General features: G+C 71.1%; 226 protein-coding genes, 1 tRNA gene and 4 riboswitches (2 of these 231 cut by a window edge). Of the genes, 130 read left to right on the plus strand and 97 right to left on the minus strand.

From position 1 onward, the window contains the following. Both ACT26F_RS04720 and ACT26F_RS04725 read right to left on the minus strand, forming a co-directional pair. A protein-coding gene (locus ACT26F_RS04720; protein ID WP_471669337.1) for a VOC family protein crosses the window boundary here: on the minus strand, window positions 1-379 show its 5' portion. 59 nt of this gene lie to the left of the window's left edge; only the first 379 of its 438 coding nucleotides appear in the window; the start codon lies at window positions 377-379; its stop codon lies beyond the left edge, outside the window. 55 nt (window positions 380-434) lie between these two features. Next, entirely contained in the window at window positions 435-1,640 is a 1,206-nt protein-coding gene (locus ACT26F_RS04725) for an HNH endonuclease signature motif containing protein (protein WP_471669338.1), read from the minus strand. A gap of 123 nt (window positions 1,641-1,763) precedes the next feature. Between ACT26F_RS04725 and arr the strand changes: the two genes are divergently transcribed. Then, entirely contained in the window at window positions 1,764-2,171 is a 408-nt protein-coding gene (gene arr, locus ACT26F_RS04730) for an NAD(+)--rifampin ADP-ribosyltransferase (RefSeq protein ID WP_471669339.1), read from the plus strand. Window positions 2,172-2,192: 21 nt separating this feature from the next. On the opposite strand, the gene ACT26F_RS04735 is transcribed toward arr, so the two are convergent. After that, on the minus strand, window positions 2,193-2,666 hold the full coding sequence (locus ACT26F_RS04735) for a methyltransferase family protein (protein ID WP_471669340.1): 474 nt from the start codon (window positions 2,664-2,666) through the stop codon (window positions 2,193-2,195). An 84-nt stretch (window positions 2,667-2,750) separates the two neighbouring features. On the opposite strand from ACT26F_RS04735, the gene ACT26F_RS04740 reads away from it, so the two are divergent. Further along, the gene (locus ACT26F_RS04740) at window positions 2,751-3,341 is read left to right on the plus strand and encodes a hypothetical protein (RefSeq protein WP_471669341.1); all 591 of its coding nucleotides are present in this window, start codon (window positions 2,751-2,753) and stop codon (window positions 3,339-3,341) included. Here the strand turns inward: ACT26F_RS04740 and ACT26F_RS04745 are convergent. Beyond that, the gene (locus ACT26F_RS04745) at window positions 3,332-3,853 is read right to left on the minus strand and encodes a metallophosphoesterase family protein (RefSeq protein ID WP_471669342.1); all 522 of its coding nucleotides are present in this window, start codon (window positions 3,851-3,853) and stop codon (window positions 3,332-3,334) included. The genes ACT26F_RS04740 and ACT26F_RS04745 overlap by 10 nt on opposite strands. Window positions 3,854-3,954: 101 nt before the next feature. Here ACT26F_RS04745 and pyrR point away from each other — a divergent pair, with 101 nt between their 5' ends. Genes pyrR through pyrF form a run of 6 tightly spaced genes read left to right on the plus strand, consistent with a single transcriptional unit; the run spans window position 3,955 to window position 11,980 of the window. Further along, entirely contained in the window at window positions 3,955-4,512 is a 558-nt protein-coding gene (pyrR, locus tag ACT26F_RS04750; RefSeq protein ID WP_471669343.1) for a bifunctional pyr operon transcriptional regulator/uracil phosphoribosyltransferase PyrR, read from the plus strand. Then, window positions 4,509-5,441, plus strand: coding sequence for an aspartate carbamoyltransferase catalytic subunit (locus ACT26F_RS04755; protein ID WP_471669344.1), 933 nt, complete (start codon window positions 4,509-4,511; stop codon window positions 5,439-5,441). The genes pyrR and ACT26F_RS04755 overlap by 4 nt, the downstream gene beginning before the upstream one ends. Then, window positions 5,438-6,715 (plus strand): dihydroorotase, encoded by a 1,278-nt coding sequence (locus ACT26F_RS04760; RefSeq protein WP_471669345.1) that lies wholly within the window; start codon window positions 5,438-5,440, stop codon window positions 6,713-6,715. Before ACT26F_RS04755 ends, ACT26F_RS04760 begins: the two co-directional genes overlap by 4 nt. Next, the gene (gene carA, locus ACT26F_RS04765) at window positions 6,712-7,848 is read left to right on the plus strand and encodes a glutamine-hydrolyzing carbamoyl-phosphate synthase small subunit (protein ID WP_471669346.1); all 1,137 of its coding nucleotides are present in this window, start codon (window positions 6,712-6,714) and stop codon (window positions 7,846-7,848) included. Before ACT26F_RS04760 ends, carA begins: the two co-directional genes overlap by 4 nt. Continuing rightward, the gene (gene carB / locus ACT26F_RS04770) at window positions 7,848-11,162 is read left to right on the plus strand and encodes a carbamoyl-phosphate synthase large subunit (RefSeq protein ID WP_471669347.1); all 3,315 of its coding nucleotides are present in this window, start codon (window positions 7,848-7,850) and stop codon (window positions 11,160-11,162) included. The genes carA and carB overlap by 1 nt, the downstream gene beginning before the upstream one ends. Next, window positions 11,159-11,980, plus strand: coding sequence for an orotidine-5'-phosphate decarboxylase (pyrF, locus tag ACT26F_RS04775; protein ID WP_471669348.1), 822 nt, complete (start codon window positions 11,159-11,161; stop codon window positions 11,978-11,980). The genes carB and pyrF overlap by 4 nt, the downstream gene beginning before the upstream one ends. Here the strand turns inward: pyrF and ACT26F_RS04780 are convergent. Further along, the gene (locus ACT26F_RS04780; protein ID WP_471669349.1) at window positions 11,952-12,368 is read right to left on the minus strand and encodes a hypothetical protein; all 417 of its coding nucleotides are present in this window, start codon (window positions 12,366-12,368) and stop codon (window positions 11,952-11,954) included. The genes pyrF and ACT26F_RS04780 overlap by 29 nt on opposite strands. A 127-nt stretch (window positions 12,369-12,495) precedes the next feature. On the opposite strand from ACT26F_RS04780, the gene ACT26F_RS04785 reads away from it, so the two are divergent. Then, the gene (locus ACT26F_RS04785; protein WP_471669350.1) at window positions 12,496-14,172 is read left to right on the plus strand and encodes a type III PLP-dependent enzyme; all 1,677 of its coding nucleotides are present in this window, start codon (window positions 12,496-12,498) and stop codon (window positions 14,170-14,172) included. 9 nt (window positions 14,173-14,181) lie between these two features. Here ACT26F_RS04785 and ACT26F_RS04790 read toward each other — a convergent pair whose 3' ends face one another. The 4 genes from ACT26F_RS04790 to ACT26F_RS04805 are packed head-to-tail and all read right to left on the minus strand — an operon-like array spanning window position 14,182 to window position 19,364. Continuing rightward, window positions 14,182-16,626 (minus strand): CHAT domain-containing protein, encoded by a 2,445-nt coding sequence (locus tag ACT26F_RS04790; protein ID WP_471669351.1) that lies wholly within the window; start codon window positions 16,624-16,626, stop codon window positions 14,182-14,184. Between the two features lie 7 nt (window positions 16,627-16,633). Beyond that, window positions 16,634-18,298: a S8/S53 family peptidase gene (locus tag ACT26F_RS04795; protein ID WP_471669352.1), complete on the minus strand. Its 1,665-nt coding sequence runs from the start codon at window positions 18,296-18,298 to the stop codon at window positions 16,634-16,636. Window positions 18,299-18,306: 8 nt separating this feature from the next. After that, entirely contained in the window at window positions 18,307-18,765 is a 459-nt protein-coding gene (locus ACT26F_RS04800; RefSeq protein WP_471669353.1) for a hypothetical protein, read from the minus strand. Then, entirely contained in the window at window positions 18,762-19,364 is a 603-nt protein-coding gene (locus ACT26F_RS04805) for an RNA polymerase sigma factor (RefSeq protein WP_471669354.1), read from the minus strand. The genes ACT26F_RS04800 and ACT26F_RS04805 overlap by 4 nt, the downstream gene beginning before the upstream one ends. Before the next feature lie 119 nt (window positions 19,365-19,483). Between ACT26F_RS04805 and ACT26F_RS04810 the strand changes: the two genes are divergently transcribed. The 18 genes from ACT26F_RS04810 (at window position 19,484) to ACT26F_RS04895 (ending at window position 34,073) form a co-directional block, all read left to right on the plus strand. Further along, window positions 19,484-19,900: a hypothetical protein gene (locus ACT26F_RS04810; protein WP_471669356.1), complete on the plus strand. Its 417-nt coding sequence runs from the start codon at window positions 19,484-19,486 to the stop codon at window positions 19,898-19,900. A 25-nt stretch (window positions 19,901-19,925) separates the two neighbouring features. After that, window positions 19,926-20,246, plus strand: a complete 321-nt coding sequence (gene mihF / locus ACT26F_RS04815; RefSeq protein WP_471669357.1) for an integration host factor, actinobacterial type — start codon at window positions 19,926-19,928, stop codon at window positions 20,244-20,246. Then, window positions 20,239-20,829 carry a guanylate kinase gene (gene gmk / locus ACT26F_RS04820; protein WP_471669358.1) on the plus strand — a complete coding sequence of 197 codons (591 nt, stop codon included), beginning with the start codon at window positions 20,239-20,241 and terminating at the stop codon, window positions 20,827-20,829. Before mihF ends, gmk begins: the two co-directional genes overlap by 8 nt. Before the next feature lie 26 nt (window positions 20,830-20,855). Further along, the gene (rpoZ, locus tag ACT26F_RS04825; protein WP_471669359.1) at window positions 20,856-21,137 is read left to right on the plus strand and encodes a DNA-directed RNA polymerase subunit omega; all 282 of its coding nucleotides are present in this window, start codon (window positions 20,856-20,858) and stop codon (window positions 21,135-21,137) included. Then, complete coding sequence (gene coaBC / locus ACT26F_RS04830; protein WP_471669360.1) at window positions 21,134-22,336, plus strand: bifunctional phosphopantothenoylcysteine decarboxylase/phosphopantothenate--cysteine ligase CoaBC; 1,203 nt, start codon at window positions 21,134-21,136, stop codon at window positions 22,334-22,336. Before rpoZ ends, coaBC begins: the two co-directional genes overlap by 4 nt. A gap of 86 nt (window positions 22,337-22,422) precedes the next feature. After that, entirely contained in the window at window positions 22,423-23,610 is a 1,188-nt protein-coding gene (gene metK / locus ACT26F_RS04835) for a methionine adenosyltransferase (RefSeq protein WP_471669362.1), read from the plus strand. A 70-nt stretch (window positions 23,611-23,680) separates the two neighbouring features. Next, the gene (locus ACT26F_RS04840) at window positions 23,681-25,540 is read left to right on the plus strand and encodes a primosomal protein N' family DNA-binding protein (protein WP_471669363.1); all 1,860 of its coding nucleotides are present in this window, start codon (window positions 23,681-23,683) and stop codon (window positions 25,538-25,540) included. 22 nt (window positions 25,541-25,562) lie between these two features. Further along, entirely contained in the window at window positions 25,563-26,486 is a 924-nt protein-coding gene (gene fmt, locus ACT26F_RS04845; RefSeq protein ID WP_471669364.1) for a methionyl-tRNA formyltransferase, read from the plus strand. After that, window positions 26,483-27,739 (plus strand): RsmB/NOP family class I SAM-dependent RNA methyltransferase, encoded by a 1,257-nt coding sequence (locus ACT26F_RS04850; RefSeq protein ID WP_471669365.1) that lies wholly within the window; start codon window positions 26,483-26,485, stop codon window positions 27,737-27,739. The genes fmt and ACT26F_RS04850 overlap by 4 nt, the downstream gene beginning before the upstream one ends. Before the next feature lie 14 nt (window positions 27,740-27,753). Next, window positions 27,754-28,431: a ribulose-phosphate 3-epimerase gene (rpe, locus tag ACT26F_RS04855; protein WP_471669366.1), complete on the plus strand. Its 678-nt coding sequence runs from the start codon at window positions 27,754-27,756 to the stop codon at window positions 28,429-28,431. A 25-nt stretch (window positions 28,432-28,456) separates the two neighbouring features. Then, window positions 28,457-28,597, plus strand: a riboswitch (FMN riboswitch). Window positions 28,598-28,686: 89 nt separating this feature from the next. Continuing rightward, window positions 28,687-29,721 carry a bifunctional diaminohydroxyphosphoribosylaminopyrimidine deaminase/5-amino-6-(5-phosphoribosylamino)uracil reductase RibD gene (gene ribD / locus ACT26F_RS04860; protein WP_471671651.1) on the plus strand — a complete coding sequence of 345 codons (1,035 nt, stop codon included), beginning with the start codon at window positions 28,687-28,689 and terminating at the stop codon, window positions 29,719-29,721. Continuing rightward, the gene (locus ACT26F_RS04865; protein ID WP_471669367.1) at window positions 29,721-30,323 is read left to right on the plus strand and encodes a riboflavin synthase; all 603 of its coding nucleotides are present in this window, start codon (window positions 29,721-29,723) and stop codon (window positions 30,321-30,323) included. Before ribD ends, ACT26F_RS04865 begins: the two co-directional genes overlap by 1 nt. Further along, window positions 30,320-31,579 (plus strand): bifunctional 3,4-dihydroxy-2-butanone-4-phosphate synthase/GTP cyclohydrolase II, encoded by a 1,260-nt coding sequence (locus tag ACT26F_RS04870; protein WP_471669368.1) that lies wholly within the window; start codon window positions 30,320-30,322, stop codon window positions 31,577-31,579. Before ACT26F_RS04865 ends, ACT26F_RS04870 begins: the two co-directional genes overlap by 4 nt. Then, the gene (gene ribH / locus ACT26F_RS04875; RefSeq protein WP_471669369.1) at window positions 31,579-32,058 is read left to right on the plus strand and encodes a 6,7-dimethyl-8-ribityllumazine synthase; all 480 of its coding nucleotides are present in this window, start codon (window positions 31,579-31,581) and stop codon (window positions 32,056-32,058) included. The genes ACT26F_RS04870 and ribH overlap by 1 nt, the downstream gene beginning before the upstream one ends. Window positions 32,059-32,068: 10 nt before the next feature. Further along, on the plus strand, window positions 32,069-32,332 hold the full coding sequence (locus ACT26F_RS04880) for a phosphoribosyl-ATP diphosphatase (RefSeq protein WP_471669370.1): 264 nt from the start codon (window positions 32,069-32,071) through the stop codon (window positions 32,330-32,332). 9 nt (window positions 32,333-32,341) lie between these two features. Continuing rightward, window positions 32,342-33,187, plus strand: coding sequence for an ATP phosphoribosyltransferase (hisG, locus tag ACT26F_RS04885; RefSeq protein WP_471669371.1), 846 nt, complete (start codon window positions 32,342-32,344; stop codon window positions 33,185-33,187). After that, the gene (locus ACT26F_RS04890) at window positions 33,175-33,594 is read left to right on the plus strand and encodes a PH domain-containing protein (RefSeq protein WP_471669372.1); all 420 of its coding nucleotides are present in this window, start codon (window positions 33,175-33,177) and stop codon (window positions 33,592-33,594) included. The genes hisG and ACT26F_RS04890 overlap by 13 nt, the downstream gene beginning before the upstream one ends. Continuing rightward, window positions 33,591-34,073, plus strand: a complete 483-nt coding sequence (locus ACT26F_RS04895; protein ID WP_471669373.1) for an SseB family protein — start codon at window positions 33,591-33,593, stop codon at window positions 34,071-34,073. The genes ACT26F_RS04890 and ACT26F_RS04895 overlap by 4 nt, the downstream gene beginning before the upstream one ends. On the opposite strand, the gene ACT26F_RS04900 is transcribed toward ACT26F_RS04895, so the two are convergent. After that, a complete protein-coding gene (locus ACT26F_RS04900; protein WP_471669374.1) occupies window positions 34,074-35,063 on the minus strand; it encodes a GNAT family N-acetyltransferase in 990 nt (329 codons plus the stop codon). Window positions 35,064-35,146: 83 nt separating this feature from the next. Here ACT26F_RS04900 and infC point away from each other — a divergent pair, with 83 nt between their 5' ends. The 10 genes from infC to ACT26F_RS04950 all read left to right on the plus strand — a co-directional run bounded on the left by infC (window position 35,147) and on the right by ACT26F_RS04950 (window position 46,012). After that, a complete protein-coding gene (gene infC / locus ACT26F_RS04905; RefSeq protein ID WP_471669375.1) occupies window positions 35,147-36,007 on the plus strand; it encodes a translation initiation factor IF-3 in 861 nt (286 codons plus the stop codon). A 2-nt stretch (window positions 36,008-36,009) separates the two neighbouring features. Beyond that, window positions 36,010-36,204 (plus strand): 50S ribosomal protein L35, encoded by a 195-nt coding sequence (rpmI, locus tag ACT26F_RS04910; protein WP_471669376.1) that lies wholly within the window; start codon window positions 36,010-36,012, stop codon window positions 36,202-36,204. Between the two features lie 36 nt (window positions 36,205-36,240). Further along, window positions 36,241-36,633: a 50S ribosomal protein L20 gene (gene rplT / locus ACT26F_RS04915; RefSeq protein ID WP_471669377.1), complete on the plus strand. Its 393-nt coding sequence runs from the start codon at window positions 36,241-36,243 to the stop codon at window positions 36,631-36,633. A gap of 20 nt (window positions 36,634-36,653) precedes the next feature. Next, complete coding sequence (locus ACT26F_RS04920; protein ID WP_471669378.1) at window positions 36,654-37,439, plus strand: TrmH family RNA methyltransferase; 786 nt, start codon at window positions 36,654-36,656, stop codon at window positions 37,437-37,439. A 10-nt stretch (window positions 37,440-37,449) separates the two neighbouring features. Next, window positions 37,450-38,487 carry a sensor histidine kinase gene (locus ACT26F_RS04925; protein WP_471669379.1) on the plus strand — a complete coding sequence of 346 codons (1,038 nt, stop codon included), beginning with the start codon at window positions 37,450-37,452 and terminating at the stop codon, window positions 38,485-38,487. A gap of 10 nt (window positions 38,488-38,497) precedes the next feature. Beyond that, the gene (pheS, locus tag ACT26F_RS04930; RefSeq protein ID WP_471669380.1) at window positions 38,498-39,601 is read left to right on the plus strand and encodes a phenylalanine--tRNA ligase subunit alpha; all 1,104 of its coding nucleotides are present in this window, start codon (window positions 38,498-38,500) and stop codon (window positions 39,599-39,601) included. A gap of 1 nt (window position 39,602) precedes the next feature. Beyond that, window positions 39,603-42,113, plus strand: a complete 2,511-nt coding sequence (gene pheT, locus ACT26F_RS04935; RefSeq protein WP_471669381.1) for a phenylalanine--tRNA ligase subunit beta — start codon at window positions 39,603-39,605, stop codon at window positions 42,111-42,113. 36 nt (window positions 42,114-42,149) lie between these two features. Beyond that, window positions 42,150-43,589 (plus strand): aspartate ammonia-lyase, encoded by a 1,440-nt coding sequence (locus ACT26F_RS04940; protein WP_471669382.1) that lies wholly within the window; start codon window positions 42,150-42,152, stop codon window positions 43,587-43,589. Between the two features lie 156 nt (window positions 43,590-43,745). Beyond that, window positions 43,746-45,347: a citramalate synthase gene (cimA, locus tag ACT26F_RS04945; protein WP_471669383.1), complete on the plus strand. Its 1,602-nt coding sequence runs from the start codon at window positions 43,746-43,748 to the stop codon at window positions 45,345-45,347. An 8-nt stretch (window positions 45,348-45,355) separates the two neighbouring features. Then, window positions 45,356-46,012 (plus strand): hypothetical protein, encoded by a 657-nt coding sequence (locus ACT26F_RS04950; protein WP_471669384.1) that lies wholly within the window; start codon window positions 45,356-45,358, stop codon window positions 46,010-46,012. Here ACT26F_RS04950 and ACT26F_RS04955 read toward each other — a convergent pair. The 4 genes from ACT26F_RS04955 to ACT26F_RS04970 all read right to left on the minus strand — a co-directional run bounded on the left by ACT26F_RS04955 (window position 45,976) and on the right by ACT26F_RS04970 (window position 48,731). Continuing rightward, window positions 45,976-47,181: an HNH endonuclease signature motif containing protein gene (locus tag ACT26F_RS04955; RefSeq protein WP_471669385.1), complete on the minus strand. Its 1,206-nt coding sequence runs from the start codon at window positions 47,179-47,181 to the stop codon at window positions 45,976-45,978. The two genes, ACT26F_RS04950 and ACT26F_RS04955, sit on opposite strands and share 37 nt — an antisense overlap. Window positions 47,182-47,360: 179 nt before the next feature. Further along, window positions 47,361-47,792, minus strand: coding sequence for a hypothetical protein (locus ACT26F_RS04960; protein WP_471669386.1), 432 nt, complete (start codon window positions 47,790-47,792; stop codon window positions 47,361-47,363). Further along, on the minus strand, window positions 47,779-48,231 hold the full coding sequence (locus tag ACT26F_RS04965; protein ID WP_471669387.1) for a hypothetical protein: 453 nt from the start codon (window positions 48,229-48,231) through the stop codon (window positions 47,779-47,781). Before ACT26F_RS04965 ends, ACT26F_RS04960 begins: the two co-directional genes overlap by 14 nt. A gap of 23 nt (window positions 48,232-48,254) precedes the next feature. After that, window positions 48,255-48,731, minus strand: coding sequence for a CoA-binding protein (locus ACT26F_RS04970; protein ID WP_471669388.1), 477 nt, complete (start codon window positions 48,729-48,731; stop codon window positions 48,255-48,257). Between the two features lie 117 nt (window positions 48,732-48,848). Here ACT26F_RS04970 and ACT26F_RS04975 point away from each other — a divergent pair, with 117 nt between their 5' ends. Together ACT26F_RS04975 and ACT26F_RS04980 are read left to right on the plus strand one after the other, a co-directional pair. Then, window positions 48,849-49,331 (plus strand): DinB family protein, encoded by a 483-nt coding sequence (locus ACT26F_RS04975; RefSeq protein ID WP_471669389.1) that lies wholly within the window; start codon window positions 48,849-48,851, stop codon window positions 49,329-49,331. 303 nt (window positions 49,332-49,634) lie between these two features. Then, a complete protein-coding gene (locus ACT26F_RS04980; protein ID WP_471671652.1) occupies window positions 49,635-49,994 on the plus strand; it encodes an MmcQ/YjbR family DNA-binding protein in 360 nt (119 codons plus the stop codon). 134 nt (window positions 49,995-50,128) lie between these two features. Here ACT26F_RS04980 and ACT26F_RS04985 read toward each other — a convergent pair whose 3' ends face one another. From ACT26F_RS04985 to ACT26F_RS05050, 14 genes are all read right to left on the minus strand, one after another. Next, window positions 50,129-50,581: a GNAT family N-acetyltransferase gene (locus tag ACT26F_RS04985; RefSeq protein WP_471669390.1), complete on the minus strand. Its 453-nt coding sequence runs from the start codon at window positions 50,579-50,581 to the stop codon at window positions 50,129-50,131. A 178-nt stretch (window positions 50,582-50,759) separates the two neighbouring features. Then, the gene (locus ACT26F_RS04990) at window positions 50,760-51,617 is read right to left on the minus strand and encodes a 3-methyladenine DNA glycosylase (RefSeq protein WP_471669391.1); all 858 of its coding nucleotides are present in this window, start codon (window positions 51,615-51,617) and stop codon (window positions 50,760-50,762) included. Further along, entirely contained in the window at window positions 51,596-51,985 is a 390-nt protein-coding gene (locus tag ACT26F_RS04995; protein ID WP_471669392.1) for a Fur family transcriptional regulator, read from the minus strand. Before ACT26F_RS04995 ends, ACT26F_RS04990 begins: the two co-directional genes overlap by 22 nt. Continuing rightward, entirely contained in the window at window positions 51,978-52,808 is an 831-nt protein-coding gene (locus ACT26F_RS05000; RefSeq protein WP_471669393.1) for a metal ABC transporter permease, read from the minus strand. The genes ACT26F_RS04995 and ACT26F_RS05000 overlap by 8 nt, the downstream gene beginning before the upstream one ends. Further along, a complete protein-coding gene (locus ACT26F_RS05005; RefSeq protein WP_471669394.1) occupies window positions 52,805-53,578 on the minus strand; it encodes a metal ABC transporter ATP-binding protein in 774 nt (257 codons plus the stop codon). The genes ACT26F_RS05000 and ACT26F_RS05005 overlap by 4 nt, the downstream gene beginning before the upstream one ends. A 20-nt stretch (window positions 53,579-53,598) precedes the next feature. Beyond that, window positions 53,599-54,516: a metal ABC transporter solute-binding protein, Zn/Mn family gene (locus ACT26F_RS05010; protein WP_471669395.1), complete on the minus strand. Its 918-nt coding sequence runs from the start codon at window positions 54,514-54,516 to the stop codon at window positions 53,599-53,601. A gap of 38 nt (window positions 54,517-54,554) precedes the next feature. Continuing rightward, window positions 54,555-55,622, minus strand: coding sequence for an ABC transporter ATP-binding protein (locus ACT26F_RS05015; protein WP_471669396.1), 1,068 nt, complete (start codon window positions 55,620-55,622; stop codon window positions 54,555-54,557). 22 nt (window positions 55,623-55,644) lie between these two features. Further along, complete coding sequence (gene nagB / locus ACT26F_RS05020; protein WP_471669397.1) at window positions 55,645-56,403, minus strand: glucosamine-6-phosphate deaminase; 759 nt, start codon at window positions 56,401-56,403, stop codon at window positions 55,645-55,647. Beyond that, on the minus strand, window positions 56,403-57,326 hold the full coding sequence (locus tag ACT26F_RS05025; protein ID WP_471669398.1) for an ROK family protein: 924 nt from the start codon (window positions 57,324-57,326) through the stop codon (window positions 56,403-56,405). Before ACT26F_RS05025 ends, nagB begins: the two co-directional genes overlap by 1 nt. Next, window positions 57,323-58,762, minus strand: coding sequence for a glycoside hydrolase family 3 N-terminal domain-containing protein (locus ACT26F_RS05030; protein WP_471669399.1), 1,440 nt, complete (start codon window positions 58,760-58,762; stop codon window positions 57,323-57,325). Before ACT26F_RS05030 ends, ACT26F_RS05025 begins: the two co-directional genes overlap by 4 nt. Continuing rightward, complete coding sequence (locus ACT26F_RS05035; protein WP_471669400.1) at window positions 58,759-59,601, minus strand: carbohydrate ABC transporter permease; 843 nt, start codon at window positions 59,599-59,601, stop codon at window positions 58,759-58,761. The genes ACT26F_RS05030 and ACT26F_RS05035 overlap by 4 nt, the downstream gene beginning before the upstream one ends. Next, window positions 59,598-60,500 carry a carbohydrate ABC transporter permease gene (locus tag ACT26F_RS05040; protein ID WP_471669401.1) on the minus strand — a complete coding sequence of 301 codons (903 nt, stop codon included), beginning with the start codon at window positions 60,498-60,500 and terminating at the stop codon, window positions 59,598-59,600. Before ACT26F_RS05040 ends, ACT26F_RS05035 begins: the two co-directional genes overlap by 4 nt. Window positions 60,501-60,603: 103 nt before the next feature. Further along, entirely contained in the window at window positions 60,604-61,857 is a 1,254-nt protein-coding gene (locus ACT26F_RS05045; RefSeq protein ID WP_471669402.1) for an extracellular solute-binding protein, read from the minus strand. Between the two features lie 50 nt (window positions 61,858-61,907). Beyond that, a complete protein-coding gene (locus ACT26F_RS05050; protein WP_471669403.1) occupies window positions 61,908-63,029 on the minus strand; it encodes an ROK family transcriptional regulator in 1,122 nt (373 codons plus the stop codon). A 317-nt stretch (window positions 63,030-63,346) separates the two neighbouring features. Between ACT26F_RS05050 and ACT26F_RS05055 the strand changes: the two genes are divergently transcribed. The 3 genes from ACT26F_RS05055 to dusB are packed head-to-tail and all read left to right on the plus strand — an operon-like array spanning window position 63,347 to window position 66,419. Next, window positions 63,347-64,732, plus strand: a complete 1,386-nt coding sequence (locus tag ACT26F_RS05055; protein ID WP_471669404.1) for a glycine--tRNA ligase — start codon at window positions 63,347-63,349, stop codon at window positions 64,730-64,732. Window positions 64,733-64,734: 2 nt separating this feature from the next. Further along, the gene (locus tag ACT26F_RS05060) at window positions 64,735-65,295 is read left to right on the plus strand and encodes a hypothetical protein (RefSeq protein WP_471669405.1); all 561 of its coding nucleotides are present in this window, start codon (window positions 64,735-64,737) and stop codon (window positions 65,293-65,295) included. After that, window positions 65,283-66,419 (plus strand): tRNA dihydrouridine synthase DusB, encoded by a 1,137-nt coding sequence (gene dusB, locus ACT26F_RS05065; RefSeq protein ID WP_471669406.1) that lies wholly within the window; start codon window positions 65,283-65,285, stop codon window positions 66,417-66,419. Before ACT26F_RS05060 ends, dusB begins: the two co-directional genes overlap by 13 nt. On the opposite strand, the gene ACT26F_RS05070 is transcribed toward dusB, so the two are convergent. Together ACT26F_RS05070 and ACT26F_RS05075 are read right to left on the minus strand one after the other, a co-directional pair. Then, window positions 66,314-67,771 carry a PH domain-containing protein gene (locus ACT26F_RS05070; protein ID WP_471669407.1) on the minus strand — a complete coding sequence of 486 codons (1,458 nt, stop codon included), beginning with the start codon at window positions 67,769-67,771 and terminating at the stop codon, window positions 66,314-66,316. The two genes, dusB and ACT26F_RS05070, sit on opposite strands and share 106 nt — an antisense overlap. Beyond that, a complete protein-coding gene (locus ACT26F_RS05075) occupies window positions 67,755-68,261 on the minus strand; it encodes a PH domain-containing protein (RefSeq protein ID WP_471669408.1) in 507 nt (168 codons plus the stop codon). The genes ACT26F_RS05070 and ACT26F_RS05075 overlap by 17 nt, the downstream gene beginning before the upstream one ends. A 50-nt stretch (window positions 68,262-68,311) precedes the next feature. On the opposite strand from ACT26F_RS05075, the gene ACT26F_RS05080 reads away from it, so the two are divergent. The 4 genes from ACT26F_RS05080 (at window position 68,312) to ACT26F_RS05095 (ending at window position 73,772) form a co-directional block, all read left to right on the plus strand. Beyond that, entirely contained in the window at window positions 68,312-69,460 is a 1,149-nt protein-coding gene (locus ACT26F_RS05080) for an N-acetylglucosamine-6-phosphate deacetylase (RefSeq protein ID WP_471669409.1), read from the plus strand. 85 nt (window positions 69,461-69,545) lie between these two features. Next, window positions 69,546-69,737 (plus strand): hypothetical protein, encoded by a 192-nt coding sequence (locus ACT26F_RS05085; protein WP_471669411.1) that lies wholly within the window; start codon window positions 69,546-69,548, stop codon window positions 69,735-69,737. A gap of 64 nt (window positions 69,738-69,801) precedes the next feature. Further along, complete coding sequence (gene smc / locus ACT26F_RS05090; protein WP_471669412.1) at window positions 69,802-73,356, plus strand: chromosome segregation protein SMC; 3,555 nt, start codon at window positions 69,802-69,804, stop codon at window positions 73,354-73,356. After that, window positions 73,353-73,772 carry an acyl-CoA thioesterase gene (locus tag ACT26F_RS05095; RefSeq protein ID WP_471669413.1) on the plus strand — a complete coding sequence of 140 codons (420 nt, stop codon included), beginning with the start codon at window positions 73,353-73,355 and terminating at the stop codon, window positions 73,770-73,772. Before smc ends, ACT26F_RS05095 begins: the two co-directional genes overlap by 4 nt. 1 nt (window position 73,773) lies before the next feature. Here ACT26F_RS05095 and ACT26F_RS05100 read toward each other — a convergent pair whose 3' ends face one another. After that, the gene (locus ACT26F_RS05100) at window positions 73,774-74,856 is read right to left on the minus strand and encodes an N-formylglutamate amidohydrolase (protein ID WP_471669414.1); all 1,083 of its coding nucleotides are present in this window, start codon (window positions 74,854-74,856) and stop codon (window positions 73,774-73,776) included. A 114-nt stretch (window positions 74,857-74,970) separates the two neighbouring features. Between ACT26F_RS05100 and ACT26F_RS05105 the strand changes: the two genes are divergently transcribed. From ACT26F_RS05105 to glsA, 15 genes are all read left to right on the plus strand, one after another. Next, entirely contained in the window at window positions 74,971-76,404 is a 1,434-nt protein-coding gene (locus tag ACT26F_RS05105) for a cytochrome ubiquinol oxidase subunit I (RefSeq protein ID WP_471669415.1), read from the plus strand. Window positions 76,405-76,417: 13 nt separating this feature from the next. Next, window positions 76,418-77,425 carry a cytochrome d ubiquinol oxidase subunit II gene (gene cydB, locus ACT26F_RS05110; RefSeq protein ID WP_471669416.1) on the plus strand — a complete coding sequence of 336 codons (1,008 nt, stop codon included), beginning with the start codon at window positions 76,418-76,420 and terminating at the stop codon, window positions 77,423-77,425. A gap of 4 nt (window positions 77,426-77,429) precedes the next feature. Then, complete coding sequence (cydD, locus tag ACT26F_RS05115) at window positions 77,430-79,025, plus strand: thiol reductant ABC exporter subunit CydD (protein WP_471669417.1); 1,596 nt, start codon at window positions 77,430-77,432, stop codon at window positions 79,023-79,025. Continuing rightward, a complete protein-coding gene (cydC, locus tag ACT26F_RS05120; protein ID WP_471669418.1) occupies window positions 79,022-80,641 on the plus strand; it encodes a thiol reductant ABC exporter subunit CydC in 1,620 nt (539 codons plus the stop codon). The genes cydD and cydC overlap by 4 nt, the downstream gene beginning before the upstream one ends. Beyond that, entirely contained in the window at window positions 80,638-81,804 is a 1,167-nt protein-coding gene (gene ftsY / locus ACT26F_RS05125) for a signal recognition particle-docking protein FtsY (protein ID WP_471669419.1), read from the plus strand. Before cydC ends, ftsY begins: the two co-directional genes overlap by 4 nt. A 145-nt stretch (window positions 81,805-81,949) precedes the next feature. Next, window positions 81,950-83,209 (plus strand): ammonium transporter, encoded by a 1,260-nt coding sequence (locus ACT26F_RS05130; RefSeq protein ID WP_471669420.1) that lies wholly within the window; start codon window positions 81,950-81,952, stop codon window positions 83,207-83,209. Between the two features lie 19 nt (window positions 83,210-83,228). Next, window positions 83,229-83,567 (plus strand): P-II family nitrogen regulator, encoded by a 339-nt coding sequence (locus tag ACT26F_RS05135; protein WP_412903658.1) that lies wholly within the window; start codon window positions 83,229-83,231, stop codon window positions 83,565-83,567. A 41-nt stretch (window positions 83,568-83,608) separates the two neighbouring features. Continuing rightward, a complete protein-coding gene (locus ACT26F_RS05140; RefSeq protein ID WP_471669421.1) occupies window positions 83,609-85,864 on the plus strand; it encodes a [protein-PII] uridylyltransferase in 2,256 nt (751 codons plus the stop codon). Window positions 85,865-85,875: 11 nt separating this feature from the next. Then, window positions 85,876-87,459, plus strand: coding sequence for a signal recognition particle protein (ffh, locus tag ACT26F_RS05145; protein ID WP_471669422.1), 1,584 nt, complete (start codon window positions 85,876-85,878; stop codon window positions 87,457-87,459). Window positions 87,460-87,513: 54 nt separating this feature from the next. Next, the gene (locus ACT26F_RS05150; RefSeq protein ID WP_471669423.1) at window positions 87,514-88,023 is read left to right on the plus strand and encodes a gluconokinase; all 510 of its coding nucleotides are present in this window, start codon (window positions 87,514-87,516) and stop codon (window positions 88,021-88,023) included. After that, window positions 88,020-89,393, plus strand: a complete 1,374-nt coding sequence (locus ACT26F_RS05155) for a GntP family permease (protein WP_471669424.1) — start codon at window positions 88,020-88,022, stop codon at window positions 89,391-89,393. The genes ACT26F_RS05150 and ACT26F_RS05155 overlap by 4 nt, the downstream gene beginning before the upstream one ends. Before the next feature lie 4 nt (window positions 89,394-89,397). Then, window positions 89,398-91,131: an ABC transporter ATP-binding protein gene (locus tag ACT26F_RS05160; RefSeq protein WP_471669425.1), complete on the plus strand. Its 1,734-nt coding sequence runs from the start codon at window positions 89,398-89,400 to the stop codon at window positions 91,129-91,131. Then, entirely contained in the window at window positions 91,128-93,032 is a 1,905-nt protein-coding gene (locus ACT26F_RS05165) for an ABC transporter ATP-binding protein (protein ID WP_471669426.1), read from the plus strand. Before ACT26F_RS05160 ends, ACT26F_RS05165 begins: the two co-directional genes overlap by 4 nt. A 42-nt stretch (window positions 93,033-93,074) precedes the next feature. After that, window positions 93,075-94,397 (plus strand): ribosome biogenesis GTPase Der, encoded by a 1,323-nt coding sequence (der, locus tag ACT26F_RS05170; protein WP_471669427.1) that lies wholly within the window; start codon window positions 93,075-93,077, stop codon window positions 94,395-94,397. Beyond that, the gene (gene glsA, locus ACT26F_RS05175) at window positions 94,397-95,554 is read left to right on the plus strand and encodes a glutaminase A (protein WP_471669428.1); all 1,158 of its coding nucleotides are present in this window, start codon (window positions 94,397-94,399) and stop codon (window positions 95,552-95,554) included. Before der ends, glsA begins: the two co-directional genes overlap by 1 nt. A 20-nt stretch (window positions 95,555-95,574) precedes the next feature. On the opposite strand, the gene ACT26F_RS05180 is transcribed toward glsA, so the two are convergent. Together ACT26F_RS05180 and ACT26F_RS05185 are read right to left on the minus strand one after the other, a co-directional pair. Beyond that, a complete protein-coding gene (locus ACT26F_RS05180; RefSeq protein ID WP_471669429.1) occupies window positions 95,575-96,159 on the minus strand; it encodes a dihydrofolate reductase family protein in 585 nt (194 codons plus the stop codon). Between the two features lie 37 nt (window positions 96,160-96,196). Beyond that, complete coding sequence (locus ACT26F_RS05185) at window positions 96,197-97,393, minus strand: HNH endonuclease signature motif containing protein (RefSeq protein ID WP_471669431.1); 1,197 nt, start codon at window positions 97,391-97,393, stop codon at window positions 96,197-96,199. 174 nt (window positions 97,394-97,567) lie between these two features. Here ACT26F_RS05185 and ACT26F_RS05190 point away from each other — a divergent pair, with 174 nt between their 5' ends. Continuing rightward, window positions 97,568-98,398 carry a pseudouridine synthase gene (locus tag ACT26F_RS05190; RefSeq protein WP_471671653.1) on the plus strand — a complete coding sequence of 277 codons (831 nt, stop codon included), beginning with the start codon at window positions 97,568-97,570 and terminating at the stop codon, window positions 98,396-98,398. Between the two features lie 14 nt (window positions 98,399-98,412). On the opposite strand, the gene ACT26F_RS05195 is transcribed toward ACT26F_RS05190, so the two are convergent. Next, window positions 98,413-99,789 carry a helix-turn-helix transcriptional regulator gene (locus ACT26F_RS05195; RefSeq protein ID WP_471669432.1) on the minus strand — a complete coding sequence of 459 codons (1,377 nt, stop codon included), beginning with the start codon at window positions 99,787-99,789 and terminating at the stop codon, window positions 98,413-98,415. A gap of 133 nt (window positions 99,790-99,922) precedes the next feature. Between ACT26F_RS05195 and ACT26F_RS05200 the strand changes: the two genes are divergently transcribed. The 3 genes from ACT26F_RS05200 to ACT26F_RS05210 all read left to right on the plus strand — a co-directional run bounded on the left by ACT26F_RS05200 (window position 99,923) and on the right by ACT26F_RS05210 (window position 101,632). Beyond that, a complete protein-coding gene (locus tag ACT26F_RS05200) occupies window positions 99,923-100,510 on the plus strand; it encodes a hypothetical protein (RefSeq protein ID WP_471669433.1) in 588 nt (195 codons plus the stop codon). Window positions 100,511-100,567: 57 nt separating this feature from the next. Next, window positions 100,568-100,984, plus strand: a complete 417-nt coding sequence (locus tag ACT26F_RS05205) for a VOC family protein (protein ID WP_471669434.1) — start codon at window positions 100,568-100,570, stop codon at window positions 100,982-100,984. A gap of 90 nt (window positions 100,985-101,074) precedes the next feature. After that, entirely contained in the window at window positions 101,075-101,632 is a 558-nt protein-coding gene (locus ACT26F_RS05210; protein ID WP_471669435.1) for a DUF2231 domain-containing protein, read from the plus strand. Window positions 101,633-101,642: 10 nt separating this feature from the next. Here ACT26F_RS05210 and ACT26F_RS05215 read toward each other — a convergent pair whose 3' ends face one another. Both ACT26F_RS05215 and ACT26F_RS05220 read right to left on the minus strand, forming a co-directional pair. Continuing rightward, entirely contained in the window at window positions 101,643-102,032 is a 390-nt protein-coding gene (locus ACT26F_RS05215; RefSeq protein ID WP_471669436.1) for a carboxymuconolactone decarboxylase family protein, read from the minus strand. Window positions 102,033-102,121: 89 nt separating this feature from the next. Then, complete coding sequence (locus ACT26F_RS05220) at window positions 102,122-103,225, minus strand: carboxylate-amine ligase (protein ID WP_471671654.1); 1,104 nt, start codon at window positions 103,223-103,225, stop codon at window positions 102,122-102,124. A gap of 137 nt (window positions 103,226-103,362) precedes the next feature. On the opposite strand from ACT26F_RS05220, the gene ACT26F_RS05225 reads away from it, so the two are divergent. Genes ACT26F_RS05225 through ACT26F_RS05245 form a run of 5 tightly spaced genes read left to right on the plus strand, consistent with a single transcriptional unit; the run spans window position 103,363 to window position 109,636 of the window. Continuing rightward, window positions 103,363-105,594 carry a catalase gene (locus tag ACT26F_RS05225; protein WP_471669437.1) on the plus strand — a complete coding sequence of 744 codons (2,232 nt, stop codon included), beginning with the start codon at window positions 103,363-103,365 and terminating at the stop codon, window positions 105,592-105,594. Continuing rightward, window positions 105,591-106,712 (plus strand): glycosyltransferase, encoded by a 1,122-nt coding sequence (locus ACT26F_RS05230; protein WP_471669438.1) that lies wholly within the window; start codon window positions 105,591-105,593, stop codon window positions 106,710-106,712. The genes ACT26F_RS05225 and ACT26F_RS05230 overlap by 4 nt, the downstream gene beginning before the upstream one ends. Window positions 106,713-106,722: 10 nt before the next feature. Beyond that, window positions 106,723-107,796 (plus strand): glycosyltransferase, encoded by a 1,074-nt coding sequence (locus tag ACT26F_RS05235; protein WP_471669439.1) that lies wholly within the window; start codon window positions 106,723-106,725, stop codon window positions 107,794-107,796. After that, complete coding sequence (locus ACT26F_RS05240; RefSeq protein ID WP_471669440.1) at window positions 107,793-108,794, plus strand: glycosyltransferase; 1,002 nt, start codon at window positions 107,793-107,795, stop codon at window positions 108,792-108,794. Before ACT26F_RS05235 ends, ACT26F_RS05240 begins: the two co-directional genes overlap by 4 nt. Window positions 108,795-108,802: 8 nt before the next feature. Continuing rightward, window positions 108,803-109,636: a galactosyltransferase-related protein gene (locus ACT26F_RS05245; protein WP_471669441.1), complete on the plus strand. Its 834-nt coding sequence runs from the start codon at window positions 108,803-108,805 to the stop codon at window positions 109,634-109,636. A gap of 43 nt (window positions 109,637-109,679) precedes the next feature. Here ACT26F_RS05245 and ACT26F_RS05250 read toward each other — a convergent pair. After that, a tRNA-Pro gene (locus ACT26F_RS05250) sits at window positions 109,680-109,753 on the minus strand. A 73-nt stretch (window positions 109,754-109,826) separates the two neighbouring features. Between ACT26F_RS05250 and ACT26F_RS05255 the strand changes: the two genes are divergently transcribed. Next, the gene (locus tag ACT26F_RS05255; protein WP_471669442.1) at window positions 109,827-110,792 is read left to right on the plus strand and encodes an L-lactate dehydrogenase; all 966 of its coding nucleotides are present in this window, start codon (window positions 109,827-109,829) and stop codon (window positions 110,790-110,792) included. 51 nt (window positions 110,793-110,843) lie between these two features. Then, on the plus strand, window positions 110,844-111,518 hold the full coding sequence (locus tag ACT26F_RS05260) for a hypothetical protein (RefSeq protein WP_471669443.1): 675 nt from the start codon (window positions 110,844-110,846) through the stop codon (window positions 111,516-111,518). Here ACT26F_RS05260 and cobF read toward each other — a convergent pair. Continuing rightward, window positions 111,458-112,246: a precorrin-6A synthase (deacetylating) gene (gene cobF / locus ACT26F_RS05265; RefSeq protein ID WP_471669444.1), complete on the minus strand. Its 789-nt coding sequence runs from the start codon at window positions 112,244-112,246 to the stop codon at window positions 111,458-111,460. The two genes, ACT26F_RS05260 and cobF, sit on opposite strands and share 61 nt — an antisense overlap. Then, window positions 112,243-115,809 carry a cobaltochelatase subunit CobN gene (gene cobN, locus ACT26F_RS05270; protein ID WP_471669445.1) on the minus strand — a complete coding sequence of 1,189 codons (3,567 nt, stop codon included), beginning with the start codon at window positions 115,807-115,809 and terminating at the stop codon, window positions 112,243-112,245. The genes cobF and cobN overlap by 4 nt, the downstream gene beginning before the upstream one ends. Window positions 115,810-115,836: 27 nt before the next feature. After that, window positions 115,837-115,963: riboswitch (cobalamin riboswitch) on the minus strand. A gap of 40 nt (window positions 115,964-116,003) precedes the next feature. Between cobN and ACT26F_RS05275 the strand changes: the two genes are divergently transcribed. From ACT26F_RS05275 to ACT26F_RS05290, 4 genes are read left to right on the plus strand one after another with little or no spacing between them, the layout of a single operon-like run. Continuing rightward, a complete protein-coding gene (locus ACT26F_RS05275; RefSeq protein WP_471669446.1) occupies window positions 116,004-116,618 on the plus strand; it encodes an alpha/beta hydrolase in 615 nt (204 codons plus the stop codon). Further along, window positions 116,615-117,496, plus strand: coding sequence for a nitrite reductase (locus tag ACT26F_RS05280; RefSeq protein ID WP_471669447.1), 882 nt, complete (start codon window positions 116,615-116,617; stop codon window positions 117,494-117,496). The genes ACT26F_RS05275 and ACT26F_RS05280 overlap by 4 nt, the downstream gene beginning before the upstream one ends. Further along, entirely contained in the window at window positions 117,493-118,164 is a 672-nt protein-coding gene (locus ACT26F_RS05285) for a precorrin-8X methylmutase (RefSeq protein ID WP_471669448.1), read from the plus strand. The genes ACT26F_RS05280 and ACT26F_RS05285 overlap by 4 nt, the downstream gene beginning before the upstream one ends. Further along, complete coding sequence (locus tag ACT26F_RS05290) at window positions 118,161-119,666, plus strand: precorrin-2 C(20)-methyltransferase (protein WP_471669449.1); 1,506 nt, start codon at window positions 118,161-118,163, stop codon at window positions 119,664-119,666. Before ACT26F_RS05285 ends, ACT26F_RS05290 begins: the two co-directional genes overlap by 4 nt. A 298-nt stretch (window positions 119,667-119,964) precedes the next feature. Here the strand turns inward: ACT26F_RS05290 and cobM are convergent, their stop codons facing one another. Both cobM and cbiE read right to left on the minus strand, forming a co-directional pair. Continuing rightward, window positions 119,965-120,723: a precorrin-4 C(11)-methyltransferase gene (gene cobM / locus ACT26F_RS05295; RefSeq protein WP_471669450.1), complete on the minus strand. Its 759-nt coding sequence runs from the start codon at window positions 120,721-120,723 to the stop codon at window positions 119,965-119,967. Then, window positions 120,720-121,907 carry a precorrin-6y C5,15-methyltransferase (decarboxylating) subunit CbiE gene (gene cbiE, locus ACT26F_RS05300; RefSeq protein ID WP_471669451.1) on the minus strand — a complete coding sequence of 396 codons (1,188 nt, stop codon included), beginning with the start codon at window positions 121,905-121,907 and terminating at the stop codon, window positions 120,720-120,722. The genes cobM and cbiE overlap by 4 nt, the downstream gene beginning before the upstream one ends. A 36-nt stretch (window positions 121,908-121,943) precedes the next feature. Continuing rightward, a riboswitch (cobalamin riboswitch) is annotated at window positions 121,944-122,075 on the plus strand. Window positions 122,076-122,166: 91 nt separating this feature from the next. Here cbiE and ACT26F_RS05305 point away from each other — a divergent pair. The 8 genes from ACT26F_RS05305 to ACT26F_RS05340 all read left to right on the plus strand — a co-directional run bounded on the left by ACT26F_RS05305 (window position 122,167) and on the right by ACT26F_RS05340 (window position 130,742). Further along, complete coding sequence (locus tag ACT26F_RS05305; protein ID WP_471669453.1) at window positions 122,167-124,098, plus strand: VWA domain-containing protein; 1,932 nt, start codon at window positions 122,167-122,169, stop codon at window positions 124,096-124,098. Then, window positions 124,098-124,712, plus strand: a complete 615-nt coding sequence (gene cobO, locus ACT26F_RS05310) for a cob(I)yrinic acid a,c-diamide adenosyltransferase (RefSeq protein ID WP_471669454.1) — start codon at window positions 124,098-124,100, stop codon at window positions 124,710-124,712. The genes ACT26F_RS05305 and cobO overlap by 1 nt, the downstream gene beginning before the upstream one ends. Further along, window positions 124,706-127,123 carry a cobyrinate a,c-diamide synthase gene (locus tag ACT26F_RS05315; RefSeq protein ID WP_471669455.1) on the plus strand — a complete coding sequence of 806 codons (2,418 nt, stop codon included), beginning with the start codon at window positions 124,706-124,708 and terminating at the stop codon, window positions 127,121-127,123. Before cobO ends, ACT26F_RS05315 begins: the two co-directional genes overlap by 7 nt. Before the next feature lie 203 nt (window positions 127,124-127,326). Next, on the plus strand, window positions 127,327-128,094 hold the full coding sequence (gene cobA, locus ACT26F_RS05320; protein ID WP_471671655.1) for a uroporphyrinogen-III C-methyltransferase: 768 nt from the start codon (window positions 127,327-127,329) through the stop codon (window positions 128,092-128,094). After that, on the plus strand, window positions 128,091-128,540 hold the full coding sequence (locus ACT26F_RS05325; RefSeq protein WP_471669456.1) for a histidine phosphatase family protein: 450 nt from the start codon (window positions 128,091-128,093) through the stop codon (window positions 128,538-128,540). Before cobA (ACT26F_RS05320) ends, ACT26F_RS05325 begins: the two co-directional genes overlap by 4 nt. Before the next feature lie 137 nt (window positions 128,541-128,677). Beyond that, window positions 128,678-128,893 carry a CbtB domain-containing protein gene (locus tag ACT26F_RS05330; RefSeq protein WP_471669457.1) on the plus strand — a complete coding sequence of 72 codons (216 nt, stop codon included), beginning with the start codon at window positions 128,678-128,680 and terminating at the stop codon, window positions 128,891-128,893. An 89-nt stretch (window positions 128,894-128,982) separates the two neighbouring features. Next, a complete protein-coding gene (locus ACT26F_RS05335; RefSeq protein WP_471669458.1) occupies window positions 128,983-129,795 on the plus strand; it encodes a CbtA family protein in 813 nt (270 codons plus the stop codon). Then, entirely contained in the window at window positions 129,795-130,742 is a 948-nt protein-coding gene (locus ACT26F_RS05340) for a cobalamin biosynthesis protein (protein ID WP_471669459.1), read from the plus strand. Before ACT26F_RS05335 ends, ACT26F_RS05340 begins: the two co-directional genes overlap by 1 nt. Here the strand turns inward: ACT26F_RS05340 and ACT26F_RS05345 are convergent. The 5 genes from ACT26F_RS05345 to ACT26F_RS05365 form a co-directional block, all read right to left on the minus strand. Further along, on the minus strand, window positions 130,696-131,430 hold the full coding sequence (locus ACT26F_RS05345; protein WP_471669460.1) for a cobalt-precorrin-6A reductase: 735 nt from the start codon (window positions 131,428-131,430) through the stop codon (window positions 130,696-130,698). The genes ACT26F_RS05340 and ACT26F_RS05345 overlap by 47 nt on opposite strands. After that, window positions 131,427-132,926, minus strand: a complete 1,500-nt coding sequence (locus ACT26F_RS05350) for a cobyric acid synthase (RefSeq protein WP_471669461.1) — start codon at window positions 132,924-132,926, stop codon at window positions 131,427-131,429. The genes ACT26F_RS05345 and ACT26F_RS05350 overlap by 4 nt, the downstream gene beginning before the upstream one ends. A 41-nt stretch (window positions 132,927-132,967) precedes the next feature. Continuing rightward, window positions 132,968-134,050, minus strand: coding sequence for a carboxylate-amine ligase (locus tag ACT26F_RS05355; protein ID WP_471669462.1), 1,083 nt, complete (start codon window positions 134,048-134,050; stop codon window positions 132,968-132,970). 20 nt (window positions 134,051-134,070) lie between these two features. Next, entirely contained in the window at window positions 134,071-135,498 is a 1,428-nt protein-coding gene (locus ACT26F_RS05360; RefSeq protein ID WP_471669463.1) for a gamma-aminobutyraldehyde dehydrogenase, read from the minus strand. A gap of 66 nt (window positions 135,499-135,564) precedes the next feature. Next, window positions 135,565-136,443, minus strand: coding sequence for a LysR family transcriptional regulator (locus ACT26F_RS05365; RefSeq protein ID WP_471669464.1), 879 nt, complete (start codon window positions 136,441-136,443; stop codon window positions 135,565-135,567). A gap of 82 nt (window positions 136,444-136,525) precedes the next feature. Between ACT26F_RS05365 and ACT26F_RS05370 the strand changes: the two genes are divergently transcribed. Continuing rightward, window positions 136,526-137,767: a Glu/Leu/Phe/Val family dehydrogenase gene (locus tag ACT26F_RS05370; RefSeq protein ID WP_471669465.1), complete on the plus strand. Its 1,242-nt coding sequence runs from the start codon at window positions 136,526-136,528 to the stop codon at window positions 137,765-137,767. Beyond that, on the plus strand, window positions 137,764-139,152 hold the full coding sequence (locus ACT26F_RS05375) for an NAD-dependent succinate-semialdehyde dehydrogenase (protein WP_471669466.1): 1,389 nt from the start codon (window positions 137,764-137,766) through the stop codon (window positions 139,150-139,152). The genes ACT26F_RS05370 and ACT26F_RS05375 overlap by 4 nt, the downstream gene beginning before the upstream one ends. Window positions 139,153-139,238: 86 nt before the next feature. Here the strand turns inward: ACT26F_RS05375 and ACT26F_RS05380 are convergent, their stop codons facing one another. Both ACT26F_RS05380 and ACT26F_RS05385 read right to left on the minus strand, forming a co-directional pair. Further along, window positions 139,239-139,946, minus strand: coding sequence for a VOC family protein (locus tag ACT26F_RS05380; RefSeq protein ID WP_471669467.1), 708 nt, complete (start codon window positions 139,944-139,946; stop codon window positions 139,239-139,241). 31 nt (window positions 139,947-139,977) lie between these two features. Continuing rightward, on the minus strand, window positions 139,978-140,337 hold the full coding sequence (locus tag ACT26F_RS05385; RefSeq protein ID WP_471669468.1) for a hypothetical protein: 360 nt from the start codon (window positions 140,335-140,337) through the stop codon (window positions 139,978-139,980). Between the two features lie 43 nt (window positions 140,338-140,380). On the opposite strand from ACT26F_RS05385, the gene ACT26F_RS05390 reads away from it, so the two are divergent. From ACT26F_RS05390 to ACT26F_RS05410, 5 genes are all read left to right on the plus strand, one after another. After that, complete coding sequence (locus tag ACT26F_RS05390; RefSeq protein WP_471669469.1) at window positions 140,381-141,190, plus strand: aldo/keto reductase; 810 nt, start codon at window positions 140,381-140,383, stop codon at window positions 141,188-141,190. 50 nt (window positions 141,191-141,240) lie between these two features. Next, a complete protein-coding gene (locus tag ACT26F_RS05395) occupies window positions 141,241-142,740 on the plus strand; it encodes a glycosyltransferase family 39 protein (protein WP_471669470.1) in 1,500 nt (499 codons plus the stop codon). Between the two features lie 18 nt (window positions 142,741-142,758). Next, the gene (locus ACT26F_RS05400; RefSeq protein WP_471669471.1) at window positions 142,759-143,613 is read left to right on the plus strand and encodes an ABC transporter ATP-binding protein; all 855 of its coding nucleotides are present in this window, start codon (window positions 142,759-142,761) and stop codon (window positions 143,611-143,613) included. Beyond that, a complete protein-coding gene (locus ACT26F_RS05405; protein ID WP_471669472.1) occupies window positions 143,610-144,398 on the plus strand; it encodes an ABC transporter permease subunit in 789 nt (262 codons plus the stop codon). The genes ACT26F_RS05400 and ACT26F_RS05405 overlap by 4 nt, the downstream gene beginning before the upstream one ends. Before the next feature lie 181 nt (window positions 144,399-144,579). Further along, window positions 144,580-146,421 carry a phosphoenolpyruvate carboxykinase (GTP) gene (locus tag ACT26F_RS05410; protein WP_471669473.1) on the plus strand — a complete coding sequence of 614 codons (1,842 nt, stop codon included), beginning with the start codon at window positions 144,580-144,582 and terminating at the stop codon, window positions 146,419-146,421. A gap of 189 nt (window positions 146,422-146,610) precedes the next feature. Here the strand turns inward: ACT26F_RS05410 and ACT26F_RS05415 are convergent, their stop codons facing one another. Beyond that, window positions 146,611-148,602 carry a peptidoglycan DD-metalloendopeptidase family protein gene (locus ACT26F_RS05415; protein WP_471669474.1) on the minus strand — a complete coding sequence of 664 codons (1,992 nt, stop codon included), beginning with the start codon at window positions 148,600-148,602 and terminating at the stop codon, window positions 146,611-146,613. Window positions 148,603-148,764: 162 nt separating this feature from the next. Here ACT26F_RS05415 and ACT26F_RS05420 point away from each other — a divergent pair, with 162 nt between their 5' ends. After that, entirely contained in the window at window positions 148,765-149,286 is a 522-nt protein-coding gene (locus ACT26F_RS05420; RefSeq protein WP_471669475.1) for a copper resistance CopC family protein, read from the plus strand. After that, entirely contained in the window at window positions 149,283-151,232 is a 1,950-nt protein-coding gene (locus ACT26F_RS05425) for a bifunctional copper resistance protein CopD/cytochrome c oxidase assembly protein (RefSeq protein WP_471669476.1), read from the plus strand. The genes ACT26F_RS05420 and ACT26F_RS05425 overlap by 4 nt, the downstream gene beginning before the upstream one ends. A gap of 18 nt (window positions 151,233-151,250) precedes the next feature. Here the strand turns inward: ACT26F_RS05425 and ACT26F_RS05430 are convergent, their stop codons facing one another. After that, the gene (locus ACT26F_RS05430; protein WP_471669477.1) at window positions 151,251-151,868 is read right to left on the minus strand and encodes a superoxide dismutase; all 618 of its coding nucleotides are present in this window, start codon (window positions 151,866-151,868) and stop codon (window positions 151,251-151,253) included. Window positions 151,869-152,081: 213 nt separating this feature from the next. Between ACT26F_RS05430 and ACT26F_RS05435 the strand changes: the two genes are divergently transcribed. From ACT26F_RS05435 to gcvP, 10 genes are all read left to right on the plus strand, one after another. Then, window positions 152,082-152,693 carry a CDP-alcohol phosphatidyltransferase family protein gene (locus tag ACT26F_RS05435; RefSeq protein WP_471671656.1) on the plus strand — a complete coding sequence of 204 codons (612 nt, stop codon included), beginning with the start codon at window positions 152,082-152,084 and terminating at the stop codon, window positions 152,691-152,693. Continuing rightward, the gene (locus tag ACT26F_RS05440; protein WP_471669478.1) at window positions 152,690-153,496 is read left to right on the plus strand and encodes a DUF881 domain-containing protein; all 807 of its coding nucleotides are present in this window, start codon (window positions 152,690-152,692) and stop codon (window positions 153,494-153,496) included. Before ACT26F_RS05435 ends, ACT26F_RS05440 begins: the two co-directional genes overlap by 4 nt. After that, window positions 153,493-153,825: a small basic family protein gene (locus ACT26F_RS05445; RefSeq protein ID WP_471669479.1), complete on the plus strand. Its 333-nt coding sequence runs from the start codon at window positions 153,493-153,495 to the stop codon at window positions 153,823-153,825. The genes ACT26F_RS05440 and ACT26F_RS05445 overlap by 4 nt, the downstream gene beginning before the upstream one ends. Continuing rightward, window positions 153,818-154,573, plus strand: coding sequence for a DUF881 domain-containing protein (locus ACT26F_RS05450; protein ID WP_471669481.1), 756 nt, complete (start codon window positions 153,818-153,820; stop codon window positions 154,571-154,573). The genes ACT26F_RS05445 and ACT26F_RS05450 overlap by 8 nt, the downstream gene beginning before the upstream one ends. Before the next feature lie 21 nt (window positions 154,574-154,594). After that, on the plus strand, window positions 154,595-154,972 hold the full coding sequence (gene gcvH, locus ACT26F_RS05455) for a glycine cleavage system protein GcvH (protein ID WP_471669482.1): 378 nt from the start codon (window positions 154,595-154,597) through the stop codon (window positions 154,970-154,972). Between the two features lie 135 nt (window positions 154,973-155,107). Then, the gene (locus tag ACT26F_RS05460) at window positions 155,108-155,491 is read left to right on the plus strand and encodes an FHA domain-containing protein (protein WP_471669483.1); all 384 of its coding nucleotides are present in this window, start codon (window positions 155,108-155,110) and stop codon (window positions 155,489-155,491) included. Then, on the plus strand, window positions 155,488-156,204 hold the full coding sequence (gene ftsR, locus ACT26F_RS05465) for a transcriptional regulator FtsR (RefSeq protein WP_471669484.1): 717 nt from the start codon (window positions 155,488-155,490) through the stop codon (window positions 156,202-156,204). Before ACT26F_RS05460 ends, ftsR begins: the two co-directional genes overlap by 4 nt. Before the next feature lie 16 nt (window positions 156,205-156,220). Beyond that, window positions 156,221-156,688: a bifunctional nuclease family protein gene (locus ACT26F_RS05470; RefSeq protein ID WP_471669485.1), complete on the plus strand. Its 468-nt coding sequence runs from the start codon at window positions 156,221-156,223 to the stop codon at window positions 156,686-156,688. Window positions 156,689-156,836: 148 nt separating this feature from the next. After that, window positions 156,837-157,409, plus strand: coding sequence for a MerR family transcriptional regulator (locus ACT26F_RS05475; protein WP_471669486.1), 573 nt, complete (start codon window positions 156,837-156,839; stop codon window positions 157,407-157,409). Between the two features lie 88 nt (window positions 157,410-157,497). Continuing rightward, window positions 157,498-157,583, plus strand: a riboswitch (glycine riboswitch). A gap of 72 nt (window positions 157,584-157,655) precedes the next feature. Beyond that, on the plus strand, window positions 157,656-160,487 hold the full coding sequence (gcvP, locus tag ACT26F_RS05480; RefSeq protein WP_471669487.1) for an aminomethyl-transferring glycine dehydrogenase: 2,832 nt from the start codon (window positions 157,656-157,658) through the stop codon (window positions 160,485-160,487). Here the strand turns inward: gcvP and ACT26F_RS05485 are convergent. After that, window positions 160,433-161,221: an alpha/beta fold hydrolase gene (locus ACT26F_RS05485; RefSeq protein WP_471669488.1), complete on the minus strand. Its 789-nt coding sequence runs from the start codon at window positions 161,219-161,221 to the stop codon at window positions 160,433-160,435. The two genes, gcvP and ACT26F_RS05485, sit on opposite strands and share 55 nt — an antisense overlap. 37 nt (window positions 161,222-161,258) lie before the next feature. Here ACT26F_RS05485 and ACT26F_RS05490 point away from each other — a divergent pair, with 37 nt between their 5' ends. The 3 genes from ACT26F_RS05490 to ACT26F_RS05500 all read left to right on the plus strand — a co-directional run bounded on the left by ACT26F_RS05490 (window position 161,259) and on the right by ACT26F_RS05500 (window position 162,547). Next, window positions 161,259-161,621, plus strand: coding sequence for a hypothetical protein (locus tag ACT26F_RS05490; RefSeq protein WP_471669489.1), 363 nt, complete (start codon window positions 161,259-161,261; stop codon window positions 161,619-161,621). Continuing rightward, a complete protein-coding gene (locus tag ACT26F_RS05495) occupies window positions 161,614-161,997 on the plus strand; it encodes a hypothetical protein (protein ID WP_471669490.1) in 384 nt (127 codons plus the stop codon). Before ACT26F_RS05490 ends, ACT26F_RS05495 begins: the two co-directional genes overlap by 8 nt. Window positions 161,998-162,091: 94 nt before the next feature. Continuing rightward, window positions 162,092-162,547: an SRPBCC family protein gene (locus ACT26F_RS05500; protein WP_471669491.1), complete on the plus strand. Its 456-nt coding sequence runs from the start codon at window positions 162,092-162,094 to the stop codon at window positions 162,545-162,547. Here the strand turns inward: ACT26F_RS05500 and cobA (ACT26F_RS05505) are convergent. Both cobA (ACT26F_RS05505) and ACT26F_RS05510 read right to left on the minus strand, forming a co-directional pair. Then, entirely contained in the window at window positions 162,519-163,703 is a 1,185-nt protein-coding gene (gene cobA, locus ACT26F_RS05505; protein WP_471669492.1) for a uroporphyrinogen-III C-methyltransferase, read from the minus strand. The genes ACT26F_RS05500 and cobA (ACT26F_RS05505) overlap by 29 nt on opposite strands. A gap of 10 nt (window positions 163,704-163,713) precedes the next feature. Then, entirely contained in the window at window positions 163,714-164,505 is a 792-nt protein-coding gene (locus tag ACT26F_RS05510; protein WP_471669493.1) for a phosphoadenylyl-sulfate reductase, read from the minus strand. A gap of 106 nt (window positions 164,506-164,611) precedes the next feature. On the opposite strand from ACT26F_RS05510, the gene ACT26F_RS05515 reads away from it, so the two are divergent. Continuing rightward, the gene (locus ACT26F_RS05515; protein WP_471669494.1) at window positions 164,612-164,758 is read left to right on the plus strand and encodes a GPGG-motif small membrane protein; all 147 of its coding nucleotides are present in this window, start codon (window positions 164,612-164,614) and stop codon (window positions 164,756-164,758) included. A 25-nt stretch (window positions 164,759-164,783) separates the two neighbouring features. Next, entirely contained in the window at window positions 164,784-165,410 is a 627-nt protein-coding gene (locus ACT26F_RS05520; RefSeq protein ID WP_471669495.1) for an L-threonylcarbamoyladenylate synthase, read from the plus strand. 6 nt (window positions 165,411-165,416) lie between these two features. Here the strand turns inward: ACT26F_RS05520 and ACT26F_RS05525 are convergent, their stop codons facing one another. Beyond that, entirely contained in the window at window positions 165,417-165,659 is a 243-nt protein-coding gene (locus tag ACT26F_RS05525) for a superinfection immunity protein (protein ID WP_471669496.1), read from the minus strand. A 9-nt stretch (window positions 165,660-165,668) separates the two neighbouring features. Further along, entirely contained in the window at window positions 165,669-165,956 is a 288-nt protein-coding gene (locus ACT26F_RS05530) for a DUF1905 domain-containing protein (RefSeq protein ID WP_471669497.1), read from the minus strand. A 34-nt stretch (window positions 165,957-165,990) separates the two neighbouring features. Between ACT26F_RS05530 and ACT26F_RS05535 the strand changes: the two genes are divergently transcribed. Together ACT26F_RS05535 and ACT26F_RS05540 are read left to right on the plus strand one after the other, a co-directional pair. Further along, window positions 165,991-166,341: an iron chaperone gene (locus ACT26F_RS05535; protein WP_471669498.1), complete on the plus strand. Its 351-nt coding sequence runs from the start codon at window positions 165,991-165,993 to the stop codon at window positions 166,339-166,341. Next, window positions 166,338-166,898, plus strand: a complete 561-nt coding sequence (locus ACT26F_RS05540; RefSeq protein WP_471669499.1) for an isochorismatase family protein — start codon at window positions 166,338-166,340, stop codon at window positions 166,896-166,898. Before ACT26F_RS05535 ends, ACT26F_RS05540 begins: the two co-directional genes overlap by 4 nt. Here the strand turns inward: ACT26F_RS05540 and ACT26F_RS05545 are convergent. From ACT26F_RS05545 to ACT26F_RS05565, 5 genes are all read right to left on the minus strand, one after another. Beyond that, complete coding sequence (locus ACT26F_RS05545; RefSeq protein WP_471669500.1) at window positions 166,895-167,599, minus strand: anti-sigma factor; 705 nt, start codon at window positions 167,597-167,599, stop codon at window positions 166,895-166,897. The two genes, ACT26F_RS05540 and ACT26F_RS05545, sit on opposite strands and share 4 nt — an antisense overlap. Further along, complete coding sequence (sigK, locus tag ACT26F_RS05550; protein ID WP_471669501.1) at window positions 167,596-168,186, minus strand: ECF RNA polymerase sigma factor SigK; 591 nt, start codon at window positions 168,184-168,186, stop codon at window positions 167,596-167,598. The genes ACT26F_RS05545 and sigK overlap by 4 nt, the downstream gene beginning before the upstream one ends. Before the next feature lie 26 nt (window positions 168,187-168,212). Further along, window positions 168,213-168,848, minus strand: coding sequence for a fasciclin domain-containing protein (locus ACT26F_RS05555; protein WP_471669502.1), 636 nt, complete (start codon window positions 168,846-168,848; stop codon window positions 168,213-168,215). A gap of 73 nt (window positions 168,849-168,921) precedes the next feature. Beyond that, window positions 168,922-170,424 carry a molybdopterin-dependent oxidoreductase gene (locus ACT26F_RS05560; RefSeq protein ID WP_471669503.1) on the minus strand — a complete coding sequence of 501 codons (1,503 nt, stop codon included), beginning with the start codon at window positions 170,422-170,424 and terminating at the stop codon, window positions 168,922-168,924. A gap of 41 nt (window positions 170,425-170,465) precedes the next feature. Beyond that, the gene (locus tag ACT26F_RS05565) at window positions 170,466-170,906 is read right to left on the minus strand and encodes a hypothetical protein (protein ID WP_471669504.1); all 441 of its coding nucleotides are present in this window, start codon (window positions 170,904-170,906) and stop codon (window positions 170,466-170,468) included. A gap of 216 nt (window positions 170,907-171,122) precedes the next feature. On the opposite strand from ACT26F_RS05565, the gene ACT26F_RS05570 reads away from it, so the two are divergent. Continuing rightward, a complete protein-coding gene (locus ACT26F_RS05570) occupies window positions 171,123-171,878 on the plus strand; it encodes a class I SAM-dependent methyltransferase (RefSeq protein WP_471669505.1) in 756 nt (251 codons plus the stop codon). Window positions 171,879-171,883: 5 nt separating this feature from the next. On the opposite strand, the gene ACT26F_RS05575 is transcribed toward ACT26F_RS05570, so the two are convergent. From ACT26F_RS05575 to ACT26F_RS05600, 6 genes are all read right to left on the minus strand, one after another. Then, a complete protein-coding gene (locus ACT26F_RS05575) occupies window positions 171,884-173,086 on the minus strand; it encodes a PrsW family intramembrane metalloprotease (RefSeq protein ID WP_471669506.1) in 1,203 nt (400 codons plus the stop codon). After that, on the minus strand, window positions 173,086-173,682 hold the full coding sequence (locus tag ACT26F_RS05580) for a hypothetical protein (RefSeq protein WP_471669507.1): 597 nt from the start codon (window positions 173,680-173,682) through the stop codon (window positions 173,086-173,088). The genes ACT26F_RS05575 and ACT26F_RS05580 overlap by 1 nt, the downstream gene beginning before the upstream one ends. Window positions 173,683-173,837: 155 nt before the next feature. Next, window positions 173,838-174,626 (minus strand): alpha/beta fold hydrolase, encoded by a 789-nt coding sequence (locus ACT26F_RS05585; protein ID WP_471669508.1) that lies wholly within the window; start codon window positions 174,624-174,626, stop codon window positions 173,838-173,840. Between the two features lie 79 nt (window positions 174,627-174,705). Further along, the gene (locus tag ACT26F_RS05590; protein ID WP_471669509.1) at window positions 174,706-174,912 is read right to left on the minus strand and encodes a hypothetical protein; all 207 of its coding nucleotides are present in this window, start codon (window positions 174,910-174,912) and stop codon (window positions 174,706-174,708) included. An 11-nt stretch (window positions 174,913-174,923) separates the two neighbouring features. Beyond that, window positions 174,924-175,364: a maleylpyruvate isomerase N-terminal domain-containing protein gene (locus ACT26F_RS05595; protein WP_471669510.1), complete on the minus strand. Its 441-nt coding sequence runs from the start codon at window positions 175,362-175,364 to the stop codon at window positions 174,924-174,926. 4 nt (window positions 175,365-175,368) lie between these two features. Further along, window positions 175,369-177,723 (minus strand): ATP-binding cassette domain-containing protein, encoded by a 2,355-nt coding sequence (locus ACT26F_RS05600; protein ID WP_471669511.1) that lies wholly within the window; start codon window positions 177,721-177,723, stop codon window positions 175,369-175,371. 65 nt (window positions 177,724-177,788) lie between these two features. On the opposite strand from ACT26F_RS05600, the gene ACT26F_RS05605 reads away from it, so the two are divergent. Next, window positions 177,789-178,514: a sulfotransferase-like domain-containing protein gene (locus ACT26F_RS05605; RefSeq protein ID WP_471669512.1), complete on the plus strand. Its 726-nt coding sequence runs from the start codon at window positions 177,789-177,791 to the stop codon at window positions 178,512-178,514. Next, window positions 178,514-179,431 carry an aminotransferase class IV gene (locus tag ACT26F_RS05610; RefSeq protein ID WP_471669513.1) on the plus strand — a complete coding sequence of 306 codons (918 nt, stop codon included), beginning with the start codon at window positions 178,514-178,516 and terminating at the stop codon, window positions 179,429-179,431. The genes ACT26F_RS05605 and ACT26F_RS05610 overlap by 1 nt, the downstream gene beginning before the upstream one ends. A gap of 1 nt (window position 179,432) precedes the next feature. On the opposite strand, the gene ACT26F_RS05615 is transcribed toward ACT26F_RS05610, so the two are convergent. After that, window positions 179,433-180,086, minus strand: a complete 654-nt coding sequence (locus tag ACT26F_RS05615) for a 4a-hydroxytetrahydrobiopterin dehydratase (RefSeq protein ID WP_471669514.1) — start codon at window positions 180,084-180,086, stop codon at window positions 179,433-179,435. A gap of 139 nt (window positions 180,087-180,225) precedes the next feature. Here ACT26F_RS05615 and ACT26F_RS05620 point away from each other — a divergent pair, with 139 nt between their 5' ends. Continuing rightward, entirely contained in the window at window positions 180,226-180,729 is a 504-nt protein-coding gene (locus ACT26F_RS05620) for a hypothetical protein (protein ID WP_471669515.1), read from the plus strand. Here ACT26F_RS05620 and ACT26F_RS05625 read toward each other — a convergent pair. Both ACT26F_RS05625 and ACT26F_RS05630 read right to left on the minus strand, forming a co-directional pair. Then, window positions 180,692-181,090 carry a hypothetical protein gene (locus ACT26F_RS05625; RefSeq protein WP_471669516.1) on the minus strand — a complete coding sequence of 133 codons (399 nt, stop codon included), beginning with the start codon at window positions 181,088-181,090 and terminating at the stop codon, window positions 180,692-180,694. The two genes, ACT26F_RS05620 and ACT26F_RS05625, sit on opposite strands and share 38 nt — an antisense overlap. A gap of 34 nt (window positions 181,091-181,124) precedes the next feature. After that, a complete protein-coding gene (locus ACT26F_RS05630) occupies window positions 181,125-182,144 on the minus strand; it encodes an LLM class flavin-dependent oxidoreductase (protein ID WP_471669517.1) in 1,020 nt (339 codons plus the stop codon). 120 nt (window positions 182,145-182,264) lie between these two features. Here ACT26F_RS05630 and ACT26F_RS05635 point away from each other — a divergent pair, with 120 nt between their 5' ends. From ACT26F_RS05635 to ACT26F_RS05645, 3 genes are read left to right on the plus strand one after another with little or no spacing between them, the layout of a single operon-like run. Beyond that, complete coding sequence (locus tag ACT26F_RS05635; protein WP_471669518.1) at window positions 182,265-182,831, plus strand: hypothetical protein; 567 nt, start codon at window positions 182,265-182,267, stop codon at window positions 182,829-182,831. A 42-nt stretch (window positions 182,832-182,873) separates the two neighbouring features. Further along, window positions 182,874-183,392, plus strand: a complete 519-nt coding sequence (locus ACT26F_RS05640) for a GNAT family N-acetyltransferase (protein ID WP_471669519.1) — start codon at window positions 182,874-182,876, stop codon at window positions 183,390-183,392. A 14-nt stretch (window positions 183,393-183,406) separates the two neighbouring features. After that, entirely contained in the window at window positions 183,407-183,817 is a 411-nt protein-coding gene (locus ACT26F_RS05645) for a DoxX family protein (protein ID WP_471669520.1), read from the plus strand. Here ACT26F_RS05645 and ACT26F_RS05650 read toward each other — a convergent pair. Then, window positions 183,783-184,406, minus strand: a complete 624-nt coding sequence (locus tag ACT26F_RS05650) for an alpha-ketoglutarate-dependent dioxygenase AlkB (protein ID WP_471669521.1) — start codon at window positions 184,404-184,406, stop codon at window positions 183,783-183,785. The two genes, ACT26F_RS05645 and ACT26F_RS05650, sit on opposite strands and share 35 nt — an antisense overlap. A gap of 108 nt (window positions 184,407-184,514) precedes the next feature. Between ACT26F_RS05650 and ACT26F_RS05655 the strand changes: the two genes are divergently transcribed. Further along, a complete protein-coding gene (locus ACT26F_RS05655) occupies window positions 184,515-185,114 on the plus strand; it encodes a dihydrofolate reductase family protein (protein WP_471669522.1) in 600 nt (199 codons plus the stop codon). A gap of 11 nt (window positions 185,115-185,125) precedes the next feature. Here ACT26F_RS05655 and ACT26F_RS05660 read toward each other — a convergent pair whose 3' ends face one another. Beyond that, window positions 185,126-186,277: a serine hydrolase domain-containing protein gene (locus ACT26F_RS05660; protein WP_471669523.1), complete on the minus strand. Its 1,152-nt coding sequence runs from the start codon at window positions 186,275-186,277 to the stop codon at window positions 185,126-185,128. Window positions 186,278-186,327: 50 nt separating this feature from the next. Between ACT26F_RS05660 and ppk2 the strand changes: the two genes are divergently transcribed. Continuing rightward, window positions 186,328-187,188 carry a polyphosphate kinase 2 gene (gene ppk2, locus ACT26F_RS05665; RefSeq protein WP_471669524.1) on the plus strand — a complete coding sequence of 287 codons (861 nt, stop codon included), beginning with the start codon at window positions 186,328-186,330 and terminating at the stop codon, window positions 187,186-187,188. Here ppk2 and ACT26F_RS05670 read toward each other — a convergent pair. Both ACT26F_RS05670 and ACT26F_RS05675 read right to left on the minus strand, forming a co-directional pair. Beyond that, window positions 187,176-187,958 (minus strand): ceramidase domain-containing protein, encoded by a 783-nt coding sequence (locus ACT26F_RS05670; RefSeq protein WP_471669525.1) that lies wholly within the window; start codon window positions 187,956-187,958, stop codon window positions 187,176-187,178. The two genes, ppk2 and ACT26F_RS05670, sit on opposite strands and share 13 nt — an antisense overlap. A gap of 24 nt (window positions 187,959-187,982) precedes the next feature. After that, window positions 187,983-188,441, minus strand: a complete 459-nt coding sequence (locus ACT26F_RS05675; RefSeq protein ID WP_471669526.1) for a phosphoribosyltransferase — start codon at window positions 188,439-188,441, stop codon at window positions 187,983-187,985. 27 nt (window positions 188,442-188,468) lie between these two features. Between ACT26F_RS05675 and ACT26F_RS05680 the strand changes: the two genes are divergently transcribed. The 6 genes from ACT26F_RS05680 (at window position 188,469) to ACT26F_RS05705 (ending at window position 194,339) form a co-directional block, all read left to right on the plus strand. After that, window positions 188,469-189,113 carry an MBL fold metallo-hydrolase gene (locus ACT26F_RS05680; protein ID WP_471669527.1) on the plus strand — a complete coding sequence of 215 codons (645 nt, stop codon included), beginning with the start codon at window positions 188,469-188,471 and terminating at the stop codon, window positions 189,111-189,113. Next, a complete protein-coding gene (locus ACT26F_RS05685; RefSeq protein WP_471669528.1) occupies window positions 189,106-190,074 on the plus strand; it encodes a DMT family transporter in 969 nt (322 codons plus the stop codon). The genes ACT26F_RS05680 and ACT26F_RS05685 overlap by 8 nt, the downstream gene beginning before the upstream one ends. Before the next feature lie 37 nt (window positions 190,075-190,111). Continuing rightward, window positions 190,112-191,650: a UDP-N-acetylglucosamine 1-carboxyvinyltransferase gene (locus tag ACT26F_RS05690; protein ID WP_471669529.1), complete on the plus strand. Its 1,539-nt coding sequence runs from the start codon at window positions 190,112-190,114 to the stop codon at window positions 191,648-191,650. Window positions 191,651-191,761: 111 nt separating this feature from the next. Continuing rightward, window positions 191,762-192,523: a glycerophosphodiester phosphodiesterase gene (locus ACT26F_RS05695; RefSeq protein WP_471669530.1), complete on the plus strand. Its 762-nt coding sequence runs from the start codon at window positions 191,762-191,764 to the stop codon at window positions 192,521-192,523. Next, the gene (locus ACT26F_RS05700) at window positions 192,520-193,872 is read left to right on the plus strand and encodes an MFS transporter (protein ID WP_471669531.1); all 1,353 of its coding nucleotides are present in this window, start codon (window positions 192,520-192,522) and stop codon (window positions 193,870-193,872) included. The genes ACT26F_RS05695 and ACT26F_RS05700 overlap by 4 nt, the downstream gene beginning before the upstream one ends. A gap of 77 nt (window positions 193,873-193,949) precedes the next feature. Then, window positions 193,950-194,339, plus strand: coding sequence for an RNA polymerase-binding protein RbpA (locus tag ACT26F_RS05705; protein ID WP_471669532.1), 390 nt, complete (start codon window positions 193,950-193,952; stop codon window positions 194,337-194,339). Between the two features lie 12 nt (window positions 194,340-194,351). Here ACT26F_RS05705 and ACT26F_RS05710 read toward each other — a convergent pair whose 3' ends face one another. From ACT26F_RS05710 to ACT26F_RS05720, 3 genes are read right to left on the minus strand one after another with little or no spacing between them, the layout of a single operon-like run. Further along, window positions 194,352-195,068: a polyprenol monophosphomannose synthase gene (locus ACT26F_RS05710; protein WP_471669533.1), complete on the minus strand. Its 717-nt coding sequence runs from the start codon at window positions 195,066-195,068 to the stop codon at window positions 194,352-194,354. Then, a complete protein-coding gene (gene lnt, locus ACT26F_RS05715) occupies window positions 195,065-196,522 on the minus strand; it encodes an apolipoprotein N-acyltransferase (protein ID WP_471669534.1) in 1,458 nt (485 codons plus the stop codon). The genes ACT26F_RS05710 and lnt overlap by 4 nt, the downstream gene beginning before the upstream one ends. Continuing rightward, the gene (locus ACT26F_RS05720) at window positions 196,519-197,598 is read right to left on the minus strand and encodes a M24 family metallopeptidase (protein WP_471669535.1); all 1,080 of its coding nucleotides are present in this window, start codon (window positions 197,596-197,598) and stop codon (window positions 196,519-196,521) included. The genes lnt and ACT26F_RS05720 overlap by 4 nt, the downstream gene beginning before the upstream one ends. Window positions 197,599-197,681: 83 nt before the next feature. Here ACT26F_RS05720 and ACT26F_RS05725 point away from each other — a divergent pair, with 83 nt between their 5' ends. Then, a complete protein-coding gene (locus tag ACT26F_RS05725; RefSeq protein ID WP_471669536.1) occupies window positions 197,682-199,253 on the plus strand; it encodes a M20/M25/M40 family metallo-hydrolase in 1,572 nt (523 codons plus the stop codon). Between the two features lie 44 nt (window positions 199,254-199,297). Continuing rightward, window positions 199,298-200,197 carry a 5'-3' exonuclease gene (locus ACT26F_RS05730; protein ID WP_471669537.1) on the plus strand — a complete coding sequence of 300 codons (900 nt, stop codon included), beginning with the start codon at window positions 199,298-199,300 and terminating at the stop codon, window positions 200,195-200,197. A gap of 10 nt (window positions 200,198-200,207) precedes the next feature. Here ACT26F_RS05730 and ACT26F_RS05735 read toward each other — a convergent pair whose 3' ends face one another. From ACT26F_RS05735 to ACT26F_RS05825, 19 genes are all read right to left on the minus strand, one after another. Further along, window positions 200,208-202,934 (minus strand): DEAD/DEAH box helicase, encoded by a 2,727-nt coding sequence (locus ACT26F_RS05735; protein ID WP_471669538.1) that lies wholly within the window; start codon window positions 202,932-202,934, stop codon window positions 200,208-200,210. 1 nt (window position 202,935) lies between these two features. Next, window positions 202,936-203,748, minus strand: a complete 813-nt coding sequence (gene tatC, locus ACT26F_RS05740; RefSeq protein ID WP_471669539.1) for a twin-arginine translocase subunit TatC — start codon at window positions 203,746-203,748, stop codon at window positions 202,936-202,938. Window positions 203,749-203,753: 5 nt separating this feature from the next. Then, window positions 203,754-203,960 (minus strand): twin-arginine translocase TatA/TatE family subunit, encoded by a 207-nt coding sequence (gene tatA / locus ACT26F_RS05745; RefSeq protein ID WP_471669540.1) that lies wholly within the window; start codon window positions 203,958-203,960, stop codon window positions 203,754-203,756. A gap of 10 nt (window positions 203,961-203,970) precedes the next feature. Beyond that, window positions 203,971-204,933: a helix-turn-helix transcriptional regulator gene (locus ACT26F_RS05750; RefSeq protein ID WP_471669541.1), complete on the minus strand. Its 963-nt coding sequence runs from the start codon at window positions 204,931-204,933 to the stop codon at window positions 203,971-203,973. Beyond that, complete coding sequence (locus ACT26F_RS05755) at window positions 204,930-205,886, minus strand: helix-turn-helix transcriptional regulator (RefSeq protein WP_471669542.1); 957 nt, start codon at window positions 205,884-205,886, stop codon at window positions 204,930-204,932. The genes ACT26F_RS05750 and ACT26F_RS05755 overlap by 4 nt, the downstream gene beginning before the upstream one ends. A gap of 42 nt (window positions 205,887-205,928) precedes the next feature. Then, the gene (locus ACT26F_RS05760) at window positions 205,929-206,834 is read right to left on the minus strand and encodes an FKBP-type peptidyl-prolyl cis-trans isomerase (protein WP_471669544.1); all 906 of its coding nucleotides are present in this window, start codon (window positions 206,832-206,834) and stop codon (window positions 205,929-205,931) included. A gap of 69 nt (window positions 206,835-206,903) precedes the next feature. After that, complete coding sequence (pafA, locus tag ACT26F_RS05765) at window positions 206,904-208,265, minus strand: Pup--protein ligase (protein WP_471669545.1); 1,362 nt, start codon at window positions 208,263-208,265, stop codon at window positions 206,904-206,906. A 4-nt stretch (window positions 208,266-208,269) separates the two neighbouring features. Next, window positions 208,270-211,053, minus strand: coding sequence for a hypothetical protein (locus ACT26F_RS05770; RefSeq protein ID WP_471669546.1), 2,784 nt, complete (start codon window positions 211,051-211,053; stop codon window positions 208,270-208,272). A 5-nt stretch (window positions 211,054-211,058) separates the two neighbouring features. Further along, window positions 211,059-211,751, minus strand: a complete 693-nt coding sequence (prcA, locus tag ACT26F_RS05775) for a proteasome subunit alpha (RefSeq protein WP_471669547.1) — start codon at window positions 211,749-211,751, stop codon at window positions 211,059-211,061. Between the two features lie 24 nt (window positions 211,752-211,775). Next, on the minus strand, window positions 211,776-212,588 hold the full coding sequence (gene prcB, locus ACT26F_RS05780; protein WP_471669548.1) for a proteasome subunit beta: 813 nt from the start codon (window positions 212,586-212,588) through the stop codon (window positions 211,776-211,778). Next, window positions 212,588-212,782 (minus strand): ubiquitin-like protein Pup, encoded by a 195-nt coding sequence (locus tag ACT26F_RS05785; protein ID WP_471669549.1) that lies wholly within the window; start codon window positions 212,780-212,782, stop codon window positions 212,588-212,590. Before ACT26F_RS05785 ends, prcB begins: the two co-directional genes overlap by 1 nt. A 158-nt stretch (window positions 212,783-212,940) precedes the next feature. Further along, window positions 212,941-214,443, minus strand: a complete 1,503-nt coding sequence (dop, locus tag ACT26F_RS05790; protein WP_471669550.1) for a depupylase/deamidase Dop — start codon at window positions 214,441-214,443, stop codon at window positions 212,941-212,943. 9 nt (window positions 214,444-214,452) lie between these two features. After that, window positions 214,453-214,917 (minus strand): GNAT family N-acetyltransferase, encoded by a 465-nt coding sequence (locus tag ACT26F_RS05795; RefSeq protein ID WP_471669551.1) that lies wholly within the window; start codon window positions 214,915-214,917, stop codon window positions 214,453-214,455. A 14-nt stretch (window positions 214,918-214,931) separates the two neighbouring features. Beyond that, window positions 214,932-216,581 (minus strand): proteasome ATPase, encoded by a 1,650-nt coding sequence (arc, locus tag ACT26F_RS05800; RefSeq protein WP_471669552.1) that lies wholly within the window; start codon window positions 216,579-216,581, stop codon window positions 214,932-214,934. A 115-nt stretch (window positions 216,582-216,696) separates the two neighbouring features. Further along, window positions 216,697-217,584, minus strand: a complete 888-nt coding sequence (locus ACT26F_RS05805; protein ID WP_471669553.1) for a tRNA (adenine-N1)-methyltransferase — start codon at window positions 217,582-217,584, stop codon at window positions 216,697-216,699. Continuing rightward, a complete protein-coding gene (locus ACT26F_RS05810; RefSeq protein ID WP_471669554.1) occupies window positions 217,581-218,498 on the minus strand; it encodes a M50 family metallopeptidase in 918 nt (305 codons plus the stop codon). Before ACT26F_RS05810 ends, ACT26F_RS05805 begins: the two co-directional genes overlap by 4 nt. Window positions 218,499-218,519: 21 nt before the next feature. Next, the gene (locus ACT26F_RS05815; protein WP_471669555.1) at window positions 218,520-219,173 is read right to left on the minus strand and encodes an HAD family hydrolase; all 654 of its coding nucleotides are present in this window, start codon (window positions 219,171-219,173) and stop codon (window positions 218,520-218,522) included. A 139-nt stretch (window positions 219,174-219,312) separates the two neighbouring features. Further along, on the minus strand, window positions 219,313-220,104 hold the full coding sequence (locus ACT26F_RS05820) for an ABC-2 transporter permease (RefSeq protein WP_471669556.1): 792 nt from the start codon (window positions 220,102-220,104) through the stop codon (window positions 219,313-219,315). Beyond that, a complete protein-coding gene (locus tag ACT26F_RS05825; RefSeq protein ID WP_471669557.1) occupies window positions 220,101-221,018 on the minus strand; it encodes an ABC transporter ATP-binding protein in 918 nt (305 codons plus the stop codon). Before ACT26F_RS05825 ends, ACT26F_RS05820 begins: the two co-directional genes overlap by 4 nt. 132 nt (window positions 221,019-221,150) lie before the next feature. Here ACT26F_RS05825 and ACT26F_RS05830 point away from each other — a divergent pair, with 132 nt between their 5' ends. Then, a complete protein-coding gene (locus ACT26F_RS05830; protein ID WP_471669558.1) occupies window positions 221,151-222,293 on the plus strand; it encodes a sensor histidine kinase in 1,143 nt (380 codons plus the stop codon). Next, complete coding sequence (locus ACT26F_RS05835) at window positions 222,290-222,946, plus strand: response regulator (RefSeq protein WP_471669559.1); 657 nt, start codon at window positions 222,290-222,292, stop codon at window positions 222,944-222,946. The genes ACT26F_RS05830 and ACT26F_RS05835 overlap by 4 nt, the downstream gene beginning before the upstream one ends. A 35-nt stretch (window positions 222,947-222,981) precedes the next feature. On the opposite strand, the gene ACT26F_RS05840 is transcribed toward ACT26F_RS05835, so the two are convergent. Both ACT26F_RS05840 and ACT26F_RS05845 read right to left on the minus strand, forming a co-directional pair. Then, the gene (locus tag ACT26F_RS05840; protein WP_471669560.1) at window positions 222,982-223,620 is read right to left on the minus strand and encodes an alpha/beta hydrolase; all 639 of its coding nucleotides are present in this window, start codon (window positions 223,618-223,620) and stop codon (window positions 222,982-222,984) included. A 114-nt stretch (window positions 223,621-223,734) separates the two neighbouring features. Continuing rightward, a complete protein-coding gene (locus ACT26F_RS05845; RefSeq protein ID WP_471669561.1) occupies window positions 223,735-225,078 on the minus strand; it encodes a hypothetical protein in 1,344 nt (447 codons plus the stop codon). A gap of 219 nt (window positions 225,079-225,297) precedes the next feature. Here ACT26F_RS05845 and metH point away from each other — a divergent pair, with 219 nt between their 5' ends. Then, window positions 225,298-225,747: the beginning of a methionine synthase gene (metH, locus tag ACT26F_RS05850; protein ID WP_471669562.1), read on the plus strand. The gene runs 3,282 nt beyond the window's last position; 450 of the gene's 3,732 nt are visible here — the first part of the coding sequence; its start codon is at window positions 225,298-225,300; its stop codon lies off the right edge, out of view.

A 225,747-nucleotide genomic window follows, 5' to 3' on the forward strand; every position in this document is an offset into this window, starting at 1 on the left:
ACGTGAGCTTGTAGATGTCCTCGTAGGTCGCCACCCCACGGAGCGGGTGGCATCCGTGCCGCGCGGCGATCCGGAGAGCCTCGTCGATGTCGTCGACGGAGAAGGCCACCCGGTGCATGCCGATCTCGTTCGGCCGGGTGGGCTTGGTGTCGATGGCGTCGGGATGGATGTACTCGAAGAGCTCCAGTCGACCGTGACCGTCCGGTGTCTGGAGCATGGCGATCTTGGCGTGATTGCCGTCGAGGTCCACCGCCGTGTCGGCCCACTCGCCGCTCACGGTGTCCCGGCCGAGGACCGTGAGCCCGAGGTCGGTGAAGAAGGCGATCGTCGCTTCGATGTCGCGCACCGCGATGCCGACGTTCTCGAGTTTGATGGGCATGCTCCGCACGCTACCGAGATGCGGCGACGTGCACACCCGGCAAACCTGATCGAGGTCACGCGGCCCGATTCGGGTCGACGAGATCGAGTTCGATGATGATCGGCGGGCGCGGCAGGTAGCGCTCGGTGTGCAGGACACGTGTGTCGAGGTGGCGGTCGTCGAGGTGGCCGTGGCTCTTCATGTTGTGGTGCTTTCGGCACAGGCATCTGAGGTTGCTGCCGGTGGTCTGGCCGCCGGAGTCGTAGGCCTTGGCGTGGTCGAGGTCGGTGTCGTGGACGGGGGCTCGGCAGCCGGTGACGCGGCAGGTGCCGTCTCTCCAGCGGAGCGCTTGTCTGAGTGATTCGGGTGGTCGGTAGGCCAGAACGGTGGTGTCGAGGACCTGTCCGACGGGGTCGAGGACGAGTCGTCGGAGCACGGTGTGTTCGGACTCGGCGAGTTCGCGGACCCAGTCGGCGGTGACGGCTTCGTCGCCGTCACGGGTGATCCCCGGTCCGTCGGTCAGCCCGATCAGGTCGGTCGCGGCGATGCTGATGGCGATCTCGGCACGAATGTCGGTCGCGGTGCCGGTGCAGGAGGTCAGCCAGTGGCCGATCAGGTCGGCCTGCTTCTGGTCGCGGGTCCGCCGATCCCGCTCCCCGGTCTCCGGATCGTGCTTGGGCAGTGCTTTCGCGGCGCGGCGGAGTCGGTCAGCGACGGCGATCGCGACCCCGGTGGGCAGTAGCGCGTTCAACCAGCTGGTGCCGTCATCGTTGTGGGTCACCGACACCCTGCGGTCCTCGACGGCCTTCGTCGTCTCGACAGCGACCTCGTCGGGTTCGATCCGGGCCCGGAACCGGCGCAGCCAGGATCGCAGTTCGGCGACCGTGTGCGTCGCGGCGTACTCCGGAGCGCTGTGCTCCAGCAGGGTCCAGGACTCGCGTCGGGCGAGTCGGGCGGCGGTCTGCGCGATCGCCGCGACCCGGTCCGCGTCCAGATCCCCGGCCCGGAACGCATCCCAGACCGAGGGTGTCCGTTCGTGGATCGTCTCGGCCTCGTGGACCATCGCCCAGATCCGGTTCTCGCTGACGTGCAACGCCTGCGCCAGATCGAGCGTCACCTCGCGACGCGCCAACTCCTTGGACAGCACGATCTCGTCGGTCCGGTCGATCTTCCCCACCTGTGCGGCGTGACGGTTCGCGACGAACGCCCACTCGGCGAACTCCGCCTGCGCCCGCACCCGACGCACGATCTCGCACGTCGCCGCCACGACCCCCGAACCCATGCACCCAATCTAGTGAGCCCCACCGACAGAAACCCATCACGCCGACCCATCGGCCGCACCGCGATCATCTGCGCCGCAGCGACGCCGTGTCGACATGCACACCGGGCGACCTAGGCTGGTCGGGTGAGCGAGGCACTGGACGAGGGACCGTTCTTCCATGGCACGAAGGCCGACCTGCGGGAGGGCGACCTCCTCACGGCGGGTTTCCGCTCGAACTACCGTCCCGAAATCGTGATGAACCACATCTACTTCACCGCGCTCGTCGCGGGCGCCGGGCTGGCTGCGGAGCTCGCTCCCGGCGACCGGGAGCCGCGCGTCTACGTCGTGGAGCCGGTGGGGGACTTCGAGAACGACCCGAACGTGACCGACAAGAAGTTCCCCGGCAACCCGACGCGGTCCTACCGCAGCCGCGACCCGCTCCGGGTCGTCCGCGAGGTCACCGACTGGCCTCGCCTCACCCCCGAGGCGCTCCAGGCCTGGCGCGAGCGCCTCGCCGTGCTCGAGTCCGAGCGCGCCGAGATCATCAACTGACGCAGGGGCGAGGCGGCGGGCTCACAGCCAGCGCCGCACCCGGCGCGCATAGTCGTCGTACGGTGCACCGAACCGCTCGTGCAGGAAGCGCTCCTCGGGCAGGATCGCACCCCACAGGACGAGCAGCACCGCGCACGGGAAGAGCACCAGACCCCAGAACGTCGGGGCCAGCAGCGCGAGTCCGAGGTAGAGCGCGAGCAGGCCGACGTACAGCGGATTGCGCGAGAGCCGAAACGGACCCTCCTCGATGAGCGCGAGCGTCTCCTGACCGGGCAGGAGTCCGGTCTCGTGCCGGTTGAACAGCCACAGCGACCAGCCGTTCCAGGCGGCGAAGAAGAGCACCAGAGCCCACCCGAGCGGTGCGCGCCACTGCTCACCGAACTCCACCGGGTCTCCCCACGTCACCGTGGCCAACCAGCCGACGACCAGCGGCGCACCGATCGCCACCGGCGGCCAGAGCCGGAACTCGACGGGCGCGCCTGATCCGCGCTCCATGACCTCATTGTCGGGCCGTTCGGGCTATTGCGTCACCACGTGGGCGGGTGGACGCTTACGACACCGACGAGTACGGGAGGCAGCGTGACCGATCGACTCACAGAACTCCTGGCGAAGATGACGACGGCCCAGGAGAAGTCGCTCAGGCGTCAGCAGCAGGTGAACGAGGCCGTCAACAACTCCTTGGCCGGGGGCCTCGGCGGCCTGGCGGGAGTGGCGGACGCCCTGGACCAGCTCAGGCAGAGCCCGAATGCGTATCCGCAGGTTCCCAACGAGGGAGCGCGCCAACAGGCATTGGCCGCGCTCGCCCAGGCGCAGCTGGACGCGACGCATCGCAATGCGCACGTGGCGAACGCCGTGAATGCGGGCGTCGTCGCGGGGGCCCAGGGCATCGCCGACGTCGCGGCGGGGGTCCGGCAGTTGGCCGCGGCGCCGGCAGCGACCCCGGAGGCCCTTCCGCCGGACCAATGGGCGGCGGCGCAGCGTTCGGATCGGCTGATGGCGGCGCTCCGGGCGGCCAAGACCGCGGGCGGTGACGACCCACTCACGGCGCTGGGCGACGAGCCCCAGCCGGTGTTCGCGCCTCCTGCCGTGCCCGCGCCGGCGCCGCAGCCGGCACCCGTCGTGCACGTCTGTCCGACGTGCCAGGGCAGCGGTCGGATCGTCTACCGCTGACCGCGTGTCCTCGGCGGCAGCTCGTGCAGGACGAGCTCGCTGATCGTTCCCGCGTCCACGACCGCCGTCATGTACGTGCAGAACGGCTGACGCCGACGATCGGTGAGGGAGCCGGGGTTCAGCAGGCGCAGCCCCGAGACGGCGGTCGTGTCCCAGGGGATGTGGCTGTGGCCGAAGACGAGCACGTCGTCGTCGGGGTAGAGGGCGGCACAGCGCTCCTCGCGGCCCTGCGCCGCACCGGTCTCGTGGACGACGGCGATGCGCAGGCCCTCGATCTCGGTACGGGCGACCTCGGGGAGGCGCTCGCGCAGGACTCCGTGGTCGTTGTTGCCGTACACGGCGACGAGTTCCCGTGAGCGTGACTCGAGTTCGTCGAGCAGGCTGACGTCGACCCAGTCGCCGGCGTGGATGACCACGTCCGCCGCCTCGACCGCGTCCCACACCTGCTCGGGCAACTCCCGGGCCCGCTTGGGCACGTGTGTGTCGGCGATGAGCAGCAGTCGGGTGGCCATGGAGACAGTCAACCGCCTCCCGGTCACCCGAGCCCGACTGATAACCTCGGTCCGAACCATCCTTTAACCACCGTCCCGTGAGGCGGAGAAGGGGGTGAGGCATGAGCATGCCTGCATCTGCGATGTCCCGGACCGTCATGGACGGCACTGACATCTCCCGCGCGTTGACGCGCATCACCCACGAGATCCTCGAGAAGAATCGCGACGCCTCCTCGCTGCTGATCCTGGGGATCCCCACCCGAGGCGTCGACCTCGCCCAGCGGATCGCCGCGAAGCTCACCGAGGTCGAGGGCACGCCGGTCACGGCGGGCTCGCTCGACGTCACGATGTACCGCGACGACCTGCGGATGAAGGCCCCGCGGGCCCTCGAGCACACCGACGTCCCCGACGACATCGACGGCCGCGTGGTCGTGCTCGTCGACGACGTCCTGATGAGCGGCCGCACGATCCGGGCCGCGCTGGACGCGCTCGGCGACCTGGGCCGGCCCAAGGCCGTGCAGCTGGCCGTGCTGGTCGACCGGGGCCACCGCGAGCTGCCCATCCGCGCCGACTTCGTCGGCAAGAACCTGCCGACGTCGCTCGCCGAGAAGGTCCGCGTGCGGCTCGCCGCGCACGACGGCGGCGACGACTCCGTGAGCATCGAAGGAGGAGTCGCGTGAAGCACCTGCTCAGCGCCGGCGACCTCAGCCGCGACGAGGCGACCAGGATCCTCGACACCGCCGAGGAGCTGCTCAGCGTCGCCAAGCGGCCGATCAAGAAGCTGCCCACCCTGCGCGGGCGCACGATCGTCAACCTGTTCTTCGAGGACTCGACCCGCACCCGGATCAGCTTCGAGGCGGCGGCCAAGCGCCTGTCGGCCGACGTCATCAACTTCAGCGCCAAGGGCTCCAGCGTCAGCAAGGGCGAGAGCCTCAAGGACACCGCGCTGACCCTGCAGGCGATGGGCGCCGACGCGGTCGTGATCCGCCACCACGCCTCCGGCGCCCCGCACCGCCTCGCCACCTCCGAGTGGACCAAGGGCGCCGTGGTCAACGCCGGCGACGGCACCCACGAGCACCCCACGCAGGCCCTGCTCGACGCCTTCACCATGCGCTCGCGCCTGGGCGACCTCGAGGGCAAGAACGTCACGATCGTGGGCGATGTCCTGCACAGCCGGGTCGCCCGGTCGAACGCGCTGCTGCTCCACACGCTCGGCGCGAACGTCACGCTCGTCGCCCCGCCGACGCTGCTGCCGGTCGGCGTCGAGACGTGGCCGGTCGAGACCTCCTACGACTTCGACTCCGCACTGGAGAAGGCGGACGCGGTCATGATGCTGCGGGTCCAGCGCGAGCGGATGAACGCCTCGTTCTTCCCCAGCGCCCGCGAGTACAGCCGCCGCTACGGCCTGGACGTGGCCCGGATGAACCGGATGCCCGAGCACGCGATCGTCATGCATCCCGGCCCGATGAACCGTGGCATGGAGATCAACGCCGACGTCGCCGACAGCGTCCGATCGGTCATCGTCGAACAGGTCACCAACGGTGTGGCCGTCCGCATGGCGGTGCTGTACCTGCTGCTGGGCGGCGCCACCGAGGAGGAGAACGCATGAGCACGGTCATCACGAACGCCCGCATCCTCGGCGAGGACGTCGCCGACATCCTGATCGAGGACGGCGTCATCACGCAGATCGGCACCGGCCTGACCGGCGACGAGACCGTCGACGCCGACGGCCTGATCGCCCTGCCGGGCCTCGTCGACCTGCACACGCACCTGCGCGAGCCCGGACGCGAGGACGCCGAGACCGTCCTGACCGGCACGCAGGCCGCCGCCCGGGGCGGGTTCACGTGCGTCTTCGCGATGGCCAACACCGAGCCCGTCGCCGACACGGCCGGCGTCGTCGAGCAGGTCTGGCGGCTCGGCCGCGAGCACGGCTACGCCGACGTCCAGCCGATCGGCGCCGTCACCGTCGGTCTGGCGGGGGAGCGGCTCGCCGAACTCGGCGCGATGGCGGACTCCGCCGCCCAGGTCCGGGTCTTCAGCGACGACGGCAAGTGCGTCAGCGACGCCGTCCTGATGCGCCGCGCCCTGGAGTACGTCAAGGCGTTCGACGGGGTCGTCGCCCAGCACGCGCAGGAGCCCCGGCTGACCGAGGGTGCCCAGATGAACGAGGGCCCGCTGTCAGGCGAGCTCGGCCTCACCGGCTGGCCCGCCGTTGCCGAGGAGGCGATCATCGCCCGCGACGTGCTGCTGGCCGAGCACGTCGGGTCGCGCCTGCACGTGTGCCACCTGTCGACGCGCGGCTCGGTCGAGATCGTGCGCTGGGCCAAGAGCCGCGGCATCGACGTCACGGCCGAGGTCACGCCGCACCACCTGCTGCTCGACGACGAGCTCGTCCGCAGCTACGACCCGATCTTCAAGGTCAACCCGCCGCTGCGCAGCAAGGACGACGTCCTCGCGGTCCGCGAGGGCCTGGCCGACGGCACGATCGACATCGTCGCCACGGACCACGCCCCGCACCCCATGGAGGACAAGGAGTGCGAGTGGCAGGCCGCGGCCTTCGGCATGATCGGCCTCGAGACCGCGCTGTCGATCGTCCAGCAGACGATGGTCGACACCGGCGCCCTCACGTGGGCCCGCGTGGCCGAGACGATGAGCGCCAACCCGGCCCGGATCGGCCGCGTCGCCACGCACGGCCGCCCGCTCGCGGTCGGCGAGCCCGCCCACATCGTCCTGTACGACCCGTCGGCCACCCGCACCGTCGAGCCGGCCGACACCGCGAGCCTGTCGCGCAACACCCCCTACGCCGGTCGGGAGCTCCCCGGCCGGGTGGTCGCGACGTTCCTCGCCGGCAAGCCCACCGTCCTGGAAGGAAAGCTGCAGTGACCGAAGCAATCCTCGTGCTCGAGGACGGCCGCACGTTCCGCGGCCGCTCCTACGGCGCCACCGGAACGACGATCGCCGAGATCGTCTTCAACACCGGCATGACCGGCTACCAGGAGACGCTCACCGACCCGTCGTACCGCGGCCAGATCGTCACCATGACGGCGCCGCACATCGGCAACACGGGCGCCAACGCCGAGGACTTCGAGTCCCGGCAGGTGTGGGTCGAGGGCTACGTCGTGCGCGATCCGGCACGCCGGTCCTCGAACTGGCGCGCCGACCGCACGCTCGACGAGCTGCTCGCCGACCACGGCGTCGTCGGCATCAGCGACGTCGACACCCGCGCCCTGACCCGCCACCTGCGCGAGCGCGGCTCGATGCGCGCCGGGATCAGCACCGAGGTCCTCGACCCCGAAGCGCTGCTGGCGCAGGTCCAGGCCGCGCCCGCGATGACCGGCTCGAACTACCTCGCCGACGTCACCGTCCCCGAGGCCTACGTCGTGCCCGCGGTGGGCGAGAAGCGCTTCACCGTCGCCGCGCTCGACCTCGGCATCAAGGGCATGACCCCCAAGCTGATGGCCCAGCGTGGCATCGAGGTGCACGTCCTGCCCGCCGACGCGACGCTCGACGACGTCCTCGCGACGCAGCCCGACGGCGTGTTCATGTCGAACGGACCCGGCGACCCCGGCACGGCCGACCACCAGGTCGCGCTGGTCCGGGCCGTCCTGGACCGCGGCATCCCGTACTTCGGGATCTGCCTGGGCAACCAGATCTTCGGTCGCGCGCTCGGCCGCGGCACGTACAAGCTCAAGTACGGTCACCGCGGCGTGAACCAGCCGGTCCAGGACCGCACGACGGGCAAGGTCGAGATCACGGCGCACAACCACGGCTTCGCCGTCGACGCGCCGCTCGACACCGACTTCGAGACGCCCTACGGCCCGGCCCACGTCACGCACGTCGGCCTGAACGACGACGTCGTCGAGGGCATCGCCCTGCGGGAGCGCCCCGGCTTCAGCGTCCAGTACCACCCGGAGGCCGCCGCGGGTCCGCACGACGCCGGCTACCTCTTCGACCGCTTCGCCGACCTCATGTCCGTGACGAAATCCGCGAACCTGACCCAGGGAGGTCACGCCTGATGCCGAAGCGCACCGACATCAAGTCCATTCTCGTCATCGGCTCCGGCCCGATCGTCATCGGCCAGGCCTGCGAGTTCGACTACTCCGGCACCCAGGCCTGCCGCGTCCTGCGCGCCGAGGGAATCCGCGTGATCCTCGTCAACAGCAACCCGGCGACGATCATGACCGACCCCGAGTTCGCCGACGCGACCTACGTCGAGCCGATCACCCCGGAGTACGTCGAGAAGGTCATCGCCGCGGAGCGTCCCGACGCGCTGCTGGCGACCCTCGGCGGCCAGACCGCCCTGAACTGCGCGATGCAGCTGGACGAGGCCGGGATCCTCGAGAAGTACGGCGTCGAGCTGATCGGCGCGTCCATCGAGGCGATCGAGAAGGGCGAGAACCGCGAGACGTTCAAGGCGATCGTCGAGGGTCTGCCCGCCGAGTGGGGCGCCGAGGTGGCCCGCTCGGTCATCTGCCACTCGATGGACGACTGCCTCGCCGGCGTCGACGAGCTCGGCGGCTACCCGGTCGTCGTGCGTCCGTCGTTCACGATGGGCGGCTCGGGCAGCGGCCTGGCGTACAACGAGGCCGATCTGCACCGGATCGCCGGCAGCGGACTGGCGCTCAGCCCGACCACCGAGGTGCTCTTGGAGGAGTCGATCCTCGGCTGGAAGGAGTACGAGCTGGAGGTCATGCGCGACACCGCCGACAACGTCGTGATCGTGTGCTCGATCGAGAACCTCGACCCGATGGGCGTGCACACCGGTGACTCGATCACCGTGGCGCCCGCCATGACCCTCACCGACGTCGAGTACCAGCGCCTGCGCGACATCTCGATCGGTGTCATCCGCGAGGTCGGCGTCGACACGGGCGGCTGCAACATCCAGTTCGCGGTCAACCCCGAGGACGGCCGCATCGTCGTCATCGAGATGAACCCGCGCGTCTCGCGCTCGTCGGCGCTGGCCTCCAAGGCGACCGGCTTCCCGATCGCCAAGATCGCCGCCAAGGTCGCGATCGGCTACACCCTCGACGAGATCCCGAACGACATCACCGCCGAGACGCCGGCCAGCTTCGAGCCCACGCTCGACTATGTCGTCGTCAAGGTCCCGCGGTTCGCGTTCGAGAAGTTCCCGGCCGCCGACCCGACCCTCACGACGCACATGAAGTCCGTCGGCGAGGCGATGGCGATCGGCCGCAACTTCACCGAGGCGCTGCAGAAGGCGCTGCGGTCGCTCGAGCGCCCCGACGCGGTCTTCAGGTGGACGCAGGAGTGGCAGGACCTCGACAAGGCGGCCCTGCTCGACGCGGCCTCGGTCCCGCACGACGGCCGGCTCACGAAGGTCATGGACGCGCTGCGCGCCGGCGCGACCCCCGAGGAGGTCTTCGACGCCACGAAGATCGATCCGTGGTTCGTCGACCAGCTCGCGCTGCTCAACGAGGTCGCCGCCGAGCTGGCCGCGGCCGACCGGCTCACGCCCGAACTGCTGCGGCACGCGAAGCGGCACGGCTTCTCCGACCTCCAGATCGGCCGGATCCGCGGCCTGTCCGAGGACGTCGTGCGCGGCGTGCGGCATGCCCTCGGCGTCCGCCCGGTCTACAAGACGGTCGACACGTGCGCCGCCGAGTTCGCGGCGAAGACTCCGTACCACTACTCGTCCTACGACGAGGAGACCGAGATCGAGCCGCGCGAGCGCGAGGCCGTCATCATCCTCGGCTCCGGACCGAACCGGATCGGTCAGGGCATCGAGTTCGACTACTCGTGCGTCCACGCGTCCTTGGCCCTGTCCGAGGCGGGCTACGAGACCGTCATGGTCAACTGCAACCCCGAGACCGTCTCGACCGACTACGACACGAGCGACCGGCTGTACTTCGAGCCGCTGACGCTCGAGGACGTGCTCGAGGTGGTCAACGCCGAGACCCAGGCCGGCCCCGTGGCCGGAGTCATCGTCCAGCTCGGCGGTCAGACGCCGCTCGGTCTGGCCGCCGGTCTCAAGGCCGCGGGTGTGCCGATCGTCGGCACGCAGCCCGAGGCGATCGACCTCGCCGAGGAGCGCGGAGCGTTCGGCCAAGTGCTCGCCGAGGCCGGTCTGCCGGCGCCCAAGCACGGCACCGCCACGACGTTCGAGGGCGCCAAGCGGATCGCCGACGAGATCGGCTACCCCGTGCTCGTGCGTCCGTCGTACGTCCTCGGTGGTCGCGGCATGGAGATCGTCTACGACGAGGAGTCGCTCTCGACCTACATCGAGAACGCCACCGAGGTCTCGCACGACCGTCCCGTCCTGGTCGACCGGTTCCTCGACGACGCCGTCGAGATCGACGTCGATGCGCTGTTCGACGGTGAGGAGCTGTTCCTCGGCGGCGTCATGGAGCACATCGAGGAGGCCGGCGTGCACTCCGGCGACTCGGCGTGCGCGCTGCCGCCGATCACGCTCGGCCGGCTCGAGATCGACAAGATCCGCGCCTCCACCGAGGCGATCGCCCGTGGCGTGGGCGTGCGCGGCCTGATCAACATCCAGTTCGCGCTCAGCTCGGACACGGTCTACGTGCTCGAGGCCAACCCGCGCGCCTCGCGCACCGTCCCGTTCGTCTCCAAGGCTACGGCGACCCAGCTGGCCAAGGCCGCGGCCCGACTCATGCTCGGCGAGTCGATCGCCGAGCTGCGCGCGGCCGGCGTCCTGCCGGCCGAGGGCGACGGCGGCCACCTGCCCGCGACCGCGCCGATCGCGGTCAAGGAGGCGGTCATGCCGTTCAACCGGTTCCGCACCTACGAGGGTCGCTACGTCGACACGCTGCTGGGTCCGGAGATGCGCTCGACCGGCGAGGTCATGGGTATCGACGCGACCTTCGGCTCGGCGTTCGCCAAGAGCCAGTCGGCCGCCGGCGCGGCGAACGGTCTGCCCACGTCGGGCAAGGTGTTCGTCTCGGTCGCCAACCGCGACAAGCGGCACATGATCTTCCCGATCAAGCGGCTGGCCGACCTGGGCTTCGAGATCCTCGCGACGAGCGGCACGGCCGAGGTGCTGGAGCGCAACGGGGTCAAGGCCACGGTGCTGCGCAAGCTGCACGAGGACGACGCCGCAGGCAGCACGGTCGTCGAGAAGATCCACGAGCGTGACGTCCAGTTGATCGTCAACACCCCGCACGGACTCACCAGCGGCGCCAACGCCCGCGTCGACGGGTACGAGATCCGCACCGCGGCGGTCGCCGAGGGCATCCCGTGCCTGACCACCGTGCAGGCGCTCGCGGCGGCGGTGCAGGGCATCGAGGCCGAGATCGCCGGCAGCATCGGCGTCCGCTCGCTGCAGTCGTGGGGCGAGGCGGTGTCCCGGTGAGCTTCGGCAGCCGCGCCCATGTGGCGATGCAGGCGTACGGTCCGCTGTGCGTCGGCATCGACCCGCACGCGCACCTGCTCGAGCAGTGGGGGCTCGACGACTCGCTCGACGGCCTCGACCGGTTCGCCGCCACGTGCGTCGAGGCGTTCGCCGGCAAGGTCGCGTTCGTCAAGCCGCAGTCGGCGTTCTTCGAGCGCTTCGGCGCGGCCGGCGTCGCGATCCTCGAGCGCACGCTGCAGGACCTGCGGCACACGGGCACGCTGACGATCCTCGACGTCAAGCGTGGCGACATCGGCTCGACGGCCGCCGCCTACGCCGAGGCCTACCTCGACGAGGATGCGCCGATGGCCGCCGACGCGATCACGGTCAGCCCGTACCTGGGGTTCGGCTCGCTGACGCCGTTCTTCGCGACGGCGGAGAAGAACGACGCGGGCCTGTTCGTGCTCGCGTTCACGTCGAACCCCGAGGCCACGCTGTTCCAGAACGCCGACGCGGCCGGCACGTCCGTCGGTCGCCGGGTCCTCGCGGAGCTGTCCGCAGCCAACGCGGCGGACGAGCCGATGGGCTCCTACGGCGCCGTGATCGGTGCGACCGTCGCCGGGATCGACGCGGACGCACTCGACTTCAACGGGCCGATCCTCGTGCCGGGGTTCGGGGCCCAGGGCGGCACGGTCGACGACCTGCGCCGGCTGTTCGGGGGAGTGCTCGACCGGATCGTGCCGTCGACCTCGCGCGACGTCCTGGCCAAGGGGCCCGACGTGATCACGCTGCGCGCCGCCGCGGCCGCGGTCAACGACTCGCTGTCGATGCTGCGCTGAGACGCTCCGCGAGCGTCCTCACCAGCAGCCGGGCGAGGGTCAGGGTGACGGCCAGCCCCGTCACGGCCCAGAACCCGCCGAGGCTCACGGCGTCGCCGAACAGCAGTGCCGTCAGTTCGATCAGCAGGAGCTTGCTGCCCGGCATCACGAGCACGAGCAGCGCCGCCGACCCGATCCGCCGAGGCACGTCGGAGGCCGCACGCACCCGCCCGACGATGCGCTTCTTGAGGTGCAGCACGATCTCCAGCACGACCTTGAGCAGGACGGCCGTCAGGATCGTCAGCGGCAGCGACTCGGTGATGACCTGCGGGAACACGGCCACGAAGAACGCGAGCACGGCGGCGTAGACGAGTACGTCGAGCGCATCGAGGGCCGTCGGTCGTGTCACGGGTCGAGCGTAGACGTGGAACGACGCCGGGTAGTGGGAGATACCACCCGGCGTCGCACCGGTTACGAGACCAGAGTGCACCGACAGATACACGTATCGCCACCCCCTTTCGCGGCTCTTCGGAGGCATGCGTCCCCTCGCCGTCCTGCTGCACCTCGTGCGGCGCTACCTGCCTGCCGAGATCGCCGGGACCCTGACGATGCTCGGGGCGTGCCTGTTCGTGGCCCGGTGGGACGACGGAGTCGTCACGATGGCGCTCGTGGGGATCGTGGCCGAGAGCGTCGGCTTCTACGGCGTCATCGGCGCCGGGATCGCCCGGGAGCAGCGGAGCCTGAGGCGCACCGCGCTGCTCCTGTGCGCCGAGTTCGGACCTGCGGAGATCGTCGACACCGTGACCCGCGCACCCGTCATGGCGCTCGCGGTGACGATGTTCGGTCCCACGTGGTTCGGGCTGCTGGCCGGCAAGGTCGCAGCCGACCTGGTCTTCTACGGCTTCGCGTCGAGCGCCTACTTCGTGACCCGGACCCGTGGCTGGCGGACGCCGCAGCCGGTCTCGGGAGAGCTGCGGTACCGCCGTGAGCAGGAGGCCCGCGACCTGCTCATCCGGCCCGACGTGCTGCGGTCGCTGGCCGAGCACGGGACGCCCCTGCTCGTCCTCGATCCGCAGGTCGTGCGCCGCCAGTACCGCCGGCTGCAGGAGGCGCTGCCGTACGTGCGCTTCCACTACGCCCTCAAGGCGCTCGCGCACCCGGCCGTCGTCTCGGCGATCGACGCCGAGGACGGCTGGTTCGACGTCGCGAGCAGTTCCGAGCTGCAGCTTCTGCAGGAACTCGGGATCGAGGCCGATCGCGTGATCCACACCCATCCGGTCAAGAGCGAGCGTGACGTCGCCGAGGCCGTCGCGGCCGGGGTGTCGACGTTCGTCGTCGACAGCGTCGACGAGCTGCGCAAGCTCGCGGGAGTCGCCGCCGGCCTGCGGGTGCTGGTCCGGCTCGCCTACCGCAACGCCGAGGCGTCCATCGACCTGTCGAGCAAGTTCGGCGTCGACCACGACGAGGCCGCACGGCTCGTGCGGACCGCGACGGCGATGGGCGTGCCCGTCGCCGGCTTCAGCTTCCACGTCGGCAGCCAGCTGGACGCCGTCGAGCCGTTCCGGCGCGCGGTCGCGCGGACCCTCGACCTGATGGACCGCCTCGAGCGCGAGGACGGCTGCGCGTTCTCCGTCCTCGACATCGGTGGCGGCTTCCCCGTCGACTACCGGACCGAGACCGTGACGATCGAGCAGATCGGCGCGGCCCTCGACCCGTTGCTGCGGCCTCGGGCGGCGCGACTGGAGATCCTCGCCGAGCCGGGACGGGTCGTGGTCGCCGACGCGATGACGCTGGTCGCCGGTGTCGTCGGCGTGGCCGATCGTGGCGGCCGGCGCTGGGTGCACCTCGACGACGGCGTCTACGGCAGCTGGTCGAACCTCGTGTTCGAGGGCATCGAGCCCATGCTGCTCAACTCGCCCGACCTCACCGAGGAGACCCGCCGGCGCGTGCGCACGACGCTCGCGGGACCGACGTGCGACAGCATCGACGTCCTCGGCCGCGACCTCGACCTGCCGGAGCTGCGCCCCGGCGACCTCGTCGTCAGTCCCACGATGGGTGCCTACTCGATCGTCACGGCGACCGAGTTCAACGGCCTCGGCCCCGCGCCCGTGCTCGTGCTGGGCGCCCCGACGGCACGCGTCGACAGGGGAGTCGACCAGCGCTGGCTGGCGCCCGTCGTGGACCTGGCGGCGTCCGGGGCCCGAGACCGGTAGGTCGATCCGTCACCAGCCCGCGCCGAAGCACACGAAGGACGTGGGCCGGTCGGCGGTCGCCTCGGCGAGGGCGACGCCCGGGGGAGTCCCGGAGGCCATCAGCCGGTGGACGTCCTGCAGGACCTCACAGGCCTCGTCGTCGGCGACGGCGGCAGGGGAGGCGATGACGCACCGAGCTCCGGCGTGCAGCCACGCGGTGACCATCCCGAGCGATTCCTCGGCCCAGCGCTGGGTCGACCGACCGACCTCGCACGCCGAGAGGATCACGACGTCGGGAACCTCCGAGAGCTGGTCCAGGTCGTAGCCGAACAGCGGACCGTCGTCGAGCAGCACCCCGGAGAACAGCGGGTTCTCGGCGGCATGGCGGCCGTGCGCGGACACGTGCAGCACGTCGACCCGGCCGGCGAGCTCCACGACCGCCGCAGCCGTCGCGTCGCCGTCGACGAGCACCGCCGAGCTCGGCCAGCGTGACGCCGACTGCTTGACCTCCTCGATCGCGCGGGCCACGTCGGGGCCCGCGACGAAGCCGATGCCCACGGGCGCCGGGAGGTCGCGGGTCTCCAGCCAGCGGGTCGCCGCGGAGGCGACCGTGAGCGGCCTGCCGACCAGTCCCGGCAGCATCGACCACGGCACTCCCGCGAGGATTCCCGCCTGGGTCAGGACCACCCGTCGATCACCGAGCAGCGGGAGCAGGGGAGCGACCAGGACGCCGGCGACGTCGGCGAGCCGTCGGTCGCGGCCCATGCGCACGACCCGGGCCATCGCCTCACCCTGTTCGCTGGCGCTCACGTCGAGGTCGGCGCGCAGACCACCGAGGAGTCGCGACAACGACTCCGACGGACCGAGGTCGACGACCTCCCGTGCGGCGTCGGTGACGACGAGGGCGTGCACCCGGTCGCGCCCGTCCCACAGGTAGCTGACGAGGGCCGTGTCGGAGCCGAGGGCTCCGACGATCTCGTCGAGGTCGGCGATCCGGTTCACCTCGCCCGACCCGGCACCGAGCCACGCCCGCTGACGGACGCGTTCGCGCAGCTCGGCGAGCCGGCGCGCCTCGCGGGTCCCGGCCTCGGGCTCGGTGACGGTCAGGGTCCGGATCTCGACCAGGTCCGCCGCGGCCTGGTCGTCCTTCGGCGGCCGGACCGGCACGACGCGGGTCGTCAGCGCCCGGGCCCGCTCGGACCACTCGAAGACCAGGCCCGGGGAGCCGTCCTGGAGGGCCAGCTGGATTCCGGTGGTGGCGACCTCGCGTCCGTGGCCGACGACCGAGCTCATCAGGTCGAGACTGCTGAACGAGGCCTGCCAGTCGTGCAGGAGCTCGAGTCCGGCGCGGAGGTGGCCGAGTGCATCGCGGCGCCGACCGATGAGCAGGCTCAGCTCGGCCTTGACGCGTCGCTCGAGCAGCCGCTCGGTCAGCGAGTCGCGGGAGTTGGTCCGACCACGCCTCAGGCGATCCCTCGCGATCTCCGCCCGTCCACTGCGCGCCGCGACGCGTGCGGCGTGCAGGTCGAGCAGCTGCGCCTCGTGCGACAGCATGGACGAGCGCAGCTCGAGCGCGACGGTGTCGGCGCGGGAGAACCATCGAGGCGGGACGTCGTTGCCGAGCGCCTCGCTCACGAGGTCGATCACGACCGAGCGGAGGGTCCAGCTCGGGCTTCCCAGCCGGCGGAACCGCGCGGCCGCGCGTCGGGCCAGGCGTCGGGCCTGCGCGATGTCGATCGTCAGCAACGCTCGCGCGGAGACGAACTCCGCCTCGGCCTGCATCTGCCGCAGGTGGTGCTGCGCGTGGACGGCGGCGCACTCGGTCAGCAGGGCGACGGCCTGCCGCGGCATGCCGGCCGCCAGGAGCGCTTCGGCGCGATCCTGGTCGAACACGGCGTTCAGCACGTCGGACCCGCCGGCGTCGCCTCGAGCCGCCTCCATGAGGGTCAGCGCCTTGACGAGGTTGCCCCGGCGCATCGCCGCGTACCCCTCGTTGTGCCGGGTCGAGGCGACGCCCAGGGTGTCGCCGTGCCGGGCGAAGCCCGCCCCGGCCTCGACGAAGTCCGCCTCGGCGGCTGGATACTGGCCCAGTCGCAGGCGCAGCACGCCGCGGTCGTTGAGCATGTTCGCGCGGTCGATGTCCGCCGGATCGAGTGCCTGGATGGACTGTCCGTAGAGCTCCAGCGCCAGTCGGTAGTTGCCGCGACGCTGGTGCAGGGTCGCCTCCTGGCTCGTGACCAGGGCGATGACGGAGGCGTCGTCCGTGACCTCTCGGGCCTGACGGCACAGGTCGAGCCCGCCGTCCGCGTCACCGAGTTCGGCGGTCACCAGCGCGAGCGTGATGAGGATCCGGGCGGTGCGCTCGGGATCGGGTTGCCGCCTCAGTGCCGACTGGAGATCACGCCGCGCCGCGCCGAACCGACCGGCGTGCATGTGCGACTTGCCGCGTTGGTGGAGTTCTGCGGCGGTGGGCATGGCCCTATCATCGTCGCCGCGCGATGGCCTTGGACAGCACATCGCTGTTCGTCCGGACGACGGCGGCTCGGTCGGAGCCGCCTCGCGTGGCGAGCGTGGCTTCGATGTCGGCCGCGAGCTCGGCGGCGAACACCGGCGCCGCGAACGACGTGCCACTCCAGATCGCGAACCCGCCGCGGTAGTCGTCGGGATCGATCGACTCACGGGTGCGGTCGCCGTCCTTGACCCGGGCGATCGGTTCCAGGCCCCCTTGGAAGGCCGGGATCGTGCTCATCAGGGCTGCCCCGCGACGGTGCACCGTGACCCACGGTCCGGCGTTCGAGAAGAGCGCGTCGCTCAGTCCGTTGGGGTTCAGGGCGCCGACCGAGACGATCGGGGTGGCGCGCGGGTCGCGTCGGACGAGTCCCTCGCCGCCCGTCCACGGGGCGAACGCCGCGGGGAACATCGGCCGCGTGGTCGCGTCGTTCCCGGCGGAGCACACCACGACGGTCCCGGTTCGACCGATCGCGGCGAGGATCTCGTACATCGTCGGATCGAACTCATCGTCCTGCGGGGTCTCGTGGTAGTACCCGAACGACAGGTTGAGGACGTCGAGGTCCAGTCCTCCGTGCGCGTCCCCGCGCCGGACCAGGATCGCCACCTGCATGAGGGTCGTGATGAGCGTGGACTCCGGCGCCGTCCCATCGGACTCGATCACGCGCCACCAGTGGATGTCGGCCCGGGGTGCGCCCTGGTGCACGAGCCCGACGATGAACGTGCCGTGCCCGGACGCCTCGTCGATCGAGCCGTCGAGCGGTCCGGACACGTCGCCGACGCCTTCGGGGTCGGTCGCCGCCTCGACCTCGCCGATCGTCTGGCCGGCGAGCAGGCCGCTGCCGGCGAACACGCCCTGGGAGAACCACTCATGGTCGCCGCAGCCCGTGTCGATCACACCGACGCGCGCGCGGCGGTGGTCGGGATCCGCGCCGCGATCCGGGCGCGGACCCACGTACGCGATCGGCTGGCGGCCACCGGCGCCCGGCTCGCCGTAGGACTCGACCGCCGCGCTGGCGCCCCGGGTGACGGGAGCGCCCCGGGTGACGGGTGCACCGCGGGTGACCGGTGCGCCGCGCGTGACGGGTGCACCACGGGTCACGGGTGCGCCCCGGGTGACCGGCCAGGCATTGATGACGTGGTCGAGGCCGATCCCGCGAATGAGCTCTTCCTCGTCGTCCTCGCCATCATCGCTGAGGGCCGTCGCCCGGGCGGCCTGCAGCAGGGTCCACGCGTCCGGTGGGCGGGCAGGCGAGTTCTCCGTGGCGTCGATGATGAAGCGCGCCAGCCCGAGCGATCCGGTCGCCCAGGGATAGCGCTCGCGACGCTCGGAGCGCTCCTCCTCGCTCTCGTCGAGCACGAGGCGTGGGTAGTCCGGGTCCTCGCGGACGGTCCAGTGGAACGGTTCGGCGGCCCGGGTCAACAGCTCGATCGCCCGGTTGACCTCGATGAGGGTCGACACGAGGAGTCGGGTCGAGAGGTAGCCCGTCGGGTTGGCGCTCACGCCGCCCAACTTCACGGCCGCGTCCGGGTCGAGGATCTTGCCCTCCTCCTCGGCGACCGAACGGCGACGCGTCCATTCGTCCCACGACTTCAGCGTGGGGATCCGGCGTTCGTCCTCTGGCCTCTCGGAAACCATGCTGCTCCTCAGATCTCGAAGGTCGGGGTGGCGAGGTCGTCTCGGCCGTCGACGTCGAACCAGATCCGGATCAGTCCGGTCGGGATCTCGTCGAGCTCGAAGCGGCCCTCGGTCAGGTCGGCGGTGGACTCGTCGTCGCCGTGGACGAGTCGGACGGTGCCGTCGACGGCGGGGGTGATCCAGCCGTCGAGCCGGCGGGTGCCCTCGCTCGGTCCGTCCGAGACGCGGACCAGGACGGTGACGTCGTCGTAGGCGAACTCGATCGTGAGCGGTCCGGACTGCTCGGCCGCGCTGCGGGTGCCGACGAGCTCGGTGCTGCGGCTCAGCAGGGTCAGCAGCGAGTACTCGGTGTCGAGGTCCTCGGCGGCGACGGCCGCGATCATCGCGGCGGTCAGATGGGGCGGCACCGGGTCGAGTGCCTCGTACATCGTCTTCAGGTCGCTGAAGATCGGATCGCGATCGGTCATGACGCTTCCCCCTCACCGGAGATGACGGCCTTGAGCTTCTCGAGGCAGCGGCGCCGGGTGGGGCCGATGCTGCCGACGGGCATGCCCAGGTCGTCGGAGATGTGCTTGTAGTCGGGTCGGTCGTCGAAGGCGATGACGCGCAGCAGGCGCTGGCAGCGCTCGTTGAGCTGGGCGACCGCACCCCAGAGGCGGTGGCTCTCGTCGGCCTCGACGGCCTCGGCCTCCGCGGCTCGCGTCGACGGCAGCATCGGCGCGAGCGTCTCGTCGTCGGCGGAGTCCTCGCGGCGATTGCGCGAGGCCACGCGCCACGCCTGCCGGCGGGCGGTGATGATGAGCCACGACGACACGGCCCGGGGGTTCTCCACGGAGTCCTGCTTGCGGACGAGCGTCAGCCACGTGAACTGGATGACGTCCTCGCAGACGTCCTCATCGAGTCGGTAGGCGCGCACCACGTGCCACAGGACGGGAGTCATCTCCCGGACGAGATCGTCGATCGCACCGCGGTCGCCGTCGCGCCATCGGCTGAAGGCCTCGGCGGATCGGACCCACGGGGTCTCGTCGGGGTCGGGGGACGATGTCTGTGACGTGTCTGTGGCCACGGAGTTCATTGTGCTCACATCGCCGACGAGGCCGGAAGAGGACGCGCTGATACACGCGGTCCGAGAAACCCGGGAGCGCGTGGCCCGGGCAGTAACCTGTCGTGGTGCGACGTTCGGCCTTGGCTCTCTCAGTGGTCCTCGGTCTCGGTACGTTGACCGGCTGCTCGGGCGGGGGACCGTACTGCGACGCCGTCGACGACGCCAAGGCCCAGTTGACCGGCTTCAGCCAACGCACGCAGGCGAACTTCGCCGACAACGCGGCCGCGGTCGCGGCGATCGCCGAGGTCGCGCCCGAGGACGTCCAGAAGCAGTGGAACCAGATCGCGAAGGCCACCAAGCGGGTCGTGAAGGCCCAGGTGAAGGCCGGCATCGCGATGGAGGACCTCAACAAGGAGGCAGAGCTCAATGCGTTGTCCCAGGACGGCATCGATCGCCTGAACGCCGCCTTCGAGGCCTTCAACGACACCGCGGAACAACGCGAGGACGTGGTCCGCAGCGTGAGCGACGAGTGCGGCATCGACCTGTCCGAGAAGTAGTCCAGACCAGAACCCAGGAGTGATCGTGGCACTTCCCGAACTGTCCGACGAGCAGCGCCGAGAGGCGTTGGCCAAGGCCGCTGCCGCGCGCCAGGTGCGCGCCGAGGTGAAGAACCGGCTGCGCCATTCCGGCGCGTCGGTCGCGGACGTGCTGGCCGAGGCCAAGCAGAACGAGGCGGTCGCGAAGATCAAGGTGCTGGACCTGCTGCAGAGCATCCCCGGCATCGGCAAGCTGACCGCGCAGCAGATCATGGCCGACCTCAAGATCGCCGAGAGCCGCCGTCTGCGCGGGCTCGGTGCCAACCAGGCGAAGGGCCTCGTCGCCGAGATCGCCCGTCGTGGCTAGTCCCGACGTGGACCGGGGGCGACTGGTCGTCCTCGCCGGACCGACGGCCGTCGGCAAGGGAACCGTCGCGGCGTGGGTCCGCGAGCACCACCCCGAGATCTGGATGTCCGTCTCCGCCACGACACGCTCGCCGCGGCCCGGCGAGGTGGACGGCCAGCACTACCACTTCGTGTCCGCCGCGGAGTTCGACCGGCTCGTCGCGACCGACGGGCTGCTCGAGTGGGCCACGGTCCACGGCGTTCACCGCTACGGCACACCGCGGGCCGCGGTGGAGGAGCGGCTCGCGGCGGGGGAGTCGGTGCTGCTGGAGATCGACCTGCAGGGCGCCCGCCAGGTCAAGCAGCACGCGTCCGACGCCCTCATGGTGTTCCTCGAGCCACCCAGCTGGGACGAGCTCGTCAACCGGCTCGTCGGCCGGGGCACCGAGTCCGAGCAGGAGCGCGAGCGGCGGCTCGCGACCGCGCGACGGGAGTTGGCCGCCGTGTCCGAGTTCGACGTCGTCATCACGAACACCGAAGTCGAGGAAGCCGGGCGCGAGTTGGTAGACTTGTTCAGAACCGGGCTGTCAGCTGACGCCGGTTGACCCACCAAACTTTCTGGAGATTCCGAGTGTCCACGACACGTTCCGCTGCCGAAGGCATCACCAACCCGCCCATCGACGACCTGCTCGAGAAGGCGGACTCCAAGTACAAGCTGGTGCTGTACAGCGCCAAGCGCGCCCGTCAGATCAACGCCTACTACTCCCAGCTGGGCGAGGGCCTGCTCGAGTACGTCGGCCCGCTGCTGGAGACCCAGGTCCAGGAGAAGCCGCTGTCGATCGCGCTGCGCGAGATCAACGCCGACCTGCTGACGGTCGAGGACCTGCCCTCGGAGGCGGCTGCGGCCGAATGAGCCGGATCGTCCTCGGGGTCAGTGGCGGTGTCGCCGCCTACAAGGCGGCGTTGCTGCTGCGCCTGTTCACCGAGGGCGGTCACGACGTCCAGGTCGTCCCGACCGAGTCGGCGCTGCAGTTCGTCGGCGCCGCGACCTGGGAGGCCCTCTCGGGTCACCCGGTCCACACGGGCGTCTTCGAGGACGTCCCGGGTGTCCCGCACGTGCGCCTGGGCCAGACCGCCGACCTCGTCGTCGTCGTGCCCGCCACCGCGAACACGCTCGCGCGCGCGGCGCACGGACTGGCCGACGACCTGCTCACCAACACGCTGCTGACGGCCCGCTGTCCGGTCGTGCTGGCCCCGGCGATGCACACCGAGATGTGGGAGCACCCTGCCACCGTCGCCAACGTGGCCACCCTGCGTGAGCGCGGCGTCCACGTCATCGAGCCCGACTCGGGCCGGCTCACCGGGACCGACACGGGCCCCGGCCGACTGCCCGAGCCCGAGGCGATCCACGCGTTCTGCCTCACCGTGCTGCAGGGGCGCCCGCTCGACCTGGCCGGACGGCACGTCGTCGTGTCCGCCGGCGGCACGCGGGAGTTCCTCGATCCCGTGCGGTACCTGGGCAACCGGTCCTCGGGTCGCCAGGGCGTGGCGCTCGCCGAGGCTGCGCTGGCCCGCGGCGCCTCCGTCACGCTGGTCGCCGCGAACGTCGCGATCGACGTGCCCTCAGGAGCCGAGGTCGTTCGCGTCGTCACCACCGCCGAGTTGCGTGAGGCGATGCTCAAGGCCGTCGAGACGGCCGATGCGGTCGTGATGGCCGCCGCGCCCGCCGACTTCCGGCCCGTTTCGTTCGCCGACGCCAAGATCAAGAAGCAGCTCGACGGGCAGGCGCCCACGATCGAGCTGACCGAGAACCCGGACATCCTCGTCGAGCTCGTCCAGACGCGCACCGGCACGTCGCCCGTGATCGTCGGCTTCGCCGCCGAGACCGGCGACGCGAACGGCTCGGTGCTCGACCATGCCCGCGCCAAGCTCGCCCGCAAGGGCTGCGATCTGCTCGTGGTCAACGACGTCGGTTCCGAGCAGGTCTTCGGCAAGCCCGAGAACGAGGTCACGCTCCTGTCCGCCAACGGCTCGGAGCAGCCCGTCGCGCGGGCCGCGAAGGCCGACATCGCCCACGCGATCTGGGATGCGGTGGTCCACCTGTTGGACTGACCGTCCGACACGTGGACGCAGATTCCGGATCGTCGCGCACGCCCCAGTACAGTCGTGTGCGTCCCAACCCGCCAGAGAGGTAACTCGTGAGCCGTCTTTTCACGTCCGAGTCCGTGACCGAGGGTCACCCCGACAAGATCGCCGACCAGATCAGCGACAGCATCCTCGACGCGCTGCTCGCCCAGGATCCGAAGAGCCGGGTCGCGGCCGAGACCTTCGTCACCACCGGGCTCGTGCTCGTCGGTGGCGAGGTGACGACCGAGGCCTACGCCGACATCGCGCGCATCGCCCGAGATCGCGTCCTCGAGATCGGCTACGACTCCTCCACGAAGGGCTTCGACGGCGAGTCGTGCGCCGTGCAGGTCACCCTCGACGCCCAGTCGCCCGACATCGCGCAGGGCGTGGACAAGGCCGAGGAGGCCCGGCTCGGCGGCGCCACCGACCCGCTCGATCTGCAGGGCGCCGGCGACCAGGGCCTCATGTTCGGCTTCGCGTGCGACGAGACCCCCGAGCTGATGCCGCTGCCGATCACGATCGCGCACCGTCTCTCCGAGCAGCTCACGAAGGTCCGCAAGGACGGCACGCTGCCGTACCTGCGTCCCGACGGCAAGACCCAGGTCACGATCGAGTACGACGATGACGACAAGCCGGTCCGCGTCGAGGCGATCGTCATCTCGACCCAGCACGAGGACGGCGTCGACCTGGAGCACCAGCTGCCGTCGGACCTGAAGAAGCACGTCATCGACGAGGTGCTGAGCCACTACGACATCGACTCGTCCGACTACAAGTCGCACATCAACCCGACGGGCAAGTTCGTCATCGGCGGCCCCATGGGTGACGCCGGCCTGACCGGCCGCAAGATCATCGTCGACACCTACGGCGGCTACGCCCGCCACGGCGGCGGCGCGTTCAGCGGCAAGGATCCGAGCAAGGTCGACCGCTCGGCCGCCTACGCGATGCGCTGGGTCGCCAAGAACATCGTCGCCGCGGGCCTGGCCCGCAAGGCCGAGGTCCAGGTCGCCTACGCGATCGGCGTCGCCCGTCCGGTCGGCTTCTACGTCGACACGTACGGCACCGAGACCGTGCCGGTCGAGAAGATCCGCGAGGCCGTCCTGGAGGTCTTCGACCTGCGTCCGGCCGCGATCGTGCGCGACCTCGACCTGCTGCGTCCGATCTACGCGCAGACCGCCGCGTACGGCCACTTCGGCCGCCCCGGCCTGCCGTGGGAGAGCACGGACCGCGCCGAGGCGCTCAAGGCCGCCGCCGGCGCCTGAGAGCGCTGTCGGCCCCGGCTGGTAGAACAGGCGGGTGAGTCAAGGACAGGGGCGTGTCGCACGGGTTGCCGTGGACACGCCCCTGTCCCATCTCGACCGTCCCTTCGACTACCTCGTCCCCGACGACCTGGTCGACCAGGTGGTCGCCGGAGGACGGGTCAAGGTCCGGTTCGCCGGGCGTCTCGTCGACGGCTACGTGCTCGCGCTCGACGACGCGAGCGCCCACGAGGGAACGCTCGCCCCGGTCGCCAAGGCGGTCTCGGCCGAGCCGGTCCTGACGCCCGAGGTCGCCGCCCTCGCCCGCTCGGTCGCCGACCGGTACGCCGGCACGATGGCGGACGTCCTGCGGCTCGCGGTGCCGCCGCGGCACGCCCGTGCCGAGGCGCGGCCCCACGCCGAGCCGGTCGAGCTGCCGCCGGACATCGGTGACGCCTCGTGGCACGCCTACGTCCACGGCGCGGCCTTCGTCCGCGAGCTGGCGGCTGGCGCCTCGCCGCGTACCGTGCTCACGGCGCTGCCCCGCCACGAGCCCGAGCGCGCGGTCGCCGAGGCGGTCAGCGCCACCGTCCGGTCGGGTCGTGGTGCCGTCGTGTGCGTTCCCGACGCGCGTGACGTCGCCCGCTGGGACGCGGTGTTCACTCAGGCCCTCGGCCCCGACGCCCACGTCGTCCTGACCGCCGCCGACAAGCCGGCCGTGCGGTACCGCAACTTCCTGCGAGTCGTCCGCGGGGAGGTCCGTGTCGTCCTCGGCACCCGGGGCGCGGCCTACGCGCCCGTCCACGACCTGGGCCTCGTCGCGATCTGGGACGACGGCGACGACCTGCACGCCGAGCCGCGCGCCCCCTACCCGCACACGCGCGAGGTGCTGCTGCTGCGGGCCGCGTCCCAGGGCGCCGGTGTGCTGATCGCCGGGTACGCCCGGACGGCCGAGGCGCAGTCGCTCGTCGCGCAGGGGTGGTGCGCCGACCTCGGCGCCGACCAGGCGGCCAGGCGCCGCGAGTGGCCCCTGCTGGAGGTCACCGACGGCAGCGAGCACGGCGCCGCCCCCGGGCGCCTGCCGCGGGCGGTCTTCGACGCGATCCGGGCAGCCGACGGTCCCGTGCTCGTCCAGGTGCCGCGCCGCGGCTACCGGACCTCGCTGGCCTGCGCGCAGTGCCGCACGCCGGCCACGTGCCGGGACTGCCAGGGCCCGCTCGTCCAGCTGCGCGCCGATGCCCCGCTCGTGTGCCGTTGGTGCGCGACCACGGTGCCCGCGTGGCGGTGCGGCGAGTGCGGCGGCACGCGACTGCGCGCCCCCGTCGTCGGTCAACTGCGCACCGCCGAGGAGTTCGCGGCGGCGTTCCCCGAGCACCGGATCGTCACGTCCGGCGGCGACACCGTGCTCGACGAGGTCGCACCGGACGACCGGCCGCTCGTGCTCGCGACTCCGGGTGCCGAGCCCGTCGTGCCCGGCGGCTACGCCACGGTCGTCCTGCTGGACACGTGGCTCATGCTGTCGCGTGACGACGTCCGGGTGGTCGAGGAGTCGCACCGGCGGTGGTTCACGGCGCTGGCCCTGGCCTCGTTCGGCGCTCGTGCGGTCGCAGTCGGCGACAGCGGCGTCCTGCAGGGACTCGTGCGCGCCGATCCGGCCGACGTCGCGGCACGCGAGCTCGCCGATCGCGCGCAGACGCACCTGCCGCCGGTCGGGCGGCTCGCGACCGTCGACGGCCCCGAGGACGTCATCGTCGCCCTCGCGGCCCGACCGTGGCCCGACTTCGCCGACGTCCTCGGTCCCGTTCCGCTCGAGCCGGGCCGCGACCGGATCCTCGTGCGCGTCCCCCGACGCGAGGGCCTCGCGCTCGCGACGGTGCTCAAGGAGGTGGCCGCGGAGCGCAGTGCCGCCAAGCTGCCTCCCGTGCGCATCCAGATCGACCCCGTCGCGTTCTGAGGCCGACCCCTAGACTCACCGGGTGAGGATCGTGTTCGCGGGGACCCCCAGCACCGCCGTACCGACGCTGGAGGCACTCGTCGCCGGTCGGCACGACGTCGTCGCCGTCGTCACCCGTCCCGACGCTCGCGTGGGCCGGGGCCGCAGCCTCACCGCGTCGCCCGTCGCCGAGGCGGCCGAGGCGCACGGGATCCCGGTCCTCAAGCCGACCTCCACGTCCGATCCGGAGTTCCTCGCGGCCCTCGCCGAGACGGGGGCGCGGCTCGGGGTCATCGTCGCGTACGGGGCGCTGCTGCGCCGCGACGTGCTGGACGCGCTCGAGCTCGGCTGGATCAACCTGCACTACTCGGTGCTGCCGGCGTGGCGGGGCGCGGCTCCCGTGCAGCGATCGATCATGGCCGGCGACGAGGTCACCGGCGCCACGGTCTTCAGCCTCGTCGAGGCGCTCGACGCCGGTCCCGTGCTGGGCACGATCACCGAGCGGATCCGTGAGGACGACACCGCGGGCGCGCTGCTCGACCGGCTCTCCGACGAGGGCGCGAAGCTCGTGGCCGACGTCGTCGACCACATCGAGGACGGCGACATCGGCGCGATCGCGCAGCCCGAGGACGGCCTCTCCTACGCCCACAAGCTGACCACCGAGGACGCCCGCGTCGACTGGACTCGTCCCGCCTTCGCGGTCGACCGCCAGATCCGCGGCTGCACGCCCGCACCGGGGGCGTGGACCGAGGCGGGCGACGTGCGGCTCAAGATCGGTCCGGTGACCGTGACCGACGAGAACACCCTGGCGCCGGGCGCCGTCGCGATCGGCCGGCGCGAGGTCCGCGTCGGCACGGCCACCACCGACGTCGTCCTCGGCGAGGTCCAGCCGCACGGGAAGAAGGCCATGCCCGCCTCGGACTGGGGTCGCGGTCTGGGCGGCCGGACCGAGGAGGTCTTCGCATGACCGATCCCCGGGACATCGCCTACGAGGTCATGGTCGCGGTGCGTGAGCGCGATGCGTACGTGAACCTGCTGCTGCCGACGCTGCTCAAGGATGCGGACGCGCGGGACGCGGCGCTCGCGACCGAACTGACCCACAACACGATCCGGCGACAGGGCACCTACGACGCGATCATCGACTCGGTCGCCACGAGCAAGGTGGCCCCCGCCGTGCGGGATGCCCTGCGGCTCGGCACGCACCAGCTGCTCGCGATGCGGGTCCCGGCGCACGCCGCCGTCGACACGACCGTGCGGCTCGTGCGCCGCCGGCTCGGCCATCGTCCGGTCGGCTTCACCAACGCCGTGCTCCGCAAGATCGCGGCCAAGGACCTCGACACGTGGGTCGCCGAGCTGACGGCGGGCCTGCCCCGCCACGAGGCGCTCGCGATCCGGCACTCCCACCCGCTGTGGGTCGTCGCCGCCCTGGAGCAGTCGGTGGGCGCGGACGAGCTGGAGGCGCTGCTCGCCGCCGACAACGCCCCGCCCCTGGTGACCCTCGTCGCGCGCCCCGGGCTGTGCGACCCGAGCGACCTACCCGGTGAGCCGGGGCGGCTCTCGCCGTACGCGCGCATCCTGGCCGGCGGTGACCCGGGCGCGATCGCGGCCGTGCGCGACGGCCGGGCCGGCGTCCAGGACGAGGGATCGCAACTGGTCGCGATCACGACCGCCGACGCGACGGTCGACGGCTACGACACGTACTGGCTCGATGTCGCGGCCGGGCCCGGGGGCAAGGCCGCCCTGCTGGGTGCGATCGCGGCGCAACGGGGGGCGACCCTCGTGGCGAACGAGTTCCAGCCGCACCGGGCCGACCTCGTGCGCCAGTCCGTGCGCGCGCTGCGCAACGTCGAGGTCACGGTCCATGACGGGCGCGAGGGTCCGTGGGACGAGGAGTCGTTCGACCGGGTCCTGCTCGACGCCCCGTGCACGGGGCTGGGTGCCCTGCGCCGCCGCCCCGAGGCGCGCTGGCGTCGACGCCCGGAGGACGTTCCCGAGCTCGCGGCGCTGCAGCGCGAGCTGCTCGTGCGGTCGCTCGACCTCACGCGGCCCGGGGGAGTCGTCGGCTACGCGACGTGCTCGCCGCTGCTCGCCGAGACGCGCGAGGTCGTCGACGCCGTCCTGGCCGAGCGGACCGACGTCGAGGTCGAGTCCGAGCACCGCTGGTGGCCGCACACCGACGGCACGGACGCGATGTACCTCGCGGTCCTGCGGCGTCGCTGAAGTACCCTCACCGCATGCGCATCACCCCGAGCCTGCTGAACGCCGACTTCGCGAACCTTGCCGGCGAGGCGGCGCGCATCCCGACGGCCGACTTCCTGCACCTCGACGTCATGGACAACCACTTCGTGCCGAACCTGACCCTGGGTGCCCCCGTCATCGAGGCGATCGCCAGGGTCGCGACGCAGCCGATCGACGCGCACCTCATGATCGAGGACCCCGACCGGTGGGCGCCGGAGTACGTCGAGGCGGGCGCGTCCAGCGTGACCTTCCACGTCGAGGCGGCCAAGGCTCCCGTGCGGCTCGCCCGCGAGCTGCGCGCCAAGGGCGCCCGCGCGTCGATGGCACTCAAGCCGGCGACGTCGATCGATCCCTACGAGGACCTGCTGCCCGAGCTCGACATGGTGCTGATCATGACGGTCGAGCCCGGCTTCGGGGGACAGCGGTTCCTCGACCTGTGCCTGCCGAAGATCCGGCGCACCCGCGAGCTCATCGACAAGCACGGTGGCGACATCTGGCTGCAGGTCGACGGCGGCGTCTCGATCGAGACGATCGAGCGGTGCGCCGAGGCCGGTGCGGACACGTTCGTCGCGGGCTCGGCCGTCTACGGCGCCGACGATCCGGGCGCGATGGTCGAGGCCCTCCGTGAGAAGGCCGTCTCAGCCTGTGGTCACCCGGGAGAGCCCCGCCGGTAGACTTTCGGACGTACGAGCAATTGCTCGCGTGCTCCGGGGTCGGTGCAAGTCCGAACCGGCGGTGACAGTCCGCGACCCGAGGTCCGCCCAGCAGTCAGGGGCGACCGAGGTTGAACCGGTGGAATTCCGGTACCGACGGTGAAAGTCCGGATGGAAGGTGCACGCTGCTCGGGCGCGATGCGTCCGGGTGTCCCCGGTGCGCGTCGAGCCTGACCGAGGGAGCCCCGGGTGGCCAGCCAGACCGAGATCGAGGCGATGCGTCGTGCCCTCGATGCCGCGCATGCGACCGGACGCACGCTGCCGAACCCGCAGGTCGGTTGCGTGCTGCTCGCCGCCGACGGCACCGAGATCGCCGTGGGCGTCCACCGCGGGGCCGGCACGCCGCACGCGGAGGTCGACGCCCTGGCCCAGGCCGGTGATCGCGCCCGTGGCGCCACGGCCGTCGTGACGCTCGAGCCGTGCGACCACACCGGACGCACGGGACCGTGCACCGAGGCGCTCGCCGCGGCCGGTGTCGCCCGCGTCGTCTACGGCTCCACCGATCCCGCCGAGGGCGCCGGGGGAGCGAAGGCCCTCGAGGCCGCCGGCATCGAGGTCGAGGGCGGCGTCCTGGCCGCCGAGACCGACGCGCTGATCCGCGAGTGGTCGTACCCCGCGGTGCACGGCCGGCCGTTCGTCACGTGGAAGTACGCCGCCACGATGGACGGCCTGAGCGCCGCGCCCGACGGCACGAGCAAGTGGATCACCGGCGAGACCGCACGCCGCGACGTCCAGCGGTTCCGGGCCGAGTGCGACGCGATCATGGCCGGCACCGGCGCCGTGATGATCGACGACCCCCGGCTGACCGTGCGCGACGAGAACGACCTGCCGCTGCCGTTCGACCGTCAGCCGCTGCGGGTCGTCGTCGGCAGCACCCAGATCCCCAGCTACTACCGGGTCTTCGACCGGGTCGCGCCCACGCTGCTCATCCAGACCCGCGACCCGCACGAGGTGCTCGCGACGCTCATGGAGCGCGACATCCGCCACGTGTGGCTCGAAGGTGGACCGCGACTGGCCGGCGCCTTCTGGAACGCGGGCCTGATCGACCGCGTCATCGGTTACATCGCCCCGGCAATGCTCGGCTCGGGCCGCGCGGCGCTGGAGGGCGAGGCGGCGACGCTCGCCGACATCCGGCCGATCGAGATCACCGACCTGACGACGGTCGGCGCGGACATTCGCATCATCGGCACGCCGGGCCGGGCTCCTCGCGAGGAGATGGACGGCGACATCGAGACGGAGGAGCGGCACTGATGTTCACCGGACTGGTCGAGGAGTTGGGCACGGTCGTCGCGATCGACGACCTGGGCGACTCCGTGCGGCTCACGATCCGCGGACCGAAGGTCACGTCGGACGCCGCCCACGGCGACTCGATCGCGGTCAACGGCTGCTGCCTGACCGTGATCGACTCGACGCCTGACGACACCTTCAGCGCCGACGTGATGCGCGAGTCGCTCGTGCGCACGAGCCTGGGTGACCTCGCCCCCGGCGACGCGGTCAACCTCGAGCGCGCGATGCAGGCCGGCGCCCGGATGGGCGGCCACATCGTCCAGGGCCACGTCGACGGCACGGCCGCCGTGCTCGACCGCACGCCCAGCGAGCACTGGGAGGTCGTCCGCTTCACGCTGCCCGACGACCTCGCCCGCTACGTCGTCGACAAGGGCTCGATCACGGTCGACGGCACGTCGCTGACGGTCGTGGAGGCCGGCGACGACTGGTTCAGCGTCTCGCTGATCCCCACCACCCTGGCCGACACCGTGCTCGGCACCAGACAACCAGGCGACCGCGTCAACCTCGAGGTGGACGTGCTCGCGAAGTACGTCGAGCGACTGCTCGAGAAGGGAGTGCGCGCATGAGCGACCAGTACACCGGGGTCCGGCTCGACAGCATCGAGCGCGCGATCGCCGACATCCGCGAGGGCAAGGCGATCGTCGTGGTCGACGACGAGAGCCGCGAGAACGAGGGCGACATCATCTTCGCCGCGTCCAAGGCGACGCCCGAGCTGATGGCGTTCCTCGTGCGCCACTCCAGCGGCCTGATCTGCGCGCCCATCACGGGCCAGGTCCTCGACCGGCTCGCGATCCCGCTGATGACGCCGCACAACCGCGAGATGATGCGCACGGCCTACACGATCTCGATCGACGCGCGTGACGGGATCACGACGGGCATCTCCGCGGCCGACCGCGCCCGCACGTGCCGCGTGCTGGCGGACTCGGCGACCGAGCCGTTCGAGCTCGTCCAGCCGGGCCACATCGTGCCCCTGCGGGCCAAGCCCGGCGGCGTCCTCGAGCGCGCGGGCCACACGGAGGCCGCGGTCGACTTCGCGCGCCTCGCGGGCCTGACCCCCGCCGGCGTCATCGGCGAGGTCATGAACGACGACGGCACCCTCAAGCGGGCGCCCGAACTGCGTGAGTTCGCCGACGAGCACGGGATCGCGCTCGTGTCGATCGAGGACCTGCAGGTGTACCTGCGCCTGCACGAGACCCAGGTGGAGCGTCTCGCCGAGACCCGCCTGCCCACCGAGTTCGGGCAGTTCCGGGCATTCGGCTACCGCGACCGCATCGACGGCTCCGAGCACGTCGCGCTCGTGCACGGTGAGCCCAGCGCCGACGACGTCCTCGTGCGCCTGCACTCCGAGTGCCTCACCGGTGACGTGTTCGGGTCGCGACGCTGCGACTGCGGACCCCAGCTGGAGGCGGCAATGGCCGCCGTCGTGGCCGAGGGAGCCGGCGTCGTCGTGTACCTGCGTGGTCACGAGGGCCGGGGCATCGGGCTGCTGCACAAGCTGCAGGCCTACGAGCTGCAGGACCAGGGTCAGGACACGGTCGACGCGAACCTGTCGCTCGGCTTCGGCGAGGACGAGCGCGACTACGCCGCGGGCGCCCAGATCCTGCGCGACCTCGACATCGCGTCGGTGCGGCTGCTGACGAACAACCCCGACAAGAAGACGCAGCTGGAGCAGTACGGCGTCAAGGTCGTCGAGCGGCTGCCCGTCGTCATCGCGCCGACCACCGACAACCTGCGCTACCTGCAGACGAAGGCCGCCCGCATGGGCCACGACCTGCCCGGCCTCGCGCTGGCCGACGCCGCGCTGCCGACGGAGGAGAGCTGATGGCCGGACACGGAGCCCCCGAGCTGAGCGTCGACGCCTCCGGCGCACGCGTCGCGGTCGTGGCGTCGAGCTGGCACACCGAGGTGATGGACGGACTCGTCGCCGGGGCGCAGCGCGCCCTCGACGATGCCGGGGTCGGCGACGTCACGCTCGTCCGCACGGCCGGCTCGTTCGAGCTGCCGATCGTCTCGCAGGCCTACGCGAAGGCGGGCTACGACGCCGTCGTCGCGCTCGGCGTGATCATCCGCGGCGGCACTCCGCACTTCGAGTACGTCTCGGCGGCCGCGACCGACGGACTCAACCGCGTGGCGCTCGACACGGGGGTCCCGGTGGGCTTCGGACTGCTCACGTGCGACACCGACGAGCAGGCCCTCGACCGTGCCGGGCTGCCCGGTTCGGCCGAGGACAAGGGCCGCGAGGCGACCGAGGCCGCGCTCGCGACATGGGCGACGCTCAGGGAGCTGTCGGCCCGCCGATAGGATGGGTTCGATGAAGACGTTCGAAGGCCTGTTCGCGGAGTTGTCCGAGAAGGCCGCCACCCGCCCCGAGGGCTCGCGCACGGTCGCCGAGCTCGACGGTGGCGTCCACACGATCGGCAAGAAGCTGGTCGAGGAGGCGGCAGAGTCGTGGATGGCCGCCGAGCATGAGGGACCTGCGCGTGCGGCCGAGGAGCTCAGCCAGCTGCTGTACCACGCGCAGGTGATGATGATCGCCGCTGGTATCTCCCTCGAAGACGTCTACTCCCACCTGTGAAGGAACCCCATGCTCAAGGTCGCCGTCCCCAACAAGGGGGCTCTTGCCGAATCCGCCGCCGAGATGCTGGTCGAGGCCGGCTACCGGCAGCGTCGGCACGCCAAGGACCTCGTCTCGGTCGACGCGGACAACGATGTCGAGTTCTTCTACCTCCGTCCGCGTGACATCGCGATCTACGTCGGCGAGGGCACGCTCGACGTCGGCATCACGGGTCGCGACCTGCTGCTCGACTCGGGGGCCAAGGCCGACGAGGCCATGACCCTCGGCTTCGCCGAGTCGACGTTCCGCTTCGCGGGCCTCGCGGGCGAGCTGACCACCGAGTCCGAGCTCGCCGGCCGCCGCATCGCCACCTCGTACCCGGGCATCGTCCGGGCGCACCTGGAGGCGCTCGGCGTCGAGGCCCAGGTCGTGCGCCTCGACGGTGCCGTCGAGACCTCGATCCGGCTCGGGGTCGCCGACGCGATCGCCGACGTCGTCGAGACCGGCACGACGCTGCGCCAGGCCGGGCTCGAGATCTTCGGCGAGCCGATCCTGTCGTCGGAGGCCGTGCTCATCACGCGCTCGGGCGCCGACAAGCCTGCGGGCTTCGAGGTGTTCCGCCGGCGGCTCGAGAGCGTCATCGTCGCGCGCACCTACGTGATGATGGACTACGACATCCGCGTCGAGAACGTCGAGCGCGCCGTCCAGCTGACGCCCGGCATCGAGTCACCGACCGTGTCGCCCCTTCATCGCGAGGGGTGGGTCGCGGTCCGGGCCATGGTCCCGCGCGACGCCGCCCAGAAGGTCATGGACGACCTGTTCGCGCTCGGCGGTCGCGGCATCCTCGTCACCGACATCCTGTCGTGTCGGATCTGAATCGCCGGACGTTCCGGCCCACCGGCGTCATCGTCGTCATGTGGGCGATCGTCGGCGTGCTCGTCATCCTCACGGCCGTGATCGGCGCGAAGCTGCCCGAGGAGGCCCGGTTCACGACGTCGCAGAACGCCACGATCTGGATCCTCGTGGGCCTCGTCGGTGTCGTCGCGCTCATCGTGTCGATGTGTCGCGTCGTCGCCGACGACGAGCGGCTGACCTTCGTCAACGGGCTGCGTCGTCGCACCCTGGCGTGGACTGAGGTCGCCGGCATCTCGATGAACCGCGGTGCGCCGTGGCCCACGGTCGTGACCCACGACGACCGCCGGTTCATCCTGTTCGCGATCCAGGGCAGTGAGGGCGACTCGGCGCACGAGGCCGTCCGCTGGCTCGCGGGACACGTCCGATGAGTCACGGTGGAGGCGTGGACGGCGGTGGCCGGTCACTGGCCGCGCCGGCGTTCCCCGATGACGACGGCCTCGTCGATCCCGGCCTCGACCTGACCGACGACACGAGCACGCTCGCGACGATCGGTGCGGCACGTGTCTTCGTGCCGGTCGTGGCGGTGCTGGGGGAGCAGGCCACGGACGGCAGCGACAAGGACTCGGAGATGGCCGCCGTGCTGATGACCGGCGCCGACGGCCGGACGGCGCTGCTGGCGTTCAGCTCGACGGCGTCGATGACGCGCTGGAACGCCGACTCGCGACCCGTCCCGGTGTTCGGCCGCGATGCCGCGCGCGCCGCGATCGCCGACGGCGCCACCGCGATGCTGCTCGACCTCGGCCAGCCGACGTTCGCCGTCGTCGAGACCGACGACCTCGAGCACGTCGCCGCCGAGCACGTCCTCGTCCGCACCCCCACCGGGACGGCGTGGGTCGAACCCGCCTGATCAGTCCTCGACGGGGAGCACCTTCGCGAGCGGGACCGTGACGTGGATGTTGCCGTCGTGGCGCTCGACGCGGGCGACGAAGCCGGCGCTGCCGACGGTGCGCAGGAGCTTGTCATTCGAGCCGGCCGTGACGAACGTCAGCCGCTCGGCGCCGAGCGCCTTGGCCCGGCCGGCGCCGTGCTTGAGGAGCATCGCACCGAGGCCGCGGCCCTGCCACGCGTCCTCGATCAGCAGCTGGAACGTCCAACGCCCGTCGACCGGCTCGATCACGCCGTGCCCGACGAGGTCCAGGCCCGACTGCACGACGACGGCGATCCCGGACTCCGGCATCACGAGCCGGCGGGCCATCCGCGTCGTCATCGGCATCCGCAGCGGGACCTGGTAGCGGTGGTAGAGCGTCTCGACGCTGCAGCGCTGGTGCAGGGCGGCCACCGCGTCGATGTCGGCCAGCGTCGCCGGCCGCACGATCGGCAGCGGATCGCGGGTGACCGGGCGCAGCAGGGGCACGTCGATGCCGGCGTCGCTCACGAGCGACAGCAGGGCCTGGGCGCGGGCCCGCTCGACCGGGGTGAACGCGACGGCGCGGCTGATCCGCAGACTCGTGCCGTCGCGTCGACGCAGGTCCAGGACGTCGTGGCCGGCGTAGTCGGCGACGTCCGGGGGAGTCGTGTCGAGCAGCTCGCGCAGGACCTCCTCGACGTCACGGCCCTCCTCGAGCACCTCGTGGACGCCGTGCAGGTAGCGGGTGGGCTCGTCGACGACCGCGTTGAGGTCGGTCCGGGTGACGGTGACGTCGACGCCACCGGCGTCCTCGAACACCGACGCGAGCTCGACGTCGCGCATGCCCTCCGGAGCGGTGACGATGAACTCGTCCACGACGCTGGGATCGCCGGGGAAGACCTGCATCCCGCCGATGTTGACGCCGGCCTTGCCGCAGGCCTGCGCGATCTCGGCCAGGATCCCGGGCCGGTCCTCCAGCGTCGTCCTCACGCGCCACATCATGCGCACCAGTGTGACCCGCCGACGTTTCCGGCGGATTTCGTGGGAATGCCGAGCACTGGTATGATGGTTGATTGAAGTGGAAGTCACCTTCCCACCTGCTGGATCCTCGGATCCAGGGGTCACCCGCCCGGGACTCGTTCCGGGCGCGAGGCACGTGTCTTCGGACATCGTGCGGCTGGTGGCTTTCGCTTCGACGGAGGCCACCTTTTTCGTGTCCTCCAAACCCGATCTCAGGAGGATCCATCAGCACAGATCTGCGCGTCAACGAGCGCATTCGCGTACCGGAGGTCCGGCTCGTCGGACCCAGCGGTGAACAGGTCGGCATCGTCCGCATCGAAGATGCCCTGCGCCTGGCCGCCGAGGCCGATCTCGATCTCGTCGAGGTCGCCCCGCAGGCCCGCCCACCGGTGTGCCGACTCATGGACTTCGGCAAGTTCAAGTACGAGGCTGCCCAGAAGGCCCGCGAGTCGCGACGCAACCAGACGAACACGGTCATCAAGGAGATGAAGCTCCGCCCGAAGATCGACCAGCACGACTACGACACCAAGAAGGGTCACGTCGTGCGGTTCCTCAAGGCGGGCGACAAGGTCAAGATCACGATCATGTTCCGTGGCCGTGAGCAGCACCGCCCCGAGCTCGGGTACCGACTGCTGCAGAAGCTGGCCGCAGACGTCGAGGATCTCGGCTTCATCGAGTCGAACGCCCGTCAGGACGGTCGCAACATGACGATGGTGCTCGGTCCCCACAAGAAGAAGTCCGAGGCGCAGGCCGAGGTCAAGGCCGAGAAGGCCACGACCATCGCTCAGCGCCAGGCCAACAAGGAAGCCGAAGAGGCTGCCGACAAGGCCCACCGCGAAGAACAGCAGAAGAACGCGACGCCCAAGAAGCCGCGGCGTCGCTCTGAGAACCTCGACCCAGACATGGAGGCATAACCGTGCCGAAGTTCAAGCCCCACTCGGGCATGAAGAAGCGCATCAAGATCACCGGCAAGGGCAAGCTCCGCCGCGAGCAGACCAACCGCCGTCACCTCTTGGAGGTCAAGTCCTCGACCCGGAAGCGCCGCCTCGCCGGCACGACCGAGGTGTCGAAGGCTGACACCAAGCAGGTCAAGAAGCTGCTCGGTCTCTGAGCGCCCCCGATCCCCAGAATTTGAAGGAGTAACACTGTGGCACGCGTCAAGCGTTCAGTGAATGCGCAGAAGAAGCGCCGCGAAATCCTCGAGCGCGCTTCGGGCTACCGTGGCCAGCGCTCGCGTCTGTACCGCAAGGCCAAGGAGCAGGTCACCCACTCGCTGGTCTACTCGTACAACGACCGCAAGGCCCGCAAGGGCGACTTCCGTCGCCTCTGGATCCAGCGGATCAACGCCGCGGCTCGCGCCGAGGGCATCACGTACAACCGCTTCATCCAGGGTCTGAAGGCCGCCGAGGTCGAGGTCGATCGCAAGATCCTCGCCGACCTGGCCGTCAACGACCCGGCCGCGTTCAGCGCCCTCGTCGAGGTCGCCAAGGCGAACCTCCCCGAGGACGTCAACGCGCCCAAGGCGGATTCGGTCGCCTGAGCACCGACTCCAACGCACCCGTGGCGAGCCCCGGCGAGCTCACCGTCCGTTCCGGACGCGTGAAGCACGCTCGGCGGCTCGCCACTCGTGCGTTCCGCGTCAAGACCGGTGAGTTCCTCGCCGAGGGTCCGCAGGCGGTGCGCGAGGCGCTCGCCGAGGAGGCCGCTCTCGAGGTCTTCGCGACGGTCGAGGCGACCGAGCGCCACCCCGAGCTCGTCGAGCAGGCCCAGGTCTGGCACGTCGTCACCGACGACGTCGTCGAGGCGATCGCCGACGCGGTCACGCCGCAGGGCCTCGTGGCGCGCTGCGCCAGCGTCCTGGGCACCCTCGTGGACGTGCCGACCGACGCGCGACTCGTCGTGGTGTGCGCCGAGATCCGCGATCCCGGCAACCTCGGCGCCGTGATCCGCTGCGCCGACGCCGCCGGCGCCGATGCCGTCATCGTGGCGGGCGAGAGCGTCGACCCGCTCAACCCCAAGGTCGTGCGGGCCACGGCCGGTTCCCTGTTCCACGTGCCGATCGCGGTCGAGGACGACACGGTCGAGGTCCTCGCGGTGCTGCAGGACCGCGGCGTGCAGGTGCTCGCCGCCGACGGTGGCGGCGACACCGGGCTGTTCGACACCGACCTCGACCTGTCCCGGCCGACGGCGTGGCTCATGGGCAACGAGGCCCACGGCCTGCCCGCCGACCTCGCATCACTGGCCGATCGGGTCGTCGCCGTCCCGATTCGTGGCCGCGCGGAAAGCCTCAATCTGGCCACCGCGGCTGCCGTGTGCCTCTACGCCTCGGCGCGGGAGCAGGGCTAGGCTGCCGTCCGTGCCCTTCGAGGACTTCCCGGACGGAGTGATCGTCGCCGACGCCGACGGCAAGGTCGTGGCGGCCAACCGCTGGGTCCGGTACTGGTCGCGGGCCGACGGCGACGAGATGCTCGGCATGGAGCTGACCGACGCGATCCCGTTCGACGACCTGAGCGGCAACTCGTGGTTCGACGTCGTCCAGCCGTACGACGGCCTGAACATCCGCACCCGGATCAGCGAGTCCTCGTGGTACTCGCCGCGCGGCAGTGAGTACCTCATCACGGCCTCGCTCGTGCGCGACCGGCCGGCCGGCAAGGTCGTCCAGGTCATCGTCAGCATCCGCAACGCCCGGGTCCGCCTGCAGCGCGATCGGGAGAAGTCCGACATGGTCGCGACCGTGGCCCACGAGCTGCGCTCGCCGCTGACCGGCATCAAGGGCTTCACGGCCACGCTGCTGGGCCGGTGGGACGCCTTCTCCGAGGAGCAGCGGCTCTTCATGCTGCAGACGATCGACGCCGACGCCGACCGACTCAGCCGGCTCATCACCGAGCTGCTCGACGCCGCCCGCATCGACGCGGGCCGGCTGTCGCTGCGGACCGAGCCGGTCCGGCTCGAGGAGATCGCCGCGCGGGTCCTCGGATCGGTCTTCTCGACCGCCGAGCAGCCGCCCGTGCCGCGTGTCGAGGGCCAGATCCCCGTCGTGTGGGGCGACGCCGACCGCGTCACGCAGGTCCTCACGAACCTTGTCGAGAACGCGATGCGCCACGGCGACGGACTGCGCGAGATCGTCGTGCGGCCCGTGGCCCACGGCACCGTCCCCGGCGTGAAGGTCATCGTGATCGACAACGGCCCGGGCATCCCGGTGGAGTCGCGGATGCGAATCTTCAGCCGCTTCTGGAAGTCCGGCCCCGGCGCCGGCAGCGGACTGGGCATGTTCATCGTGCGCGGGGTCGTCGACCAGCACGGCGGCACGATCTCGATCGAGGACGCCGAGGGCGGTGGCGCCTCGATCTGCGTGTGGTTCCCCGTGAACGAGCCGGACACGCTGACCGAATAGACTGGCGGGCGTGTCTGCGCCCAATTCCGACTACGACCCGGTCGAGGTGACGCCGTTGCGCGCCGACGAGGTCGAACGCATGCGTGACGAGGCCCTCGCGGCCATCGCCGCGGCCGATTCGCTCGACGCCCTCAAGCAGGTGCGCATCGACCACACGGGCGACCGCTCGCCGCTCGCGCTGGCGAACCGCGAGATCGGAGCGCTGCCCCCGGCGGCGCGCAAGGATGCCGGCCAGCGGGTCGGACAGGCCCGCGGCGCGGTCAACCAGGCGCTCGCCGCGCGCACCGCCGAGGTCGAGGCCGTCGAGTTCGAGCACCGGCTCGCGGCCGAGGCCGTCGACGTCACGCTGCCCACCGACGTCGAGCCGGTCGGCTCGCGCCATCCGATCACGACGATCCAGGAGCACGTCGCCGACATCTTCGTCGCGATGGGCTGGGAGGTCGCCGAGGGGCCCGAGGTCGAGGCCGAGTGGCTCAACTTCGACGCCCTGAACCTCGGTCCGGACCACCCGGCGCGCACGATGCAGGACACGTTCTGGGTCAGCCCCGAGAAGGCCGCGATGGTGCTGCGGACGCACACCTCGCCGGTCCAGGCGCGCACGATGCTCACGCGGACGCCCCCGATCTACGTCGTGTGCCCCGGGCGGGTCTACCGCACCGACGAGGCCGACGCGACGCACATGCCGGTGTTCCACCAGGTCGAGGGCCTCGCGATCGACAAGGGCCTGTCGATGGCGCACCTGAAGGGCACCCTGGACCACTTCGCCCGGGCGATCTACGGCACCGAGATCACGACGCGGTTCCGCCCGTCGTACTTCCCCTTCACCGAGCCGTCCGCCGAGGTCGACCTGCTCTGCTACGTCTGCCACAACGACCCGGCCGAGGTCTCCTCGTGCCGCACGTGTGGCGGCGAGGGCTGGGTCGAGTGGGGCGGCTGCGGTGTCGTCAACCCCCGCGTCCTGGTCGCGTGCGGCGTCGATCCCGAGGTGTACTCGGGGTTCGCGTTCGGCATGGGCCTGGACCGCACCATCACGAGTCGTTACGACATCGCCGACCTGCGCGACCTGTGGGACGGCGACGTCCGGTTCACCGAGCCCTTCGGAGTTGGTCTCTGACATGCGTGTCCCCGTGGAGTGGCTGCGGTCACTCGTCGCACTGCCCGATGCCGTCACGACGGAGCAGCTGGCCGAACGCCTGACGATGTACGACCTCAAGCTCGAGGAGATCCTCGGCGGCGGTCTGTCCGGTCCGCTGACGGTCGGCCGCGTCCTGGCGATCTCGCCGGAGGAGCAGAAGAACGGCAAGACGATCAACTGGTGCCGGGTCGACGTGGGGGCGCAGAACGACGCCTCCGTGCCCGACGCCCCCGGTGAGGACGTGCCGAGCCGTGGCATCGTCTGCGGCGCCCACAACTTCGGTGTGGGCGACCTGGTCGTCGTGTCGCTGCCGGGCACGTTCCTGCCGGCCCTCGGCTTCGAGATCGGCTCGCGCAAGACGTACGGCCACGTCTCGGACGGCATGATCTGCTCCACCCGCGAGCTGGGTTTGCCCGAGGACGAGTCCTCCGAGCACGGCATCCTCGTGCTGCCGGCCGGTGCGGCGCAGCCGGGCGACGACGCGATCGCCCTGCTCGGCCTCGACCACCAGACCCTCGACCTCGAGGTCAACCCCGACCGCGCCTACGCGCTCAGCCTGCGTGGTGTCGCTCGCGATGCCGCCCTGGCGTTCGACGTCCCCTTCGAGGACCCCGCCGACCGTGGGGTCCCCGCGGCCGACGCGCCCGCGTACCCCGTCCGGGTCGACGACCCGCAGGGCTGCCCGGTCTTCACGACGCTCCTCGTCACCGGCATCGACCCGACCGCGACCACGCCCGAGTGGATGGCCCGACGGATCACCGACGCGGGCATGCGCCCGATCTCGCTCACGGTGGACATCAGCAACTACGTCATGCTCGAGCTCGGCCAGCCGAACCACTGCTACGACCGCGTCAAGATCGACGGCGACCTCGTCGTCCGGCGTGCGGTCGAGGGCGAGCGCATCACGACCCTCGACGACGTCGACCGCGCGCTGAACCCCGACGACCTGCTCGTGGCGGACGCCACCGGACCGATCGGGATCGCGGGCGTCATGGGTGGCGCCCGCACCGAGATCGACGGGACCACGACCGACGTCGTGGTCGAGGCCGCCTACTGGGATCCGGTCACGATCTTCCGCGCCGTGAAGCGTCACAAGCTGCCGTCCGAGGCCGCGAAGCGGTACGAGCGCGGCGTCGACCCCGCGCTGCCGCTCGTCGGTGCCGCGAGGGTCGCCGACCTGCTGGTCGAACTGGCCGGCGGAACGCTCGCGCCCGGCGCGACCGTGGTCGGCGAGGCGCCGACCCGGACCGCCGTCGCGTTCCCCGTCGAACTGCCGGGCCGGATCAGCGGACTGGACATCACGCCGGAGTTCGCGCACGACGTGTACGTCCGCAATGGCTGCGCCGTCACCCGCGAGGGGGACACGTTCACCGTGACCCCGCCGACGTGGCGCTTCGACCTCAACGACCCGTACGACTTCGTCGAGGAGGCACTGCGCTCGGCCGGGTACGAGAACGTGCCGTCGGTCCTGCCGACGCCCACGGGCGGCCGCGGTCTGACCCGCGAGCAGGAGCTGAGGCGGCGGGTCGGGCACACGCTCGCCGGAGCCGGACTGGTCGAGGTCACGACGCTGCCGTTCGTCGGCCCGGCCGACCTCGACAAGCTCGGGCTGCCCGCCGACGATCCGCGCCGTGAGCTCGTGCTGCTGGCCAACCCGCTGTCGAACGAAGAGCCGGGACTCACCCCGACGCTGCTCGTCGGACTGCTGCGCGCGGCCTCGCTCAACGTCGGCCGCGGACACTCCGTCGTCCAGATCGCCGAGACCGGCCGGGTGTTCCGCACGCGACCCGATGCCCCGCAGGCGCCGATCTACGGCGTCGATCGTCGGCCCACGGTCGAGGAGCTCGCGGCGCTCGACGCCGCCCTGCCCGACCAGCCCCGCCACGTCGGCTTCGTGCTCGTGGGCGAGCGCGAGCGTTCCGGCTGGGCCGGCGACGGCCGTGCCGTGGCGTGGTCCGACGCCGTCGCGATCGCCCGACTCGTGGCCGAGAACCTGCACGTCGACCTGACCGTGACGGCCGGGTCCCTCGCGCCGTTCCACCCGGGCCGGTGCGCCGTGCTGTCGGTCGGCGATCGGGTCGTCGGTCACGCCGGCGAGCTGCACCCGAAGGTCGCGGAGGCCCACGGGCTGCCCGGCCGGGTCGCGGCCGCCGAGCTGGACCTCGACGCGCTGATCGAGGCCGCGCCCCTGATCGGGCCGAAGCCGCACTTCTCGGCGTTCCCGGTGGCCAAGGAGGACTTCGCCTTCATCGTGGACGACGCGATCGTCGCCGGTGACCTGCAGGCCGTCGTCGCCTCGGCGACGCCGCTGCTGGAGTCGGCGCGACTCTTCGACGTCTACACGGGCGACCAGGTGGGCGCGGGCCGCAAGTCCCTCGCCCTGCGGGTGCGCCTGCGCGCGCAGGACCACACCCTCACGGATGCCGAGATCAAGGCGGCTCGCGAGCAGATCGTGGCGGCCGCCGCCACCTTGGGGGCCGAGCTGCGCTGACGCGTGGAGGTGCTCGCTTGGTGGTTGTATGGGGCCATGAGCGAGCACGTCGAGGACGCCGTCCGCATCGAGCACGACCTGCTCGGCGAGCGCGAGGTCCCGGGCAACGTCTACTGGGGCGTCCACACCCTGCGAGCGTTGGAGAACTTCCCCATCACAGGAGTCCCAATCGCGATCAGTCCGTACCTGCCGCAGGCGCTCGCGGCGGTGAAGGAGGCCGCCGCCGAGACCAACCACGATCTCGGCCTGCTCGACGACGAGCGCTACCGGGCCATCGTGCAGGCGTGCCAGGAGATCCGTGCCGGCAGCCTGCACGACCAGTTCGTCGTCGACGTCATCCAGGGCGGCGCGGGGACCTCGACCAACATGAACGCGAACGAGGTCATCGCGAACCGCGCCCTGGAGATCCTCGGTCATCCGCGCGGGGCGTACGACGTCCTGCACCCGAACGAGCATGTCAACCTGAGCCAGTCGACGAACGACGTGTACCCGACGGCGGTCAAGATCGCTGTCGTCAACGCGACGTACGACCTGATCGAGGCGATGGGCGGCCTCGAGGTGGCCTTCCGGGCCAAGGGCGAGGAGTTCCACGACGTCCTCAAGATGGGCCGCACCCAGTTGCAGGACGCGGTGCCGATGACGCTGGGTCAGGAGTTCGGCGCGTACGCGCTCATGATCGCCGAGGACCGCGCCCGGCTCCGCGAGGCCGTCATGCTGCTGCACGAGATCAACCTCGGCGCGACCGCGATCGGCACCCAGCTCAACGCGCCGGAGGGCTACGTCGAGCGGGCGTGCGACCACCTCGCGCGGATCACCGGACTGCCGCTCGTGACGGCCGTCGACCTGATCGAGGCCACGCAGGACTGCGGCTCGTTCGTCCAGATGTCCGGCGTGCTCAAGCGGGTCGCGGTCAAGCTGTCGAAGATCTGCAACGACCTGCGACTGCTGTCGTCGGGACCGCGTGCCGGACTGGGGGAGATCAACCTGCCGCCGCGCCAGGCCGGGTCGAGCATCATGCCCGGCAAGGTGAACCCGGTGATCCCCGAGGTGGTCAACCAGGTGGCCTTCCAGATCATCGGGCACGACGTCACGGTGTCGATGGCGGCCGAGGCGGGCCAGCTCCAGCTGAACGCGTTCGAGCCGGTCATCTGCTACTCGCTGTCGGCAGGTCTGTACCGGCTGAGGACGGCGATCGTGACCCTGACCGAACACTGCGTGAAGGGCATCACTGCGAACCGTGAGCACCTCGCGAACGAGGTCGCGAACTCGATCGGGCTCGTCACGGCGCTCAATCCGTACATCGGCTACCAGGCCGCGACCGAGCTGGCGAAGGAGGCGCTCTTCACGGGGCGCGGTGTCGCCGAGCTCGTGCTGGAGAAGGGCCTGATGCCGAAGCACGAGCTGGAACGGATCCTCGAACCGGAGACGCTCGCGCACCTGGGCCCGAAACCGGCGGACCGTTCCGGGGGTGTGTGACGTGAGCGACGCCCGGTGTACGCTGTGGCCATGACCACCTTCGTGATCATCATTGGATAGCGCGTCTGAAGCATCACCTCAGACGCGCAGCCTCCCGTATCCGGGGGGCTTTTTTCTTGGCCGCGCACGATTGAGCGAACTGAGCAGGGACCGGACATGAGCACGAGCTTCGGGAAGCACGACCCGGCGGACTTCCACGTCTACGACACGACGATGCGCGACGGCGCCCAGCAGGAGGGCCTCAACCTCTCCGTGCAGGACAAGCTCGCGATCGCGCAGCACCTCGACGACCTGGGCGTCGGCTACATCGAGGGAGGCTGGCCCGGTTCGAACCCCAAGGACACCGAGTTCTTCGCGCTGGCCGCCAAGGAGCTCGACCTGCGGCACGCGACGCTCGCCGCGTTCGGCGCGACCCGCCGTGCCGGTGTGGCCGCGGCCGACGATGCGCTGCTCGGCGCGATCCGCGACTCGGGTGCCTCGGTGGCGACGCTCGTGGCCAAGAGCCACGACCAGCACGTCGAGAAGGCCCTGCGCACCACGCTGGAGGAGAACCTCGCGATGGTGCGCGACTCGGTGACCCACCTGCGCGACGAGGGTCAGCGCGTCTTCCTCGACTGTGAGCACTTCTTCAACGGCTACCTCGACAACCGCGACTACGCCCTCGAGGTCGTCCGCACGGCCGCCGAGGCCGGCGCCGAGGTCATCGTGCTGTGCGACACGAACGGCGGCATGCTGCCGCACCAGGTCGGCGAGATCGTCGCCGACGTGCTCGACGCCACGGGCGCCCGACTGGGGATCCACGCCCACAACGACACCGGCTGCGCGGTCGCCAACTCGATCGCCGCGGTGATGGCCGGGGCCACCCACCTGCAGGGCTGCGTCAACGGCTACGGCGAGCGCACCGGCAACGCCGACCTCGTCACGTCGGTCGCGAACCTGGAGTTCAAGCTGGACATGGACGTCATGCCCGAGGGCGCGCTCGCGAACGCGACCCGCATCTCGCATGCGATCAGCGAGATCACGAACTACCCGCCGTCGGCGCGCCAGCCGTACACGGGCGTCTCGGCGTTCGCCCACAAGGCCGGCCTGCACGCCAGCGCCATCCGGGTCGACCCCGACCTGTACCAGCACATGGATCCGGCCCTCGTCGGCAACGACATGCGCCTGCTGGTCTCGGAGATGGCCGGTCGCGCGACGATCGAGCTCAAGGGCCGCGAGCTGGGCTTCGACCTGTCCGGCGACAACGCGATGCTGACGCGGATCACCGACAAGGTGAAGGCGATGGAGCAGGAGGGCTACACGTTCGAGGCGGCCGACGCGTCGTTCGAGCTGTTGCTCACCGAGGAGGTCACCGGCCGGCGTCCCAGCTACTTCGAGGTCGAGTCGTGGCGCGTCATCGCCGGCTCGGCCGGAGACGGCGGCGCCGAGGCGATCGTCAAGGTGGTCGCCGGTGGCACCCGCACGGCGGTCGTGGGGGAGGGCAACGGCCCGGTCAACGCCCTCGACCACGCGCTGCGGGTGGCGATCGAGCAGATCTACCCCGACGTCGCGCAGTTCCACCTGATCGACTTCCGGGTGCGCATCCTCGACCAGGGCCACGGGACCGACGCGGTCACCCGCGTGCTGATCGAGACCACGGACGGCAAGAGCTCGTGGGTCACGGTCGGCGTCGGCCCGAACATGATCGAGGCGTCGTTCGAGGCGCTCGTCGATGCCCTGACGTTCGGCCTGCGCTCGCACGGCGTCGAGGCGCCGTAGAGCCGCGCATGACCGTGCGACGGCTGGTCGACGTGGGGCGAGAGGCGCTCCTGCTGGAGTTGGCGCTGTACCGCTGCCTCGGCCGGTTGATCGTCCGCCGTCCGGACGTTCCGAGTGGCACGACCCCGATCGGCTACGCCGAACTCGTGGGTCCGACCCTGTGGCTGTGGATCTTCGGCTCCGCGGTCGAGGTCGTCGTGCTCGAGGTGATTCTGCGTCATCTGGACGCCGCGTGGGCCGAGACCATCCGCCTCCCGCTGTTGGTGCTCGGCATCTGGGGCGTGCTGTGGATGGTGGGGATGCTGGCTTCCTACCGGGTGCGTCCCCACCTGCTCGACGACCGTTGCCTGCGCATCCGCAACGGAGCCCGGACCTGGGTCGACGTCCCGTTGACGGCGGTCGCTCACTCACGCGCCGCCGAGCACGACCTGCCGGGAGTCGTCAGGTCGGTGCACCTCGACGACGGGCTGTTGCTCGTCGGCGTGAGCAGCAGGACGAACCTGGAGGTCGTGCTCACCGAGCACACCGTCCTCCGCACCTCCAAGGGCGATCTGATGGTCGACCGGGTGGGCTTGTGGGTCGACGCCCCGCGTGATGTCGCCCGCGTGCTGCCCGATCGCCGTCGAGGTCAGGCGGCCCGTCCGGGGTCGACGATGTCGCAGTAGTAGACCGTTGGTGGGCAGGGCAGGTAGCGCTCGATGTGTCGGGTGGGTGTGTCGAGGTGGCGGTCGTCGAGGTGGCCGTGGCTCTTCATGTTGTGGTGTTTGCGGCACAGGCATCTGAGGTTGTTGCCGGTGGTGTGGCCGCCGGAGTCGTAGGCCTTGGCGTGGTCGAGGTCGGTGTCGTGGACGGGTGCTTGGCAGCCGGTGACGCGGCAGGTGCCGTCTCTCCATCGGAGAGCTTGCCGCAGTGATTCGGGTGGTCGGTAGGCCAGGATCGTGGTGTCGAGGACCTGTCCGACGGGGTCGAGGACGAGTCTGCGCAGCATGGTGTGTTCGCTGGTGGCGAGTTCGCGGACCCAGTCGGCGGTGACGGCTTCGTCGCCGTCGCGGGTGATCCCGGGCCCGTCGGTCAGCCCGATCAGGTCGGTGGCGGCGATGCTGATGGCGATCTCGGCACGGATGTCGGTCGCGGTGCCGGTGCACGACGTCAGCCAATGTCCGACGAGGTCGGCCTGCTTCTGGTCGCGGGTGCGGCGGTCCCGCTCGCCGGTCTCGGGATCGTGCTTGGGCAGTGCCTTCGCCGCGCGGCGGAGTCGGTCGGCGACGGCGATCGCGACGCCGGTGGGCAGTAGCGCGTTCAACCAGCTGGTGCCGTCGTCGTTGTGGGTCACCGACACCCTGCGGTCCTCGACGGCCTGCGCGGTCTCGACGGCGACCTCGTCCGGTTCGATCCGGGCCCGGAACCGGCGCAACCAGGCCCGCAGTTCGGCGACCGTGTGGGTGGCGGCGTACTCCGGGGCGCTGTGCTCGAGCAGGGTCCAGGACTCGCGGCGGGCGAGTCGGTCGGCGGTCTGCGCGATCGCCGCGACCCGGTCCGCGTCGAGGTCCCCGTCCCGGAACGCATCCCACACACCCGGCACCCGTTCGTGGATCGCCTCGGCCTCGTGGATCATCGCCCAGATCCGGTTCTCCGAGACGTGCAACGCCTGCGCCAGATCGAGGGTGACCTCACGGCGCGCCAACTCCTTGGACAGCACGATCTCGTCGGTCCGGTCGATCTTCGCCACCTGGGCCGCGTGACGGTTGGCGACGAACGCCCACTCGGCGAACTCCGCCTGCGCCCGCGCTCGACGCACGATCTCGCACGTCTCCGCCACGACCCCCGAACCCATGCACCCAACCTAGTGGGCAGGTCCGACACTTTTCCGGGACGCGAATCGGTGGTCTCGATACGCCGCTCGCTGCGCTCGCGAGCTACTCGACCACCTGCGATCAGAGCTCGTGGGGGAGTTCGGTGATCGAGTAGCGGGCGAGGAACGAGCCGCGTATCGAGATCACGCGGCGCGGCCTATCAGCGCGCGTGCTCGACGGTCATTCCGTGCCGGATCGCCGCCTGCAGGACGTCCACGTCGATCGTGGAGAGTCGCCTGAACTTGATGCAGTAGCCGGTGACGCTCGCCTTGCCGATCGCCTCGCCGTACGTGCGCGTCAGGAACGTCTTGTCGTCGAGACCGAGCACGTAGACCGAGATTCCCGTGGAGTTGGCGCTCATGCCGATGCGGTAGAACTCGCGCGTCGTCCCGTCGGCGTAGGTGATCGTGTACTCGCCGTAGCCGATGTTCGGATTCGACACGACCTTGCCGTCCGCGTTCGTGCCGTCGTCGAACCACAGCCGACTCTCGGGGAACTCGCGGACCACGCGCTCGTGCAGATCGCGGAGCTCCGACTGCTTCGGCTCCGGTTGGCTCGCGAGGTAGGCCTCGATCTGCTCAGCAGTGTCCATCTCGGGATCGATCGTAGCCGCGAATCGCGAGCACGACGGCGAGCGTCCCGGCCGCCAGGAGGAGGTACAGCGGAGCGGGCGGCTCCGGGTACTGCGGATTCACGGGCTGCCAGTTCGTGGCCCACAGCAGCCAGATCGCCACGAGGACCGCGAATGCTCCGGAAGCGGCAAGCACGACGCGGGTGAACCAGCGGCGCCAGACGCACACGCACAGCAGGGCGATCCCGAGGACGCTCGCGGCGAGATAGGGGAGTCCAGCGCCCCAGGTGAGTCCGCAGACAGCGGGGTCGTACTCCGGATGGCCGTCGGCGCACAAGGGTGAGAAGCCGTGGAAGATCGCCTCGTTCGTCCCCATGTAGAGACCCCAGAGGACGAGCGCCGACGCACCGACGGCGCCGATCACCCGCAAGGCCAACAGCAGGCCACGCGCGACTTTCACCCCCGGAAGGTACTACGGCGGAGTCACACGTGGCGGGGGACGTGGCCGTTGAGGCTGAATAGGTGGCACATGACGCGGTGTGCGCCGTCGGAGGTCGGGCCGAACATGAGTGGGCAGCCGCCGTCGATGACCGTGATGCCGTGCTCGCGTCCGTACGCCGTGGCTTCGGGTGACACGCTCCCTCCGCCGAAGGAGCGGTGCATCCAGACCTGGGAGATGCCCAACTCGGCCGCTTCGCGCATCGTCCCGGGTGCATGCTCCGGCCGCGTGCCGATCACGACCGCCTCGACACCGCCGGGAATCGCTGCGAGGTCCGGGTACGCCGGGTCGCCCTCGACCTCAGCGGTGTTGGGGTTGACCGCGAACACCTCGTACCCGCGCTCCTTCAGCCGCTGGTAGACGAGGTTGCTGCCGTGGCCCTCGGCGTTGCGGGACACGCCGGTCACGGCGATCCGCCGGCTCTGCAGAAACGTCGAGGCGGCGTCCTTGATCTTGGTCATGTCGATCACCAATCCCTTCGGTGCCCCCTCAGCCATCATCGTCCCGGGCGGGTTCAGGGCTGGGTGCTCGCGTACGGGTGGGCGGCCGTGGTGACTACGCCACTAGCGTGAGTTCCCATGGAGATCTTCACCGCGAGCGAGCGCGAGCTGCTTGACGCGATGGTTGATGAACAACGGTCCGAAGTGGCCGCGCTGCTCGACGACATCACCGAGCAGGAGGCCCGGGAGCGGCTCGTGCCCTCGTTGACGACCGTCCTCGCACTCGTCAAGCACGCCACGTTCGTCGAGCAGGTGTGGTTCGACCACCGGATCGGTGGACGCACGCGAGAAGAGCTCGGCATCCCCGAGACCGTCGACGAGAGCTTCGCCCTCGAGGCGCACGACACGGTGGACTCCGTGCGCGCCACGTACCTCGCTACGTGCGACCGGTCCCGGCAGCTGGCCGCAGGACGTAATCTCGACGACCAGCTCGACTGGCGAGGGACGCCCGTGACCGTTCGCTGGGTGCTGATGCACATGGTGCGAGAGCTGGCCAGACACGCCGGGCACGGCGACATTCTCGTGGAGCAGCTGCACGCACGGCGTGGCCAGGAGAGCTGACTGCGAGCGGGCGCTTCCTCCGTCACTCCGTCGACTCGTCGCACACGGACGAGAGGGCGTCCGCGTGGCGCTGCGCCTCCGCCCGGCCCGGGCAGCGGCGTGATCGCGGAATTCGTCGATCCGGAGTACGTCACGGACACGAGCACGTACTGAGCGTCCGAAGTCTCGACGATCCCCGCTTCACGCGACGGCGCGACGGTTGACAACCTAGCCTGCCCGCAGGCCGGGCGTTCATTCGCGGCGGAGTGACGCGAACTGGAACGATGACCGCTCATCGATCGACCGTGCACCGGTCGCGGCATGATGAGGGTCGTGCCCTGCGAGATCCCTGACTTTCTCGACTTGGTGTCCCAGCTCCCCGGTGTCAGCCGCTCCGACCGGGACAAGTGGCTCCGGTTCGATGTCGACCGTCGTGCTTTCGGCTACCTGTGGCCGGCAACCCGAACGGTCGGGTTGAAGCAGACGCTGGTCGAGCAGTTCTCTCTGGTGACCGAGCGGCCGGACGTCTTCGAGGTGCAGTTCACCTCCGGAGGCTTCGGCTGGGTTGTCGTCTACCTCGAACGAATTGAGCGCGACGAGCTGGCCGAGCTCACCTTCGAGGCGTGGCGGTTGACTGCGCCCGACGCACTGCTCGAGGAACGCGCCGACGAGTTGCCGTCCTAGGCTGCGGGGGTCCAGCCGGTGCGAGTGGAGGGCGTCTCCCGTTGCCGTACGCGGCGATAGGGTTCACCGACGATTCGGCATCGGACCCGATATCTGGGCCAAACCGGTACATCCTTCTGGGCGGAAGGACGTACCTACTGGGATGTACCCGGAAGTCGGCGCATGGGGACGTGGTCGATGCCGGCCTCCATGAAATGCGGACCGTAGGTCACAAAGCCGAAGGTGCCGTACCAGTCCTCGAGGTAGGCCTGGGCGCCGAGCTTGATCTCGGCATCGCCCCAGCGGTCGATCACGTCGCGGACGAGTCGGCCGGAGAGGCCTTGGCCGCGGGACTCCTTGACGGTGGCGACGCGGCCGACCTTGCGGATGCCGTCGGCCAGGTAGGTGCGCAGGTACGAGTGCACGCGGCCGGCGTCGTCGGCGATCCAGAGGTGGGTGCAGTCGGGGCGGAGGTCGACGCCGTCGACGTCGGGCTCCTCGCACTGCTGCTCGACGGCGAAGACGACGTCGCGGATGCGCCAGATCTCGTAGAGCTCGCTGGCGCTGAGTTCGGGGCCGGGGCGGGCGGTGATGGGTTCGAGGGGCACGGGTTGACGATATCTGGGTGGGTGAGAGTTACGGGTTCCTGTGTGGTCTCGATACACCGTCTCGCTTCGCTCGCCGGCACTCGACCACCGGGTTGCAGCTCGCCGGCACTCGACCACCGGGTTGCTGCTCGCCGGCACTCGACCACCGGGTTGCTGCTCGCCGGCACTCGAGGACCGATCAGGTGAGGAGGGCGTCGATGTGGGTGAGGAGGCGGGCACGGAGGGGAGCGGCCGCCTCGGTGAAGTCGCGTTGGCGGCGGACGTACTCGGCCTTGCCCTCCGGGGTCTCGATCGCGATCGGGTCGTAGCCGAGGGCGGCGAGGTCGTAGGGCGAGGCCATCATGTCGACCTCGCGGACGGCGAGCGCCAGGTCGAAGGCGTCGAGCACGATCGTGGACTCGACGAACGGCAGCAGGCGGAAGGCGATCCGGTAGAGGTCCATCGTGGCGTGCAGGCAGCCGGGCTGCTCGCGGTCGAGCTGGTGCTCGCGGCCGAGGACCTCGCGGTTGAGCGGGCGGGCCGGCTCGGTGAAGAACCGGAACGCGTCGACGTGGGTGCACACGAGCTGGTGCGACTCGACGACCTCGTCGGTGCCCCGGGCACCCAGCCGCAGGGGAGCGGGGTGGCGGCGGTCGTCGGCGTCGCGGTAGACCATCGCCCACTCGTGAAGCCCGAAGCAGCCGGTGCGCGCCGGGCGCGCGGCGGTGCGGGCGAGCAGGTCACGAGTCCAGCGGAGCCCCGGCAGTCGGCGGTCGAGACGGGACGCGTCGACCGTGGCGATCCCGTCCTCGGCGACGTACGAGCCGAGTTGGGCGTACTCGGGCGCCTCGGCCAGTCCGACGCCGATCCCCGGGTGCCAGCGCTCCAGCGCGCCGGGGGAGAGGTTGTAGTACTCGAACAGGAAGTCGTGCACGGGATGCTTCACGCCGTCGGCACGCCGGGCCAGGTGAGGTTGGGTGTGCAGCCGGGCGCGCTCGCGGTGCGCCTCGGCGCGCGGCTCCCACTCGGCCCGACTCAGGACCTGCACGCGTCGCACGTCCCGAAGATCTCGAGCGTGTGGGCAACGTCGGAAAAGCCGTTCTCGTCGGCGATCCGGTTGGCCCACCGCTCCACCGTGGGCCCCTCGACCTCGACCGTGCGCCCACACGACCGGCACACGAGGTGGTGGTGGTGGCCGCGGCTGCAGCGCCGGTACAGGGTCTCGCCCTCGTCGGATCGCAGCGCGTCGATCTCGTCGGCGTCCGCGAGCGCCTGCAGCGTGCGGTAGACCGTCGAGAGGCCGACCGTCTCGCCGCGTCGCTCGAGCAGGGCGTGGATCTCCTGGGCGGAGCGGAAGCCGTCGAGGTCGTCCATGAGCGCGGCGACCGCGCGGCGCTGACGGGTGTTACGAGGTGCCTCAACCATGGCGAACCTCCCGAGGCGAGCGCAGGTGGAGAACGCCACGGGCCACGGCGGCCACCACGAACACCGCGAGGGCGATCATGACGATCGTAGGTCCGGGCTGCGTGTCGATCTGGTAGCTGCCGAGCAGGCCGGCGACCGCCGAGAAGAGCCCGATCGCCATCGCGGCGAGGTGCGTCGAGCGGAAGCTCGTCGTCAGCTGCTGGGCCGCGGCGACCGGCACGACCATGAGGGCCGAGACCAGCAGCAGTCCGACGGTGCGCATCGCGACGGTGATCGTCACGGCGGCGAGCACCGCGATGAGCGCGCCGTACAGCCGGACCGGGATGCCCATGACACGGGCCTGCTGCTCGTCCTGGCACAGCGCGAAGAGTTGTGGCCGCAGCACGATCGCCGCCGCGACCACCACGATCCCGAGCACCACGACGATCGCGAGGTCGGAACGGCTCATCGTGATGATCGAGCCGAACAGGTACTGGTTCAGGGTCGCGGCGGACTCGCCCGCGAGGTTCGTCAGCAGCACGCCGCCGGCGATGCCGCCGTAGAAGAGCATCGCGAGCGCGAGGTCGCCGCTCGTGCGGCCGACGCTGCGCAGGACCTCGATCAGGATCGCCCCTCCGACCGCGACGACGACCGCGGTCGCGAGCGGAGCGATGCCGGTGAGCAGGCCCAGCGCGACACCGGTGAGCGCGACGTGGCCGAGCCCGTCGCCGAGCAGGGCGAGCCGGCGCTGGACGACGAACGTGCCGATCGCGGGCGCGCTCAGGCCCGTGACGACCGCCGCGACGAGCGCGTACTGCATGAACGGGTACGACAGGATGCTCATCCGTTGCCTCCCGGGAGCGGGCCCTCGGCGGGGACCGGACGGACGGCCGCCGGCTCGCTCGTGTGCCGGTGGTCGTGCGCATGATCGTGGGTGCCAGGGCCGACCGCGGGCCCCTCGTACTCGACGAGGCCGTTCTCGAGGTGGACGGCGCGATCGATGAGCGGGGCGATCGGCCCCAGCTCGTGGGCGACCATGACGATCGCCGTGCCGCGCCCCGAGATCTCCGACAGCAGGTCGGCGAACACGGCGGCGCTGTGCGCGTCGACGCCGGCCATCGGCTCGTCCATGACGACCAGGTCAGGCTGCGCCACGAGGGCGCGGGCGATGTGGGCGCGCTGCTGCTGTCCACCCGAGAGCTCGGTGATCGGCCGGTGGGCGTGCGAGCCCAGGCCCACGCGCTCGATCAGTCCGCGGGCTGCGTCCCGGTCGGCGCGACGCGGCCAGCCGAACCGCGGCCGCTTGGAGAGGGCACCGCTCAGCACGACCTCGGTGACCGTGGCGGGGACGCCGGCCGACGCATCGGGACGCTGGGCCATGTAGCCCAGCCGGTCGTGCTGGTCGAAGCGATCGAGGGGAGTGCCGAACAGGTCGACGGAGCCGCGGAAGGGGACGAGTCCCACGAGCGCCCGCACGAGCGTGGACTTGCCCGAGCCGTTGGCGCCCAGGATCGCGACGAACTCGCCCGGTCGCACGACGAGGTCGACTCCGCGCAGCACGGGGGTGCCGCCGAGGTCGACCACGACGTCTCTGGCGTGGATGGGATCGGTCATGGTCACTCGCTGACGCTCGCTCATGAGCAGCCGTTCGCCTTCTGCAGCGCGGCGAGGTTCTGGGCCATGAGGGAAAGGTAGTCCTCGTCGCTCGTCTCGTCCGTGAGACCCTCGACGGGATCGAGGACGGCGGTGGCGGCGCCGGTCTCGCGGGCGACCGTGTCGGCGAGCGCCGGCGACGCGAGTCGCTCGGTGAAGATCGTCGTGATCCCCTCCTGCTCGACGAGCTGCGTGATCTCGGCGAGCGCCGCGGTGCTCGGCTCGGACTGGGGGTCGACCCCGCTGATCGCGATCTGGTGGAGGTCGTAGGCGCGGGCGAGGTAGCCAAACGCGGCGTGCGACGTGACGAAGTCGTCGCGCTCGCACGCGGCGAGGCCCTTCGTGAAGGCCGTGTCGAGGCCTTCCAGGTCGCTCACGAGGGCCGCGGCGTTCTGCTCGTACGTCGCGCGGTGCTCGGGGTCGGCGGCGACGAGGGCGTCGCGCACCGTGCCGGCCGCGGCGACCATGGTCGCGGGGTCGAGCCACACGTGCGGGTCCGAGTGACCGTGGTCGTGGTCCTCGTGGCCTTCCTCGGCTTCCTCCTCCTCGGACTCCTCGAGCCGGGTGACATCGGCACCGATGTCGACCGTCGTGTCGGAGGGCCGGTCGGCATCGTCGACCGCCTTGTCGACCGCGGTCTGGAAGTCGGAGAGGTAGACCAGGACGTCGGCCTCGTGGACCGCCACGACCTGCTTGGCGGTCAGCTCGAGGTCGTGCGGCTCGGCGCCGGGGGAGGTCAGCGAGGACACGTGCACGGCGTCGCCACCGATCCGCTCGGCGAGGAACGCCGCGGGGTAGAACGACGCCACGACGTCGGTGCGACCGTCGTCAGCGGCACCACCGCACGCGGCGAGCGATCCGGCGAGCAGGGCAGCGCACGCGGCGGCGAAGAGCTTCATGACAACCATTCTCAAGAAATCTGAGAACGGTTGTCAAATCAGAGGCGCGAGCCCGAGGTCGGATCGAAGACGTGGACGAGTGCGGGATCGAGCGGCGCGAGGTGGATCTCGCTGCCCTTCTCCGGCGGCGTCCGCCAGTCGGTCCGGGCGACGAGGTTGTCCGTGAGGTTCTCGGTGTGGCCGTACAGGTACGCGTCCGCGCCGGTCTCCTCGACGAGCGACACCGTGATCGGCAGGCCGTGCTCGACGATCCCGAGGTTCTCGGGACGCACGCCGATCGTGAGCGTCGATCCGGTTGCCCGGGCGAGCGTGTCGCGGGGGACCGGCACGACCGTGTCGCCCAGCTGGACGCCACCGTCGACGACGGCCACGTCGAGCAGGTTCATCGCGGGCGATCCGAGGAAGCCGGCGACGAACAGGTTCGCGGGCCGGTCGTACATCTCGCGCGGCGTGGCGACCTGCTGGAGGACGCCGGCGTCCATCACCGCGACGCGGTCGCCCATCGTCATGGCCTCGACCTGGTCGTGGGTGACGTACACCGTCGTGGTGCCGAGGCGGCGCTGCAGGGCGGCGATCTGGGTGCGGGTCTGGACCCGCAGCTTCGCATCGAGGTTCGACAGCGGCTCGTCCATCAGGAACACCTGCGGCGACCGCACGATCGCCCGGCCCATCGCGACCCGCTGCCGCTGTCCGCCCGAGAGAGCCTTGGGCTTGCGGGCCAGGTACTCGGTCAGTCCGAGCAGGTCCGCCGCCTCGGCCACGCGGGTGGCGATCTCGGACTTGGGGGTGCCGGCGATCTTCAGGGCGAAGCCCATGTTCTCGGCCACCGTCATGTGCGGGTACAGCGCGTAGTTCTGGAACACCATCGCGATGTCCCGGTCGCGCGGGGCCAGGCTCGTGACGTCCTTGGACCCGATCAGGATGCGACCCTGGTCCACGTCCTCCAGGCCCGCCAGCATGCGCAGGGTCGTGGACTTGCCGCATCCCGACGGACCGACCAGCACGAGGAACTCACCGTCCTCGATCCGCAGGTCGATCCCGTCGACGGCGGGGCGCTCCTGCCCGTCGAAGAAGCGGGTCGCCTTGTCGAACGTCACCGAGGCCATGGGTGTCCCTCCATCGTGGTCGTCACCAGTCCTGCCAGTCCGGCTTGTGGGTCATGGTGAAGCGGTAGTAGTCGAGCAGCTTGAGGTCGGCCGCGGCGGCCGGGTCGACGACGAACGTCACGTGCTGGTGCAACTGCAGCACCGAGGCCGGGCAGAAGGCGCTGACCGGGCCCTCCACGGCGGCGGCGACGGCGGCTGCCTTCGCCGAGCCGCGTGCGACGAGGACGACGTGGCGCGCCTCGAGGATCGTGCCCAGGCCCTGCGTCAGCACGTGGATCGGCACGTCCTCCACCGAGTCGAAGAAGCGGGCGTTGTCCTCGCGGGTCTGCGGCGTGAGGGTCTTGGTGCGGGTGCGCGACGCGAGCGAGGAGCCGGGCTCGTTGAACCCGATGTGCCCGTCGGTGCCGATGCCGAGCAGCTGGACGTCGATGCCTCCGGCATCCCGGATCGCGGCCTCGTAGCGTGCCGCCTCGGCGGGCACGTCCGTCGCCTCGCCGTCGGGGCCGTCCACCTCGATCCCGGCGGCGTCGGTGAACTCCCGCCGGATGACCGAGTGGTAGCTCTCCGGATGCGTGCGCGGCAGGCCGAGGTACTCGTCGAGGGTGAACGCCCGGACGCCGTCGAACGAGAGCCGACCGGCGTCGCGGCGCTTCAGCAGCGCCTCGTACACGGGCAGGGGGGACGAGCCGGTGGCCAGGCCCAGCACGGCACCGGGCCGGACGTGTCCGGCGATCGCGTCCGCGGCGACCTCGCCGGGGCTCGTGGTGACGACGACCTCCATCAGACCTTCACTCCTTCGCAGACGAGCAGGGCGGCGCCACGCGTGCCGACGGCGACGTCCTCGGGCAGCCAGCGCACGCGGTCGGCGACCGGGACGGCCCGACCGACGAGGGTGCGATCGTCGTGGGCGAGCCGTGCGGTGACGGCCTCACGCAGCGCGGGGGTGCGGGCGACGACGCCACCCGTGACGAGCATGAGCGCGACGTCGGGCGCGTAGGCGAGCATCGTGATCGCGTGGGCGATCCCGGCCGTCAGGTCATCTGCCAGGCCGGCGGCGTGCCGGTCCCCGCCCGAGGCGGCCTCGAACAGCTCGGTCGCGGTGCCGGACCAGCCGCGACGCAGCCCGCTGCCCGAGGCGTACAGCTCGAGGCAGCCGAACTGGCCGCACGGGCACTGCGGCCCGCCGCGGTCGAAGATCAGGTGGCCGATCTCGCCGGCCAGCCCGGTCGCGCCCTCACGCAGCCGGCCGTCGAGCACCATGCCGGCGGCCAGGCCCGTGCCGATGTTCACGAGGGCGTAGTCGTGGACGCCGGGGTCGCGCTCGGCGAGCCACGCCCGGGCGCCGAGGGCGGCGGCCTTGACGTCGTTCTGCACACGCACGGGGCCGGCGGTGAGCGCCGTGAGGGTCGGCAGCAGGTCGACGGGCTCGGCTCCGAGCCCGAGGTTCACGGCGTGGGACGTGGCGCCGCGCATCACGAAGCCGGGGATGCCGACGCCGATCCCCACGACCTCGGCGTCCGGGCCCACGGCGGCGGTCAGCTCCTTGACGACGACGGCGATGCCGTCGCGGATGCCGTCCTCGCCGTGCTCGGTGGGCCGTTGCAGCTCGGCCAGGGCGGGACCGTCGGGGTCGGCGGGCGACACGGCGATGGCCTTGACGCTCGTGCCCCCGATGTCCAGACCGACGATGAGGGGAGTGCTCATGCCTCACCTCGCAGGGCGTGGCCGAGGGCGTCGATCAGGACCGCGGACGAGCCCATCGTGCTGATCACGTCGGTGCGGTCGGCGTAGCGCGGATCGGGCCAGCCCAGGTCGACGAGCCGGGCCCGCGGGTTGGCGTCGAGCTGTGCCTCGATCCACGCCCAGACGTCGGGGTGCGCCGTCGCGCGCCGTGCCACGACGAGCACATCGCCGCCGAAGGGTCCGGTCGCGGGCAGGTCGCGGGCGGTGAGGTCGACGACCTCGCCGTCGAGATCGAGTCGGCCCCAGTCGGTCGTGCCGACGGCGGGGTTCGTCCCCGTGTCGATGCGGACGACCGTCGCGAGGCCCTCGACGTGGGTCACGCCGGCGCGCGCGACGACGTCGGCGGCGACGCGGCGCGATGCGGCCCGACCGGCCTCGACGGCGTCGTCCGCCGCGGTGCCGTCCCACGCCGACCACCGGCCGCGCAGCAGACGGACCCGACGGGCCGCGTCGGCGAGTCGCTCGGCCGTGAGCGCCCCCTCGGCGACGGCGGCCTCGACCGCGTCGACCGCGAGGCGCAGCGTGGCCGGCTCGTCGGACGCCTCGGGGCCGAGGCAGAGCAGGTCGGCCCCGGCGGCGAGCGCGGCGACGGCGGCGCCGCCGATGCCCAGCTCGGCACTGGCGCCGGCCATGTCGAGCGCATCGCTGACGATCACGCCCTCGTAGCCCAGGCGATCGCGCAGCAGTCCGGTGAGGACGTCGGGGCTAACGGTCGCCGGGCGCTCCGGGTCGATCGCCTCGAGCACGACGTGCGACGTCATGATCGTCGCGGCCCCGGCCTCGATGGCCGCGCGGAAGGGCACCAGCTCGCGCTCCTCCAGGACGTCGAGCGGCGCGGTGACGCGCGGCAGCTCGAGGTGGGAGTCGGCGCTCGTGTCGCCGTGGCCCGGGAAGTGCTTGACCGAGGCGGCGACGCCCTGTGCCGCGAGGCCCTCCACGAAGGCGACGACGTGCCGGGCGGTCAGGTCGGGATCGGCGCCGAAACTGCGGGTGCCGATGACGGGGTTGAGGGGATTGCTGTTGACGTCCGCGCACGGGCCGAGGTCGAGCCACACACCGGCGGCGCGCAGCTCCGCCCCGATGCCGGCGGCGACGGTTCGGGTCGCCTCGACGTCGTCGACCAGGCCCAGCGCGGCGTTGCCCGGGTGGGGGCTGCCGCCGGCCATGTGCAGGCGCGTGACGTCGCCGCCCTCCTCGTCGAGCGCGAGGATGCGGGTCGGGTCGACCGCGGAGACCGCGCGTGACAGGGCGGTGATGTCGCCGTCGGGTCCGACGTTGTCGCCGTACAGGCAGATCCCCGCGAGCCCTTCGTCGTAGGCACCGGCGAGCCAGCCGGGCAGGCTCGGTCCGTGGAAGGCGGCCAGCATCACGCCGAAGGCGTCGGAGCGCACGCTCATCCCTTCACCGCCCCCGAGACGAGACCGCTCGTCATGCGGCCCTGGACGATCATGAAGAAGACGATCACCGGGACGGCGACCATCGTCGCGCCGGCCATCACGCCGGGCCAGTCGATCGCCTCGTTCGAGACGTCGGACAGGCCGCGCAGCCACAGCGGCAGGGTGCGGTTCGACGGGTCCATGACGACGACGGCGAGGGTGAACTCGTTCCACGCCTGCAGGAACCCGTAGACACTCGCGGCGACGAGGCCGGGCGCGAGCAGCGGGAACGTGATCGTGAAGAAGGCGCGCGTGCGGCTGCAGCCGTCGACCATCGCCGCCTCCTCGAGCTCGATCGGCACGCCGTCGGCGAAGCCGCGGAGCATCCAGATCGTGAACGGCAGGATCATCGCGATGTAGAGCAGGCCCAGACCCGGCACCGTGTTGTACAGGCCCGCGTCGCCCAGCATCTTGTACTGGCTGATGAACAGCGCCTCCGGCGGGATCATCTGGATCGCGAGCACGACCAGGATGAACTGCATGCGGCCGCGGAAGCGGAATCGGGAGATCGCCACGGCGCCGAGGAAGGCGCACAGTCCCGCGAACACGACGGCGATCAGCGTGACCGTGATGCTGAGTTTGAAGGACGACACGAACGCGTCGTCGAAGACCCGGCCGAAGCCCGAGCCGGTGAGGTCGCGCGGGAACCACGCGGGCTCGGGGGAGCGCAGTCGCTCCGCGGGCTGGAACGCGCTGTTGACGATCCAGTAGACGGGGAAGATCCACGCCACGGCGACGAGCACCGCGACGACGCCCCACACGCGGCGCGACCACGCGCGGCGCTTCAGGGTGCTGCTCATGTTCGGGCCTCCTTGAGCAGGGCGCGCACGTAGCCGGCGGTCAGGGCGAGCGTGAGCACGAGGACGAACATCGCGAGCGCGGACGCCATGCCGTAGTCGCTCTGGCCGATGCCGAGCGTGTAGATGTAGGTGCCGAGCAGGTGCGTCTCGCTCGGGGTGCCGCCGACGCCCTGCAGGTAGTAGATCTGGGCGAAGACCCGCAGGTCCCACACGACCTGCAGCAGCAGCGTGATGGTCAGGACGGGGCGGATCGTCGGGTAGACGATGTGCCGGAACCGCTGCCACGCGTTGGCGCCGTCGAGCTCGCCGGCCTCGAGGGCGTCCTCGGACACCTGGGTCAGCGCGGCGTAGACGGTGAACATCACGAACGGCACGCTCATCCACACGACGATCACGGTGGCGACGAAGTAGAAGGACCACGGGTTGGTGAGCCAGTTGTGGTCCTCGAAGGACTCGAAGCCCAGGTGGGTGAGCGTCCAGTTGATGACGCCGTAGCGGGTGTCGAACAGCCACTGCCACGAGGTCATCGCGGCGATGACGGGCATGGCCCACGCCAGCAGCATCGCGATCTGCAGGATGAGTCGCGGTGCGCGCGAGACGTGCTGCAGGAGCGTGGCCAGCGCGATGCCGATCGCCATCGTGGCGGCGACGTTGACGGCGCAGAAGGCCAGCGACCGGCCCACGACCGCCCACATCTGCGGATCGGTGAACAGCGCGGTGTAGTTGTCCAGCCCCACGAAGGGCGCCGGCTGACCGAACTGCTGGGCCCGGCCGTACTCCTGGAACGACATGACGACCTGGCGGACGAGCGGGTAGCCCATCGCGATGATCAGGATCGCCATCGCCGGCAGCAGCAGGGCGTAGGGCCCGTACCTGCGTGCGGCGGTCGGCGTGCTCATGGTGCTCCTTGTCGGCGGGGTGGCGGTTCAGGGGTGTGGCTGGTCAGAGGTGTGGGGCCCGGCCTGGTGACCGGGCCCCACCGGCTCCCTCAGTATCGAGGAGTCACTTCTTGTTGAGCGTCTCCTCGAGCTTGGCGTCGGTGTCCTTCGCGACGGTGGCGACGTCCTCGCCGTTCGCGATGGCACCGAAGAACTCCTCCATCAGGCTGGACGACTCGACGGCGACCCAGTTGGGCGACGTCGGGGTCAGCTTGGAGTTGCCGGCAGCGGCGATCGCGGCCTGGGCGAACTCGTCGTCACCCATGAGCGACGTGAACTCGTCGTTGGCCGGGCCGAGGCCGTTCTTGGCCAGCAGCTGCTGGTAGTCGTCGCTGTAGATCAGCTTGAGCACGTCGAAGGCCAGGTCCTGGTTCTTGGACTTGGCGGACACGGCGATGTTCGAGCCACCGGCGAAGACCGGAGCGGCGTCACCGTCGACACCGGGCAGTGCGAAGCCGCCCAGGTCGTCGGCCTTGTCCTCGGCGACGGACCAGCGCGCCCAGCTCGGCGCCATGAACATGGCGGCCTCACCGTTGTTGAACGCGGTCCACGGCTCCTCGTCCTTGCCGTCCTTCGGCGCGGTCGTGGCCTTCTCGGCCAGCTGCTGCCACTGCTCGAGACCCTTGACGGACTCGGGGCTGGACAGCTTGCCGACCCAGCTGTCGCCGTCCTGCACGGCGATGTCGCCGCCGTTGGCGAAGATCCAGCTGATGCCGTTGCGCCAGTCCTGGCCGGGCAGCCAGAAGCCGCTGTACTTGTCGCCGCCCGCGGTCTTGAGCTGGGTCGCGGCGGACTCGAAGTCGGTCAGCGTCGCCGGCACCTCGAGGCCGGCGTCCTTGAACGCCTTCTTGCTGTAGAAGACGTAGCGCGAGCCCCAGTAGTACGGCACGGCGTAGAGCTTGCCGTCCCACGTGCCGGCCTCGACGAAGGACTCCGGGCCCATCTTGCCGAGCTCGTCGGCCTTGTCGGTCAGGTCGGTGAAGGCGCCGATGCTGGTGTACGACGCGGCCTGCGTGTTGCCGACCTCGACGACGTCGGGGGACTTGTCGCTCGGCAGCGCCGTGTTGAGTCGGGTCGTCAGCTCGCCCCAGTCGATCCGCTCGATCTTGAGGTTCTTGCCGTCGTGCTGCGCGGCGAACTCCTTGGTCAGCCAGTCGGCGGCCTCCTTCGGGGTGTCCTCCTTGCCGGCGAGCCACAGGGTGATGGTGTCGGACCCGGAGTCGGACGACGTGTCGTCGTCCCCGCCGCCGCACGCTGCGAGTGCGGTGAGGGCGATTCCGGCCACGGCCGCGCTCGCCACGAACTTACGGAGCTTCATGATGTGCCTCTCATGATGTGGTGGTGGTGGAGTGTTCGGCGCGGCGCACCTCACACGACTCCCAGCTCGCGGTGGCGCACGAGCGCCGCCGCCCCGGTCAGGACGAGCTCGTCGTGCGCGACCAGGCGGATCCTGATGCGTTGCGCGACGAAGGGGAGGCTCTGGCGCGCGACGGCCGCGCGTGCTGCGTCCAGCACGGGTCCGTCGAGCAGGTCGGTGGGGCCGTGCAGGACGACGTCGGCGATGCCGAGGGTCGTCACGATCGGCGTCAGCACCGAACCGAGGAGATCGCCGACGTGGCTGCGCGCCTCGTCGGAGTCGGCAGCCCGCAGGGCCGGGGCCCGGAGCAGGGTCTCGAGGCAGCCGCGGTTGCCGCACGCGCACGCGATGCCGTCGGGGACGACGACGATGTGGCCGAGCTCGCCGGCCGACTGCAGCGGGCCGGCGACGGGCTGGCCGTCGACGAGGATGCCGCCGCCGACGCCTTGGCCGATCGTGACCATGAGCAGGCCCGCGGGGTCGCCGTCGCCGAAGGCGCCCTCGGCGACCGCCGCGATGTTGGCGTCGTTGGCGACCGCGACGGGCAGGCCGTGGCGTTCGTTCAGCGTCGCCGCGAGCGGGACGTCGTCCCATGCGAGGTTCGGGGCCTGCAGGACGACGCCGTCGTCGTCGACGATGCCCGGGGTGCCGACGCCGATGCCGAGCACGGGACGTGGAGCGCGCTCGATCAACCGGGCGACGAGTGAGGAGATCTCGTCGACGGCGTCGGTACCCCGGGAGAACGGGGACTGCTCGCGCACGAGGACCTGCCCGTGCAGGTCGACCAGGGCGCCGTCGAAGTGCGAGTCGTCGGACAGGTCGATCGCGACGATGACGGGAGCCTGCTCGGACACCGCGACGAGGGTCGCGGGCTTGCCCAGGTGCGTGCCCGGCCGCTGGCCGATGTCGGCGAGCAGGGACTCGTCGATCATCTCGGCGACGAGGTCGGAGACGGTGACGCGGGTCAGGCCGGTCTCGCGGGCGAGGTCGGCGCGCGTCGTGGGACCGTGGTCGACCAGGTGCTGCATCACCAGGGTGCGGTGATGGCGGCGCGTGTCGGCCGGGCGCACCTTGCCGACGGCGCGGCCGCGCTGGTTGCCGCGGCGCTGCGGGCCGGTTGTGGTCGTGGTCACGTAGTTAATAAACCAAACTAACTAAAGACGTGCAAGCGGTTTCGGGTAACGATTCGATTTCGGGATCACCGCCACGGTGGTCGAGTGCCGCGAGGAACGAGCGGTGTATCGAGACCACGCGTGCTGGATGGGTTCCCTCAGGTGACCGGGTTTCGAGGCTTCGGGCGCGGGGCGCCCTCGCACCTCAACCTCCTCGGGCGACTCCGGCGCGGAGCGCCCTCGTGCCCTCGGAGTATCGTGGGCGGGCGAACTCGGGCGCGCGTTGTCACGACGACGTGCAGGGCCCGCCGACACCCAGCCGGAACAGGAAATTCCCCATGGCTTCAGTCCTCGACACCGTCACCAGCCTGTGCAAGCGCCGCGGCTTCGTCTACCAGTGCGGAGAGATCTACGGCGGCACCCGCTCCGCGTGGGACTACGGGCCCCTCGGCGTCGAGCTCAAGGACAACGTCAAGCGCCAGTGGTGGAAGTCGATGGTCCAGGGCCGTGACGACGTCGTCGGTCTGGACTCCTCGGTGATCCTGCCGACGCCCGTGTGGGAGGCCTCCGGCCACCTCGCGGCGTTCGTCGACCCGCTCGTGGAGTGCCTCAACTGTCACAAGCGCTACCGCCAGGACCACCTGCAGGAGGCGTACGCCGAGAAGCACGGCCTCGACGACCCCGACGCGGTCGAGATGAGCGTGCTCGTGTGCGCGAACTGCGGCACCCGCGGCGAGTGGACCGAGCCGCGCAACTTCAACGGCCTGCTCAAGACCTTCCTCGGACCGGTCGAGGACTCCGAGGGCCTGCACTACCTGCGCCCCGAGACCGCGCAGGGCATCTTCGTCAACTTCGGCCAGGTCGTGAACTCCTCGCGCAAGAAGCCCCCGTTCGGCATCGGCCAGATCGGCAAGAGCTTCCGCAACGAGATCACGCCGGGCAACTTCATCTTCCGCACGCGCGAGTTCGAGCAGATGGAGATGGAGTTCTTCGTCAAGCCTGGCGAGGACGAGCAGTGGCACCAGTACTGGATCGACACGCGCCTGCAGTGGTACATCGACCTGGGCGTCAACCCGGACAACCTGCGGCTCTACGAGCACCCGGCCGAGAAGCTCTCGCACTACTCCAAGCGCACCGTCGACATCGAGTACCGCTTCGGCTTCGCCGGTTCGCAGTTCGGCGAGCTCGAGGGCGTCGCGAACCGCACCGACTTCGACCTGTCGACGCACGCGAAGCACTCCGGCTCCAACCTGGACTACTTCGACCAGGCCTCCGGCGAGCGGTACACGCCGTACGTCATCGAGCCGGCAGCCGGCGTGAACCGCTCGCTCATGGCCTTCCTGGTCGACGCGTACACCGAGGACGAGGCGCCGAACTCCAAGGGCGGGGTCGACAAGCGCACCGTGCTGCGGCTCGACCCGCGCCTCGCGCCGGTCAAGGCCGCCGTGCTGCCGCTCTCGCGCAACGAGGACCTGTCGCCCAAGGCACGCGACCTGGCCGCCGAGTTGCGCCAGAACTGGAACGTCGACTTCGACGACTCGCAGGCGATCGGCAAGCGCTACCGCCGCCAGGACGAGATCGGCACGCCGTTCTGCATCACGGTCGACTTCGACACGCTCGAGGACCACGCCGTCACGATCCGCGAGCGCGACTCGATGACGCAGGAGCGGGTCGCCCTGGACCAGGTCTCGGCGTACCTCGCCACGCGCCTCGTCGGTTGCTGACGATGCGCAGGCTCACGATCGCGACCGCCGTCGCGGCGGTCCTCGTGCTCGCCGGCTGCTCCGGCGGCGACGACGACCCCGCGACGCAGGAGCCGACCTTCGCGGCCCCGGCGGGGATCGAGCTGTCCGACCCCGGCGCGTCGGTGAAGGTCGGTGAGACGCTCACCGTCGCCTACCCCGACACGAGCGAGGCCGGCACCGCCCTGGCGCTGGGGGTCAAAAGCGTGGAGAAGGCGCGACCCCGCGACCTCGCGCTCTTCTCGACGCCGGACGGCATGCAGGCCTACTACGTTCGTGTCATGGTCGGCAACCGCGGACCCAACGCCGCGGCGTTCGCCGAGGGCGTGCCGTGGTGGCTGCACATCTCCGGCGACGTCCTCGTGCCAGCCAGCGCCGCTCCGGCCGGCCTCACGACGTGCCGCGCGCCGAAGGTGGCCGCATCGATGGCGGCCGGTGCCTCGGCCGAGGGCTGCCTGCTGTTCTTCGCGCCGAGGGGAGCGACCGTCTCGTCGGTGGACTTCCAGCCCGGCGACGTCACGACGGCGGTGCGATGGACACCCTGACGGCCGGGCTGAGCCTCGGGAACGTCCACGTCGACGTCCCCGTCGTCCTCGCGCCGATGGCGGGGGTCACGAACGTCGCGTTCCGTCGGCTGTGCGCCGAGCAGGGCGCGGGACTCTACGTGTGCGAGATGATCACGAGCCGCGGTCTCGTCGAGGGCGACAAGACGAGCCTGTCGATGCTGACCTTCGCCGAGGGTGAGGGCGTGCGGTCGGTCCAGCTGTACGGGATCGACCCCCAGATCGTCGGTCGCGCCGTCGCGATCCTGTGCGGGGACCACGGCGTCGACCACGTCGACCTGAACTTCGGCTGCCCGGTCCCCAAGATCACCCGCAAGGGTGGCGGCTCGGCCCTGCCGTGGAAGGCCGGGCTCCTCGCGGACATCCTCACCGAGGCTGTCAACGCGGCGGCGCCGTACGGCGTGCCGGTCACGATGAAGACCCGCAAGGGCATCGACGACGACCACCTGACGTATCTCGACGCGGGCCGGATCGCGCAGGAGACCGGCTGCGCGGCGATCGCGCTGCACGGCCGGACGGCGGCACAGCACTACAGCGGCCGTGCGGACTGGGACGCGATCGGCGAGCTGAAGGCCGCCGTCGGCATCCCCGTGCTGGGCAACGGGGACGTCTGGGAGGCCTCCGACGCGCTCCGCATGGTCGAGGAGACCGGGTGCGACGGGGTGGTCGTCGGTCGCGGCTGCCTCGGCCGTCCGTGGCTGTTCCGCGACCTCGCCGCGGCCTTCTCCGGCGAGCAGGTCGCCACGCTGCCGCGCCTCGGTGAGGTCGCCTCCGTCATGCGCCGCCACGCCGAGCTGCTCGGCGACTGGCTCGGCGAGGAGCGCGGCTGCGTCGAGTTCCGCAAGCACGTCGCGTGGTACCTCAAGGGCTTCCGCGCCGGATCGAGCGTGCGCGACCGGCTCGGCCACATCTCGTCCTACCGGGCACTCGACGAGCTGCTCGCCGAGCTCGACCCGGACGAGCCGTTCCCCGTCTCCGAGCTCGGCGTGCCGCGCGGCCGTCAGGGCTCGCCGAGGAAGGTCGTGCTGCCGGACGGCTGGCTGTCGACCCGCGAGATGTCGGGCGCGATGGACGGCGCCGCCGAGGACGCGGTCAGCGGCGGCTGATCCCGCACGACGTGGCGCGCGTGACGCGCCAGCTCGACCTCCTGGAACGCGAGGTCACGGGCCGCGCCCTGTTCGAGGTGCAGGATCGCCGCGCGCACGGGGCCGTCGGGGGAGTGCACCTGCACCGAGGCCAGGTGCAGCCGGCGCTCGACCGGACCCTGGCTGAACTCGACCGACTGCACCTTGTGCAGTGGCAGGATCGCCCGGCGTCGCGTGAGCCAGCCGCTCGCCGACGTCACGGTGGACGTCGTCGACGTGAACCAGCGGTAGCGCCAGCCGATCGGTGCGAACACCATCGAGCGCGCCGGGGGATTCACCCGCTCGCCCGTGCCGCGCTCGGGATCGGGGATCAGCTCGTCGACGAGGCGCCGCGCGAGGCCCTTGACCGCGATCGGCAGCAGGGTCGTCGTCGAGACGCCTCCGGACTCGCCGGACGAGTGGCCGTAGCCGGCGATGTCGACGTCGAGGCGAGCCCAGTCGAAGGCCCGCCACACGAGCGGCTCGACGATGCCGATCGCCTGCACGCGGTCGTACGGGATGGTCTGTGAGCTGCGGCTGAGCAGGCCGCGGTCGATGCGCAGGCCGCGGTCGCCGCGAGACACCGTGAAGTTCCACTGGGCGATCACGCGGTCGCCGACCATCTGCATGAGTGCGAACGCGGTGGGCAGCAGGATTGCGAACACCACGCCGATCGAGGCCCAGCTGACCTCGACGAGCAGCGCCGCGGCGATCGCGGCGATCGCGCCGAGGAGCGTCGCGACGAAGTCGAGCGACAGCAGCGTGCCGATGATGATCTGGTCGGCCGGGACGACGTGCAGGACCTCGCGCGGCGGCTCGTCGTACTCCGCGCCCGGCTGTACGTCCGCGGGAGCGCCGTGCGCGCGGGCCAGCAGCAGGCCGCGCATGCGTCGCGACTCGCTGAGCGTGAGGAAGCGCAGCCGGGTCTTGGACTCCGCGCCGCCGGCCATCTCGAGGGTCAGCTCGGAGAGACCGACGAGTCGCGCCAGCAGCGGCTCGTTGATGTCGACCGACTGCAGCCGGGCGAACGGGATGCGCCGCGACGACCGGAAGATGACTCCCCGCTCGATCCGGATCTCGGCGTCGTCGATGACGTAGCGGGTGAACAGCCACGTCACCCAGCCGGCGAGCAGCCCGACGAGGAAGCCTGCCGGGATGATCAGCAGCTGGCGCCAGTCGGGGTTGTCGATGAACTGCCAGCCGAGGCCCGCGGCGACGGCCGTGCCCCACAGCAGGCCCTGGAGCACGGCCGTGAGCGGATGCGTCCGCAGACCCGAGGCGGCGGTGCGCAGTCCCGGTCCGAACTGCGGTCCCGGATCAGACGCCGGATCCATGACCCTCCCCGAGCTCGGTCAGCCGGTCGCGCAGGCGTCGCGCCTCCTCGAGCGGGACGCCCGGGATCTCGGCGGCGGTGCGGGTCGAGGCGGTGTGCAGGGTGACGGTGCCGAAGCCGAAGTGGCGCGCGATCGGCCCGGACTCGACGTCGACGTACTGCATGCGGCCGTAGGGCACGACGACGAGCCGGCGGAACATGATCCCGCCACGGACGAGGAAGTCGTCCTCGGCCTCGTCGTAGCCCCAGCTGCGCTGGTTCCGCGGTGCCCACCACCACACCCAGATGATGAGGACCACACCGCACACGGCCGGGATCCACAGCGTCCAGGCCCACGAGCCGACGGAGCCGGAGAACGCGAACCACAGCGGGAACGAGATCACGATCAGCAGCACGCCGCCGGCGGTGCCCAGCAGGCCACGGGCCGTCGCGAGGCTCCGCGACACCGGGGTCCAGTCGCCTTCCGGTGTGGTGAAGAGGTCCACGCGCATGCCACAACCCTAGGCATCGACCCTCGACCGACGGTGTACGGTCCGGTCTCGTGGGCCTCCTGATCAGCGCTGCCGCCGTCGTCGACGTCGACGTGGACCTCGAGCCGGGGTGGGTCGAGGTCGAGGACGGAGCGATCATCGCGTCCGGGACGGGTGCCCCGCCGCGGGTCGCGGACGAGCACCACGACGGGATCCTCTCGCCCGGCCTGATCGACGCCCAGATCAACGGCGCGTACGGCGCGGACTTCGCCGCGGCGGACGACGCGGACTGGGAGCGTATCGTCGACGGCCTCGCCGCGACGGGCGTCACCGCGATCGCGCCGACGTTCATCACGGCGCCGGTCGACGACCTCGTCGGTCAGTTGCGCGCTTTCACCCGGCAGCGGGCCCGGCTCGACGGCCGGCCCGGCGCCACCCGCCTGCTGCCGGCACACGTCGAGGGCCCGTTCATCTCGGCCGCCTGCAAGGGAGCCCACCGCGAGCACTGTCTCGTCGACCCGACTCCCGAGCGGGTCGACGCGTTGATCGAGGCCGGGGGAGCGGACCTCGGCTACGTGACGCTGGCTCCCGAGCGAGAGGGCGGCATCGCGGCCGTCGAGCGCCTCGTCGCGGCGGGAGTGCGTGTGAGCATCGGCCACAGCGACGCCGACGACGCGACCGTCACGCGCGCGGTCGACGCGGGCGCAACGCTCGTGACCCACCTGTACAACGCCCAGCGCCCGCTGCGGCACCGCGACGGGGGAGTCGTGGGCGTGGCGCTCACCGACGACCGGCTCACCCCCGGCCTGATCGCCGACCTGCACCATGTCGACCCGATAGCGCTGCGCGTCGCGTTCGCGTGCGCCGCCGGCCGGATCATGCTCGTCACCGACGACCTGTCCACGTTCGGGATGGCGCCGGGCCGCTACGAGCTGGGCGGGGACCCCGTCGTGATCGCCGAGGACCAGCCGGCCCGCCGCGACGACGGCACGATCGCCGGTGCCGCCGTCCGGCTCGACACGTGCATCGCCAACGTGGTCCGTGTCGCCGGGGTGGATCCGGCCACCGCGATCCGGGCCGCGAGCACCGTCCCGGCGATCGCCCTGGGAGCCCCCGAGTTGGGCACGCTCGCGGCGGGGACGCCGGCCGATCTGGTGGTGCTCGACGCCGCCTCGTTGCAGGTCACGGCGACGTGGCTGGCCGGGGCACGGGTCGGTTGACCCTGCGCCCCCGGCGGTGGGATACTCACGGTATGCAGCCGGTTTTTGTGCTGCCCTTCCCGAAGAAACCCTGAATAGGACGACCATGGCCAAAGCGCTGTACGGATACGTCGGCGGCCCCAGCCCGGAGCACGCCCACGAAGTGGCAGTACTCCGCCGCCGCATCGCCGATCTCGAGAACGAGGTCCTGCGGCTCAAGGCCGAGAACGACGGACTCCTCGCCCGTCTCGCCGACTCGCACGACTTCGCCGAACTGCTCGAGACCGCCTCTCACTGAGATCGGTTCACGACGTCGGTACTGCCTCTGCGATCTGGCGGATCGCAGGCACTAGGCTGACGGCGTGTATCTGAAGACCCTGACGCTGCGGGGATTCAAGTCGTTCGCCTCCTCGACCACCCTGGCCCTCGAACCCGGCATCACCGCCGTGGTCGGGCCCAACGGCTCCGGCAAGTCCAATGTCGTCGACGCCCTCTCGTGGGTCATGGGCGAACAGGGCGCCAAGACGCTGCGCGGCGGCAAGATGGAGGACGTTATCTTCGCCGGTACGGCGGGCCGCGCCCCGCTCGGCCGCGCCGAGGTCGTCCTCACGATCGACAACAGTGACGGCGCCCTGCCGATCGAGTACTCCGAGGTCACGATCAGCCGCACGATGTTCCGCAGCGGCGGCTCGGAGTACGCGATCAACGGCAACACGTGCCGTCTGCTCGACGTCCAGGAGCTGCTGAGCGACTCCGGCATCGGCCGCGAGATGCACGTCATCGTCGGCCAGGGACAGCTCGACTCCGTCCTGCGCGCCACCCCCGAGGAGCGCCGCGGGTTCGTCGAGGAGGCCGCCGGCGTCCTCAAGCACCGCAAGCGCAAGGAGAAGGCGCTCCGCAAGCTCGACGCCACGCAGGACAACCTGACCCGGCTCAACGACGTGCTCACCGAGCTGCGTCGCCAACTCAAGCCGCTCGGTCGCCAGGCCGAGGTCGCCCGCCGGGCGCAGGGCATCCAGGCCACGGTGCGCGATGCGCGGGCCCGCCTGCTGGCCGACGACATCGTCGCCGCCCGCACCACGATCGAGACCGAGCTCGCGGACGAGTCGGTGCTGCGCGCCCGACGCGAGGCCGTCGAGAAGGCCCTCGCCGAGGCCCGGCAGCTCGAGACCGAGCTGGAGCAGGCCCTCGCCACCGACGCGCCACTGCTGACGCGTGCGCAGGAGACCGGCTACGCGCTCGGCAGCCTGCGCGAACGGTTCAACGGCACCGCCAACCTCGCCCGCGACCGGGTCCGGCTCGCAGCGGACGCCTCCGACGACCGGGTCGCCGGACGCGACCCGGAGGAGCTCGAGGCCGACGCCCGTCGTGCCCAGGAGCGGCTCACCGAGCTCGACGCCGCAGTCGAGCAGTCGGCCCTCGCGCTCGAGGCCGCGGTCACCGCGCGCGGCGCGGCCGAGACGACCTACTCCGACGAGGAGCGCCGCATCGCCGGCCTGCTGCGCGCCGCGGCGGACCGACGTGAGGGGCTGGCCCGCCTGCACGGCCAGGTCAACGGACTCAAGAGCCGTGCGGCCGCCGCCGACGAGGAGATCGGCCGACTGACGGCCGCCCAGCTCGAGGCTCGGCAGCGAGCCGACGCGTCCCAGCACGAGTTCAGCGCCCTTGAGAGCACGATCGCCGGCCTCAGCGCAGGCGAGTCCGGACTGGACGAGGAGCTCGAGCAGGGCGAGGAGCAGCTGGCACGGGCCGAGGCCGCGAGCGCGGAGCTCACCGAGCGCCGCACCGAGCTCGAGCGCCGGCTGGCCACCGCCACGGCCCGCAAGGAGGCCCTCGAGCTCGGCCTGAACCGCAAGGACGGGTCCGGTGCGCTGCTCGCGGCGTCCGACCGGCTCAACGGTCTGCTCGGCTCCGTGGCCGCGCTCATCACGGTGCGCGGCGGGCACGAGGCCGCCGTCGCGGCCGCCCTCGGCTCGGCGGCCGACGCGGTCGCGGTCGATCGGGTCGACTCGGCGATCAGCGCGCTGCACCTGCTGCGCGACGAGGACCTCGGCCGGGCGGGACTGCTGCTCGGCGGCGACGACGTCACGACCGACGACTGGCCCGCACTGCCCGCCGGTGCCCAGTACGCCGAGACGCTCGTCGAGGGTCCGGCGGAGCTGCGCGGGTCGCTGCGCCGGCTGCTGCACAAGGTCGCGGTCGTCGATGCGCTCGACGACGCCCGACGGCTCGTCGCGGCCCTGCCGGACGTCACGGCCGTCACCGCCGACGGCGACCGGATCGGCGCGCACTTCGCCGAGGGCGGCTCGTCCTCCGCGCCCAGCCTGATCGAGGTCACCGCGGCGATCGACGAGGCGGCCGAGACGATCGACCGGTCCACGCGGGCGCTCGAGTCGCTGCGGTTCGAGGTCGAGACGTCGCAGAACGCCGCGACGGAGGCCCGCGATCGCGTCGAGGCCGCGTTGGCGAGGCTGCACGAGTCCGACGCGTCGATGTCGGCGGTCGCAGAGAAGCTGGCCCAACTCGGTACGACGAGCCGGTCCGCCGCGGCGGAGGCCGAGCGGTTGGAGAGCGCGATCGCCGCGGCCGCCGAGGCGCGCGACCGCGACGTCGCGGGACTGGCCGAACTGGAGGAGCGACTCACGGCGGCCGAGGAGGCCCCGGAGGCCGAGCCCGACACGACCGAGCTCGAGCGCCTTGCCGAGGCCGCTTCCGCGTCGCGGCGCGCCGAGACCGACGCCCGGCTCGCGCTGCGCACCGACGAGGAGCGCGCCAAGGCGCTGAAGGCGCAGGTCGCGGCCCTGCTGGAGTCCGCCGAGGCCGAGCGCGAGGCCCGCGAGCGTGCCCGCCAGCGCGCCGAGCGTCGACGCCGCGAGGCCGAGGTCGCCACCGCGGTGCTGCAGGCCACCGAGATCACGATGGCCCGACTCGAGCAGTCGATCGCCGAGGCCGCGACCCTGCGAGCCGGCATCGAGGAGTCGCGCCGCGACCGCGAGGAGCGGCTGCGCGCGGCTCGCACGCAGGTGCGCGAGCTGTCGGCCGAGCTCGAGGGCCTCACCGACTCCGTGCACAAGGACGAGATGCAGCGTGCCCAGCTGCGGCTGCGGCTCGAGGGTCTGGAGGAGCGAGCCCTCGAGGAGCTCGGCATCGCCCCGGAGACGCTCATCGCCGAGTACGGCCCCGACCAGATGGTGCTGCCGATCGGCATCGAGGGACAGACCGACGAGTCCGGCGAGATCGAGCCGATCCCGTTCGACCGCACCGAGCAGGCCAAGCGGCTCAAGACCGCCGAGCGCGAGCTGGCGATGCTCGGCAAGGTCAACCCGCTGGCCTTGGAGGAGTTCTCGGCGCTGGAGGAGCGGCACCAGTTCCTCTCCGAGCAGATGGACGACCTCAAGCGCACCCGCGAGGACCTGATGGAGATCGTCGACGAGGTCGACGCGAAGGTCGAGCAGGTCTTCACGGAGGCGTGGAACGACGTCGAGCGCGAGTTCAACCACGTGTTCGCGCGGCTGTTCCCCGGCGGCGAGGGCCGGCTCGTGCTGACCGACCCGTCCGACATGCTCTCGACCGGGATCGACGTCGAGGCGCGACCGCCCGGCAAGAAGGTCAAGCGGCTGTCGCTGCTGTCCGGCGGCGAGCGCTCGCTCGTGGCGGTCGCGTTCCTGGTGTCGCTGTTCAAGGCGCGGCCCAGCCCGTTCTACATCCTCGACGAGGTCGAGGCGGCGCTCGACGACACGAACCTCGGCCGACTGCTCGAGATCTACGAGGAGCTGCGCGCGAACAGCCAGTTGATCGTGATCACGCACCAGAAGCGCACGATGGAGGTCTGCGACGCGCTGTACGGCGTCACGATGCGCGGCGATGGCGTCTCGGCGGTGATCAGCCAGCGGCTGCGCGAGGAGGTCTCGGCGTGACGCTCGCCGCCCACGGCGCCACCTACCGGATCACGACCCGCTGGGAGGACGAGGACGTCTACGGCCACGTCAACAACGTCAAGTACTACTCGTACTTCGACACCGCCGTGAACGGCTACCTCATGCAGGCCACGGGCACCGACATCCGCAGCCTTCCCGCCTACGGGATCGTCGCGGAGACCTCGTGCCGCTTCCTGCGCGAGCTGCGCTTCCCGCTCGACGTCGTAGCGGGGCTGACCGTCACGAAGCTGGGCAACTCCAGCGTCGTCTACGAGATCGGCCTCTACCAGGGCGACGACCCCGAGCCCGCCGCGATCGGCCGGTTCGTTCACGTGTACGTCGCGGGCGAGGACCGTCAGGTCACCGCGATCCCCGACGAGATCCGCGCGGTCCTGGCCCCGCTCGTGCGGACCTAGCTCAGCCGATCGTCGTGCGGTAGTGGGCCCAGGCGCGGCGCAGGCGCTTGGCGATCTTGTCGACGCGCTCGTGGTCGGTCGAGGGCCATCCGGTGCCGGGTGCGAGCAGCTCGCGCACGGAACGGTCGCCGAGCAGGTAGCCGCGGCGGAACTCGGCCTGCACGGCATCGAGGACGGTGTCCTCGCGGCGGCCGAACTCGCCCGCCGCCGAGACGATCTCGTCGCCACCCAGGTACGGCCGGTTGAGCGCCACCTCGTCGTGGCTGCTGACCCGGAACGCCGTGCGGTGCGAGTCCGCCAGGACGCGCAGGCGCTCCGGATCCATCGTCACGGCCGGATCCTCGGGACGAGGGTTGCCGGCGATGTCGCCCCGGTTCGACAGGGCGACGACGTCCGGCAACCGGTCGTCAGGGTGGCGCTCGGCGGTGATCGCCCCGTCCGGTCGCGCCGTGTTGTTCATCGTGTCGTGCAGGGAGACCGTCGTGATCGGCAGGTGGGGGGAGGTGGGTCGCACGGTGAGCAGCCGCTCGATCAGGTCGCGGCGCGTCTGCTGGTACACGTCCACGCCGCGTGCGCCGACCGTCAGGAGTGTCTCGACCAGCTCGTCGATCCCGGCCTCGGTGTCGGGAACGCGCAGGACCCGGACTCCGGCGAACGTCACGGGCCGGATCGCGTCGATCCCGGCGAGGTCGAGGGGTCGCCCATCGGCCGCCCGCGTCCGGCGCAGGGCCTCGGCGAGACTCGCCCCCGGGTCGGCGGGACGGGGCCGGTTCGGGTCGCGCACGAGGCGGGGATGCGGATTCTCGACGTAGACGATCGTCGGGTCGATCTCGGCCCAGCGGCGGGCGATGGCGCGCGTCGTGACGTCGGTGAAGTCGAACTGCAGGCGCTTGGTCAGGGCCGGGTCGATCCACGGAGCGAGCTCCTCGGGGATCTCGGCACCGGCATGGGGGCACGAGACCAGCAGATCGGCCTCGGCGAGGGCGTCGTCGAGCGTGCGCGTCCCTCGGTCGGCCCAGTACGTGATGTCCTCGGGCACGAACGTGGTCCCCGCTGCGATGAACTCCACGGCGCCCTCGGTCACGGAGCACACGCTAGTGGTCTTCGGGGTGCGAGCGGACCCGATTCGTGACCCCGCCCGCGCCTACGATCGCACCAGTGGTCACGGAGGTGATCGAAGAAGCGGAAGGGAACCGTGGTGGACACAGCACTCGATCTGGCCCGGTGGCAGTTCGGCATCACGACCGTCTACCACTTCCTGTTCGTGCCGATCACGATCAGCATGGGTTTCCTCGTGGCGATCATGCAGACGGCGTGGTGGCGCACGGGCAACGAGAAGTGGCTTCGGCTGACGCGCTTCTACGGGAAGTTGTTCCTCATCAACTTCGCGATGGGCGTCGTGACCGGCATCGTGCAGGAGTTCCAGTTCGGCATGAACTGGAGCAGCTACTCGCGCTTCGTCGGTGACATCTTCGGCGCTCCGCTCGCGATGGAGGGCCTGCTGGCGTTCTTCCTGGAGTCGACGTTCCTGGGCATCTGGATCTTCGGCTGGGACCGGATCAAGCCGGGTCTGCACCTCGCGACGATCTGGATCGCGGCCGCCGGCACGCTGATCTCGTCGTTCTTCATCCTCGCGGCCAACTCGTTCATGCAGAATCCGGTCGGCTACACCTTCAACGAGGAGCGCGGACGGGCCGAGCTGACCGACATCTGGGCGGTGCTGACCAACAAGGTCGCGCTCGTCACGATCCCGCACCAGGCGTTCGCGTCGTTCATGGTCGGCGGCGCGTTCGTCGCGGCCGTCGCGGTCTGGCACCTGCTGCGCCGGCCGGGAACGGACGTCGACGCCTTCCGCAGCGCGGCGAAGATCGGCGCCGTCACGCTGTTGATCGCCGGACTCGGCACGATCATCACGGGCGACGAGCAGGGCAAGATCATGACGCAGGTCCAGCCCATGAAGATGTCCGCGGCCGAAGCGCTCTACGAGGACTCCGACAGTTGCGCCCCGTTCTCGATCCTCACGATCGGCACTCTCGACGGCTCGAAGCCGCTGTTCAGCATCGAGGTGCCGTGCCTGCTCTCGCAGCTGGCCACCGGCAGCTTCGACGAGCCCGTGCGCGGCATCAACTCGCTCAACGAGGAGTACCGCACGACGTTCGCCGACACGGGCCTGAAGGACTTCTCGCCGAACATCCCCGTCACGTACTGGACGTTCCGGCTCATGATGGGCCTGGGCTTCGTCGCGATGGCCGCCGGCGCCTGGATCCTGTGGGCGCTGCGCAAGGGACGCGTGCCCGACGGTGCGACCCGATCCGGCAGGTGGCTGCTGCGCACGGCGATCGTGCTGCCGTTCCTGCCGCTGTTCGCGAACTCGTTCGGCTGGATCTTCACCGAGATGGGCCGCCAGCCCTGGGTCGTGTTCGGGTTGATGCCCACCGAGGCGGGCGTCTCGCCCAGCGTGTCCGCAGCCCAGGTCTGGACGAGCCTGATCGGCTTCACCCTGCTCTACGGTGCGCTCGCCGTGGTCGAGGTCAAGCTGCTGCTCACCTACATCGCGAGGGGCCTGCCGGACGCGAATCCGCCGACCACCCGCGACGACGACTCCGACGCCCCGCTGGCGTTCGCGTACTGAGGAGACCGCCACCATGGAACTGACGACCTTCTGGTTCGGACTCATCGCGGTCCTGTTCATCGGCTACTTCGTCCTCGAGGGCTTCGACTTCGGCGTCGGCATGCTCGTCGGGGTGCTCGCCAAGGACGAGCGCGAGCGCCGCGTCCTGGTCAACACGATCGGCCCGGTCTGGGACGGCAACGAGGTGTGGCTCCTGGTCGGCGGCGGCGCGCTGTTCGCATCGTTCCCCGAGTGGTACGCCACGCTGTTCAGCGGCTTCTACCTCCCGCTGTTCCTGATCCTCGTGGCGCTCATCATCCGCGGTGTCGCGTTCGAGTACCGCGGCAAGCGTGAAGACGCCGAGTGGAAGCGGCGCTGGGACTGGTGCATCATCGTCGGTTCGTTCGTGCCGGCGCTGCTGTGGGGCGTGGCGTTCGCGAACATCGTCCGCGGTGTCCCGCTGGACGAGTCGCACGAGTACGTCGGCGGGTTCTTCAACCTGCTGAACCCGTACGCGCTGCTCGGCGGCCTCGTGACGCTGACGGTGTTCCTCGTGCACGGCGCGGTGTTCGTGGCGCTGAAGACGGTCGGCGACATCCGGGTGCGGGCGCACGAGCTGGCCCAGCGGGTCGGGGTCGTCGCGGCGCTGCTCGCGGTCGTGTTCATCGTGTGGACCGGACTCGACCAGGGCCAGCTGGCCGTGTGGATCCTCGGCGCGCTCGCCGCGGGGGCGTTCGTCGGTGGCCTGCTGGCCAGCTTCGTCGACCGCGACGGCTGGGCCTTCGTCGGCACGGCCCTCGCGATCGCGCTGGTCGTGGCGATGCTGTTCGTCGGGCTGTTCCCCGACGTCCTGCCCTCGACCCTCGACGCGGCCAACAGCCTGACCACGACGAACGCGTCGTCGACGCCGTACACGCTCAAGATCATGACGTGGGTCGCCCTCGTGTTCACGCCGATCGTGCTGGCCTACCAGGCCTGGTCGTACTGGGTGTTCCGCAAGCGCATCGGGATCCAGCACATCCCCGAGTCCGCGGCACACTGAACGCGTGAGACCGCTCGATCCCCGACTCGTCCGGCGCTCGAGCACCGTACGCGGCCACCTCGTGTGGTCGGTGGTGCTCGGGGCGCTCACGGCCGTGCTCGTGATCGTCGTCTCGTGGTGCGTCGCCGAGGTGGTGGCGCGTCGCTTCGACGGTGGGCCGGCGCTGCTGTTCCCGGTGGCCATCGCCGGCGCCTTCCTCCTGCGGGCGGGGGTGGCCTGGATCCACGGAGTCGTCAGCGAGCGGGCGGCGATCCGGGTCAAGGCGCAACTGCGGGCCGAGGTCGTGGCGGACCTGCTCGATCCGCGCCGCGTCGGGCCGCGCCCCGAGAGCGGGCGACTGGTCGCCCTGCTCGGTCCGGGGATGGACGCGTTCGACGGCTACATCGGCCGGTTCCTGCCGCAGTTGGCACTGGCCGTCGTGGTGCCCGCCGCGGTGATCGCCGTCGTGGCGTGGGTCGATCCGCTGTCGGCGCTCATCATCGTCGTGACCCTGCCGCTGATCGGCGTCTTCATGGCCCTCGTCGGCCTGTTGACCCGGGACAAGGTCGAGCGACGCTGGGTCGCGATGGAACGGCTCGCGCGACACTTCGCGGACGTCCTCGACGGTCTCGTGGTGCTCAAGGTCTTCGGACGACGTCAGGAGCGGGGCATCCGCGAGGTCGGCACCCGGCACCGCGAGGAGTCGATGCGGGCGCTGCGGCTCGCGTTCCTGTCCTCGCTCGTCCTCGAGCTGATCGCGACGATCTCCGTCGCGCTCGTGGCGGTGAGCGTCGGCCTGCGCGTCGTCGACGGGAACCTGGGCCTGCGCGACGCGATGGTCGTGCTGCTTCTCGCTCCGGAGGCGTATCTGCCGGTGCGCCGTGTCGGGACGATGTTCCACGACAGCACCGAGGGGGCTACAGCGACGGCCGAGGTGCTCGACCTGCTCGAGCACGACCGCCATCGCGGGACGGTCCCGCCTCCGCGGCAGGCCGAGACCGTTCGGGTGAGCGGCGCGCGGCTGACCCACCCGGGCCGGGCCGTTCCGTCGCTCATGCTCGACGACCTGACGGTGGAACCGGGGGAGTTCGTCGCCGTCGTCGGTCCCTCCGGTGGCGGGAAGTCGACCCTGCTGGACGTCCTGCTCGGCTTCGAGCGACTCGACGAGGGCACCGTGCTCGTGGGACCGACCTCACTCGACGACCTCGACGTGGAGGCGTGGCGCGAGGCGATCGCGTGGGTCCCGCAGACCCCGCACCTGATCGCTGGCACAATCGCCGAGAACGTCGCGCTGGGACGGCCGGAGGCCTCGCCGGAAGCCGTCGCGGCGGCGGCCGCGGCGGCCGGACTCGACCTCGACCCGACACGGGTCGTGCGTGAGGGCACGACCGACCTGTCGGCGGGGGAGCGACGTCGGCTCGCGGTCGCCCGGGCGCTGCTGCGGGTGCGACTAGGCGGAGCCTGGCTCGTGCTGCTCGACGAGCCGACGGCCGGCCTCGACGCCGACCGTGAGGCCGCCGTGCTCGCCGCCTTGCGCGCGACTGGGGCCTCCGTGCTCGTCGTGTCCCACCGACCCGAGTCGATCGCCGCGGCCGACCGGGTCGTGGAGGTGGCGGCGTGAGCCCGCAGTACTCGCGGCGCACGCGGCTCGGATTCGGCGTGGCGATGGGCATCGCCGCGCAGCTGGCGGCGATCGGCCTGCTGCTGGCCGCGGCGTGGCTCATCGTCCGGGCTGCCGAGCAGCCGCCCGTGCTCTACCTCATGGTGGCGATCGTGTCGGTGCGCTTCTTCGGCATCGCCCGCTCCGTGCTGCGGTACGTCGAGCGGCTCGCGACCCACGACGTCGCCCTCGCCGACGCCGTGGAGCAGCGCGTCGCGACGTACGTCGACCTCGACCGGGCGGCGCCGGGCGGGCTGGGCGACCTGCGCCGTGGCGACCTGGTCAGCCGCGTCGTCGCCGACGTGACCCGCCTGCAGGACCGGTTGCTGCGCCTGCGGTTGCCGTGGTGGGTCGGTCTGACGGCCGCTGCGGTCGTCGTCGGCGTCGTCGCGGGCATCAACGTGCGCTCCGGCGCCGTGATCCTCGCCGGCGCCGGGACGTGCGCGCTGGGGCTGCGGCTCACCGTCGCCCGCGTCGGCGCCGGCAGTGGCGCGCGGGCCGCGGCCCAGGGGCGGCTCGCGGCCGAGGTCGCGGCAGCCGCCGTCGCCGCGCGCGAGATCGTCGCCGCCGGGGCGGCGGGCGCCGCCCGCGACCGCGCGCAGGCCGCCACGAGCGAAGCGGGTACGGCCCAGATCGGCGGAGCCCGGGTGGGTGGCCTCGGGTCCGCGGTCGTACTGGCCGTCACCGGCGCCGTGGTGGCGGTCCTGGCCGCGTGGTCGGCCGGACTGGACCCGGTCGTCGTGGGCGTCGTGCTGCTCGCGCCGATCGCGCTCGCCGAGCCGATGGACGGCTGGGCCGAGGCCGAGCGGACGCGCCCCGACGTCGAGGCGGCCGCCGCCCGGGTCGCCGCGATCGCGGCGCTGCCGACCCCGGTGGTCGACCCGGTGGACCCACGTGCGCTGCCCGACCGGTTCGATCTCGAGGTCGAGGCACTGCTGGCCGGGTGGACCGGTCCGCTCACCGAGCCGGTCGACGTGAGCCTGCCGGAGGGCGGCATCGTCGCGATCACGGGCCCGAGCGGCGTCGGCAAGTCGACGTTCGCGTATGCGCTGCTGCGGCTGCTGCCCACGTTCGGCGGCTCGGTGCGCCTCGGCGGCGTCCCGATCGACGCGCTCGCCGCCGCCGACGTGCGGTCGCGCATCGGCTACCTCGGCCAGGACGACGTCGTCTTCGACACGACGATCCGCGAGAACCTGCGCATCGCGGACCCGGAGGCGTCCGACGCCGCCATGCGGTCGGCGCTCGCGTCGGCCGGACTGCTCGGCGCGGTCGACGACCTTCCCGACGGGCTCGACACGAAGGTGGGCGAGCACGGGGGCCGGCTCTCCGGCGGCGAGCGCCAGCGGCTGTGCCTGGCCCGGCTGCTGCTCGGCGACCACCGGATCCTCGTCCTGGACGAGCCGACCGAGCATCTCGACGGACCGACGGCCGACGCCCTCATGGCGGACGTGCTCTCGCTCGCGGGACCCGGCGGCCGCAGCCTCGTCGTCATCAGCCACTCGCCGTCGGTGCTCGCCCGATTCGGCGCCGTGGTGACCCTCGTGGGCCGGGGGAGCGCCACTAGGGTGGTCGGGTGACCACCACGACTCTGCTCATCCTGCTCGCGGTCGCCATCGTCGTCGTCGGCGCCGGAATCGGCCTGTACTTCGGCTCGAGGCGTCGCGAGCTGCCGCCGCCAGACGTGATGGACGAGCTGACCGAGCGCGAGATCGAGCATCCCGAGCTGCGCGAGGTTGATCTCGACGAGGTCGAGGAGCTCGAGGCCGGGGTCCTCGTCGAGGAGCCGCCGGTCGTCGAGCCCCCCGCCGTGGAGCGTCCCGAGTCGCCCCAGGGCCGACTCGCGCGGCTGCGCTCGCGGCTCGCGCGCTCGCAGTCGAGCCTCGGCAAGGGACTGCTCGCGCTGCTCGGTGGCGGCGACCTCACCGACGAGCAGTGGGAGGAGATCGAGGACACCCTGCTGGCAGCCGACGTGGGCGTCGCGCCCACGACCGAGCTCGTCGAGCACCTGCGCGCCCGGCTGGGCGCCGAGGGCGTCAAGGACGCCGCGGCGGCCAAGGAGATCCTGCGCGAGGAGCTCATCGGGCTCGTCGGCCGCGACCTCGACCGCACCCTGAAGAGCACGGGCGACGACTCGCTGCCGGGCGTCGTGCTGGTCGTCGGCGTCAACGGCACCGGCAAGACCACGACGGTCGGCCGGCTCGCGCGCGTCCTCGTCGCCGAGGAGCGCTCCGTCCTGCTCGGTGCCGCCGACACGTTCCGCGCCGCGGCCGCCGACCAGCTCGAGACGTGGGGCGCCCGCGTGGGCGTGCCCGTCGTCCGCAGCGACGAGGGTGCCGATCCGGCGAGCGTCGGCTTCGAGGCCGTCAAGGAGGGCATCACGCACGGCACGGACGTCGTCCTCATCGACACCGCCGGCCGCCTGCACACCAAGTCCGGCCTCATGGACGAGCTGGGCAAGGTCAAGCGCGTCGTCGAGAAGCAGGCGCCCGTCACCGAGGTGCTGCTCGTCATCGACGCCACCACGGGCCAGAACGGCCTGACCCAGGCGCGGGTCTTCGGCGAGGTCGTCGACGTCACGGGCGTCGTGCTCACGAAGCTCGACGGCACCGCCAAGGGCGGCATCGTGATCGCCGTCCAGCGCGAGCTGGGCGTGCCGGTCAAGTTCGTCGGTCTCGGCGAGGGTCCCGACGACCTGGCCCCGTTCGACGCCGAGGAGTTCGTCGACGCGCTGCTCGCGTGAGTCATCGGGCGGCGTAACACGCCCGTAACGCGGCGGCGGGATCTGTCACGGCGCCGTCATGTGAGCCGCCTCTGGCCGAAACCCACGACGGCGAAAGTGGCACCGGAGCGCCACCGGGCGCCCGACGAACACTTCTGGAGGCCAGATGGACGGCTACTACGCCTTTATGATCGTGGCGACGGCCCTCGTGCTGATGATGACGGTGCCTGCGCTCGCGCTCTTCTACGGCGGCATGACCCGCGCGCGGTCGGTGCTCAACATGATGATGATGTCCTACGGCGCCGCGGCGGTCGTGGGCATCGTCTACGTGCTGTGGGGCTGGTCGATGTCGTACAGCTCGACCGGTGACGGCAAGCTCTTCGCGAACCCGTTCACCCTGTTCGGGCTCAAGGACGTGGAGTCCACGTCGTTCATCGCGGTCGCCTTCCAGATGACGTTCGCGATCATCACCGCGGCGCTCATCTCCGGCGCGATCGCCGACCGCGTCAAGTTCTCGGCCTGGATGGTCTTCGTGCCCCTGTGGGTCACGCTGTGCTACTTCCCGCTCTCGCACATGGTGTGGGGCGGCGGCTTCATCCTCGACCACTTCCCGGCGCAGGACTACGCCGGCGGCACCGTCGTGCACATCAACGCCGGTCTGGCCGGCGGCATCCTCGCCCTCATCATCGGCAAGCGGGTCGGCTGGCCCAGGGAGCAGATGCGCCCGCACAACCTGCCGCTCACGATGATCGGCGCGGGCCTGCTGTGGTTCGGCTGGTACGGCTTCAACGTCGGCTCGATCGTCTTCGTCGAGGGCGACGGCGGCGAGAAGGACATCGCCCAGTTCATGTCCGAGACGGGCGTGACCTTCATGAACACGACGATCGCGACCATGGCGGCCCTGCTGGCCTGGCTCGTCGTCGAGCGGATCCTGCACGGCAAGGCCACCTCGCTCGGCGCCGCGTCCGGCATCGTCGCGGGTCTCGTCGCGATCACCCCGGCCTGTGGCGCGGTGACGATCGTCGGTGCGATCGTGATCGGCGTCGTCGCGGGCGGTCTGTGCGCCTGGGCGGTCGGCGTGAAGTTCAAGTTCGGCCTCGACGACTCGCTCGACGTCGTGGGCGTCCACCTCGTCGGCGGCCTCGTGGGCACGCTGCTGATCGGCCTGGTCTCCTCGGCGTCCGCGCCCGGCGGCATCGACGGTCTGTTCTACGGTGGCGGTCTCGGCTCGCTCGGCAACCAGACGATGGCCGCGCTCATCGCGATGGCGTGGACCGGCGTCTTCACGACGATCATCGCCCTCGCGATCAAGTACACGATCGGCTGGCGCGTCGAGGACGAGGACGAGGTCACGAACGGCATCGACTTCGCCGAGCACGGAGAGTCCGCCTACGACATCGCCGGTACCTCCGGCGGCATCCTCTGAGAACGGGAGAATCACCACCATGAAGCTCGTGACCGCAGTGATCAAGCCGCACAAGTGGGAAGAGGTCCGTGAGGCGCTCGCCGCGTCGGGCGTGGCCGGAATGACCGTCACCGAGGCCAGTGGCTACGGCCAGCAGAAGGGCCACACGGAGGTCTACCGCGGCGCCGAGTACGACGTCTCCCTCGTGCCCAAGATCCGCCTCGAGGTCGTCGTGGACGACGCGGACGTCGAGGGGGTCGTCGCGACGATCACGTCGGCGGCCCAGACCGGCAAGATCGGCGACGGCAAGGTGTGGGTCATCCCGGTCGACTCGGTCGTCCGGGTCCGCACCGGCGAGACCGACGAAGCGGCGCTCTGATCGTCGTACCGCTCCACGGCCCCCGCCCTAGGGTGGGGGCCGTGGACGTACGCGAGCAGCTGGCGCAGGCCCGCCGTGAGCGGACCGAGGCGACCGACCGGCTCCTGCAGGAGGCGTTCGAGGCCGTCGCCTCCGATCACGAGACGGGTCTGGCCCTCGTGGCCCTCGGCGGCTACGGTCGCGGCCTGCTGTCGCCGCACAGCGACGTGGACGTCGTCCTGGTCCACGCCGGACACGTCGCCGCCGACGAGGTCGACGCGATCGCCGGCCGCCTCTGGACGGCGCTGTGGGACGCGAAGGTGCCGATCGACCAGTCGGTCCGGTCGCTCGACCAGATGGCCGAGCTCGCCCGTGAGGACTTCCGGGTCGCGATGGGGGTCATCGACGCGCGCCTGGTCGCCGGTGACGGGGGAGTCGTCGTCGCGCTGCGGTCGACCGTCCTGACCGGCTGGCGCCGCGATGCCAAGCGGCACCTGGCGGCCGTGCGCGCGGACCGCGACGCCCGGCTCGGCCGCTCGGGCTGGCTCGCCTACGAGGCCGTCCCCGACCTCAAGAGCTCCGGCGGCGGGCTGCGTGACGCCGTACTGATGCGCGCGATCGCCGCGACGTGGCTCGTCGACGTCCCCGCGGTCGACGTCGCCCAGCTGACCGACGAGCTGCTCGACGTGCGGGATGTCCTGCACGAGGTGGGCGGACGCCGCAACGACCGCCTGCTGCCCGACCTGATCCCCGAGATCGCCGCGCGGCTCGAGCTCGCGCCGGTCGACCTCGACCTGCACGTGCGCGACGTCGGGCGCCGGCTCGACCACCTCGTCGCCCGCGCCTGGCGGCGCATCGACGTCGTCGCCCGCGACCCGCACCGCCGGCTCGGCAGCAGTGGACCGGTCATCGAGCGCCTCGCGGCCGGGGTGGGTGCGCTCGACGGCGAGATCGTGCTGACGGCCGACGCCGATCCCGCCGGCGACCCCGAGCTGCTGTTCCGCACGGCGGCCGTCGCGGCCCGACGCGAGCAGCCGATCAACGAGGCCTCGCTGAACCGGCTCGCCCGCGACGTCGAGTGGGGGCAGGAGCCGTTCGCCGCGTCGACCCATCGCTGGCTCGTGGACCTGCTCTCGACGGGCCGCCGGCTCGTCCCGGTGTGGCTCCAGCTGGACTTCGCGGGACTCGTCGACACGTTCCTGCCCGAATGGGGCGGCATCCGGCTGCGCGGCTCGTCCTCGCCGGTGCACCGCTACACGGTCGACCGGCACAGCCTCGAGGCGTGCGTCAACGCCGACGAGCTGAACCGCCACGTCGCGCGGCCCGACCTGCTCGCCGCCGCCGGGATCCTGCACGACGTCGGCAAGGCGTTGTCCGGCGACCACAGCGAGGTGGGCGAGCCGATGGCCGCCGAGGTGGCGCTGCGCTGGGGCTTCGACGCGGCGGACGCCCGCACGATCGGCCTGCTCGTACGCCATCACCTGCTGCTGCCGACGATCGCGACCCGTCGCGACATCGAGGACCCGGTCACGGCGGCCAACGTCGCCGAGCTCGTCGAGACCGAGGACTTCCTCGACCTGCTGGCGGCGCTCACGGCATGCGACGCGCTCGCCACCGGCCCGTCGGCCTGGACCGACTGGCGCCGGGGCCTCATCGAGGGGCTCGTCGAGAAGGTGCGCGTCCACCTGCGCGGGGAGACGCCGCAGGCGCCGGCCGACTACACGGGCTGGCCGCCGAGCATCCCCCTGCCGGCGGCGGGTGCCATGGGGCCGCACGACTTCACGCTGGCCGCCGAACCGCACCACGAGGGCTCGCTGCTGACGATCATCTCGGCGAACCGTCCGGGCGTGCTGGCCGATCTGGCGGGCGGGCTCACGGTGTCGGGTCTCAACATCCGCTCGTGCCGCATCGTCACGGTGGGCGACGCGGCGGCCTCGCTGTGGGAGGTGACCCGCCCCGACGTGGACGCGGTCGCCCTGACCGAGCGGATGCGCCCCGCGCTCGACGGTCGCCTCGACCTCGCCGCGAGGTTGTCGTACTCGCTCGCGCGCGACGAGTACGAGCCGCGGGTGACGGTGCTGGACGCGATGGAGCAGACCGCGACCCTGCTGGAGGTTCGCGCCCTCGACCGGCGTGGACTGATGTGGACGGTGTGCCACACGATCTCCAGCCTCGGCCACCACATCCGCTCCGCGCACGTCACGACGTACGGCGACGAGGTGCGGGACGTCTTCTACGTCACCGACGGCGAGAACCTCGCGCTGTACGACGAGCCGGCACAGGAACTGCGCGCCGCCCTGCACATGGCGCTCGGCTAGGCTTGAGGCCTATGTTCGATTCGCTGCAGGACCGGCTCCAGTCGGCATTCAAGGGACTCCGTGGCAAGGGCAAGCTGTCCGAGGCCGACATCGACGCGGTCGCCCGCGAGATCCGCGTCGCGCTGCTCGACGCCGACGTGGCCGTGCCCGTCGTGCGCGAGTTCGTCGCCAACGTCAAGGAGCGCGCTCGCGGCTCCGAGGTCAGCCAGGCGCTCAACCCCGCCCAGCAGGTCATCAAGATCGTCAACGACGAGCTGGTGCGCATCCTCGGTGGCGAGACCCGCCGGATCCGGTACGCCAAGAACCCGCCCACCGTCATCATGCTCGCGGGCCTGCAGGGTGCGGGCAAGACGACGCTCGCCGGCAAGCTCGGCCGCTGGCTCAAGGAGCAGGGCCACTCGCCGATGCTCGTCGCGGCGGACCTGCAGCGACCCAATGCCGTCACGCAGCTGAAGGTCGTCGGGGAGCAGGCCGGCGTCACGGTGTTCGCGCCCGAGGCCGGCAACGTCGGCACGGCGCAGTCCTCCCCGGGCCAGTCGGCATCGGGCACCCAGAGCATCGGCGATCCCGTCCAGGTCGCCCGCGACGCGGTCGCGGAGGCCCGTCGCTCGCTGCACGACGTCGTCGTCATCGACACCGCCGGCCGGCTGGCGATCGACGCCGAGCTGATGAAGCAGGCCGCCGACATCCGGGCGGCGACGAACCCCGACGAGGTGCTGTTCGTCATCGACGCGATGATCGGCCAGGACGCCGTCGGCACCGCCGAGGCGTTCCTCGAGGGCGTCGACTTCACCGGCGTCGTGCTCTCCAAGCTCGACGGCGACGCGCGCGGCGGCGCGGCCCTGTCGGTCCGCTCGGTCACAGGCCGGCCGATCATGTTCGCGTCGACGGGCGAGAAGCTCGACGAGTTCGACGTCTTCCACCCCGACCGCATGGCCTCGCGCATCCTCGACATGGGCGACATGCTCACCCTGATCGAGCAGGCCGAGAAGGCCTTCGACGCCGACGAGGCCGCCAAGGCCGCCGAGAAGGTCGCCGGCGGCTCGTTCACGCTGGCCGACTTCCTGGCGCAGATGGAGCAGCTGTCGAAGCTCGGCTCGATGTCGAAGATGATCGGCATGCTGCCGGGCATGGGCCAGTTCAAGGACCAGTTGGCCAACTTCGACGACAAGGACATCGACAAGATCAAGGCGATCATCCGGTCGATGACGCCCGCCGAGCGTGACAACCCCAAGATCATCGACGGATCGCGGCGCGCCCGCATCGCGCGTGGCTCGGGCACGCAGGTCAGCGACGTCAACCAGCTCGTCTCCCGGTTCTTCGAGGCCGCCAAGATGATGCAGCGGATGGCCCAGGGTGGCGGCGTCCCCGGAATGCCCGGGATGCCCGGACTCGGCGGTGGCAAGCGTGCCGGTGCCCGCCAGCCCAAGCAGGTCAAGAACAAGAAGGGCAAGCGCGTCTCCGGCAACCCGGCCAAGCGTGCCGCGGCGCAGGTCGAGCCTGCCAAGCCCGCAGCGGGTGCGGGCGCCTTCGGCTTCGACCAGGCCGCCGCCGACGACTTCGAGTTGCCGAAGGAACTGCGCGACCTGCTCTGAGGTCACGTCCCGCTCGACGGGCCAAGCCCGTGTGACCTGCGTAACATCCGAATCATGAGGCCGCCTTTGGTCGTGGTGATGGGGATCTCCGGGGTGGGGAAGTCGGCGGTGGGTCACGCGGTGGCCGACCGGGCGGGCGTCGGCTACGCCGACGGCGACGACTACCACCCGCAGGAGAACATCGACAAGATGTCGGCGGGGACACCGCTGACCGACGAGGACCGCTGGCCCTGGCTCGACGTGATCGGGCAGTGGCTCGCCGAGCACGACGAGGCCGGTGGCGTCATCAGCTGCTCGGCCCTGCGCCGCGTCTACCGCGACGTGCTGACGAAGCACGCGCCGCGCACGACGTTCCTGCACCTCGTGGGCGACCACGCGCTGATCCTGTCGCGCATGCAGGGCCGTGAGCACTTCATGCCGGTCTCCCTGCTGGAGTCCCAGGAGGCGACGCTCGAGCCGCTCGATCCCGACGAGCACGGCGTCGTCTTCGACGTCACCGACACACCGGACATGATCGCGGCCGCGTTCCTGGTCTGGTTGCGCACCGAGGAGGACCTCACATGATCTCGACGTACGCGTTCGCCGACCAGCCCGAGGCGGTCGCCGGCACGGGCCAGCTGATCGCCGCCGCCCTGATCGGCATCGCGGTGATCGTCGTGCTGATCACGGTCGCGAAGCTGCACCCGTTCCTGAGCCTGACGCTGGGATCGCTCGTCGTCGGCGCGATCGCCGGTCGACCCATGGAAGACGTGGTCGCGAGCTTCAGCACGGGCGTCGGCACGACCGTCGCGGGCGTCGGCATGCTGATCGCGCTCGGCGCGATGTTCGGCAAGCTGCTCGCCGACTCCGGGGGAGCCGACCAGATCGTCGACACGATCATCGGCAAGTCGTCGGACCGCATGCTGCCGTGGGCGATGGCGGGCATCGGTGCGCTGATCGGGCTGCCGATGTTCTTCGAGATCGGCCTCGTCCTGCTGATGCCCGTGATCTTCCTGGTCGCGCGCCGCTCCGGGAAGTCGCTCATCTCGCTGGGCATCCCGGCGCTCGCGGGCCTGTCGGCGATGCACGGGTTCGTGCCCCCGCATCCCGGACCGCTCGTGGCCGTCGACGCCCTCGGCGCGGACCTCGGCCTCACGCTCGCGCTCGGCGTCCTCGTCGCGATCCCGACGATCATCGTCTCCGGCCCGCTCTTCGCAAAGGTCGCCGACCGCTGGGTCGACGTCCCGACCCCGGAGCTGTTCGCCGCCGACGAGGAGGACCGGGGCGGCACGCGGCCGTCGTTCGGGTTGACGTTCGCCACGGTGCTGCTGCCGGTCGTGCTGATGCTGGCCAAGACGGTGGCCGACATCGTCGACGCCGAGGGCCTGCTGCGGTCGACCCTGGACTTCATCGGCACGCCGCTGATCGCGTTGCTGCTGTCCGTCCTCGTGGCGATGTTCACGCTGGGCCGCGCCGGCGGCATGGAATGGCAGAAGATCATGGACAGCGTCGGCGCCTCGCTCGGCCCGATCGCGGGCATCGTCTTCATCGTCGGCGCCGGCGGCGGCTTCAAGCAGACCCTCGTCGACACGGGCATCGCCCAGGTCATCGCCGAGTGGGCCGAGGACACCGATTTCTCGGTGCTCGTGCTCGCGTGGATCGTGGCCGTGCTGATCCGTCTCGCGACCGGGTCGGCGACCGTCGCCACCGTCACCGCGTCGGGCATCATGGCACCGCTGGCCGAAGGGCTCAGCACCCCCGAGGTCTCGTTGCTCGTGCTGGCGATCGGCGCCGGCTCGGTGTTCTTCAGCCACGTCAACGACGCCGGCTTCTGGCTCGTGAAGGAGTACTTCGGCATGTCCGTCGGCCAGACGATCAAGACGTGGTCGCTCATGGAAACCGTGCTCTCCGTGGCGGGTCTCATCTGTGTCCTGTTGCTCGGCCTCGTAGTGTGATCAGGTGCTGATCGCCCTGCTGGGCCGGTATCTGGGCCCCTACCGGTGGCCCGTGCTGGTCGTGTGCTTCTTCCAACTCGTCCAGACCCTCGCGACCCTGTACCTGCCGGGCCTCAACGCCGACATCATCGACCAGGGCGTGACGCAGGGCGACACCGATTACATCCTGCGCGTCGGCGCGCTCATGCTGGCCGTGACGGTCGTGCAGGTGGTGTGCAACGTGATCGCCGTCTACATCGGCTCGCGCGTCGCGATGGCCGTCGGCCGCGACCTGCGCGCGGGCGTGTTCTCCCGGGTCGAGTCCTTCGGGAGCCAGGAGATCGCCACGTTCGGGGCGCCGACCCTCATCACCCGCAACACCAACGACGTCCAGCAGGTCCAGCTGCTGCTGTTCATGGGCCTGACGATGCTCGTCGCGGCGCCCATCACCGGCATCGGCGGCCTCGTCATGGCGCTGCGCGAGGACGTGCCGCTCTCGGCGGTCTTCCTCGTCGTGCTGCCCGTCCTGTTGATCAGCCTGGCCCTCATCATCCGCCGGATGCGGCCGCTGTTCCGGGTCATGCAGGGACGCATCGACTCGCTCAACCAGATCATGCGCGAGCAGATCACCGGCGTCCGCGTCGTGCGCACGTTCGTCCGCGAGGACCGCGAGGCCCAGCGCTTCGGCGACGCGAACGAGGCGAACCGCGAGGTCGCGGTGGCCGTGGGCCGGCTCATGAGCACGTTCTTCCCGCTCCTGATGGGGATCATGAACCTGTCGGTCGTGCTCGTGCTGTGGTGGGGCGCCGCGCGCGTCGGTGCCGGTGACCTGCAGATCGGTCAGCTCACCGCGTTCCAGCAGTACCTGATCCAGACCCTCATGGCCGTCATGATGGCGACCTTCATGTTCATGCTGTGGCCGCGCTCGGAGGTGTCGGCCGAGCGGATCATGGAGGTGCTCGAGACCGAGCCCGCGATCGATCTGCGGCCCGACGTGGCCCCGATCGACCTGATCGGCGGTCGCGTCGACGTCGAGGACGCGAGCTTCTCGTATCCCGGTGCGGAGCAGCCCGTCGTCGAGGGCGTGTCGTTCGTGGCCCGGCCCGGCGAGACGACGGCCATCGTCGGCTCGACCGGCAGCGGCAAGACGACTCTGCTCGGCCTGGTCGCGCGCCTGTTCGACGTGACGGCCGGCCGCGTCGCGATCGACGGGCACGACGTACGCGACGTCCGCCCGGCCGACGTGTGGGCCAGCCTCGGCCTCGTCCCGCAGAAGGCGCTGCTGTTCACGGGCACGATCGCGAGCAACCTGCGGTTCGGCAAGGTCGACGCGACCGAGGACGAGCTGTGGGACGCGCTGCGGATCGCGCAGGCCGAGGACTTCGTGCGGTCCCTGCCCGAGGGCCTCGACGCCCCCGTGTCACAGGGCGGCACCAACTTCTCCGGTGGTCAACGCCAACGCCTGGCGATCGCGCGGGCGATCGTGAAGCGACCACGGGTCTACCTGTTCGACGACTCGTTCTCGGCGCTCGACTACTCCACCGACGCGGCACTGCGGGCGGCGCTGCGACCCGTCACGCAGGACGCGGCCGTCGTGATCGTCGCCCAGCGGATCAGCACGATCCGGCACGCCGAGCGGATCGTCGTGCTCGACGAGGGACACGTCGTCGGCACCGGCACGCACGACAGCCTGATGGCCGACTGCGGGGTCTACCGCGAGATCGTCCTGTCCCAGTTGTCCGAGGAGGAGGCGTCATGAGCTGGCGCGGAAGCCCCCAGCAGCCGGCGAAGGCGACCGACTTCAAGGCGACGTTTCGGCGCGTCATGCGGCGGCTGCTGCGCGACCGCACGAAGGTGTGGGGGCTGCTGTCGTTCGGCGTCCTGGGTGTCGCGCTCTCGGTCACCGGGCCGAAGGTGCTCGGCCACGCGACCGACGTGATCTTCGACGGCTTCGTCTCGAGCCAGTTCCCCGCTGGGTCGACGCAGGACGAGGTCGTGGCGGGGCTGCGCGCCGACGGTCAGGACCAGATGGCCGACATGGTCGCCTCCCTGAACCTCAACCCCGGCCACGGCATCGACATGGGCCTGCTCGCGTCGATCCTGGCCATCGTGTCGGTCATCTACCTCGTCGCCTCGCTGTTCATGTGGCTGCAGGGCGTGCTCGCCACGACCGTCGTGCAGCGGATGGTCGCCGACCTGCGCAACGACGTCGAGGAGCAGCTGAACCACCTGCCGCTGTCGTACCTCGACCGCCAGGAGCGCGGCGAGATCATGTCCCGCACGACGAACGACCTGGACAACCTCGCGCAGTCGCTGCAGCAGACGCTCAGCCAGCTGATCACGAGCATCCTCACCGTCGTCGGCACCGTCGCGATGATGCTGTGGATCTCGCCGCTGCTCACTGTGATCGCCCTCGTGACGATCCCGGTGGCGGCGGTCATCACGGGTCTGGTCATGAAGCGCTCCCAGCCGCAGTTCATCGCGCAGTGGAGCCAGACCGGACGGCTGAACGCCCACGTCGAGGAGTCCTTCACGGGCCACGAGGTGGTCAAGGTGTTCGGCCGCCAGGAGGCCGCCCAGGAGAAGTTCGACGGCACGAACGACGCGCTGTTCGGCGCGGCGTTCAAGGCGCAGTTCATCTCGGGCGTGATCCAGCCGCTCATGATGTTCGTGTCGAACCTGAACTACGTGCTGGTCGCCGTCGTGGGTGGCCTGCAGGTCGCGTCGGGCTCGCTGTCGATCGGCTCGGTGCAGGCCTTCATCCAGTACTCGCGCCAGTTCACGCAGCCGCTCACCCAGGTCGCGTCCATGGTGAACCTGCTGCAGTCGGGGATGGCGTCGGCCGAGCGGGTGTTCGCGCTGCTCGACCAGACGCGCGAGTCGCCCGATGCCCAGGACGCCCCGCACCCGGACCCGCTGCGCGGCCGGGTCGTGTTCGACCACGTCGACTTCTCGTACACCGACGAGCCGCTCATCGAGGACCTGTCGCTGGTCGCCGAGCCCGGTCAGACCGTCGCGATCGTCGGACCGACGGGGGCGGGCAAGACCACGCTCACCAACCTGCTGCTGCGCTTCTACGAGTTGAACGGCGGCCGCATCACGCTCGACGGCGTCGACATCGCGCAGATGAGCCGGCGCGAGCTGCGCGACGACTTCGGTGTCGTGCTGCAGGACACGTGGCTGTTCACCGGCACGATCCGCGAGAACATCGCGTACGGCGCCGACGACCCGACGGAGGAGCAGATCCTCGCGGCGGCGAAGGCTGCCTCGGTCGACCACTTCGTCCGGACGCTGCCCGACGGGTACGACACGGTGATCGGCGACGACGGCGGGGGAGTCAGCGCCGGCCAGCGCCAGCTGCTGACGATCGCGCGCGCGTTCCTGGCGGACCCGGCGATCCTCGTGCTCGACGAGGCCACGAGCTCGGTCGACACCCGCACCGAGGCGCTCGTGCAGACCGCGATGGAGGGGCTGCGCGCGGGTCGGACGAGCTTCGTCGTCGCGCACCGACTCTCCACGATCCGCGACGCGAACCTGATCGTGGTGATGGAGGCCGGGCACATCGTGGAGCAGGGCACCCACGACGAGCTGATCGCCGCCGGGGGCGCCTACCAGCGCCTCTACGCGGCCCAGTTCGCCGAGCCGGTGGGCGGCCGGTAGCGCGTGGCGTCCGGGGTTCCGTCCGCCCGATAGGCTGGCAGGGTGTCCACCCAGCCTGTTCTCGCCGTCATCGGACGTCCCAATGTCGGCAAGTCGACCTTGGTCAACCGCATCATCGGACGCCGTGAGGCCGTCGTGGAGGACATCCCGGGCGTGACCCGCGACCGCGTCTCCTACGACGCGGTGTGGAACGGGCGGGCGTTCACCGTCGTCGACACCGGCGGCTGGGACCCCGATGCGAAGGGCATGGCCGAGCGCATCGCCGCCCAGGCCGAGGTCGCGATCCAGGTCGCCGACGCGATCCTGTTCGTCGTCGACGCGCGGGTCGGGGCCACCGACATCGACGACAAGGTCGTCAAGCTGCTCCGCGCGTCGGGCAAGCCCGTGGTCGTCGCGGCGAACAAGGTCGACGACCAGAAGGCCGAGCTCGAGGCCGGTGCGCTGTGGAACCTGGGCCTCGGCCAGCCGTACGCCGTCTCGGCGCTGCACGGCCGTGGCAGCGGTGACCTGCTCGACGCGATCCTCGAGGCGCTGCCCGAGGCGCCAGAGGAGGACTACGAGGAGGTCCGCGGTCCGCGTCGCGTCGCGATCGTCGGCAAGCCAAACGTCGGCAAGTCCAGCCTGCTCAACAAGTTCGCCGGCGAGGAGCGCGTCGTCGTCGACAACGCCTCGGGCACGACCGTCGATCCGGTCGACGAGATCGTCCAGCTGGGAGGTCGCGAGTGGGTCTTCATCGACACCGCCGGCATCCGCAAGCGCGTCAAGACGGCGTCGGGCCACGAGTACTACGCGAGCCTGCGCACCTCCGCCGCGATCGAACGCGCCGAGGTCGCGGTCATGGTGATCGACTCCAGCGAGTCCATCTCCGAGCAGGACCTGCGGATCCTGAACTCGATCGAGGAGACCGGCCGCGCCGTCGTGCTGGCCTTCAACAAGTGGGACCTCGTCGACGACGAGCGCCGCTTCTACCTCGAGCGTGAGATCGAGCGTGATCTCGTGCAGATCCCGTGGGCGCCGCGGATCAACGTCGCCGCCCGCACCGGCTGGCACATCGACCGCCTCGTGCGTGCGCTCGATGCCGCGCTCGAGGGTTGGGAGACCCGCGTGTCCACCGGCGCGCTGAACGCGTTCCTGGGCCGGCTCGTGTCGGAGCACCCGCACCCGGTCCGCGGCGGCAAGCAGCCCAAGATCCTGTTCGGCACGCAGGCGTCCACCGCGCCGCCGACCTTCGTGCTGTTCACGTCCGGCAAGCTCGAGGCGGGCTACCTGCGGTTCATCGAGCGGCGGCTGCGCGAGGAGTTCGGCTTCGTCGGCAGCCCCATCCACCTGCAGCAGCGTCCGAGGAAGAAGCGCGAGCGCCGCTGATGCGCTCGCCCGTCCCGGACTATCTTGCCGAGGTCCTCGACGCCTGCGCTGACGTCACCGACGGCGCGCCCGCGGACTACATCCCCGAGCTCGCCGGCGCGGATCCGTCGCTGGCGGCACTGGCCCTCGCGACGGTCGACGACGCCGTGCATGCCGCGGGCGACGACGCCCACCGGTTCACGATCCAGTCGATGTCCAAGCCGTTCGCCTACGCGCTGGCCATCGAGAAGCTGGGCCTGAAGGCCGTCCTCGACACGATCGACGTCGAGCCGTCGGGGGAGGCGTTCAACGAGGTCTCGCTGGATCCGCAGACGGGGCATCCGCGCAACCCGATGGTGAACGCGGGCGCGATCGCGACGCATGCCCTCGTCGGCTCGTTCGACGAGTTCGCCGACTTCGCCTCCCGGCTGGCCGGGCGACCGTTGGCGGTCGACGAGACGGTGTTCGAGTCCGAGCTGGGCACGACGCACCGCAACCTCGCGCTGGCGCACCTGATGGCCGCCCACGGCATCGTCTCCGATCCGGTCGCGGCGGTCCGCGGCTACGTGCGGCAGTGCTCGCTGCTCGTGGACGTGACCGACCTGGCCGTGATGGCGGCGACGCTGGCCAATGGTGGCGTCCAGCCGCGCACGGGCGAGGTGCTCATGTCGGAGCAGACCGTGCGCCAGGTGCTCAGCGTCATGACGACGTGCGGCATGTACGACGCTGCCGGCGACTGGCTCAGCACGGTCGGGATCCCGGCCAAGAGTGGAGTCTCCGGAGGGATCATCGGCGTCCTTCCCGGCCAGGTGGGCATTGCCGTGTTCTCGCCGTCGCTGGACGGCCACGGCAACAGCGCGCGCGGCGTCGCGATGATGCGCCGGCTGTCGCAGGATATGGGCATGCACCTGATGAACCCGGGACGTCCGTCGCGGTCGGCGCTGCACGAGGTGCGGGTCGAGGGCGACGTCACGACGTACGTCCTGCAGGGCGACCTGCTGTTCGCGAGCGCCGAGTCGCTCATCGGCCACCTGGTCGACAACCCGCCGACGACACCGCAGGTCCGCTTCGACCTCTCGCGGGTCGACGAGGTCACCGACGTCGGGCGGCGGATGGCCGCCGAGGCCGGGCGGCGTCTGGAGCTGGACGGGCTCGCCGTCTCGATCATCCGCGACTGATCAGGCGGCTGGCCGCCCGGTCACCCGCCGGTCGAGCTCAGGTCGTAGGTCAGCCAGACGGACCCGTTGGGCGTCGGCGCCGCGCTCACGAGCCGCAGCCGGCGGAGCGCCTGGACGTCGGAGAAGAGTCGGCGTCCCGAGGGATCGAGCGTCGGACCTACAGCCAGGTGCAGCTCGTCGACCAGACCGTCGGCGAGCAACGACTGCGCGAGCTGGATGCTGCCGTGGACCCCGATGTCGCCGCCGGGCCGGGCCACGAGCTCGGCGATGATCTCGCGCAGTGCTCCACTGAACGTCTCGACCTCGCCCCACCCGCGGGTCAGCGCCGTCGACGTCACGACGTACTTGCGCACCCCGTTGATGAAGTCGGCGAAGGGCTGCTCCTGCGAGGTCGGCCAGTATCCCGACCACTCGTCGTAGGTGTTCCGGCCGAGCAGCACCGCATCCTGGCGGTCCGTCATGGCCGCCTCCAACGACGCGAGCACCGGATCGAGAGCCGGCGCCCCGTGGTGGTCGACCTGGTCGTCCGGGAAGTAGGCGCCGGGTCGGTCGACCGCCCCGTCGAGCGAGGTCAGCGTGTAGAGAACGAGCTTTCGTCCACCCATGGATTCCACCGTGCCACAGCGCGCCGGCACCCCGCCATCACGCGGATCGTGCGATGTAGAAGTCGCACACGACGGTGGCCGGTGGGTACGAGTGGTATCGCTCGACGTGCCGGGTCGGCGGGTCGAGGTGGTGGTCGTCGAGGTGACCATGCGACTTCATGTTGTGGTGCTTTCGGCACAGGCATCGGAGGTTCCGGCCGACGGTCTCGCCGCCTGAGTCGTAGGCCTTCGCGTGGTCGAGGTCGGTCTCGTACACCGGTGCTCGGCACCCGGCGACGCGGCAGGTGCCGTCGCGCCAGCGCAGGGCCTGTCGGAGAGACTCGGGAGGTCGGTAGGCCAGGACGGTCGTGTCGAGGACCTCGCCGACCGGGTCGAGCACCAACCGTCGGAACACCGTGTGTTCGGACTGCGCGAGCTCGCGGATCCAGGCGTTGCCGAGCGGTTCGCCGTCGCGGGTGAAGCCGGGTCCGTCGGTCAGTCCGATCAGGTCGCTCGCGGGGATCGAGATGGCGATCTCGGCGCGGATCTCGGTCTCGGTGCCGGTGCAGCTGGTGAGCCAGTGACCGAGCAGGTCGGCCTGCTTCTGGTCACGGGTGCGCCCGTCGATCTCACCGGTGTCCGGATCGACCGGTGGCAATGCCTTCGCCGCGCGACGGAGTCGATCGGCGGCCGCGATCGCGACGCCCGTCGGCAGCAGCGCGTACAGCCAGGACGTGCCGTCGTCGTTGTGGTTCACCGCGACGCGCCGCTCGTCGACCGCCCGCGCGGTCTCGGCGGCGGTCTGCTCGGGTTCGAGCCGGGCCCGCAGCCGCCGCAACCACGCCCGCAGCTCACCGACGGTGTGCTCGGCCGCGTAGGCGGGCGCGGTGTTCTCGAGCCGGGCCCAGCTGGCGGGATCCCGCAGCCGCTCGGCGCAGTCGGCGATCGCCGCCGCTCGGGCCGCGTCGATGTCACCGACCTCGAAGGCCGCCCACACGCGCGGCGTCCGCTCGCGCAGCGTGGCGGCGTCCGAGACGATCGCCCACACTCGGGCCTCCGTCACGCGCAGGCCGCGCGCGAGGTCGAGGGTGACCTCACGGCGCGCCAGTTCCTTCGACAGCGCGATCTCGTCGGACCGGTCGATCTGCGCGACGCGACGCTCGTGGTGGTCCGCCACGAACGCCCACTCCTCGAACTCGCCGACGGCGCGGCGACGCCGCGCCAGGTCGCACAGTCCGTCGAGCTCCGAAGCCATGCACCCAATCTAGTGAGCCCCACCGACAGAATTCGTGCGACGGTGGATCGGCTCGTTCGCGCACCTAGGATCGAGGTCGTGCCCCCGCGATCTCCACTGCCGCCCCGTCACGGGCTGGCGGCGGCGTGGATGCGGACGCCCGATCGGGACCCGCAGGGCGCGCCGTGGCCGACGATGTCCGCATGGCTCGAGCACCGGATGGCGGCGCATGCCGACGTGCTCGACATGGTCAGGCACGAACGATTCGTCTACGACGACCTGTCGCCGGTGAGGGAGGACGACCCCTACGCGCCGCACACCTTCGTCTGGTTCCACCGCGACCTGCGCGAGGAGGTCGAGGTCCCCGGCAGGATCGGCATGCTGCACCGCGACGACAGGCTCGTCGTCGTCGACAAGCCGGCCTTCCTCTCGACGATCCCGCGCGGCCGGCACGTGCTGCAGAGCGTCGTCGTGCGGCTCCGCGCCGAACTCGACCTGCCCGAGCTCACTCCGCTGCATCGACTCGATCGGGTGACCTCCGGCGTTCTGGTGTTGGCGACCGAGCGTCGCTGGCGCGGGCCCTACCAGTCGCTCTTCGAGCAGCGGCAGGTGCAGAAGACGTACCGCGCCCTCGCGCCGTGGCAGGAGGCGCTCGAGTCGCCGGTCGTGGTCCGCAACCATCTGCGCAAGGACCGTGGCGCGCTCCGCGCCGAGGTCGTCCCCGACGCCCCGGTCAACGCGGAGACCGTGATCGAGATGGAGTCGCGGCTCGGCGACCTCGCCGTCTACAAGGTCTCGCCGACGACGGGCCGCACGCACCAGCTGCGCTTCCACCTGGCCAGCCTCGGGAGTCCGATCGTCGGCGACCCGCTCTACCCGACGGTCGTCGACGTGTCGGTGGACGACTTCTCCCACCCCCTCCAGCTGCTCGCGAGCGAGCTCGCGTTCACCGATCCGGTGGACGGCGCCGAGCGCCGGTTCGTCAGCCGGTTGACGTTCCCGTTGGGCTCGGACGACGACGTGTGACGGTCGATCGGTGGTCAGGTGCGCACGAAGGCCAGGACCGCGAGGACGCGGCGATTGCTGGTGGCATCGGGATGGAGCTCGAGCTTCGTGAAGATCGCGCTGACGATGGGCTCCACCGTCTTGATGCTCAGGTGCAGCTCGTCGCAGATGGCCGCGTTCGAGAGACCGCGCGCCATGAGCTCCAGGACGTCGCGCTCACGAGGGCTGAGACCTTCGAGATGACCGGCCCGGCGTTGGCGGGCGATCACGTCCGAGACGGTGAGGTGGTCGATCACGAGTGCGGCCTGGGCGGCGAGGTCGTCGAGGAGCCGGTCCTCGGCGCGGGAGAGCCGCCCCGACCCGGACCGGTCGAGGGTCAGGGCTCCGACCACGGCACCGCCGCTCGACACGGCACGCACGTGGAGGTCGGGCGAGCCGAGCAGGGTCGCCAGACTGCTCGGAGGGACGTCCTCGCCGGTCTCGGGCCACACCCCCACGGCATGGAGGTCCTGTTCGGAGCCCATCCACAGGGTGGCTCCAGCCGCTGAGGTGGCCTGCGCGGCCGCCGTGGCGATGTCGGTGGGCAGGTCTTGGGAACCGGACCCCGTGCGGGACAGCCAGGTCAGCGCGGAGTAGGAGGCGAGGTGCTGACCGTGGACGATCGCCCATCCGGCGGTCACCGGAATGAGCGTGGCGGCGAAGAGTCCGGGCACCGGCGTGTGCCAGATCGCCAGGCCCGTGACGAGCGCCGCGATCGAGATCGCCGCAGCTCCGACGAGCCACGCCACCTGGCGCCGGACGTGGCCGTCCGACGACCGCCACCGCGCCACGAGGGCGAGCACCCACAGGGCCTGGAACGCGAAGAACGTCGGATGCGCGATCGCGGACCAGACGTTGGCCACGAACGGGGGTGTGGTGGCATGGATCGGATGGGGCGTGACCACGCCGACCGACGCGTAGCCGACCGGCCAGGTCGCCGAGAGCGTGGCGCAGACCACCGTCAGCGCCACGACGACCGCCACCACCGGTCGCCAGCGAGCGGAAGGCAGCCGGCCGTCGGGGAAGTGGATCACCGCGAACGTCGTGAGCGCCACCGCGACGACGAGGGGCCACACGCCCAGCCAGCCCCACCATGGACTCGTCCCCGGGTCGGGCGCGTGGCCCACCTGACGGCCGAGGAACATGACGCCCTCGACCACGCCGGCGCTCAGGAGCAGCAGTCCCTCACGGTGCCGGGGACGCTCGAAGAGCACGTAGGCTCCCACGGCCGTTAGGGCCAGGGCCAGCAGGCCGTTGTGCAGATTGGCGAGCCAGATCCCTCGGGCCAGCCCGAGGGCGACCATGACGACGACGAGGCTCAGGAGCAGGAGCGGCGCCAGGCCGCGGAGTCCCCGCGGATCCGAACGGGTCACCCATTCATCGTGGCACGGCATCGCCCGGCACGGTCCGGGGTTTTCCCTGAATCTCGGGTCCAGGGTCAACCCCGGCGCGCTCGGCGGGTCGAACCGTCGAGGGTGGCGGACAACGCCAACGAAAGGACACGCCATGACCACCACCGCCGCGACCACCGAGCTGACCACCCCGACCGACCGCCTGCTGACCGCGGCGCTGCTGGTCGCCCCACTCGTCTACCTCGCCGCCGACACGACCTACGCCGCACGCGGTTGGGAGGACGCCACCGGCGGAGTGCTGCACGTGCTCGGCGCCATCGCCTACGGATTCGTCGTCCTGCGGGTCGCCTCGTGGCTCCCGCGCGAGTCGAGGCTCGCGGCCTGGATCCTGCTGATCGGACTGATCGGCATGGTCGGAAACGCTGCGTACGGATTCGAGGCGATCCACATGTCGCTCGGCGACACCCAGCTCGTGGACCAGCCCGGCGCCGCCAACCTGATCAAGCCACTCGGGCTGTTCTTCCCGGCGTCGTTCGCGCTGATCTCGTGGGCCCTGATCGCGCTGGGTCACCGGTGGCAGGGACTCCTGACGCTCGTGGCGATCCTGGCCTGGCCGATCGCGCACATCGGCAACCTCGGGGTCGTCGCGGTGGCGGTGAACATCGCCCTCGCCATCGCGTTCGGCAGCCTCGTCTGGGCACGCTCGGGCTCTCCCGACGAGGCTCCGGCATCCCGGCCGTGAGCCGCGACCGGGTGGCGACGGGTTGCCGGAACCGTCGTGCTGTGGCTTCCTGTCGACATGAGCGAGCATCCTCGGATCCGGCAGACGGTCATCGACGCCACGGACGTGCGGCGGACCGCCGAGTTCTACCGCGAGCTGTTCGGCCTGGAGTACCGGCCCGGTGACGAGCCGCCGGCCGAGGGCGAGGAGGACAACGTCGACTGGCTCGTGCTGCGGGGGAGTCACGGTGGGCACGGACTGGCGTTCCAGCAGGCGGAGGAGCTCAAGCGGACGACGTGGCCCGACCCCGACGTGCCGATGCAGCTGCACCTCGACAGCACGGTGCCCGACGTCGAGGCGCTCGAGCGCCAACGCGCGCGGGCGGAGGCGCTCGGCGCCACGATCGTGCTCGATCGCACGGACGATCCCGACGAGCCGCTGTACGTCTTCGCCGACCCCGAGGGGCACCCGTTCTGCATCTTCGTGGGCGACTGAACGGACCGAGTCCCGGCCCCCGCGCACGTCTTGCATGGTCCGGCGTCGCGTGGGTACACCTGAGACATCGGAACGATGAAAGGAAGCACCATGGTCACCGACTCGCGATCGGCGCCGCTCCTCGTCCGGGTCACGCAGCAGCTGGAGGCCACGCCCGCCCTCGATCCCTTCGTCAGGGCGGTGAGCCCGCTGGCGGGGGCGCTCATCGGGTCACCCGAGCGGCGGCGGCTCCTGCAGGGCGACTGGCTGGGCCACCCCGTCCATCCGCTGCTGACCGACCTGCCGTTGGGGCTGTGGACCTCGGCGTCGGTGCTGGACCTCGTCGGCGGACCGGAGGCCCGCCCGGCCGCTCGCCGGCTGATCGGACTCGGCATCCTGTCCGCCATCCCCACCGCGATCACCGGATGGGCGGAGTGGGGCAGCCTGGAGCGTCAGACCGACCGCAGGGTCGGCGTGGTCCATGCGGTGTCCAACGCGACGGCCGCGCTGGGCTACATCGCGTCGTGGCATGCCCGGCACCGTGGTTACCACGAGCGCGGCCGGAACCTGGCCCTCGGCGCCGCCGTGGTCGCGGCAGCAGGCGGCTACCTCGGAGCCCACCTGAACGAGGCACGCGTGGTGGCAAGCGGCCACCCGGACGCTGACTGACGACGCGAGGTCAGCCGGCACCACCCGGGGCCCCGACCGCATCCGCGAACTCGCAGAACACCTCGAAGGCGCGGGCGCCGTGGATCGTCGCGGGACCACCGTGCATGGCGATCGACACGCCGATGGCCTCGGCGGCCTGCTGGCGGGTGATCCCGGCGCGCGCCGCGGCCTGGCCGTGGGTCGCGATGCATCCCTCGCAGCCCTCGACCACACCGATCGCCAGGGCGATGAGCTCCTTGGTCCCGCGGTCGAGCTCGCCGTCGGCGAAGGCCGCCTTCGAGAGTTCGCCGTAGCCGCGGTAGACGTCGGGGATCGCGCGGTACAACTGGCGGTGCAGGGGGCCGAGCTGACGCAGGACCGCCTCGCCGTGGGCGGACTCCGTGGCGTGGTCGTGGCTCATGACGTCCTCTCGGTCGGGTGGCACATCATCCCCGGGGTGGGTGGTCGTGACGCTAACCCACCCCGCACACGATGCGGGAAGAGCGTGACTCACCTCACGGTCAACGGCGCGACTCGGCGTCGTGGGTCGGTCCGGCGGACGAGGTCGGCCATGACCGCGCCGAGATCGGGCGGGTCGCCGGCCACCGCGCGCTGGCGCACGGCGCCCGTGCCGTAGGCGAGGAGTCGGTGCACCCCGGACTCGACCCGGTCGAGCGTGCCGGCCGAGCGCAGGGCCGGCCGGACGGTCCCGACGAGTGAGTCGAGTGCCTCGCCGGCCCCGACGAACCGTCCCGACCGCGGGTCGAACAGCGTGGCGTCGAGGGCATCGCGCCGGGCCCGCCAGGCGGCGTCGCGCAGTACGTCGATGCGCCATGCGCCCGGCTCGGTGCGCTCGCTCACGATCGTCGCCACGACGGCGCGCGTGAGCTCGGCGACGAGCAGGGCGTCCTCCACGTCGGTGCACACGTCCGCGACGCGCACCTCCACCGTGGGATAGCGGGTGGCGATGCGGGCGTCGAGATAGACCATGTGCTCGTCGATCGCAGCTCCCGACGCGATCGCCTGCGCGACGAGGGTGCGGTAGGCCTGTCGGTCGCGGAACGGCTCGACCACGCCGGCCGAGGGCCACGTGTCCCGCAGGTGCCCGCGCCAACTGGCCACGCGGGTGTCCCGCCCGTGCGTGAACGGGCTGTTCGCCGCGAGCGCGGCCAGCAGCGGCAGCCACGGGCGGAGTGCGTCGATCACGCGGATCGCGTCGTCCTCGTCGACCTCCACGTGGACGTGCATGCCGCAGACCATCGTGGTGCGGGCGAGCTCGCCGAACCGCTCGATGATCCGCGTGTAGCGGGGGTAGGGGGTCACGACCGGGTCGTCCCCGCCCAGCACGTCGACCGGCATCGCGACGAGGTCGAGTCCGACCGACCGCGCCGCGTCGAGCGCGCCCGCGCGACGGGTGACGAGGTCGTCGCGCAGCGCCGCCGGATCGACGTGGGCCGTCGTCTTCAGCTCGACCTGCTGCAGGAAGAGCTCGTGCTCCAGCGGGTGCTCCGGGTCCAGGTCGCGGTGGGCGGCGAGCACCGCCTCGGCCTGCGGCACGAGGCGGCCCCGGGCGTCGACCACGAAGAGCTCCTCCTCGATGCCGACGCGGTGCACGCTCAATGCCGTGCCTGCACGTCGTTCGTCATGTCCCGGACGTACCCCGTCCGCGGAGCTTGACACGGCCCCGGCCCGTGATTGATCCGGCCCGGATCGGGTACGTCCCGGATGACCCCGAGGAAAGTTGGCCCCCGATGGACCCGAGCAAGGCTGCGAAGAACGTCAAGGATGCCGCCGCGGCAGAGATTCCCGGGCGCCCCGCCCCGGAGTCGCCCACGGTGGAGGAGCCGACGGAGCCCCGTGGACCGCTGCCGGTGAAGGACGACCAGGGCGCCCCCGAGACCCGCACCGCCACCGGCTCCGAGACCGGCGCGGATCCGCAGACCCGGCACCAGCAGGGGGAGTTCCTCACTACCTCGCAGGGCGCGAGGCTCCGCGACAGCGATCACTCGCTCAAGGCGGGCGACCGTGGACCGACGCTGCTGCAGGACCACCACCTGCGCGAGAAGATCACGCACTTCGACCACGAGCGGATCCCCGAGCGCGTCGTCCACGCGCGCGGCGCGGGAGCGCACGGCATCTTCGAGGGCTACGGCACCGCGGACGAGGTCACGCATGCCGCGTTCCTCGCCGAGGGGGTCACGACGCCCGTGTTCGTGCGGTTCTCGACCGTCCTCGGCTCGCGCGGATCGGCCGACACCGTGCGTGACACCCGCGGCTTCGCGACGAAGTTCTACACCGACGAGGGCACGTTCGACCTCGTCGGCAACAACATGCCCGTGTTCTTCATCCAGGACGGCATCAAGTTCCCCGACGTCATCCACGCCGGCAAGCCGCATCCGGATCGTGAGATCCCGCAGGCGCAGAGCGCCCACGACACGTTCTGGGACTTCGTCTCGCTGCACACCGAGGGCCAGCACCACACGATGTGGAACATGTCCGATCGCGGCATCCCGCGCTCGTACCGGATGATGGAGGGCTTCGGCATCCACACCTTCCGGCTCACCAACGCCGAGGGGACGACGACGCTGGTCAAGTTCCACTGGAAGCCCGTGCTGGGCGTGCACTCCCTGACGTGGGAGGAGGCCCTCATGATCAACGGGGTCGACCCGGACTTCCATCGGCGCGACCTCGCCGACGCGATCGAGGCCGGGGCGTTCCCGCAGTGGGAGCTGGGCATCCAGGTCCTTCCCGACAACCCGGAGCAGGAGTTCGCCGGCATCGACCTGCTCGACCCGACCAAGCTCGTGCCCGAGGAGCTCGCGCCCGTGCAGGCGATCGGTCGGTTGACGCTCAACGCCAACCCGACCAACTTCTTCGCCGAGACCGAGCAGGTCGCGTTCCACCCCGGCCACCTGCCCCCGGGCATCGACGTGACCGACGATCCGCTGCTCCAGGCGCGCCTGTTCTCCTACATCGACACGCAGATCACGCGGCTGGGCGGCCCGAACTTCTCGCAGATCCCGATCAATCGCCCGCACGCCGCGGTCAACGACATGTTCCGCGACGGGTTCCACCAGCACGCCGTGCACGCCGGCGTCGCGCCGTACAAGCCGAACTCGCTCGACGGAGGCTGTCCGTTCTTCGCCGGCGCCGACGATCGGGCGTTCGAGGACGCGCCCGTCACGATCACCGAGTCGACCAAGGTGCGCGCCCAGCCCGCGTCCTTCGACGACCACTTCAGTCAGCCCCGGTTGTTCTGGAGCAGCATGAGCCCGGTCGAGAAGGAGCACATCATCCGCTCGTACGCCTTCGAGCTGGCCAAGTGCCGCGAGGACGCGATCAAGGAGCGTCAGCTGCAGAGCCTGGCCAACATCGATCCCGTGCTGTGCAGCGAGGTCGCGACCGCTCTCGGGATGCCGGCGCCCGATCCGACGATCGAGCTGACCGAGGAGACGCCGAGCCCGGCGCTCTCGCAGATCGGGGACACGTGGCCCGCGGACGGCCGGACCGTCGGCATCGTCGTCGACCCCGACGGCGACCTCGGTGGACTCGAGCTGCTGCGTGATGCCGTGTTCGCGGCCGACATGGTCCCGCTGATCGTCGCCCCGCACGGCGGCATGGTCGGCTCGCTGGCCGTGCAGCGCACCTTCGCCACGGCCCGTTCGGTCGAGTTCGACGTGCTCCTGCTCGCCGGCAAGCCCGCGCCTGCGCCCGATGCGCTGGCCGCCCGCGATGAGAAGGCCGGTGTGCGCGGCGGTGGCGGCCTCGATCCACGCATCCAGCTGATGATCGACGAGGTCTGGCGTCAGGCCAAGGCCATCGGCGCCTGGGGCGCGGGAGGCGACGCCCTCGAGGCCGCCGGGTACTCCGGTCGGCTGACGGGTGTGGTCGTCGGTGATGACGCCGACGACGTGTTCACGCAGGTGCGAGAGCTGATGGGCTCGCACCGCGTGTGGGAGCGTTTCCCGGCCTCGATTTCATGAGCGCACCGACCACCCACGCCGTCGCGCCACGTCCCCGCACTCTCGCGGACCCGGTTCGCGTCGCCTCGGTGCCCTCGACGCACGTCTACGTCCGTCACCTCGGGCCACCCACCGGGGCGAGCCCGTTCGAGTACCTTCCCGATCCCGATCCGGACGACCCGCGCCGGACGGCCGGCGGACGATGGTGGCCGCCGGTGATGTTGAGGCCCGAGTGGGCTGCCGAGGCCGACTTCGACGTGTTCCACGTGCAGTTCGGCTTCGACGCCTGCTCGCCCGCCGAGCTGAAGGAGCTGGTCGAGGTGCTGCGCGCCCGGGACAAGCCCTTGGTGCAGACGGTGCACGACCTGCGCAATCCGCACCACGTCGCGCCCGACCTCCACGAGGCCCAGCTCGACGTCCTGCTCGGATCTGCCGACGCCGTCGTGACCCTGACCGACGGCGCCGCGGCCGAGATCCGCCGGCGATGGGGCCGGGAGGCGATCGTGATCCCGCACCCGCACGTCGTCGAGCTCGACACGATGGCGCGGCTGCGACGACGGCGTCGCCAGGCACCATCGGACGAGTTCCGGATCGGCGTCCACGTCAAGAGCCTGCGCGAGAGCATGGATCCGCTGCCCGTCCTGCGCGTCCTGGCCGACTCCGTCCGAGGTCTGCCCGGCGCGGTGCTCCAGGTGAACGGCCACCACGACGTGCTCGACCCGGACGGCGCGCGCCGCGACCCCGCGCTGGCCGACTGGCTCGCGGCGGAGTCCGCGTCCGGGGACGTCGACCTCAGGGTGCACGACTTCCTGCCTGACGAGGCGCTGTGGGACTACCTGGCGAGTCTCGACGTGGCGGTGCTGCCGTACCGCTTCGGCACGCACTCCGGCTGGCTCGAGGCGTGCCGCGATCTCGGAACCACGGTGGTGGCTCCGACATGTGGCCATTTCGCCGACCAGGGACCCGTCCTGCCGTACGTGTTCGACGAGCACCGGTTCGACGAGGACTCCTTGCGCGACGCCATCGCCCACGCCCACGCCGACCGGCCGGACCACTCCGCGAGTGTCGACGAGCGCCGCGACCAACGTGTCGCGGTGTCCGCAGCGCACGACGCCCTCTACCGATCGCTGCTGGCATGACGTGGCGTCGGTGACCGGCCTGCGGATCTGTCTCATCGCCTCGAGCCGCTTCCCGATCCGAGAGCCGTTCGCCGGCGGGCTGGAGGCCCACACGCACGCTCTCGCGCGGCAACTCGTCGCGCGGGGTCACGAGGTCTCGCTGTTTGCCGCGCCCGGCTCCGATCCGCGGTTGGGCGCGACCGAACTGCCGGTCGACATCTTCCGTCCCGGACGCACCGAGCGCGCGGACACCGCGGTGACCCCGGCGTCGTGGATGAGCGAGCACCACGCGTACCTGGGGCTCATGCTCGAGCTCGCGGAATCGGGGCGCGACCGATTCGACATCATCCAGAACAGCAGCCTGCACCACCTGCCCGTCGCCATGGCCTCGGCAGTCGACGTCCCGATGGTGACGACGTTGCACACGCCGCCCGTGCCCTGGCTCGAGTCCGCGGTGAACTACGCACCGACCAGCAGCACGTTCGCGGCGGTCAGCCGATTCACCGCGGCAGCGTGGTCCCATGCCGTGGCGTGCACGACGATCCCCAACGGCGTCGATGTCGGCTGGTGGCGACCCGGAGCGGGCCGAGGGCCGGCGATCTGGTCCGGACGCCTCGTCCCCGAGAAGGCACCCCATCTGGCGGTCGACGCGGCCCGTGCGGCCGACATGCCCCTCGTGCTGGCGGGACCGCGCCTCGACGACGAGTACTTCACGGAGCACATCGCGCCGCGGTTGGGTGGATCGATCCGGTACCTCGGGCATCTGGACCACGAGGCCCTGCGCGACGCCGTGGCGAGCGCACGCGTCGCCGTGGTGACGCCGATGTGGGACGAGCCGTACGGTCTCGTGGCCGCGGAGGCCCTGGCCTGCGGCACGCCCGTGGCGGCCTTCGCCCGCGGGGCCCTGCCGGAGACCATCGACGACTCGGTCGGTGCGTTGGCGGAGCCCGACGACGTCGCGGACCTCGCGCGGGCCATGCGACTCGCTGCAGGACGTGACCGGTCGCGCGTGCGGGAGGCCGCCGTCGAGCGGTGCTCGATCTCGGTGATGGTCGACCGCTACGAGGACCTCTACCACCTGGCGATGCGGCGGACCGCGGCGTGATCGGCTACTACGTCCACCATCTTGGCAGCGGCCATCTGCATCGGGCGACGACCCTGGCCGGCGCGCTCGACCTGCCGGTGACGGGGCTGTCCTCGCTGCACCGACCCGCCGGCTGGGCAGGGGAGTGGATCCAGCTCGACCGCGACGACACGGCCGGGGAGCCTCGGGAGGTCACGGCCGGTGGGCTCCTGCACTGGGCGCCCGTCGGCGATCCCGGCCTCATGGGCCGGATGGGCGCGATCTCCGCGTGGCTCGCCGACGCGCGGCCCGCTTTGCTCGTGAGCGACGTCTCGGTCGAGGTCGCGCTGCTCGCCCGCCTCCACGGCGTGCCCGTGATGTCGGTCGTCCTGCCCGGGGATCGTGCGGACCGTGCGCACCGTTCGGGCTTCGCCGCCTCCCGTGCCCTCGCGGCGTTCTGGCCACCTGAGGCGCGCGGGATGGTGCGCGGGCTGGACGCACCCGCCGAGCGCAGGCTGCACCGGCTCGGTGGCCTCTCACGCCATGACGTCGGCGGTACGTCCGACCACGAGATCGATCCGCGCAGCGTGGTCGTGCTCGCAGGCCGAGGCGGCGGTGGACCGACGGCAGCCGAGCTCGATCAGGCGCGGGAACAGACCCCCGAGTGGGACTGGACGATCCTCGGCGGACCCGGGGGAGCGTGGCTGGCCGATCCCTCGTCCGCGCTTCGCTCCGCCGCGGTCGTGGTCACGCATGCGGGACAGAACGCCGTCGCTGAGGTGGCCGCCGCGCGACGTCCCGCCGTGATCGTCCCGGCGGATCGACCCCACGACGAGCAGCGGACGACCGCGCGGGTTCTGGCCCGCGGGTCGTGGCCGGTTGTGGTCGACTCGACGTTTCCCGCGACCGGCTGGAGTGAGCGGCTCGCGATCGCCGCGTCGCTCGACGGGAGGGCGTGGTCCGCGTGGTGCGACGGCGGCGCGGCCCGCCGCTTCGCGGACCTGGTGAGCGGTGTGGTCCTCGATCGGGCACTCGTCTGATGACCTCCGTGGCCGTCATCACCATCGCCCACGGCCGCCACGAGCACCTGGCGGGCCAATGCCGCTCGCTGGTCGGCAGCACCCGTGCTCCCGACGACCACGTGGTCGTGGCGATGGAGGATCCCGCCTTGCTGCGCCGGGAACCGGCCGGTGCGAGGGTCATCCCGATCGCCGGAAGTCCGCTCGGCCTGCCGCTGGCCGCCGCGCGGAACGCCGGAGCCCGGGCGGCGATCCGCCACGGCGCCGACGTGCTCGTCTTCCTCGACGTCGACTGTCTCGTGTCACCGGGGCTCGTCGCGGACTATGCCGAGGCCGTCGCCGAGGCCCCAGGAGTCCTGTGGTCCGGCCCGGTCACGTACCTGCCGCCCCCGCCGGACGGCGGGTACCCGTTGGCGGTCCTGGAACGGTGGGACGATCCGCACCCGGCGAGGCCCGCGCCGCCGGCCGGAACGCGCGTCGACGGCGATGACCCGGACCTCTTCTGGTCGCTGTCCTTCGCCATGTCCCGCGACACCTGGGCACGGATCGGCGGCTTCTGCGAGGAGTACGTCGGCTACGGCGCCGAGGACACCGACTTCGCCCAGTCCGCGACCCGCCAGGGCGTGCGGCTCGGCTGGACGGGTGGCGCCCGCGCCTTCCACCAGCACCATCGGACCGAGGACCCTCCGATCGGTCACCTCGACGACATCCTGCGCAACGGTGCCCTGTTCCACGACCGCTGGGGTCGCTGGCCGATGGATGGCTGGCTGCGTGCCTTCGAGCGGGAGGGCCTCGTCGTACGACACGGCGACGGATGGGTCCGGAGCGAGCCCGCCGCGTCACGAAGAAAGTCCCGAACCTGATTCCCCAGGTCCGGGACTTTCGATCTCCGTAGAGATCACGGTGTCGGGCTGACAGGATTTGAACCTGCGACCCCCTGACCCCCAGTCAGGTGCGCTACCAAGCTGCGCTACAGCCCGTGACAACCGGACCGAGTCTACCCCAGCGAACTTCGCCCTCGTCATCGACCCGTCTGGGCACCATGATGGGGTCATGGCAGTCATCGAGAACTCCAAGGTCGCCATCGTCGGGGCAGGCAGCGTGGGTTCGTCCATGGCCTACGCCGCCATGATCCGACGGTCGGCGCGCACGATCGCCCTCTACGACATCAACAAGCCGAAGGTCGAGGCCGAGGTCCTCGATCTGCAGCACGGTGCGCTCTTCACCGGCAGCAGCCAGATCATCGGCGGGGCCGATCCGGAGGTCGTGGCCGGCGCCCACGTGGTGGTGATCACCGCCGGCGCGAAGCAGGATCCGGGCCAGACCCGTATCGATCTGGCCGGAACGAACGTCAAGCTGCTCGAGAAGATGCTGCCGGTGTTGCAGGAGTACGCGCCGAACGCGGTCTTCATGCTCGTGACCAACCCGTGTGACGTCCTCACCGTCGCGGCGCAGCAGATCAGCGGCCTGCCCGTGGAGCGAGTCATGGCGTCGGGCACCGTGCTGGACACCTCGCGACTGAGGCAGCTGCTCGCGGTGCGCGCGGGCGTCGCACCGAACAGCGTGCACGCGGACATCGTGGGCGAGCACGGTGACACGGAGTTCGCGCTGTGGTCCCAGGCCCGCATCGGTCCCGTGCCGATCATGGACTGGCAGCCGTCGGCGAGCGCCTCGGACCAGCGGCCGTTCTCGCACGCCGAGCTCGAGGACATCACCGATCGGGTCCGCAATGCCGCGTACGCCGTCATCGAGGGCAAGGGCGCCACGAACTATGCGATCGGCATCTCCGGCGCGCGCATCATCGAGGCGATCCTGCACGACGAGAACGCCGTCCTGCCCGTCAGCATCGTGCACGGTGGCCATCACGGCATCGACGGCGTCGCCCTCTCGATCCCCAGCATCGTCAACGCGAAGGGCGTCGCCCGCGTCCTCGACGTGCGGATGTCCGCCCACGAGGAGCGTCAACTCCACGCCTCCGCCGAGGCGCTGCGCAAGGTCCAGCAGGACCTCGGGATCTGAGCCCCGCCTCGCCCGAGGCATGACGATGCTCGCAGTGGGTACTGCTGCGGCATGAACGTCGTGGTCACCGGCGCAACCGGACTCGCGAGCGTCGCCGGAGGCCGCCTCCTCGCCGGAGCGACCCTTGCGCTCGCCGCGCTGCGCACCGCCCCCAAGCCGCTGCATCCGCGCGGTCGGGTCTGGGAGTCGCGGTACACCGCCACGGGAACCGGGTCGCCGACGGGGATCGCGTGGATCGACGAGGCCGGACGTCACGACGCCGTCATCCGGATCTCCGCCGCGATCGGGTTGCCCGAGGGCTGGGCGGACATCCGCGGCCTCGCGATCCGACTCGGGCTCAGCAGCGAGTCCGACGTGCTCCTGGCCAGCACGGGCTCCTCGCGGATCGGCCGCTTCGTGCTGCGAGTCGTCCGCCCCTCGACGCCCCATCTGGCCACGACGCTGTTGCCGTACCGAGGGCCCGACGGACCGGTGTGGCTGGCCGCCGCCGCGCAGGGTCCGCGCCGCTACGTCCTGCTGTGGTCGGACGGCTCGGCCCAGTGGACCGCCTTCGGCGACCTCGAACTGCTCCGGCCCTCATCGCAGGAGCCGAGCTTCGACCCCGTCCGCCGACCGCCGCCCGATCTCGCGAACTACGGCTGGGTCACGGCGTTGCGGGCTCCGGCCTACCGATCGGCACGCCGCAGCCGTGGCGAGTCGGCCGACGTCGGACGTCGCAGCACGTAGACGTCCATGACCCACCCGGCGGCGTCCTTCGCGCGGGTGCGCGCCGCGTGGATCCGCGGCAACGCCTCGGGGAGCGTCCCGTCGACGAGCTCCTGCGTTCGCGTGCCGAGGTTGGCGCCCCACCAGATCGACCACTCTGGGTCGAGAGCCTCCAGCGGCGCGAGGTCGCGGTTGAGCATCACCGCGACGTTCTCCTGCCCCTGGGCCACGGCCTCGGCGAGTCGGCGGCCGGTCGTGACGTGCAACGGCTGGCCGATCTCGTGCAGGACGATCCCGTGCGCCGCGGCGAGCGCCTGCACGCTGCTGATGCCGGGGATCACGACCAGCTCGGTGTCCGTGTCGGCGGCCACCCGGTCGAGCACCCGGATCGTCGAGTCGTACAGCGCCGGGTCGCCCCACACGAGGAAGCCGACGTCCCCGTCGATGCCGGAGATAGCCTCGGCGTAGCGCGCCGCCCGGGCCTCGTGCCACGCCGTGACCGCGTCCCGATAGTCCGACAACGTGCCCGTCCCGCCGGGGGAGCGGTCCCGCTCGGCATCCTCGACCACGACGATCGGGACGGCGGGCGCGTGCCGGGCCAACAGCGCCCGGCGGGCCGCCGCGAGGGGGTCGCCGGAGCGCTTCTCGGTCACCACGACGCACGCGACCGACTGCAGCGCCGCGACGGCCTGCAGCGTGACCTGGTCGGGATCGCCGGGACCGACGCCGATCAGCAGGAGTCGGCTCACCGGTCCTCCAGATCGCCCTCGATCGACAGGTAGACCTCCTGCATCGCGGCGAGGGTCGCGGGGTCGGGCTCCTGCCACAGGCCACGATCGGCAGCCTCGTGCAGTCGCTCGACGATCCCCCGCAGCGCCCACGGGTTCGCCTCGCGCATGAACGCCTGGTTGTCCTCGTCGAGGACGTACTCCTTCGCGAGGGTGTCGTACATCCAGTCGTGGACCACGCCGGTCGTCGCGTCGAGGCCATAGAGGTAGTCGACCGTGGCGGCCAGCTCGACGGCGCCCTTGTAGCCGTGCCGCTGCATCGCGCCGATCCAGCGCGGGTTGACGACGCGCGATCGGAAGACCCGCTGCGTCTCCTCGCGCAGGGACCGGGTGCGGACCTGGTCCGGGCTGGTCGAGTCGCCGACGTACGCCTGCGGGTCCTTGCCGGTCAGCGCGCGCACCGTGGCAACCATGCCGCCGTGGTACTGGAAGTAGTCGTCGGAGTCGGCGATGTCGTGCTCGCGGGTGTCGATGTTCTTCGCCGCGACCTGGATGCGCCGGTAGTTCGCACGCATGTCGTCCGCGGCCGGTGCACCGGCGAGGTCACGCCCGTACGCGAAGCCGCCCCACGCCGTGTAGACCTCCGCGAGGTCGGCGTCGTCGCGCCAGTTCCCCGACTCGACGACCTGCAGGATGCCCGCCCCGTAGGACCCCGGCGCGGAGCCGAAGATCCGGGTCGTGGCCCGGCGCGGGTCGCCGTGCGCGGCGAGCTCCTCCTGCGTGTGGGCGCGGACGAAGTTCTGGTCGACGGGCTCGTCGAGTCCTGCCACGAGCCGGACCGCGTCGTCGAGCATCGCGACGACGTGCGGGAAGGCGTCGCGGAAGAAGCCCGAGATCCGCACCGTGACGTCGATCCGCGGCCGGCCGAGCTCCGCGAGCGGGACGACCTCGAGGTCCGACACCCGGCGCGACGCCTCGTCCCACCGCGGACGGACACCGAGCAGGGCGAGCACCTCGGCGATGTCGTCGCCCGACGTGCGCATCGCCGACGTGCCCCACACCGACAGACCGACCGAGCGTGGCCACTCACCGGTGTCGTCGCGGTGGCGCTCGAGCAGCGAGTCGGCCATCGCCTGACCCGTCTCCCACGCGAGCCGGGACGGGACGGCCTTCGGGTCGACGGTGTAGAAGTTGCGGCCCGTCGGCAGGACGTTGACCAGCCCGCGCAGTGGTGAGCCAGACGGTCCGGCGGGGACGTACCCGCCCGCGAGGGCGTGCAGGACGGCGTCGATCTCGTCGGTCGTCCGCGCGAGCCGCGGCACCACCTCGGTCGCCGCGAACTCCAGCACCCGGACGACCTCGGGGTCCTCGTGCAGCCCGGCGGCGACGGCGAGATCCCAGGCGGCGGCCTCCATCGCCTCGACCAGCCCGCGGGCCCGCTGCTCGATCTCGTCGACAGCGGAGGTCGCGGCGCCCTCCTTCAGTCCGAGCGCGGCGCGCAGCCCCGGTACCGCCGCGGCCCGGCCGCCCCAGACCTGCGAGGCGCGCAGGATCGCCAGCACGAGGTCGACGCGCACGGCCCCCGTCGGAGCCTCGCCGAGAACGTGCAGGCCGTCGCGGATCTGGACGTCCTTGATCTCACACAGCCAGCCGTCGACGTGCAGGATGAAGTCGTCGAAGTCCTCGTCACCGGGGCGCTCGTCGAGGCCGAGGTCGCGATGCATCTCCGCGGCGTGCATGAGCTGCCAGATCTCGGCGCGGATCGCCGGCAGCTTCGCGGGATCCATCGCCGCGATGTTGGCGTGCTCGTCGAGCAGCTGCTCGAGCCGCGCGATGTCGCCGTACGTCTCGGCGCGAGCCATCGGCGGGATCAGGTGGTCGACGATCGTGGCGTGCGCGCGGCGCTTGGCCTGGGCGCCCTCGCCCGGGTCGTTGACCAGGAACGGGTAGACGAGCGGCAGGTTCGAGATCGCCGCATCCGTCGCGCAGGCGGCCGACAGGGCGGCGTTCTTGCCCGGCAGCCACTCCATCGAGCCGTGCTTGCCCAGGTGCACGACGGCGTGCGCCCCGAATCCCCGCTCGAGCCACAGGTAGGCCGCGAGGTAGTGGTGCGACGGCGCGAGGTCGGGATCGTGGTAGATCGCGACGGGGTTCTCGCCGAACCCCCGCGGCGGCTGGATCAGCACGACGAGGTTCCCGGCGGTGATCGTCGCGAGCACGATCTCGTCGGCGTCGTTGACGAACAGGCGCCCCGGTGCCGGTCCCCACGCCTCCTCGATCCCCGCCCGCAGCGAGGGATCCAACGTGGCGAACCACTCGCGGTACTGCGCGGCGGGGATCCGCACGTGCGCCGCGGTGAGGTCGCCCGACGTGAGCCACTCCTCGTCCTGGCCGCCGGCGTCGATCAGCGCGTGGATCAGGGCGTTGCCGGCCTCGGTCTCGTCCTCGAGCGACAGGCCCGGGATCGCGTCCGGGCCACCGAGGTCGTAGCCCGCGTCGGCCAGCCGCCGCAGTAGCCGCACCGCCGAGCGAGGCGTGTCCAGCCCGACCGCGTTGCCGACTCGGCTGTGCTTTGTCGGGTAGGCCGAGAGCATGAGCGCGAGCCGGCGGGACTCGGGGCGGACGTGGCGCAACCGCGCGTGCGCGACGGCGATCCCGGCGACCCTGGCGCACCGCTCGGGGTCGGCGACGTACCGGGGGAGGCCGTCGGCATCGATCTCCTTGAACGAGAACGGCGCCGTGATGATCCGGCCGTCGAACTCGGGGATGGCGATCTGGTTCGCGGAGTCCAGCGGCGTGACGCCGTCGTCGGAGGCGAGCCACTCGTCGCGGCTCGACGTCAGGCACAGGCCCTGCAGCAGGGGGATGTCGAGTGCGGCCATCCGCTCGACGTCCCACGCCTCGTCCTCGCCGCCGGCCGACGCGGCCGCGGGCGTGGCACCGCCGGCGGCGAGCACCGTGACGACGAGCGCGTCGAGGGTCGCCAGCTCCTCGAACAGGTCGGCCGGCGCCGAGCGCAACGAGGCGGAGAACACCGGGACGCCGGTCGCCTCGCCCGTGGCGTCGATCGCGTCGGCGAGCGCATGGGCGAATCCCGCGTTGCCGCTCGCCTCGTGGGCGCGGTAGTACAGGACCCCGATGCGCGGCAGGTCGGGCCGCGGCGGATGTGGGCGCTCCGCCCACCCCCACGCCGGCACGACGGCCGGCGGCTCGAAGCCCTCGCCGGTGAGCAGGATCGTGTCGGACAGGAACGCGTGCAGCTGGGCCAGGTTCGCCGGTCCGCCCTCGACGAGGTACCGGTGGGCCTGCGCCGCGATCCCGATCGGGACGGTCGACAGCTCCATGAGCTCGGCGCTCGGCGTCAGCTCGCCGCCGAGCACCACGAGCGGCCGGTCACCGATGTGCGGCAGGACCAGCTCGCGGACGTCGTCGGCGGTACCGAGGACCCGCGCCACCACGAGGTCGGCGGTCGCGAAATGCGCGGGCACGCCTCGGACGGGGTTGCCCCACAGCCAGTCCGCTCCGCTGGCGCGGGCCGAGAGCAGGTCGGTGTCGGACGTGGACAGCAGTGCGATGCGCGGCATCGATCCTCCTGGGGGTTCTCGCCCCTACGGTCGGAAGTCGCCGCGGCCAGTGTCTGGCTTGCCGATCGCTCGGACTCACAGTGGCGGAACCGCCCCGGAATCACACCGGAGTTCCTGGGTCCGCGGCGAGCGGACCGCGTCAGCGTACCGCGCTGCCCGGAGACATCGCGCCCCGTGCTGCTTACGCTGGCGGCATGACCACGGCTGTTCGGGACTACGCACCCGGCCGCATCGCGACCGTCGTCGGCACGGGGCCGACGGTGCTGCTCTGGCACGGGCGCGGACCGAACGAGCGGCTCAGCCTGACCCGTCTCGCGGAGGCGATCGCCGGGCACGGCCGGCGCGTCGTGGTCCCCGACTGGGACGCCTCGGCCCCGGACGGCGGCCGCGCCGAGCTGCTCACCTCGCTGCGCTTTGCCCGCGAGTCCGCCGACCACGATCCGGACGAGCTGACGCTCGTCGGCTGGTCCCTCGGCGGCGTCGCCGCGGCGAGCCTGACGCTGCACCAGCGCCGGCTCGGCATCGCGCTGGCGCGCACGGTGTGCGTCGCCTCGGGCTCGTTCGACCGGGTGGACCCGATCAGCGGCGCGCTCGTGGGACCCGCGACCTCGCGGACCGAGCGCCCGACGACCGTGGCCTTCGTGCACGGTCTGCTCGACGACCTCGTCCTGACCGACGAGGTCCGCAGCACCCACGCCCAGTGGAACGAGGCCGGCTGGCCGACGACCCTCGACGAGCTCGCCGCCGACCACTTCACGATCGTCGACGAGCACGCCGACGCCGTGGCCGCGATCGTGGTGCGCCCATGACCGGCACCGTGCGCACCCGACGCGACCTGTGCCCGGGCGTGTTCCGCCCGTGGGCGGCCGGCGACGGCGCGATCGTCCGGCTCCGGACTCCCGGCGGGGTCATCGCGACCGAGGCGCTCGGCGGCCTGCTCGACGTCGCGCGCGCCCACGCCGACGGCACCGTGCTGGTCACGAGCCGTGCAAACGTCCAGCTGCGCGGCATCGACGCGCCGGGCGGTGAGGTGCCGGACGAGGTCGTCGACGCGATCCGGGCGACCGGCCTGCTGCCCTCGGACACCCACGAGCTCGTCCGGAACATCGTCGCCTCGCCGTTGACCGGGCGGTCCGGGGGACGGGCCGACCTGCGCACTGTGGTTCGCGACCTCGACGCGCGCCTGTGCGCCGAGCCGGGACTCGCCGATCTCGGAGGTCGCTTCCTGTTCGTGCTCGACGACGGTCGCGGGGATGTCCTCGGGCGCTCCCTCGACCTCGGTCTCGTGGCGGTCGACGCCGCCCACGTCCAGCTGCGCGCCGGGCTGGACGGCTGGGGCGACGTCGTGCCGATCGCCGAGGCGGCCGCGCGACTCGTCGACCTCGCGCGGGAGTTCTCGCGCGTTCGCGGGAGCGGGCCGCAGGCCGCGTGGCACGTCGACGAGCTGCCCCGGGGACCCTCCGGACTGCTCGGCCGGACGACCCGCGACCCGCGCACGCGCGTGCACGCGGACCCGCCGGCTCCCGGCCGGCACCGCCAGGGCGACGGTCGCGCCTTCGACGTCGTCGACCTGCCCGAGGGCCTCGTGACGGCCCAGTTGTTCGCCCGCCTGGCCGCTTCCGGTGCGGCCGGGCTCGTGCTGACGCCGTGGCGTAGCGTCGTGATCCCCGACCTGGAGGACGCGTGAACACATCCACTCCCGTGCGACCGACGGCCCACTTCGCGTACGAGAAGTCCGGCCCCGCGATCTACGTCGACTCGTTCGCGACGATCCGTCGCGAGGCCGACCTGGCCGGCAACCCGGCCGACGCCGAGAAGGTCGCCGTCCGGATGATCCACGCCACGGGTCAGACGGACCTGGCGCGCGACCTCGTCGTCCATCCCGGGCTCGTGGCGGCTGCGCGCACGGCGCTCGAGCGGGGCGCGCCGATCCTCACCGACGCGACCATGGTCGCCTCCGGCGTCACCCGCTCGCGGCTGCCGGCCGACAACGACGTGCTGTGCCTGCTCGGCGATCCCCAGGTTCCCGAGCTCGCCCGGGACTGGGGGACCACTCGGTCGGCGGCCGCGGTGTCGCTGTGGGCCGACCGGCTCGACGGTGCCGTTGTCGCGTTCGGCAACGCTCCGACCGCGCTGTTCCACCTGCTCGAGATGCTGCTCGACGGGGCTCCACGACCAGCGGCGATCATCGGCGTGCCGGTGGGCTTCATCGGTGCGGCCGAGTCGAAGGACGCCCTCGCCTCCTTCGCCGAGGATCACGGCATCGACGTGCCGTTCCTGACCGTCCGCGGTCGCCGAGGTGGCTCGGCGATGGCGGCCTCGGCGCTCAACGCGCTCGCCCAGGAGCGGGAATGACCGGCCGGCTAATCGTCGTCGGGCTCGGCCCGGGCGATCCCGACCTGCTGACGATCAAGGCCGCGCGGGTCGTCGCGACGGCCCCCGTCGTCGCGTTCCACCACGCGCCCGGCCGGTCGTCGAACGCGCGGCGGATCGTCGCGCACCTGCTCGGTGGCGAGACGATCGAGGAAGCCCTGGAGTACCCCGTGACGACGGGCGAGACCGACCACCCCGGCGGCTACGCGGGAGCGATGGCCGACTTCTACGAGGACTGCGCCGACCGGCTCGCCGACCACCTCGACGCGGGCCGGGACGTGGCCTTGCTCGCCGAGGGCGACCCGCTCTTCTACGGCTCCTCGATGTACGTGCACGACCGGCTCAGCCTGCGGTACGACACCGAGATCGTGCCCGGGGTCCCCGCGTTCGCCGCCGGCACCGCGGCGACGCGTACCCCGCTCGTGCGGCAGACCGACGTGCTGACGGTCCTGCCCGGCACACTCGGTCGCGCCGAGCTGGCGCGGCGGCTCGCCGACACGGATGGCGCGATCATCATGAAGCTCGGGCGGACCTTCCCGGACGTCGTGGCCGCGTTGCGCGAGGCGGGCCGCCTCGACGACGCGATCTACGTGGAGCGCGCCTCGATGTCCGGCGAGCGCCACCTGCGGGTCACCGACGTCAACCCGGACGACGTGCCGTACTTCTCGCTCGTGATCGTGCCGGGGGACACCCACGCGAAGCGGCGCCGGTACGACGATCCGGCCACGGGCGTCGACGGGACGTCGCCGGGCGCGACGGTGCACGTGCTGGGCCTCGGTCCCGGCCCCGAGGGCTGGCTCACCCCCGAGGCGGCGGCGGTCCTCGACTCGGTCGACCACGTCGTCGGCTACGCGCCGTACGTGAACCGGGTGCCCCAACGCGAGGGCCTCGAGCGGCACGCCTCGGGCAACACGGTCGAGCTCGACCGCGCGCGGTTCGCCCTCGACCTCGCGCGGGCGGGCCACCGTGTCGCGGTCGTGTCCGGCGGTGACGCCGGGATCTTCGGGATGGCCTCGGCCGTCTTCGAGGCCGCCGCCGACCCCGCGTACGTCGACGTGCACGTCGAGGTGCTCCCCGGCGTGTCCGCGGTGCAGGCCGTCGCCGCCCGCGCCGGTGCACCGATCGGTGCGGACTTCGCCGTCGTGAGCCTCTCGGACCGACTCAAGTCGTGGGACGTCGTCGAGGCCCGCCTGCGCGCGATCGCCGAGGCCGACCTCGTGCTGGCGGTCTACAACCCGCGTTCGTCCGAGCGCCCGCACCAGGTCGCGCAGATGCGCGAACTCCTGCTGCAGCACCGCGATCCGGCGACCGTCGTGGTCGTCGGCCGCGACGTCGGGCGCGCCGAGGAGTCGCTGGTCGTCACGACCCTCGCCGACCTCGACCCGGAGTCGATCGACATGAAGTGCCTCATCATCGTCGGCGCCTCGTCCACCCGCGTCACCCCCGACGGCCGCGTCTGGACCCCGCGCTTCGTGGAGCGGTGACCTACGCACCTCTGGGTCGTGTTTGGGGTGCGCAGGTCACCGCCGGCGGGGTCCGGTGGTGCGGTGGTGGGTGGGGCGGTGAGTTGTGTACCTCTGGGCCTCGCTTGGGGTGCGTAAGTCACCGCCCGCGGGGGTCCGGTGGTGTGGTGGTGGGTCGGGCGGTGAGTTGTGTACCGCTGCGCCTCGTTTGGGGTGCGTAAGTCACCGCCCGCGGGGGTCCGGTGGTGTGTTGGTGGGTCGGGCGGTGAGTTGCGTACCGCTGCGCCTCGTTTGCGGTGCGTAAGTCACCGCCCCCGCGTCAGCCGCGCTTGAGGGAGCGGTCGCGGGCGGGGTCGTAGAGGTAGGAGTCGGCGCCGCGGACGTCCGAGGCGAGGGCCGGTCCGACGAGGATGACGGCGCCGTGCCGCAGGTCCGCGGCCTCGACCGCGTCGGCGATGTCGGCGAGGGTGCCGCGCAGGACGACCTGGTCGGGTTGGCTCGCGTGGAACACGACGGCGACCGGGCACGCCGGCCCGTAGTGCTCGGCCAGCTCGGCGGAGAGCTCGCGGATGCGGGTGATGGCCAGGTGCAGGGCGAGCGTGGCACCCGTGGCGGCGAACGCGGAGAGCTGCTCGCCGGCGGGCATCGCCGTCGAACGGGCGTGGGTGCGGGTGAGCACGACCGACTGGGCGACCTCGGGGACGGTCAGCTCAGCCCCGAGCAGGGCGGCGGCCGCCGCGTAGGCGGGAACGCCCGGGCACACGTCCCACGGCACGCCGTGTGCGTCGAGCCGGCGTGCCTGTTCGTGCAGGGCCGAGTAGACCGACGGATCGCCGGAGGTCAGCCGCACGGCCGTGAGGCCCGCGACGTGGGCGTCGACCAGCTCGGCCGTGATCGCGTCGAGGTCGAGGTCCTGCGTGTCGACGAGGCGGGCGTCCGCGCGGCAGTGGGAGAGGACCACCGCGTCGATGTAGGTCCCCGGGTACAGGACGACGTCCGCGGAACCCAGCAGGTGGGCGGCGCGCAGGGTCAGCAGGTCGGCGGCGCCGGGTCCCGCGCCCACGAAGTGCACGGTCACGAGGGGTCCTTCCTGACGGTCCACTGGGTGATCGAGCGTGCCGGCTTCCAGCCCGAGAACGAGCCGAGCCGGTCGACCTGCTCGACCGAGAGTCGGGTCAGCTCGCCGCCGAGGTCGGCCTGGGCGTCCTCGACGAGGCGCACGGTCTCGCGGGCGACGGCGTGCGCCACGAGGACGCCCCCGGGCCGCAGCGCGGACCAGGGCGCCGCGATCGCTGCGGCGCTGATCCCGCCGCCGAGGAAGACCGCGTCGGGAACGGGGAGGTCGGGCGAATCGAGCGCATCGGGAGCAGCGCCGCGCAGGACCCGGATCCCCGGGACGCCGAGGCGCAGCGCATTGGCCTCGATGCGGTCGGCCCGGTCGGGATCGCGCTCGATCGCCCACGTCGTGCCGGTGCCCGACGCGAGCATCCACTCGATGCCCACCGAGCCGGCGCCGGCGCCGACGTCCCACAGGACGGCGCCGGGGAACGGCGAGAGCCGGGCCAGCGCCGAGGCCCGCACGTCGCGCTTGGTCAGCTGGCCGTCGTGGTCGAAGAGGTCGTCGGGCAGACCGGGGGCGGTCGGCCGAGCAGGACCGTCGCACTCGATCGCGAGCACGTGCAGGCGAGGCGGCGTCTCGTGCCACGCGTCGGCGGTCGCGGTGATCCGCGTTTCCGCCGCGGCACCGAGGTTCGCCAGGACGGTGAGCCGGCTCGACCCGTAGCCGAGGCTCGCGAGCAGGTCGGCGACGCGGCGCGGGGTCGTCTCGTCGGTCGAGAGCACGAGGATCCGGCGGCGGGGAGCCAGATGGCGGGGGAGTGTTCGCGGATCACGGACCACCGCGACCGTCTCGGCGGGCCACGTCATGCGGGCGCCGGCCAGGGCCACCGACGAGACGGCGGGCTCGACGCTCACGGCGCCGGACCCCACGACATCCTCGATCGTGGTCGCGATCCCGGCGACGAGCGGATCGCCCGAGGCGAGCGCGACGACGGTGCCCTCGAGGCCGTCGAGCAGGCCCGGAAGGCCTTCGCGCAGGGGCGCCGGCCAGGGCTCACGACGCTGTCCCGCGACCGCCGGGACCATGGCCAGATGGCGTTCGCCACCGAGCAGGACGTCGGCCGCGAGCACCTCCTCGCGCAGCGCGGGGGCGAGGCAGTCCCACCCGTCGGCGCCGACACCGATGACCCGGATCCGTGACATGGCCGCCACCGTAGCCGCCCCGATCCGTGCGTAGACTGCTCGGGTCAGGCCCGAGGTGCCCCTCCGGGGGAGAATCGGGAAACTGGTGAGAATCCAGTACAGGGCCCGCTGCGGTGATCCGGCTTTCGCCGGTAAGTCCGAAGACCGGCCTCGGTGCCTGAGGACGCCCGCGATCGCGCGCGTCTCCAGTTGGCACAGAGCGCGGGAGCCCCGAATGCCACAGCAGTATCCGTTCAGTGCTGTCGTCTCCGCAGACGACATGACCCTGGCCCTCCTCCTCGTCGCCGTCTCCCCGGAGATCGGCGGCGTCCTCGTCCGAGGCGAGAAGGGCACCGCGAAGTCCACCGCCGTGCGGGCGTTGGCCGCGGTGCTGCCGCCGATCCGCGTCCGCGAGGGCGACCGGTTCTCGGTCGACCCCGAGGACGCCAGCCCGTTGTCACCCGACGCCCCGTACGGGCCGGCTGCCGTGGTCGAACGCCCCGTGCGGCTCGTCGAGCTGCCCGTCGGCGCGACCGAGGACCGCGTGCTCGGCTCGCTCGACCTGCAGCGCGCGCTCGGCGACGGCGTGGCCCAGTACGAGCCGGGCCTGCTGGCGCGCGCCCACCGCGGGATCCTCTACGTCGACGAGGTCAACCTGCTGCACGACCACCTCGTCGACGTGCTGCTCGACGCGGCGGCGACCGGCCGGGCGAGTGTCGAGCGCGACGGGGTGTCGGTCGAGCACGCCGCGCGTTTCGTCCTGATCGGCACGATGAACCCCGAGGAGGGCGAGCTGCGGCCGCAGCTGCTCGACCGGTTCGGGCTCGCCGTCGACGTCACCGCACCGAGTGATCCGCGGGCCCGCGCCGACGTCGTCCGTCGCCGCATCGCGTTCGACGCTCACCCCGACGCGTTCGTCGCCGACTTCGCGGAGGCGGAGTCCGACCTGCGCGATCGGATCGTGGAGGCGCGGGACCTGCTGCCGAAGGTCGGACTCGAGGACGAGACCCTCCTGCGGATCGCCGAGGTCTGCTCCGCCTTCGGCGTCGACGGCCTCCGCGCCGACATCGTGATGGCGCGTACCGCCGTGGCGCATGCCGCGTGGCAGGGCCGCACCGACGTCACGAACGACGACCTGCGCGTCGCCGCGAGGCTCGCCCTGCCGCACCGGCGGCGGCGCAACCCCTTCGACGCGCCCGGTGTCGACGAGGAGCAGCTGGACGACCTCCTGCCGCCCGACGACGAGCCGGACGGACCTGACGAGGATCCCGGCGGCGACGACGGTCCCGACGGGGGAGCCCCGCCGCCGTCCGGACCCGAGGACGGCCCCGACGAGGCGCCCACGCGGGAGCCGGGTGACACGCCGACCGAGGCTCCGGCCGCACCGTCCACGGTGGCCGCGCCCGTGGGCCAGACGTACCGGACGAAGGTCCTGCGCGTCGACGGAGTGGGTGTCGGGTCCGCGGGCCGCCGGTCGCGCGCCGTCACGGACCGCGGACGCCGCATCGGCGCGGCTCCCCGCGGCACGACCGACGGCCCGATCCACCTCGTCGAGACGATCCGCGCCGCGGCGCCGCACCAGACCCGTCGAGGACGTCTCACGGGACCGCTGGACCTGCGGGCCGACGACCTGCGGCGCGCCGTCCGCGAGGGTCACGAGAGCAACCTCGTCCTGTTCTGCGTCGACGCCTCCGGGTCGATGGCCGCGCGCCGGCGGATGGAGGCGGTCAAGACCGCGATCATGTCGCTGCTGCTGGACGCGTACCAGCGGCGCGACAAGGTCGGGCTCGTCACCTTCCGCGGCAGCGGTGCCGAGCTCGCGCTCCCGCCCACAGGTTCCGTCGAGATCGCGGCGCGGCGACTGCGGGAGCTGCCGGCCGGCGGTCGCACTCCGCTCGCCGAGGCTCTCGCGACGTGCGCCGAGGTCGTCCGGGTCGAGCGGCTGCGCGACCCGCGTCGCCGGCCGTTGCTCGTCCTGGTGACCGACGGGCGGGCCACCAGCGGCACCGACGCGGTCCCACGATCGCAACGGGCCGCGGCCCACCTGGCCGACGCGCGCGTGGACACCGTGGTCGTCGACTGCGAGACGGGGCGCTTCGCCCTCGGCCTCGCCGGAGTGCTGGCCGGGATCCTCGGCGCCGAGCACGTGCCGCTCGCCGAGATCAGCGCGGACGCGTTGGCCTCGATCGCCACGAACCGGCGGGCGGCCTGATGCCCCAGGGACAGCCGCTGGTCGTCCCCGACGACGGCCTCACGACGCGGCAACGCCGCAACCAGCCGCTGCTCATGGTGCACACGGGCAACGGCAAGGGGAAGTCCACGGCCGCGTTCGGCCTCGCGATCCGCGCGTGGAACCAGGGCTGGGACGTGGGCGTCTTCCAGTTCGTGAAGTCCGCGAAGTGGCGCATCGGCGAGCAGACCGTCCTCGAGCGGCTCGGCGAGCTGCACGCGCAGACCGGCGAGGGTGGCCCGGTCGAGTGGAACAAGATGGGCTCGGGCTGGTCGTGGTCGCGCAAGGCCGGCGACACCGAGGACCACGCACGCGATGCCGCCGAGGGCTGGGCGGAGGTCAAGCGTCGGCTGGCCGAGGAACGTCACGACCTGTACGTCCTCGACGAGTTCACCTACCCGATGGCATGGGGCTGGGTTGACGTCGACGACGTCGTCGAGACCCTCGCGAGCCGGCCCGGGCGGCAGTACGTCGTGATCACCGGACGTCGGGCCGACCAGCGGCTGCTCGAGGTCGCCGACCTCGTGACCGAGATGGTCCAGGTGCGTCATCCCTTCGAGCGCGGCCAGAAGGGCCAGCGGGGCATCGAATGGTGAGCGCGGCCCGGGTCGTGCTCGCGGCACCGGCCTCGGGGCACGGCAAGACCACCGTCTCGACCGGGATCATGGCCGCCCTCACCCGCCGCGGGATAGCCGTCACGGGCCACAAGGTCGGTCCGGACTACATCGATCCGGGGTACCACGCCCTCGCCACCGGTCGCCCCGGACGCAACCTCGACCCGTTCCTCGTGGGCGAGGACCGGATCGCCCCGCTGCTCGCGCACGGTGCGGCGGCCGGCGAGGTCGCCGTGATCGAGGGCGTCATGGGCCTGCACGACGGGCAGCTCGGCACCGAGGGCTTCTCGTCGACGGCGCACGTCGCCCGGCTGACGGACAGTCCGGTCGTCATGGTCGTCGACGTCTCGCACGCCTCCCGCACGATCGCCGCGATGGTCGAGGGCGTCGCGCGTTTCGACCCGCGGGTCCGGATCGCCGGGGTGATCCTCAACCGGGTCGCCTCGCCCCGGCAGTCGGCCGAGATCCGCGCCGCCCTCGCGACGAGCGGCCTGACGGTCGTGGGGGAGCTGGGCCGCGACAGCCGCCTGCACGTGCCCTCGCGCCACCTCGGCCTGGTCCCCGCGGCCGAGCGCGACGAGGCGGCCTCGACGCTCGAGACCCTCGCCGAGCTCGTCGAGCGCGGCGTCGACCTCGAGGCCGTGATGAGGATCGCCCGCACCGCGCCTCCGCTCGACGTCCCGGCCTGGGATCCCGCTGCCGAGGTGGGCGCTCCCGTCGAGGGTGCGCCCGTCGTCGCCGTCGCGGGTGGTCGGGCCTTCACATTCCGCTACGCCGAGCACGTCGAGCTGTTGCGGGCCGCGGGCTGCGAGATCGCCGAGTTCGACCCACTCGTCGACCCGTCCCTGCCCGCGGGTGCGAGTGCGCTGTACCTCGGTGGCGGGTTCCCCGAGGTGCACGCCGCCGACCTGTCGGCCAACCACGCGCTGCGGGCGGACGTCCGGGCCGCCGTGCGCGACGGGATGCCGACCGTCGCGGAGTGCGCCGGGCTGCTCTACCTGTGCCGCAGCCTCGACGGCCGTCCCATGACGGGCGCGATCGACGCCGACGCGCGGATGACCCCCCGGCTGACCCTCGGCTACCGATCTGGCACCGCGACCCACGGTCAGCTGCTGGCGGACGAGGGCGCTCCCGTGAGCGGCCACGAGTTCCATCGGACCCGAGTCGAGCCCGTCGCCGGACCCGCCGCCTGGTCGTGGGGGGAGGACGCCCACGACGGGTTCGCGTCGAACTCGCTCGTGGCCTCCTACCTGCACGTGCACTGGGCGGGGCATCCCGACCACGCGCGCCGGTTCGCCCGGGCCGCCGCGGAGTTCGCCTCGAGCGGCCGCCCAGCCGTGGTGCCGAGCACGGCTGCGAGCACCGCCACGCTGCCGCTCCCGCACCCGCTGCGGCACCACGGCGACGTGGAAGCCGCTGCCGGTCTCGCCGACTTCGCGGTCAACGTCCACGAGGACGGACCACCGGACTGGCTCGTCCGAGCCCTGGCCGACGGCGTCGCGGACGTCACCCGGTACCCCGACCCGACCACGGCCACGGCCCTCGTCGCCGGGCTGCACGGCCGTCCGGACGACGAGGTCCTGCTGACCGCAGGTGCCGCGGAGGCGTTCACGCTCATCGCCCGAGCCCGACCGTGGCGGCACCCCGTCGTCGTGCATCCGCAGTTCACCGAGCCCGACGTGGCGCTCTCGGCCGCCGGGCACACCGCGACGCGCGTGCTCCTGTCGGCCGAGGACGACTTCCGGCTCGACCCGGACCTCGTTCCGGACGATGCGGATCTCGTCGTGGTCGGCAATCCCACCAACCCGACGGGCGTCCTGCACCGCGCCGAGGCGCTGCGCTCCCTCGTGCGACCCGGGCGGCTCGTCGTCGTCGACGAGGCCTTCATGGACGCCGTGCCGGACGAGTCCGAGTCGCTCGCGTCCGGCGCCGACCCGGGCGTCCTCGTGGTCCGCAGCCTCACGAAGCTCTGGGCGATCCCCGGAGTCCGCGCGGGCTACGTGCTCGCGGCGCCGGAGGTGATCGCCGACCTGCGCGGCCGGCAGTCGCCGTGGAGCGTCTCGGCCGCAGCCCTGTCGGCCGTCACGGCGATCGTCCGGCACGGCGCCGCAGAGCAGACGCGACGAACCGACGCGCTGACCGGGGCGACGGCCGAGCTCGTGGCGGGGCTCGACAATCTCGGCCTGCGAGCCGTGCCCGGCCACGCGCCGTTCGTGCTCGTCCGCGTTCCCGACGGCACCCACGCCGCCCTGCGCGACCTGGGCTTCGCCGTGCGCCGCGCCGACACGTTCCCCGGGCTCGACGACGGCTGGATCCGCATCGCCGCCCGACGCCCCGAGACGACCGCGCCCCTGCTCGACGCGCTCGCCGCACTCACCGGGAGCACGCGGTGAACGCGCGGGGACGCCACGTGCTGCTCACGTGGGGCGACGCGACCGCAGCCGCGACGGCCCATGACCTGATCGCCGACGGTGCCCGGGTGAGTGTCGTCGCCCCGACCGCCTGCGGGTCGGTCGAGGACCTCGCCGATCGGGGGCACCTCGCGTGGCACGCACGACCCGCCACCCTCGACGACCTCACGGCGGCTGACGTCGTGCTGAACCGCCCGCCGGTTGCCGAGGGCGCGCCGGTCGGCTCCCGCGGCGAGGTCGTCCTCGTCGGTGGCGGCCCGGGCGATCCTGGCCTGCTGACGGTCGCAGGCCTCGAGGCGCTGCGCACCGCCGACGTCGTCGTTACGGACCGGCTCGCACCACTCGGCGTACTGACCGAACTTCGGCCCGGCGTCGAGGTGATCGACGTCGCCAAGGTCCCCGGCGGCCGCCAGACCTCGCAGGAGCGGATCAACGCACTGCTCGTGACCCATGCGGCCGCGGGCCGGCGGGTCGTGCGTCTCAAGGGCGGGGACGGGTTCGTCTTCGGCCGTGGCGGCGAGGAGGTCCGGGCGTGTGCCGAGGCCGGTGTCCCCGTGCGGGTCATCCCCGGCGTCAGCTCGTCGATCTCGGTGCCGGCGCTCGCGGGCATCCCGGTCACGCACCGCGGGCTCACCCAGGGGTTCTCCGTCGTCTCGGGTCACGTGCCGCCGGGACATCCGGAGTCGACGATCGACCACGCCGCCCTGGCCCGCTCCGGCACGACCATCGTCGTGCTGATGGGGGTGCGGAACCTCGCCTCGATCTGCGCGGCACTCGTCGAGGCAGGCCGTGACCCGCAGACCCCCGCGGCGGTCATCGCCGACGGTGCGCTGCCGAGCCAGCGCACGGTCGTCGGCGACCTCGCGACGATCGCCGACCTCGCCAAGGCCGCCGAGATCGGCGCGCCCGCGGTGACCGTGATCGGCGACGTCGTGGCCGAGGCGCACGCGTGAGCGTCCCGACGTGGTGGGTGCGGCACGGCCAGTCGACGTGGAACGCCGCCGGTCTGGTGCAGGGCCGTGAGGCGGCACCGCCGTTGACCGACCTCGGCCTCCGACAGGCGCAGGAGGTGGGGCGGGCGCTGCGTGGCTGCGGTGCGACGAGGCTGCTGGTGTCGCCCGCCGTCCGAGCCCAGCAGACGGCGGCTCCCGTCTCCGTCGCGCTTGGCGTGCCCTGCGAGACCGACGACCTGCTGGTCGAGCAGGGGCTCGACGAGTCGGTCGCCGCGGTCCGTGAACGGATCGTCCGCACGCTGCGGTCGATCACCGAGCCGACGGTCCTGGTCACCCATGGAGACGTGATCGTGGCCGCCGCGCACGTGCTCGCGGGCCGTGCGATCGACGTCCCTGACAACGGTGCGGTGCTGCGCTGGGACCCCCCCGGCGCTCTGTTAGTCTGACGGCGAACTCGACCGAGGAAGCCGGTGTGAATCCGGCGCAGTCGCGCTACTGTGACGCCCCGCCCAGCGGAGCGAAGCCAGACCCGGAGCCGAGATCGCCCATCGATCAGGGACGCAGTCATCCCAGGAGGCAACACATGAGTCACGTCATTTCGCCCGCAGCCGATCACGGCGCGGTCCCCACCATTGCGCTCGGAACCATCGCCCCGTGGGCGGTCTTCTTCGGCCTGTTCGCCCTCGTGGTGCTGTTCCTGGTCACGTCCGACCAGGGTGCGGTCTCGATTCCCGCGGGCAACGCGGTCCACGAGTGGGTCCACGACGGACGTCATCTGCTCGGCTTCCCCTGCCACTGACGCCCTCGTCGCACCCCGCTGTCCACCGGACCCACCCGGCGCCTCGCCGGTGGGGGTCCGGTGATCCCTCGTACCCGAACGGACCCCTCATGAGCACTCTCAACGCACGCCAGTTCCTCGTCTTCGGCATGATCGCCGGCCTCGTCGCCGGCATCCTCACGTTCGCCGTCGCCTACGCGGTCGGCGAACCGCACGTCCAGACCGCGATCGAGTTGGAGGAGTCGCACGCCGCGGCTCCCGTGGTCGCCCACGGCAAGGGCATCGCCCAGCAGCCCGCCCACGCCCTGGCGCAGCACGGCGACGCGGGGGAGGTCGAGGTCTCGCGCGCCAACCAGCGCAGCTGGGGCCTGCTGACCGCCACGGTCGCGACCGGCGTCGCCCTCGGCGGACTCGTCGGCCTCATCTCGGCCGCCGGCGTCGGCCGACTCGGGCGGCTGCGACCCAGCCAGACGGCCGGTGTCGTCACCCTGCTCGGCTACGTCGCGGTGTCGCTCGTGCCGTTCCTGAAGTACCCGGCCACGCCGCCGGCCGTCGGCAGCGGCGACACGATCGGGCACCGCACGACGGTCTACTTCGCCTTCCTGCTGGTGTCGGTGCTCGCTGCCGTCATCGCGGTCGCGGTCACGAAGGCACTGCTCGCGAGGTACGGCACGTTCGGGGCGATCCTCGCCGGCGTCTGCGTCTACCTCGTGCTGGTCGTCGTCGCGGGCCAGGTGTTCGCCACGGTCGACGAGATCGGTGACTTCCCGGCCGATGTGCTCTGGTACTTCCGACGCGGTTCGCTCATGACGATCACGACGATGTGGGCGTCCATCGGCATCGTCCTGGCGTGGCTCGTCGGGCGGGCGACGGCACGCGCCGACGCCGTGGCGGTCCGGAAGGACCTGGCCGCGAGCCTGTGATGGCCCGAGCCGCCGGACTGGTCGCCGGCTACGCGATCGACCGCGTGGTCGGCGACCCCCGGCGGGGCCACCCCGTCGCCGCGCTCGGCCGGTCGGCGGCGAGGCTCGAGTCCGCCATGTACGCCGATCGGATCGGTCGAGGTGCCGTGTACACGGCCCTCCTGGTCGGCGGCGGGGCCGTCGGAGCGACCCTCGTGGACCGGCGGCTCGCGTCGCACCCCGTCGCGCGGACGGCCGTCACGGCGGTGGCGACGTGGGCGGTCCTCGGCGGCCGGACCCTCGGCGTGGAGGCGCACGCCGTCGGTGACCTGCTCGCGGCTGACGACCTGCCCGCCGCGCGACGACGGCTGACCCACCTCGTCGGTCGCGACACGAGTGCACTCGACGCCGCCGGGATCACGCGGGCCGTCGTCGAGTCGGTCGCCGAGAACACGAGCGACGCCGTCGTCGCACCCCTGCTGTGGGGCGGCGTCCTCGGCATCCCGGGACTCGTCGGCTACCGCATCGCGAACACGCTCGACGCGATGGTGGGTCACCGCAGCGCGCGGTACGAGCGGTTCGGGAAGGCCTCGGCGCGCCTCGACGACGTCCTCAACGTGCTGCCGGCCCGGGCGTCGGCCCTGCTCACGGCGGTCGTCTCACCCACGGTCGGAGGCGATCGCGCGACGACGTGGCGCACGTGGCGCCGCGACGCCCGACGTCACCCGAGCCCCAACGCCGGACAGGTCGAGTCGGCCTTCGCCGGGGCGCTCGGGATCCGGCTCGGTGGCCGCAACGTCTACGGCGACCGGGTCGAGCACCGGCCCGAGCTCGGCGACGGGCGCACGGCCCGACGCGAGGACATCGCGCGCGCCGTGCGGCTGGCCGACCGGGTCGACCTCGCGGCGCTGGGAGTCGCGGTCAGCCTCGCGCTCGCGCCCAGGCTGCGGCGGCGGCCGGGTCGCTGACGGTCTCGGCGGGCGGCAGCGGGGTCCGGCGGACGACGACGACGGGCAGTCCGAGCGCTGTCGCGGCCTCGAGCTTCGGCCACGTGTAGGTGCCGCCGGAGTCCTTCGTGACGACGACGTCGACGCGGTGACCGCGCATGAGCTCCAGCTCGCCGTCGAGCCGGTAGGGGCCGCGACTGCGCAGCAGCGACCACGCGTCGGGCAGCGGATGGTCCGGTGCGTCGACCACGCGGACGAGGGCTGCATGGGTGGCGAGCGGTCCGACGAACGCCGGCAGCGACTGCCGTCCGACAGTCAGGAACGGTCGCACCCCGAGGTCGGCGGCCGCCGTCGCGGCGGCGTCGTGGTCGTCGACCCAGCACCACCGATCGGCGCCGGGAGCATCGGCCCAGCCCGGCCGCTCCAACCGCAGCAGCGGCACTTGCTCGGCCGTGCATGCGGCCACGGCATGGCAGGACATGCCCGCGGCGAACGGATGCGTCGCATCGACGACCGCCGTGACCGACTCGGTGCGCAGGAACTCGCGGAGCCCGTCGACGCCGCCGAAGCCGCCGATGCGCACCGGTCCGACGGGCAGTCGCGGATCGGCGACCCGGCCCGCGAGGGACGACACGAACCGCGGGCCGCCCTCGAGCAGCCGGGCGAGGGCCCGCGCCTCCGAGGTGCCACCCAGCACGAGGACCGTCACGCGATCCCTCCCGGTGGCACGACGGGCAGGTCGGAGGTGGCGCCGCCGGCGATCAGCGCGTCGATCGCGGCCACGTCGAGGTGGGCGTCGACGAGATCGGCGAGGGCGTCGATCCGCGCCTCCCGGGCGATCGCGAAGGACACGCTCGTCGGTGCGCGTCGCCGGCCCGTCGAGGACGCCACCTCGGCCAGGAACGCCGAGCGGAACGCATCGGACTCGAGGCTGCCGTGCCACATCGTGCCGAACACGGTCCCCGCGCGGGCGCCGCCGAGGAAGTCCTCGACACCGTCGCCGCGAGTCACCCGGCCGTGGTGGATCTCGTATCCGTGGGCGGGTGCGCCGAGCGCCGCTCCGGTGGGCAGGCGCAGCACCTTGTCGGCGCCGAAGGTCGTGGCCGCGTCGAGCAGGCCGAGTCCCTCGACCGTGACCCCCGGATCGCCCTCGACGCCCTCGGGATCGCGGATCTCGGCGCCGAGCAGCTGGAAGCCGCCACAGATCCCGAGCACGGGACGCCCGCGGCGCGCGTGCTCGACCACCGCGGTGTCGAGGCCACGTGCGCGCATCCACGCGAGGTCGGAGATCGTCGAGCGGGTGCCCGGGACGACGACGAGGTCGGCGTCGGCGAGATTGCGCGGATCGCTCACGAAGCGCACGTCGACGTCGGGCTCGAGGCCGAGTGCGTCGACGTCCGTGAAGTTGCTGATCCGGGGGAGCCGGACGACGGCGACCCGGATCGGGTTCGCGTGGGCCGCGGTGCGGGCCCCGACGTCGAGGCCGTCCTCGGAGTCGAGCCAGACGTCCGGGCTGAACGGCAGGACGCCGAGCACGGGTCGTCCCGTGACCCTCGCGATGGCGTCGTTCGCCGGCGCGAGCAGCGTCTCGTCGCCCCGGAACCTGTTGACCACGAAGGCCGAGACGAGCCGCTGGTCGGCCGGCTCCAGCAGCGCGACCGTGCCGTGGAACGAGGCGTAGACGCCGCCGCGGTCGATGTCGCCGACCACGATCACGGGCATGTCCGCATGGCGGGCCAGTCCCAGGTTCACGAAGTCGCCGGCGCGCAGGTTGATCTCAGTGGGGCTGCCGGCGCCCTCGGCGATCACGACGTCGTAGCGCGAGCTCAGGTCGTCGAAGGCCGCGAACGCGGCGTGCTCGAGCGCGGGCCGGCGGCCGGCGAAGTCGCGGGCCCCGAGGGTTCCGGCGGGCCGGCCGTTCACGACGACGTGACTGCGCCGGTCGCTGCCGGGCTTCAGCAGCACGGGATTCATCGCCACCTCGGGCGTCACGCGCGCCGCGACCGCCTGGACCCACTGGGCCCGGCCGATCTCGGCGCCCGCACCGTCGGGACCGGCGACGACCATCGAGTTGTTCGACATGTTCTGCGCCTTGAACGGTGCGACCGAGACGCCGCGACGGACCAGCGAGCGGCACAGTCCCGTGGTGAGCACGCTCTTGCCGGCATCGGACGTCGTCCCCGCGACGAGCAGCGTTCCACGCACCGCCTCAGGCTAGCCAGCCTCGCCCCGGGGCCGGCGACCGGTCACGCGTGGTGCGGGTCGGTCCGCCGGACGAGGTCGGCCATGACGGCCGCCAGGTCGGGCGGGTCGCCGGCGATCGCACGCTGCCGGTCCGCGCCGTTGCCGTGGTCGAGGACCCGCCGCACGCCGTCGGTGACCTGATCGGTCGTTCCCGTCTCGGCGAGGGCGGGCGCGATCACGCCCAGCAGCGAGTCCATCGCGACCCGCGCGGGCACGAGGCGCTGCGTGAGGGGATCGATCAACTGGCCGCGGACGCCGTCGTGGCGGGCCCGCCACCGCGCGGCGCGCAGGAGGTCCACGCGCCAGTCCTGCGTCGTGCCGCCCGTGTCGACGAGGGTCGAGACGAGGGCGCGGGCGATCTCGGCAACCAGGAGGGCGTCCTCGACCTCCGTGCAGACGTCGGCGACCCGGACCTCGACGGTGGGCAGCGTCTCGGCGACCCGGGAGTCGAGGTACATCATGTGCTCGTCGAGCGCGGCACCCGAGGCGACCACGGCCGCGACCACGGCGCGGTACGTCTCGGCATCGCCGAACGGCTCGACGGGACCGGCCGAGGGCCACGTGTCCCACACGTTCCCGCGCCACGTCGCGTGGTGCGTGTCGCGGCCCTCGAAGAACGGGGCGTTCGCCGACAGCGCCGTGAGCAGCGGGGTCCACGGCCGCAGCCCGTCGACGACGGCCACGGCACGCTCGTCGGGGACCTGGACGTGGACGTGCATGCCGCAGATCAGACCGCTGCGCCCGGTCTCGCCGAACCGCGCGAGCATGCGCTCGTAGCGTGAGTGGGGCGTCGTCGCGGGCTCGGTGCCGCCGAGGACGTCGACCGGCACGGCCGCGAGGTTCCAGCCGACCGATCGGGCGGCCGCGACCGCCGCGGCCCGCTGGCCGACGAGATCGTCGCGCAGCGCCGCGGGATCGGCGTGCGCGGAGGTCTGCAGCTCGACCTGCTGGAGGAACAGCTCGTGCTCGAGCTCATGGCCGGGCGCGAGGCCGTGATGAGCCCTCAGGACCGCCTCGGCCTGCGGGACGAGCCGCCCGTCGCGATCGACGACGAACAGTTCCTCCTCGATGCCGACGGGGTGCACGCCCTCGAACGTACCCCGGCTCAGCCGTGGGCGCTCATGACGTGCTTGATGCGGGTGTAGTCGTCGAAGCCGTAGCCCGAGAGGTCCTTGCCGTAGCCGGAGGCGCCGAAGCCACCGTGCGGCATCTCGGACACGAACGGGATGTGGGCGTTGATCCAGACGCAGCCGAAGTCGAGCTCGCGCGTGAGCCGCTCGGCGGTGGCGTGGTCGCGGGTCCACACGCTCGCGGCGAGGCCGTAGGGCACACCGTTGGCCATCGCGATCGCGTCGGTCTCGGCGGCGAACGGCTGCACCGTCAGGACGGGTCCGAAGACCTCCTCCTGGACGATCCGGTCGTCCTGGCGAACGCCGGTCACGACGGTGGGGGAGAAGAAGTAGCCGGTGTCGCCATGGCGGGTGCCGCCGGTCGCGACGGTCGCGTGGTCGGGCAGGGTCTCGAAGAACGACTCCACCTTGGCGAAGTGGTGGGCGTTGTTGAGCGGTCCGTAGTCGGCGGTGTCGTCGGTCGGTGCGCCCGGGCGGGTCGCCTCGGCGTTCTGGACCAGCAGGCGGACGAGCTCGTCGTGGACGCTCTCGTGGACGATGACGCGGGTCGCCGCGGTGCAGTCCTGACCGGAGTTGAAGTACGCGGCGGCCGCGACCGCCTCGGCGGCGGCGGGCAGGTCGGCGTCGGCGTGCACCACGACGGGCGCCTTGCCGCCGAGCTCGAGGTGGACGCGCTTGAGGTTCCTCGCGGCGGACAGCGCGACCTCGATGCCGGCGCGGACCGACCCGGTGATCGCGACGAGTCCGGGGGTCGGGTGCTCGACCAGCAGGCGACCGGTCGAGGCGTCGCCGTTGACGACGTTGAGCACGCCGGCCGGCAGCACCTCGCCGGCGATCTCGGCGAGCCGGACGGTCGAGCGGGGAGTCGTGTCGCTCGGCTTGAGGACGATCGTGTTGCCCGCGGCGAGGGCGGGCGCGATCTTCCAGATCGCCATCGCGAACGGATAGTTCCACGGCGTCACCTGACCGACGACGCCGATCGGCTCGCGGCGGATGCTGGAGGTGTGCCCGGCGAGGTACTCGCCCTGCGACTTGCCCTCCAGCAGGCGCGCGGCGCCGGCGAAGAACCGCAGTTGGTCGACGCCTTGGTCGACCTCTTCGCTGGCGATGTACCGGATGGGCTGGCCGGTGTCGCGAGCCTGCAGCTCGCTGAGCTCGTCGCGGTGCGCCTCGATCGCGTCGGCGAGGTCGAGCAGGTGCTTCTGCCGGACGCCGGGGGTCAGCCGTCGCCACCCGTCGAAGGCGGTCGAGGCGGCGGCGTATGCGGCATCGACCTCCTCGGCGGTGGAGACCGGCGAACGCCCATCGACCTCACCGGTCGTGGGGTCGACCAGGTCGATGAACGTGTCGGTCGTCGAGTCGACGAGGCGGCCGTCGACGAAGTTCTGGATCGTGTCGCTCATGCGGGCTCCTCAGCCGGAGGGTGACGCAGGTGTCGCCCCGGTCGTCGGCCATCCTACGTTCGGAGCTCAGCGCAGGTAGTCGTCCCGCACCCACGTCACCAGTCGCTCGGCGAGGTCCGCCAGCAGGTCGGCGGCGGGGTGCGCGGGCAGCCACACACAGCGCAGCCGCAGCACGATGGGCGTGCCGTCGGCCCGCGTGAGCGGCAGCGCGGTCAGCCCGAACCGGGGGTCGTCGGAGACCACCGCGACGCCCCGTCCGGCCGCGGCGAGTGCCTGCGCGATCGTGCCGTTCGTCGCCTCGAGCATCGCCAGGGGTGGCAGGCCGTCCGCAGAGAGGGCCGCGTCGAGGGCGCTGCGCGACGGGAAGATCGTCGGCAGTCCGATGACCTCCTCGCCGGCGAGTTCCGGCAGGGTGACGGCCTCGCGTCCGGCCCAGGGGTGGTCGTCCCGCACGTAGGCGACCAGCGGCAGAGGGCTGAGCGCGACGCTCGCGACGTCGTCGGGCAGCGGGACGGAGGTGATCGCGAGGTCCGCTCCGCGACGCAGGAGCGAGAGCGTGTCGATCGAGCTGGCGTCCATGACGGACGGCACCGGGTCGTCGGGCCGCAGCGTGGTCAGGAACGGCGAGACGAGGTCGGTCAGCGTCGTGGACGAGCCCGCGACGGTGAAGCGGGGGAGTCGGCCCTCGGCCAGCAGCTGCGCCGAGCCGACCAGCCCGTCGGCGCGCGCCAGCAGGCCCTTCGCCTGCGGCAGGAGGATGCGGCCGGCGGGAGAGAGCACGAGCCGTCGGCCCGACCGGTCGAACAGGTCCACGCCCAGCTCGCGCTCGAGCCGACGCAGCTGACGCGAGACGCCGGGTTGGGTGACGTGCAACTGCTCGGCGGCGCCGCTGACGGTGCCGGTGTCGGCAACGGTCACGAAGTACGTCAGGGTGCGCAGTTCCATCCCACGAGCATAACTGCGAGGCATGTCAATGGAGCCGAACAAGTATTGGACGGCATGGTGGTGGCTGGAGAGCATGGAACCCATGAGTTCTCCGTTGGTGGACGCACGGTCACAGCTGGCCGACGCGGTCAAGATTCTCGGTTACGACCAGGGCACGTTCGACCTGCTCGCGTCCCCGCGACGCGAGGTGACGGTCGCGATCCCGCTGCGGCGCGACGACGGCTCGATCGAGGTCGTCACCGGCCACCGCGTGCAGCACAACTACTCCCGCGGTCCCGCCAAGGGTGGACTGCGGTTCAGCCCCCACGTCGACCTCGACGAGGTGCGCGCGCTCGCGATGTGGATGACCTGGAAGTGCGCGCTGCTCGACGTGCCGTACGGCGGCGCGAAGGGCGGCGTCGTGATCGACCCGCGCCACTACTCCGTCGCGGAGCTGGAGCGCGTCACGCGCCGGTACACCTCCGAGATCCGCCCGCTGATCGGCCCGAACCAGGACATCCCGGCACCCGACATCGGCACGGACGAGCAGACGATGGCCTGGATGATGGACACGTACTCCGTCGGCGCGGGCCACACGGTGCTCGGCGTCGTGACGGGCAAGCCGCTCAGCCTCGGGGGCTCCCGCGGACGCGCCTCGGCCACGTCGCGCGGCGTCGTCCACGTGGCCCTCGCCGCGATGGCCGAGTACGACATCGAGATCCCGGGCGGCACCGCCGCCGTGCAGGGCTTCGGCAAGGTCGGCCGCGGCACGGCCCGCTTCCTGGTCGAGGCCGGCATGCGCGTCGTGGCGGTCAGCGACCAGTACGGCGGGATCCACGCCGCCGACGGTCTGGACATCGCCGCGCTCGAGCGTCACGTCGACGAGACCGGCTCGGTCGTCGGCCTGCCCGGAGCGACCGCGATCGACAATGCCGAGCTGCTCGAGCTCGAGGTGGACCTGCTCGTCCCGGCCGCCGTCGAGGGCGTCATCCACGCGGGCAACGCCGAGCGGATCCGCGCGCGGCTCGTCGTCGAGGGCGCCAACGGCCCGACGACGGCCGACGCCGACCGGATCCTGGACCAGCGCGGCGTGATCGTCGTGCCGGACATCCTCGCGAACGCCGGCGGCGTGATCGTCTCCTACTTCGAATGGGTGCAGGCCAACCAGGCGTACTGGTGGAGCGAGGAGGAGGTCGAGGCCCGGCTCGCCACCCGCATGGTCGGCGCCTGGACCGACGTCCTCACCCACGCCCGCGCCCTGCACGTCACCCTGCGCACCGCGGCCACGTGTCTGGCCGTCCGGCGCGTCGCCGAAGCCCACCAACAGAGAGGTCTCTATCCGTGATCCGCACCCTCGTCGTCGAGAATCCCGCCGACGGCACCGTCGTGGACGAAGTCCCCGATGCCACCCCGGCCGAGGCGACGGCGGCGGTCGACGCGGCCGCTTCGGCGCTCGGCACGTGGAGTCGCCTGTCACCTCGTGCACGGTCGGAGGTGCTGCACCGGACCTTCGAGCTCATGCGCCGTGACGCCGACGCGCTCGCGGACCTCATCGCGGCGGAGAACGGCAAGTCGCTGGCGGACGCCCGTGGCGAGGTCGCGTACGCGGCCGAGTTCTTCCGCTGGTTCGCCGAGGAGGCCGTACGGCCCGGTGGCGACTACGGTTCGTCGCCCACCGGGGGAACCCGCACGATCGTCACGCACCGCCCGGTCGGCATCGCGGCACTCGTGACGCCGTGGAACTTCCCGGCCGCGATGATCACGCGGAAGGTCGCACCGGCTCTCGCCGCCGGCTGCACCGTCGTCGTGAAGCCCGCTGCCGAGACCCCGCTCACGGCGCTCGCGCTCGGCCGCCTCCTCGCGGAGGCGGGAGTCCCCGACGGCGTGGTGAACATCGTCCCGACGTCCGAGGCCGCCGCCGTGGTGGGTGCGTGGCTCGACGACCCACGCGTCCGCAAGCTGTCGTTCACAGGGAGCACGGCCGTCGGCTCGCGGCTGCTCGAGCACGCCGCCGCGCGGGTCGTGAACTGCTCCATGGAACTGGGCGGGAACGCCCCGTTCGTCGTCACGCAGGACGCCGACCTGGATGCCGCGGTCGAGGCTGCGATGGTCGCCAAGTTCCGGGGCGGGGGACAGGCGTGCACGGCCGCGAACCGGTTCTACGTCCACGAGGACGTGCTGTTCGACTTCACGTGGCGGTTCGGCGAGCGAGTGAGGTCGCTCCGGGTCGGGCCGGCGAGCACGGGCGCCGAGATCGGCCCGATGATCTCGGCCAAGGCGGTCGCCGACATCTCCGCCCTCGTCGACGCGGCCGTCGACGAGGGTGCGCGGATCAGCCACCGGGCCGACGCCCCGACGGAGGGGGGCCACTTCTACCCGCCGACGATCCTGTCCGACGTGCGGCCCGACGCGGCCATCGTGCGCCAGGAGATCTTCGGGCCCGTGGCGCCGATCATCGCGTGGCGCGACGACGACGAGCTGATCGAGCAGGTCAACGCCGTCGACCAGGGCCTCGCGGCCTACGTGCAGTGCGGCGACCTGCAGCGCGCCCTGCAGCTGGGGGAGCGCATCGAGGCCGGCATGGTCGGCATCAACCGCGGGCTCGTCTCCGACCCGGCGGCCCCGTTCGGCGGCGTGAAGTCCAGCGGCCTCGGCCGCGAAGGTGCCCGCGCCGGCCTGGAGGAGTACCTCGAGCCGCAGTACTTCAGCGTCGACTGGGGCGCGCGCTAGGGCCCCTCACGAGATTTGCTCCATTTCTCACCTTCGCCATCGCGATTGAGGTGAGAAATGGAGCAAATCTCGGACGGGGCGGCGGGTCAGTCGGCCGACGCCAGGCAGAACCGGTTGCCGTCGGGGTCGGCCAGGACCGTCCGGCCGTCCTGAGCGTCCTCCACGATCCGAGCGCCCAGCCCCACGAGCCGCTCGACCTCGGCCTGCGCGTCACCGTCGGCGACGAGGTCGAGGTGGATCCGGCCCTGCTGCGGGTAGTCGGGTCCGCCGCCCCACGCGATCTTCGGGCCGCCCTCCGGCGACTGGATCGCCGTCTCGTCACCCTCGTCCCACACGAGCGGCCACGCGAGGGCGGCGCTCCAGAACAGGCCGACCGCACGCGAGCCGTCGCACGACAGGGCGCCGATCTCGGCGGTGTCGGCCAGGAAGTTGTTGCCCGGAGGGATCACGCACAGCTCGTTGCCCTCGGGGTCGGCCAGCACGACGTGCTCCTCCTCCGGCAGCTGGCCGACGTCGATGTGCCGGCCGCCGTGCGCGAGCGCGCGGTCGACGGTGGCCTGCTGGTCCTGACTCGAGGTGCTCGTCAGGTCGAAGTGGATGCGGTTCGGCCCGTCCTTCGGGGCGTCGCTGATCTCGAACCCGATGCCGAAGCCCGGACCGCCCGCGCGGCGCAGGGTCCACGCGCCGGGGGAGCCCTCCACCGGGGGTTTGGACCGCAGCACGGCAGCCCAGAACGTGGCGAGAGCGCCGGGGTCGTGGGCGGCGAAGACGACGGAGTGCAGACGGGAGCTCATGGACTCCCACGCTACGACGACCCGGCCGGATTCACCGAGCGGCTTTGAGCCGCAGGATGCCCGCCGCCGCCACGGCACCGCCGACGAGCAGCAGCCCGAGGAGGAACGCGAGCCATGAGATCGCGGGCAGGCACACGAGCGTGTACGCCAGCGCGCCCCACGCGACCGCGAGGTCGATGCTGCCTCGCACGATCGTCCAGGCCTCGCCGGGCTCCTCGGGGGTGACGCCCTCGATCGCCCGCACGGCGACGTGCCACAGCGCGACCGCCCCGCCTCCGGCCAGCAGCCACCCGGGTGCCTGCGCGACGCGGCCGACCACGAGGCCGCCGGACACCGCTCCGACCGCCATCCCGACGAGCACGCTCGCCCACGTCAGCCAGACCGGGCGCATACGACCAGTGTCGCACCCGTGCGCCGTGACTACAGTCGAGGACATGAGCCTCGACCTGCCTGCCATCGGATTCGGGACCTACAAGCTGAACGGCCTCGCCGGCGTCGATGCGGTCGTCACCGCGCTCGACGTCGGCTATCGGCTGCTCGACTCGGCGATGAACTACGAGAACGAGGGCACGGTCGGCGCGGCCGTGCGCCGGTCGAGCGTGCCGCGTGACGACGTCGTGGTCACCTCGAAGCTGCCCGGCCGCCACCACGCCTACGACCAGGCGGTCACGTCCATCGAGGAGAGCCTGCTCCGGACCGGACTCGACCACCTCGACCTGCACCTCATCCACTGGCCGAACCCCAGCCGGGACCTGTACGTCGAGGCGTGGCAGGCCCTGATCGACGCGAAGGCGCGCGGGCTCGTGCGGGAGATCGGCGTGTGCAACTTCCTGCCCGAGCACCTCGACCGGCTGGAGCGCGAGACCGGCGTGCTGCCGGCCGTGAACCAGATCGAGGTGCACCCCTACTTCCCGCAGGTCGAGGCGCGGGAGGTCCACGCGGCGCGCGGCATCGCCACGGAGGCGTGGAGCCCGCTCGGGCGCAAGAGCGACCTGCTGCAGAACCCCGTCGTCGTCGAGGTCGCCGACCAGCACGGGATCAGCCCCGGCGAGGCCGTCCTGGCGTGGCACGGCGCGATCGGGACCGTGCCCCTGCCGAAGTCCTCCTCGGTCGACCGCCAGCGCCGCAACCTCGCCGCCGTAGGGATCGAGCTCGACCCGGCCGCCGTCGAGCGGCTCACGGGACTGGGGAAGGCGGACGGTCGCCTCTTCGACGGCGATCCCGCCGTCCACGAGGAGGACTGAAGGCACCCGGCGTTCAGCCGGCGTTCAGGAGGGGCGCGCATGGTGGAGGAGTGAGCATCTCCACCCGGATCTCGCTCCCTGCCTCGACCGACGCGGTCGTCGCGGCCGCGGTCGTCGCGGCGGTCGCCGTGCGACTGCCATTCCTCACGGTCCCGGCGAGCCCGGACGAGGCGGGCCTGCTCATCGTCGGCGGCCAGTGGGACGGTCCGGGCACCTCGCTCTACGGCAATCTCTGGGTCGACCGGCCGCCGCTGCTGCTCCTGTGGGCGCGGCTCGCGGACCTCACCGCGGGCGTGGCCGCGTGGCGGCTGATCGGCCTGGCCGCGGTCGTCGTCACGGTCCTCGCGTCCGCGGCCGCGGCACGGCGCCTCGGGGGTGACGCCTCCGCGCGGGTCGCCGCGGTGGCCGCCGCCATCCTCCTGACGAGCCCGTGGCTCGGCGCCGACCGGGTCAACGCCGAGCTGCTGGCCGCGCCATTCGTGGCTGTGGGGATCCTCGCGTCGATCCGCGCCGTGCAGGAGCCGAGGACCCTGTGGCCCGTCCTCGCCGGCGTCGCGGCCGCAGCGGCACTGTCGACGAAGCAGAACATCGCCGACGTCGTGGTGTTCCTCGGCGCGCTGACGGTGGGCTCGCTCGTCGCGAGGCGGATCCGGCCGGGCGAGGCCGTACGGATCACCGCGCTGGCCGGCGGGGGAGCGGCGCTGACCGTCATGGCGCTGCTCACCTGGTCGTGGCATCGGGGAGCAACCCCCGCGGCGCTGTTCGACGCCCTCTACGCATTCCGGTGGCGGGCGGCCGAGGTCCTCGCCGCGCACGCCGAGTCCGCGACGAACGGCCGCGAGGTCGAACTGCTGCTGCGCGCCGTGGTGGCCGGGCTGCTCGTCGCACTCGTCGCCGTGATCCTCGCGCCGCTGCGCCGCGAGCTGCGCACGCCCGCGACGGTCGCGCTGGCCGTGACGGCGCTGTTCGGCTGCGCGTCAGCGGCCCTCGGTGGCAGCTACTGGGCCCACTACCTCGTCCAGCCGGCCGTACCCGCCGCGATCGGCGTGGGCGTGCTCGCCGCGCGGTTCCCGCGGACGGTCCACGCGAGTCTGGGCTACGCCGCCTTCGCCGGCCTCGTCGGCGCGGCCTTCGCCCTGCCGATCCTGCACGCACCCGATGCCCCCCGGGCCGCCGCGCACGCGATCGCGGCGGTGGCGGGACCCGGCGACACGATCGTGAACGCCTGGGGGCGGCCCGACGTCGTGCTGGCCTCCGGTTTGCGGTCGCCGGCGACGGAGTTGTGGAGTCTTCCGGTCCGCACCGACGACCCGGACCTGACGCGGTTCTCGGCCCTCCTCGCGGGCCCGACGGCGCCGACGTGGCTCGTGACGCACCGGTCGCTGCACAGCTGGGGGATCGACGCCGGGCAGGCCCAGCGCATCGTCGACACGCGGTACCGCGTCGTCGGACAGGAGTGCGGCATCCACATCTGGCTGCGCCGCGACGCCCATCGGGCGGCACCGCCACACCGCGCCGTCAGCTGCAAAGCGTCCCGCTTCCTGCGCTGAAGGACCGATGATGTTCCTGTGACATCAGAGGAGCATGTGATCGAGGCCCGCGGTCTGTCGCGGACCTTCGGGGACCGTCAGGCCGTTCAGGACCTCGACCTGCACGCACGCCGGGGCCGCGTCCTGGGCGTCCTCGGTCCCAACGGCTCGGGCAAGTCCACGACGGTCCGCCTGCTCACCGGCCTGCTGCGGCCCACGTCCGGCTCCGTCGCGTTGTTCGGGGAGGCGCTCACGCCGGAGTCCGCGCCCCGACTCCGCACCCGGATCGGGGTGCAGACCGAGTCGAACCTCTACCACCGGCTCACCGTCGCGGAGAACCTGCGCACGTGGGCCGACCTGCACGGCCTGCGCCGGTCCGACGTCTCCCGCGAGATCGACGAGGTCCTCGAGATCGTCGGGCTCGCCGACCGGCGGGACTCGTACGTAGGCGCGCTGAGCAAGGGCCTGCGGCAGAAGGCGAAGATCGCGCGGGCACTGCTCGGCACGCCGGAGCTGCTGTTCCTCGACGAGCCGACGGCCGGTCTCGACCCGGAGTCCGCCGAGGACCTCGTCGCCCACCTCGCCAAGCTGCGGGCCGAGGCCCGCACGACCCTCGTCCTGTGCACGCACCAGCTGCACGGGCTCGAGCGGCTGTGCGACGACATCGTCGTGCTCGACCGTGGCCGACTCGTCGCGGCAGGGCAGGTCGACGACCTGCTCGCGCAGCACTGGCCGACCCGGCGCTACACGATCAGCGTGACCGACCCGGTCGCGGCCGACCGCGTCGTGGCGGCACTCGCGGCCGAGGGGGTCGAGGTCGGTGGCGTCGCCCGCGACGAGCCCTCGCTGCACGACCTCTACTTCCGTCTCGTCCGGACGCAGGAGGACGCGTGAACGCCCGCCGGATCCGTGCGCTCGTGGTCAAGGACTGGCTCGAGCTGTCGCGCAATCGCCAGACGCTGCTGCCGGTGGCCCTGCTGCCCGTCGTCATGGCACTGCTCATGCCCGCGACGCTCCTGGCCGCGACGCGGGATCGTGCCGCGCTCGAGTCGGTCGGCATCCTCGCGTCGTACGTCGACGACCTGCCGCCCGACATCGCGGCCGACCCGACGCGGGCCGTCGCCCAGTACCTGCTCGCGCCGGTGTTCCTCATGATCCCCGTCGTGGTCGCCACGGTGCTCGCGACCGCGGCGTTCGTGGGGGAGAAGGAGCGCGACACCCTCGAGGGCCTGCTGTTCACCCCGATGACCGATCGCGAGCTCGTGACGGCCAAGATCCTCGTGACGCTCGTGCCCTCGGTCCTGATCACGTGGCTGTCGATGGCGATCTACACCGGCGTCGTCAGCGTCATCGCGCGGCCGTGGCAGCATGGCTGGTCCTTCCCCAACGGGACGTGGCTCTTCCTCGTCGGCGTGATCGCGCCACTCGTCTCGTTCTTCGCGATCGGCTGCATCGTGCTGGTGTCGCACCGGGCCTCGACCCTGCAGGGTGCCCAGGCCGTCTCCGGGCTGCTCGTGCTCCCGGTGATCCTGCTCGCGGTCACCCAGGCGGCCGGCGACCTGGCCTTCGACGGCAGGCTCGTGGTGGTCGTCGCGGTGGTCGCGTTGCTGGGTGACCTCGTGGTCTTCGACCGTGCCGTGCGCCGCTTCGACCGGGACCGGGTCGTCACGCGACTGTGACCCCGGCGTGTGATTCATCCCACGAACCCGGGCGGAGTGTGGCACCACGGCCGCGATATGGTCACGGTAATCTCCGGGTGCGCGCTGGCGGGTCACCAGATCCTCACCGGTGCGCCAACGGACAGATCCGACGTGGACGGACCGGCCCAGCGCCGGTCCGAGGAGAGGACGAGGCAGACCGATGGTCGACGTGGAGAAGGCTTTGGACGAGGCGGGTTTGAACAACCCGCACGTCCTCGAGTTCGTGAAGCACTGGGCGGGGGTGACCCAGCCCGACCGCATCGAGGTCGTCAGCGCGAGCGACGACGCCCGCCTGCTCCAGGAGGCCCTCGACGCCGGCGAGCTCAAGCCGGCCGGAGAGGGGCTCTACTACTCGCAGAGCTACTACAAGGACACTGCTCGCTCCGAGGAGCGGACGATCGTCGCGACGAGCAACCCCGATGACAAGGGCGTCTACAACAACTGGCGCCACGCCGACGAGATCAAGCCCGTCGTCATCGGCAACATGACCGGTGCCTCGCAGGGCAAGACGATGTACGTCATCCCCTACCTGATGGCAGCCCCCGGCTCGCCGCTCGAGGCCTACGCGGCCGGCGTCGAGCTCACCGACAACCGCGGCGTCGTGCTGCAGATGATCCGCATGGCGCGGGTCGGCGTCGACCTGTTCAACAACCTCGGCGACCCCGAGAGCTTCGTGCGCGCCGTCCACGTGACCGGCGACCTGGAGAACCTCGGTCAGGGCACCCCGGACGACAAGCGCTACTTTGTGACCGTCGCCGACGAGCGCACGATCCTGCACTTCGGCTCGTCGTACGGCGGAAACGCCCTGCTCGGCAAGATCGCGCACGGCCTGCGTCAGGCCAACTGGGACGGCTGGGCGTCGGGCAAGTTCCTCGGCGAGCAGTACATGCTCATCGCGATCCACGACAAGCAGACCGGCAAGAAGTACCACATCGCCGGTGGCTTCCCGAGCGCCTCGGGCAAGACGAACCTCGCGATGATGGTCCCGCCGGACGCCCTCGGCGACCGCTACTACGTCGAGTTCTTCGGCGACGACATCGCGTGGATGTGGGTCGGCGACGACGGCCGGCTCTACGGCATGAACCCCGAGTTCGGCGTCTTCGGTGTCGCGATCGACACGAACGAGGAGACCAACCCGAACGCGCTCGCCGCGGTCCAGCCGAACACCGGCGCGATCTTCACCAACACGGCGTACAACGAGATCACGCACGAGACCTGGTGGGAGGGCAAGACCAAGGACTACCCGCAGGACGTCACCGGCTGGCGCGACTGGAAGGGCGGCCTGATCTCGGACCGTCCCGCCGACGAGCAGCGCTCGAAGGACCACGTGTGGGGCCACCCGAACTGCCGCTTCACCTCGACGATGGCCAACGTGCCGAACGAGTCGCCCGAGTACGACGATCCGAAGGGCGTGCCGATCGACGGCATCATCTACGGTGGCCGTACCCGCGACCGTGAGCCGCTGATCCGGGCGATCGAGGATCCCGCCGAGGGCGTCTACGACGGCCTCACGCTGGGTGCCGAGGCCACGGCCGCGGCCGAGGGCGTCGCCGGACAGCTGCGCTACGACCCGATGTCGATGCGGCCGTTCCTCGCGCTGCCCGAGGGTCGGTACGCGGAGCACTTCCTGACGATCCTCGACCAGGTCACCGACAAGCCGCTGTTCGCGCACGTCAACTGGTTCCAGCGTGACGCCGATGGCGGTTACCTGTGGCCGGGCTACGGCGAGAACCTGCGCGCCCTGCTGTGGATGATGGACTACCGCGAGGGCCGGGTCACGGGTACGCAGACCCCGGTCGGCGTCGTCCCGCAGAAGGACGAGCTGTTCCTCGAGGGACTCGACCTCGACGACGCCGTCGTCGACCAGCTGCTGGCGATCGACGTCGATCGCTGGAAGCAGGAGATCGGCCTGCGCGAGGAGCATCTCAAGCAGTTCCACGGTCTGCCCGAGCGGATCTGGGAGGCGCACCGCCGCGTCGGCAAGGCCCTCGACGAGGCGTGAGCCACCGACACCCGAAGGGGCCCCACCGCGAGGTGGGGCCCCTTCGTCGTGTCCGGGGATCTCGATACGCCGCTCGCTTCGCTCGCGCGCTACTCGATCACCATTCGGTGGTCGAGTGCCGCGAGGAACGAGCGGTGTATCGAGACCACGCCAGCGCACCCGGCGGTGTATCGAGACCGGTTCAGCGCCTCAGGCGCCGAAGGACCAGGTTCCCGCGCCCTCGGCCTTCAGGCCGAGCGTCCTGGCCCGCTTCGCGAGCCAGGCGGTCTCGGCCTTCGAGGCCGAGCCGACCGTGAAACGGGTGCCCCACCCGAACGCCGAGGTGCCCGGGATGTCCACGAGCGTGCCCTCGGGGCCGCGCTGGATCTGGTCGACGATGTTGCGGTAGCCGCCCGTCAGGTCGAGCGCGTGGTCGAAGCGGCGTGCGAACGCCGTGGAGAGGGCCGTCGCGCGGCGGGCGGCGTCGCACCGCAGCAGCACGTCGTCGACCGTGCACAGCACCCCCTGGGGGACCTGACCGTTGCTGTAGCCACCCCAGCCGGTGCCGGCGCCACGGTTCGTGAGCGACTGCACGAGCACGGGCATCGGATCGGTGAACGTGCCGTCGACCTGGATCTCGAAGTGCAGGTGCGGTCCGGTCGTGTTGCCGCGCGACCCGACGAGCGCGATCTCGTCGCCCGTGGCGACCGTCTGGCCGTCCTCGACGAGCACCTTGGAGGCGTGCGCGTAGCGCTCGTCCGTGCCGTCCGCGTGCGAGATCGTGATGAGCGTTCCGGCCCAGCCGACCTCCTGCAGCGAGACCGTGCCGCCGCGTGAGGCGTAGATCGGGGTTCCGGTCGGGGCGGAGAGGTCCTGACCGGTGTGCGTGGTCTGCCACAGGCTCGACGACAGACCGAAGCCGGCCGAGATGCGGTACGTGCCGGCCTTCATCGGGAACGTCCAGGCCTCGCGGGTCGGGGCGATCGGCTCGGAGGCGTTGCACACCGTCGTGGCGACCTTCTCGGTCCCGACCGGTGCGGCGTTGCGGCCGCGGCCCAGCGAGGGGCGGGTCACGGCGTAGGGCTTCGCGGGCACCTCGGAGACGCCGACCTGGCCGCGGGTCGCGGCCGCGTCGACCATCCGGCCGTCGCCGACATAGACGCCGACGTGGTGGATGCCCGACTCCTTGGTCGCCGAGAACACCAGATCGCCGGGACGGATGTCGCCCGCGGCGACCTTGACGGTCTTCGCGTACAACTGCGCGGGAGTGCCCTTGAGGTCGTAGCCGTTCGGCACCCGGACCAGCCCGGCGCAGCTCCACGCGCCGCCGCCGGTCTTCGCCGCGTAGTCGTCGCCGACGCGGGCCAGCACCGCGTTGACCATCCGGATCGTCTCGCGCGGCAGCACCGTGACCGTGGTCGAGCCGACCGTCGCGGTGGTGACGCCGCCCTGTCGCTTGAGGCGGGCCGCCGGGGGTGCGACGACGCCGAGCTTCTTCAGCTGGCCCGTGTACTCGCGCCAGGAGGCGAGCGCCGAGGCGTTCCACGAGTCCTGCTCCGTGCGGGTCTGGGGGAGTCCCTCGGGCGTGGAGGACGCGCCCAGGCCGAGCTGCTCGGCCAACTGACCGAGCTGCTTGAGCTGGCGCGACGCCGACGCCTCGGCCTTCTCGGCCGACCTCGTCGCGCGGTCGGCCCGTCGCTGCAGCACCTGCGCGGCGTCGAACGCCTTCTTCGCATCGCTGAGGTGGGCCTCCTGGGCAGCGGTCACCTGCTCCGTGCTGAAGATGCCCGTGATGATGTCCTCGGGATTGTCGGCGGCGGCGAGGGCGGTCAGCTTCTGGGCGAACGGATCGCCCGACGGCGACATCGCGTAGTCGACGACCTGGTCGACGTAGGCGCTCGCGAGCGCCCGCTGGTGCGCCGCGTCGGAAGACTTCTCCTGCGCGGTCGTGCGCAGCTCCTCGGCCAAGGAGAGGTTCGACTCGTACCGCAGGGCCAGGGTCGTCAGCTTCGTGATCGCGGTCGAGGAGATCGCGAGCGGATCGGGGACGTCGACGGTCGGTCCCGAGGAGGGACCGGACGACGGGGAGGAGGTCGACGGGGTGGTCGGGGTGCTCACGGGGTCGGCGGCATGGGCGACGGACGGGACCGCCAGCACGGCGGTCAGGACCGTCACTCCCGCGAAGACCCGAGTCCGACGCATCAGTGAACTACCTCCACCGGCGAGTGAACCACGCGCTCCAACACCACGTTCACGGAATGCACATCTGTCACGTCCGATTCACGTCGCGCTCACGTGGACGTCGCCCGGGCGTCTCCTCCGGCGGGTGGGAGGTCCCCACACCGCCCCGGATAGCCTTGGTGCGTGCGTCTTTCCCCATTGCTGGTCCTCGTCAGCGCGCTCGTGCTCGGCTGGTCGCTGCCGGCGCAGGCCCACACCGCGCTGGTCTCCTCCGACCCGGCCGACGGCGCCCGATTGGATGCCGCGCCGCACCAGGTCGTACTGACGTTCTCCGAGGAGCTCAAGGAGCCCGCGGAGGCGGTCGTCGCCATCGACGGCGATCAGCAGGAGTGGTCGGCTGCCGTCGACGGTGCTCGCCTCGTCATCACGCCCGCCGGCACGCCGGCGGACGGCTCGTACACGATCGATTATCGCGTGGTCTCGGCAGATGGCCATCCCGTGACCGGCGCGCTCTCCTTCACCGCTGGTGAGGCAGCGGGCGCCGCCGCCGATACGACCGCCGATACGACCGCCGCCACGACTTCCGGCGACTCCGTCTGGGCCTCGCCGTGGCTCCTGGGTCTGCTGGCCGTCATCGCGGTCGCGGTGCTGGGCGCCGGCGTGGTGCTGTGGCGCGGCCGGTCGCGCTCCGCGGCCGCACGATGAAGCTCCGCGACCGCACCACTTGGATCGCCCTCGCGGTCCTCGCGCTCGGACTGCTGGCCCTGGTCGCCCTGCTCGTCGGCACCGGCGCGACGCCCGAGCCGCCGCCGTCGGGGCTTCCCGATCCGGGGCTCTTCGTCGGCTGGGCGTTGCCCGTGTCGCGCTTCCTCAGCGACGTGTTCGCCACGGCGACGGTCGGCTTCCTGCTCGTGGCGGTCGCCCTGCTGCCGTCGGGGGACCGGCTCGAGGGGCTTGCCGTCCAGGCGGTCCGGCTCGCCTCGCGGGCCGCGGGTCTGTGGTGCCTGGCCGTCGTCGTCTACTTCTGGGCGAACGTCGCCGACCTGTACTCGCGGCCACTGACCGCCGTCGAGGCCGAGCAGTGGGTCTCGTTCGCGCAGCTCTTCGCCACGGGCCGAGGACTGCTCGTCGAAGCCGTCGCCGCGCTCGTCGTGGCGGTCTGGGCGCACTGGACGTTCGCGGTGCGACAGCTCGCCGTGTGCCTCGTCGTCGCGCTCGTGGGGATCGCCGCGGTCGGCCTCACGGGCCACGCCGCCTCGGCCGGCTCGCACGCGCTGGCCACCGCGAGTCTCGTGGTGCACCTCGTCGGCGTGCTGCTGTGGGTCGGCGGGCTGATCGGGCTGGGCTGGGTCGCCCTGCGGGGGAGCCGACGCCTCGAGGACGGCATCACGCGCTACTCGACGCTGGCCGCCTGGTGCTTCGCGCTCGTGGCGATCTCCGGCGTCGTGAACGCGGTGGTCGGCCTGGGCTCGGTCAACGGGCTGGACTCGACGTACGGGATCCTCGTGGTCCTCAAGACGCTCTCGCTCGTGGGCCTGGGACTCTTCGGCATCGCGCAGCGGCGCCGGCTCGTCGTGCGAGGAGCGGGCTTCACCCGGCTCGCGCTGCTCGAGGTGACGTTGATGACGGTCACGATCGCGATCGCGGTCGTGCTCGGCCGCACCGGCACCCCGGTCGGCGAGGAGGTGCTGACGACGCCCGCCGAGATCCTGCTCGGCCGACCGCTGCCACCGGAGCCGACACTCGGTCGCGTGCTGGTCGGCTTCTACCCCGACGGCATCGGCCTCGCGATCGTCGGACTGGGGGTCGCGCTGTACCTCGCCGGTCTGCGCGTCCTGCGCCGTCGAGGCGACCGGTGGCCGATCGGTCGCACGATCAGCTGGTTCGCCGGACTGGCGATCGTCGGCTGGGCCACGTTCGGCGGTCTGGGCGTCTACTCGAGCGTGATGTTCAGCCTGCACATGGTGTCGCACATGATGCTGTCGATGGTCGCGCCGATCTTCCTCGTCCTGGGCGCCCCCATGACCCTCGCGCTGCGGACGCTGCCCGGCCCGCGCCGGCCGGGGGAGCACTCGCCGAGATCACTGCTGCGCGACCTGCTGCACTCGCCGCTGGCGCGCTTCTACACGAACCCGATCGTGGCGGCCGTGATCTTCATGGGCACGCTTTACGCCGTCTACTTCACGGGCCTGTTCGAGGCCATGATGCGCACCCACTCGGGCCACGCGTTCATGGAGCTGCACTTCCTGTTCTCCGGCGTCCTCTTCTACTACGTCGTGATCGGCATCGACCCGTCGCCCGTGCGCCTGAGCCCGCTCGCCCGGTTCGGCGTGCTGATGATCTCGATCCCGTTCCACGCCTTCTTCTCCGTGGCGCTCATGTCGTCGAACGTGATCATCGCCGAGTCGTACTACCGCGCCCTCGACCGCCCGTACGCGACCGACCTCGCCCACGACCAGTACGTGGGCGGCGGTATCGCGTGGGCGATGGGCGAGATCCCGCTGCTGCTCGTGGTCGGCGCGATCTTCATCCAGTGGTTCCGCTCGGACACGCGTGAGGCGGTCCGCCACGACCGGGCGGCCGACCGCGACGCCGACGCCGAGCTGGAGAAGTACAACGCCTACCTGCGATCCATGCAGGATCGCAGGTAGGCGTCGAGTCGGTTCGGCTCAGAAGATGATCTGGCCGCCGCTGGTGGCGGCATCGAACCGCTGCTGGGCGTCGGCCCAGTTCGCGATGTTCCAGAACGCCTTGACGTAGTCGCCCTTGACGTTCAGGTAGTCGAGATAGAAGGCGTGCTCCCACATGTCCAGCTGGGAGACCGGGATCAGCGTCGCGGGGATGTTCGACTGCTGGTCGTACAGCTGGACGATGACCAGCTTCTGACCGAGCGTGTCCCACGCCGTGATGGCCCAGCCCGAGCCCTGGATGCCGAGCGCGACCTGCTCGAACTGCGCACGGTAGGCGTCGAACGAACCGAAGTTGTCGTCGATCGCCGCGCCGAGCTCGCCGGTCGGCTTGTCGCCACCGTCGGGGGAGAGGTTCTTCCAGAAGATCGAGTGGTTGATGTGACCACCGAGGTTGAACGAGAGGTTCTTCTCCAACAGGTTGATCGTGTCGTAGGAGCCGGCCGCTCGCGCCTCCTCGAGCTTCTCCAACGCCGTGTTGAGGCCGTTGACGTAGTTCTGGTGGTGCTTGCTGTGGTGCAGCTCCATGATCTTGCCCGAGATGTGGGGATCGAGTGCCCCGTAGTCATAGGGCAGGTCCGGCAGGGTGTAGTCGGCCACGCGTCCTCCTGAGATCGTTCGTGTCGTCTGGGGTTCTTGGCTCAGTCTGTCACTTGGGTTGCGCGCCGCAAGGTTCGCCCAGAACTCGGGACGCCCGCCGGTAGTCTGATGTCCGTGAGTGGCAAGCGCGTGCGCCGGACCGACGGCGACGAGCAGGAGACCGAGGCGGGTCCTTCCGCCCCGGCGTCTCCCGTTGCCCGGGACACCCCGGCCGTGCCGCCCTCGCCGCCGGCGGTCGCGGACTCGCCGGCCCTGACCCGCAGTGAGATCTTCACGCTGCCGAACCTGCTGAGCGCGATTCGGATCCTGCTCGTGCCGGTGTTCCTGTGGCTCGTGCTGGTGCCCGAGGCCGATCTCGCGGCGATCGGCGTCCTGGTCATCTCGGGGATCACCGACTACCTCGACGGCAAGCTGGCCCGCTCGATGGGCCAGACCACCCGGTTGGGAGCGATCCTCGATCCCGTCGCCGACCGGCTCTACATCCTCGCCGCCGTCGTGGGCCTCGGCCTGCGCGAGGTGATCCCGTGGTGGCTGGCCGTCCTGGTGCCGCTGCGCGACGTGCTGCTCTTCTCGCTCGTGCCGTTCCTGCGCACCCGCGGCTTCAGCTCGCTGCCCGTGCACTTCCTCGGCAAGGCCGCGACCGCCGGACTGCTGTACGCGTTCCCGCTGCTGCTGCTCGGCGACGGTGACGGCGCGATCGCGAACCTCGCGCGGGTCTTCGGCTGGGCGTTCACGATCTGGGGCGTCGGGCTGTACTGGTGGGCCGGCATCCTCTACGTCTTCCAGGTGCGCCGGCTGCTGACCACGACTCCGCGGGTGCGATGAGTCGCGAGGTGCAGGAGCCGTCCTCCTCGGTGCGCGACGCCGAGTCGATCCTCGAGCAGTTGGCGGCGACGGCGCTCGACGACGACTACTACAGCTTCCACGAGAGTGAGCCGTCCCCGTCCGCGAGGATCCTGACGGGCGTCGTCGCGGGCCTCTTCGGGCTGCTGCTGACCGTCGCCGCGGTGCAGACCCGCAACGACCGGCCGGCCACGGAGGCCGAGCGAGGCGCCGTGATCGAGGGCATCCAGCTGCGGCAGGACCTGGTCGGCAACAAGCAGGAGTCCGTCACCCGGCTCCAGCAGGAGATCTCCGACCTGCAGGCCGCGTCCACGAGCGACGCGCCCGGCGCCCGCGCGATCCGGATCACCTCCGGCGCGATCGCCGTGCAGGGACCCGGCATGGTGGTCCGGCTCGAGTCGTCCGACGACGAGGACTCGGTCTTCGGTGAGGTCACCGACACCGACGTCCAGCTCGTCGTCAACGGGCTCTGGCTCGCCGGCGCCGAGGCGGTCTCGATCGACGGCCACCGGCTCACCTCGACGTCGGCCATCCGGTCGGCCGGCGAGGCGATCACGGTGAACTACCGCTCGGTGACCGAGCCGATCGTCGTCTCCGCGATCGGTGATCCGGACACGATCGTCGACCAGTGGCAGAAGGGTCCCTCCGGCAGGTACATGAGGAACCGCTCGGACGAGGACGGAGTCAGGTACAGCGTGCGAGGATCTGACGAGGTCAGGTTGCCGGCGGCGCCGGAGTCCCGGCTGACCGTGTCCGCAGAGCCCCTGAGGAGGAGTGCATCGTGATCCCGATCATCGGGCTGGTCGTCGGCGTCGCGGCGGGACTCATCCTCCAGCCGACCGTCCCGACGGGCCTGCAGCCCTACGTCCCGATCGCGATCATCGCAGCCCTCGACGCCGTCGTCGGCGGTGGGCGAGCCCTCATGGAGGGCCGCTTCGACGACCGCGTCTTCGTCGTCTCGTTCGTCTCCAACGTGGCGATCGCGGCCATCATGGTCTTCCTGGGCGACCAGCTCGGCGTGGGCGCACAGCTGTCCACGGGCGTCATCGTCGTGCTCGGCATCCGGATCTTCGCCAACGCCGCCGCGATCCGAAGGCTGATCTTCCATGCCTGACGAGTCCTCGCCCGAAGTCGCGGCACCCGACACCGGCTCGGGCACCGACGCCGACGCTCGCCGCACGCGGCACCGGCGCTACGGCTGGGTCGTCGCGCTGCTGCTCGGCGTCCTCGCGTTCACGATGACGGTCCAGTGGCGCCAGGCCGAGGAGACCGAGGACTTCAGCGGGGTCCGCGGTGCGGAGCTGGCCGAGCTGCTCAAGTCGCTCGATGCCACGAACACGCGCCTGACCGAGCAGATCGCCCAGCTGACCTCGACCCGCGACCAGCTCCGCGACTCCAACGAGACGTCCGCCGCGGCGCGCGAGGCGGCCGTCCGGCGCGCGAACTCCCTCGCGATCCTCGCCGGCACGGTCGGGGCCGAGGGCGAGGGCATCGAGATCACGATCACCGCGCCGGAGGGCGCCGTGACGGCATCAGTGCTCATCGACGCCGTCCAGGAGATGCGCGACGCCGGCGCCGAGGTGATCGCCCTCAACGGCGTGGCGCGGGTCGTCGCCCAGACCTGGTTCCTCGACGACGACGCCGGGGTGCGCGTCAGCGGACGCGTGCTCAAGCCGCCGTACGTCATGGAGGTCATCGGCGATCCCGACACGCTGGCCGACGCGGTGACGTTCCGCGGTGGCCTGGCAGACCGGGTCGAGAGCCGCGGCGGAGACGTCTCGGTCGAGAAGCGGCGCCGCATCCAGGTGACCGCTGTGGCCGATACGCCCGAGCCCCAGTACGCTCAACCCGCGAACGACTGAGACCCGCAGACGGAGGACACCGTGATCCCAGAGGACCTGTTCTACAGCGAGGAGCACGAGTGGGTGCGCCTCGAGGACGATGTCGCGATCGTCGGCATCACCGACTTCGCGCAGGACCAGCTCGGCGACATCGTGTACGTCGACCTGCCCGATGAGGGCGAGGCCGTCGAGTCGGGCACCGTCGTCGGCGAGCTCGAGTCGACGAAGTCCGTCTCGGACGTGTTCAGCCCGGTCTCGGGCACCGTGATCGCCCGTAACGACGCCCTCGAGGGCACGCCCGAGGTGATCAACTCCGATCCCTACGGCGAGGGCTGGCTGATCAAGGTCCGCGTCACCGACGAGGACCCCGCCGCAGCCCTGCTGACGGCCGAGGCGTACTCGGCCATCGTGACCGGCTGACCGACGCCGTGACGGGTGTTAGGTTTGGGGACAACCTTGAAGTTTCGCTTGAGATGCCCCAGACCCCCCAGTCCGTGAGATGGAGTGATCGCGTTGACGACGCCGGACGGATCTGACGAGACCACCCACATCCCGGTGATCGAAACCGACACCGAGGAGATGTCGTCCGCCGACGTCTTCGCCGTCGAGAACCTCCCCGCTGGCAACGCCATGCTGCTCGTGCAGCGCGGACCCGAGGCCGGCTCGCGCTTCCTGCTCGACCAGGACGTCATCTCGGCCGGGCGCCACCCGTCGAGCGACATCTTCCTCGACGACATCAGCGTCTCGCGCCGGCACGCGACCTTCAGCCGTCGTGGCGGGGGATACGTCGTCACCGACCTGGGCAGCCTCAACGGCACCTACGTGAACCGCGACCGGATCGACGGCGACATCCTGCTCACCGGCGGCGACGAGGTCCAGCTCGGCAAGTACCGCCTGATCTACTTCCCGGCCTCGGCGGCGAAGGACGGCGGTCAATGACGACGGGCGAGGTCGCCCGCGACCGGCTGCTCGGCATCAGCGAGGTGATCGCCGAGCTGAAGGAAGAGTTCGCCGACATCTCGCAGAGCCGGATCCGGTACTACGACGAGCAGGGCCTCGTCGAGCCGCGGCGCACGCCGGCCGGCTACCGCAAGTTCACGTACGGCGACGTCGAGCGGCTGCGCTTCGTGCTGCGCATGCAGAAGGACCGCTACTGGCCGCTGAGCCACATCCGTCAGGTCCTCGACCAGATGGACTCCGGCGACGTCCCCGACACCGAGCTGCGCGCGACCCTTCAGGTCCCGCAGGTCACGCTCGCCGCCGACGGGATGCCCACGGCGCAGTCGATCACCGAGGGCACCGGGGCGACCCGACTGACCCGCGACGAGCTGCTCGACGCGGCGGCGATCGACGGCGCGACGCTGGACCAGATCGAGGAGTTCGAGCTGATCCGTCGGCGGCCCCAGCAGAAGTACTACGACGCCGACGCCCTCGTCGTCGCCTCCCTCGTCGGTCAGCTGGCCGGCATCGGCCTCGAGCCTCGGCACCTGCGGGGCTTCCGTTCCGCTGCAGACCGCGAGCTGGGCCTGCTCGACCAGGTCGTGCCGCCCGCGGCGCGCCACCAGGACGGAGCGGCAGCCGACCTCGCACAGTTGGCGGCTCTCGCCGTCCGCCTGCACACCGTGCTGGTGCGCGCCGGCCTGCGCTCGTGACGGTGGGCGACTGACGATGCGCGAGCTCGAGATCGTGGGAGTGCGGGTCGAGATGCCGACGAACCAGCCGCTCGTGCTGCTGCGCGAGGTCGAGGGAACCCGCTTCCTGCCGATCTGGGTCGGCGCGATCGAAGCCTCGGCCATCGCGTTCGCGCAACAGGGCACCGAGGCGCCGCGCCCGCCGACGCACGCGCTCATGGCCGCGATCGTGGAGGCGCTCGGCGACGAGCTGAAGGAGGTCCGGATCGTCGACGTGCGGGACGGCGTGTTCTACGCCGAGCTCGCCTTCGAGGGCGGCGCGGTCGTGGACGCCCGGCCGTCGGACTCGATCGCCCTGGCGCTGCGGACGGGGGTCCGCGTCGTGTGCGCCGAAGATGTTTTGGACGCCGCCGGGTTCGCGCAGACGCGCGACGAGGACGAGGAGATCGCGAAGTTCCGCGAATTCCTGGACCACGTGGATCCGGAGGACTTCGAGAAACCTTGAAGTCTTACTTGAAGGTTTGGGCGAGGCATTTCGGCGTGTCGCAGCACGCGCGAAAGACTCTCACCCTTAACTTGAGGGTACGCAAGACCACAGTCGTGTGGTTTTCTTGTCGTTGGAGGCCGGCAACGGCCGTCAGGAAGGCGTGACCATGATCGAACCTCGTGACGAGGCTGCGGAGGCCAAGGCCCGGGCTGGTGCCCAGGGTCTGTTGTTCGACGACGACCTGGCCCCGCTGCCCGAGGACACGGGTTTCCGTGGTCCGACCGCGTGCAACGCGGCGGGCATCACGTACCGCCAGCTCGACTACTGGGCCCGCACCGGACTGGTCGAGCCGACCGTCCGCTCGGCCACCGGCTCGGGCACGGCGCGGCTGTACTCCTTCAAGGACATCCTGCTGCTCAAGATCATCAAGCGACTGCTCGACGCGGGCGTCTCGCTGCAGCAGATCCGCACCGCGATCGACCACCTGCGCGAGCGCGGCACCGAGGACCTCACCCAGGTCACGCTCATGAGCGACGGCGCTAGCGTCTACGAGTGCCGTTCGGCCACCGAGATCGTCGACCTGCTCCAGGGCGGTCAGGGCGTCTTCGGCATAGCGATCGGCGGTGTGTGGAAGGAGATCGAGGGCTCGCTGCACGAGCTGCCCACCGAGAAGGCCGAGGTCGACGTCCCGCTCGCCGGCGACGAGCTCGCCGCGCGCCGCGCCCGCAAGGCCAACTGACACCACCGCACGCAGTTCTTCCGACGCACGCCGCCCCCGGCCGGGGGCGGCGTCGCCATGTTCGGGCTGGGGTAGGCTTGCGGTGCCGTCGACTCGCGCGGGAGAGTCCCGCAAGGGCGCCGAAGGGGCAATTCCTCCCCGGAACCTCTCAGGCCCACGGACCGTGCGTACGAGGCAACTCTGGAGCGACGTCGTCGTGACAGAGGGGGAGGCGTTGTCAGACGTCGATCCCCACGGAGTTGCCCCATGACCGAACGCCGGCCCGCCACCCGCTTCGTCGACCGCCACATCGGTCCGCGCGCGTCCGACCAGACCGCGATGCTCGAACGACTCGGGTACGACTCGCTGGACGCCCTCATGCATGCGGCCGTCCCGGCCGGCATCCGGACCACCCTGACCGGGTTGCCCGACGCGGTGTCCGAGACCGAGGCCACCGCGCAGCTGCGTGAGCTGGCCGACCGCAACTTCCCGGGCGTCTCGATGATCGGGCTCGGCTACCACCCGACGATCACGCCGGCCGTCATCCGTCGCAACGTGCTCGAGGACCCGGCCTGGTACACGGCGTACACGCCGTACCAGCCAGAGATCTCCCAGGGCCGGCTCGAGGCCCTGCTCGCGTTCCAGACGATGGTCGAGGACCTCGTCGGCCTGCCGACGGCGAACGCCTCGCTGCTCGACGAGGGCACCGCCGCGGCCGAGGCGCTGACGCTCGTGCGCCGCGCGGACCGCAAGCGCACCGACCTGCCGGTCGTGGTCGACTCCGGGCTGCTGCCGCAGACGCTGGCCGTCCTGCACACGCGCGCCGAGGCCGTCGGGCTCCCGCTCGTGGAGGCCGACCTGCGCGACGGGCTGCCCGAGGGCGACTTCTCGGGCGTCATCGTGGCCTACCTGCGCGCTGACGGCACGGTCATCGACCCCGAGCCGCTCATCGCCGCGGCCCACGCCGGGGGAGCGCTCGCGGTCGTCGTGACCGACCCGCTCGCCCAGGTGCTGCTGCGCTCACCCGGCAGCCTCGGCGCCGACGTCGTCGTGGGCTCGACGCAGCGGTTCGGCGTCCCGATGTTCTACGGCGGCCCGCACGCGGGATTCATGGCCGTGCGCGCCGGCCTCGAGCGCCACCTGCCCGGCCGGCTCGTCGGTGTGTCGGTCGACTCGTCCGGGCGTCCGGCGTACCGGCTCGCGCTGCAGACCCGTGAGCAGCACATCCGTCGTGAGAAGGCGACCTCCAACATCTGCACGGCTCAGGTCCTGCTGGCCGTCGTGGCGGCCATGTACGCCGTCTACCACGGAGCGGAGGGCCTGCGGGTCATCGCCGAGGACGTCAACGCTCGCGCCCGCCGCCTCGCGGCCGGGCTGCGGGACGCCGGGATCGACCTCGCGTCCGAGCGGTTCTTCGACACCGTCACGGCCGTCGTCCCGGGACGCGCCGAGGCGATCGTGCGCGCGGCCCGCGAGGCCGGCATCCACCTGTGGGCCTTCGACGCCGACCGCGTCGGCATCGCCGTCTCGGAGGCCACGACGGACGCACACCTGGCCGCGGTCCTGCACGCCTTCGGGACCGGCGAGCTGCCCGCGGAGGCGCCCGAGTCGCTCGACGCCGCATCGCTGCGCGACGACGAGATCCTCACCCATCCGGTGTTCAACGAGCACCGCAGCGAGACCCAGATGCTGCGCTACCTGCGCCGGCTGAGCGACCGTGACTACGCCCTCGACCGGGGCATGATCCCGCTCGGCAGCTGCACGATGAAGCTCAACGCGACGTCGGAGATGGAGCCGATCAGCTGGCCCGGGTTCGCCGACCTGCACCCGTTCGTCCCGGCCGAGGACGCCGCCGGGATGATCGAGCTGGTCGAGACCCTCGAGTCGTGGCTCGCGTCCGTGACGGGCTACGCCGCGGTGTCGGTGCAGCCCAACGCCGGCTCGCAGGGCGAGTTCGCCGGCCTGCTCGCGATCCGCGGCTACCACCGCAGCCGCGGCGAGGAGGCCCGCGACGTGTGCCTCATCCCCAGCTCGGCGCACGGCACCAACGCGGCCTCGGCCGTCATGGCCGGGATGCGTGTCGTGATCGTGAAGGCCACCGACGCCGGCGAGGTCGACCTCGACGACCTGCGCGCGCAGTGCGAGACCCACGCCGACGACCTCGCCGCGATCATGGTGACCTACCCGTCGACCCACGGCGTCTACGAGCACGGCATCAGCGAGTTGTGCGACATCGTCCACGAGCACGGCGGCCAGGTCTACGTCGACGGCGCCAACCTCAATGCCCTGCTCGGTCACGCCCAGCCCGGACAGTTCGGCGGCGACGTGTCGCACCTGAACCTGCACAAGACCTTCTGCATCCCGCACGGCGGCGGTGGCCCCGGCGTCGGCCCCGTCGCGGTCGGCGAGCACCTCGTGCCGTTCCTGCCGGCGCACCCGTTCCACCCCGACGCCGACCGGCGCCGCGCGCTCGGCACGATCAGTGCCGCGCCGTACGGCTCGGCGGGCATCCTGCCGATCCCGTTCGCGTACGTCGCGATGATGGGCGCCGAGGGCCTCACGGACGCGACGTCGGTGGCGGTGCTCAGCGCGAACTACGTCGCGGCGCGCCTCGACGGCGCGTTCCCCGTGCTCTACAGCGGCGAGCACGGACTAGTCGCCCACGAGTGCATCCTCGACCTGCGCGAGATCACGAAGGCCGCAGGGGTGTCGATCGACGACGTCGCCAAGCGCCTCATCGACCACGGCTTCCACGCGCCGACGATGAGCTTCCCCGTCGCGGGCACGCTCATGGTCGAGCCGACCGAGTCCGAGGACCTCGCCGAGCTGGACCGCTTCTGCGATGCGATGCTCGCGATCCGCACGGAGATCGACCGTGTCCAGGCGGGGGAGTACGACGCGCACGACAACCCGCTGACGAGCGCGCCGCACGCCGCGCACGAGCTCGTCGACTGGACGCACCCGTACCCGGTGGCCGAGGGCGTGTTCCCGGCTGGCACGACGCAGGACAAGTACTGGCCGCCGGTCGGTCGGATCGACAACGCCTACGGCGACCGGAACCTCGTCTGCTCCTGCCCGCCGGTCGAGTCGTTCGCCTGAGCCCACCACGCCCCGACCCGGTCGACGACCGGGTCGGGCGTGCGGACCCACAGCACGTGGTGCGTCGAGCCACCGTCGGGGGCGTCGGACAGGGCGTACTCCCAGCGGCTCAGCGCGTCGGGGGCCACGAGTCGGCGCTCGAACTCGCGGGCGGCTGCGGCGACCGAGTAGGTGTCGCCCTCGAGGTGCACCGCGAGGGTCGGCGTCGTGATCGGTGACGGCAGCCGATAGGGCAGCCGGTCGCGCCACACCATGGCGGCCCACTCGGTCATGAGGGTGCGCGCGCCGGGTGCGCCGAACCACGGCCTCGGCACGTGGCCGACGACGCGCGCCACGATGGGGACCGTCAGCGCCATCGCGCCCAGGCCGAAGCCCCACGCGCCGTAGTGGCGGAAGTGCGGCACCGACACCCCGACGAGGACGAGACCGTCGGCCGGTCGTGGACCCCACTGGATCGGCGCGGCGAGCTGACCGCCGAGGCTGTGGCCGAGCACCAGCACGGGACGGTCGGCCACCTCCTCGCGGGCCTCGTCGACGGCGCGCTGGATGTCGGCGATCTCGTCGTCGTAGGACCAGTCTCGGTGTCGTGACGCGGGCGGGCCGTCGGGTCCGAAGCCGCGGCGTGGCATCGCCCGGGCCGTCCAGCCGCGTCGCTCGAAGGCGGCCACGAGGGGCCGGTAGAAGGTCGACGGGACGGCCATCGCGGGGGCGATGAGCACGATCGGGGTGGTCACCGGAACATCTTGCCAGCGTGAAAGACTCGGCGCTGTCATGCCCGACGTCCTCGTGTACCTCACCTCGCTCGCAGCCCTCGCCGCAGCCGCGTTCGCCGCGTGGCACACGGCGAAGGGCTATCGCTTCAGCAACCCTCTGTTCTACGCCGTCGCGGCCGTCCAGGTGCTGCTCGTCGTCGCGCTCGTGTGGGGGATCGTGGCGGTCTCGACGACCGACCGCGACGTGCAGGCCGGCCTGTACCTCTCGTACCTCGTGACGACCGTCCTGATCCCGCCCGCGGCAGTGCTGTGGGGGATCGGCGACCGCAGCCGCTGGGGCACCGGGGTGGTCGCCGTGGCACTGTTCACCGTCGCGGTCATGCTGATCCGCACGCACCAGATCTGGGAGGGACATGGCTGAGCACCAGTCGACCGGCCACGGCTTCGGACGGGCGCTCGTCGCGATCTACGCGGTGTTCGCCGTGGCCGCGACCGCGCGATCGGTGTACCAACTGGCGACGCACGCGTCCGAGGCACCGTTTGCGTACACGCTGTCGGCGATCGCCGGCGTCGTCTACGTCGTCGCGACGTGGGCGCTCGCGACGGACAACCGGCGGGTCGCGACCGCGGCGATCTGCTTCGAGCTGGTGGGCGTCGTGGGGATCGGCCTGCTCAGCGTCCTCGACAGCGGGCTGTTCGCGGACGAGACCGTGTGGTCGGGCTTCGGCAGCGGCTACGGCTACGTGCCGCTCGTCCTGCCGTTCGTGGGCCTGTGGTGGCTGCGGCGGACCCGGTGATCCGGGCACGAAAGGGCCCCGTGCGCTCATACCGCGCGGGGCCACTTCCATTGAAACCCGGCGGCCCGGCCGATCGCGGGAGCGACACGGCGCCATGACGAACCGGTCGTACCGATTCCGCACGACGTGGCTCGTGGAGCAGGCACGGGAGCCGCTGTGGGACACCCTCGAGGAACTGCTGGAGCACGATGACCCGATGCCGTGGTGGCACGCGGTGACGGTGACCGGACACCACGGCGACGAGCTCGACCTGGAGGCGCGCAGCGCCTTCGGCTACCGCCTGCGGTTCACGGTGCACGACCTGCGCCTGGATCGCCCGGGGTCGATGCGCATGAGATCGCGGGGCGACCTCGAGGGAACCGGCATCCTCGACTTCGCCGACGCGCCGGGCGACCGCACCCGGTTGACGATCGACTGGCAGGTGGCCGCGACGCCGCGCTGGATGCAGCGCACGGACGTGCTGCTGCGCCCGGTGTTCGTGCTCGGGCACGGGCTGATCATGAGGACGGGGGAGCGCCGGCTCAATCGCTGGCTGGCGGCGCGAGCCTGACGACGTCTCCGATGATCGTGATGGCGGGGGCCTTCGCCGCGGCGGCCAGATCGGCGATCGTCGCGAGGGTGCCGACCGTCGTCCGCTGATCGGCGGAGAAGCCGCGCTCGATGACCGCGACCGGCGTCGCGGGGTCGTGGCCGGCCGCGACCAGTTCCGCGGCGGTCTCGGGCAACCGCTTGACGCCCATCAGCAGGACGATCGTGTGGTCGCCGCGGGTCGGCAGCTCGCCGAGCGACTCGTGTCCCGTGACGACGCTGAACCCGCGGGCGACGCCGCGATGCGTGACGGGGATGCCCGCCGAGGCGGCCACCGCGATCGCCGAGGTGACGCCGGGGACGACCTCGACCTCGATGCCGGCCTCGCGGCACGCGATCAGCTCCTCGCCGCCGCGTCCGAAGACGTACGGGTCGCCGCCCTTGAGTCGCACGACGACCTTGCCCTGACGCGCGCGGTCGACCAGCAGGTCGTTGATCTGCTCCTGCGGGATGGGGTGGTGGTCGGGCATCTTGCCGACGTCGATCACCTCGACGTCAGGGGCCAGCTCGCCGAGCACCGACTGGGGCGCGAGCCGGTCGAGGACGACCACGTCGGCCTCCGCGAGCAGGCGTCGGCCCCGGGCCGTGAGGAGTCCCGGATCGCCAGGTCCGCCGCCGACGAGGGCGACGAAGCCCCGGGCATGCGTCCGGTGCCGCAGCGGCAGGTCGCCGGTCTGCAAGGCGGTCGCGACGGCGTCGCGCAGGGCGACCGCGCGGCCGGCGTCACCGCCCCCACTGACCGCGATGGTGACCTCGTCGACGCGGGCCACCGCGGGGGTCCATGCTGTCGCACGCTCCGGATCGCCGCCCTTGAGGCAGAAGATCCGGTCCTGTTCGGCGTCCGCCGCCACGAGGTCGTCCACGGCGGGTAGGTCGGTCGCCGTCTGGACGAGCCATGCCCCCGCGAGGTCGCCCGTGCGGTACTCCCGCTCGAGCCACGTGACCGTGCCCCGGCCGATCGCCGAGGCGAGCGAGTCCGAGACCGTGGGGGAGACGACGAGGACGTCGGCGCCCGCATCGACGAGCGACAACGCCCTGCGGGTGGCGACGTGCCCACCACCGACGACGACGACGCGACGGCCCTCGAGCCGCAGCGTGAGCGGTAGGCCCCCGCTCATGGATGCAGCCTCATGTGTGCAGGCCACACTCCGTCTTGTTGAAGCCCGCCCACCGGCCGGCGCGGGGATCCTCCCCGGGCGCGACCCGGCGCGTGCACGGCGCGCAGCCGATCGAGGGGTAGCCGTCGCTGACGAGGGGGTTCACGATCACGTCGTGCTCGGCGGCGTACTCGAGCAGGTCGTCGAACGTCCAGGCCGCCAGCGGGTTGATCTTCACGAGGCCGTTCTTGTTGTCCCACTGGACGAACGGCGTGTCCGCCCGCAGGGGGCTGTCCTCGCGCCGCACACCGGTGATCCAGACCTCGTACCCCTCGAGGGTCTCGCTGAGCGGGTCGACCTTGCGCAGTTGGCAGCACAGGGCCGGGTTGCGCTCGTACAGTCGCTCGCCGTACTCGGCGTCCTGCTCGGCGACCGTCTGCTTGGGCAGCACGTCGACGATCGTCAGCTGCATCGAGGACTCGACGGCGTCACGCGTGCCGGAGGTCTCGGGGAAGTGGTAGCCGGTCTCCAGGAAGAGCGTGTCGACCCACGGGACGTGACGCGCCACGACGTGCGGCAGCACCGCGTCGGCCATGGAGCAGGCGACTGCGGTGAGGTGTCCGAACTCCTCGGCCACCCAGGCGAGCACCGTGTCGGTGTCGCTGTCGGCGAACCGCACGGAGGCCTCCTCGGCGATGGCCCTCAGCTGCTCGCGCGAGCGCTTGGGGCGTCCGGTGGCGGCACGCTCCACCCGGTGCGCCTCGCGCGCGCTGTCGTGGGCCAGCTGGCGCTCGCGCCGTTCGGCCAGGGTCGGACTGCTCATCCTCCTGACAGTAGTCGGCCCGCGGAGTGGCGTCCGAGCCGTCCAACATGCGAACAACGCCAAATGGCGGCAGGGTGGTGGAGGAACCAAATGAAGGGAGACGTCCATGTGGGACACCATCTTGTGGATCGCGGCCGTGATCATTGCCATCTTCGGCATCATCCGGCTCGTGCAGAGGGACTTCGTGATGGGTGCGGTGCTGATCGTCGTGGCACTGCTGGTCGGTCCGGGCGGCGTGAGTCTCTTCACGTAGTCGATCGCACTCTAGGCTGACGGACATGGTCCGTTACCTCGACATTCATCCCGTCGACCCGCAGCAGCGCACCGTCGAACAGGCGGTCGCGTTGCTGCGGGACGGCGGGTTGATTGCGTATCCCACCGATTCCGGCTACGCGCTCGGCGCGCAGATCGGCAATGCGGACGCACTCGAGCGGATCCGCACCCTGCGTCAGTTGGACGACAAGCACCACTTCACGCTCGTGTGCCGCGACTTCGCCCAGCTGGGCCAGTTCGTGCACGTCGACAACTCGGTGTTCCGCGCCGTCAAGGCCGCGACCCCCGGCCCCTACACGTTCATCCTCCCGGGGACGCGCGAGGTGCCCAAGCGACTGCTGCAGGCCAAGAAGAAGACCGTCGGCGTGCGCATCCCCGACCACAAGGTCGTCCGGGCGCTCGTCGAGGCGCTGGGAGAGCCGATCCTGTCGTCGACGCTGATCCTGCCCGGCGAGACCGAGCCCATGACCCAGGCCTGGCAGATCGGCGAGGAGCTGGACGGCCAGATCGACGCGGTCGTGGACTCCGGCGACGAGATCATCGCCGAGCCGACGACGGTCGTGGACCTCTCGGAGGGCTACGCCGAGGTGCTGCGCGTCGGCGCGGGCGACCCGGCGCCGTTCGAGGGCTGAGGCGCCTCAGCGCGGGTTCTTGATCCAGAGCACCTGGTGGGACGTGCACGCCATGATCAGGGCGATCACCCAGCCGACCACGGTCCAGCCGAGCAGCAGGTTGATCCAGAAGATCCCCCCGGTGTTCGACTTGCCGCGGGTGGCCGCGATGGCCCACGGGAGCATGTAGCCGGCCGTGAGCAGGGCGATGATCCAGCCGAAGACGGTCTGGAAGGGGCGGGGACGCTGGTCGGTCACGATCTCGGCCATGGCGCCATCCTACGTCTCGGTCGTCAGCCTGACCCGGATGATGTCGCCCTCGCCGCAGCCCTCCGCGACCCGGACGGACTTCTTGACCGGCAGCACGAAGCTGCGCGCGCTCGCACTCGGGAACACCGACGTCCGCCACGTGCTCGACCCGACCGTCACCTCGACCCTCACCGAGCCGAAGCCGGCGCGGACGGCGGTCCGATCGTCGATGTCGTCCGCGACGTCCTCGGGCAGGGTGAGGAAGTGCCACGCGCCGTCCTCGCGCCACCGCCACAGCGTCGCCTCGAACTCGTACACGCCGCCAGCGTCGCACACGGGTTAACGTCGGGTCATGGGGACGATCGACGACTATCTGCAGGACCTGCCGGAGGAGACCTCGACGCTGTTCGGGGCCCTCTACGCCGTGGCACGCCAGGAGGTGCCCGACGCCGAGCAGGGCAAGGGCTACGGCATGCCGGCGCTCACGTACCGGGGCAAGCCGCTGCTGAGCCTGATGTCCACGAAGAAGCACCTGTCCGCGTTCCCGTTCAGCGCCGGCGTGGTCGAGGCGCTGGGGCCTGAGCTCGGGGAGTACGACACGTCGAAGGGCACGATCAGGTTCCAGCCCGACGCGCCGCTGACGCCGTCGCTCTTGCGCCGGCTCGTCGAGTTGAGGCGCGGAGAGATCGAGGGGGCGTCATGACGACGTTGTCAGACCGTCCGGACACCGCCCTCGTGGTGATCGACGTGCAGAAGGGCGTGGTCGGTGAGGCGTACGACCGCGACGCGGTGATCCAGCGGATCGCCGACCTCGTGGCGCGGGCCCGCGACGCCGGCACGGCCGTCGTGTGGGTCCAGCACCATGACGAGCAGCTCGTGCGGGGGAGCGAGCCGTGGGAGTACGTCGACGAGCTCGCCACCGACCCGGGCGAGCCGGTCGTGCACAAGTCGTTCGGCGACGCGTTCGAGGCCACCGACCTCGAGGACGTGCTGGCGGCGCGGTCCGTCGGGCGACTCGTCGTCGCGGGCGCCCAGACCGATGCGTGCATTCGCAGCACGATCCACGGCGCGTTCACCCGTGGCTACGACGTCACGCTCGTCGGGGACGCGCACACCACCGAGGACCTCACGGAGTACGGCGGCGCGGCGCCCGACCTGGTGGTCTCGCACACGAACCTGTACTGGTCGTGGCAGGACGCACCCGGTCGGACGGCGGCCGTGGAGTCTGCTGCCGAGATCGGCTTCGATTCCCAGGGCTAGAAGGCGAACAGGGCGATCGGCTCGGTCGTCGGGGTGGTGGCCTGCGGATCGGTCTCGACCGTCACGCCCGCCGCCGATGCGGTGGCCGCATCGCCCTCGAGCAGCACCGTGTTGTCCGGACCCTGTGGCATCACCGCGGCGTGGACCATCGCGCCGCCCTGCTGCAGCCAGACGACGTAGTCGTGACCTGACGGTGCGTCCGGCATGTCGTGGGTCACCAGTACGGCGCGGCCCACGGACTCCGATCGCACGAGTGTCGCCTCGGCGCCACCCTCGAACGTCTGGGTGATGCGCTCGGCGTCGTCGGCCTGCAGGACCTGCTCGGTCGTGCTGGCCACCTGGGACTGGCCCGGGTCGTCGGTCCACGGCTGCGCGATCCCCACGCCGACACCGGCGACGAGGACCGCCGCGGCGGCGGCCATCAGCAGTCGACGCGGGCGGTGAGTGCGTGCCGGTCGGTCGTCGCTCACGACGGGCGGGAGCTGGCGGACACCGCTGATCGCGCCGAGGACGGAGTCCCGCAGCGCCGCCGGCGGCTCCTGCACCGTGAGGGCGGAGAGCTCCGCGGCAGCCTCACGCAAGGAGGCCACCTCCTCGCGGCAGCTCTCGCAGCCGGCCATGTGGTGCTCGAACTGGGCGCGCTCGTCGTCGGTGACGGCGTCGAGTGCGTAGGCGCCCGAGAGCGTGTGTGCGGTACTCATCGGTCACCTCCGATCGTGTCGCGAAGTCTGATGAGGCCGTCACGGATGCGGGACTTCGCCGTGCCCAGGGGCACATCCAGCATCGTCGCGACCTCGGTGTGTGTACAACCCCGGAAGTAGGCGAGTTCGATCGCCTCACGCTGGGTGTCGGTCAGCCCACTGAGCGCCTTGCGGACGCGCTGGGCATCGAGCCGCGCGTGCGCGGTCTCGCTCGTGGAGTCGTGTTCGACCGTCAGGCTGCGGCTCGCGTGGGCGAGGTCGCGGGTGCTGGCGGACTCGGCGCTGCGGACCCGGTCGACCGCCCGGCGGTGCGCGATCGTCATGAGCCACGAGAGCGCGCTGCCGCGCTGTGGATCGAAGCGGGCCGCTTGGCGCCAGACCTCGAGGTACACCTCCTGGGTGACCTCCTCGGACTGGGCGACATCCCGCACGATGCGCACGACCAGGCCGTGGATCCGCGGTGCTGTCCGGTCGTACAGATCGGCGAAGGCCGACTCATCGCCGCGGCCGCATCTGCGGAGCACGTCGGCGAGACCCTCGGGCGACGGCTGACCGTCGCCCGAGGGCACTGCGCGCAGGTGGTTCACTCGTTCGTCTCTCTGGATCGTTCGGGTCAGGGCATCAGGACGCTGTCGACGACGTACACCTTGGCGTTCGCGGTGGGGACGTTGCCGCAGATGACCGCCGCGTCACCCACGGTGAAGTCCTCGCCGGAACCTTCCACGGTCAGGGTGTCACCCGCGAGCGTCTTGTGCTCGCCGGCGATCTTGTCCGGGCCGAGCTCGCCCTCGACGACGTGGTGCGTCAGGACCTTCGTCAGCTGGTCCTTGTCGGCCAGCAGCGCCTGGAGGTCGGCCTCGGGGATCTTGGCGAACGCGTCGTCGGTGGGCGCGAAGACCGTGAGCGACTCCGCGCTGTTGAGCGTGTCGACGAGGCCGGCGGCCTCGATCGCGGAGGTCAGGGTCGTGAGAAGCGGGTTGGTGGAGGCGGCGGTCGCGACCGGCTCGGAGGCCATGCCGTCGAGGGAGCCCGCGCCGGACGCCGGAATCGCCGAGCACCCGGGGCCGAAGGCGCCCATCATGTCGCCGGAGTCGTCCATGGAGGAGCTGGCCGAGGCACTGGGGCTCGAGTCGTTCATCGCGGAGCCGGAATCGTCGTCCGAGCCGCTGTCGCTGCAGGCGGCCAGGCCGGTACCGAGCGCGAGCGCGGCCACGGCGAGCCCGAGGCGGCGGTGGGTCGTGCGCATCATGATGGTGCCTTTCGGTGGAGGGAGTTGCTCTTGCGTCGAGAGTGATTCGGAGCGGCGCGGCTTCCGGATGGGATCAGCGGACGTTCACGACGACGCTCTGGATGCCGCTGGAGCCGTCGGGGAACGGGGTCGCCCGCTTCGTGTCCTGCTTCTCGCCGTCCTCGGTCGTGGCGCGCACGGCGAGGGTGTGTCGACCGGGCTCGGCGTCCCACGTCAGGTACCACTGGCGCCAGTAGTCCACGCCGGCGTCGGGCCCGAGCTCGGCGGGCTGCCAGGCCCCGTCGTCGATGCTGACCTCGATGCCGCCGATGCCGCGCCGTTGGGCCCAGGCGATACCGGCGACGACGATCCTGCCCGCGTCGATCGTGCTGAGTCCGCGCGGCGTGTCGATGCGCGAGGCGATCTTGATCGGCCCGTCGATGGCCCAGTCCCGTTTCGTCCAGTAGGCCTGCTCGGCGTCGTACGTCGTGAGGGTCAGCCGTTCGAGCCACTTCGTGCCGCCGACGTAGCCGTACAGGCCGGGCGTGATGAGCCGGGCGGGGAAGCCGTGGGCGCGGGGGAGTGCGATGCCGTTCATCGCGATGGCGACCATCATGTCCCGGCCGTCGAGCGCGGCCTGCAGGGGAGTGCTGATGGTGAATCCGTCCACCGCCGTGCTGAGGATCTGGTCGGCGCGGTCGCCGACGCCGGCTCGCTCGAGCAGGTCCGAGACCCGGACGCCGAGCCACCGGGCGCCGCCGACGTACTTGCCGCCGACCTCGTTCGACACGCACGTCATCGTGATGTCGCGCTCGATGAGCGGAAGTTCGAGCAGTTGTTCGAAGTTCAGGGAGAACGGGTCGCGCACGTCGCCGTCGACCTTGAGGCTCCAGCGGGTGTGGTCGACGATCGGCACCGTGAGGTTGACGTCAACCCGGTAGAACTCGCTGTTGGGAGTCTGGAATGCCGTGATGCCCCGGTAGCGGGACTCCAGGCCGCGGGGGAGAGCGGGCGCGGGCTCGGCGGCGCGGGGGAGCGCGATGTCGACGACGTCGCGGGCGCGCTGGATGAGCCACTGGCCGGCGGCGCCCATGACGACGGCCGCGCCGGCGACGGCTCCGGCGCCGATGAGCAGGCGGCGGCGACCCGGTCCGTCGGCGGAGCCGGGATCCTGCCGGGGCGTGAAGGCGCGGAGCACGACGAGGGCGACGAGCGCGCTGACGACGGCGGGGACCACGTCGAGCGGACGCGCTGCAGGACGCAGAAGGGCGGCCGCCCCCGCCACACCGACGAGGGCGACCACCAGGGACGCGCCGGCACCGAACCGCCACCGGGCGAGAATGCCCCCGGCGGCGGCCAGCGCGAGCGTGACCAGCAAGACCGACCCGAGAAGAACGGGCTTGTCAGCCGTCCCCAGGCGAGCGACTGCCCATTCCTTCACCGGAGTCGGCGTCAGGTCGATCACCGTCGACCCGACGGCCAGCACCGGCGAAGCCGCCGGTGCGATGACCGCCGCGGTCAGGTGACCGGCGGCCAGTCCGGCTCCTGCTGCCAAGAGCCCGACGGCCGCGCCGCTACCCAGGTCACGTCGTCCCACGGGTAGTCATTCGGAGCCGATGCCGGCTCTGGATGGGTGGCTCAGCCGTTGGCCTTGCGCACGAGCTCGCGCAGCGTCTTCTCGACGGCGTCGGTGACGTCGAGCACGGCGAACGAGGTCGCCCAGAGCTCGCCGTCGTCGAGGTGGGCGTCCTCCTGGAACCCGACCGTGCCGTAGCGCGTGTCGAACTTCGACGCCGGCTGGTAGAACACGACGACCTTCCCGTCACGGGCGTAGGACGGGAATCCGTACCAGGTCTTCGGATCGAGATCGGGCGCCTCCTCGGTGACGATGATGTGCAGCCGGGCGGCGATCTTCTGGTCGGCGCCGCTGAGCGCATCGATCGCGTCGACGCATGCCTGCGCCTCACGTTCCTTCTTCGCCGAGCCCTTGCCGGCCTTCTTCTCGCTGCGCAGCTCCTCGGCGCGTTGCTTCATCGCCGCGCGCTCTGCCTCGGTGAATCCGGAGTCGGACTTCGCCATGGTTCTTCCTCTCGCTGTGGTGTCACCGATGACGATAGGAGAGTGTCGGGGTCAGTGCTTCTCGATTCCTGCTCTGCGGTTCGAGAATCGCGTAAGTGACATAATGTGCATTATCGGACAAGCGTGGAGCGTGGCGAAAAGGCCGTTGGTGACCGACGTGCTGCGCTGATGTACTGATGACTTCCTGAGTTCTGCCGTGTGACGGAGGTCGTCGTCGTGAGTGGCTATGACGTGCTTGCCGAGGTGTACGAGTGGCTCATCTCGGACGTGAAGCTGGATCCGGCCGAATTCGCTGCGACGTTCGATGACGTCCTCGGTCTCCTGCCGCCGGACGCTCGCGTCCTCGATTGTTCGTGCGGAACCGGACACCTGGCGGTCGGCCTCGCGGGACGTGGCATCCAGGTCGACGCCACGGACGCCAGCGAGGCGATGGTGCGTCGGACCGCGGAGTTGTCCGAGGAGTTCGGGACGCCGGTCCGGACGCTGCGGGCGGACTGGCAGGAGTTGCCCGACCACTTCGACGACGACACCTTCGACATGGTGTTCTGCGTCGGCAACTCGCTGCACCATGCCGCGGGCGCGGCCGGCCGAGGTGCTGCCCTGGAGTCGATGTCGCGGCTCCTGCGCCCCGGCGGGCGCCTGGTACTCACGTCCCGCACGTGGGAGCTCGTGAGAGCCAGAGGCTCCCGGCTGGACATCGGTGACCGACTCGTCCGCCGGAACGGTCGCGATGCCGTCGTGGTCTACCGCTGGGAGATTGCGCCCCAGTGGGAGGACGAGCACCACATCGAGATCGCCATCGCGCAGGTCGACGCGGCCGGGTCGGTCCTCGTCCGCTCGGAACTGCTGTCGTGCTGGCCCTACCGATACGACCAGCTCGAAGACGAGTTGCGCCGGGTCGGGCTCCGGACCGACGTGAACACTTTCAGCCTCGAGGCCGAGAACTACCGGGTGGTGGCGAGCAAGGGTTAGGCGACTCAGCGGCTCCGCAGTCGCTGGATCTCGGCGCGAGAATGCTCCACGGCTGGCGTGTCCTCGCCGTTGCTCTCGCTCAGGTCGTGGGCGAGATCGAGGCTCGCGGCGAGCACGTGCTTCTCACGCCGCTTGCTCACGCCGTCGGGACGTCCGGCCAGCGCCGCCTTGCGGTCCTTGCGGCGCCGCGAGCGCTCACCGGCCAGTGCCGTGAGCTCGAGCTCGGTGATCGTCCCGTTGGCGACCTCGGGTGCCAGCACGTCGTGCAGCCAGCCGCGCTCGCGGTGTGCACCCCAACGCAGGGCGACGATCAGCACCACGACGCTGATGGCGGTGATGACGACCATGAGCGTGCTCACGACGAAGCCGTTGGCATTGGCCAGCGCGAGCATCGAGTCCCACAGCCCGTGCACGGCCATGGCAGCCACGATCAACAGCAGTCCGCGCCCGATCCGCCGCGGCTGGGCTCGCGTGCCCACGAGGTACAGGATGCCGGCGGAGAAGATGGCGGTGTACATCGCGTGCGACGCGACCCCGGACAGCGATCGGATGACGAAGGTCTCCAGCACCGCGCCGACCTGGTTGACCCCGAAATTCTCGTACGCGGCGTTCTGCCCGTAGAGCATGTCCTCGAGCACCTGGAAGCCCAGGCCGACGTACGCACCGACGATGAGCGCGTCGTAGACGGTGCGGATGACGATCGGCGCGAGGCCGAGCATGAGCAGGAACACCGCGCCCTTGGCGGTCTCCTCCACGAAGGGTGCCGTGAGGCCGGCCTTCCAGTCGGTGGCCCACGCCTGCCCGAAGGTCTTCGCGTAGAGGTCCATCAGCGCGGCGTTGCCGGGCAGCGCCATCGCCCACGGAGCGCCGATGCCGCCACCGACGAACGCCGTGACGGCCAGCAGGGCCGGAGTGCGCTCGTAGCGGTCGAAGTGGTGCAGGAACAGCAGGAAGACCAGGCAGAAGGTGCCGGCCGACGCGACGGCGGCGAGGTTCGCGTCGGCGAACACGCCGGCCGTGGGTGCGGCGACCTGGTAGAGCTGGCGCGCACCCATCGCGAGCAGCAGCACGTAAACCCACAGGCACAGGTTGCGCGGCTGGAACAGGTGGAACCGGGCGCCCCAGCCCGACTCCTCGATGGCCGCCTCGCGGCGCTCGAGGAGGTCGTCGGAGTCGTGGGCGCCGGCGGGGCTGATGGTGGTGCTCATCAGGACTCCCCTCCGTCCTGGGTCAGGGAGTCGATCATGGCGTCGGTCTCCGCCTGCAGTGCGGTCAACTGGGCCTGCGGGCCCGCGACCTGGATCTCGATCCCGCGACCGTTGACGACGAACACCGTCACGGCACCCGCACCGGAAGGCGTGGTGAAGCTCTGGGTCAGGCCCCGCAGCCCGCCCGACGTGGTGATGTCGCGGGCGTCGCCGGACACGTGATAGCCCTCGCTCGACGCGCCTGTGATCCGCTCGGCCTGCGCGAGCAGTTCGGCGGGGCTCTCGGTGAACGGGCCCTGCAGGATCGAGAACACCACTCCGTCCTTGACCAGCAGCGTCTGCTCGGCCGCCTGGTCACCCGTGCGCGGGTTGTCGGTCGTCCGCAGACCGGCCACCACTCCCCAGCCCGGCGCGACGGTCATCGTCACGTCCTCGGTCACCTGGATGGCCTCGCCCGCGCGCGTCGTGTCGTCCCACGCCACGCGAGCATCGATCCAGGGCATCACCCACGCCCACAGCGCGATCACGCCGAACGCCACCGCGGCGTACGGGATCGACCGGCGATCCAGTCCCCACCAGCGGTGCTCCACCGGCACCCGTCGACCATCCCACGGCGTTGAACTCACGCGGACCCCCGTCACGATGCGACGGCGGTCGTCGCGGATGCCAACAACCCTAACCACACCGAGCGGCCCCTGCCGCCTCGGCGCGTGGCCGTTGGGACCGCTCCAATCCCGACCTGCTCCCCCGCCTATCGGCCCTCGTCACGTCCGAGGAACACGCGCAGAGCACCGGTGAAGGCCTCCGGCTGTTCGGAGTGGACCCAGTGGCCGGCAGCCTTGATCGTCACGAGCGTCGTGCGCGGGAACAGCCGACGCATCGCCGCGTCGTGCTCGGGGCGCACGTAGTCGGACGTCTCGCCGGCGACCCACAGGACCGGGTGGTCGAACGTCGCGTCGGTGTCCGGGAAGCCGCCGATGACCGGCAGGTCGCGACGCAGCACGTCGAGGTTCGCCTGCCAGCCGAACACGCCGTCCTTCTGGCGCAGGTTCTGCAGCAGGAAGCCGCGCACCGTGGTGTTCGCGATGGCCGGCGCCAGTCGGTCGTCGGCGTCGGACCGACGGTTCAGAGTCGACAAGTCGACCGAGGCGAGGCTGTCCAGGAGGTGCTCGAACTCCCCCGTGCCACCCGCCGCCGTCGGTGAGATGTCGACGACCACGAGACGCCGCACGAGATCCGGGTGCCGCAGTGCGAGCACCATGGCGACCTTCCCGCCCATGGAGTGGCCCACCACGTCGACCGCGCCGTCCGCGGCGAAGCCGTCACGCAGCAGTCGAGCGACGTCGTCGGCCATCTCCGCGTAGTCGACGCGGTCGGTCCACGGTGAATGGCCGTGGTTCGGCAGGTCGACAAGCAGTGACCTGAACTGCGGTTGCAGGGCCTTGGCGATCGACGTGAAGTTCCGGCCCTGGCCGAACAGCCCGTGCAGGAAGACAACCCGCTCGCCGTCGTCGCCCACCTCGCGGCCGTACAGATTCATGCGACCACCCTAGGTGGGCGCACGCCGTGCTCGACACGTCGCCGCGGCGGTCGGTGACCGCGGATGGAGTCCGCCCGTCTCACCGGAAGACGGGAAGTCCGAGCGCGTCGGCCTCGGGCGGCACCGCCGCGCGTCCCGTTCCGATGAGCACGGCGCGTTCGTCGTCCCATGCCGATGGCAGGGCGGCGTCCGTGAGCGCCTCCACCGTTCGGCGGGCCAACGCGAGCGCGTCCGCCGGCGCGGGGCGGTCGGCCAGCAGGTCCAGGTGGTGGATCACGTCCTCCACGGCCCAGACCGTCAGGAAGTCACCGGGCTTAACACCTCGTCCTGCCACCGGAGCGAACGCTCTCCGAGGTCGGCGATGCCCACGGTCACGACGTCGGCCACGGCATGCAGGTGGGCCGTCACGGCCGAGGGCCGCGCGTAGCTCGTGGTCCTGGCGCGCTGGGCCAGCAGGTCCGGGAGTGGGTCGGCCTGCGTGAACCGCGCGGAGAACGCCGGCCAGTAGGACGCAGCATCGACGGTGGCGGGATCGCCGGTGCGCACGAGCATGCCCCCGACCATCTCCTGCCAGCCGTTGAGCACGTGGACGACCACGTCCAGGCGGGTCCAGCCGTGGCAGCGCGACGCCCCGAGCAGTCCGTACTCGTCGATCTCGTCAACCGCCGCGACGAACTCGCGGACCGTCGCGGCGCAGGCGGCGCGGGCGGCCCCCAGTTCGACGCTGAGCGGCCTCATGGCCTCAGCGTCCCACGTAGGCCGCGAGGTGCTCGCCGGTCAGGGTGGAGCGTTGTGCCACGAGGTCGACGGGCGTGCCCTCGAACACGACGGTGCCGCCGTCGTGGCCCGCTCCGGGTCCGAGGTCGATGATCCAGTCGGCATGCGCCATGACGGCCTGGTGGTGCTCGATCACGATGACGGACTTGCCGGCCTCGACGAGCCGGTCGAGCAGACCGAGCAGTTGCTCGACATCGGCCAGGTGCAAGCCGGAGGTCGGCTCGTCGAGGACGTACGTCCCGCCCTTCTCCCCCATGTGCGTCGCGAGCTTGATGCGCTGGCGCTCGCCGCCCGAGAGGGTCGACAGCGGCTGCCCGAGGGTCAGGTAGCCGAGGCCGACGTCCTCCATGCGGGCGAGGATTCGCGCCGCCGCGGCGACGTTCACCCCGTCCTTGCCGAAGAAGGCGTGCGCCTCGGCCACGGGGATCGCGAGCACCTCGCTGATGTCCTTGCCGCCGAGGTGGTAGTCGAGCACCGCCGCATCGAACCGGCGTCCCTCGCAGACCTCGCACGGCGACTCGACCGTGTTGAAGATGCCCAGGTCGGTGAACACGACGCCGACGCCGTTGCAGTTCGGGCACGCGCCCTCGGAGTTCGACGAGAACAGTGCGGGCTTGACCCCGTTCTCCTTCGCGAAGGCCTTGCGGATCGGGTCCAGCAGGCCCGTGTACGTGGCGGGATTGCTGCGCCGCGAGCCCTTGATCGCGCCCTGGTCGATCGTCACGACACCCTCCTGCGGGGCGATCGAGCCGTGGATCAGGGAGCTCTTGCCGGAACCTGCGACGCCCGTGATGACGGTCAGCACGCCGAGTGGGACGTCGACGTCGACGTCGCGCAGGTTGTGGGCGTCGGCACCGCGCACCTCGAGAGCGCCGGACGGAGTGCGCACCGACTCCTTGAGGCGGGCCCGGTCGTCGAGGTGGCGACCCGTGATCGTGTCACTGCCGCGCAGGCCCTCGAACGTGCCCTCGAACATGACCGTGCCGCCCTGGCTGCCCGCCTTGGGGCCGAGGTCGACGACGTGGTCGGCGATCGCGATGACCTCCGGCTTGTGCTCGACGACCAGGACGGTGTTGCCCTTGTCGCGCAGCTGCAGGAGCAGCTCGTTCATGCGGTCGATGTCGTGCGGGTGCAGGCCGACCGTCGGCTCGTCGAAGACGTATGTGACGTCGGTGAGCGAGGAGCCGAGGTGCCGGATCATCTTGGTGCGCTGGGCCTCGCCGCCGGAGAGCGTGCCCGCGGGGCGATCGAGCGACAGGTAGCCGAGCCCGATGCGCACGAACGAGTCGAGCGTCTCCCCCAGCACCGTCAGCAGCGGTGCGACCGACGGCTCGTCGAGGTCATTGACCCAGGCGGCGAGGTCCGTGATCTGCATGGCGCACGCGTCGGCGATGTTCACGCCGCGGATCCTCGAGGATCGCGCGCCCTCGGTGAGCCGGGTGCCGTCGCACTCGGGGCACGTCTGGAAGGTGATCGCGCGGTCGACGAACGCGCGCACGTGCGGCTGCATCGCGTCGCGATCCTTGCTGAGCATCGACTTCTGGATCCTGGGGACCAGGCCCTCGTACGTGACGTTGATGCCCTCGACCTTGATCTTGGTCGGCTCCTTGTAGAGCAGGTCGTCGAGCTGCCGCTTCGTGAAGTCCTTGATGGGCTTGTCCGCGGGGAAGAACCCGGCGCCGCGGAAGATCCGTCCGTACCAGCCGTCCATCGAGTAGCCGGGGATCGTCAGGGCGCCCTCCTCCAGCGTCTTCGAGTCGTCGTAGAGGGCGGTGAGGTCGAAGTCGGAGACCGCTCCCCTGCCCTCGCAGCGCGGGCACATGCCACCGGTGAGCGAGAAGTCGCGGCGCTCCTTGACCGTGCGTCCGCCGGTCTCGAACGTCACGGCGCCGGCGCCACTCATCGAGGCGACGTTGAACGAGTACGCCTGAGGTCCGCCGATGTGCGGATCACCGAGCCGGCTGAACAGGATCCGCAGCATCGCGTTGGCGTCGGTCGCGGTGCCGACGGTCGACCGGGGATCTGAGCTCATCCGCTCCTGGTCGACGAGGATCGCGGTGGTCAGCCCGTCCATGACGTCGACGTCCGGACGTGCCATCGAGGGCATGAAGCCCTGCACGAAGGCGCTGTAGGTCTCGTTGATGAGGCGCTGCGACTCCGCGGCGATCGTGCCGAACACGAGCGAGCTCTTGCCGGAGCCCGAGACGCCGGTGAAGACCGTCAGTCGCCGCTTCGGGATCTCGACGCTGACGTCCTTGAGGTTGTTGACGCGTGCTCCGTGCACGCGGATGAGGTCATGACCGTCGGCAGGATGGGGCATGACGAACACGCTACTGTCCCGCGCGGACAGCGCGCCTGACGACACGTCGGCGGTAGCGTCGGGGCATGCAGGCCAAGCGGATCGCGATGTGGTCGGGGCCCCGCAACCTCTCGACGGCGATGATGCGCAGCTTCGAGAACCGTGCCGACTGCTCCGTCCTCGACGAGCCGCTCTACGCGGCCTACCTCGCCGCCACCGGGATCGACCACCCTGCGCGGGAGGCGGTCATGGCATCGCAGCCGACCGACCCCGACGAGGTGCTGCGCGACATCACGTCCGGGCCGGTGGACACCCCGGTGCAGTACCAGAAGCACATGACGCACCACGTCCTGCCCGGCGTCGATCGTGGTCCCCTCGCGAGCCTCCAGCACGCCTTCCTCGTGCGCGACCCCGAGCGCGTCCTCGTGTCGTACGCCAAGGTGCGCGAGGAGCCAACCCTCGAGGATCTCGGCCTTCCGCAGCAGGTCGAGCTGTACGAGAGCTTCGGCGGACCCGTGATCGACGCGGCGGACGTCCTGCGCGATCCGCGGGGCGCGCTCACGGCGCTGTGTGCCGCCCTCGACCTCGAGTTCGACGAGGCGATGCTCGCGTGGCCCGCCGGTCCGCGCGACTCCGACGGCGTGTGGGCGCCGCACTGGTACGCGAGCGTCGAGGACTCGACCGGATTCCAGGCGTCCTCCCCCGGGTCGCACGACCCGGTCCCGGCCCGACTCGAGTCGCTGCTCGCGCGGTGCCGGCCCTACTACGAGGCCCTCGCGGCCCACCGGATCCGTCTCGAGGAGCAGGACTGATGCTGCAGACGTACGACCCGCGCAACGCCGACCTCATGGTCGGCATCGACGACACGATCGTGCACCGCGACCAGGCCGGGATCAGCCCGTTCGACTCCGTGGTCCAGGGCGGCGACGCGGTGTGGGAGGGCCTGCGACTGCACGGCGGCCGCATCTTCAAGCTCACCGAGCACCTCGACCGACTGCGACGCTCGGCGCAGGCGCTCGCCTTCACCGAGATCCCCGACGACGAGCGGATTACCGCACGGATCAAGGCCGTCCTCGCTGCGAACGCGATGACCGACGACGTCCACATCCGGCTGACCCTCACGCGGGGCGTCAAGGTGACGTCGGGCATGGATCCGCGCCTGAACACCGCGGGTCCGACGCTGATCGTGCTCGCGGAGTTCAAGTCCCCCGTCTACGACTCGGCCCTGTCCGGTGCCGGCGGGATCACGCTCGTCACGTCGTCGGTGCGACGCCACCGCCCGGACTCGCTCGACCCGAAGATCCACCACAACAACCTGCTGACGTCGATCCTGGCCAAGGTGGAGGCGAACGTCGCCGGCGCCGACGACGCGATCATGCTCGACGACGCCGGGTTCGTCGCCGAGACGAACGCGACCCACGTCTTCCTCGTCACGGACGGCGAGGTGCGGACCCCGACCACGCGCGCCTGCCCGGAGGGCATCACGCGCGAGACGATCCTGCAGATCTGCGCCGCCGAGGGCCTGCCCGTCGAGGTCGGCGACTTCTCGCTGACGCAGCTGTACGCCGCCGACGAGGTGTTCGTGACCGGGACCATGGGCGGCGTCACACCCGTCGTCACGATCGACGGCCGCACGATCGGCGACGGCTCGTCCGGGCCGGTGGTCGCGAGGCTCGCGAAGGCCTACGCCGCGCGCACGGCCGCCGAGGGAACCGTCGTCGCCGGCTGAGTCACTCGCGGTCGAGGGCCGTGCACAGGCACGCCTTGTTGCCCTCGGCGTCCTCGAGCACGACGAACGAGGGCTTCTCCGAGGCGTCCACGAGTCGGCCGCCCGCCTCCAGGGCCGCGGCGATCCGGGCCTCCAGCTGGTCCGGCGGCACCCACACGTCGAGGTGGAAGCACATCGCGGGCACGTCGTCGCGCGCGTCGGTCGGCTGGAACCACAGCACCGGGGTCTGCTCGGTCGGGTCGCGGACCTCGTCGTCGCCGATGTTGTCGGGATCGCCGGTCAGCACGGCGGACCAGAACGGCGCGATCGCGTCCTGGTCGGCGGCGTTGAGGGCGATCTCGACCCTCGTCAGCGCGGCGGCGTCGGCGTCGAACCCGCGATCGGCCGCGAGGGCACTGATCTTCCGCGCGAGGTCGAGGTCGCGGTCGGTGATCCCGCCCGTGTCGTGGCTCGTGAGCGTCACGTCGACGTGGGTGTACGACAGGCGGACGTCAGGGTGGTGGTTCGCGTCCTCGGCCGCGGCGCCGATGTCCACGAGGAACTCCAGCCCCGACGCGAAGTCGCCGCTGCGGAACCGGCCGTGCAGGCTGCTCACGAGGGGCCGCCAGTCGTCCAGACCGGCGGCCAGGATGTCGTTCACCTGGAGCTTCGTCATGGCGTCAGGATCTCCCTGCGAGGCTGTCGGCGCCACCCCGGGGAACGAAGGATGAGGCATTTGGGTACCCCTGCGGGGCGCAATGACTCATCCTTCGACGTCCTCGGCCCGTCACCGCCACCTGCCCATACTGATCACCGTGAGTGAGTCGATGAACCTCCGCGACGAGTACGGGGAATACCTGACCACGTTCGCTGACAACGCTCGCGAACAGGTATCGCGTCAGGTCGTGGAAGACGGCTTTGGATCCCTGCAGAGCTTCGTCATTCACGAGGATCAGCAAGGGGTGTTCGTGGACGTAGAGATCGATCTACTGGGTGAAGTGGTCGCTCGATGGGGATCAACGATCTACAAGCGCCGCAACCTGATCGTCCTCCGCGACGAGGGTCCCGTCGATGTCGTCTCGTTCGCCGCGGACCTGTTCTCGACGGTCGTAATGGAAGATCTGTTCACCTGCGGACGCTCCGAGTACCTCAACCGGTCCGCGCCCGAGGCTTGGCCTTCGTCACCGCCACCCGAGGCCCGGGGCCACGTGCGTGAGCAAGCTTTCCAGCAGGTGGCGTTGAACTCGACGCCGAGTTGGTTGGGCGGCAAACGTCAACTGCTCAAAGGCGTTGGGGCTCGATACCGAACTTCTCGATGATGAACCGCCAAAAGAGGGGTACGGCATCCACGGCTGGACGCTCCAGACGATCGTCGTGGCCTGTAGCCGACTGATGCTCGATCACGACATGGCCGGCTGCCGGGGCGCGCCAGATCGAGTTTGGCGCTCGCACGACCACGACGTCGTACGGAGGTTCGGGCACTGGTCTCGGAACGACCATGAGGTCGTTCATGGATGTGCACCCCGCAAGCTCGCCAGCGCGGCCAGAATCGATCACGCTCTGGGCGATGGCCTCGATGTACGCGAACGCTGGAGCCTCAGCTGCGAACTGCCCGGCGAAAGCGTGGATCTCTGCCCACTCAATCGGTCGAAACGGGACGTCGCGTCCGTGTGTCGGCATGCGCGCATTGTGCCAGCGTTCCAACCGCAGATCACTATTTCCAGCCCAAGGGCTTCGCAACGTGCGTGAGCAGGCTCTCCAGCAGGTGGGCGTTGAACTCGACGCCGAGCTGGCTCGGGATCGTGAGCAGCAGCGTGTCGGCCGCGGCGATGGCCTCGTCCTGGGCGAGGTCCTCGATCAGGGCGTCGGGCTCGCCGGCGTAGGTCTTGCCGAAGCGGGCGTTGCCGCCGTCGAGGAACCCGACCTGGTCGGTGCTGGCGGTCTCGCTGCCGAAGTAGGCACGGTCGAGGTCCGAGACGATCGGGAAGATGCTGCGACTGACCGAGACCCGCGGTTCGCGCTCATGCCCCGATTCCTTCCACTCGTCGCGGAACATCTGGATCTGTTCGGCCTGCAACTGGTGGAACGGAACACCGGTGTCCTCGGTGAGCAGGGTCGAACTCATCAGGTTCATCCCCTGCTGCGCCGTCCACTCCGCCGTGGCACGACTGCCGGCGCCCCACCAGATGCGGTCGCGCAGACCCGGCGAGTGCGGCTCGAGCCGCAGCAGGCCCGGCGGGTTCGGGAACATCGGCCTGGGGTTGGGCTGGGCGAAGCCCTCACCGCCCAACAGGGCGAGGAACGTGTCGGTCATCTGTCGGGCCATGTCCGCGTCGTTCGAGCCCTCCGCGGGCACGTGGCCGAAGTAGCGGTACCCGTCGATGACCTGCTCCGGTGATCCCCGGCTGATGCCGAGCTGGAGCCTGCCGCCGGAGATCAGGTCGGCCGCGCCCGCGTCCTCGGCCATGTACATCGGGTTCTCGTACCGCATGTCGATCACACCGGTGCCGATCTCGATGCGCGACGTCCTCGCCCCGATCGCGGCGAGCAGCGGGAACGGCGAACCGAGCTGCTGCGCGAAGTGGTGCACGCGGAAGTAGGCGCCGTCGGCGCCGAGCTCCTCGGCCGCGACGGCCAGGTCGATCGACTGCAGGAGTGTGTCCGAGGCCGTCCGCGCCGCCCAGCCGGGCGACTCCGACCAGTGGCCGAACGACAGGAATCCGATGTTCTTCACGCCTGCGTCAACGTCGCGCGCCCGGGATCATTCCCCGCCACCGAGGCCTCCCTCGGTCGAGTTGTGCCGCGTTCCGATCGACCTACGATGAGTGAGGCATCCGTCACCGAAGGAGATTCCATGTTGCGCACCGCACTGGTCGGCGTCCTCGCCGCCGCCGCCCTCACGGCCACCGCCGCTGCTCCGGCGCACGCGGTGACTTCTCGTAGCGTGTCCGACCCCCGCGGTGACGTGTCGGTCTACACCACGCACGATCCGGTGCACTCCGTCCGGTCCATCGACATCTCCCTGCTGACGATGTCAAAGGACTCGAGTCGGGTCTACTTCAAGGTCCGCATGAAGGACGTCTTCAAGGGCACGAAGCGCGACCACCAGTCGTACATGGTGCGCGTCTATCGGGGCGGGAAGTACTACGCCGCGCTCTTCACGGACTCCGATCCGGGCTACGGCAGGCGCACCGCATTCTGGTACGTGTCCGACCAGAAGACGCGCTGGCTCGGCAAGCCCACGATCAGCACCTCGGGCAACTACATGGTCGTGAGCGTGCCCCGGTCGAAGCTCAAGGGGAAGGGCAAGTTCTCCGCGGACGCGGTCGTCGACTACATCCGCAAGCCGAAGGGAAGCGCCACCTCCTGGACCGAGGCCCGGGACCTGACGTCGCGCACGGGCAGTTTCCGGTTGCGGTGACTTCTCGGCCCTAGCGACATCCGGCGTGGGAGCATGTCGGACATGGCCGTCACCCGCCTGGTCGCGACGACCGACGCCGAGGCCCTCGCGGGCGTCCTGTCCCGCAACCGGGTGGCGATGGCCGAGCTCGAGCCGACCCGCCCCGAGGTCTACTTCACGGAACGAGGTCAGCGGGCGATCATCCAGGACGCCCTGCGCCGCTACGAGGACGGGGTGTCCTTCCCGCGCGTGATCCTCGGCCCCGACGACGCCGTCGTCGGCCGGATCAACCTCAACGAGATCGTGCGCGGCCCGTCCCTCAAGGGAGTGCTCGGCTACTACGTCGATGCCGACCAGCAGGGCCGCGGACTGGCCAGCGCCGCCGTCGACGAGATCGTCGCGCTGGCGTTCCTGCGCCTGGGCCTGCACCGGATCGAGGCCGGCACGCGCACCGACAACGTGGCGAGCCGGCGGGTCCTGGAGAAGAACGGGTTCCAGCAGTTCGGCATCGCCCGCGACTACCTGCGGCTGGCCGGAGCATGGCACGACCACGTGCTCTACGAGCGCATCGCGACCGACTGACCTAGCGTCGAGGGGTGAAGACCCTCGCCCGCCTCCTGCTCGGTGGCTTCCTCGCCTTCGCCGGCGTCGCCCACCTGACGTTCGCCCGCGACGATTTCAGCGCCCAGGTCCCGAACAGCATCCCGCTCGACGAGGACTTCGTCGTGGTCGCCTCCGGGTTCGTCGAGATCGCGCTCGGGACCGCCCTGATGGCCCTGCCCCGCCAGCGCCGGATCGTGGGACTCGTCGTCGCCGCGTTCTTCGTCGCGGTGTTCCCCGGCAACATCGCCCAGTACGTCAACCACGCCGACGCGTTCGGCCTCGACACCGACCAGAAGCGGTTCGCCCGGCTCTTCTTCCAGCCGGTTCTGGTGCTGTGGGCGCTGTGGTCGACCGACGCGCTGCAGATCCTCAGCGCACGCCGCGGACGCGGAACTGCACGCTGATCCTGGGACCGACGGCGCGGCTGGTCTTGAGGATCGCGTGCTCCCACGTCCGCTGGCAGCTGCCGCCCATCACGGCCAGGTCACCGTGACCGAGCGTGAAGGCGGTCTGCGGTCCCCCGCCGGCGGGTCGCAAGCTCAGCCGCCGGTGCGCACCGAGCGAGAGGATCGCGACCATGGTGTCCTGCGTGCGGCTGCGGCCGATGCGGTCTCCGTGCCACGCGACCGAGTCGTTGCCGTCGCGGTAGTGGCACAGTCCCGCCGTCGTGAACGGCTCCCCCAGCTCCTCGCGGTAGTACCGCGACAGCGCGTCGCGTGCGTCCGTGAGGGCGGGGTGCGGCAGCGGATCGCCCTCGTCGTAGAAGCACAGCAGCCGGGGCACGTCGACGACGCGGTCGTACATCTCGCGTCGCTCCCCTCGCCACGGCACGTCGGTGCGCAGTTGCTCGAAGAGCTCGTCCGCGCCCGTGACCCAGCCCGGCCGGACGTCCACCCACGCACCGGCCGAGAGCTCGTGGCGCCGCACCGAGCCGTCGAGCACGCCGACCCGGACCCCCTCGCCGCCGTCGAGCAGCGAACCCTGGAACCACACAGGTCCAGCGTAGAACGCCTGTTCGATGATGTGGTAGATCTCCCGGCGTGTCGCCAGTGCTGAGTGCGAAGTCCTAACCTGAGGACATCCCCACGCGTAGGAGGATCGATGGGCACGGTCGTGATGTACGCCTCGGTGTCGGTGGACGGTTTCATCGCGGACGAGGACGACGAGCCCGGTCCCCTGTTCGACTGGCTGTCCGGTGGAGACGTCCCCCTGGACGCGAGCGGCTTCCTGACGGTGTCGCAGGCCTCCTACGACTACGTCCGGCCGTACTGGGACCAGATCGGGGTGACGGTCGTCGGCCGCCACGTCTTCGACATGACGGACGGCTGGGACGGCACGCCCCCGAGCGGGATCGACCACGTCGTCGTCGTGACGCACCGACCCGCGCCGGACGGCTGGGATCCCGACGCCCCGTTCCACTTCGTCGACGGCATCGAGGCAGCCGTGGCGAGGGCGCAGGAGCTCGCGGGTGACCGCGTGGTCGAGGTCGCTGCCGGTGACGTCGGTGGCCAGGTGCTCGCCGCAGGCCTGGTCGACGAGGTGCGCATGGACGTCGTTCCCGTCGTGCTCGGGTCCGGGAAGCGGTTCTTCGGATCGGTCGACGCCCAGCACCTGCTGGAGGATCCCGACGTCGTGATCCGGGGCAACCGGGTCCTGCACGTGCGCCATCGGGTGCGGCGCTCCGCATCACCGTCGTCCTGAGGGATCACACCTCACGTCGCCTCGGCGTGCACCGCCTGCCAGAACGCGTCCAGCACGTCGGGCACGTCCGTCGCGCCGAACCCCTGGCGTGAGAGCACCACGCCGGCGACGTTCGCGCCCGGGTCGACCCACAGGCTCGTCCCGGTCGCCCCGTCCCAGCCGAACCGTCCCGGCGTCGACGCGGGGTACCGTGCGACGCGATCGACTCCCAGCCCCAGGCCCCAGCCCTGCCCCGGCTCGAGGAACTCGTCGGCCATGGCACGGGCGCTCTCGCCGAGCGTCTCCGTGGTGAGGGCGACCATCGCGTACGGCGAGACGACCGGCCCGCGCGGGCCCCGGCCCCCGCGGAGCAGCATGTGGGCGAACCGGGCGAGGTCCTGCACCGTCGAGACGAGTCCGGTCGCCCCGGACCGGAACGGCGGCATCGTCGCGAGCCGCGGGTCCCCGCCCGGTGCCGCCTCGACGAGACGACCGGCGCGATTGCCGAGCCACGCGGCTGGGACGCGTTCGACCGCGGTGAACTTCACGGTGTAGCCGGTCTCGGTCATGTCGAGCCGCGAGAAGATCCGCTCGCGCAGGACCGCGTCGAGGTTGCGGCGCGTGACGCGCTCGATCAGTACCGCCAGGGCGTCGCTCGAGTACTGGTAGAGCCAGCCCTCCCCCGGCTGGTGGGCCATCGGCAGCGAGCCGGTGAGCGCCGCCCACCGGTCCGGGTTCACCGGGGTCGGCAGCCACCCCGACCCCACCTCCCGACGGGCGATCTCGGTCGCGAGGGGGTCGTCCGGGGCGGCCCGGCCGTCGAACCCCAGGCCGAGTCCCATCTGCAGCAGGTCCCGCACGGTCGTCGGCCGCGATGCCGGCACCGTGTCGTCGAGCGCTCCCCCGCGCTCGCGCAGCACGCGGCGGTCGGCGAACTCCGGCATCCAGCGGTCGATCGGGTCGTCGAGCGCGAACAGCCCGTCCTCGGCGAGGGCGAGCGTCAGGACGGCGACGATCGGCTTCGTCACCGAGGCGAGCCGGAAGATCGCGTCCTGTCGCAGCGGGCCGACCGAGCCGTAGGTGATCTCGTGCCGGGGCCCGGAGATCACCGCCCAGACGATCCCGGGCACGGGCATGTCCGCCGCCACGTCGTGCATCGCCGCGGCGACTCGTTGCCCCACCATGGACCCGAACCTAGAACACAATGGAGGTCAGTCCTTCGAAAGGTGTCGCCGTGAGCAAGCCGAAGCCGCCCAAGGGAGCCGATGACTGGGTGGCCCGCCATCCCACTCGTGACCACCCCGATCGCTACAACGAGAAGGGACTGCTGCGCGGATCCGTGTACGAGGAGGAGATGGAACGGCTGCAGGAGCAGCTCGTCCTGCTGCAGTACTGGATCCAGCAGCAGGGCCTCAAGGTCGTCGTGATCTTCGAGGGCCGCGGCACGGCGGGCAAGGGCGGCGTCATCAAGCGGATCACCGAGCGCACGAGTCCGCGCACCGTGCGGGTGGCCGCGCTCCCCCGCCCGACCGAGCGCCAGAAGACCCAGTGGTACTTCCAGCGCTACGTCGAGCACCTGCCGGCCGCGGGCGAGATGGTCCTGTTCGACCGCAGTTGGTACAACCGCTCGAACGTCGAGTGGGTCATGGACTTCTGCACGCCCGAGGAGCACGAGGAGTTCCTGCGCTCGGCACCGGAGTTCGAGCGGATGCTCGTGCGCTCGGGGATCACGATCGTCAAGTACTGGTTCAGCGTCAGCTTCGAGGAGCAACGCAAGCGCTTCGAGGCCCGCAACAGCGAGCCGATCAAGCGCTGGAAGCTCTCCGACATGGACCTCGCCGAGCACCAGCTGTACGTCAAGTACTCGATGGCCAAGGACACGACCTTCCAGTACACCGACATCAAGCAGGCGCCGTGGTGGGTCGTGCCGTCCGACGACAAGAAGGCGGCCCGGCTCAACTGCATCCGGCACCTGCTGTCGCTGTTCGACTACGACGACGTCGCCCCGGACGCGGTCGAGCTGCCGACGATGCAGGAGATCCCCTACGTCCGGCCGCCGATCCAGGAGCAGACCTTCGTGCCTCAAACGTTCTGACGCGCCACGGCGTCGTCGGCGACGTAGACGCGGAACAGCTGGTACGCCGCCACGGCGCACAGGACGTGCCACACGGCGTGACCCTGGAGGAGCGAGTGCGGGTCGCACCAGACGCCCTGGTCGAGGCTCCAGACGGCGAACGCCACGACCATCGTGCCCAGTGCCGTGGCGCCGGCCCGGGCCACGGCGCGGTCCCGGTGCCGCCGCCACACGACCACCTCGGCGACGACTGCCGCGACCAGCAGCAGCGCGAACATCGCGTTGCCGGCGTGCAGGAGCACCGGGACCGTGGGCCCGGTCAGGTACACGACCTCGCTGACGACGAGCAGGGCCGCGAACAGGGCCACGAAGCGCTGCCGGTCCCAGCCGGCCCAGCGCTTCACGCCGTAGGCCGCGGCGAAGGCACCGATCAGGAACATGCTGGTCAGGTCGAGGTGCTTGCCCGCGACGGACCCGGAGGCGTGCATCGCCGCGCTCGCCGGGCCGAGCAGCACGACGACGCACGCGTAGAGTCCGGCGAGTCCGTCCATCGGCGGTGGGTCGCGGCGCGCCCGCAGGCCCACCAGTAGCCCCGCGAGGACGAATGCGAGGTTGGACCACGTGTCCGCCGGCTGGTTCACGACACCGTCGCGCAACGCCTCGCAGAAGAGGGAGCCCTCGCCGACGTCGGCGCCGAGCCAACCCCCGAGCAGGGCCAGCGCCAGGGCGCCGCACGAGACGACGGCCGTGACGACCGCGGCGAGGAACGGATCGACGCGCCGCTCAGGCATCCACGACGCCGGACCGCGGCGTGATCACCGGCTCACTCGACCACGGGAAGTTGACCAGCTGTCGGTCAGGCGCCACGCGTACTCGGGCTTGAGCAGCGATCGGGGCTTCTCGTAGATCACGGCGGTGCGGACCTCGCCGGCGTGGTCGGCGCAGATCCGGGCGACGAGTTCGAGGGTCTTCCCGCTGTCGGCGACGTCGTCGACGATGAGCACCGACAGGTCGTTGAGCTCGGCCAGGTCGAGGAACGGCGGCAGCAGGGTCGGCTCGTCGAGCGTCTCGCCGATGCCCGTGTAGAACACGACGTTCATCGTGAACAGGTTCTTGCAGTCGAGCGCGTACGCGACCGAACCGGCCGGGATCAGGCCGCCGCGGGCGATGCCCAGGACGATGTCGGGGACGAACCCGGAGTCGGCCACCTGCTGGGCCAGTTCGCGGATCGCGGTGCCGTACAGGTCCCAGGTGAGGATCTCGCGCTCGTCCATGGGAACCATCGTGGCACGATGGCGACCATGGACGTCACCCGCTTCGGCCATGCCGCCGTGCTCGTCGAGGCCGCGGGAGCGCGGGTCCTCTTCGACCCGGGCTCCTTCAGCCTTCCGTCGACCTTCGAGCTGACCGGTCTCGACGCGATCGTCGTGACCCACCAGCACGCGGACCATCTCGACCGCGATCGCATCGACGGTCTCGTCGCGTTGAATCCGCAGGCGCTGCTGCTCGCCGAGCCGGAGACCGCCGCGACCCTCGACGGCTGGACCCCGACGCGCGACGGTGAGTCCATCGCGGTCGCGGGGCTCACCCTCACCGGCGTCGGCTCCCAGCACGCCGTGATCCTGCCGTCGCTCCCCCGCGTCGGAAACGTGGGGATCGTGGTGACGGCGGACGGTGAGCCGACGCTGTTCCACCCCGGCGACACGTACGAGTACCGCCCCGCGGGCGTCGACATCCTCGCCCTGCCGCTGTCCGCGCCGTGGGCGAAGGTCAGCGAGACCGTCGAGTTCGTGAAGGCGATCGCGCCGACGACGGCCTTCCCGATCCACGACTGCACCGTCTCCGAGCTCGCCTACGGGGTCTACTGGACGCACGTGGCGAACCACGGCGGGGTCGAGGACCTGCAGCGGCTCCCGCAGGACGGCGCGCTGGTCCTGCGTGGCTGAGGTCGCCGTCCAGCGCCCGGTCCTGCAGCGGCTGAGCGTTCCGCTCATGGTCGCCGGCGGCGGCCTCGTCGCGGTCCAGTCACGCGTCAACGGCGCCCTCGCGGGTGAGCTCGGCTCCGGGCTGCGTGCCGGCATCGCCGCGGCCGTCATCAGCTTCGGCAGCGGTCTCGTGCTGCTGTCGCTCACGTTGCTCGTGGCGCCTTCCGGTCGCGCCGGGCTGCGCCGACTCCGAGAGGCCGTCCGCACGGGCGTGCTCCGGCGTCGGTACGTCCTCGGCGGGGCGATGGGCGCCTTCTTCGTCGCGAGCCAGGGCATCGCGGTCGGCGTGATCGGCGTCGCGCTGTTCATCGTCGTGTTCACGGCGGCACAGTCGTTCAGCTCGCTCGCCGTCGACCACTACGGCCTCGGACCCGGCGGGGCGCAGGCCGTCTCCGTCCCACGGCTCGTGGCGGCGCTGTTCGCCACGGCCGGTGTCGTGCTCAAGGTGCTCGACGGGATCGGCGGGGACGTCGCGCTCCCGGCCCTGCTGGGCTGCGGCCTGCTCGCGGCGATCGCCGGCTGCCTGCAGGCGGTCCAGCAGGCCGTGAACGGTCGGGTGTCGGTCCACGCCGGGACGCTGGGCACGACCTGGAACAACTTCGCGGTCGGCACCGTCACGCTCCTCGCACTCCTGACGGCCTCTCTCCTCCTGCCGGGCGACCTCGACGCGCCGCCGACGCAGGCCTGGTACTACCTCGGCGGGCTGCTCGGCATCGGCTTCATCGCGATCGCGGCCACGACCGTGCACACCCACGGCGTGCTCGTCCTGGGGCTGTCGATGATCGCCGGGCAGGTCGTCACGGCGGAGATCCTGGACGCGCTCGACCCCGCCATCGGAGCGACCCCGCTCGGCGTCGCCGGCAGCGCCCTGACCGTCGTCGGCGTGCTCCTCGCGATGGTGTTGCGACACACACGCGCCTGATTCGGCTTTATCTCACAACTGATATACGGTGGAACTCATGACCGAGAGCGACGACTACCTGGCGCGGATCGGCTCGCTGATCCGCGACGCACGCCAACACTCCGGACTGACCCAGGCACAGCTCGCCACCGAGCTGCGCACGAGCCAGAGCGCCGTGAACCGCATCGAGAAGGGCCAGCAGAACCTCACGCTGGACATGCTCGCGCGCATCGGCGCGGCGCTCGACTCCGAGCTCGTCAGCGTGGGCACCACCGCCGGCCCCAGCCACCTGCGCGTCAAGGGCGGCACGACGCTGTCCGGCTCGATCGACGTGAAGTCGAGCAAGAACGCCGGCGTGGCCCTGCTGTGCGCCGCCCTGCTCAACACCGGCACCACGGTCCTGCGCAAGGTCGCGCGGATCGAGGAGGTCAACCGGCTGCTCGAGGTGCTCGAGTCGATCGGCGTGCGCACGCGCTGGCTGGGTGACCAGAACGACCTCGAGCTCGTCGTGCCCGAGCACCTCGACCTCGAGCGCATGGACGCCGAGGCCGCCCGCCGCACCCGCAGCATCATCATGTTCCTCGGCCCGCTCATGCACCGGCTCGACGAGTTCGAACTGCCCTACGCCGGCGGCTGCGACCTCGGCACCCGCACCGTCGAGCCGCACATGACGGCCCTGCGCCCGTTCGGGCTGAAGGTTCTCGCGACGGAAGGCAGCTACCACGCCTCCGCCGCCCGCGGCGTCTCGCCCGAGCGCCCCATCGTGCTCACCGAGCGCGGCGACACGGTCACCGAGAACGCGCTCATGGCCGCCGCGCGCCACGACGGCGTCACGGTGATCCGCAACGCCAGCCCGAACTACATGGTCCAGGACCTGTGCTTCTTCCTGGAGAAGCTCGGCGTCGAGATCGAGGGCATCGGCACCACGACGCTGCGCGTCACGGGACGTCGTGAGATCCGCGGCGACGTCGACTACGCCCCCAGCGAGGACCCGATCGAGGCGATGAGCCTCATCACCGCCGCGATCGTCACGACCTCGCAGATCACGGTGCGCCGGGTCCCGATCGAGTTCATGGAGATCGAGCTCGCGCTGCTCGAGGAGATGGGCTTCCGCTACGACCGGTCGCCGGAGTACCTCGCCGAGAACGAGCACACGCGGCTCGTCGACATCACGACGTACCCCTCCCGGCTGCGGGCGCCGATCGACAAGATCCACCCCATGCCGTTCCCGGGCCTCAACATCGACAACCTCCCGTTCTTCGCGGTGATCGCGGCGACCGCCGACGGCCAGACGATGCTGCACGACTGGGTCTACGAGAACCGCGCGATCTACCTGACCGAGCTGAACAAGCTGGGCGCCCAGGTCAAGCTGCTCGATCCCCACCGCGTGCTCATCGAGGGCCCGACGCACTGGAGCGGCGCCGAACTGGTCTGCCCGCCGGCCCTGCGTCCGGCCGTCGTGATCCTCATCGCGATGCTCGCCGCCAAGGGCACCTCGGTGCTGCGCAGCGTGTACGTCATCAACCGTGGCTACGAGGACCTCGCCGTCCGGCTCAACGCCCTCGGCGCCGAGATCGAGACCTTCCGCGACATCTGACCCACCCGGTGATCGAGTAGCGGGCGAGGAACGAGCCGCGTATCGAGATCACGCGGGGCGCGTCGCGACATCTGACGTCCTCGGCGGCCGTCGTGCCCTAGGTTGGGCTGCGTGAGGACGCCGCCGTACCTCGAGCCGACACCGCCGCTCGCCTTCGCCCACCGTGGTGGGGCCGAGGTCGAGGCGAACATCGGCGTCGAGAACTCCCTGGCGGCCTTCCGCCACGCCTATGACCTCGGCTACCGGTACATGGAGACCGACGTGCGGTGCAGCCGCGACGGCGTCGTCTACGCGTGCCACGACGCGCGGCTCGACCGGCTGCTCGGTCGCGATGCGGCGATCGCCGACCTGACCTCGGCCGAGATCGACGCGGCCCTGCTGGGCGATCGCGAGCCGATCGTGCGGCTCGAGCAGCTCGTCGAGGCGCTCCCGGGTGCCCGCTGGAACATCGACGTGAAGTCCGACGACGGGGTCGACCCGACGACGGACCTGCTCGAGGCGATGGGAGTGCTTGACCGGATCTGCCTCGCCTCGTTCTCGCACGCCCGGCTCGTGCGGATCCGGGCCCGGCTCCCCCAGGTCGTCACGTCGGCGTCCCAGCGTGAGGCGGCCCAGATGGTGCTGCGGCTGCCCGTCCCGAAGGCGCCGCTGATCTTCCAGGTCCCTGTCAGCCACGCCCGCGTGCCCGTGGTCACCCGCGGCTTCGTGGAGCGCGCCCACCGCGCCGGCCGGTTCGTCCACGTGTGGACGATCGACGAGCCGGCCGAGATGCATCGCCTGATCGACCTCGGGGTCGACGGCATCATGACCGATCGCACCGACCTGCTCAAGCAGGTCTTCGTCGAGCGCGGCCTGTGGAAGGAGCCCCGGTGAGCACTCCCGTCAACGATCCCTACGAGGCCGCCGTCGGGCATCGCGGCGATCGCGGCGCCGTCCTGGCCTGGTCCCTGTGGGACTGGGGATCGGCCGCGTTCAACGCGGTCATCACGACGTTCGTCTTCTCGGTGTACCTCGTCGACGGCGTCGGCGACGACCTGCCGGGCCGGATCAGCGCCAGCTCCTGGCTGGGCTGGTCGCTCGGTGCGGGTGCCGTGATCATCGCGGTCATCGCCCCGGCTCTCGGCCGTCGCTCGGACGCCGGCGGGCGACGCAAGCGCACCCTCATGGTGCTGACGCTCGCGGTCGTCCTGCTCACGGCGACCCTGTTCTTCGTCAAGGACGACTACCACTACCTGTGGCTCGGACTGCTCGTGCTGTCGGTCGCCACGGTCCTGTTCGAGCTGGCATCGGTCCCCTACTTCGCCATGCTGCGCCAGGTGTCCACGCCGGACACCGTCGGCCGCGTGTCGGGAATCGGCTGGGCATTCGGCTACCTGGGCGGCATCGTCCTGCTGCTGATCTGCTACTTCGGCTTCATCGTCGGCGACGGCGACACCCGCGGCCTGCTCGGCATCACGACCGACGACGGCCTGTACATCCGCGTCATCGCGCTGCTGTCGGCCCTGTGGTTCCTGGCGTTCGCGCTGCCGCTGTTCTTCAAGGTGCCCGAGCTGCCGGCAGCCGCCAGCCCGGTCGCCGCGCGCGGCAGCATCGCCGACGCCTACCGGGACCTGTGGAACGACGTCCGCCGGATGTGGCGCGAGGACCGCCAGACGCTGCAGTTCCTCATCGCGAGCGCCTTCTACCGCGACGGGCTCGCCGGGGTGTTCACGTTCGGCGCGATCATCGCGGTCAGCGTCTACGACATCGACAAGGCCGACGTGCTGCTGTTCGGGGTCGCGGCCAACGTGATCGCGGCCGCGGGTGCGTTCGGTGCGGGCCGCTACGACGACAAGATCGGGCCGCGCGCGGTGATCGTCGGCTCGCTCGTCGCGATGCTGGCTGCCGGCGTGATCCTGCTGTTCGTGTCCGGTCCGCTCATGTTCTGGATCTTCGGGCTCATCCTGTGCACGTTCGTGGGTCCCGCCCAGTCGGCGTCGCGCACCTTCCTGACCCGCATCACCGACGTCGGGAAGGAGGGCCAGAACTTCGGTCTCTACGCGATGACCGGGCGCGCGGTGTCCTTCCTGGCCCCCACGCTGTTCGGGATCTTCGCCGCGGTCGGCGGCGACGATCGCTGGGGCATCATCGGCATCATGCTCGTGCTGGCCCTCGGCCTGACGCTGCTGCTGCGCGTTCCGGCCCGGATCGAGGACCGCGCCCGGGCCGTCGCGACGGACTGAACTTCGCTCTCAGGGGAATCTCACGCGCATCGCGTACGTTGGAATCGACGGAAGACCTTCAGAAGGGGGAACCGACGATGGCTGAACGAGCCCTACGAGGTGCTCGGCTGGGAGCCCAGAGCTTCGAGGACGAGCGTGGTGTCGAGATGGCGCCGCGGCAGGAGATCGAGTACGTGTGCGCCGACGGCCACACGTTCACCGTGACGATGTCGGACGAGGCCGAGGTTCCGGCCGAGTGGGAGGATCCCAAGACCGGCCAGATGGGTCGCCGCGTCGGCGGTGCCGAGCCCGAGGCCAAGGACGAGAAGCCCGTTCGTACGCACTGGGACATGCTCCTGGAGCGCCGCTCCGAGGCCGAGCTCGAGGAGATCCTCACCGAGCGCCTCGAGATGCTGCGCGACGGGGAGATCGGCCCGCCGCACCTGCATCGCAAGACCAAGTCGCGCAAGAAGACGGTCAGCGCCTGACGCCCAGCTGGATCAACGCAGTGGATTCAGTCGTTGGAGGCCCCACACGGTCACCCGTGTGAGGGCCTCTTTCACGATGTCGAGGCTCATCTTCGACTGACCGTGGATCCGCTCCACGAACGTGATCGGGACCTCCGCCACGGCGAGACCGGCCCGCCGCGTCTGACGGGTCATGTCGATCTGGAAGCAGTAGCCCTGCGACTCGACGGCGTCGAGGTCGATCGCCCGCAGCGTGTCGGCCTGGAACGCCCGGAACCCGGCCGTGGCGTCCTTGACGCCGAGGTTCAGCATGAGCCGCGCGTACAGGGACGCCCCCCGCGAGAGCAGCTCACGGCGCAGCGGCCAGTTCACGACCGATCCCCCGGGGACCCACCGTGAGCCGAGGGTCAGCGGCGCACCGGCGCGCGCGGACTCCAGCAGTTTGCCCAGGTCCTCGGGTCGGTGCGATCCGTCGGCGTCCATCTCGACGAGCACGTCGTAGTCGCGCTCGAGTCCCCACGCGAAGCCGGCCCGGTAGGCCGCGCCGAGGCCCTGCTTCCCTTCGCGGTGCAGCACGTGGACGCGCGGGTCGGCGGCCGCCAGCTCGTCTGCGATCGCACCTGTGCCATCCGGCGAGGCATCGTCCGCCACGAGGATGTCGACCTCGGGCTGCTCGGCCAGCACGCGCCCCGTGATCCAGGCGAGGTTCTCGGACTCGTTGTAGGTCGGGATGATGACCAGCGTCCTCATCGACGCTCCCTTCGCAACTGCCGGTGACCGAGGACCCATCCTGCCACGGCGAGACCGTAGAGCAGCCAGCCGATCTGCTGCCCCCACCACGTCGCGGGTGTCGTGCCGTGCGCCAGCTGGACCTGCTGGACGATCGTGGCCGGCTCCTTCACGGGCGCGCGCTGCACGACCTTGCCGGTCGGGGCGACGGAGCCGGTGATGCCGTTCGTCGACGCGACCGTGACCCACCGGCCGGTCTCGATGGCCCGGAGCCGCGAGATGGCCCACTGCTGCTGCGGCTGCACGCCGCGGCCGAAGTCCATGAAGCTCGCGTTGCTGGTCTGCACCGCGAGGAACTCCGCGCCTTTGTCGACCGAGCCGCGCACGGCGGAGTCGTACGCGATGTCCCAGCAGATCGTGACGCCCACGACGGTGTCGGCGACATCGATCGCACCGGCCTCGTCCCCCGCGACGATGTCACGCGGGATGTCGCGGTCGAACCGCGGGACGAGGCTGCCGAGCTGGCGCCGGAACGGCACGTACTCGCCGTACGGGACCGGGTACTGCTTGAGGTACGCCTGATCGCCCGGGCCGTCGGCGTCGACGACGACCGACGCGTTCAGTGCGGTGTCGTCCGTGGGACCGTCGAGGATCGCGCCGACCAGGATCGGGGCCCCGACCTGCGCCGAGAGCTCCTCCAGCCGGGAGCGGGCGTACTGGTTCGTGCGCACGTCGAGGTCGGAGCCGTTCTCGGGCCAGATCACGAGGTCGACGGGCTCGTCGAGACGGGCGGTCTCGGCCGCGTGGAGGCGGAAGATCGCGGCGCGCGGCCACGTCAGGAACGCGCCGGGCGTGTTGCCCTGCACGAGCGCCACGGTGCGATGGCCCGCCCCGTCGGCGATCCCGACCGGCAGGACGAGACCGACGAGTGCGACGGCGGCGGCGCCCACGAACGCGAACAGCCTGTGCTCACTGACGGCGACGACCAGCAGACCGGCCATGAGCGCCATCAGGAACGAGGTCCCGGGGAGGCCGACGAGGCGCACCCACGACTCGAGCGGGGTGTCGAGTGACGTGTGCGCGAGCCGACCCCACGGGAACCCCGTGAGCGGGAACGCGCCACGGACCTGCTCCCCCGCGGTCCACACCGCGGCGGCCCACAGGGGCCACCACGGTGCCTGCACCGTGGCGCGCAGCGCGAGCGTGACGAGCGCGATCAGGACCGACTCGATGAGCACCAGCGCGACCCACGCCCACGGATCGACCGCGTTCATCCACCAGATCAGCGGGCCCATGAAGCCGAGGCCGAACGCGAACCCGACGAGCAGGACGTGGGCGCGGCGCGCGTCACGGAGCGCCCTGACGACCGCGAACAGACCCGCGACCGTGCCCACCATGAGGAACGGCACCGCGAGCGGCTCGTACGCCGCGGCCGACGCGACGCCCAGGGCCGCCGCGAGGAGGACGTGCTTCACAGCCGGACGAGGTCCCGCGGCGTGCCGTTGAGGACCTCGATGCCGTCGTCGGTGCACACGACGATGTCCTCGATCCGCGCGCCCCACTGCCCCTCGACGTAGATGCCCGGCTCGATCGAGAACGCCATGCCCGGCTCCAGGACGAGGTCGTTGCCCTCGACGATGTAGGGCTCCTCGTGGGTCTCCTGCCCGATCCCGTGGCCCGTGCGGTGGATGAACAGGTCGCCGTAGCCGGCGTCGGCGATGATCTGGCGTCCCACGGTGTCGACCGACTCCGCGGTGACGCCGGGACGGGCGTGGTCGCGCTGGGCCTGCTGGGCGGCCTTGAGGACCTCGAGCATCGCGAGGTAGCCCGGGTCGGGCTCGCCGCCGGCGACGTAGTTGCGGGTCGAGTCCGAGCAGTAGCCGGCCGCGGTGGTGCCGCCGATGTCGACCACGACGGGCTCTCCGGCCCCGATCACGCGATCGGAGACCTCGTGGTGGGGCGATGCGCCGTTCGGGCCGGATCCGACGATGACGAAGTCGACCTGCTCGTGCCCCTCCTCGACGATCGCGCGCGCGATGTCGGCGCCGACCTCGCGCTCGGTGCGTCCGGGTCGCAGCCACTCGCCCATCCGGCGGTGGACGCGGTCGATCGCGGCTCCGGCGTCGCGCAGGGCGGCGACCTCGTCGGAGTCCTTCACGGCACGCAGGGCGGACACGAGCTGGCCGCCGAGCGCGAAGCCCGCTCCGGGCAGGGCCTCCTGCAGGGCGAAGACCCGTGCCGCCCACATCTGGTCGTCGACGGCCACGGTGTCCGCGTCGCCGACGAGTCCGGCCACGAGGGCGTAGGGATCGTCGGTCTCACCGAACGTCACGATCGGCAGCGTCACCCCCGCCGCCTCGGCCGCCGCGCGTTCGAGTGCGGGCACGACGAGGTGTCCGCCGCTCTGCGTCAGCACGAGGCACGTGAGCCGCTCCAGCGGCTTCGCCGCGTACCCGGTGAGGTAGCGCAGGTCGGCTCCGGGAGTCACCAACAGGGCGTCGATGCCGTGCTGGCCGGTGAGGATGCGGGCGCGGTCGAGTCGTTCGGTCACAGCACGAGGCTATCTGGCGCCGTCCAGCGACCTGTGTTTGTGTGGAGGGACACCTGCACGTACACCAACGGATCGGGGGATCCATGAAGAAGGCAGCGATCGCTGCATCAGCAGCAATCCTCACCACCGGTCTCGTCACCGCGTCACCCGCGACGGCGAGAACCGAAAGCGCGGGACCGGCCGCACCCCAGGGTCAGACCACCAAACTGACCAAGGCCGTCACCGTCAATGGCATTCTCAAGCACCTGCGCCAGTTCCAGACGATCGCGAACGCCAACGACGGCACCCGCGCGTCCGGACTGCCGGGCTACGAGGCGTCCGTCAAGTACGTGACCCAGCAACTGCGCCAGTCCGGGTACGTCGTGAAGAAGCAGAAGTTCACGTTCCCGTTCTTCCAGGAGCTGAGTCCGACGACGCTCACGAGCGACGGGCAGCCGCTGGAGAACTCCGTGTTCACGTACTCCGCGAGCGGCTCGGTCACGGGTCCGATCATCCCGACGAACGACGTCCAGATCCCACCGGGCGCCGAAGCGGGCAGCAGCACGTCCGGATGTGAGGCGAGCGACTTCGCGCCGGCACCGGCCGAGCCCGCGATCGCCCTCGTCCAGCGCGGCACGTGCACCTTCGAGGTCAAGGTCGACAACGCCGTGGCCGCGGGCTACGACGCGGTCATCGTGTTCAACGAGGGCCAGCCGGGCCGTACCGACGCGATCTCGGGCACCCTCGGGACCCCGAAGACGGTCCCGGTCACGGGCGTGAGCTACCAGACCGGCGCCGACCTCGTCGCCGCCGGGACGCCGACCGGATCGATCACGACCGACGTCGAGTCCGATCCGAACCGCGAGACGTGGAACATCATCGCCGACCTGCCGGCCTCGACCCTCAAGAAGGTCAAGCATCCGGACCAGACCGTCGTCGTCGGAGCCCACCTCGACAGCGTTCCTGAGGGGCCGGGCATCAACGACAACGGCTCGGGCTCGGCCGGGATCCTGGAGATCGCCAAGCAGTTGGAGGCCACGGGTCTGGACGGCAAGCTCCAGCGGCCCGTGCGGTTCGCCTTCTGGGGCGCGGAGGAGCTCGGACTCCTGGGTAGCGAGCACTACGTCGCGAACCTCACCCCGAACCAGCTGTCGAACATCTACGCGAACCTCAACTTCGACATGATCGGTTCGCCGAACTTCGCCCGCTTCGTCTACGACGGCGACGGCTCCGACGGTGACACCGCCGGTCCGGTCGGCTCGGCCGAGATCGAGGGCGTGTTCAACGGCTACTTCGGAGGACGCGGTCTGGCGTACGAGCCCACGGCATTCGACGGCCGGTCCGACTACGGTCCGTTCATCGCTGCCGGGATTCCCGCTGGTGGCCTGTTCACCGGTGCCGAGGGCGTCAAGACGCCGGAGCAGGTCGCCCTGTACGGCGGTACCGCCGGTGTCGCGTACGACAAGTGCTACCACCAGGCGTGCGACGACATGACGAACCTCAGTGCGCAGGCGCTGAACGAGATGGGTGACGCCGCCGCGTACGGCGTGGCCACGCTCGGGTTGTCGAAGTCGGGGCTCTACCCCGACTCGAGTCGCAAGGCGAACGCGGCCAAGGTCAAGGCCGCGACCGCGAAGGCGAAGGCCTACAAGGGCCACGCCGGCGCGGCTCGCTGACCCGTACGTCGGGCGGGAGGCGTCCCATGGGCGAGGATGAGCCCATGGGACGCCTCCTGCTGCTCGACACCGCGAGCCTGTACTTCCGCGCCTTCTACGGTGTGCCCGACACGTTCCGGGCTCCCGACGGCACGGTCGTCAACGCCCTGCGCGGCATGATCGACTTCCTCGCGACGCTCGAGGGTCGCTACCGGCCCGAGGCGGTCGTCGCGGCGTGGGACGACGACTGGCGTCCGGCGTGGCGCGTCGAGCTGCTCGACACCTACAAGACCCATCGGGTCGCGGACCTCGCGCTGAACGCCGAGGAGACTCCCGACCTGCTCGGCCCGCAGGTCCCGCTGATCGCCGAGATGCTCGCGCTGGCGGGGATCGAGGTGGTCGGCGCGCCCGAGGCCGAGGCCGACGACGTGATCGGCACCCTCGTCCACCGCTGGGAGACCGGGGTTGACGTCGTCACCGGTGACCGCGACCTGTTCCAGCTCGTCGACGATGCCCGCGACGTCCGAGTGCTCTACACCGCGCGCGGCGTCGGCAAGCACGACGTCGTCGACGCCGCCTGGGTGCGGGAGAAGTACGGCGTCGAGCCGCAGCAGTACGTCGACTTCGCCGTGATGCGTGGCGACGCCTCGGACGGACTGCCCGGGGTCGCCGGCATCGGGGAGAAGACGGCGGCAGCGCTGATCGCCGAGTTCGACGACCTCGAGGGCATCCGTGCGGCGGCCGCCGACCCCGCATCGTCGGTGAAGCCTCGCGTGCGCCAGTCCCTGCTCGACTCGGCGGCCTACCTGGACGCCGCGGTCCCGGTCGTCACCGTGCGTCCCGACCTCGACCTCGCGGACCCCGTGGCCGGAACCACCGACCTCGACGGCCTGCGCGAGTTCGGCGAGCGCTGGGACGTCTCCTCCCCCGTCGACCGCCTCCTCGCCGCCCGCGCAGCCCAGTAGGCGGGCGGCGTCAGGACGTGACGCTGCTGTAGGCGACGACGCCGTGGCGCAGTTCGTCCAGTGCCTCGCGCGCGGTGTCGCGCAGCGGGCCCGGTCCGGCGGCGTCAGCGATCTGGGCGACGGTGTCGATCAGCTGCTTCGCGGCGCGCACGAAGTCTCCCGCTGCCATCTCGGCCGCGCCGAGCACGACGTCCAGTCCCTGACCCTCGCACCACAGCCAGGCAGCCTGGGCGAAGCCGAAGTCCGGCTTGCGCAGGAACCGCAGCCGGTGCTCCCGCTCCAGCTGGTCGAGCTGCAGCCACAGCAGGCCCATCGACTCGGCGGCCTGGGCCACCTTCTTCGTCGGGTAGCGCGGCGTCGGGGCATCGTCGGAGTTGCGGGCCTCGTACGTCAGGCCGCTCGCGACGGCGGCCAGCTCGGCCGGGGTCAGCCCCGACCAGACGTCGTGGCGCAGTGACTCGCTGACGACGAGGTCGAGCTCGCCGTAGATGCGCTGCAGGCGGCGGCCCTCCTCGGTGACGGCGTCGCCGTCGAGGTAGCCCAGTGCGTCGAGCACCTCGCACACGCGGTCGAACTGGCGGGCCACGGTGTTCGTGCGCTGCTCGACCCGCCGACGGGTCTGATCGGTCTCCCGGTCGAGCCGGAGGAGTCGCTCGGCCCATCGGGCGTGCGACTCACGGTCGGGACAGTCGTGGCAGGGGTGCTGACGCATCTCGTGCCGCAGCTCGGCGATGCGCGGGTCCTCGGCGGCCGGGCCGTCACGATAGGCGCGCGGGTACTCCACGAGATGGCCGGCACGGGTCCGCAGCGTCGAGGCGAGATCGCGGCGCGACTGCGGGTCCCGGGCGTTGAACGTCTTGGGAATCCGCATGTTCATGAGCGGTTCGACCGGGGTCGGGAAGTCGATCGCGGCGAGCCGCCGGGCGTGCCGGTTGGCCGTCAGGACCATCGGCCGCGGGCCCTCACGGTCGTTCGTGCCGGGATCGAGCACGATCGCCAGTCCGGAGAACTTGCCCGCCGGGACGTTGATGACGTCTCCGCGGCGCAAGTTGACCATCGAGTCGAGCGCTTCCTCGCGCTTCGCGGCCTTGCGCGCCTTCGAGCCGGAGGACTCCAGCTCCGAGAGCCGGCGGCGGATGTCCATGTACTCCATGAAGTCACCGCGGTCGCACGACGCGGACTCGCGGTAGCCCTCGATGGCGTCGTCGGCCTTGCGGACCTGACGAGCCAGACCCACAACGGCCCGGTCGGCCTGGAACTGGGCGAACGACATCTCCAGCAGCTCTCGCGCGCGGACGCGCCCGACCTGGTGGACCAGGTTGACGGCCATGTTGTACGACGGCCGGAACGAGGAGTTCAGCGGATAGGTGCGGGTCGACGCCAGACCCGCGACGTGGCGCGGGTCCAGTCCGGGCTGCCACAGCACGACGCCGTGCCCCTCGATGTCGATGCCTCGTCGGCCGGCCCGACCGGTGAGCTGGGTGTACTCCCCCGGCGTGACCTCGACGTGGTTCTCGCCGTTCCACTTCGTCAGCCGGTCGATGACGACCGACCGTGCGGGCATGTTGATGCCGAGCGCGAGCGTCTCGGTCGCGAAGACGACCTTGACGAGGCCCTCGCTGAAGAGGTCCTCGACGCACTGCTTGAACGTCGGCAGCATCCCGGCGTGGTGCGCGGCGATGCCACGGCCGATGCCCTCGCGGAACTCGTGGAAGCCGAGCACCTCGAGGTCGTCCGGGGGCAGGTGTGCGCAGGTCCGGTCAACGTGGGCGAGGATCGCATCGCGCTCCTCGGGCGTCGTGAGCACGAGGCGGGCGTGCAGGCACTGTTCGACGGCAGCGGCGCACCCGGCGCGGCTGAACACGAACACGATCGCCGGCAGCAGGGCCTCGGACTCGAGCTTCGTGACGACCTCGACGCGGTCGGGAGTGCGGTGGCGGCTGCGCGGTCGCTTGCCGCCCTTCTCGGGCCGACGGGAGCGGTTCTTCGCGAACGCCCGGTTCCACTGGGTGTCGTCGCGGGCCATCTGGTCGAGCGTGTGGTTGACCTGCTGGTCCGCCGCGCCCGGCTCGAACAGGGGGAACAGCTTGCGCCCGACCAGCACGTGCTGGTGCAGGGGCACGGGACGCCGTTCCTCGACGATCGTGATGGTGTTGCCGCGCACCTCCGACAGCCAGGCACCGAACTCCTCGACGTTCGAGACCGTGGCCGAGAGCGATACCACCGATACCGACGGGGGCAGGCCGATGATGACCTCCTCCCACACGGCGCCGCGGAAGCGGTCGGCGAGGTAGTGCACCTCGTCCATCACGACGTGCCCGAGCCCGCGCAGGGTCGACGAGCCGGCGTAGATCATGTTGCGCAGGACCTCGGTCGTCATGACGACGACGGGCGCCTCGCCGTTGATCGTGTTGTCGCCCGTGAGCAGGCCGACGTTCTCGGCACCGTAGCGATCGGCCAGGTCCGCGTACTTCTGGTTCGACAGCGCCTTGATCGGCGTCGTGTAGAAGCACTTGCGGCCGGTGGCGAGCGAGAGGTGGACCGCGAACTCCCCCACGATCGTCTTGCCCGAGCCGGTGGGTGCGGCGACGAGTACGCCGTGGCCGTCCTCGAGCGCCGTGCAGGCACGCACCTGGAAGTCGTCCAGACCGAACGGGTAGAGGTCGCGGAACGCCGCGACGTGCGGGTGCTCACGGTCGCGACGCGACTGGGCGAACTTCTCGGCGGGGGTCGTCACGTCAGGCCTCCAGCGGCTCGGGGCCGTCGATGTCGGATGCGTCCTCGTCGTCCCACCCGTCCACGCGGCGGGCACGCCGGCGGTCGGAGACGCGCGCCAGCACCTCGGCCACGAGGTGCATCGCCGTCATCGGGATCGCGAGGAAGAGGAACGTGACCGGGTCGACGGTCGGGGTGGCGATGGCGGCGAACACGAAGATGCCGACGATGATCCACGGTCGGGCGTGCACGAGCTGGGCCGCGCTGACCGCGCCGAGCCGGTTGAGCAGCACCACGACGACGGGCATGAGCGCGCCGACACCGAACAACAGCATCATCCGCGTCGCGAACGTCAGGTACTCGGCCGCGGTGAGCAGGCTCTTGGTGTCGTCGGGAACGAAGCCGATCAGCAGCTCGATGGCCTTCGGCAGCGTCCAGTAGCCGAGCCACGCCCCGCCGATGAACAACGGCGCGCAGGTCAGCGTGAGCAGGATCGCGACGCGCCTCTCGTTGCGGTAGAGCGCGGGCAGGACGAACGCCCAGCCCTGCCAGATCCAGATCGGGCTGGACAGGATGAGACCGACGATCAGGCTGACCTTGAGCTGGAACTGGAAGGCGCCGCCGATGCCGGTGATGACGAAGTCCGTCTCGACACCGGCGTCCTCGAGGGCCGGGCGGACGGACTCGTAGGGCTCGAGGAGCCAGTCGAAGATCTGGGGGTAGAAGTACCAGGCGATGACGACGCCCAACGCCACACCGAGCAGCGAGCGGACCAGACGGGTCCGGAGCTCACGCAGGTGCTCCATGAGCGGCATCTCGCCGCCGGAGGACGCCACGTGGCTCAGGAGGCGTCGCGCTGGGGGTCGACGTCGTCGGTGGTGGACTCGAGGGTCTTGTCGTCGTCCTGGGAGGCCTTGACCTCGGACTTGAAGATCCGCAGCGCACGACCTGACCCGCGAGCGAGCTCGGGGAGCTTGCGGCCACCGAAGAGCAGCAGCACGATGCCCAGGATGATGAGGACCTCGGTGGGCCCGATCTGACGGAACATGAGAATCTCCTCAGGAGGTGGTGGGTCCATCGTACGCGGCCAACGCAGCCGAGGCGGCCCTGTGCACCTCGTCGGCGAGGTCGTGGGGCTCCACGACGGTCATGCGACCGCCCGCGCGCAGGACCACGCGGCGCAGCCAACCGAGGTCGCTGCCGTCGAGACGCGCCCGGATCGAGCCGTCCGCTCGCTCCTGCAGCACCGTCATGCGGTACTGCCCGACGAGCCAGCCGGCCTCCGGCGCGAGCTCGACGACGACCGACGGCGTGTCCGGACCGGGAGCGAACAGGCCCTCGGGAAGCTGGCGTGCCGCCGTGTCGGTGGTGACCGGGACGTCGAGCACCGTGGCCGCCACGACCCGGTCGAGCCGGAACAGCCGGTCGGCCTCCGCCTTGTGGCACCACGCCGACAGGTAGCGGTGGCCGTCCTGGGTGAACACGCGGTGCGGGTCCACGACGCGCCGGGACTGCTCGTCGCGGGTCTCGTTCGCGTAGACCATCTCGAGCTGGCGACCCGCGGCGAGCGACTCGGCGACGGCCGACTGCACGCGCGAGTCCAGATCGGGCAGGCGCACGTCGATCGCGGCGTCGACGTCGGTGCCGGCGGCCTCGGCCAGCTTCGCCTGGGCCGAGTCGATGAAGGCCGCCTGGTCCTCGGTCGCCGCCTGCCGCAGGGTGCGCAGGGCGACCATGAGCGCCGCGGCCTCGCTGCGGGAGATCCGCAGGGGGCGCGGCATGAACTCGGCGTCGCGGATGTGCACGACGCCGTCGAGTTCGAGCGCCGAGAGGTCGAAGTCGATGAGCTCGCCGTGCAGCTCGCCCCAACCGGTGACCATGAGGATGTCGAGCTCACGCTGGGCCTGGGCCGGCTTGATGTTGAACTCCCGCGCGAGCTCCGCGAGCGGAATGCCCTGGTTGCTCTGCAGGTAGGGCACCATCGCGAGCATCCGCACGACCTGCTTGAGCGACGGGTTCATGCGGGCTGCCCCACGAGGGCGCGCAGACGGGCGACGACGGCGTCGCGCAGCTGCGGTGGCGACACGACGACGACGTCGGGACCGTACGAGGTGATCTCGTCGGCGAGGTCGCGCAGGACGCCGTAGGCGATCTCGATCTCGTCGACCTCGGTGGACACGCGCTCGACCCGCACGGCGTGGCGCCGCAGCGACTGGGCGCGGCCCGCGGCGACCCGAAGCACGGCCGTCTGGCTGGGCTCCGGCGGGTGCAGCGCCCGCGCGACGTCCTTGAGGTCGACGTCGGTCGGAACCTCGTACTCGCCGGCCGTGCCGTCGGCCTTCACCTCTCCGACGATGCGTGACAGCCGGAAGAGCCGGGGCGCGTGGCGGTCGCGGTCGAATCCGCCGACGTACCAGCGGTCGCGGTACGAGGTCATGCTCCACGGCTCGAGGTGGCGCACCGTGGTCTCGCCGTCGAGCTTCTCGTACGCGAACGTGATCGGGACGCGCCGACCGGTCGCGTCGAAGACTGAGTCGAACGCCGGCTCGTCGGCGGTGAGCCGGGTCTCGGCCATCCGCAGCACCGACGGGTCGATGTCGTTGCCGATCGCCTTGAGCTTGGCCAGTGCCGTCGTGGTCTCGGCCGCGAGCCCGGCGTGGTCCCACAGTTGCGCCGCGAGACCGATCACCGCGGCCTCCTCGACCGTGAGGTCGATCTGCGGCAGCTCGACCTCGGACCGCAGCAGGCGGTAACCCGTCGTGTTGCCCAGGACGTCGTGGGAGCCGGTCTCGATCTCCAGGCCCAGGTCGCGCAGCTCCTGCTTGTCACGCTCGAACTTGCGCTCGAACGCGACATCGGTGTCCTCGCGGTACTCCGCGATGGAGGACCGGATCTGGTCCTTGGTCAGGTACTGCTCAGTGGCCAACAGCGTGAAGACGAGGTTCATCAACCGCTCGGTCTTGCGCTGTGCCATGCGCACAGGTTAGCCAAGGCCGGCCAGCGGCCGGGCGGCGACTCAGCTGGCGTCGAGCAGGTCGACGGCGAAGATGAGCGCGCCCTCGGGCTGGCCCTCCGTCGGCTTGTCGCCGTAGGCGTCGTCGGTCGTGCAGGTGACGATCACCCGACTGCCGATCGTCTGGCCGACGAGCTGCTTGGTCCAGCAGTCGATCGCCGAGCCCTCCGCGAGCGAGATCGTCCGCGGACCCGAGGACCAGGACTCGTCGAACACGTCGCCGGCGGGGTACTTCTGGCCGACGTACTGGACCGTCACGGTGGCGCCCTTGGCGACCTTGTCGCCCTTGCCCTTGATGAGGACGTAGGCGCCGGACTTGTCGAGCTTGGCCTTCGTCGTCGCCGTCTTGGCGAACTTCGCGGGCTGCTTCTTGTCGTCGTACGTCAGCTTGGGCAGCGAGGCGGGGGCCTTCTCGGCCGTGCCGCTGGCCTCGTGCGGGACCTTCGAGATCAGGTCGAACACGAAGACCATCGTGTCGTCCTTCTTGAGGCCGAGGCTGTCGGCGCTCTGCAGCAGCGACGCGCCGTCCTTGGCCGGGACCGCGACGATCACACGGGAGCCGACCTCCTGGCCGACGAGGCCCTTCTGGAAGCCCGGGAGCGTCGTGTCCTCGTTGAGGGTGAGCGTCATCGGCGTCTTGTTCTTGAAGGAGTTGTCGAACTCCTTGCCGGTACGGCCGTTGATCGCGATGTAGTTGATCTTGACAGTGTCGCCGGACGCGACCTTCTCGCCGTCACCGGTGGAGACGACGCGCGTCTCGGTCTTCTCGGTGGTGTAGTCCTTCTCGACCTTCACGGCAGGCGACTCGCCCTTCGACACCGTGATCCCGTCGAGGTCCGCCCCACCGCCGCAGCCGGCAAGGACGATGGACGCGGTGGCCAGAGCGGTCACGAGAGCGGTGCGACGCACGATGGTTTTCCTCCTGGGGTCGAATGCGGTGCCCACCATAACCGCCGATCCCAAGGAATGTCTGAGAGGTCACATCGAGTCGATGAGGCGCTGGACGCGGTCGTCGTGCGACCGGAACGGGTCCTTGCACAGGACGGTCCGCTGAGCCTGGTCGTTGAGCTTGAGATGCACCCAGTCGACGGTGAAATCGCGGCGTCGTTCCTGGGCCCGGGCGATGAAGTCGCCCCGCAGCCGGGCGCGCGTGGTCTGCGGCGGCACGGACTTCGCCGTGAAGACGTCGAGGTCGCGCGTCACCCGGGCGACCGCGCCCTTGCTCTCGAGCAGGTAGAACAGTCCACGGTCGCGGCGGATGTCGTGGTACGCCAGGTCGAGCTGGGCGATCCGCGGATCGGCCCACGTGAGTCCCCGCTGCGAGCGGTAGCGGTCGAGCAGGCGGTACTTGATGATCCAGTCGATCTCGCGCTCGACGAGGCTGAGGTCCTCGCTCTCGACTGCCTTGAGCGTGCGCTCCCACAGGTCCATCGCGCGGTCGATCGTCGGGGTGTGCAGGCCATGGCGGTCGACGAACTCCGCGGCCTTGCCGAAGTACTCGGCCTGGATCTCCAGCGCCGAGAGCTCGCGACCGTTCGCGAGCTGGACCTTGCGCCGCCCCGTCATGTCGTGGGCGATCTCGCGGATCGCCCGGATCGGGTTCTCCAGCGTCATGTCGCGCATCGTGACGCCGCCCTCGATCATGCGCAGCACGAGGTCGGTCGTGGCGACCTTGAGCATCGTCGTGGTCTCGCTCATGTTCGAGTCGCCGACGATGACGTGCAGGCGGCGGAACCGCTCCGCGTCGGCGTGCGGCTCGTCGCGCGTGTTGATGATCGGCCGCGAGCGGGTGGTGGCGCTCGAGACGCCCTCCCAGATGTGCTCGGCGCGCTGGCTGACGCTGAACACGGTGCCGCGCGGCGTCTGCTGGACCTTGCCGGCGCCGCAGATGATCTGGCGGGACACCAGGAACGGGATCAGCACGTCGGCCAGCCGGCTGAACTCGCCGCCTCGGCCGACGAGGTAGTTCTCGTGGCAGCCGTAGGAGTTGCCCGCGGAGTCGGTGTTGTTCTTGAACAGGTAGATGTCGCCCTCGACACCGTCCTCGGCAAGTCGCTGCTGCGCGTCGAGCATGAGTCCTTCGAGGATCCGCTCCCCCGCGCGATCGTGCGTCACGAGGTCGATCACGTCGTCGCACTCGGGCGTGGCGTACTCGGGATGCGAGCCCACGTCGAGGTAGAGCCGGGCGCCGTTGCGCAGGAACACGTTGCTGCTGCGACCCCACGAGACCACGCGCCGGAACAGGTACCGGGCGACCTCGTCCGGGGACAGCCGGCGCTGGCCATGGAACGAGCAGGTGACGCCGTACTCGTTCTCGATACCGAAGATCCGCCGGTCCATGTCGTCAGCCTAGACCCGTACGCCCCGCACGACGGTGCAACGCGACACCGGTCGCCAGCAGAGCCGCGCCCACCGCGGCCACGACCCACGGCAGACTCGTCGGGATGCCGAGGTAGACGGTGATCCCGAGGATCCGCGACAGGCCCCACGGCAGCAGCGCCACCTGGTCGTTCCACGTCGTCAGCGCCGACTCGAGGCCCACCACGCCGATCCACGTGCCGAAGGCGACCATCGGCAGGCCGGAGGCGATGAGCGCGACCCGAGGGGACGCCCGTCGCACGACCACGGCGATCGCGGCGAGGAACAGGGCGAAGGCGATCGTCGTGTAGGCGAACCGGAGCGTCGGCGAGGTCCACATCATGAACCAGTAGCCGCCGGGGCCCCGGACGGACAGCACGGCGAGCAACAGGGCCGAGCGTGCGAGAGCGACCCACGCCAGCGGACGCAGCGCCGAGCGACCCAGCAGCGCCACGACCGCACCGAAGATCGCCCAGGTCCCGAGCGTGAGCAGGAGGTGGGCCGGTGCGAGGAACCACGTGAACGCGGCCCGGCTGAACACCAGCGCGACGGCCGCCCCGGCGACGAGTGCTGCCGTGCGGGGACGCCTCCACCGCGCCGCGACGGCGCCGAGCGCGAGGACCAGGAGCCCGCCGCGCGCGAGCCAGGCCATCGTGCCGTCGCGATCGGCGCGCTCCGTGCCGAGGCGGGCGGCGGTGAGGTTCCACGCCGGCAGGTCGACGTTCCCGGTGTATGCGCGGTCGTGCCGGTCGGCCGCCACGACGAACGCCTCGCGCAGGGCGTCGGCCCTACGGGCGTCCGCGCCGGAGCCGGTGTCGAGCCAGCGCGCATGCGCGAGGAAGGCCTCCCGGTAGGTGGCGAGCAGACCGAAGACGTCCTGCTGGTAGCGCAGGCTCGCGACGAACTGCGAACGCAGTGCGGGGTCCTTCCACGTCGCCGGGTCGGTGCCCTCGACCAGCTCACGCATGCGTGCCGCCAGCGTGACGGCCTGCCGTCCCTCGGCCACCGCCTCGTCGTAGCGGTCTCGACTCACGGCGTAGATCGTGTCCAACGTCGCGGAGTCACCCGTGAGGATGTCCCACTCGAAGATCCACATCATGGGCGGCGGCTCGAGGCCCAGCGCGCGCACCTCGTGATCGGCGAACGGGCCGATGTACAGGCCCTTGGTCACCGCCTCGCGTGACAGGCTCATCGCCTCGGTGATCGCCGCGAGGGTCGCGGGGTCGTCGGTGAACCACTCGCGGGCCCAGTCGCGGGTCGCCTCGGCCGGCACGGTGCCACCGTCGAGCGCGAGTCGCCCCGCCGTGTAGGTGTTGAGGTCGTAGAGCTGCCAGAAGCCCGACTGCAGCAGCAGGCTCATGGGACCGGCGCGCCACGGGCCGCCGTCCTGGGTCCACGTCCAGATCCCCTCGACGCCGGGCAGGGTGTCGAGGGCCTCGGCGTGCAGCGTGGCCAGGTCGTTCGGGATCGAGCCGAACGCCTCGAACTCGCGGCGACTCTGCAGTTCGACGATGCGACGCTGGGAGCCCGTGGCGAACGTGGGGTTGAACGGCAGATGGCTGTAGAAGTCCCCCGCCGTGTACTTCGTCGAGACGATCAGGTGGTCGCTGTCGATCCCGTGCAGGACCTCGTCGTACGAGTCGGGGTTGGTGTGCATGTCGCCCACGGCACCGACGCCGACGCTCCAGCTGCGGAAGATCAGCTCGCGATCCGCGCGCTCGGCCTGCGCCGTCAGGGTGGTCAGCATCTGGCGCACGGCGGGCACGGTCGTGACCGCGAGCTCGGAGTAGAAGTCCCAGCCGTCGACGTCGTAGACCCGGCCGGCCTCGCCGATGCGGACGAGGATCCCGTCGATCCACGGCATCTGCTCGTACATGCGGTCCAAGCCGTCGGCGTACACGTCCCACAGGCCCGCGTCCTCGGTCGTGAGGTCGTGGTCGTCGAACCACCGGTCGAGATCCGGGGTCAGGGTCAGCATGTCGGTGCGGAAGTAGACCCGCAGACCGAGGTCGTGCGCCCGCTTCCACAGCGGTCCGAACGCCGTGCGCATGGCCGCCGCACGATCCTGCTGGCCCGCCTGCGGCAGGTCGAGGTACTCCAGCAGTCCGGGCACCGCGATCGCGTTGTAACCCTGCGACAGGACGTGCGCGACGTACGTGTCGAAGGTCGTCTCGGCCCGTTCGAGCGCCGCTGCGTCGACGTACGGCGCGTCGGGCAGGATCGCGTCGGCGAAGGCCTTCGAGGCGTGGGAGTAGTCGTCGCCCGTCTCCCATTCGGTCGGGTCCGGTTTCACGCCGACCGCGCCGAGGTCGACCATCCGGAACCCCAGGCGGGGCGTGACCTCACGGCCGAGGTTCGCGAAGAGGTCGCGGCCCGTGCGGGCCCGATCGGCCAGGTCGTAGAGCGCGAGTGCCGCTCCCCCGGGCCCCTCGGCCTCGATCACAGGGGCGCTACGGGTGCCGGCGAGGCGGTAGGTCTCGCTGTCCGGGTCGTCGCCCACCCGCACCGCGAGCGTGAGGTCGCCGCGTGGGACCGCCTCGCGCAAGCTGGCCACCGCGAGATCGAGCCGCGCACCATGCGGGGCCCGGATCGTCCCGATCCCCGGTGGTGCCACGGGCGCCGACGCCGCAGCGACGGCGAGCTGCTCCGTCGGCACGGTCTTGTCCTTGACGGACAGGTCCAGCGCCGAGGCGAGTCCGGCCGCCACGCCCGCGCCGAGCGCGATCAGGACAGCCGCGATCACGACGGGGGCGAGCCCCGGTCGACGCACAGACGTCAGCCGAGCAGCTCGGAGACCTGCGACTCGCCGAGACGCTTGAACTTGCGCGGCTGCGACCGGGTGCGGTCCAGCACGGCGACCTCGAGGTCACCGGGCGCGATCGTGCGCGGCGTGTCGTTGTCGCTGCCCAGGGCCGTGGAGGCCAGCCGGACGGCGCCCGCGAGGTCGAGGTCGGCGGCGAAGTGCTGGGCGAGGTACTCCTCGACCTTCTCGTTCTGTCCGCCCATGACGCCGTAGCCCTGCACGTCCGCGACCGAGCCGTCGTACGTCAGCCGGTAGATCTGGTCGGTCTGCGGAGTCCTGCCGACCTCGGCGACGAAGATCTCGACCTCGTACGGCTTCTCGCCGCCGCTGGAGAAGATCGCACCCAGCGTCTGCGCGTACGCGTTGGCCAGGCCACGCCCCGTGACGTCGCTGCGGTCGTACGAGTAGCCGCGCATGTCCGCGAGCCGGACGCCGGCGATCCGCAGGTTCTCGAACTCGTTGTAGCGGCCGACGGCGGCGAAGCCGATGCGGTCGTAGATCTCGCTGATCTTGTGCAGGGCTCGCGAGGGGTTCTCGGCGACGAAGGCGATGCCGTCGGCGTAGCGGACGACGGCCACGCTGCGGCCGCGGGCGATGCCCTTGCGGGCGAAGTCCGCCCGGTCCTTCATCAGCTGCTCGGGCGAGACGTAGAACGGGGTGCTCACTGGGTGCTCCTCAGGCTCGACCGGTCAGGTCAGGGGGGCCGACGGGCCGTCGGGCTGGGCCATGCGTCCACCGATGACGGTGTCGGCGACGGCGGCGGTCTTGGACTCGTCCCACGCGCGGTAGCCGTCGGCGGTGATGACCGACACGAGCGGGAAGATCCGCCGCGTCAGGTCGGGTCCGCCGGTCGCGGTGTCGTCGTCGGCCGCGTCGTAGAGCGCCTGGATGACGGCCGTGACGGCCTGCGTCTCGGTCATCTCCGGGCGGTACAGCTTCTTGAGGGAGCCACGCGCGAACGTCGAGCCGGAGCCGACCGAGTGGAACGTGCGCTCCTCGTTCTTGTTGCCGGTGACGTCGAACGCGAAGATCCGGCCGCACTCGGCCTCGAGGTCGTAGGCCGCGAACAGCGGGACGACCGCGAGGCCCTGCATCGCCATGCCGAGGTTGCCGCGGATGAGCGTCGCGAGGCGGTTGGCCTTGCCGTCGGTCGACAGCGTCGTGCCCTCGATCTTCTCGTAGTGCTCGAGCTCGACCTGGAACAGGCGAGTCATCTCGACGGCGATGCCGGCCGTGCCCGCGATCCCGACGCAGCTGTACTCGTCGGTCGGGAAGACCTTCTGGATGTCGCGCTGGGCGATGACGTTGCCCATCGTGGCGCGTCGGTCGCCGCCCATCACGACGCCGCCGGCGAACGTCGCCGCGACGATCGTCGTGCCGTGGACGGTGTCGAGGTGGTTCACGGGAGCCGCCGGGGTCCGCGGGAGCAGCTCGGGTGCCTGGTGGGCGAGGAACTCGGTGAACGAGGAGTGGCCGACGGCGCGGAAGGCCCCATCGAGCATCACTGTCCGCCCTTCTGGACGAAGCTGCGGACGAACTCCTCGGCGTTCTCCTCGAGGACGTCGTCGATCTCGTCGAGGATCGAGTCCACGTCGTCGTCGAGCTTCTCCTTGCGCTCGGCGTCGACCTCGGTGGTCTCGACCTGCTCCTCGCCGCCCTCGCTCTTGCGCGTCGTCTTGTGCTGTTGCTCGGCCATGTGGCCACCCTATAGCCGTGGTTGTGACATGCGGGTTACTTCGGGTCGCGGGTGATCTCGATACGCGGCTCGTCCCTCGCCCGCTACTCGATCACCGAGTGCTCGGTGGTCGAGTAGCGGCGAGCTTGCGAGCCGCGTATCGAGACCACCCGGGCGGTTCAGCGCCCCGTGATCGCCCGGAAGAGCTCCGTGGCCGATCCGACGCGGTCGAACAGTCCTTCGACGTGCTCGGCGGTGCCCTTGAGCGGCTCCATCGTCGGCACGCGCTGCAGCGAGTCGTGGCCCGGGAGGTCGAAGATCACCGAGTCCCACGAGGCCGCGGCGATGTCGCCGGCGAACCGCTGCAGGCAGCGCCCCCGGAAGTAGGCACGGGTGTCGCGCGGCGGTTCGGTGATCGCCGCCGCGATCACGTCGTCGGGGAGCAACCGGTCGATGCGTCCTGCGGCGACGAGCCGGTGGTAGAGCCCGCGCTCGAGTCGGACGTCGTGGTACTGCAGGTCGACCAGGTGCAGCTTCGCGTGGTCCCAGTCGAGGCCGTCGCGTTCGCGGTACTGCTCCAGCAGCGCGAGCTTGGCGACCCAGTCCAGTTCGCGCACGAGCTGCATCGGATCCTCGGCCAGTCGCGTGAGCACGGACTCCCAGCGCCGCAACACGTCGTGGGTCTCATCGTCGCCGCCCTCGGTCTCGACGAACTTCTTGGCCTGCTCGAGGTAGTGACCCTGCAGCTCGAGGGCCGTGATGGTCCGCCCGTCGGCGAGCTCGACGGCCGTGCGCAGCGTCGGGTCGTACGAGATCTCGTGCAGCGCGCGCACGGGATTGGCCAGCTCGAACGCCTCGGGCAGGGCGTCGGCCTCGATCATCGCGAGCACGAGCGAGGCGCTGCCGTGCTTGAGGTAGATCGAGATCTCCGAGAGGTTCGCGTCGCCGATGATCACGTGCAGGCGGCGGTACTTCTTCGGATCGGCGTGCGGCTCGTCGCGCGTGTTGATGATCGGGCGCTTGAGGGTCGTCTCGAGGCCGACCTCGACCTCGAAGTAGTCGGCCCGCTGGCTGATCTGGAACGCGTGGACGCTGCCGTCCTGACGCTGGCCGACGCGGCCGGCGCCGCACATGATCTGGCGGGACGCGAAGAACGGCGTCAGCTGGCGCACGATCGACAGGAACGGCACGTCACGGCGCATGAGGTAGTTCTCGTGCGAACCGTACGACGCGCCCTTGTTGTCGATGTTGTTCTTGTAGAGCACGATCGGCGCGACGCCCGGGACCCTCGCCGCGAGCTCGGCGCCGCGACGCATGACGGTCTCGCCGGCCTTCTCCCAGCGCACGACGTCGAGCGGCCCGGTGACCTCGGGACTCGAGTACTCCGGATGGGCGTGGTCGACGTAGAGCCGGGCGCCGTTCGTCAGGATGATGTTCGCCAGGCCCATGTCCTCGTCGGTCAGCTGGGACGGGTCGGCGATGTCCCGGCCGAGGTCGAAGCCGCGCGCGTCGCGCAGCGGGCTCTCCTCCTCGTAGTCCCAGCGGGCGCGCCGGGTCAGGCCGTTCGCCGCGGCGTACGAGTTGACGACGTGGGTGGCCGCCACCATGGGATTGGCCTGGGGCTGGCCCTGCACCGCGATGCCGTACTCGACCTCGGAGCCCTGAACCCGTTTGACGCTCACGCTTTCACCCTACGCATGAACGTCGAGCGGTTTGGCCAGATGCACCGCGTCGTCGTAGCCCGCGTAGTAGCCGAACGGCGTGATGTCCTCGTAGCCGGCGGAGCGGTACAGCTTGATCGCCTCGGGCTGCTCGGTCCCGGTCTCCAGGACGAGCCGGGTGATGCCCTGCCGGGCGGCGCTGCGCTCGAGCTCCTCGAGCACCTGCCGGGAGAAGCCGCGGCCGCGATGGGAGTCCAGCACGAACATCCGCTTGATCTCGCCGTCCGTGTCGCCCGCGGGTCCGCCTCGGCGCCAGCCGCCCATCGCGACGGGCATGTCGTCGACGTAGCCGACGAAGAAGATCCCGTTGGGGTGCTCGAACTGGTCGGGTCCCATCGGCGAGGCGTCGCCGACCTCGCTGGCGTACCGGCGCACGTACTCGGCCTGCACCAGCTCGGTCAGCTTCATCGCGTCGGGGTGGTCGTACCGGACCACGCGGAGTTCGAGGCTCAGAGGTACTGTCCCGTGTTCGCGACCGTGTCGATCGACCGGCCGGGCTCGTTGCCGCCCTTGCCCGTGATGAGCGTGCGGATGAAGACGATCCGCTCACCCTTCTTGCCCGAGATGCGCGCCCAGTCGTCCGGGTTCGTCGTGTTGGGCAGGTCCTCGTTCTCCTTGAACTCGTCGACGCAGGCCTGGAGCATGTGCTGGACGCGGATGCCCTTGCTGCCCAGGTCGAGGAAGTCCTTGATGGCCATCTTCTTCGCCCGGTCGACGATGTTCTGGATCATGGCGCCGGAGTTGAAGTCCTTGAAGTACAGGACCTCCTTGTCACCGCCGGCGTACGTGACCTCGAGGAACTGGTTCTCCTCGCTCTCGGTGTACATCCGCTCGACCGTGCGCTGGATCATGCCGTGGACGCACGCATCGCGGTCGCCGCTCCACTCCGCGAGGTCGTCGGCGTGCAGCGGCAGCGTGGCCGTCAGGTACTTGCTGAAGATGTCGCGGGCGGCCTCGGCGTCGGGGCGCTCGATCTTGATCTTGACGTCGAGTCGGCCCGGTCGCAGGATCGCGGGGTCGATCATGTCCTCGCGGTTGGACGCACCGATCACGAGCACGTTCTCGAGTCCCTCGACGCCGTCGATCTCGCTCAGCAACTGGGGCACGATCGTGTTCTCGACGTCGGACGAGACGCCGGAGCCGCGCGTGCGGAACAGCGAGTCCATCTCGTCGAAGAAGACGATGACGGGGGTGCCCTCGCTGGCCTTCTCACGGGCACGCTGGAACACCAGGCGGATGTGCCGCTCGGTCTCGCCGACGTACTTGTTGAGCAGCTCGGGGCCCTTGATGTTGAGGAAGTACGAGCGGCCCTCCTCGCCGGTGCGCTCGGAGACCTTCTTGGCCAGCGACGCGGCGACCGCCTTGGCGATCATCGTCTTGCCGCAGCCGGGCGGGCCGTAGAGCAGGATGCCCTTCGGCGGCTTGAGCTCGTGCTCGATGAAGACCTCGGGGTGCAGGTAGGGCAGCTCGACGGCGTCCTTGATGATCTCGACCTGGTTGCCCAGGCCACCGATGCTCGTGTAGTCGATGTCGGGAACCTCTTCGAGGACCAGCTCCTCGACCTCGGACTTGGGGATCTTCTCGTAGACGTAGCCGGCGCGGCTGTCGAGCAGCAGCGAGTCGCCGGCGCGCAGCTTCACGTCGGCGAGGCTGGAGGCGAGGCGCACGACGCGCTCCTCGTCGGCGTTGCCCAGCACGAGGGCGCGCTCGCCGTCGGCCATCAGCTCCTTGAGCATGACGATCTCGCCGACCTCCTCGAACTCGAGGGCGGCGACGACGTTCATCGCCTCGTTGAGGATGACCTCCTGGCCCTTGCGCAGGTGCGCGCGGTCGACCGCGGGGCTGACGTTGACACGCAACTTGCGCCCCCCGGTGAACACGTCGACCGAGTCGTCCTCGTTGGCCTGCAGGAAGGTGCCGAAGCCGGTCGGCGGCTGCGCGAGCCGGTCGACCTCCTCCTTGAGTGCCACGATCTGGTCGCGGGCCTCGCGCAGCGTCGACGTCAGGCGCTCGTTCTGCGCGGACGTGTTCGCGAGCCTGGCCTCGACCTCGGCGAGGCGGGACTCGAGAAAGCGATCGATACTCTCGTTGCCCGTCATGTGCACCCCTCCTGTGGCAGGTGTTCCCGACATTACCCGTCAGAGCCGCCGAGACCAGTCCATCTTGCTTACCGACATGTTGCGTTCCTGTTGCGCCCCATGTGGTCGGAGAGCATCAGTCGACGTCGTGCGGACGTGGACCGGTGTAGTCGGGTCCGTAGGCGCCCGGCGCGGGGCGGCGGGTCTTCGGCATCGGGCGCTGTCCGGGCGCGAGCCGCCGGGCCGTGACGAGGAACGCCGTGTGCCCGTTCATCTTGTGGTCGGGTCGCACCGCGAGGCCCTCGAGGTGCCAGTCGCGCACGAGCGTCTCCCACGCGTGCGGCTCGGTGAAGCCGGTCGACTCACGCAGTGTCTCGGTGAACCGGGACAGCTGGGTCGTGGTGGCGACGTAGGCGCACACGATGCCGCCGGGCACGAGGCGCTGCATCGCGAGCGGGATGCACGTCCACGGGTCGACCATGTCGAGGATGATCCGGTCGACCTCGGGGCCGTCGATGCTGTCGCGCAGGTCGCCGACCGTGAGCGACCACGTGTCGGGCGCCTCGCCGATCGCCTGTTCGACGTTCGCGCGGGCCTTCAGCGCGAAGTCCTCACGGAGCTCGTGCGACTCCAGGTGACCGTCGCGGCCGATCGCGCGCAGCAGGTACGCCGAGAGGCTGCCGGAGCCGGCACCGGCCTCGATGACACGTGCGCCGGGGAAGATGTCGGCCATCACGAGGATCTGGGCGGCGTCCTTCGGGTAGATGATCGCGGCACCGCGCGGCATCGAGACGACGTACTCGAACAGCAGGGGCCGGAACACCTGGTACGGGAACTCCAGCGACGTGTCGACGACGATGCCCTCGGGCCGGCCGATGATGTCGTCGTGACGGATCTGGCCCTTCTTGGTGCTGAACTCCTTGCCGGGCTCCAGCCTGATGTTGTGGCGGCGGCCCTTCGGGTCGGAGAGGCGGACCCACTCCCCCTCGACGAACGGCCCGGTGCGCTGGTGTCTCTGGCTCATCCGGCATCACGATAGGCCCGGTCCACCGTGGAGGCGAACAGGGTGCCGACGACGTATCCGCGCGAGTCGATCAGGGCGTAGGCGTTCGAGGGGTTCTCCGCCATCGCGACGAGCAGGTCGCGTCCGGAGAGATCGACGGAGATCGGCACGGCCCCGCGTGGTGGGGACTCGTCGCGCATGAGGCGATGTGCACTCAGTCCGCCGACCTTCGCGATCGCGACGCCGTGCTTGAGGGCGTGGGACGCGCCCTGCCACAGGAACAGCGACACGGCGAGCACGAGCAGCGCGCGGCCGATCGCGAAGGCGTCGTCGGTGAGCATGATCATGACCGCGCCACCCACGAGTGCGATCGCCGTACCGCGGCCGATCCAGCCGGCCACCCGGACGCCGCGGGCCTCGCTGCCGGTGGCGGCCCAGATGAGCGAGCGCAGGACGCGACCGCCGTCGAGCGGCAGGCCCGGGAGCATGTTGAAGATGGCGATCAGGATGTTGATGAATCCCAGAGACCACAGCACGGCGTGGACGACGCCGGTCGTCGTGCCCGTGGCCCACAGTGCGGCGAGTCCGATCAGCAGCGAGGTCAGCGGGCCCACGATCGACGTCGTGAACTCCTGCCAGGGATGCCGCGAGTCGCCCTCGATGCGGGTCTCACCGCCGAGCAGGTGCAGCTCGACCGCGGGGACCGTCATCCCGAACCAGCGCGCGGCGGCGAGGTGCGCGACCTCGTGCAGGAACACCGAGAGGTAGAGGGAGACGACGAAGACGACGGCGGTCAGGTACGGGTTCGGGCCGGCACCGAGCGCGTCGAACTGCGGGGCGAACACGATCACGAGCACGAAGCCCATGAGCAGCAGCGACGGGCGGACGATGATGTCCGCGCCAGCCAGTCGCCCGATGCGCCATCCGCCGTTCACGGGTCCAACCTACTGGCGCGGTCAGCCCGCGAGCGCGAGGAGGCCGCGCGCGTCGAGTCGCGCCAGTCCGCTGACGATCGTGCGGCGGGGCGCCTCCGGGACGTTCACGGCGTGCGGCACGGCGACGACCCAGCAACCGGCGGCATTCGCGGACGTCGCTCCGGTGCGGGAGTCCTCGACGGCGAGGCAGTCCGACGCGCCCACCCCGAGCAGCTCCGCGGCGCGCAGGTACGGCTCCGGATGGGGCTTGCCGCGGGTCACGGCGTCGCCCGTGACGACGGCGTCGAACGGCAGCAGGTCGACGACGGACTGGGCGATGTAGTCGTACGACATCGTCACGAGCGCCTGCGGGATCCCCAGGGCATGGAGCTCCTCGATGAGCTCACGGGCACCCGGGCGCCACTGCTGGCTGGCGCGCAGTGACGCCGCGACCCGTTGACCCATGTGGTCGACGATGTCCTCGGGCGTCATCGAGCCGCCGATCCGCTCCTTGATGTACCGGGCCGCGTCGAGCAGGTCGTTGCCCACGAGCGCGAGCGAGTCCTCCTCGGTCCACACCGCCCCGTGCGCCTCGGCGAGCTCGTGCTCGGTCGAGATCCACAGCGGTTCGGTGTCGACGATCGTGCCGTCCATGTCCCACAGAACGGCGGCGGGGAACTTCTGGGGCGCATCCACGGTCTGACCTGCAGTTTCTCGAGTTGTGCGGTGTGAACGATGGCCTCGCGAACGGTCGATGCGGCCATCCGTGCGGCAATCCACCCTAGAACGGGTCTCGATCGCGTGGCCATTCGTCCCCACGCACGGGCCGCGCGAGCTATCGGAGCTCGGAACGGCGCAGCAGCACCAGGCCGATGCCGAGCGGGATGACGATCCAGATCGTCGTCGTCGATGCGAGCTGCGCCCACTCCTGTGCTGAGGAGGTCTGGCCCTCGAACAGGGCGACCTGCGTGGTGTTCCAGTCGATCCAGGGCTGGAGGTCGGTGAACCACTCCCTCACCTGCGCCAGCAGGACGAGGATCCCGGAGAGGACGAAGGACAGCACGAAGTAGCCGACGATGGCGGCCGAGGAGTGGCGCAGCACGACCCCCAGGGTGAAGCCGATGGCCATCCCCACGAGGTTGCCGAGGACGATCTGGGCGGCGTGGGCCAGTCCGACGTCCCACACCGCGTCGACCCCGGCGAGGGCGGAGCCGACGACGTTGCCGACGGCCCCGATCGTGAGCGCCACCAGCATCGAGACGATCCCGACGATGACGGTCGCGATCGCCTTGGCGCCGATGACCCGCCCCCGGCCGGGGACGAGAGTGAACGTCGTCAGTCCGCTGCGCTGACTCCATTCGCTGGTGACCGCGAGGATCGCGATCATGGGCAGGATCAGCGTCATCGGGAAGCCCAGCGCGGTGGCGAAGGTCTCGTAGCCGAGCGCACTGTCGGGCGCGAAGACGATGGCGGCTGCGGTCGCCAGGATCGAGAGGACGCCGATGCTCGTGAGCAGCCAGAAGCCCGAGCGCGTGTCGAACATCTTGCGCAGCTCGACGCCGACGATCCGACTGGTCGGGATCGGAGACACGACGCGCACGTCGGTGGTGGCGGTCTGGATGGTCATGCTGCTGCTCCTGCCTGGGAAACGTTGCCGTCGCGCTGGGAATCTGCGGTGAGCTCGAGGAACATCTCCTCCAGCCCGGCGCTGTCCGCCGAGCGCAGTTCGGTCAGCGCGATGCCTGCCGCGAGGGCGACCCGGCCGACGTGGTGGGGATCGGCGTCGGTGTGGAGTGCGCCTCCGCCCGAGGGTGAAGTGCTGATGCCGGCATCCGCGAGGGCGCCGGCGAGCCGGGTGTTGTCCGCGGACGAGACGACCGTCCCGGAGGTCGACAGCAGTTCCTGCTTGCTCCCCTGCGCGACGATCCGCCCGTTCCCGATCACGACCAGGTCGTCGGCGATGACCTCGATCTCGTGCAGCAGGTGGGAGGACAGCAGGACCGTGCCGCCCTGGTCGGCGAACTCGCGCAACAGGCCGCGCATCCAGCGGATGCCGGCCGGGTCGAGGCCGTTGGCCGGCTCGTCGAGGACCAGGACGCCGGGATCGCCGATCAGGGCCGTGGCGATGCCGAGCCGCTGACGCATGCCGAGGGAGTAGTTGCGGACCCGGCGATCGGCCTCCTTCTCGGTCAGCGACACCCGCGCGAGCATCTCGGCGACGCGGCTCGTGGGCAACCCCATGGTGCGGGCGGCGACCGTGAGGATCTCGCGGCCGGTGCGTCCGGCGTGCTGGGCGGAGGCGTCGAGGAGGACGCCGATCTCGAGGCCCGGGTTCGGCAGGTCGGCGTACCGGCCGCCGAGGACCTCGACATGGCCGGAACCGGCCGCGGTCAGGCCGGCCATGATCCGCATCGTCGTCGACTTCCCGGCGCCGTTGGGGCCGAGGAAGCCGGTCACGCGGCCGGGTCGGGCGGTGAAGGAGACGTCGTAGACGGCGGTGACGCCGCGATAGCTCTTGCTCAGGTGGTCGACAGTGATCATGACCTGAAGCCTCCTCGCGGCCACCCTCTCGCACATCGGCGTCGAGGTCGGATCTGCCTCGTTCCGTGGGAGGGGTGGCGTCTCGTCCTTTCGGTCGGTCCCCCACGCCTGCGAGATCCCTAGGCTGGGCAGGTGATCACCACCGCCCTGCGCTCGCTGTGGGCCGAGCCGCGCGCCGCGGACGTCCCCGCGCGGGTGTGGCGCGACTGGGTGCTGGTCGGCGCGCTGATGGTCACGGCGCTGCTCGAGGCTGCCCTGCGGGACGACGTCACGTGGCGGCCCTTCGTGACGATCGTGGCGGTCGTGCTCGCGCCGGTGCTGCTCTGGCGGCGAACCCATCCTCTGGTCTGCGTCGTGGTGGGCTTCGGCACCGCGTTGGCGTTCGGACTGGCGACCCTGCTGGGCGGGGTGCCGGGCGTGGGTCTGGACTCGATGGTCTTCATCCTGGTCCTCGTCTACGCGCTGGTCCGCTGGGGCTCGGGACGCGAGATCGTCATCGGGCTGACGGTGGTGCTCGTCGCAGCGGTGATCGGCACCATCGCCGACTCCACCGGACCGGCCGAGGTCATCGGCGGCTTCGGCGTCCTGGCAGCGGCGGCCGCGGGCGGGGCGGCGTTCCGCTACCGCGCCGAGAGCTGGCGGCGGGCGCTCGACCAGGTCCGCAGCCAGGAGCGCGTCGGCCTCGCGCGCGAGCTGCACGACTCGGTCGCCCACCACGTCTCGGCGATCGCCGTGCAGGCGCAGGCGGGCCGGACGATGGCCGGGACCCGCCCGGAGGCAGCGGTCGAGGCGCTTGCGGTGATCGAAGAAGAGGCGTCGCGGACCCTGGCTGAGATGCGGGCGATGGTCCGGGTGCTGCGCGACGGAGAGCCGGCGGAGTACGCCCCGCAGCCGGGCGTCGCCGACCTGCCGACCCTCGCCCGCCGCGACCCTGTTCCCGTCGTCGACGTCGAACTTGCAGGCGATCTGGCCGGTCTGGGGGCCCAGGTCGACACGGCCGTCTACCGGCTGGCGCAGGAGGCGCTGACCAACGCGCTGCGGCACGCCCGCAACGCCTCGCGGGTGGAGATCAGGGTCGCCGAGGGCGCCGGAAGGCTGCGGCTCCGCGTGACCGACGACGGCCAGATCGACCCGGCCCGGCCGGCGACACACGGCTTCGGGCTGCTGGGGATGACCGAGCGCGTGCAGCTGCTCGGCGGCACGCTGAGCGCCGGACCGATGCCCGAGGGCGGCTGGGTGGTCGACGCCGAGCTGCCGTTGGAGGTACCCCGATGACGGTGCGCGTGCTGGTGGCCGACGACCAGGAGCTCGTGCGCACCGGACTGTCGATGATCCTCGACGCCCAACCCGACATCGAGGTCGTGGGCCAGGCGGTCGACGGCAGGACCGCCATCGCGCTGGCGCGTCAGCTCCGCCCCGACGTGTGCCTCGTCGACATTAGGATGCCCGGGCTGGACGGTATCGAGGTGACCGAGCTCCTCGCCGGGCGCGACGTTCCGGACCCGATCGCCGTGGTGGTGATCACGACCTTCGACCTGGACGAGTACGTCCACGGCGCGCTGCGTGCCGGTGCTCGAGGATTCCTCCTGAAGGATGCCGGGCCCGAGCTGCTGGTGCAGGCCGTCCATGCCGCCGCCGCCGGCGATGCCCTGATCGCGCCGAACATCACCCGCCGGCTGCTGGCGACCCTCGCCGCGGGGGCGCCGTCGACACGCCGTACCCCGCCGATCGAGCCGCTCACCCCACGCGAGGAGGAGGTCGTGAGACTGGTCGCGATCGGCCGCACGAACGCCGAGATCGCCACCGAGCTGTTCATCAGCCTGACGACGGCCAAGACCCACGTTGCGAGCCTGCTGACCAAGATCGGCGCCCGGAACAGGGTCGAGATCGCGATGTGGGCCTACGACACCGGCCGAGTGGGGCACTGAGCCGGACCTCGCGACGGCAATGCCCGTGACGGTCGTCAGACCTCGCGTGACTCCAGTCCGGCCCGGGTCGGGCTCGACGGGTCCTCGATGAGGCGGCCGACGACGAACTGCGCGGTCAGCCGATCGAACACCCGGTGGCGGCGCAGCATCGCGTGCTTGGCCCCGGCGACGCGCACGTACTCGACCTGCGCCGTCCGGGCCATCGCCCGCGCCGCCTCCATCGACCGCGAGGCTGACGCGACCCGGTCGGCGTCGCCGTGGACGACGAGCGCCGACCGTCCGCGCAGGTCGACCGTCCCGTCCTCCGGATGGACCCAGGGGTTGAGGGCGACGACGGTGGTCACCTCCGGCCGAGCCGCTGCGAGGATCGCGGCTCGGCCGCCGAGCGAATGACCGACGAGCGCGAACGGCAACTCGGTGTCCTGGCGGTCACGCACCTGCTCGATCGCCCACCGAGCGTCGTCGACCGGCGTGTGGGACGCGTCCCAGCCGCGCGTCGAGTTCAGTACGCGGTAGACGGCCAGCCGCCCACGCCCGGCGCGGGCGAGGTGACGCGCGATCGGGATCATGCGCAGGACGGAGAGCTGGGTGGGACTCACCATCGGGTTCCCCGCACGACTGGCACCACCGTGCAGCACGAGCACGACACCCGCCGCCCCAGGGGGCTCGGACACGGGGATCAGGCGGGGCGAGTTCGGCACGACCCCCACGGTTCCACGCCCCGGCGAATCCCTTCACCCCGCACGGTCGTGAACGCCCTCGAACTCGCCGTGTTGGGCGAGGCTGACTCAGACCTCGGCGGGCACCTCTTCCGGCGCGTCCTGCGGGGTCGCGAGGAACTCGACCACGATCAGTGCCAGCACGGTCACGGCGACGATGACGAGCACGTCGCGCCCGCTCGGATGGTCGATCGAGAGGTAGACGAGGGCGGCCACCCCGGCCAGGGCCCAGCGCACGAAGACCCGATACGTGCCGAGGAACCGGCCGACGGGGCCGGTGTCCATGCCCGCGCCGACGGCCTGGTTGCGGACCGCGTCCACGCCGGAGGCCAGTCCGCGCCGGCATGCCGCGCCGGCGCCGCTCGGGGCGAACAGGAACGCCGCGGCAGCGATGACCAGGAAGGCGATGCCGACGGCGCGCAGCGCCGTGCGGATGAAGGACACGACCTGGTCGTAGATCACCGCAGCGGCATCCGCCGGGAGCATGGTGTCGGGGACGGCGTCCAGGTAGATCGGTCGGACGAGGTTGAGTGTCAGGCCGAGCAGCACCATCGAGCCGGCCACCACGAGCCCCGCGCCCAGCAGCGCCCGCCGGCGGTCCCGCGCGATCATGACGGCGGCCACGATGATCAGCAGGGTCAGCCACGGCAGCACCTGGGAGACCGTGCCCAGCCACGAGAAGATCTTCTGTGCCGTGCCGATGTTCTCGGCGTGGAACACCGTGAAGGTCGCGTTGACCTCAGGGATGCGCTCGGCGAACGCGAAGCCCTCCGCCACGAGCCGCTCCTTGACCACCTCGATGATGGTCGCCACGTTGATCGACACCTCACCGTTGCGGACCGACACGGAGCCACCCTCACGGCCTCCGGTCAGGACGTTCACCATCTGGCCGTGTGCCTGACGATTCGCCTCGACCCACGCGTCCGCGAAGGCGTCCGACGCGACGAACTGCGCCACGCGGTCGTGGATGAACGTCTCGATCCCGTTCGCGAGCGGCACCGCGAGCGACGGGAGCAGCGTCGCGGCCCGATCGGGAACGAACTCCTGGCCGGAGATCGACGTGAGCGCCTCCGAGACGAGCGCCTCGGTGTCGACCGCGTTGACGATCTCGGTCGTCACGCGGTCGGTGATCGCGTCCTGCACTGCCGGATCCTCGGCGAGCGGCGCGATCGTCTCGACGTAGCGATCGGTGTCACCGACCTGGTCGTTCGCCCACGTGGCCACGACGGACAGCGGCGCGAGCAGGCCCGCGAGGATCAGGAGCACGACGACCACGACCGGACGCCACCACCCGGTGCGCCGGGCCGACGGCGCGTCGGAGGTCGTCGTGGTGTCGAGTCGGGCCTCGAGCTCGGCCACGCGTGCCCTGAGGGCGACGACTTCGTTGGCACCATCGTCGGGAGTCGTATCCATACCCGCGATGATGGCGTCCGCCGCGCAGCACGCGCATCACCCCAATCGGGGTGGATCCGCTGCCGGGCTCGCCCACGAAGTGGCGACGACCTCGGCGCTCGTGCCGCCTGCCGTAGACTGGCGTCCATCGTTCGGATGCTTCCCGAGGCCGAGGCGAGCCCGCCGCAGGCTGGAAGATCCCAGCACCCCCGAGTGTTCTACCGCTGAGGACTTCCCTGAATGACCGAGTCGCGCGTGACAGAGTTCGCCGTCCACCACCGCCCTGACGCCACCGCCGCCCTGACCGCGGCGATGGACGAGCGCATCCTGGTGCTCGACGGCGCGATGGGCACGGCGATCCAGCGCGACCGGCCCGACGAATCGGGCTACCGCGGCGAGCGCTTCGCGCAGTGGTCGTGCGACGTGGGCGGCAACAACGACCTGCTGACGCTCACCCAGCCGGACATCATCGCGGGCATCCACCGCGAGTACCTCGAGGCCGGCGCGGACGTCATCGAGACGAACACCTTCAGCGCGAACGCGATCTCCCTGCGCGACTACGACATGGTCGACCTCGCGTACGAGCTCAACCACACCGCCGCGCAGCTCGCCCGCCGCGAGGCGGACGCCGTCGCGACCGACGACCGACCGCGGTACGTCGCCGGTGCGCTCGGACCGACCACCCGCACG

The organism is Aeromicrobium sp. SP1 (genome assembly GCF_055663785.1).

Excerpts from the sequence above, each read along its gene's own strand:
- ACT26F_RS04725 (WP_471669338.1), bottom strand. The coding sequence starts at position 1,640 with ATGGGTTCGGGGGTCGTGGCGGCGACGTGCGAGATCGTGCGTCGGGTG.
- ACT26F_RS04735 (WP_471669340.1), bottom strand. The coding sequence starts at position 2,666 with ATGGAGCGCGGATCAGGCGCGCCCGTCGAGTTCCGGCTCTGGCCGCCG.
- ACT26F_RS04745 (WP_471669342.1), bottom strand. The coding sequence starts at position 3,853 with ATGGCCACCCGACTGCTGCTCATCGCCGACACACACGTGCCCAAGCGG.
- pyrR (WP_471669343.1), top strand. The coding sequence starts at position 3,955 with ATGAGCATGCCTGCATCTGCGATGTCCCGGACCGTCATGGACGGCACT.
- ACT26F_RS04760 (WP_471669345.1), top strand. The coding sequence starts at position 5,438 with ATGAGCACGGTCATCACGAACGCCCGCATCCTCGGCGAGGACGTCGCC.
- carB (WP_471669347.1), top strand. The coding sequence starts at position 7,848 with ATGCCGAAGCGCACCGACATCAAGTCCATTCTCGTCATCGGCTCCGGC.
- ACT26F_RS04785 (WP_471669350.1), top strand. The coding sequence starts at position 12,496 with ATGCGTCCCCTCGCCGTCCTGCTGCACCTCGTGCGGCGCTACCTGCCT.
- ACT26F_RS04790 (WP_471669351.1), bottom strand. The coding sequence starts at position 16,626 with ATGCCCACCGCCGCAGAACTCCACCAACGCGGCAAGTCGCACATGCAC.
- ACT26F_RS04795 (WP_471669352.1), bottom strand. The coding sequence starts at position 18,298 with ATGGTTTCCGAGAGGCCAGAGGACGAACGCCGGATCCCCACGCTGAAG.
- ACT26F_RS04800 (WP_471669353.1), bottom strand. The coding sequence starts at position 18,765 with ATGACCGATCGCGATCCGATCTTCAGCGACCTGAAGACGATGTACGAG.
- coaBC (WP_471669360.1), top strand. The coding sequence starts at position 21,134 with ATGAGCCGGATCGTCCTCGGGGTCAGTGGCGGTGTCGCCGCCTACAAG.
- ACT26F_RS04850 (WP_471669365.1), top strand. The coding sequence starts at position 26,483 with ATGACCGATCCCCGGGACATCGCCTACGAGGTCATGGTCGCGGTGCGT.
- rpe (WP_471669366.1), top strand. The coding sequence starts at position 27,754 with ATGCGCATCACCCCGAGCCTGCTGAACGCCGACTTCGCGAACCTTGCC.
- ribD (WP_471671651.1), top strand. The coding sequence starts at position 28,687 with ATGCGTCGTGCCCTCGATGCCGCGCATGCGACCGGACGCACGCTGCCG.
- ACT26F_RS04865 (WP_471669367.1), top strand. The coding sequence starts at position 29,721 with ATGTTCACCGGACTGGTCGAGGAGTTGGGCACGGTCGTCGCGATCGAC.
- ACT26F_RS04870 (WP_471669368.1), top strand. The coding sequence starts at position 30,320 with ATGAGCGACCAGTACACCGGGGTCCGGCTCGACAGCATCGAGCGCGCG.
- ribH (WP_471669369.1), top strand. The coding sequence starts at position 31,579 with ATGGCCGGACACGGAGCCCCCGAGCTGAGCGTCGACGCCTCCGGCGCA.
- ACT26F_RS04880 (WP_471669370.1), top strand. The coding sequence starts at position 32,069 with ATGAAGACGTTCGAAGGCCTGTTCGCGGAGTTGTCCGAGAAGGCCGCC.
- hisG (WP_471669371.1), top strand. The coding sequence starts at position 32,342 with ATGCTCAAGGTCGCCGTCCCCAACAAGGGGGCTCTTGCCGAATCCGCC.
- ACT26F_RS04895 (WP_471669373.1), top strand. The coding sequence starts at position 33,591 with ATGAGTCACGGTGGAGGCGTGGACGGCGGTGGCCGGTCACTGGCCGCG.
- pheT (WP_471669381.1), top strand. The coding sequence starts at position 39,603 with ATGCGTGTCCCCGTGGAGTGGCTGCGGTCACTCGTCGCACTGCCCGAT.
- ACT26F_RS04940 (WP_471669382.1), top strand. The coding sequence starts at position 42,150 with ATGAGCGAGCACGTCGAGGACGCCGTCCGCATCGAGCACGACCTGCTC.
- cimA (WP_471669383.1), top strand. The coding sequence starts at position 43,746 with ATGAGCACGAGCTTCGGGAAGCACGACCCGGCGGACTTCCACGTCTAC.
- ACT26F_RS04950 (WP_471669384.1), top strand. The coding sequence starts at position 45,356 with ATGACCGTGCGACGGCTGGTCGACGTGGGGCGAGAGGCGCTCCTGCTG.
- ACT26F_RS04955 (WP_471669385.1), bottom strand. The coding sequence starts at position 47,181 with ATGGGTTCGGGGGTCGTGGCGGAGACGTGCGAGATCGTGCGTCGAGCG.
- ACT26F_RS04960 (WP_471669386.1), bottom strand. The coding sequence starts at position 47,792 with ATGGACACTGCTGAGCAGATCGAGGCCTACCTCGCGAGCCAACCGGAG.
- ACT26F_RS04970 (WP_471669388.1), bottom strand. The coding sequence starts at position 48,731 with ATGACCAAGATCAAGGACGCCGCCTCGACGTTTCTGCAGAGCCGGCGG.
- ACT26F_RS04975 (WP_471669389.1), top strand. The coding sequence starts at position 48,849 with ATGGAGATCTTCACCGCGAGCGAGCGCGAGCTGCTTGACGCGATGGTT.
- ACT26F_RS04980 (WP_471671652.1), top strand. The coding sequence starts at position 49,635 with ATGAGGGTCGTGCCCTGCGAGATCCCTGACTTTCTCGACTTGGTGTCC.
- ACT26F_RS04995 (WP_471669392.1), bottom strand. The coding sequence starts at position 51,985 with ATGGTTGAGGCACCTCGTAACACCCGTCAGCGCCGCGCGGTCGCCGCG.
- ACT26F_RS05000 (WP_471669393.1), bottom strand. The coding sequence starts at position 52,808 with ATGAGCATCCTGTCGTACCCGTTCATGCAGTACGCGCTCGTCGCGGCG.
- ACT26F_RS05005 (WP_471669394.1), bottom strand. The coding sequence starts at position 53,578 with ATGACCGATCCCATCCACGCCAGAGACGTCGTGGTCGACCTCGGCGGC.
- ACT26F_RS05010 (WP_471669395.1), bottom strand. The coding sequence starts at position 54,516 with ATGAAGCTCTTCGCCGCCGCGTGCGCTGCCCTGCTCGCCGGATCGCTC.
- ACT26F_RS05015 (WP_471669396.1), bottom strand. The coding sequence starts at position 55,622 with ATGGCCTCGGTGACGTTCGACAAGGCGACCCGCTTCTTCGACGGGCAG.
- nagB (WP_471669397.1), bottom strand. The coding sequence starts at position 56,403 with ATGGAGGTCGTCGTCACCACGAGCCCCGGCGAGGTCGCCGCGGACGCG.
- ACT26F_RS05025 (WP_471669398.1), bottom strand. The coding sequence starts at position 57,326 with ATGAGCACTCCCCTCATCGTCGGTCTGGACATCGGGGGCACGAGCGTC.
- ACT26F_RS05030 (WP_471669399.1), bottom strand. The coding sequence starts at position 58,762 with ATGAGCGTGCGCTCCGACGCCTTCGGCGTGATGCTGGCCGCCTTCCAC.
- ACT26F_RS05035 (WP_471669400.1), bottom strand. The coding sequence starts at position 59,601 with ATGAGCAGCACCCTGAAGCGCCGCGCGTGGTCGCGCCGCGTGTGGGGC.
- ACT26F_RS05040 (WP_471669401.1), bottom strand. The coding sequence starts at position 60,500 with ATGAGCACGCCGACCGCCGCACGCAGGTACGGGCCCTACGCCCTGCTG.
- ACT26F_RS05045 (WP_471669402.1), bottom strand. The coding sequence starts at position 61,857 with ATGAAGCTCCGTAAGTTCGTGGCGAGCGCGGCCGTGGCCGGAATCGCC.
- ACT26F_RS05055 (WP_471669404.1), top strand. The coding sequence starts at position 63,347 with ATGGCTTCAGTCCTCGACACCGTCACCAGCCTGTGCAAGCGCCGCGGC.
- ACT26F_RS05060 (WP_471669405.1), top strand. The coding sequence starts at position 64,735 with ATGCGCAGGCTCACGATCGCGACCGCCGTCGCGGCGGTCCTCGTGCTC.
- dusB (WP_471669406.1), top strand. The coding sequence starts at position 65,283 with ATGGACACCCTGACGGCCGGGCTGAGCCTCGGGAACGTCCACGTCGAC.
- ACT26F_RS05070 (WP_471669407.1), bottom strand. The coding sequence starts at position 67,771 with ATGGATCCGGCGTCTGATCCGGGACCGCAGTTCGGACCGGGACTGCGC.
- ACT26F_RS05075 (WP_471669408.1), bottom strand. The coding sequence starts at position 68,261 with ATGCGCGTGGACCTCTTCACCACACCGGAAGGCGACTGGACCCCGGTG.
- ACT26F_RS05085 (WP_471669411.1), top strand. The coding sequence starts at position 69,546 with ATGGCCAAAGCGCTGTACGGATACGTCGGCGGCCCCAGCCCGGAGCAC.
- cydB (WP_471669416.1), top strand. The coding sequence starts at position 76,418 with ATGGAACTGACGACCTTCTGGTTCGGACTCATCGCGGTCCTGTTCATC.
- ACT26F_RS05130 (WP_471669420.1), top strand. The coding sequence starts at position 81,950 with ATGGACGGCTACTACGCCTTTATGATCGTGGCGACGGCCCTCGTGCTG.
- ACT26F_RS05135 (WP_412903658.1), top strand. The coding sequence starts at position 83,229 with ATGAAGCTCGTGACCGCAGTGATCAAGCCGCACAAGTGGGAAGAGGTC.
- ffh (WP_471669422.1), top strand. The coding sequence starts at position 85,876 with ATGTTCGATTCGCTGCAGGACCGGCTCCAGTCGGCATTCAAGGGACTC.
- ACT26F_RS05150 (WP_471669423.1), top strand. The coding sequence starts at position 87,514 with ATGAGGCCGCCTTTGGTCGTGGTGATGGGGATCTCCGGGGTGGGGAAG.
- ACT26F_RS05155 (WP_471669424.1), top strand. The coding sequence starts at position 88,020 with ATGATCTCGACGTACGCGTTCGCCGACCAGCCCGAGGCGGTCGCCGGC.
- ACT26F_RS05165 (WP_471669426.1), top strand. The coding sequence starts at position 91,128 with ATGAGCTGGCGCGGAAGCCCCCAGCAGCCGGCGAAGGCGACCGACTTC.
- glsA (WP_471669428.1), top strand. The coding sequence starts at position 94,397 with ATGCGCTCGCCCGTCCCGGACTATCTTGCCGAGGTCCTCGACGCCTGC.
- ACT26F_RS05180 (WP_471669429.1), bottom strand. The coding sequence starts at position 96,159 with ATGGGTGGACGAAAGCTCGTTCTCTACACGCTGACCTCGCTCGACGGG.
- ACT26F_RS05185 (WP_471669431.1), bottom strand. The coding sequence starts at position 97,393 with ATGGCTTCGGAGCTCGACGGACTGTGCGACCTGGCGCGGCGTCGCCGC.
- ACT26F_RS05190 (WP_471671653.1), top strand. The coding sequence starts at position 97,568 with ATGTCCGCATGGCTCGAGCACCGGATGGCGGCGCATGCCGACGTGCTC.
- ACT26F_RS05200 (WP_471669433.1), top strand. The coding sequence starts at position 99,923 with ATGACCACCACCGCCGCGACCACCGAGCTGACCACCCCGACCGACCGC.
- ACT26F_RS05205 (WP_471669434.1), top strand. The coding sequence starts at position 100,568 with ATGAGCGAGCATCCTCGGATCCGGCAGACGGTCATCGACGCCACGGAC.
- ACT26F_RS05210 (WP_471669435.1), top strand. The coding sequence starts at position 101,075 with ATGGTCACCGACTCGCGATCGGCGCCGCTCCTCGTCCGGGTCACGCAG.
- ACT26F_RS05215 (WP_471669436.1), bottom strand. The coding sequence starts at position 102,032 with ATGAGCCACGACCACGCCACGGAGTCCGCCCACGGCGAGGCGGTCCTG.
- ACT26F_RS05225 (WP_471669437.1), top strand. The coding sequence starts at position 103,363 with ATGGACCCGAGCAAGGCTGCGAAGAACGTCAAGGATGCCGCCGCGGCA.
- ACT26F_RS05230 (WP_471669438.1), top strand. The coding sequence starts at position 105,591 with ATGAGCGCACCGACCACCCACGCCGTCGCGCCACGTCCCCGCACTCTC.
- ACT26F_RS05255 (WP_471669442.1), top strand. The coding sequence starts at position 109,827 with ATGGCAGTCATCGAGAACTCCAAGGTCGCCATCGTCGGGGCAGGCAGC.
- ACT26F_RS05260 (WP_471669443.1), top strand. The coding sequence starts at position 110,844 with ATGAACGTCGTGGTCACCGGCGCAACCGGACTCGCGAGCGTCGCCGGA.
- cobN (WP_471669445.1), bottom strand. The coding sequence starts at position 115,809 with ATGCCGCGCATCGCACTGCTGTCCACGTCCGACACCGACCTGCTCTCG.
- ACT26F_RS05275 (WP_471669446.1), top strand. The coding sequence starts at position 116,004 with ATGACCACGGCTGTTCGGGACTACGCACCCGGCCGCATCGCGACCGTC.
- ACT26F_RS05280 (WP_471669447.1), top strand. The coding sequence starts at position 116,615 with ATGACCGGCACCGTGCGCACCCGACGCGACCTGTGCCCGGGCGTGTTC.
- ACT26F_RS05290 (WP_471669449.1), top strand. The coding sequence starts at position 118,161 with ATGACCGGCCGGCTAATCGTCGTCGGGCTCGGCCCGGGCGATCCCGAC.
- cbiE (WP_471669451.1), bottom strand. The coding sequence starts at position 121,907 with ATGTCACGGATCCGGGTCATCGGTGTCGGCGCCGACGGGTGGGACTGC.
- ACT26F_RS05305 (WP_471669453.1), top strand. The coding sequence starts at position 122,167 with ATGACCCTGGCCCTCCTCCTCGTCGCCGTCTCCCCGGAGATCGGCGGC.
- cobO (WP_471669454.1), top strand. The coding sequence starts at position 124,098 with ATGCCCCAGGGACAGCCGCTGGTCGTCCCCGACGACGGCCTCACGACG.
- ACT26F_RS05315 (WP_471669455.1), top strand. The coding sequence starts at position 124,706 with ATGGTGAGCGCGGCCCGGGTCGTGCTCGCGGCACCGGCCTCGGGGCAC.
- ACT26F_RS05330 (WP_471669457.1), top strand. The coding sequence starts at position 128,678 with ATGAGTCACGTCATTTCGCCCGCAGCCGATCACGGCGCGGTCCCCACC.
- ACT26F_RS05335 (WP_471669458.1), top strand. The coding sequence starts at position 128,983 with ATGAGCACTCTCAACGCACGCCAGTTCCTCGTCTTCGGCATGATCGCC.
- ACT26F_RS05340 (WP_471669459.1), top strand. The coding sequence starts at position 129,795 with ATGGCCCGAGCCGCCGGACTGGTCGCCGGCTACGCGATCGACCGCGTG.
- ACT26F_RS05360 (WP_471669463.1), bottom strand. The coding sequence starts at position 135,498 with ATGAGCGACACGATCCAGAACTTCGTCGACGGCCGCCTCGTCGACTCG.
- ACT26F_RS05365 (WP_471669464.1), bottom strand. The coding sequence starts at position 136,443 with ATGGAACTGCGCACCCTGACGTACTTCGTGACCGTTGCCGACACCGGC.
- ACT26F_RS05370 (WP_471669465.1), top strand. The coding sequence starts at position 136,526 with ATGAGTTCTCCGTTGGTGGACGCACGGTCACAGCTGGCCGACGCGGTC.
- ACT26F_RS05380 (WP_471669467.1), bottom strand. The coding sequence starts at position 139,946 with ATGAGCTCCCGTCTGCACTCCGTCGTCTTCGCCGCCCACGACCCCGGC.
- ACT26F_RS05385 (WP_471669468.1), bottom strand. The coding sequence starts at position 140,337 with ATGCGCCCGGTCTGGCTGACGTGGGCGAGCGTGCTCGTCGGGATGGCG.
- ACT26F_RS05390 (WP_471669469.1), top strand. The coding sequence starts at position 140,381 with ATGAGCCTCGACCTGCCTGCCATCGGATTCGGGACCTACAAGCTGAAC.
- ACT26F_RS05410 (WP_471669473.1), top strand. The coding sequence starts at position 144,580 with ATGGTCGACGTGGAGAAGGCTTTGGACGAGGCGGGTTTGAACAACCCG.
- ACT26F_RS05415 (WP_471669474.1), bottom strand. The coding sequence starts at position 148,602 with ATGCGTCGGACTCGGGTCTTCGCGGGAGTGACGGTCCTGACCGCCGTG.
- ACT26F_RS05425 (WP_471669476.1), top strand. The coding sequence starts at position 149,283 with ATGAAGCTCCGCGACCGCACCACTTGGATCGCCCTCGCGGTCCTCGCG.
- ACT26F_RS05440 (WP_471669478.1), top strand. The coding sequence starts at position 152,690 with ATGAGTCGCGAGGTGCAGGAGCCGTCCTCCTCGGTGCGCGACGCCGAG.
- ACT26F_RS05450 (WP_471669481.1), top strand. The coding sequence starts at position 153,818 with ATGCCTGACGAGTCCTCGCCCGAAGTCGCGGCACCCGACACCGGCTCG.
- ftsR (WP_471669484.1), top strand. The coding sequence starts at position 155,488 with ATGACGACGGGCGAGGTCGCCCGCGACCGGCTGCTCGGCATCAGCGAG.
- ACT26F_RS05470 (WP_471669485.1), top strand. The coding sequence starts at position 156,221 with ATGCGCGAGCTCGAGATCGTGGGAGTGCGGGTCGAGATGCCGACGAAC.
- ACT26F_RS05475 (WP_471669486.1), top strand. The coding sequence starts at position 156,837 with ATGATCGAACCTCGTGACGAGGCTGCGGAGGCCAAGGCCCGGGCTGGT.
- gcvP (WP_471669487.1), top strand. The coding sequence starts at position 157,656 with ATGACCGAACGCCGGCCCGCCACCCGCTTCGTCGACCGCCACATCGGT.
- ACT26F_RS05490 (WP_471669489.1), top strand. The coding sequence starts at position 161,259 with ATGCCCGACGTCCTCGTGTACCTCACCTCGCTCGCAGCCCTCGCCGCA.
- ACT26F_RS05495 (WP_471669490.1), top strand. The coding sequence starts at position 161,614 with ATGGCTGAGCACCAGTCGACCGGCCACGGCTTCGGACGGGCGCTCGTC.
- ACT26F_RS05500 (WP_471669491.1), top strand. The coding sequence starts at position 162,092 with ATGACGAACCGGTCGTACCGATTCCGCACGACGTGGCTCGTGGAGCAG.
- cobA (WP_471669492.1), bottom strand. The coding sequence starts at position 163,703 with ATGAGCGGGGGCCTACCGCTCACGCTGCGGCTCGAGGGCCGTCGCGTC.
- ACT26F_RS05510 (WP_471669493.1), bottom strand. The coding sequence starts at position 164,505 with ATGAGCAGTCCGACCCTGGCCGAACGGCGCGAGCGCCAGCTGGCCCAC.
- ACT26F_RS05515 (WP_471669494.1), top strand. The coding sequence starts at position 164,612 with ATGTGGGACACCATCTTGTGGATCGCGGCCGTGATCATTGCCATCTTC.
- ACT26F_RS05520 (WP_471669495.1), top strand. The coding sequence starts at position 164,784 with ATGGTCCGTTACCTCGACATTCATCCCGTCGACCCGCAGCAGCGCACC.
- ACT26F_RS05525 (WP_471669496.1), bottom strand. The coding sequence starts at position 165,659 with ATGGCCGAGATCGTGACCGACCAGCGTCCCCGCCCCTTCCAGACCGTC.
- ACT26F_RS05535 (WP_471669498.1), top strand. The coding sequence starts at position 165,991 with ATGGGGACGATCGACGACTATCTGCAGGACCTGCCGGAGGAGACCTCG.
- ACT26F_RS05540 (WP_471669499.1), top strand. The coding sequence starts at position 166,338 with ATGACGACGTTGTCAGACCGTCCGGACACCGCCCTCGTGGTGATCGAC.
- ACT26F_RS05545 (WP_471669500.1), bottom strand. The coding sequence starts at position 167,599 with ATGAGTACCGCACACACGCTCTCGGGCGCCTACGCACTCGACGCCGTC.
- ACT26F_RS05555 (WP_471669502.1), bottom strand. The coding sequence starts at position 168,848 with ATGATGCGCACGACCCACCGCCGCCTCGGGCTCGCCGTGGCCGCGCTC.
- ACT26F_RS05565 (WP_471669504.1), bottom strand. The coding sequence starts at position 170,906 with ATGGCGAAGTCCGACTCCGGATTCACCGAGGCAGAGCGCGCGGCGATG.
- ACT26F_RS05575 (WP_471669506.1), bottom strand. The coding sequence starts at position 173,086 with ATGAGCACCACCATCAGCCCCGCCGGCGCCCACGACTCCGACGACCTC.
- ACT26F_RS05585 (WP_471669508.1), bottom strand. The coding sequence starts at position 174,626 with ATGAATCTGTACGGCCGCGAGGTGGGCGACGACGGCGAGCGGGTTGTC.
- ACT26F_RS05595 (WP_471669510.1), bottom strand. The coding sequence starts at position 175,364 with ATGAGGCCGCTCAGCGTCGAACTGGGGGCCGCCCGCGCCGCCTGCGCC.
- ACT26F_RS05600 (WP_471669511.1), bottom strand. The coding sequence starts at position 177,723 with ATGCCCCATCCTGCCGACGGTCATGACCTCATCCGCGTGCACGGAGCA.
- ACT26F_RS05605 (WP_471669512.1), top strand. The coding sequence starts at position 177,789 with ATGCAGGCCAAGCGGATCGCGATGTGGTCGGGGCCCCGCAACCTCTCG.
- ACT26F_RS05610 (WP_471669513.1), top strand. The coding sequence starts at position 178,514 with ATGCTGCAGACGTACGACCCGCGCAACGCCGACCTCATGGTCGGCATC.
- ACT26F_RS05615 (WP_471669514.1), bottom strand. The coding sequence starts at position 180,086 with ATGACGAAGCTCCAGGTGAACGACATCCTGGCCGCCGGTCTGGACGAC.
- ACT26F_RS05625 (WP_471669516.1), bottom strand. The coding sequence starts at position 181,090 with ATGCCGACACACGGACGCGACGTCCCGTTTCGACCGATTGAGTGGGCA.
- ACT26F_RS05635 (WP_471669518.1), top strand. The coding sequence starts at position 182,265 with ATGTTGCGCACCGCACTGGTCGGCGTCCTCGCCGCCGCCGCCCTCACG.
- ACT26F_RS05640 (WP_471669519.1), top strand. The coding sequence starts at position 182,874 with ATGGCCGTCACCCGCCTGGTCGCGACGACCGACGCCGAGGCCCTCGCG.
- ACT26F_RS05655 (WP_471669522.1), top strand. The coding sequence starts at position 184,515 with ATGGGCACGGTCGTGATGTACGCCTCGGTGTCGGTGGACGGTTTCATC.
- ACT26F_RS05660 (WP_471669523.1), bottom strand. The coding sequence starts at position 186,277 with ATGGTGGGGCAACGAGTCGCCGCGGCGATGCACGACGTGGCGGCGGAC.
- ACT26F_RS05670 (WP_471669525.1), bottom strand. The coding sequence starts at position 187,958 with ATGCCTGAGCGGCGCGTCGATCCGTTCCTCGCCGCGGTCGTCACGGCC.
- ACT26F_RS05675 (WP_471669526.1), bottom strand. The coding sequence starts at position 188,441 with ATGGACGAGCGCGAGATCCTCACCTGGGACCTGTACGGCACCGCGATC.
- ACT26F_RS05680 (WP_471669527.1), top strand. The coding sequence starts at position 188,469 with ATGGACGTCACCCGCTTCGGCCATGCCGCCGTGCTCGTCGAGGCCGCG.
- ACT26F_RS05690 (WP_471669529.1), top strand. The coding sequence starts at position 190,112 with ATGACCGAGAGCGACGACTACCTGGCGCGGATCGGCTCGCTGATCCGC.
- ACT26F_RS05705 (WP_471669532.1), top strand. The coding sequence starts at position 193,950 with ATGGCTGAACGAGCCCTACGAGGTGCTCGGCTGGGAGCCCAGAGCTTC.
- ACT26F_RS05710 (WP_471669533.1), bottom strand. The coding sequence starts at position 195,068 with ATGAGGACGCTGGTCATCATCCCGACCTACAACGAGTCCGAGAACCTC.
- ACT26F_RS05725 (WP_471669536.1), top strand. The coding sequence starts at position 197,682 with ATGAAGAAGGCAGCGATCGCTGCATCAGCAGCAATCCTCACCACCGGT.
- ACT26F_RS05730 (WP_471669537.1), top strand. The coding sequence starts at position 199,298 with ATGGGACGCCTCCTGCTGCTCGACACCGCGAGCCTGTACTTCCGCGCC.
- tatA (WP_471669540.1), bottom strand. The coding sequence starts at position 203,960 with ATGTTCCGTCAGATCGGGCCCACCGAGGTCCTCATCATCCTGGGCATC.
- ACT26F_RS05750 (WP_471669541.1), bottom strand. The coding sequence starts at position 204,933 with ATGAACCCGTCGCTCAAGCAGGTCGTGCGGATGCTCGCGATGGTGCCC.
- ACT26F_RS05755 (WP_471669542.1), bottom strand. The coding sequence starts at position 205,886 with ATGGCACAGCGCAAGACCGAGCGGTTGATGAACCTCGTCTTCACGCTG.
- pafA (WP_471669545.1), bottom strand. The coding sequence starts at position 208,265 with ATGGACCGGCGGATCTTCGGTATCGAGAACGAGTACGGCGTCACCTGC.
- prcB (WP_471669548.1), bottom strand. The coding sequence starts at position 212,588 with ATGCTCGATGGGGCCTTCCGCGCCGTCGGCCACTCCTCGTTCACCGAG.
- ACT26F_RS05785 (WP_471669549.1), bottom strand. The coding sequence starts at position 212,782 with ATGGCCGAGCAACAGCACAAGACGACGCGCAAGAGCGAGGGCGGCGAG.
- arc (WP_471669552.1), bottom strand. The coding sequence starts at position 216,581 with ATGACGGGCAACGAGAGTATCGATCGCTTTCTCGAGTCCCGCCTCGCC.
- ACT26F_RS05805 (WP_471669553.1), bottom strand. The coding sequence starts at position 217,584 with ATGAGCCAGAGACACCAGCGCACCGGGCCGTTCGTCGAGGGGGAGTGG.
- ACT26F_RS05820 (WP_471669556.1), bottom strand. The coding sequence starts at position 220,104 with ATGACCATCCAGACCGCCACCACCGACGTGCGCGTCGTGTCTCCGATC.
- ACT26F_RS05825 (WP_471669557.1), bottom strand. The coding sequence starts at position 221,018 with ATGATCACTGTCGACCACCTGAGCAAGAGCTATCGCGGCGTCACCGCC.
- ACT26F_RS05835 (WP_471669559.1), top strand. The coding sequence starts at position 222,290 with ATGACGGTGCGCGTGCTGGTGGCCGACGACCAGGAGCTCGTGCGCACC.
- ACT26F_RS05845 (WP_471669561.1), bottom strand. The coding sequence starts at position 225,078 with ATGGATACGACTCCCGACGATGGTGCCAACGAAGTCGTCGCCCTCAGG.